At 47.1% G+C, this 230,686-nt stretch carries 198 protein-coding genes (2 of these 198 cut by a window edge); 85 read left to right on the plus strand and 113 right to left on the minus strand.

Going from position 1 to position 230,686, the window contains the following annotated elements; genetic code table 11:
- Positions 1-443, minus strand: the beginning of a protein-coding gene (locus PV783_RS31130; RefSeq protein ID WP_079471942.1) for a DHH family phosphoesterase. 562 nt of this gene lie to the left of the window's left edge; 443 of the gene's 1,005 nt are visible here — the first part of the coding sequence; the start codon lies at positions 441-443; the stop codon falls past the left edge of the window.
- Positions 444-608: 165 nt separating this feature from the next.
- Between PV783_RS31130 and PV783_RS31135 the strand changes: the two genes are divergently transcribed.
- A complete protein-coding gene (locus PV783_RS31135) occupies positions 609-1,025 on the plus strand; it encodes a nucleoside-diphosphate kinase (RefSeq protein ID WP_079471943.1) in 417 nt (138 codons plus the stop codon).
- Between the two features lie 413 nt (positions 1,026-1,438).
- On the plus strand, positions 1,439-2,338 hold the full coding sequence (gene xerD / locus PV783_RS31140; RefSeq protein WP_420990757.1) for a site-specific tyrosine recombinase XerD: 900 nt from the start codon (positions 1,439-1,441) through the stop codon (positions 2,336-2,338).
- A 117-nt stretch (positions 2,339-2,455) separates the two neighbouring features.
- On the opposite strand, the gene PV783_RS31145 is transcribed toward xerD, so the two are convergent.
- Positions 2,456-3,346, minus strand: coding sequence for a hypothetical protein (locus PV783_RS31145; protein ID WP_420990758.1), 891 nt, complete (start codon positions 3,344-3,346; stop codon positions 2,456-2,458).
- Between the two features lie 485 nt (positions 3,347-3,831).
- Between PV783_RS31145 and PV783_RS31150 the strand changes: the two genes are divergently transcribed.
- From PV783_RS31150 to PV783_RS31170, 5 genes are all read left to right on the plus strand, one after another.
- Positions 3,832-4,245: a hypothetical protein gene (locus PV783_RS31150; protein WP_079471947.1), complete on the plus strand. Its 414-nt coding sequence runs from the start codon at positions 3,832-3,834 to the stop codon at positions 4,243-4,245.
- A 218-nt stretch (positions 4,246-4,463) separates the two neighbouring features.
- Positions 4,464-4,970: a hypothetical protein gene (locus PV783_RS31155; RefSeq protein ID WP_133256187.1), complete on the plus strand. Its 507-nt coding sequence runs from the start codon at positions 4,464-4,466 to the stop codon at positions 4,968-4,970.
- Positions 4,957-5,766, plus strand: a complete 810-nt coding sequence (locus PV783_RS31160) for a sensor histidine kinase (protein WP_079471949.1) — start codon at positions 4,957-4,959, stop codon at positions 5,764-5,766. The genes PV783_RS31155 and PV783_RS31160 overlap by 14 nt, the downstream gene beginning before the upstream one ends.
- 118 nt (positions 5,767-5,884) lie before the next feature.
- The gene (locus PV783_RS31165; RefSeq protein ID WP_079471950.1) at positions 5,885-6,541 is read left to right on the plus strand and encodes a response regulator transcription factor; all 657 of its coding nucleotides are present in this window, start codon (positions 5,885-5,887) and stop codon (positions 6,539-6,541) included.
- A gap of 19 nt (positions 6,542-6,560) precedes the next feature.
- Positions 6,561-7,412 (plus strand): DUF2911 domain-containing protein, encoded by an 852-nt coding sequence (locus PV783_RS31170; RefSeq protein ID WP_079471951.1) that lies wholly within the window; start codon positions 6,561-6,563, stop codon positions 7,410-7,412.
- 176 nt (positions 7,413-7,588) lie between these two features.
- Here PV783_RS31170 and PV783_RS31175 read toward each other — a convergent pair whose 3' ends face one another.
- The 4 genes from PV783_RS31175 to PV783_RS31190 are packed head-to-tail and all read right to left on the minus strand — an operon-like array spanning position 7,589 to position 12,097.
- Positions 7,589-9,298, minus strand: a complete 1,710-nt coding sequence (locus PV783_RS31175; RefSeq protein ID WP_420990759.1) for a sodium:solute symporter family transporter — start codon at positions 9,296-9,298, stop codon at positions 7,589-7,591.
- Positions 9,295-9,426, minus strand: a complete 132-nt coding sequence (locus tag PV783_RS31180; RefSeq protein ID WP_420990760.1) for a hypothetical protein — start codon at positions 9,424-9,426, stop codon at positions 9,295-9,297. Before PV783_RS31180 ends, PV783_RS31175 begins: the two co-directional genes overlap by 4 nt.
- Positions 9,427-9,429: 3 nt before the next feature.
- Positions 9,430-9,606, minus strand: coding sequence for a hypothetical protein (locus PV783_RS31185; protein WP_159454401.1), 177 nt, complete (start codon positions 9,604-9,606; stop codon positions 9,430-9,432).
- Between the two features lie 13 nt (positions 9,607-9,619).
- Positions 9,620-12,097 carry a PIG-L family deacetylase gene (locus PV783_RS31190; RefSeq protein WP_420990761.1) on the minus strand — a complete coding sequence of 826 codons (2,478 nt, stop codon included), beginning with the start codon at positions 12,095-12,097 and terminating at the stop codon, positions 9,620-9,622.
- 236 nt (positions 12,098-12,333) lie between these two features.
- On the opposite strand from PV783_RS31190, the gene PV783_RS31195 reads away from it, so the two are divergent.
- Positions 12,334-14,703 carry an ABC transporter permease gene (locus PV783_RS31195; RefSeq protein ID WP_420990762.1) on the plus strand — a complete coding sequence of 790 codons (2,370 nt, stop codon included), beginning with the start codon at positions 12,334-12,336 and terminating at the stop codon, positions 14,701-14,703.
- A gap of 123 nt (positions 14,704-14,826) precedes the next feature.
- On the opposite strand, the gene PV783_RS31200 is transcribed toward PV783_RS31195, so the two are convergent.
- From PV783_RS31200 to PV783_RS31225, 6 genes are all read right to left on the minus strand, one after another.
- The gene (locus PV783_RS31200) at positions 14,827-16,272 is read right to left on the minus strand and encodes a RagB/SusD family nutrient uptake outer membrane protein (RefSeq protein WP_420990763.1); all 1,446 of its coding nucleotides are present in this window, start codon (positions 16,270-16,272) and stop codon (positions 14,827-14,829) included.
- Between the two features lie 7 nt (positions 16,273-16,279).
- Positions 16,280-19,522 (minus strand): SusC/RagA family TonB-linked outer membrane protein, encoded by a 3,243-nt coding sequence (locus PV783_RS31205; RefSeq protein WP_420990764.1) that lies wholly within the window; start codon positions 19,520-19,522, stop codon positions 16,280-16,282.
- 220 nt (positions 19,523-19,742) lie between these two features.
- Complete coding sequence (locus tag PV783_RS31210; RefSeq protein WP_363436191.1) at positions 19,743-20,774, minus strand: FecR family protein; 1,032 nt, start codon at positions 20,772-20,774, stop codon at positions 19,743-19,745.
- Between the two features lie 108 nt (positions 20,775-20,882).
- Entirely contained in the window at positions 20,883-21,449 is a 567-nt protein-coding gene (locus PV783_RS31215) for an RNA polymerase sigma factor (RefSeq protein ID WP_227024536.1), read from the minus strand.
- 135 nt (positions 21,450-21,584) lie between these two features.
- Positions 21,585-21,914: a DMT family protein gene (locus PV783_RS31220; RefSeq protein WP_079471959.1), complete on the minus strand. Its 330-nt coding sequence runs from the start codon at positions 21,912-21,914 to the stop codon at positions 21,585-21,587.
- A gap of 316 nt (positions 21,915-22,230) precedes the next feature.
- The gene (locus PV783_RS31225; protein ID WP_079471960.1) at positions 22,231-22,446 is read right to left on the minus strand and encodes a helix-turn-helix transcriptional regulator; all 216 of its coding nucleotides are present in this window, start codon (positions 22,444-22,446) and stop codon (positions 22,231-22,233) included.
- Positions 22,447-22,589: 143 nt separating this feature from the next.
- On the opposite strand from PV783_RS31225, the gene PV783_RS31230 reads away from it, so the two are divergent.
- Entirely contained in the window at positions 22,590-22,862 is a 273-nt protein-coding gene (locus PV783_RS31230) for a hypothetical protein (RefSeq protein ID WP_420990765.1), read from the plus strand.
- 214 nt (positions 22,863-23,076) lie between these two features.
- Here PV783_RS31230 and PV783_RS31235 read toward each other — a convergent pair whose 3' ends face one another.
- Entirely contained in the window at positions 23,077-23,748 is a 672-nt protein-coding gene (locus PV783_RS31235) for a hypothetical protein (protein WP_133256188.1), read from the minus strand.
- Between the two features lie 250 nt (positions 23,749-23,998).
- On the opposite strand from PV783_RS31235, the gene PV783_RS31240 reads away from it, so the two are divergent.
- The 3 genes from PV783_RS31240 to PV783_RS31250 all read left to right on the plus strand — a co-directional run bounded on the left by PV783_RS31240 (position 23,999) and on the right by PV783_RS31250 (position 29,005).
- Positions 23,999-24,541 (plus strand): RNA polymerase sigma-70 factor, encoded by a 543-nt coding sequence (locus PV783_RS31240; protein ID WP_079471963.1) that lies wholly within the window; start codon positions 23,999-24,001, stop codon positions 24,539-24,541.
- 72 nt (positions 24,542-24,613) lie between these two features.
- Positions 24,614-25,597, plus strand: a complete 984-nt coding sequence (locus PV783_RS31245) for a FecR family protein (protein WP_079471964.1) — start codon at positions 24,614-24,616, stop codon at positions 25,595-25,597.
- Positions 25,598-25,618: 21 nt separating this feature from the next.
- A complete protein-coding gene (locus PV783_RS31250; RefSeq protein ID WP_420990766.1) occupies positions 25,619-29,005 on the plus strand; it encodes a SusC/RagA family TonB-linked outer membrane protein in 3,387 nt (1,128 codons plus the stop codon).
- Between the two features lie 12 nt (positions 29,006-29,017).
- Here the strand turns inward: PV783_RS31250 and PV783_RS31255 are convergent, their stop codons facing one another.
- From PV783_RS31255 to pyrR, 3 genes are all read right to left on the minus strand, one after another.
- Positions 29,018-29,533, minus strand: a complete 516-nt coding sequence (locus tag PV783_RS31255; RefSeq protein ID WP_420990767.1) for a hypothetical protein — start codon at positions 29,531-29,533, stop codon at positions 29,018-29,020.
- Between the two features lie 95 nt (positions 29,534-29,628).
- Positions 29,629-30,558, minus strand: a complete 930-nt coding sequence (locus PV783_RS31260) for an aspartate carbamoyltransferase catalytic subunit (protein WP_079471967.1) — start codon at positions 30,556-30,558, stop codon at positions 29,629-29,631.
- 51 nt (positions 30,559-30,609) lie between these two features.
- On the minus strand, positions 30,610-31,140 hold the full coding sequence (pyrR, locus tag PV783_RS31265; protein ID WP_079471968.1) for a bifunctional pyr operon transcriptional regulator/uracil phosphoribosyltransferase PyrR: 531 nt from the start codon (positions 31,138-31,140) through the stop codon (positions 30,610-30,612).
- 191 nt (positions 31,141-31,331) lie between these two features.
- Between pyrR and PV783_RS31270 the strand changes: the two genes are divergently transcribed.
- Positions 31,332-31,850, plus strand: coding sequence for a peroxiredoxin (locus PV783_RS31270; RefSeq protein ID WP_227024538.1), 519 nt, complete (start codon positions 31,332-31,334; stop codon positions 31,848-31,850).
- A gap of 1 nt (position 31,851) precedes the next feature.
- Here PV783_RS31270 and PV783_RS31275 read toward each other — a convergent pair whose 3' ends face one another.
- The 3 genes from PV783_RS31275 to prfB form a co-directional block, all read right to left on the minus strand.
- Positions 31,852-32,310, minus strand: a complete 459-nt coding sequence (locus PV783_RS31275) for a hypothetical protein (RefSeq protein WP_079471970.1) — start codon at positions 32,308-32,310, stop codon at positions 31,852-31,854.
- Positions 32,311-32,313: 3 nt separating this feature from the next.
- Positions 32,314-33,945, minus strand: coding sequence for an L-glutamate gamma-semialdehyde dehydrogenase (gene pruA / locus PV783_RS31280; RefSeq protein WP_420990768.1), 1,632 nt, complete (start codon positions 33,943-33,945; stop codon positions 32,314-32,316).
- Between the two features lie 151 nt (positions 33,946-34,096).
- A protein-coding gene (gene prfB / locus PV783_RS31285) for a peptide chain release factor 2 (RefSeq protein ID WP_143313671.1) occupies positions 34,097-35,192 on the minus strand; the annotation gives its coding sequence in 2 pieces (ribosomal slippage) (positions 34,097-35,131 and positions 35,133-35,192; 1,095 coding nt in all).
- 137 nt (positions 35,193-35,329) lie between these two features.
- Between prfB and PV783_RS31290 the strand changes: the two genes are divergently transcribed.
- Together PV783_RS31290 and pgi are read left to right on the plus strand one after the other, a co-directional pair.
- Positions 35,330-36,133, plus strand: coding sequence for a hypothetical protein (locus tag PV783_RS31290; protein WP_079471972.1), 804 nt, complete (start codon positions 35,330-35,332; stop codon positions 36,131-36,133).
- Between the two features lie 44 nt (positions 36,134-36,177).
- Positions 36,178-37,833 carry a glucose-6-phosphate isomerase gene (gene pgi, locus PV783_RS31295; RefSeq protein WP_079471973.1) on the plus strand — a complete coding sequence of 552 codons (1,656 nt, stop codon included), beginning with the start codon at positions 36,178-36,180 and terminating at the stop codon, positions 37,831-37,833.
- Between the two features lie 290 nt (positions 37,834-38,123).
- On the opposite strand, the gene PV783_RS31300 is transcribed toward pgi, so the two are convergent.
- From PV783_RS31300 to PV783_RS31340, 9 genes are all read right to left on the minus strand, one after another.
- Positions 38,124-38,564, minus strand: a complete 441-nt coding sequence (locus PV783_RS31300; protein ID WP_079471974.1) for a DUF3276 family protein — start codon at positions 38,562-38,564, stop codon at positions 38,124-38,126.
- A gap of 157 nt (positions 38,565-38,721) precedes the next feature.
- Positions 38,722-40,518 (minus strand): ABC transporter ATP-binding protein, encoded by a 1,797-nt coding sequence (locus PV783_RS31305; RefSeq protein ID WP_111578231.1) that lies wholly within the window; start codon positions 40,516-40,518, stop codon positions 38,722-38,724.
- A gap of 111 nt (positions 40,519-40,629) precedes the next feature.
- The gene (locus PV783_RS31310; RefSeq protein WP_079471976.1) at positions 40,630-41,208 is read right to left on the minus strand and encodes an LpqN/LpqT family lipoprotein; all 579 of its coding nucleotides are present in this window, start codon (positions 41,206-41,208) and stop codon (positions 40,630-40,632) included.
- A gap of 54 nt (positions 41,209-41,262) precedes the next feature.
- The gene (locus PV783_RS31315) at positions 41,263-42,192 is read right to left on the minus strand and encodes a phosphoribosylaminoimidazolesuccinocarboxamide synthase (RefSeq protein WP_420990769.1); all 930 of its coding nucleotides are present in this window, start codon (positions 42,190-42,192) and stop codon (positions 41,263-41,265) included.
- Between the two features lie 226 nt (positions 42,193-42,418).
- Positions 42,419-43,774 carry an exonuclease domain-containing protein gene (locus PV783_RS31320; RefSeq protein WP_420990770.1) on the minus strand — a complete coding sequence of 452 codons (1,356 nt, stop codon included), beginning with the start codon at positions 43,772-43,774 and terminating at the stop codon, positions 42,419-42,421.
- Positions 43,775-43,777: 3 nt separating this feature from the next.
- Positions 43,778-44,953, minus strand: coding sequence for an ABC transporter permease (locus PV783_RS31325; RefSeq protein ID WP_420990771.1), 1,176 nt, complete (start codon positions 44,951-44,953; stop codon positions 43,778-43,780).
- Positions 44,946-46,112: an ABC transporter permease gene (locus PV783_RS31330; RefSeq protein ID WP_420990772.1), complete on the minus strand. Its 1,167-nt coding sequence runs from the start codon at positions 46,110-46,112 to the stop codon at positions 44,946-44,948. Before PV783_RS31330 ends, PV783_RS31325 begins: the two co-directional genes overlap by 8 nt.
- Positions 46,112-47,101, minus strand: coding sequence for an HlyD family secretion protein (locus tag PV783_RS31335; protein WP_420990773.1), 990 nt, complete (start codon positions 47,099-47,101; stop codon positions 46,112-46,114). Before PV783_RS31335 ends, PV783_RS31330 begins: the two co-directional genes overlap by 1 nt.
- Before the next feature lie 12 nt (positions 47,102-47,113).
- Positions 47,114-48,568, minus strand: a complete 1,455-nt coding sequence (locus PV783_RS31340) for a TolC family protein (RefSeq protein ID WP_079471982.1) — start codon at positions 48,566-48,568, stop codon at positions 47,114-47,116.
- A 320-nt stretch (positions 48,569-48,888) separates the two neighbouring features.
- On the opposite strand from PV783_RS31340, the gene PV783_RS31345 reads away from it, so the two are divergent.
- The 8 genes from PV783_RS31345 (at position 48,889) to PV783_RS31380 (ending at position 53,209) form a co-directional block, all read left to right on the plus strand.
- On the plus strand, positions 48,889-49,425 hold the full coding sequence (locus PV783_RS31345) for a YceI family protein (protein ID WP_420990774.1): 537 nt from the start codon (positions 48,889-48,891) through the stop codon (positions 49,423-49,425).
- A 64-nt stretch (positions 49,426-49,489) separates the two neighbouring features.
- A complete protein-coding gene (locus PV783_RS31350; protein ID WP_235016001.1) occupies positions 49,490-50,422 on the plus strand; it encodes a ring-cleaving dioxygenase in 933 nt (310 codons plus the stop codon).
- Between the two features lies 1 nt (position 50,423).
- A complete protein-coding gene (locus PV783_RS31355; protein ID WP_111578236.1) occupies positions 50,424-51,053 on the plus strand; it encodes an alpha/beta hydrolase in 630 nt (209 codons plus the stop codon).
- 9 nt (positions 51,054-51,062) lie between these two features.
- Entirely contained in the window at positions 51,063-51,464 is a 402-nt protein-coding gene (locus tag PV783_RS31360; protein ID WP_079471985.1) for an OsmC family protein, read from the plus strand.
- Between the two features lie 2 nt (positions 51,465-51,466).
- Positions 51,467-51,910, plus strand: coding sequence for a (4Fe-4S)-binding protein (locus PV783_RS31365; protein WP_420990775.1), 444 nt, complete (start codon positions 51,467-51,469; stop codon positions 51,908-51,910).
- 11 nt (positions 51,911-51,921) lie between these two features.
- Complete coding sequence (locus PV783_RS31370) at positions 51,922-52,194, plus strand: GNAT family N-acetyltransferase (protein ID WP_079471987.1); 273 nt, start codon at positions 51,922-51,924, stop codon at positions 52,192-52,194.
- A 27-nt stretch (positions 52,195-52,221) separates the two neighbouring features.
- Positions 52,222-52,797 (plus strand): YeeE/YedE family protein, encoded by a 576-nt coding sequence (locus tag PV783_RS31375; RefSeq protein ID WP_079471988.1) that lies wholly within the window; start codon positions 52,222-52,224, stop codon positions 52,795-52,797.
- A gap of 1 nt (position 52,798) precedes the next feature.
- A complete protein-coding gene (locus PV783_RS31380) occupies positions 52,799-53,209 on the plus strand; it encodes a DUF6691 family protein (RefSeq protein ID WP_420990776.1) in 411 nt (136 codons plus the stop codon).
- A 62-nt stretch (positions 53,210-53,271) separates the two neighbouring features.
- Here the strand turns inward: PV783_RS31380 and PV783_RS31385 are convergent, their stop codons facing one another.
- The 7 genes from PV783_RS31385 to PV783_RS31415 all read right to left on the minus strand — a co-directional run bounded on the left by PV783_RS31385 (position 53,272) and on the right by PV783_RS31415 (position 60,339).
- Positions 53,272-53,844, minus strand: a complete 573-nt coding sequence (locus PV783_RS31385) for a DUF4142 domain-containing protein (protein ID WP_111578239.1) — start codon at positions 53,842-53,844, stop codon at positions 53,272-53,274.
- A 230-nt stretch (positions 53,845-54,074) separates the two neighbouring features.
- Complete coding sequence (locus PV783_RS31390) at positions 54,075-55,199, minus strand: zinc finger domain-containing protein (protein WP_168771361.1); 1,125 nt, start codon at positions 55,197-55,199, stop codon at positions 54,075-54,077.
- A 57-nt stretch (positions 55,200-55,256) separates the two neighbouring features.
- Positions 55,257-56,366, minus strand: a complete 1,110-nt coding sequence (locus tag PV783_RS31395; RefSeq protein WP_420990777.1) for an SPFH domain-containing protein — start codon at positions 56,364-56,366, stop codon at positions 55,257-55,259.
- Positions 56,367-56,447: 81 nt separating this feature from the next.
- A complete protein-coding gene (locus PV783_RS31400) occupies positions 56,448-57,293 on the minus strand; it encodes an alpha/beta hydrolase (RefSeq protein WP_420990778.1) in 846 nt (281 codons plus the stop codon).
- Between the two features lie 182 nt (positions 57,294-57,475).
- Positions 57,476-57,976 carry a hypothetical protein gene (locus tag PV783_RS31405; protein ID WP_336388498.1) on the minus strand — a complete coding sequence of 167 codons (501 nt, stop codon included), beginning with the start codon at positions 57,974-57,976 and terminating at the stop codon, positions 57,476-57,478.
- A gap of 174 nt (positions 57,977-58,150) precedes the next feature.
- Positions 58,151-58,906, minus strand: a complete 756-nt coding sequence (locus tag PV783_RS31410; RefSeq protein ID WP_420990779.1) for an SGNH/GDSL hydrolase family protein — start codon at positions 58,904-58,906, stop codon at positions 58,151-58,153.
- Positions 58,907-58,980: 74 nt separating this feature from the next.
- Positions 58,981-60,339 carry an acyl-CoA dehydrogenase family protein gene (locus tag PV783_RS31415; RefSeq protein ID WP_420990780.1) on the minus strand — a complete coding sequence of 453 codons (1,359 nt, stop codon included), beginning with the start codon at positions 60,337-60,339 and terminating at the stop codon, positions 58,981-58,983.
- A 704-nt stretch (positions 60,340-61,043) separates the two neighbouring features.
- Between PV783_RS31415 and PV783_RS31420 the strand changes: the two genes are divergently transcribed.
- Genes PV783_RS31420 through PV783_RS31435 form a run of 4 tightly spaced genes read left to right on the plus strand, consistent with a single transcriptional unit; the run spans position 61,044 to position 66,298 of the window.
- On the plus strand, positions 61,044-61,607 hold the full coding sequence (locus PV783_RS31420) for an RNA polymerase sigma-70 factor (RefSeq protein WP_079471997.1): 564 nt from the start codon (positions 61,044-61,046) through the stop codon (positions 61,605-61,607).
- 47 nt (positions 61,608-61,654) lie between these two features.
- Positions 61,655-62,632 carry a FecR domain-containing protein gene (locus tag PV783_RS31425; protein ID WP_420990781.1) on the plus strand — a complete coding sequence of 326 codons (978 nt, stop codon included), beginning with the start codon at positions 61,655-61,657 and terminating at the stop codon, positions 62,630-62,632.
- 31 nt (positions 62,633-62,663) lie between these two features.
- Complete coding sequence (locus PV783_RS31430; protein ID WP_420990782.1) at positions 62,664-65,270, plus strand: carboxypeptidase-like regulatory domain-containing protein; 2,607 nt, start codon at positions 62,664-62,666, stop codon at positions 65,268-65,270.
- A 2-nt stretch (positions 65,271-65,272) separates the two neighbouring features.
- A complete protein-coding gene (locus PV783_RS31435; RefSeq protein ID WP_420990783.1) occupies positions 65,273-66,298 on the plus strand; it encodes a DUF4249 family protein in 1,026 nt (341 codons plus the stop codon).
- A 4-nt stretch (positions 66,299-66,302) separates the two neighbouring features.
- On the opposite strand, the gene PV783_RS31440 is transcribed toward PV783_RS31435, so the two are convergent.
- Together PV783_RS31440 and PV783_RS31445 are read right to left on the minus strand one after the other, a co-directional pair.
- Positions 66,303-68,162 (minus strand): M1 family metallopeptidase, encoded by a 1,860-nt coding sequence (locus tag PV783_RS31440; protein ID WP_420990784.1) that lies wholly within the window; start codon positions 68,160-68,162, stop codon positions 66,303-66,305.
- 67 nt (positions 68,163-68,229) lie between these two features.
- A complete protein-coding gene (locus PV783_RS31445) occupies positions 68,230-68,592 on the minus strand; it encodes a hypothetical protein (RefSeq protein ID WP_133256190.1) in 363 nt (120 codons plus the stop codon).
- A 274-nt stretch (positions 68,593-68,866) separates the two neighbouring features.
- On the opposite strand from PV783_RS31445, the gene PV783_RS31450 reads away from it, so the two are divergent.
- Both PV783_RS31450 and PV783_RS31455 read left to right on the plus strand, forming a co-directional pair.
- Positions 68,867-69,937, plus strand: coding sequence for a ParM/StbA family protein (locus PV783_RS31450; RefSeq protein WP_079472003.1), 1,071 nt, complete (start codon positions 68,867-68,869; stop codon positions 69,935-69,937).
- 9 nt (positions 69,938-69,946) lie between these two features.
- Positions 69,947-70,420, plus strand: a complete 474-nt coding sequence (locus PV783_RS31455) for a bactofilin family protein (protein WP_227024540.1) — start codon at positions 69,947-69,949, stop codon at positions 70,418-70,420.
- A gap of 72 nt (positions 70,421-70,492) precedes the next feature.
- On the opposite strand, the gene PV783_RS31460 is transcribed toward PV783_RS31455, so the two are convergent.
- The gene (locus PV783_RS31460; protein ID WP_079472005.1) at positions 70,493-70,720 is read right to left on the minus strand and encodes a DUF3820 family protein; all 228 of its coding nucleotides are present in this window, start codon (positions 70,718-70,720) and stop codon (positions 70,493-70,495) included.
- A gap of 96 nt (positions 70,721-70,816) precedes the next feature.
- Here PV783_RS31460 and PV783_RS31465 point away from each other — a divergent pair, with 96 nt between their 5' ends.
- A complete protein-coding gene (locus tag PV783_RS31465) occupies positions 70,817-71,254 on the plus strand; it encodes a nuclear transport factor 2 family protein (RefSeq protein WP_079472006.1) in 438 nt (145 codons plus the stop codon).
- Here the strand turns inward: PV783_RS31465 and PV783_RS31470 are convergent, their stop codons facing one another.
- The gene (locus PV783_RS31470; protein ID WP_079472007.1) at positions 71,255-71,899 is read right to left on the minus strand and encodes a DUF4136 domain-containing protein; all 645 of its coding nucleotides are present in this window, start codon (positions 71,897-71,899) and stop codon (positions 71,255-71,257) included.
- A 143-nt stretch (positions 71,900-72,042) separates the two neighbouring features.
- Between PV783_RS31470 and PV783_RS31475 the strand changes: the two genes are divergently transcribed.
- Positions 72,043-72,462 carry a response regulator gene (locus PV783_RS31475; protein ID WP_420990785.1) on the plus strand — a complete coding sequence of 140 codons (420 nt, stop codon included), beginning with the start codon at positions 72,043-72,045 and terminating at the stop codon, positions 72,460-72,462.
- A 4-nt stretch (positions 72,463-72,466) separates the two neighbouring features.
- Here PV783_RS31475 and PV783_RS31480 read toward each other — a convergent pair whose 3' ends face one another.
- Positions 72,467-73,339: a class I SAM-dependent methyltransferase gene (locus PV783_RS31480; protein WP_420990786.1), complete on the minus strand. Its 873-nt coding sequence runs from the start codon at positions 73,337-73,339 to the stop codon at positions 72,467-72,469.
- Positions 73,340-73,505: 166 nt separating this feature from the next.
- Here PV783_RS31480 and PV783_RS31485 point away from each other — a divergent pair, with 166 nt between their 5' ends.
- The gene (locus PV783_RS31485; protein ID WP_079472010.1) at positions 73,506-73,979 is read left to right on the plus strand and encodes an Lrp/AsnC ligand binding domain-containing protein; all 474 of its coding nucleotides are present in this window, start codon (positions 73,506-73,508) and stop codon (positions 73,977-73,979) included.
- A gap of 90 nt (positions 73,980-74,069) precedes the next feature.
- Here the strand turns inward: PV783_RS31485 and PV783_RS31490 are convergent, their stop codons facing one another.
- A complete protein-coding gene (locus PV783_RS31490; RefSeq protein WP_079472011.1) occupies positions 74,070-75,242 on the minus strand; it encodes a THUMP domain-containing class I SAM-dependent RNA methyltransferase in 1,173 nt (390 codons plus the stop codon).
- A 78-nt stretch (positions 75,243-75,320) separates the two neighbouring features.
- Between PV783_RS31490 and PV783_RS31495 the strand changes: the two genes are divergently transcribed.
- Entirely contained in the window at positions 75,321-76,352 is a 1,032-nt protein-coding gene (locus PV783_RS31495) for a sialidase family protein (protein WP_420990787.1), read from the plus strand.
- A gap of 2 nt (positions 76,353-76,354) precedes the next feature.
- On the opposite strand, the gene map is transcribed toward PV783_RS31495, so the two are convergent.
- From map to PV783_RS31515, 4 genes are all read right to left on the minus strand, one after another.
- On the minus strand, positions 76,355-77,119 hold the full coding sequence (map, locus tag PV783_RS31500; RefSeq protein ID WP_079472013.1) for a type I methionyl aminopeptidase: 765 nt from the start codon (positions 77,117-77,119) through the stop codon (positions 76,355-76,357).
- A gap of 77 nt (positions 77,120-77,196) precedes the next feature.
- Entirely contained in the window at positions 77,197-77,628 is a 432-nt protein-coding gene (locus PV783_RS31505; protein WP_079472014.1) for a preQ(1) synthase, read from the minus strand.
- Positions 77,629-77,706: 78 nt separating this feature from the next.
- Positions 77,707-78,237 carry an RNA 2'-phosphotransferase gene (locus PV783_RS31510; RefSeq protein WP_420990788.1) on the minus strand — a complete coding sequence of 177 codons (531 nt, stop codon included), beginning with the start codon at positions 78,235-78,237 and terminating at the stop codon, positions 77,707-77,709.
- Position 78,238: 1 nt separating this feature from the next.
- A complete protein-coding gene (locus PV783_RS31515; RefSeq protein ID WP_420990789.1) occupies positions 78,239-78,850 on the minus strand; it encodes an NADAR family protein in 612 nt (203 codons plus the stop codon).
- A gap of 284 nt (positions 78,851-79,134) precedes the next feature.
- Between PV783_RS31515 and PV783_RS31520 the strand changes: the two genes are divergently transcribed.
- The 4 genes from PV783_RS31520 (at position 79,135) to PV783_RS31535 (ending at position 82,146) form a co-directional block, all read left to right on the plus strand.
- Positions 79,135-79,560: an organic hydroperoxide resistance protein gene (locus PV783_RS31520; RefSeq protein WP_200817326.1), complete on the plus strand. Its 426-nt coding sequence runs from the start codon at positions 79,135-79,137 to the stop codon at positions 79,558-79,560.
- A gap of 10 nt (positions 79,561-79,570) precedes the next feature.
- Entirely contained in the window at positions 79,571-80,248 is a 678-nt protein-coding gene (locus tag PV783_RS31525; RefSeq protein WP_363436248.1) for a type 1 glutamine amidotransferase domain-containing protein, read from the plus strand.
- Between the two features lie 24 nt (positions 80,249-80,272).
- Positions 80,273-80,701: a MarR family winged helix-turn-helix transcriptional regulator gene (locus PV783_RS31530; RefSeq protein WP_079472017.1), complete on the plus strand. Its 429-nt coding sequence runs from the start codon at positions 80,273-80,275 to the stop codon at positions 80,699-80,701.
- A gap of 86 nt (positions 80,702-80,787) precedes the next feature.
- Positions 80,788-82,146 (plus strand): Gfo/Idh/MocA family oxidoreductase, encoded by a 1,359-nt coding sequence (locus PV783_RS31535; RefSeq protein ID WP_111578258.1) that lies wholly within the window; start codon positions 80,788-80,790, stop codon positions 82,144-82,146.
- Positions 82,147-82,222: 76 nt separating this feature from the next.
- Here the strand turns inward: PV783_RS31535 and PV783_RS31540 are convergent, their stop codons facing one another.
- From PV783_RS31540 to rhaT, 7 genes are all read right to left on the minus strand, one after another.
- Positions 82,223-83,995, minus strand: a complete 1,773-nt coding sequence (locus PV783_RS31540; RefSeq protein ID WP_420990790.1) for an alpha-L-rhamnosidase C-terminal domain-containing protein — start codon at positions 83,993-83,995, stop codon at positions 82,223-82,225.
- Positions 83,996-84,019: 24 nt separating this feature from the next.
- Positions 84,020-87,226, minus strand: a complete 3,207-nt coding sequence (locus PV783_RS31545; protein WP_420990791.1) for a glycosyl hydrolase — start codon at positions 87,224-87,226, stop codon at positions 84,020-84,022.
- A gap of 113 nt (positions 87,227-87,339) precedes the next feature.
- A complete protein-coding gene (locus PV783_RS31550; RefSeq protein WP_420990792.1) occupies positions 87,340-88,275 on the minus strand; it encodes an alpha/beta hydrolase in 936 nt (311 codons plus the stop codon).
- A gap of 35 nt (positions 88,276-88,310) precedes the next feature.
- Complete coding sequence (locus PV783_RS31555) at positions 88,311-89,708, minus strand: FGGY-family carbohydrate kinase (protein ID WP_420990793.1); 1,398 nt, start codon at positions 89,706-89,708, stop codon at positions 88,311-88,313.
- A 13-nt stretch (positions 89,709-89,721) separates the two neighbouring features.
- A complete protein-coding gene (locus PV783_RS31560) occupies positions 89,722-90,996 on the minus strand; it encodes a TIM barrel protein (RefSeq protein ID WP_420990794.1) in 1,275 nt (424 codons plus the stop codon).
- A 34-nt stretch (positions 90,997-91,030) separates the two neighbouring features.
- The gene (locus tag PV783_RS31565) at positions 91,031-93,157 is read right to left on the minus strand and encodes a bifunctional aldolase/short-chain dehydrogenase (protein WP_420990795.1); all 2,127 of its coding nucleotides are present in this window, start codon (positions 93,155-93,157) and stop codon (positions 91,031-91,033) included.
- 42 nt (positions 93,158-93,199) lie between these two features.
- The gene (gene rhaT, locus PV783_RS31570; protein WP_079472025.1) at positions 93,200-94,255 is read right to left on the minus strand and encodes an L-rhamnose/proton symporter RhaT; all 1,056 of its coding nucleotides are present in this window, start codon (positions 94,253-94,255) and stop codon (positions 93,200-93,202) included.
- A 190-nt stretch (positions 94,256-94,445) separates the two neighbouring features.
- Here rhaT and PV783_RS31575 point away from each other — a divergent pair, with 190 nt between their 5' ends.
- From PV783_RS31575 to PV783_RS31585, 3 genes are all read left to right on the plus strand, one after another.
- The gene (locus tag PV783_RS31575) at positions 94,446-95,477 is read left to right on the plus strand and encodes a GntR family transcriptional regulator (protein WP_079472026.1); all 1,032 of its coding nucleotides are present in this window, start codon (positions 94,446-94,448) and stop codon (positions 95,475-95,477) included.
- A 34-nt stretch (positions 95,478-95,511) separates the two neighbouring features.
- Complete coding sequence (locus tag PV783_RS31580; protein WP_079472027.1) at positions 95,512-95,748, plus strand: VF530 family DNA-binding protein; 237 nt, start codon at positions 95,512-95,514, stop codon at positions 95,746-95,748.
- A gap of 138 nt (positions 95,749-95,886) precedes the next feature.
- Positions 95,887-98,244, plus strand: coding sequence for an ABC transporter permease (locus tag PV783_RS31585; RefSeq protein WP_420990796.1), 2,358 nt, complete (start codon positions 95,887-95,889; stop codon positions 98,242-98,244).
- Here PV783_RS31585 and PV783_RS31590 read toward each other — a convergent pair whose 3' ends face one another.
- From PV783_RS31590 to PV783_RS31600, 3 genes are all read right to left on the minus strand, one after another.
- Positions 98,245-98,763 (minus strand): 3'-5' exoribonuclease domain-containing protein, encoded by a 519-nt coding sequence (locus tag PV783_RS31590; RefSeq protein ID WP_111578265.1) that lies wholly within the window; start codon positions 98,761-98,763, stop codon positions 98,245-98,247.
- 310 nt (positions 98,764-99,073) lie between these two features.
- Positions 99,074-100,096, minus strand: a complete 1,023-nt coding sequence (locus tag PV783_RS31595; protein WP_420990797.1) for a serine hydrolase domain-containing protein — start codon at positions 100,094-100,096, stop codon at positions 99,074-99,076.
- Between the two features lies 1 nt (position 100,097).
- On the minus strand, positions 100,098-100,853 hold the full coding sequence (locus tag PV783_RS31600; RefSeq protein WP_420990798.1) for an SGNH/GDSL hydrolase family protein: 756 nt from the start codon (positions 100,851-100,853) through the stop codon (positions 100,098-100,100).
- Positions 100,854-101,068: 215 nt separating this feature from the next.
- Here PV783_RS31600 and PV783_RS31605 point away from each other — a divergent pair, with 215 nt between their 5' ends.
- The 10 genes from PV783_RS31605 to PV783_RS31650 all read left to right on the plus strand — a co-directional run bounded on the left by PV783_RS31605 (position 101,069) and on the right by PV783_RS31650 (position 115,294).
- On the plus strand, positions 101,069-104,197 hold the full coding sequence (locus PV783_RS31605; protein ID WP_420990799.1) for a SusC/RagA family TonB-linked outer membrane protein: 3,129 nt from the start codon (positions 101,069-101,071) through the stop codon (positions 104,195-104,197).
- Between the two features lie 24 nt (positions 104,198-104,221).
- Complete coding sequence (locus PV783_RS31610) at positions 104,222-105,703, plus strand: RagB/SusD family nutrient uptake outer membrane protein (RefSeq protein WP_079472031.1); 1,482 nt, start codon at positions 104,222-104,224, stop codon at positions 105,701-105,703.
- A 105-nt stretch (positions 105,704-105,808) separates the two neighbouring features.
- Positions 105,809-108,505: a c-type cytochrome gene (locus tag PV783_RS31615; protein ID WP_420990800.1), complete on the plus strand. Its 2,697-nt coding sequence runs from the start codon at positions 105,809-105,811 to the stop codon at positions 108,503-108,505.
- Positions 108,506-108,535: 30 nt separating this feature from the next.
- Positions 108,536-109,600 carry an aldose 1-epimerase family protein gene (locus tag PV783_RS31620; RefSeq protein ID WP_420990801.1) on the plus strand — a complete coding sequence of 355 codons (1,065 nt, stop codon included), beginning with the start codon at positions 108,536-108,538 and terminating at the stop codon, positions 109,598-109,600.
- 17 nt (positions 109,601-109,617) lie between these two features.
- Positions 109,618-110,817, plus strand: coding sequence for a class I mannose-6-phosphate isomerase (locus PV783_RS31625; RefSeq protein WP_079472034.1), 1,200 nt, complete (start codon positions 109,618-109,620; stop codon positions 110,815-110,817).
- A gap of 18 nt (positions 110,818-110,835) precedes the next feature.
- The gene (locus PV783_RS31630) at positions 110,836-111,876 is read left to right on the plus strand and encodes a sugar phosphate isomerase/epimerase family protein (RefSeq protein ID WP_420990802.1); all 1,041 of its coding nucleotides are present in this window, start codon (positions 110,836-110,838) and stop codon (positions 111,874-111,876) included.
- Between the two features lie 27 nt (positions 111,877-111,903).
- Positions 111,904-113,055 (plus strand): Gfo/Idh/MocA family protein, encoded by a 1,152-nt coding sequence (locus tag PV783_RS31635; RefSeq protein ID WP_079472036.1) that lies wholly within the window; start codon positions 111,904-111,906, stop codon positions 113,053-113,055.
- An 83-nt stretch (positions 113,056-113,138) separates the two neighbouring features.
- Positions 113,139-113,930 (plus strand): 3-keto-disaccharide hydrolase, encoded by a 792-nt coding sequence (locus PV783_RS31640; RefSeq protein WP_420990803.1) that lies wholly within the window; start codon positions 113,139-113,141, stop codon positions 113,928-113,930.
- A 242-nt stretch (positions 113,931-114,172) separates the two neighbouring features.
- Positions 114,173-114,700: a 5' nucleotidase, NT5C type gene (locus tag PV783_RS31645; protein ID WP_420990804.1), complete on the plus strand. Its 528-nt coding sequence runs from the start codon at positions 114,173-114,175 to the stop codon at positions 114,698-114,700.
- 45 nt (positions 114,701-114,745) lie between these two features.
- Entirely contained in the window at positions 114,746-115,294 is a 549-nt protein-coding gene (locus PV783_RS31650) for a pyridoxamine 5'-phosphate oxidase family protein (RefSeq protein WP_111578498.1), read from the plus strand.
- A gap of 1 nt (position 115,295) precedes the next feature.
- Here PV783_RS31650 and PV783_RS31655 read toward each other — a convergent pair whose 3' ends face one another.
- The 19 genes from PV783_RS31655 to PV783_RS31745 all read right to left on the minus strand — a co-directional run bounded on the left by PV783_RS31655 (position 115,296) and on the right by PV783_RS31745 (position 146,077).
- Positions 115,296-116,324: an LLM class flavin-dependent oxidoreductase gene (locus PV783_RS31655; RefSeq protein ID WP_420990805.1), complete on the minus strand. Its 1,029-nt coding sequence runs from the start codon at positions 116,322-116,324 to the stop codon at positions 115,296-115,298.
- A gap of 87 nt (positions 116,325-116,411) precedes the next feature.
- Complete coding sequence (locus PV783_RS31660; RefSeq protein ID WP_079472041.1) at positions 116,412-116,792, minus strand: PH domain-containing protein; 381 nt, start codon at positions 116,790-116,792, stop codon at positions 116,412-116,414.
- Positions 116,793-116,920: 128 nt separating this feature from the next.
- On the minus strand, positions 116,921-117,106 hold the full coding sequence (locus tag PV783_RS31665) for a hypothetical protein (protein ID WP_111578275.1): 186 nt from the start codon (positions 117,104-117,106) through the stop codon (positions 116,921-116,923).
- A gap of 70 nt (positions 117,107-117,176) precedes the next feature.
- Positions 117,177-118,628, minus strand: a complete 1,452-nt coding sequence (locus tag PV783_RS31670) for a sialate O-acetylesterase (protein WP_420990806.1) — start codon at positions 118,626-118,628, stop codon at positions 117,177-117,179.
- A complete protein-coding gene (locus PV783_RS31675; protein WP_420990807.1) occupies positions 118,604-120,442 on the minus strand; it encodes an alpha-1,3-galactosidase B in 1,839 nt (612 codons plus the stop codon). The genes PV783_RS31670 and PV783_RS31675 overlap by 25 nt, the downstream gene beginning before the upstream one ends.
- A gap of 10 nt (positions 120,443-120,452) precedes the next feature.
- Complete coding sequence (locus PV783_RS31680) at positions 120,453-121,991, minus strand: RagB/SusD family nutrient uptake outer membrane protein (protein ID WP_079472044.1); 1,539 nt, start codon at positions 121,989-121,991, stop codon at positions 120,453-120,455.
- 11 nt (positions 121,992-122,002) lie between these two features.
- Complete coding sequence (locus PV783_RS31685) at positions 122,003-125,311, minus strand: TonB-dependent receptor (RefSeq protein ID WP_420990808.1); 3,309 nt, start codon at positions 125,309-125,311, stop codon at positions 122,003-122,005.
- Between the two features lie 199 nt (positions 125,312-125,510).
- Positions 125,511-126,710 carry a FecR family protein gene (locus tag PV783_RS31690; RefSeq protein ID WP_420990809.1) on the minus strand — a complete coding sequence of 400 codons (1,200 nt, stop codon included), beginning with the start codon at positions 126,708-126,710 and terminating at the stop codon, positions 125,511-125,513.
- A gap of 83 nt (positions 126,711-126,793) precedes the next feature.
- Positions 126,794-127,387 carry an RNA polymerase sigma factor gene (locus PV783_RS31695; RefSeq protein ID WP_159454408.1) on the minus strand — a complete coding sequence of 198 codons (594 nt, stop codon included), beginning with the start codon at positions 127,385-127,387 and terminating at the stop codon, positions 126,794-126,796.
- A 71-nt stretch (positions 127,388-127,458) separates the two neighbouring features.
- A complete protein-coding gene (locus PV783_RS31700) occupies positions 127,459-127,866 on the minus strand; it encodes an L-rhamnose mutarotase (protein WP_420990810.1) in 408 nt (135 codons plus the stop codon).
- Between the two features lie 279 nt (positions 127,867-128,145).
- Positions 128,146-131,595, minus strand: a complete 3,450-nt coding sequence (locus PV783_RS31705) for a carbohydrate-binding protein (RefSeq protein ID WP_420990811.1) — start codon at positions 131,593-131,595, stop codon at positions 128,146-128,148.
- A 32-nt stretch (positions 131,596-131,627) separates the two neighbouring features.
- Positions 131,628-133,076 carry a RagB/SusD family nutrient uptake outer membrane protein gene (locus PV783_RS31710; protein WP_420990812.1) on the minus strand — a complete coding sequence of 483 codons (1,449 nt, stop codon included), beginning with the start codon at positions 133,074-133,076 and terminating at the stop codon, positions 131,628-131,630.
- 29 nt (positions 133,077-133,105) lie between these two features.
- The gene (locus PV783_RS31715) at positions 133,106-136,378 is read right to left on the minus strand and encodes a TonB-dependent receptor (protein ID WP_420990813.1); all 3,273 of its coding nucleotides are present in this window, start codon (positions 136,376-136,378) and stop codon (positions 133,106-133,108) included.
- A 268-nt stretch (positions 136,379-136,646) separates the two neighbouring features.
- Positions 136,647-137,867: a FecR family protein gene (locus PV783_RS31720; protein ID WP_420990814.1), complete on the minus strand. Its 1,221-nt coding sequence runs from the start codon at positions 137,865-137,867 to the stop codon at positions 136,647-136,649.
- A 114-nt stretch (positions 137,868-137,981) separates the two neighbouring features.
- Positions 137,982-138,578, minus strand: a complete 597-nt coding sequence (locus PV783_RS31725; RefSeq protein WP_079472053.1) for an RNA polymerase sigma factor — start codon at positions 138,576-138,578, stop codon at positions 137,982-137,984.
- 128 nt (positions 138,579-138,706) lie between these two features.
- Entirely contained in the window at positions 138,707-140,308 is a 1,602-nt protein-coding gene (locus PV783_RS31730; protein WP_079472054.1) for a SusD/RagB family nutrient-binding outer membrane lipoprotein, read from the minus strand.
- A gap of 37 nt (positions 140,309-140,345) precedes the next feature.
- Positions 140,346-144,071: a SusC/RagA family TonB-linked outer membrane protein gene (locus PV783_RS31735; RefSeq protein ID WP_420990815.1), complete on the minus strand. Its 3,726-nt coding sequence runs from the start codon at positions 144,069-144,071 to the stop codon at positions 140,346-140,348.
- A 185-nt stretch (positions 144,072-144,256) separates the two neighbouring features.
- On the minus strand, positions 144,257-145,336 hold the full coding sequence (locus PV783_RS31740; RefSeq protein WP_159454410.1) for a FecR family protein: 1,080 nt from the start codon (positions 145,334-145,336) through the stop codon (positions 144,257-144,259).
- Between the two features lie 129 nt (positions 145,337-145,465).
- Positions 145,466-146,077, minus strand: a complete 612-nt coding sequence (locus tag PV783_RS31745; RefSeq protein WP_143313674.1) for an RNA polymerase sigma factor — start codon at positions 146,075-146,077, stop codon at positions 145,466-145,468.
- A 345-nt stretch (positions 146,078-146,422) separates the two neighbouring features.
- On the opposite strand from PV783_RS31745, the gene PV783_RS31750 reads away from it, so the two are divergent.
- Positions 146,423-148,219, plus strand: a complete 1,797-nt coding sequence (locus PV783_RS31750; RefSeq protein ID WP_079472058.1) for an AMP-dependent synthetase/ligase — start codon at positions 146,423-146,425, stop codon at positions 148,217-148,219.
- Here the strand turns inward: PV783_RS31750 and PV783_RS31755 are convergent.
- The gene (locus tag PV783_RS31755; protein WP_079472059.1) at positions 148,216-148,812 is read right to left on the minus strand and encodes a DedA family protein; all 597 of its coding nucleotides are present in this window, start codon (positions 148,810-148,812) and stop codon (positions 148,216-148,218) included. The two genes, PV783_RS31750 and PV783_RS31755, sit on opposite strands and share 4 nt — an antisense overlap.
- A gap of 267 nt (positions 148,813-149,079) precedes the next feature.
- On the opposite strand from PV783_RS31755, the gene PV783_RS31760 reads away from it, so the two are divergent.
- Complete coding sequence (locus PV783_RS31760) at positions 149,080-150,435, plus strand: vanadium-dependent haloperoxidase (RefSeq protein WP_420990816.1); 1,356 nt, start codon at positions 149,080-149,082, stop codon at positions 150,433-150,435.
- 95 nt (positions 150,436-150,530) lie between these two features.
- Here PV783_RS31760 and PV783_RS31765 read toward each other — a convergent pair whose 3' ends face one another.
- From PV783_RS31765 to PV783_RS31795, 7 genes are all read right to left on the minus strand, one after another.
- Positions 150,531-151,100 (minus strand): DUF6620 family protein, encoded by a 570-nt coding sequence (locus PV783_RS31765; RefSeq protein WP_079472061.1) that lies wholly within the window; start codon positions 151,098-151,100, stop codon positions 150,531-150,533.
- A gap of 11 nt (positions 151,101-151,111) precedes the next feature.
- Complete coding sequence (locus PV783_RS31770; protein WP_420990817.1) at positions 151,112-151,942, minus strand: hypothetical protein; 831 nt, start codon at positions 151,940-151,942, stop codon at positions 151,112-151,114.
- A gap of 3 nt (positions 151,943-151,945) precedes the next feature.
- On the minus strand, positions 151,946-152,191 hold the full coding sequence (locus PV783_RS31775) for a hypothetical protein (RefSeq protein WP_079472063.1): 246 nt from the start codon (positions 152,189-152,191) through the stop codon (positions 151,946-151,948).
- Positions 152,192-152,209: 18 nt separating this feature from the next.
- Positions 152,210-153,163, minus strand: a complete 954-nt coding sequence (locus PV783_RS31780) for an SPFH domain-containing protein (protein WP_420990818.1) — start codon at positions 153,161-153,163, stop codon at positions 152,210-152,212.
- Between the two features lie 10 nt (positions 153,164-153,173).
- The gene (locus tag PV783_RS31785; RefSeq protein WP_420990819.1) at positions 153,174-153,677 is read right to left on the minus strand and encodes a hypothetical protein; all 504 of its coding nucleotides are present in this window, start codon (positions 153,675-153,677) and stop codon (positions 153,174-153,176) included.
- Positions 153,678-153,687: 10 nt separating this feature from the next.
- Positions 153,688-154,020, minus strand: coding sequence for a hypothetical protein (locus tag PV783_RS31790; protein ID WP_420990820.1), 333 nt, complete (start codon positions 154,018-154,020; stop codon positions 153,688-153,690).
- A gap of 193 nt (positions 154,021-154,213) precedes the next feature.
- Positions 154,214-154,537, minus strand: a complete 324-nt coding sequence (locus PV783_RS31795) for an import component protein (protein ID WP_079472067.1) — start codon at positions 154,535-154,537, stop codon at positions 154,214-154,216.
- Between the two features lie 230 nt (positions 154,538-154,767).
- Between PV783_RS31795 and PV783_RS31800 the strand changes: the two genes are divergently transcribed.
- Positions 154,768-156,633, plus strand: a complete 1,866-nt coding sequence (locus PV783_RS31800) for a transcriptional regulator (protein ID WP_420990821.1) — start codon at positions 154,768-154,770, stop codon at positions 156,631-156,633.
- A 452-nt stretch (positions 156,634-157,085) separates the two neighbouring features.
- On the opposite strand, the gene PV783_RS31805 is transcribed toward PV783_RS31800, so the two are convergent.
- The 7 genes from PV783_RS31805 to PV783_RS31835 form a co-directional block, all read right to left on the minus strand.
- On the minus strand, positions 157,086-157,823 hold the full coding sequence (locus PV783_RS31805; RefSeq protein WP_420990822.1) for an SDR family oxidoreductase: 738 nt from the start codon (positions 157,821-157,823) through the stop codon (positions 157,086-157,088).
- A 128-nt stretch (positions 157,824-157,951) separates the two neighbouring features.
- Positions 157,952-158,833 carry a helix-turn-helix domain-containing protein gene (locus PV783_RS31810; protein ID WP_420990823.1) on the minus strand — a complete coding sequence of 294 codons (882 nt, stop codon included), beginning with the start codon at positions 158,831-158,833 and terminating at the stop codon, positions 157,952-157,954.
- A 218-nt stretch (positions 158,834-159,051) separates the two neighbouring features.
- Complete coding sequence (locus tag PV783_RS31815; protein WP_420990824.1) at positions 159,052-162,171, minus strand: efflux RND transporter permease subunit; 3,120 nt, start codon at positions 162,169-162,171, stop codon at positions 159,052-159,054.
- A 12-nt stretch (positions 162,172-162,183) separates the two neighbouring features.
- Complete coding sequence (locus PV783_RS31820) at positions 162,184-163,242, minus strand: efflux RND transporter periplasmic adaptor subunit (protein WP_420990825.1); 1,059 nt, start codon at positions 163,240-163,242, stop codon at positions 162,184-162,186.
- 5 nt (positions 163,243-163,247) lie between these two features.
- Positions 163,248-164,576, minus strand: coding sequence for a TolC family protein (locus PV783_RS31825; protein ID WP_420990826.1), 1,329 nt, complete (start codon positions 164,574-164,576; stop codon positions 163,248-163,250).
- Positions 164,577-164,729: 153 nt separating this feature from the next.
- Complete coding sequence (locus PV783_RS31830) at positions 164,730-165,452, minus strand: LytR/AlgR family response regulator transcription factor (RefSeq protein ID WP_336388434.1); 723 nt, start codon at positions 165,450-165,452, stop codon at positions 164,730-164,732.
- A 75-nt stretch (positions 165,453-165,527) separates the two neighbouring features.
- Positions 165,528-166,283: a sensor histidine kinase gene (locus tag PV783_RS31835; protein ID WP_420990827.1), complete on the minus strand. Its 756-nt coding sequence runs from the start codon at positions 166,281-166,283 to the stop codon at positions 165,528-165,530.
- 500 nt (positions 166,284-166,783) lie between these two features.
- Between PV783_RS31835 and PV783_RS31840 the strand changes: the two genes are divergently transcribed.
- The 8 genes from PV783_RS31840 to PV783_RS31875 all read left to right on the plus strand — a co-directional run bounded on the left by PV783_RS31840 (position 166,784) and on the right by PV783_RS31875 (position 175,921).
- On the plus strand, positions 166,784-169,156 hold the full coding sequence (locus PV783_RS31840; RefSeq protein ID WP_336388433.1) for a TonB-dependent receptor: 2,373 nt from the start codon (positions 166,784-166,786) through the stop codon (positions 169,154-169,156).
- A gap of 16 nt (positions 169,157-169,172) precedes the next feature.
- Positions 169,173-169,994, plus strand: a complete 822-nt coding sequence (locus PV783_RS31845) for a DUF4249 domain-containing protein (RefSeq protein ID WP_420990828.1) — start codon at positions 169,173-169,175, stop codon at positions 169,992-169,994.
- A gap of 103 nt (positions 169,995-170,097) precedes the next feature.
- Positions 170,098-171,291, plus strand: coding sequence for a macrolide family glycosyltransferase (locus PV783_RS31850; RefSeq protein ID WP_420990829.1), 1,194 nt, complete (start codon positions 170,098-170,100; stop codon positions 171,289-171,291).
- 76 nt (positions 171,292-171,367) lie between these two features.
- Complete coding sequence (locus tag PV783_RS31855; RefSeq protein ID WP_420990830.1) at positions 171,368-172,582, plus strand: alpha/beta hydrolase-fold protein; 1,215 nt, start codon at positions 171,368-171,370, stop codon at positions 172,580-172,582.
- A gap of 239 nt (positions 172,583-172,821) precedes the next feature.
- The gene (locus PV783_RS31860) at positions 172,822-173,586 is read left to right on the plus strand and encodes a glycoside hydrolase family 11 protein (protein ID WP_420990831.1); all 765 of its coding nucleotides are present in this window, start codon (positions 172,822-172,824) and stop codon (positions 173,584-173,586) included.
- Between the two features lie 85 nt (positions 173,587-173,671).
- Positions 173,672-174,157, plus strand: a complete 486-nt coding sequence (locus PV783_RS31865) for a hypothetical protein (protein WP_420990832.1) — start codon at positions 173,672-173,674, stop codon at positions 174,155-174,157.
- 88 nt (positions 174,158-174,245) lie between these two features.
- Positions 174,246-175,118, plus strand: a complete 873-nt coding sequence (locus PV783_RS31870) for a helix-turn-helix domain-containing protein (protein ID WP_079472081.1) — start codon at positions 174,246-174,248, stop codon at positions 175,116-175,118.
- A gap of 65 nt (positions 175,119-175,183) precedes the next feature.
- Positions 175,184-175,921 (plus strand): SDR family oxidoreductase, encoded by a 738-nt coding sequence (locus PV783_RS31875; protein WP_420990833.1) that lies wholly within the window; start codon positions 175,184-175,186, stop codon positions 175,919-175,921.
- Positions 175,922-176,095: 174 nt separating this feature from the next.
- On the opposite strand, the gene PV783_RS31880 is transcribed toward PV783_RS31875, so the two are convergent.
- From PV783_RS31880 to PV783_RS31890, 3 genes are read right to left on the minus strand one after another with little or no spacing between them, the layout of a single operon-like run.
- Positions 176,096-177,685, minus strand: coding sequence for an MFS transporter (locus tag PV783_RS31880; protein ID WP_420990834.1), 1,590 nt, complete (start codon positions 177,683-177,685; stop codon positions 176,096-176,098).
- 2 nt (positions 177,686-177,687) lie between these two features.
- Complete coding sequence (locus tag PV783_RS31885; protein ID WP_420990835.1) at positions 177,688-178,734, minus strand: HlyD family secretion protein; 1,047 nt, start codon at positions 178,732-178,734, stop codon at positions 177,688-177,690.
- 10 nt (positions 178,735-178,744) lie between these two features.
- Positions 178,745-180,250, minus strand: coding sequence for a TolC family protein (locus PV783_RS31890; protein ID WP_420990836.1), 1,506 nt, complete (start codon positions 180,248-180,250; stop codon positions 178,745-178,747).
- Positions 180,251-180,342: 92 nt separating this feature from the next.
- Here PV783_RS31890 and PV783_RS31895 point away from each other — a divergent pair, with 92 nt between their 5' ends.
- Positions 180,343-181,131 carry an AraC family transcriptional regulator gene (locus PV783_RS31895; protein ID WP_420990837.1) on the plus strand — a complete coding sequence of 263 codons (789 nt, stop codon included), beginning with the start codon at positions 180,343-180,345 and terminating at the stop codon, positions 181,129-181,131.
- A gap of 28 nt (positions 181,132-181,159) precedes the next feature.
- On the opposite strand, the gene PV783_RS31900 is transcribed toward PV783_RS31895, so the two are convergent.
- Complete coding sequence (locus tag PV783_RS31900) at positions 181,160-181,669, minus strand: AAA family ATPase (RefSeq protein ID WP_420990838.1); 510 nt, start codon at positions 181,667-181,669, stop codon at positions 181,160-181,162.
- Between the two features lie 292 nt (positions 181,670-181,961).
- On the opposite strand from PV783_RS31900, the gene PV783_RS31905 reads away from it, so the two are divergent.
- From PV783_RS31905 to PV783_RS31915, 3 genes are all read left to right on the plus strand, one after another.
- A complete protein-coding gene (locus tag PV783_RS31905; RefSeq protein ID WP_420990839.1) occupies positions 181,962-183,365 on the plus strand; it encodes a serine hydrolase in 1,404 nt (467 codons plus the stop codon).
- A 125-nt stretch (positions 183,366-183,490) separates the two neighbouring features.
- Positions 183,491-183,988, plus strand: a complete 498-nt coding sequence (locus PV783_RS31910; protein WP_079472088.1) for a GNAT family N-acetyltransferase — start codon at positions 183,491-183,493, stop codon at positions 183,986-183,988.
- Positions 183,989-183,993: 5 nt separating this feature from the next.
- Positions 183,994-184,464: a MarR family winged helix-turn-helix transcriptional regulator gene (locus PV783_RS31915; RefSeq protein ID WP_079472089.1), complete on the plus strand. Its 471-nt coding sequence runs from the start codon at positions 183,994-183,996 to the stop codon at positions 184,462-184,464.
- 3 nt (positions 184,465-184,467) lie between these two features.
- Here the strand turns inward: PV783_RS31915 and PV783_RS31920 are convergent, their stop codons facing one another.
- Positions 184,468-185,079 carry a hypothetical protein gene (locus PV783_RS31920; RefSeq protein ID WP_079472090.1) on the minus strand — a complete coding sequence of 204 codons (612 nt, stop codon included), beginning with the start codon at positions 185,077-185,079 and terminating at the stop codon, positions 184,468-184,470.
- Between the two features lie 294 nt (positions 185,080-185,373).
- Between PV783_RS31920 and PV783_RS31925 the strand changes: the two genes are divergently transcribed.
- Positions 185,374-185,790 carry a hypothetical protein gene (locus PV783_RS31925; RefSeq protein ID WP_420990840.1) on the plus strand — a complete coding sequence of 139 codons (417 nt, stop codon included), beginning with the start codon at positions 185,374-185,376 and terminating at the stop codon, positions 185,788-185,790.
- Here PV783_RS31925 and PV783_RS31930 read toward each other — a convergent pair whose 3' ends face one another.
- Genes PV783_RS31930 through PV783_RS31940 form a run of 3 tightly spaced genes read right to left on the minus strand, consistent with a single transcriptional unit; the run spans position 185,791 to position 192,458 of the window.
- Entirely contained in the window at positions 185,791-187,680 is a 1,890-nt protein-coding gene (locus tag PV783_RS31930) for a CocE/NonD family hydrolase (protein WP_420990841.1), read from the minus strand.
- 32 nt (positions 187,681-187,712) lie between these two features.
- Complete coding sequence (locus tag PV783_RS31935; RefSeq protein WP_079472093.1) at positions 187,713-189,185, minus strand: RagB/SusD family nutrient uptake outer membrane protein; 1,473 nt, start codon at positions 189,183-189,185, stop codon at positions 187,713-187,715.
- 12 nt (positions 189,186-189,197) lie between these two features.
- Entirely contained in the window at positions 189,198-192,458 is a 3,261-nt protein-coding gene (locus PV783_RS31940; protein WP_420990842.1) for a SusC/RagA family TonB-linked outer membrane protein, read from the minus strand.
- Between the two features lie 424 nt (positions 192,459-192,882).
- Here PV783_RS31940 and PV783_RS31945 point away from each other — a divergent pair, with 424 nt between their 5' ends.
- Positions 192,883-193,647, plus strand: coding sequence for an ABC transporter permease (locus PV783_RS31945; protein WP_420990843.1), 765 nt, complete (start codon positions 192,883-192,885; stop codon positions 193,645-193,647).
- Entirely contained in the window at positions 193,596-193,976 is a 381-nt protein-coding gene (locus tag PV783_RS31950; RefSeq protein WP_420990844.1) for an ABC transporter permease, read from the plus strand. Before PV783_RS31945 ends, PV783_RS31950 begins: the two co-directional genes overlap by 52 nt.
- Before the next feature lie 45 nt (positions 193,977-194,021).
- On the opposite strand, the gene PV783_RS31955 is transcribed toward PV783_RS31950, so the two are convergent.
- From PV783_RS31955 to PV783_RS31970, 4 genes are all read right to left on the minus strand, one after another.
- The gene (locus PV783_RS31955; protein ID WP_079472096.1) at positions 194,022-194,324 is read right to left on the minus strand and encodes a hypothetical protein; all 303 of its coding nucleotides are present in this window, start codon (positions 194,322-194,324) and stop codon (positions 194,022-194,024) included.
- Positions 194,325-194,338: 14 nt separating this feature from the next.
- Positions 194,339-195,238: a DUF6929 family protein gene (locus tag PV783_RS31960; RefSeq protein WP_420990845.1), complete on the minus strand. Its 900-nt coding sequence runs from the start codon at positions 195,236-195,238 to the stop codon at positions 194,339-194,341.
- Positions 195,239-195,242: 4 nt separating this feature from the next.
- Positions 195,243-196,016: a GDSL-type esterase/lipase family protein gene (locus PV783_RS31965; RefSeq protein ID WP_420990846.1), complete on the minus strand. Its 774-nt coding sequence runs from the start codon at positions 196,014-196,016 to the stop codon at positions 195,243-195,245.
- A gap of 76 nt (positions 196,017-196,092) precedes the next feature.
- On the minus strand, positions 196,093-196,758 hold the full coding sequence (locus PV783_RS31970) for a YiiX family permuted papain-like enzyme (RefSeq protein ID WP_420990847.1): 666 nt from the start codon (positions 196,756-196,758) through the stop codon (positions 196,093-196,095).
- A 51-nt stretch (positions 196,759-196,809) separates the two neighbouring features.
- Between PV783_RS31970 and PV783_RS31975 the strand changes: the two genes are divergently transcribed.
- On the plus strand, positions 196,810-197,346 hold the full coding sequence (locus PV783_RS31975; RefSeq protein ID WP_079472099.1) for a GNAT family N-acetyltransferase: 537 nt from the start codon (positions 196,810-196,812) through the stop codon (positions 197,344-197,346).
- Between the two features lie 48 nt (positions 197,347-197,394).
- A complete protein-coding gene (locus PV783_RS31980; RefSeq protein ID WP_420990848.1) occupies positions 197,395-198,399 on the plus strand; it encodes a phosphotransferase enzyme family protein in 1,005 nt (334 codons plus the stop codon).
- Here PV783_RS31980 and PV783_RS31985 read toward each other — a convergent pair.
- The 4 genes from PV783_RS31985 to PV783_RS32000 form a co-directional block, all read right to left on the minus strand.
- The gene (locus PV783_RS31985; RefSeq protein ID WP_420990849.1) at positions 198,382-198,894 is read right to left on the minus strand and encodes a murein L,D-transpeptidase catalytic domain-containing protein; all 513 of its coding nucleotides are present in this window, start codon (positions 198,892-198,894) and stop codon (positions 198,382-198,384) included. The genes PV783_RS31980 and PV783_RS31985 overlap by 18 nt on opposite strands.
- A 139-nt stretch (positions 198,895-199,033) precedes the next feature.
- The gene (locus PV783_RS31990; protein WP_420990850.1) at positions 199,034-199,396 is read right to left on the minus strand and encodes a hypothetical protein; all 363 of its coding nucleotides are present in this window, start codon (positions 199,394-199,396) and stop codon (positions 199,034-199,036) included.
- A 42-nt stretch (positions 199,397-199,438) separates the two neighbouring features.
- Complete coding sequence (locus PV783_RS31995) at positions 199,439-200,344, minus strand: SMP-30/gluconolactonase/LRE family protein (RefSeq protein WP_420990851.1); 906 nt, start codon at positions 200,342-200,344, stop codon at positions 199,439-199,441.
- Between the two features lie 306 nt (positions 200,345-200,650).
- On the minus strand, positions 200,651-201,484 hold the full coding sequence (locus tag PV783_RS32000; protein WP_420990852.1) for a helix-turn-helix domain-containing protein: 834 nt from the start codon (positions 201,482-201,484) through the stop codon (positions 200,651-200,653).
- A gap of 128 nt (positions 201,485-201,612) precedes the next feature.
- Between PV783_RS32000 and PV783_RS32005 the strand changes: the two genes are divergently transcribed.
- The 4 genes from PV783_RS32005 to PV783_RS32020 all read left to right on the plus strand — a co-directional run bounded on the left by PV783_RS32005 (position 201,613) and on the right by PV783_RS32020 (position 205,013).
- Positions 201,613-202,593, plus strand: a complete 981-nt coding sequence (locus PV783_RS32005) for an NAD-dependent epimerase/dehydratase family protein (protein ID WP_420990853.1) — start codon at positions 201,613-201,615, stop codon at positions 202,591-202,593.
- Entirely contained in the window at positions 202,590-203,369 is a 780-nt protein-coding gene (locus PV783_RS32010) for a DUF1295 domain-containing protein (RefSeq protein ID WP_420990854.1), read from the plus strand. Before PV783_RS32005 ends, PV783_RS32010 begins: the two co-directional genes overlap by 4 nt.
- A gap of 10 nt (positions 203,370-203,379) precedes the next feature.
- Positions 203,380-204,486 carry an ABC transporter permease gene (locus PV783_RS32015; protein WP_420990855.1) on the plus strand — a complete coding sequence of 369 codons (1,107 nt, stop codon included), beginning with the start codon at positions 203,380-203,382 and terminating at the stop codon, positions 204,484-204,486.
- A 107-nt stretch (positions 204,487-204,593) separates the two neighbouring features.
- Positions 204,594-205,013: a VOC family protein gene (locus PV783_RS32020; protein WP_420990856.1), complete on the plus strand. Its 420-nt coding sequence runs from the start codon at positions 204,594-204,596 to the stop codon at positions 205,011-205,013.
- Positions 205,014-205,102: 89 nt separating this feature from the next.
- On the opposite strand, the gene PV783_RS32025 is transcribed toward PV783_RS32020, so the two are convergent.
- Complete coding sequence (locus tag PV783_RS32025; RefSeq protein ID WP_111578330.1) at positions 205,103-206,245, minus strand: TlpA disulfide reductase family protein; 1,143 nt, start codon at positions 206,243-206,245, stop codon at positions 205,103-205,105.
- 275 nt (positions 206,246-206,520) lie between these two features.
- Between PV783_RS32025 and PV783_RS32030 the strand changes: the two genes are divergently transcribed.
- The 3 genes from PV783_RS32030 to PV783_RS32040 are packed head-to-tail and all read left to right on the plus strand — an operon-like array spanning position 206,521 to position 212,256.
- Complete coding sequence (locus tag PV783_RS32030) at positions 206,521-207,657, plus strand: efflux RND transporter periplasmic adaptor subunit (RefSeq protein ID WP_420990857.1); 1,137 nt, start codon at positions 206,521-206,523, stop codon at positions 207,655-207,657.
- A gap of 18 nt (positions 207,658-207,675) precedes the next feature.
- A complete protein-coding gene (locus PV783_RS32035; RefSeq protein ID WP_420990858.1) occupies positions 207,676-210,834 on the plus strand; it encodes an efflux RND transporter permease subunit in 3,159 nt (1,052 codons plus the stop codon).
- 36 nt (positions 210,835-210,870) lie between these two features.
- The gene (locus tag PV783_RS32040; protein ID WP_420990859.1) at positions 210,871-212,256 is read left to right on the plus strand and encodes a TolC family protein; all 1,386 of its coding nucleotides are present in this window, start codon (positions 210,871-210,873) and stop codon (positions 212,254-212,256) included.
- On the opposite strand, the gene PV783_RS32045 is transcribed toward PV783_RS32040, so the two are convergent.
- Genes PV783_RS32045 through PV783_RS32055 form a run of 3 tightly spaced genes read right to left on the minus strand, consistent with a single transcriptional unit; the run spans position 212,224 to position 213,623 of the window.
- Entirely contained in the window at positions 212,224-212,862 is a 639-nt protein-coding gene (locus PV783_RS32045; RefSeq protein WP_420990860.1) for a ClpP family protease, read from the minus strand. The genes PV783_RS32040 and PV783_RS32045 overlap by 33 nt on opposite strands.
- Position 212,863: 1 nt before the next feature.
- Positions 212,864-213,121 (minus strand): hypothetical protein, encoded by a 258-nt coding sequence (locus tag PV783_RS32050; protein WP_079472114.1) that lies wholly within the window; start codon positions 213,119-213,121, stop codon positions 212,864-212,866.
- Positions 213,102-213,623 carry an RNA polymerase sigma factor gene (locus PV783_RS32055; RefSeq protein ID WP_420990861.1) on the minus strand — a complete coding sequence of 174 codons (522 nt, stop codon included), beginning with the start codon at positions 213,621-213,623 and terminating at the stop codon, positions 213,102-213,104. The genes PV783_RS32050 and PV783_RS32055 overlap by 20 nt, the downstream gene beginning before the upstream one ends.
- A gap of 311 nt (positions 213,624-213,934) precedes the next feature.
- Here PV783_RS32055 and PV783_RS32060 point away from each other — a divergent pair, with 311 nt between their 5' ends.
- Positions 213,935-215,599 (plus strand): ABC-F family ATP-binding cassette domain-containing protein, encoded by a 1,665-nt coding sequence (locus tag PV783_RS32060; protein ID WP_420990862.1) that lies wholly within the window; start codon positions 213,935-213,937, stop codon positions 215,597-215,599.
- Between the two features lie 83 nt (positions 215,600-215,682).
- On the opposite strand, the gene PV783_RS32065 is transcribed toward PV783_RS32060, so the two are convergent.
- Positions 215,683-217,650 (minus strand): WG repeat-containing protein, encoded by a 1,968-nt coding sequence (locus PV783_RS32065; protein ID WP_420990863.1) that lies wholly within the window; start codon positions 217,648-217,650, stop codon positions 215,683-215,685.
- Positions 217,640-219,955: a WG repeat-containing protein gene (locus tag PV783_RS32070; RefSeq protein WP_420990864.1), complete on the minus strand. Its 2,316-nt coding sequence runs from the start codon at positions 219,953-219,955 to the stop codon at positions 217,640-217,642. Before PV783_RS32070 ends, PV783_RS32065 begins: the two co-directional genes overlap by 11 nt.
- A 280-nt stretch (positions 219,956-220,235) precedes the next feature.
- Between PV783_RS32070 and pafA the strand changes: the two genes are divergently transcribed.
- Positions 220,236-221,876, plus strand: a complete 1,641-nt coding sequence (gene pafA / locus PV783_RS32075) for an alkaline phosphatase PafA (RefSeq protein WP_235016007.1) — start codon at positions 220,236-220,238, stop codon at positions 221,874-221,876.
- 51 nt (positions 221,877-221,927) lie between these two features.
- Here pafA and PV783_RS32080 read toward each other — a convergent pair whose 3' ends face one another.
- Both PV783_RS32080 and PV783_RS32085 read right to left on the minus strand, forming a co-directional pair.
- Positions 221,928-224,462 carry a phosphocholine-specific phospholipase C gene (locus PV783_RS32080; protein WP_420990865.1) on the minus strand — a complete coding sequence of 845 codons (2,535 nt, stop codon included), beginning with the start codon at positions 224,460-224,462 and terminating at the stop codon, positions 221,928-221,930.
- A 109-nt stretch (positions 224,463-224,571) separates the two neighbouring features.
- Positions 224,572-225,291: a DUF2071 domain-containing protein gene (locus PV783_RS32085; RefSeq protein ID WP_420990866.1), complete on the minus strand. Its 720-nt coding sequence runs from the start codon at positions 225,289-225,291 to the stop codon at positions 224,572-224,574.
- Between the two features lie 127 nt (positions 225,292-225,418).
- Between PV783_RS32085 and PV783_RS32090 the strand changes: the two genes are divergently transcribed.
- The 6 genes from PV783_RS32090 to PV783_RS32115 form a co-directional block, all read left to right on the plus strand.
- Positions 225,419-226,039 (plus strand): TetR/AcrR family transcriptional regulator, encoded by a 621-nt coding sequence (locus PV783_RS32090; RefSeq protein WP_420990867.1) that lies wholly within the window; start codon positions 225,419-225,421, stop codon positions 226,037-226,039.
- A 65-nt stretch (positions 226,040-226,104) separates the two neighbouring features.
- Positions 226,105-227,382 carry a TolC family protein gene (locus PV783_RS32095; RefSeq protein ID WP_420990868.1) on the plus strand — a complete coding sequence of 426 codons (1,278 nt, stop codon included), beginning with the start codon at positions 226,105-226,107 and terminating at the stop codon, positions 227,380-227,382.
- A gap of 13 nt (positions 227,383-227,395) precedes the next feature.
- The gene (locus PV783_RS32100) at positions 227,396-228,346 is read left to right on the plus strand and encodes an HlyD family secretion protein (protein WP_420990869.1); all 951 of its coding nucleotides are present in this window, start codon (positions 227,396-227,398) and stop codon (positions 228,344-228,346) included.
- Positions 228,343-229,260, plus strand: coding sequence for an ABC transporter ATP-binding protein (locus PV783_RS32105; RefSeq protein WP_420990870.1), 918 nt, complete (start codon positions 228,343-228,345; stop codon positions 229,258-229,260). Before PV783_RS32100 ends, PV783_RS32105 begins: the two co-directional genes overlap by 4 nt.
- A gap of 11 nt (positions 229,261-229,271) precedes the next feature.
- A complete protein-coding gene (locus PV783_RS32110; RefSeq protein WP_079472126.1) occupies positions 229,272-230,015 on the plus strand; it encodes an ABC transporter ATP-binding protein in 744 nt (247 codons plus the stop codon).
- Positions 230,016-230,024: 9 nt separating this feature from the next.
- A protein-coding gene (locus PV783_RS32115; RefSeq protein ID WP_420990871.1) for an ABC transporter permease crosses the window boundary here: on the plus strand, positions 230,025-230,686 show its 5' portion. It continues 445 nt past the right edge of the window; only the first 662 of its 1,107 coding nucleotides appear in the window; the start codon lies at positions 230,025-230,027; its stop codon lies off the right edge, out of view.

The raw sequence follows: 230,686 nt of genomic DNA on the forward strand, positions 1-230,686 counted from the left end.
TTATATATAGTTTCATAAACTAATTGGGCGGTGGAGCTGGCTTTTGTATCGCTCACCCCGTAGTCAAAGCTGGGCTGTGGCTCCAGATGGTGATCTATCAGAATTTTGATACAGTCCAGTTTTTCCAGGTGGGGCGCCAGATTTTTGGTGCGGTAGAGGGCGTTGAAGTCCAGGCAAAACAGGAGATCAATGCCTTCCAGTGCCTGAATGGCCCGATCCATAGAGGATTCGTAGTCAATCACGTCGTCCGCGCCTGGCATCCACTTCAGGAAATCCGGAAAATTTGTAGGTGAGATTACAGTTACCTGATGCCCTTTCTGTACTAAGTAGTGATACATTGCTAAGGAAGATCCCATCGCATCCGCGTCCGGCTTCTGGTGCATCGTAATCACCACTTTCTTAGGGCTCTCCAGCAAAGGCTTAATTTCCTCGATCGGCTTCATTAAAAAACTGTAATGTTAAGAGTTGATTTCCAATCACAACAAGTGGTTGAAACAGAAAACGAAGTGCGAAGATCTTTATTTGAGCCAGAATTTCAAAATTTTTTACCACTAAAGAAAATGTAATTACTTTTGCGGCCTAATCTGTAATTCGGAATTAAACATTATATGAGCAACAGAACATTTACTATGATCAAGCCTGATGCAGTAGCAAACGGGCACATTGGCGGCATTTTAAACATGATCAACGCTGCAGGTTTCCGCATCGTAGCCATGAAAATGACGCAGTTATCTACTGCTAAAGCAGGTGAGTTTTATGCAGTACATGCGGAAAGACCTTTTTACGGTGAACTGGTAGAATTCATGAGCAGCGGCCATATCGTAGCGGCTATCCTGGAGAAAGACAACGCCGTAGAAGATTTTCGCAAACTGATCGGTGCTACCAATCCTGCCAATGCAGAGGAAGGTACCATCCGTAAAAAATACGCAGAGTCTATCGGCCGCAACGCGGTTCATGGTTCCGACTCTGATGAGAACGCTGCTATAGAAGGTAACTTCTTCTTCAGCGGTCTGGAGAAATTCTAGTACTGATTGGCAAAATCATTACCACAAAGGTCAGCTTCGTTGAGGCTGACCTTTTTTATTTGTTATGTAGTTCATTTTAAATAACTTATGTAATTCTAACGAAGTATTACTTTAAACAGGAAGATAAAACTGCCAAAAAGGCGCAATCACATGATTTTTAATAAAAATATGATGCCTGAAAACAGGCAAAAAAGAGCGTTCCAAACGTAAAAACCAGCACTTTTTATCTCTCAATAAAAATATCATTATCAATCAATTATAACAAAGAACCATCATCTTACTTTAAGTAAAACCATTCCCCTCTTTTTATCCCTAAAAACACCCGTTTTTCATGGTATTATTTTACCACTTTAAAGACATTTTCCCGGATAGCCGTTACCGTAGTTTTGTAAAAAAGCATTTAACTTGCCGGCATGTGGGAATCATTTCGGAAACTATTTAAAGGCTATTTAAGATTGGAGCGGTCCATGTCCGACCACTCCGTGGAAGCATATGTAAGAGACGTGGAGAAACTGGAGCAATACCTCCTCGCTCACGGAAAAGAAAAACTCCGGCCTCAGGACGTGACTTTTGAAGACCTGCAGGATTGTGTACAATGGATCGCCAAACTGGGGATGACTGCCAGCTCCCAGGCCAGGACTATTTCCGGCCTCAAAGCCTTTTACAAGTTCCTCCTGCTGGAAGACATGGCCCATGACGATCCCACCCAACTACTCGAAGCCCCGAAGATTTTACGCAAGCTGCCCGACGTACTCACCTTTGATGAGATTGAAAAGATCATTGCCCAGATACCGCTGGACACCGCCGAGGGGCACCGGAATAAAGCCATCCTTGAAACCATGTACAGCTGCGGGCTGCGGGTAAGCGAGGTGATTAACCTCCAGATCACCCAGCTCCATATGGACGTGGGATTTATCCGGGTAATCGGGAAAGGCAACAAGGAAAGGATGGTACCTATCGGGAAAGACGCCATGCGGCAGATAGATATTTACCGGAGAAATGTTCGTATAACGCTGCCCGTTAAGCACGGCGAGGAAGATACCCTTTTTCTCAACCGCCGCGGCGGCGCACTGAGCCGGGTGATGATCTTCCTTATTATAAAGGAGCTGACCCAAAAAGCGGGTATTCATAAAAATGTATCGCCCCATACTTTCCGGCACTCCTTTGCCACCCACCTGGTGGAAGGCGGCGCCGACCTCCGCGCCGTTCAGGAAATGCTGGGACATGAGAGCATTACTACTACAGAGATCTATACCCACCTGGACAGGGAATATTTAAGAGATACCCTGATGCGTTTTCATCCCCGGTTTTGAGCGTATAAACGAAAACAGCTACCGGGGAAAGGTAGCTGTTTCATTTCTGCTGTTAGAAGGTCACAAACAATCGGGTAGTTTTTGCCATGATAAGGAAGGTATACACAAACAATCTTGTTACAATAAGCTATGGGTTAGCAAGCGGTATTTATCACTCTTCTTTCTCTTCTGACTGGTGAGGGTGATCACATCACTGAACCAGTTGCCAAGCTGGTCGGAGGCGCGTTTCACCCGGGACGACCGGTAAATTATATTGACATTGCTGCAGGGGCCCAGGTCTTGCCGGTTAGGCATACGGGCCATCTTTTCGTCTTCTGCCCAGAGCAACTCGTTGTTCCTGTAAACTTTGAAATATACATCCGGTCCCAGGTTCCTGCGGCCGGGAATGAGGGAGTGCATGACACCGTTTGCAAGGTGCTGTCTTGAAAAGTGAAGGGTATAGCGGCCTACCTCGTTGGTATGCGCCTGCCCGATCAGCTTACCGGTGAGGGCATTATAGGCTTCTACTTTCAGGTGTGGTTGTCCTGACGCCGCCATGTGTGGTTTTACCAGTCCGGTGATCACCCAGGCGCCGGCGTTGGCGTATATATTATGCCAGGTAGCGGCCGGAATAACATAAGCATAGGCGCCTACATAACCGCCGCTGTTACGTTTCCAGTGCAGCACCAGTTTGCTCAGGTGGAAATTGCGGGACTGTTTCGTGCCGTTCTTTCCGGGCAACTGATCCAGGCACAAATCCAGTTCCAATGCTTCGGTGAACAGGTGTACTTCCTTCCACTGGAGACTGAAGTTGCCTTTTTCATCCAGGGTGGCCTCCGCCAGTAACCTGTCGGCCTTCATCAGTACTTCCCGGGCCGACAGTGGTTTCATGTCGTTAAAAATTCCGAGGGGCTGATCTGCCGCCTGTAATACAGCGGGCAGGTAAACCCGGATACGCGCATTGGCCAGGGGCTCTACGCAATCGTTACAAATAAGTGCAGAGATGTTTCCGATTAATAGGTAACTCATAATTTTATTTTTTTTAAAGAAAAAAAAAGGGGTTAACGAGCATCACCTGATGAATTGATTCTGCATAATACTAACCGAAAAAAACAAACATGGTAGAAAGGCCAATTACTTTGAACTTTTCTGAGGACAATAGATTTAAAGCCGGTTGACAATACAAAGATTGAGAACTTTAAAGGAGCAGTCAAGCGTTTAACAACTGAAAAAAAGCTTTACGTAGAACTACGCAAAAGGAGGAAGGGAAATACGGTACCCACCTTTTAGCCGTTTCCTGGTATGCAAAAAGTGATGCGTATAAATACGCATTTTGAAGTGGCGGATACGTAATCCGGTATGCGTATGGAGATCCATAAAATCGCGGAAAGCCAATAGCACACCGCATTCCCCCTGCGTAAAAACGCAGTTGCGGCTTATATTACCCGTCAATGGCCGGATTGTATATGCAATTATTTATAATAATTTTACAGCAAAACTAAAACTTACCTACTATGAATGATTTTCCAAAAAGGCCGATCCCTTCGGATACCGGCGCTTTCATTTCACTTGAAGAAATGGTCACCCTTACAAAAAATCACGATGAGGATCATGTAAATCAGAAATCCTTTGGTACCCATGTTAAGGCGATGTGTTTTGGTAAGGATAAAATTATTGAGTTGCTTGACCAGCCCGGCGCAACTGCTTTAAGAATCTATTATGGTATTAAAGTAGATACCGACGGAGATGGAATAAAGGAGAAGAAGATGATCCTGGTAGCGGTAGATGAAGAGGGCAATGATATACTCCCTACTGAAACCACCAATGCCGGCCCTGGTGGCGTAGTGTCCAAAGGCGCTATGGCGAAAATTCTTGATTCAGGACTACCATGCCCCGAATATTGCTCAAAACCAGGAGGAAAAGGATAAGTGATAAATAATATCATCAACACAGCCATCTCGTGAATGTAACTTTATTTTATACTATTTTTTACAGCATGGTGGGGGTCGAAGCACTGGTCTTGATCCCCTTCCTTTTAAATTATAAGTCCCTGAATTTTTCATCCAGGTGCCTGCTTTTTTATATAGTAAGCTGTATTGTCTTTGCCGGAGGGTCTGTTCTTGTACAACGGTATATCGGGAATAACATGTGGTTTTTCAGCCTTATGCACTTCATCCAGTTTGCGATCCTCTCTGTATTTTACTACCGGAATATTTCTAACCCCACTATGAAAAGCATTGTAAAGTATATGCCTTTCCTGTTACTGGCGATATTTATATTTGACCTGTTTTTCATAGAGGGGGTCCGCGCATTTAACTCCATTTCATCGGGAGTGAAGCAGCTTGTAGTACTTACCTATGGTCTTTATCTCTTTTTACAACTGCTCAGAGACAGGAATCTTATTGAAAAATCGATATACATTGATTCTTTACCAATATTCTGGTATAATTCAGGGATCTTCATCTTTGCCTGTACCGAATTTCTATTTTGCATCAGCTATAACCACCTGCAGGCGCTTTTCACCACGGGAATAGCCAGAATGGGGATGACCATCGCAATATTGAGTATCAATTATATTGTTGGAATGATATCAATGATTCTTCTTTATATTGGGTTCTCTAAGATCAAAAAACTAAAACATGCGAATTATTGATGTTATTGTAATTGGTACTACAGTAATGTTAATGCTGGGAGTGATCGTGATATTGCTGGTAATGCTCCAACAAAAAATGGTTATCCAACATAAACTTGATATACGTGACAAGGACCTCCAGCTCCAACGGGAACGCCTCATCGCAGTACTCCAGGGACAGGAACAGGAACGCAAACGTATTGCGGAAGACCTGCACGACGAAGTGGGCGCCCAGCTATCCGTGCTGAAACTCAACCTGGGCGGCCTGCAGCCACTGCTGAAAACCGGCAACGGCGAAACAGAGCGGCTTAAGGAAACCAAAGACTTCACAGACACCATTATACAACAACTGCGGTTCATCTCCCAAAGCCTGCACCCCCAGGCGTTGGAAAACCTGGGCCTGGCACATGCGCTGGACTCCTTCTGCAACCTGATGAACAAAAACAAGCAGGTAAAAATAGCTTTTAAAACTGCCGGCAACGGGCAAACCGTTGACCGTGAGAAGGCACTGAATGTATACCGCGTAGTACAGGAACTCATCAATAATATCCTGAAACATGCACAGGCAACAGAAGTACTGATCACTTATCAAACCACTCCTTCCCTGCTTACCCTCACCGTGGAAGACAATGGAAACGGCGCTTTACTAACGTCGCTGGCCGCTTCCCGTACCAAAACCGGCAGCCTGGGACTTAAAAATATTGAAAGCCGCCTCAATATTATCGGTGGAAACATTAACTTCACTCCCGGAACACCACAAGGTACCATTGCTACGATAAGTGTAGAGAATTATCAGTCACCTGCACAGAATAGTTGATACTTATGTTGTTTTATTACTAAATTGCCATCCGGTTGTGTTGAACCCGCTTGTAACGACATGACTCATAGTAATTTATTCTAAATAAAATAATAGCAAATCTTCTAACTGTCCACCTATGGCACACATAAAAGTGGCCATTGCTGATGATCACAAGATCTTCCGCAGTGGAGTCATAAACACACTGATTCCTTATGAAAATATCAGCTTCGTTTTTGAAGCCGACGACGGCCTGCATCTGCTGCAGATCATGGAAACACAACAACCGGATGTTATTCTGATGGATCTTAAAATGCCTAATATGGATGGCATCGAAGCCACCATTAAGGTAAAGGAAAAGTATCCTGACGTAAAGATCATTATACTCACCATGTACGAAGACGACAACTTCATTGTACACCTGGTGGAAAACGGCGCCAACGCCTACCTGTTGAAAAACGCGGAACCGGAAGAGATCTATGAAGCCATCTGTACCACCTTTGAAAAAGGATTTTACTTTAATGATAACGTAAACCTGGCACTGCTTAAAAAAGTATTACACAAAAACAAACAACAATTTAAGCCAACACTCAAAAACGAAATCCAGCTCAATGACCGGGAGCAGGAAGTACTGAAGCTGATCTGCAATGAACTGACTACCCAGGAAATTTCTGAACAGATTTTCCTGAGCCCCCGTACTGTAGAGGGTATCCGTCAAAAACTACTGGAAAAAATCAACGTTAAAAACAGCGTTGGCCTGGTACTGTATGCATTCCGTAACGGATTAATAGAATAGTTTTAAATACCCACCAAATATGAGTACTATCAGAACCTTTGCCGCTACAGCTGGCGCTATGCTGCTGTTGTATGCCGGCACTACCCTGGCCCAGGGCATTAAAATGCCTGCGCCAAGTCCTACGCAAACCATTAAACAGGACTTCGCTTTATCCAATATAGAGCTGAGCTACTCCCGTCCGCTGAAAAACGGCCGTGTAATCATGGGCGACCTGGTGCCTTATGGTAAAGTTTGGAGAACCGGCGCCAACAGCGCTACCACCGTTACCTTCGGAGAAGATGTAACTTTCGGCGGCGTACCCGTGAAAGCTGGTAAATATGGTTTACTTTCTATCCCCGGCGCACAGTCATGGACCGTTATCCTGACCAGCAGCCTCGATGTAACCAGCCCCGCCGCTTACAAACCTGAAAACGATGTGGCCCGTGTAAACGTAAAACCCGTTGCCACTCCTTTCAGCCAGGAAAGCTTTACCATCGGATTTGAAAATGTACGTTCCAATTCCGTAGTACTGGCCCTTAGCTGGGATAAAACCAAAGTACCCGTAGTGATCAAAGCGGACATCGACGATAAAATTACCGCACAGATCAACGATGCCATGCAGAACGCCGAAAAGAAACCTTACTTCCAGGCAGCCGTATATTACTATGAAAATGGTAAAGACATCAACAAAGCGGTAGAATGGATCAATGAGGCTGCTACACAAAGCCCCGACGCTTTTTGGGTATGGTATCAGAAAGCCCGCATCAATGCGAAAGCTAAAAATGTGAAAGTAGCAAAAGAAGCAGCACAGAAGTCAATAGAACTGGCTACTACTGCTAAAAACGACGACTATGTAACGTTGAACAAAAAGTTACTGGCTACCTTAAAATAAGCAGCACGCGCGGAGGTAGTCTGAATCGGGATTAGGCTGATTAAGCTGATTTAGGGATTTGACCACTTTTGATTTTAAAAGATTAAGGGAGATAAAGCGGATCATTCGCTTTATCTCCCTTAATCTTTTAAAATCCTTATAAAATCCAAAAAGTAAAATCAATGAAATCAGTATAATCAGCCTAATCCCGATTCAGACAACCTCCGCGTATTCACAAAATACTGGAAGATCCAACCCAGCAATACCACCAGCATACAACCAATCGCATTAAGCCAGAGGAAAGACACCGTACCGGTCCAGTAAATCACCAACACCACTATTTCCCCGATAATAGCCGCCCAGAAAGTAGCCGTGCCGCCTACCCGCTTCAGGTAAAAAGCCACCATGAAAATACCCAGGATCACCCCGTAAAACCAGGAACCCAGCACATTCACTACTTCTATCAAACTACCGAGGCTCCCCGCAAACTGCGCCACCAGGATACAGAATACACCCCAGATCAATGTCCACAGTTTGGATATTTTGAGATAATGCTCTTCTGATGCATGCTCGTTGTACAATCTTTTGTACACATCTATCACCGTGGTAGACGCCAGCGAATTGAGTGCCGCAGCAATACTGCCCCAGGCCGCCAGGAAAATGATGGCAATCAGTAATCCCACCAGCCCTTTTGGCAAACTGTTCACCACAAAGTGAAGGAATATATAGTTGGTATCGTTGGTATCCGCAGTAGGGTCTGATTCTTTGATGAGCGACAGCGCTTCCGTTCTTACCTCCTGCGACTGATCATCCGTTTGCTGTAATGCTTTTTTTGCGGAGGCAATTTGTGCGTGGTTGTCTGTTTCCAGCGCAGCGGCCAGTTGCTTTACCTGCTGCTGTTTCAACGAACCCAGTTCATTGTACTGATCTTCCAGCTTCTGCAGCGCCGGCCCCTGTTCAGTTTTATGCACCCTTGCCAGTTGTGCTTCATTAAAGAAAATGGGCGCACGGAAATACAGGTAAAAAACAAATACCAGGGCGCCTATCAGCAGGATCAGGAATTGCATGGGTACCTTCACCAGGCCATTCATCAGCAGGCCCATACGGCTTTCTTTTATCGATTTTGCAGTAAGGTAACGGCCCACCTGCGACTGATCCGTACCGAAGTACGACAGCGCCAGGAAGAACCCTCCTATCACCCCGCTCCAGATATTGTATTTATCCTGCCAGTCGAATTTCGTCACAATCACATTCAGCTTATCCATTTTACCGGATACCTGCAACGCCTGTTTAAAACCAATATCCGCCGGTAACAGGTGCACTACCATCCAGCCTGCGAGGAACATACCACCAAAGATGATGGCCAGCTGGAACGTTTGTGTGTAGGCCACTGCGCGGGTACCGCCCGCCACGGTATAAATGATCAGCAATCCGCCCATGATCATATTTGTCCAGTACAGGTTCCAGCCCAGTAAGGATGACAAGATAATAGAAGGTGCGCAGATGCTGATACCGGTTGATAAACCGCGTTGGATCAGGAATAATGAAGACGCGAGGGTACGTGTTTTCAGATCAAACCGTTGTTCCAGGAATTCATAAGCCGTATATACTTTCAGTTTATGGAAGATGGGAACAAACGTAATACAAAGCACTACCATTGCCAGGGGCAAGCCGAAGTAATATTGTACAAAGCGCATTCCGTCCGTATATGCCTGGCCGGGCGCTGATATAAAGGTAATGGCACTGGCCTGGGTACCAATGATCGACAGCAGAATGATATACCAGGGCATAGACTGGTTATCCAGGAAATAACTTTCCATGTTTCGCTGGCCACGGCTTTTCCAGACACCATAAAATATAATTACAGTGAGGGTACCAATCAGTACTATCCAATCTAAAGGACTCATGAAAATGTTTTGGTGAATAAGTAGAAGAATACTACCAGTAACAGCAACCAGGCTATTACCAATACGTACCACCACCCCCATGATGGAAACAACGGCGGTTTTTCTTCCTGCAGGTTATCTGCTGCCATAGTTTAATCGTTTGAATTGCTTTTAGTCCACATACTGCTGGTCAACAGTCCCAGTGCAATACCAATGATCAATCCCACCTGTACGCGCTTGATGGTAAATCCTATCAGCAAGCCGAGGATAATACAAAAGCCGGCAGCGATCTTCAGCCTGGGACGATTTTGTTGATGCTTCTTACTCATTTTCTTTCATCCCCTATTTTACAGAAATCAGGTTTACAAATAAACGATAGGCGCCGGGTACGCCGGCTGGCAGCTGCCTGAAAAATGATAAGCCGGTATATACATAGCATCCTTTGCCATAGCGGGCAACGAGGGTAGATCCATCGAGCGGGCCTTCTCCTTTGTCGTTCATGCTGAAAGGCTTATCATATGCTTTGTCGGCATTAGCCGTGTAATATAATCCTCTTTCCTGTACCCATCCGTTAAAATCGGCGGCGGTAATTTCGTTTGGATAATGCAGCACCGGGTCTTTCGGGTTATTAAAGGTTACCGTAGCATTTTCATCTGTTACCCTGTCGCGCGACAGTCCGAACGGATACGGTCCCAGGTTGCCGGTTACCAGCGGGCCATTCACGTTGTACTGGATCACCAGTTTGCCGCCGTTGTTTACATATTCCATCAGCTTTGGCTGCCAGTATTTCATACGTGCGTTTACGTTATAAGCGCGCACGCCGGTGATAATGGCATCATATTGTTGCAGGCTGCCATTCATGATATCTTTTTCGCCCAGCTCGGTTACATCGTATCCTACCTGGCGGAGCGATGCCGCCACCATATCGCCTGCGCCGGGGATATATCCGAGGCGGTTGCCGTTATGTTTCAGATTAACGGATACCAGCCTGGCCTGCGCCGGAGGGAATAGGGTGATTACGGGAATATGATCGTAGCGGATCTGTTGCAGGCTTTGCGTATATTCTTTACCGTTACAGGTCATTACAACGGTAAAAGTATCTGCATGATTTTCTGCTACTCCTTTAACCGGCTTGATATCAAACCGGAGTTCCACCTCATCCCCTTTCTGTTTTAAGCTGAAGGGCTGGCTGTTGCCGTCGGTAAAGCCGGCGGGTAATTGCAGGCGTACCGTTCCCTGTGTGTTATCGGCCATGGCGCGGAGCTTCACCGGCACCGACTGTGCTTTGGTATCTGTAAAAATATATACCTGGTTGCTGAGATCGGCCACTACCGGTGGCGCTATTACCAGCGGCTGGTACAGCTCTCCTTTTACCGGGTCGGTGTATTTATATTGTAAGGCGCGTGCAATGGTAAATGGTTGTCCGCCGATAGTAAGATGGATTTGCGCCTGCAATGCAGGAATATTCTCCGGGTTGCCTACCAGCAACGGATCATTGATGATGTAAGTGCCTACCGGGTGTGCGTCTGCCAGCCAATAAGGTTGCGACTCCGGTGTGTTGGCGGGTACCTGCAATGTTTTGGAGATGCTGGTAAATTTATTGAAGGCCAGTGGTTGCGGATCGCCGGCGTTGATGTTGCCGGGCAGATCTATCTTATCCAATGTTATTTTTACCGGGCCCCTGTTGATCAGCTGCACGGTGGCTTCCATATTGGTTCCGGGCACTACGGTGGGCGATGTGCTGTAAGCCTCTGCCCATAAGCCTGCGCAGGCATAGATCAGTTGCTCGGTTTCTTTCAGTTTGAGATTGCGCCAGTATCCTTCGGGTAAAGCCTGAATGGCACTGCGTATTTCCAGCAGGGCTGGTACGGAGGCGGCAGGATCTTCCATGTTGTAAGCAGCCAGTGCGGCGTCTACAAGGGCGCCTACTTTAGCGCCGCCGGAAATCCTTGTCCAGCTGGTATTGATATCGTCGAGTAAGCTGTTTTTTGGTGTGTTGCCTTTAATGGTCAGGAAATATTCCTGCGAGGTGCCGCGGGATGCCGGTACGCCAAATCCCTGGCTCTTGTGCTGGGAGCGGCTTTCAGCGGCTATTTCCCCGAAGCCTTTTCCAAGCAATGGGTTGTAAGCGCCTACGTCTATTTTAAACTGATCGTCGGAAGTGGTGTTCACGTTGCCAAAGCTGAAGGTATTCCAGAGGATCCGTTTGGCCTGCCAGGGTTTCACCACTTTTAACTGTTCCGGAAAGCGTTTTGGATCGGCGGCGGCGCTATACGCTTCTTCCGCCAGCATGGCCGAAGCGGTATGATGCCCGTGCCCGGCGCGACTATCGGCCGGGAAGCGGCAGATGATCACATCCGGTTGAAATTTACGGATCATATATACTACATCTCCCAGGATCTGTTCCCGGTTCCAGATGGTAAATGTTTCCTGCGGATTTTTGGAGAAGCCGAAGTCCTGCGCGCGGGTAAAGAACTGTTCCGCTCCATCGATGCGGCGTGCTGCCAGTAGTTCCTGCGTGCGGATCAGTCCCAGTAATTCTGACTGTTCGTTACCTACGAGGTTTTGCCCGCCATCACCGCGGGTGAGCGACAGGTAGCCGGTGCGATACAGTTTTTCTTTTGCCAGGTAACCGAGCAAACGGGTATTTTCATCGTCCGGGTGGGCGGCAATGTATAATACGCTTCCCAGCGTATCTAACTTTTTTAATTGCAGTTTTATGTCGGCTGCGTTCCATACAGGTGAAGGCTGTGCCAATGCGGGTAAACCCAATGCTGCCAATAAAATTATAACCAGTGCGGTAGATCGTCTTATAAACATTTGGTGGTACGTGAATTTACAGATGGCCAAAAGTAATAATTAATTAGTGGGACGGGAAGATAAATATGATGAGCGTAGCAGAACATAGGATAGTTGTACTCCAGGTACATATATGAACAGTGACTGTATCAAAAACGAACAATTTAAATATATTCTAAATATACATTATTTTGGTTTATATGTGTCCCGGGCAATGGCATCCTCTTTGGAGCCATACGAACCACATATTCTCTGCTATGCTAAAAAACTACCTGACGGTTGCCTGGCGCAATCTGATCAAAGACCGCCGGTTTGCTTTTCTTAACTTAATTGGTTTATCTACAGGACTCGCCTGTGCGCTCCTGATTTATGTGTGGGTACAGGATGAATTAAGCATTGACAAATTCCATAAGAAAGACGCCACGCTTTTCCAGGTATTGGAAAACAGGGTGCAGGCAAGCGGCATCTGGACGGCGAAATCATCTCCGGTACCTATGCCCGAAGCCTTGAAAAAAGACATGCCTGAGGTAGAATATGCCGCCTATATATCTCCCCTGAGGGCATCTACACTCTCTGTAAAAGATGATGATGGCATAAGGACTAAAGGAAAATACGCCGACAAAGATTTTTTCAATATGTTCTCTTATGATCTGATTGAGGGAAATCCGGATCAGGTGCTGGCAGATCCAACATCTATTGTGTTATCTGATGTAATGGCTACCAAATTGTTTGGCAGCTCCAAAAATGTGGTAGGTAAAACAGTAGACCACCAGCATCAGCAAAAATTTGTTGTTTCCGGTGTATTTAAGGCGCCTGATCAACATTCGTCTGAACAATTCGACTTTGTTTTACCCGTCCGTGCACTGGATATGATAAAGCAAAACGCCAATAATTGGGACAATACAGGGTATTATACGTTTATAACATTAAAGCCGGGCACCAACGTTGACAAGTTCAATGCTAAAATCGCCAACTACATTAAGGTTAAAACAAACAGTGAAATTACTTACCGTACGCCATTCATTCAGCGCTATTCAGAGAACTACCTGTATGGCCGCTATGAGAACGGTATCCAGGTGGGAGGCCGGATAGATTATGTACGCCTGTTTTCCATCATTGCCATTTTTATACTAGTGATCGCCTGTATCAATTTCATGAACCTGTCTACCGCCAAAGCATCCGGCAGAGCAAAAGAGGTAGGCATTAAAAAAGCAATGGGCGCCGGCCGTGGCACACTTATTCTTCAATATCTCGGCGAATCTATGTTAATGGCTTTTGCGTCTCTGTTGCTCGCTATTCTAATGGTGATATTGTTCCTTCCGGTTTTCAATAATATTACAGGGAAGCAGCTTTCGCTGTACCATTTTGATAAAACACTGATACTGGCAGGACTTGGCATTACACTCTTTACTGGTTTAGTAGCGGGCAGTTATCCTGCATTTCATCTTTCAGGTTTTAAGCCTGCTGCGGTATTGAAAGGAAAGATCAACGGCTCTGTAGGAGAACTGCTGATCCGGAAAGGATTGGTTGTCTTCCAATTTTCCCTCTCTATTATACTGATCGTTGCGGTATTAGTTGTTTACAGGCAGATCAGCTTTATCCAGACAAAAAATCTTGGCTACGACAGGGACCATATAGTTACGTTTCCGAGAGAAGGAAAGCTGTCGCAGTATGAGGTAAGTGAACGTTTTCTTGCTGAGGTGAAAGAGATACCGGGCGTAACAACCGCCTCAGGTATGGGGCATGGGTTGACTGGTCATAGCAGCGGTACTTCCGACGTGATATGGCCAGGAAAAGATCTGAAGGATGCCACCGAATTTGAAGTGGTACCTGTAAATTATGACCTGTTGAAAACGCTGGATATAAAAATAAAAGAAGGCCGGGATTTTTCCCGCGACTTTGGCGCAGATAGTTCCATGCTTATCTTCAACGAAGCAGCAGTGAAGTTCATGGGGATGAAAGACCCTATTGGAAAGCAGGTTAAATTATGGGGAGATAACATGCGGATTGGAGGAGTTGTGAAGGACTTTCATTTTGAATCGCTTCATGAAGAGGTAAAGCCGCTGTTTTTTCAGCTGGCTCCCCAGGATGCCAACCGGTTTATGATTAAAATACAAACAGGCCGGGAGAAAGCCGTAATAGCCAGGCTGCAGGAATTGTACCTGCAAATGAATCCAGGGTTCTCATTTGAATATAAATTCCTGGATGAAAGATACCAGACTTTATATGCTGCTGAAAACCAGATCTCCCAGTTGTCAAAATATTTTGCAGGTCTGGCGATTCTCATCTCCTGTCTTGGTTTATTCGGACTGGCCGCCTTTACCGCGCAGCGGAGAAATAAAGAAATTGGCATCCGGAAAGTACTGGGCGCTACGGTGAGCACTATTGTGATGATGCTGTCAAAAGATTTCCTGCGACTGGTGTTAATCGCCATGCTGATTGGCTTCCCCGTGGCATGGTGGGCTACTTCGCAATGGTTGAAAGGGTTTGTCTACAGCATTCATATAGATGCGGGTGTGTTTTTAATTGCGGGTATTTCAATCATCCTGCTCACCTTCCTCACCATCAGTTTCCAATCAGTGAAAGCAGCATTGGCTAACCCGGTGAAGAGTTTGAAATCCGAATAGGCGTTAACGTTAGTGCATAAATAGAAAAGGCCCGGTGAGAACCACCGGGCCTTTATTTCTTCATAAGCAAAAATCCAACCAGCTCGTAAGCAAAAACCAATTATTAACAAAGGCGGTTTAGATTTAATTGTAACCTTCGTTCTGCTGGTTGCGTATGTTGGGGTTAGCATCCAGTTCTCTTTGTGGTATGGGCAATATTACTTTCGTATTAGGCCACACTACCAGTATCGTTTTGTCACTCGCCAGGTATTTGGTGAATGAACGTTTTGTTCTGATTAAGTCAAACAGCCGGTGCCCTTCAAAGGCCAGTTCCTTTCTTCTTTCCAACAGGATTGCGTCCAGGAGTGCCGGTCCGGTAACGGTTACCGGCGGGGCGTTATGGTCGGCGCGCTGTGCCACCAGTTGCAGGTCAGCCTGTGCTTCCGCGGTGCTTCCAAGGTGTGCTGCTGCTTCTGCACGGATCAGGTACAATTCTGCCAGCCGCATCACTTTAATACTTTCTGTAAACGTGCTCACATCTTTGTATTTGGTGATGATGTTTGCCGGATCTTCGCCACCGTTGCCGGAGCGCTTACCCTTCTGCAGAAAATCCCTTCTTACATCTGTTGCCTGGTAGATATTGTAGATGTTATTCGTTGCGAGTACATCACCGTATCCATCCTGGCTGAACATATAACTTAAGCCATCTGTATTCCGGTTATCTACCGGGGTATTGATGATTTCAAAAACTGTTTCATTGTTGTTGGTGATCTTAAAATCGCTCACCAGTTTTTCGTTGGGCAATAATGCGTATTTATTGGACTGGATCACTGCGTTCGCGTAAGTGGCGGCGCCCTGCCAGTCTTCTTTATACAACAATATCCTCGACAACAACGCTTTGGCAGAATACACATTAATACGTCCGGAAGAGAAAGCGGTGCTTTTGCTTTCTTCGAACCGGCTGATCGCCGTGGTGAGGTCGCGGATGATTTGCGCATACGTATCTTTTATACTGCTGCGTGAGGGCGACTGCACCGAATCCACGTTGGTGATGGTCACAATAGGAATTCCCATGTGAGTGGCACCGGGCGTATAATTATACGGTTGCGCAAACATGCGCGCTATATCAAAGAACACCTGCGCACGCAATGCGTATGCTTCTGCCACAATCTGTTTTGCCTCTGTGCTGTCGGCCGCCGATGGTAACAGGGAAATGTAAGGCCCTTTCATAATTACCATATTGGCATTAGCTACTACAGCATATAATTGATTCCAGGAATCGGTAGTATACTGATCGTTGGCCGTAACAATATACTGGTCCTGGTTACGATACCGGTTGCTGTTGATGACACTGATAAAACCATTGTCGGACCGGAGATCCGGCAGCAGCGGCATAGTACGTCCATAATAATTTTCATTCTGCATCAGCGAATACACGCCGTTGATGGCTGCCCGCAGCCCGGGCAGGTCGGTAATAGCGCGGCCTGTTTCTGTTGACTGATCCGGCTTCTGATCAAGGAAATCCTTGCTGCAGGCGCCGAGTAAGCCAGCCAGTAATATCAGTACCCCGTATGTATATTTCTTTTGCATGAATACCTTAAAAATTTACATCCAATCCTACCAGGAAGGTTTTAAATACCGGCGGACGCTGGTCGTAATCCCCTGTTACCGGTACTTCCGGGTCCATGGTGAGATACTTGTCTTTTACATACGTCCATAAATTATTGCCGCGTACATATATTTTCACTTCGTTGATGTTGGCTTTCCTTAACCAGTTTTGTTGCAGGTTGTAGGCCAGCATCACATCCCTCAGCCGGATGAAACTGCCGTCGTACAGGAACCTGGACGAGCTTTGGTTGCTTAACCCCGATTGTGTGCCACCGAATACTACTTTGGGTACGTTGGTGATATCACCGGGTTTCTGCCAGCGGTTTTCGTAGATGAGGCGCGACATTTTTGCGCCGCCGCCAAATCCGCCGCTGCCGTCTGATTCTGTGAATGTGCCCCAGTTGTCGTATACTTTATTTCCCCAGTTATAAAAGAACTGGAAGCTCAGATCAAATCCTTTGTAGCTGAAATAGTTGGTAACGCCGCCATAAAATTTTGGCAGGGCGCTTCCCTGGTTAAACCGTTGCGCTTCGCCGTAAGAGTTGGTGGTAGTGGTTTTAGACGCATCTTTATACCACAGTGCTTCACCGGTTTTCGGATCGGCTCCTGCAAATCCTACCAGGAAAAACTGGTAGAAATCAGTACCTACTTCCCTTTTGTACGGCACGCTGGTAATCGGATTATCCAGCCGGGTAATTTTATTATTCAGCGTAGAGATGTTGGCATCTGTATGCCATGAGAATTCATTTTCGTTTTTTGCGATGATGTTGCGGGAGGAAAGAGATATTTCCCAGCCGCTGTTTTTCATCTCACCGTTATTTCTAAAAACAGTGGTAATACCATTTGCAGAAGATACCGGTACATTAAGCAGTAACCGCGAAGTGGTTCTGTTATAATATTCCACCGTACCGGACAACCTGTTTTTAAGCAGGGCAAAATCGAGTCCTATATTAAATGGCCGGTTCTGCTCCCATGTAAGGAAGGGATTGGGGTATTGCGTAAGCACATACCCCGGTTTCCCGTCATAATCATTTGCCGGACTATACAGCGACAATGAAGCATAGTTATCAATAGCCTGGTTTCCGTTGCTGCCGTAGCTCGCTCTTATCTTTAGTTCGTTAATAACGCTTACATTCTGGAGGAATGGCTCACGGTAGATATTCCACGCGGTTCCGATAGACCAGAATGCGGCACTTCTTTTCTGACGGCCAAACCTCGAAGAGGCGTCTCTCCGGATGGAGGCTGTCAGGTAATATTTCTGTTTGTAATCGTAGCTGTTATTCAGAAACAGTCCTGTTAATGAATTGGCGCTGGATACAGAGGATACACTTTCCGGTTTGGAAGCGTCTGCCAGCAGTTGCAGATCCGGCAGCAGGTTAGATGCTGCTGACGCGTTGCCGCTGTTGGTAGTTTTCTGCGCTTCGTATCCTATAAAAGTGTTGATCCCGTGGTAACCCCATCGTCTGTTGAACCGCAGGATATTTGTAGATACCCAGTTGTTCCACAGGCTGTTGTTCACCGATACCCAGCCATTGGTATTTCTTCCATCCCCGAATCCCGGTGCAAAAAATGAATTGCTGCGGGCGTAGTTCAGGTCGAGACTGATCTTCGTTTCAAAGGAAAGAAAATCAGTGAAGGCGTATTTGGCGCCGGCGCCTCCGAGCAGGCCATAGATGGTACCTGTGCGGGTATCGCCATTCAGTACGGCCACCGGGTTAAAGGTGTTGTTGTAGCTGAAGTCGTAGCTGCCATCTGCGTTATAAATTTTCAGCCACGGTTGCAAACGAACGAGTGAGCGTACCGGGTTGGCCATCAGTCCTACATCTCCTACTGCGTTTGCGCGCTGGTAGGATAACGACAGGTTAACGTCGAACGATAAGCGGTTGGTGGCCTGGTTGCTCAGGTTGAGCTTACCCGTCATACGTTTATAGTCCACTCCTTTCAGGGCTGATTTGGAATCATATAAGCCGCCGGAAACATAAAATTTTGTTTTATTACTTCCGCCTGCGGCAGATAGATTAGCCTGTGTATAGCTTCCGTGGCGCGTTAGCACATCGATCCAGTTGGTATTAACGGTAGTATCCACACCACGTGCGCGGAGTTCCCGTTGAAAACCTGCTTCGCCGGTGCCATCTGCTTTGTGCGCCCATCCTTCACGGAGGAGTTCCATCATCTCTTTGGTATTGAGCGGATAGTTGGCCTGCGGAATGGTGAGCTGGTTGCTGCCTCTTTGTACGGTTGCACTGATCTTTGTTCTGCCCAGGCTGCCGGTTTTCGTTGTAATTAATATTACGCCGTTGGCAGCGCGGGAGCCATAGATCGACGCAGAAGCTGCATCTTTTAAAACAGAGATAGAGGCGATATCAGCGCTGTTAATTCCTGCGAGGGAATTAACATTATAATCGGTGAGGTTGTCTGTTACCACAGGTGTGCCGTCTACCACGTAAAGTGGCGAGCTGCCTGCGGTAATAGAACCTATACCACGTATGTGAATACTGGGTATGGAACCGGGCTGGCCGGAACCATTGGTAGATTGTAAGCCGGGTACATTGCCTTGTAAGCTTTCCTGGAAGCTGCTACGGGGCGCTTTATCATACAATGAAGCACTGACCATAGTAGCTGAACCTGTCAAAGAACTTTTTGTTTGCACGCCATAAGCCACTACCACCACTTCGTTCAATCCTTTGGAATCGTCTTTCAGCATAATGTTGAGGGGAGCAGTGTTGTTTACCGTTACCCGCTGTTCTTCATAACCGATGAAAGAACAGATCAACGTTGCTGAGGAAGGCGCTTCCATATGGAATGTTCCATTCTCATCTGTAGTAGTTCCCTTATTGAGCCCTGCAATACGCAAACTCACACCTGGCAGCGGATGTCCGAAAACATCTGTTACCGTTCCGTTGATACTGATATTCCTGATCTCTTTGTTTTCAGGCGCTATTGCCACAAGGGTGGCAGAAAGCTGCTTAAATGTGAGGCCGGTGTTTTTCAGTATCTTCTTTAAAATATCTTCAGTCGAAGCATTGGTTTCATTCACCGACACTTTTTTTCCTGCCGGAATAAGATCGTTGCGATACACAAAACGGTAACCGCTTTTCTTTTCGATCATCTTCAGCAGCCGTGTCAATGGCAATGAATCTGCTTTGATGGAAATGCGACGATCCTGTTGACCGAAGACATTCCCCGTTATTTGCAAACAGGTAATAAGAATAATAAAGGACACCAGTTTCATTATCAGTACAACTTTTCCCTATGTTTTTAGACGCAAAAGGATTGCATAATGTATGATTTTTTTCCATACATTTAGGTTGTAAAAGGTCATAAAACTACGACAGGACTACATTGCCAAGTGAAGCTAACTGCCGTTTGATCTCAACAAAAGGGGTAAATGTTTGCAGCATTTGCCCTTTTTTTTATCTGAGAGGTATCGATTTTCTATTGACTTTCCCCCTTTACTGGGTAATAAATACTTCATTGCTTACTATCCTGCAATGAAATGATGTTGTAACCTTCAGCGCTTCCAGTACTTCTGAAAACGATTCATTTTTAAAAGTGGCGGTGAAATGGTAGTCTTTTAACTTGTTCCCGTTGAGATGGATTTTAATACCATACCAGCGTTCCATTTTCAGCGCAATATCTTCGAAGTTGTCGTTGTCGAACACGAGGTAGTTGTCGCACCAGGCGGTTTCCGCCACCATGCTGTCCTGCGCGTTACTGCGAATATTTTCTACCTTATAGCCTGCTATGAGGTTGGGTTGGGTCAATTTATCTGCTGGTGTATGTTGTAAGATGATCTTTTGATTAGGCGCCAGTTTCACGTTCCTTTCCACGCCATCATTCAGTATTACTTCCACTGCGCCGGTGATCAGCGTAGCTTCTGTGGTATGATCCCCTGTGTATGCTTTTACATTAAAGGAGGTGCCCAATACTTTGATATCCATTTTGGAAGTATGGATAGAAAAAGGTTTGGCTGCATTCTTCGCTACATCAAAAAAAGCTTCTCCTTCCAAAGTAACTTCCCGGTTGCCCAGGTTGTTCATATCAGGATCATAGGTTAAACGGCTGCCGCCATTGAGCCATACTTCCGTTCCATCGGGCAGTTGTGCCCGGGAGCGGGAGCCATCGCGGGTATAAATGGCCGCCATCGCTGCTTTTCCGGCTTTTTGCGGATACTTTACTGATAAGAGATAAATACAATAGCCTCCCAGTACCACTACCAGTATAGAAAGAACAGCCACCCATTTGCGGAAATTCCTTCTTACTCTTTTAACGGGCAATTCTTCCTGCGGAAACTCCTGTTGCATTCTTTCCAGGTGTTTATCCAACGCACGTTCCGTTCTGGTTTCCCATTCCGTATTGCTTGCTGGCTGCGGCCAGTTGCTCAATACGGATAATTTATATCTCAGATCCGGGTCTTTCTGCAATGATGCTTCCAGTTCACGCAACTCCTCCATCGTGGCCTCGCCCGATACTTTCCTTCCCATCAAAAGCCATATTCTTTCCTGTTCCATGTGTATGATACAAAAGCATGATTATATAGAAGGACAAGTAAATTGAAAGAATCTACTACTCCGTCTAAAAAAAAATTTAAATTATTTTGTTTTGATGAAGGAGAGGTTAATTACCTCGCTGATTTTTTTGAGTGCCTGGGCCATGTGCACATCGATGGTGTTCACAGAAATATCAAGGATCTGGGCTACCTCTTTATATTTAAGACCGTCTTCGCGGATCAGTTTAAAGATCATCTTCCTTTTGGGCGGGAGTGCGTTTACGGCGGCTTCTATCCTTTTCACCATTTCCCCGGAAATGAAGATCTGTTCCGGTGTGGCGTAGCTCACGCTGATGTCTACCGTTACTTCATCGAGACTGAAGTGCTGGGTGCGGGCTGCTTTATTTAAGTAGTTGAGGGCAATATTTTTAGTGGATACATAGAGGTATACCCGGAGGTTATCTACCTGGAGCAGGCGTTCCCGCTGCTTCCAGACGTTCATAAACACATCTGACGCAATTTCTTCCGCAGACTCCCAGGACTTCACAATGGAAAAGGCAAACTGACTCAGCGGCTTGTAAAACAACCTGAACAATGCTTTATAAGCCTGTTCATCCCCTAAAGATGCCACCCGTTCCACCAGTAGCTGTATATTAGCTTCTTCCCTCAATGATTTGGTTTTTGGTTGAAAGTTGATCCCTAAAGATAATACAGATTTTTTTTTAATTTGATCTTGTCTTACATCTTTTTTTGTATAATATGAATTGATCCTAAAGTATATAGACTTTACTGCTTTATTACCGCACTACTTTTTAAACATAAAATACACGGCACCGATGAGGAAGAAAAACGATACGAGGTAATTCCATCTCAGGGGTTCTTTAAGGAAAGTGACCGCGAAGATGCTGAAAACGGTGAGGGTGATTACTTCCTGGATGGTTTTGAGCTGGAAGCCGCTAAAACCCTCCTGGGCGCCATAACGGTTGGCAGGCACCATAAAGCAGTATTCAAAGAAGGCAATGCCCCAGCTGATAAGGATTACCTTCCAGAGGGCCACATCCTGGTGTTTGAGGTGGCCATACCAGGCGAAAGTCATGAAAGTATTGGAGACTGTGAGCAGGATAATGGTGCGCATGTGTGATTTAAAATTTGCGCAAAACTATTATTTTTTCATGGATAGTGCATGGATAGTGCATGGATAGTGCATTAATAGTGCATGAGGAGTGCATGAGGAGTGCATGAGGAGTGCATGGGAACAGTATGGACAGTCCATGAGATACGCATGTGCGACGCATGCCCCAGGCACTGGAGAAGTATGGGGTAAAGCGGATGTTGTCTTACTCAGGATTAACCTGATTATATTGATTTAGGGATTTGATCACTTTGGATTTAAAAGATTTGAGGAGATGTAAGCGGATTATAGACGATTTATTGGATTTATTATAATATAATTAAGAGTGCTTCTTTGTGCTAACCAATAGCTCCCGTACATCTACGTCTAATGCAGCAGCGATTTCAAATAAGGATTCAATGGTAGGCTGCATTGTATTAGTACACCATTTTGAAACGGTGGTTATGCTTACTCCCAGCTCTTTTGCCAACCAGTTGTTACTCCTCCCCGTCTCGACAATCATTATTTTGATCCGGTTAAATGTCTTTTCAGGCATCAATCTACATTTTGTACACTAAAGATAACAAAATGTAGTTCTTTTAAAGGCATATATTAATTACAAAGAAATAAATATAATCTTATAGACCACTTTTATTAATTATTAATTAATAATTATTATCTTTAAGTAAACATTCAACCATGCAATCCCCGTTAACCATCTTTGTTTTTAACCAAAACCCGTTGCGCCTTTCCGAAGAAGAATACCATTCTCCGGAAACAGTCCTGAAAAACTACTTTGAGCTATTTGGGCCGGGCGAAACCAACGATATCCTCTCCTCTGTACAAACCGAAGCCCTTACAAACCCTGGCAGTCCCTATAGCGCCGTGAGTGAGCGCATGAAAGTGATGTCCTGCTTTACGGAGCTATACCGGCTTATAGAGGCCGCCTTTGTCATCTCCCAGAAAAAATAAGAACACATTGGCTGCTAACCCAACATTATTTCTCCCCCAAATCAGAAAAAAAATAAAATCAGCGTAATCAATGTAATCCGTCTAATCCTGGGAAAGACAACCTCCGCGCACAAAAAAAAAGAGGGACCGTAAGAGGCCCCCCTGCATCAAACCAAAATGGGTTTTCCATCATGGGCTGATTTTGTGTTGTTGGTTGCTATTTCATTATTAAAAACTATTGTTCTAATTTGATTTCGCCCAGATCGGTAGCTTTACCGTCTTCAACTTTTACATCTTTGATCACGGCATTTTTGTAAGGGCTTTTACCGAGAATAGTAATGGTGTAAGCACCTGCTTTTGCAGCCGGGATAGTGAATGCACCCTGGGAGATAGCGCCTTTCAGCTTATCTGTACCATTGTCTGCTTCTACTTCGGTAGCACTGTCGGCAGGCGTGATTTTACCAGTGATAGAACCACCTTCTACAGCCAGTACTTTCAGGGAATCTTTACCTTGTAAAGAATCTACCTTCTGTAATGAGTCGATTCCGGTTAAAGAATCTACCTGCAAGGAATCCATTCCACTCAGGGAATCTACCTGTAAGGAGTCCATTCTCTGCAATGAGTCAATTCCGCTCAGGGAATCTACTTTCTGGAGAGAATCGATTCCCATTAAGGAATCTACTGTCATTAAGGAATCAAATCCTTTTAAAGAATCCAGGCGCTGTAATGAATCAACACTGAAAACCTTTACTGAATCAAGGCTAACAAGGGAATCTGTTGCAATTGAATCTACCATTGCGGCAGTGCTGTCTACAGATTTTACTGCGGTTACATCAGCACTTTTAAAAGCAGACATTCCGATTACCATTGTTGCTAAAGCGAGCGTTCCTACAATTGATTTTTTCATGGCATCAATTTTTGTATGGTTAATATTTATGATGAATATCCCCGGCCCGGATGAATGTGCATGGTTTTTGTTATATGCCCTCATCGTTGGCTGCCGTATAATAACAATACATCCGACAATTCACTTACCATTAGTCAAAGAAATGTTAAAGTGAAAAAAAGAATTATGAGACAGTATACTGGCTGCTTTCGTAATTAGTAATTTTAAAAATTATCTTCGCACTACGGAAACAAGACAAAAGATCAAAAGCATGTTGCAATTGAGTAACGACGAAATAGTAAAAGGCATCCGGAGCAGAAACAAAGATGTATTCGAAGCTGTTTTTAAACAGTTCGCCCCTTCTATGTATAATATAGCTGTCCGGTATGTAAAAGATGAAGACGACGCGAATGATATGGTACAGGATGTTTTCCTCAACTTGTGGAAAGGTGCGGAAAACCTGGATGAAAGAGCCCCTATTAATCATTATCTCGCAAGGGCTACTGTTAACACCTGTTTAAACCGCATAAAAAAAGAACAACGGAAAGAAGTATACGCCAAGGAGCAAATGCAAACCGCCAGCCCCTCAGAAAATAATCATTCCCTGCTGGAACATAAGGAACTGGAAGCCAAATACCGCTCTGCCCTGGAGAAATTACCGGAACAATGCCGCCGTGTTTTTGAAATGAGCCGCCTGAAAGGCTTGTCGCCAGCCGAAATCGCCGAACAACTGAATATCTCTATCAATACAGTATACGCCCATTTGACCACAGCTTTAAAACGATTGCGGGTAGACCTTATTAATAAGTCGTAGGATGCGCCCGAAATTTTTTTTATTATCGCTTAATGGTATAACGTTCCCTGGTTGTATTACTAATAAGAAGCCATGAATAATCAAACAGATATAGATATAGTGATCCGTTACCTGGAAGATCCGGACAATGAGCAGCACAAAATGCAGCTCAACGAATGGATTCAACAGGATGCTGGTAACCTGGACATCTTCCTGGATATGAAAGGCATGTGGCACGGCGATCCGCTCCCTGCTGCCTCTGCTTTCGACACCCAGGGACAATGGCAGGCACTGGATACCATGCTGGATAAGGTTCCTGTAGCTGCTGCGCTTCCTGCACAAAAGAAAAATACCCGCGTGATCAGGATGAACCGCAGGTACTGGTGGGCCGCCGCCGCTGTGCTGCTCATTGCCGGCACCTGGACCTGGCTCGGACCCGGCGGGTATAAAACCTACGCCACCGCCCAGCAACAGGATAGTTTGCGCCTGCCCGACGGTTCTATGCTCTACCTCAACGCTCATACACAGGTACGCTACGCCCGCGGATTTGGAAAAGATAACAGACAGATTAAAATAGATAAAGGAGAAGCCTTTTTTGATGTTACCAAAAACGACGCCCTCCCCTTCATTGTAAATGCCCCCGAAGTAGAAGTACAGGTACTCGGTACGGCCTTCAACGTAAAAGCCGCCAACAGTGGCGTTAAAGTATTTGTGCAGTCAGGAAAAGTAAGCGCCGCCTACAAAGGCACAGAGAAAAAGGTAATCCTTACCCCCGGTGTGGAAGCCTCTCTGAAACATAATGGCAGCGAAATAGATACCCGTACCCATAAAAAGAACAACAATATTCTGGCCTGGAAAACCCGGACCTTAACATTCGATGATACCCCGCTCACAGAAGTGGCGGACGCCCTCGAAGATTTTTATAATGTACAGATCAAGATCAGCAATCAGCAACTGGCTGATAAGAAACTGCTGGCCACCTTCCCCAACATGTCGCTGGACGAAGTACTGGACATTATGAGAAAAACCCTTCAAATTAACATTTCGCATAAAAACGACCTGGTAGACATCTACTAATACGCGCCTGACTTTTTATTTATGCAGCAATTATTGCTACAGGCGCGTATCTCCAATTCCAGGTTTGGACGCGTGCCTGATTTTATTTTCGTTGTTATCCTGGTACTGGCCAATGCTGTAGCTATGGCCCAGAATACTAATGCCCCTCCCAAAAAGGTTTCCCTTCAGTTTACAAATGCCAGCCTGAAAACCGTGATCCGGGAAATAGAAAAACAAACAAAGTATACCTTTGCTATTTCTTCCGGAGAACTGGAAACCCGCCAGGGCGTTAGCTTACACGTTCACAACAGTCCCCTCCTGGAAGTACTGCCCAAGATATTCCCTCCTGCAAAATATAAAGTAGAGATAAAAGACGGACAAATTATCGTTATCCCGCTCAACGCCACCGCAGCAGATCTTACGCCTCCTCCCAATACTAATCCCAACCCTGATAAATGGACCGTTACGGGCTCCGTATCAGACGGTATGCAGCCTTTAAGCGGCGTATCTATCCGGGAAAAAGGCACTACTAACGGTACCGCCACTACGGAGAACGGCAACTTCAAAGTAGACCTGGCCAACGGACAGGCCATCCTCCAGGTATCGCTGATTGGCTTTGAAACCAAAGAGATTGCCGTAAGGGACAGAAGGAATATATCCGTATTGCTGCAACCCGACCTGCGCAAACTCAACGAGCTGGTGGTACTGGGTTATGGCCTGCAGAAACGCGCCAACATCACCGGCGCCATTGCGCAGGTAGACGGCGTACGGCTCAGAAGCCGGCCCGTAGCCAACGTCATGGCGGCTTTGCAGGGCACTGCCACCGGGCTGGTGGTAACGCGCAGTAACGGTCAGCCTGGCCGCGAAGGCTTTAACATACAGGTACGCGGCGTGGGTTCTTCCTCCGGTAGCAATACCCCCGTGATCATCGATGGCGTACCCGGTTCCCTCGCCGTAATTAATCCCGACGACATAGAATCAGTATCCATCCTGAAAGACGCGGCGGCCGCCTCTATTTATGGCGCCCGTGGCGCCGGCGGCGTAGTACTGGTTACCACCCGCACCGGGAAACCCGGCAAGCTGAAAGTGGATTTTAATACCCTCGGCGGGTTTGAAACTCCCATCCGGTTGCCCAACCGGCTACCCTCCTGGCAATCAGCCGCCATGCAGAACACGGCCGCTGAAAATGCCGGTCAAACCGCTCCCTGGGACCCTATGGAAATAGATTTGATGAAGAAAGGGAACCATTATGCGATCGACTATCAAAACCCTGATTACTACAAATACTATTATAACTACAATCCTTTACCGGTGCTTACCAAAAGCAGAACCGGCATCGAAAACTATAACCTGTCGGTAAAAGGCGGCGATAGTTCCAACCAGTTCTCTGCATCCCTGGGCTACTTCGGGCGGCAGGGACTATTTGCCGTTGGCCCGGACCGTACCCATCGTGTGAACGCCCGGGTGAATATGAACAACCGCTTTAGTAAACACTTCAGCCTGGAAACACGGCTGTCGTATGCACAAACCAATACCTTCTCCCCTTCACAGCCGGTGGAAGGCCCTAACGGCTTGCTGGCAGGCATTTTCCGCGGACCAGGCAACGTGCCGGTGTATGTACCCAATACCAGCAACTACGCCTATGGCGGCGCACCGGGATACGCTGTTTTAGAAGATGGCGGTGAGCGCGATGAAAAGAATAATTATATAGATGCAGTATTTACGCTGCGGGCCGACAGCCTCGCAAAAGGACTCACCCTCCGGCTTATTTACAGTCCGCAGAAACACACCCTGCAGGACAACCTGGGCCGCAATACCATTGCCCTGTGGAACCGTGTGGATACTGCCATGCTCATACAGCCGCATAACATGCTGCAGAAAAGCAAGCTGGAAGCAAAAGGCGGTAACCTCCAGCTGCTGGCCGACTACGATATAAAAGAAGATAAACATAATATACACCTGCTCGGCGGCGCCACGCAGGAAACCTATAACACCACACAAAATACAGCTGCATCTTATAATATCAGTCAGGCTGAAATCAATTCCAATCACTTTAATAACGCTCCCGAATACACGCAGTTACTGGCTGCCAGCGGTTCTTTACTGTCGATATTCGGTAAGATGAGCTATAACTACGACAACCGCTACTTACTGGAAGCAAACCTCATCGCATCGCGGTTATCACAGTACAGTACTTCCTTTGTTGGCGGCGAACAGTGGCAGGCGTTCCCGTCGTTCTCCGCCGGCTGGCGCCTGAATAACGAAACCTGGTTTAACCGCGCGTTGCCTTTTTTCAATGAGTTCAAACTGAGGTGGTCATGGGGCAGATTGGGGAATATCAACAGCTGGAACAGTATCCCCAACGATGAACGGTTACAAACTTTCAGCTTTAATACCCTGCCGCGTTTTCTGCCATTTGCATATAAGAACCCCATCATCCAGGCACAGGGATGGGAGAACATTTCCACCAATAACTATGGCTGGGATGCTACCTTATTCAGAGGCAGGCTGACGATTGCCGCCGATTACTTTATCAAACATAACCGGGATATGCAGATCCCGGTACTGACCGCCTCCACAGACGGCGCCTGGCCGCTGGACTTTCACCGTGGCGAAATGAAAACCTGGGGCTGGGAAATCAATGTGGGCTGGCGGGACGACCGGGGGCCTTTTACCTGGTATATTAACGGGAACCTCTTTAACAGCCGGAATAAAGTACTGAGGAATAATGATGTGGCGCCGCAGGCAGGCTGGAACCAGGGCATTGCCGGGTATCCTTACTCCTCCCTGTTTGGCTATGAGTCTGATGGCTATTTCCAGTCGGCCGCTGAAGTGAGCGCACACGCCTTCCAGCATGAAAACACCGGTCCGGGTGATCTTCGCTACAAAGACATCAACGGCGACAACAAAATAGACAATGCCGACCTGGTATACCTGGGCAGCACCGATCCGCAGCTCTCCTACGGCATCGACGCGGGCTTTGCCTGGAAAGGGTTTGACTTCTCTGTTTTCTTCCAGGGGGTGGCTCACCGCAAGGTGATGCCCGATCCGCGCTATAATCTTCCTTTTACCGGCAACTGGCAGCAGCCCTGGGATATCAACCAGGACTACTGGACGCCGGAAAACCCCGATGCATTATTTCCGCGGCTGTATCTCAACGATCAGCAGAATACCGCCCCTTCCTCCCACTGGGCAATGAATGGCGCCTATATCCGGCTGAAAAACCTGCAGGTAGGCTATACCTTACCGGCCAGTTGGCTGAAGAAAATATGGATTACTAACCTGCGTATTTATTTCTCCGGACAGGACTTATGGGAAACCACTAAAATGAAGATTAAATATTATGATCCGGAACAGGCAGGAGGTTATAACGGGAACGTATATCCGTTTTTCAGATCATATACGCTGGGGTTGACTGTTGGCTTCTGATTTGGCAGGACGTTATGTTATCCGGTAGCGGCTCATCACCTTGGGATCTATTTTCAAATCGGGTCGAAAGCGCATAATACCTCTTACAAAATGCGCCAGCAGGGCATTCCCATTGGGCACCAGGAAAATTCTAAACTGCACGGCCTGCAGTTGTACAGCCCCTGATTCGTTTTTGACAAAAATATACAGATCCGGATTCGTTTCGCTGTAACCCCAATCGGTCCAAAGCACGTCGTACACACCGCCGCTGCTGTTTGTACTCAACGTCTCATAACACAACGACAGCACAGGCACGCCTTCGCCGTACTGGTGCAGCCCTTCAGCGTTTACCTCTGCCCGTGTATATTTGGGCTTACCAGACCGGTAAGAGGCAACTGCCATCCATATCAAACCACATAAAACCGGAGCCGCAATACCTATGGTAAGCATCCGGATGCTTACCTCTTTTATCCAAAAGGAAAACACGACGCCTGCCAGCAGCATGGCCAGCACCACTGCAAAACAGCCCAGCAGAAATACTTTTAGCACAACAGTTTGCCGCGTTGCGGATGTTGAATACAACGGAGGAAATTCTTCTTCATTGGGCAACATAGTAAGTTGTAATTACTGTTTGAGTATGCCTGCTACTCCGTTTTCTTTCCTGCGAGCAGGTACAATGCCGCCATACGTATAGCCACACCGTTTTCTACCTGGTCGAGGATGATGGACTGACCAGAGTCTGCCACATCAGAGTTTATTTCCACCCCGCGGTTAATGGGTCCGGGGTGCATGATTACAATTTCTTTATTCAGACTATCGAGCAGTTCGCGGTTTACGCCGTATGCGAGGGAGTATTCACGGAGAGAAGAAAACAGCGGGGTGTTTTGTCTTTCCAGCTGAATACGCAGCACATTCGCCACATCGCACCATTGCAGGGCTTCGCGGATATTGTAGCTCACATTTACGCCGAGTGCGGCGGCCATGTATTTCGGGATGAGTGTGGGTGGGCCTACCACCGTTACTTCTGCGCCCAGTTTTTTGAGGCAGTAGATATTGGAGAGGGCAACCCTGGAGTGCATGATATCGCCACAAATGGCTACCTTCTTGCCTTCCACACTACCAAGTCTTTCCCGGATGGAGAAGGCATCGAGCAATGCCTGGGTGGGATGTTCATTGATACCGTCGCCAGCATTGAGGATGGGCACATTGATGTGCTTGGCCAGGAAATGCGGCGCGCCGCTGGCAGAGTGGCGCATCACCACCATATCCACTTTCATGGACAGGATGTTGTTCACCGTATCTATCAGCGTTTCTCCTTTGGATACGGAAGATCCGGAGGCAGAAAAGTTAACCGTATCTGCACCCAGGCGCTTTTCCGCTAACTCAAAAGAGATGCGTGTGCGGGTAGAGTTCTCAAAAAATAAATTTACAATTGTTGTATCGCGTAGCGTAGGAACCTTTTTAATAGGTCTTTGTAAAACCTCCTTAAACTGGTCGGCTGTTTGAAAAATAAGCTCTATATCCTGGCGCTGCAGATCGCGAATTCCGAGTAAGTGTTTTACAGAAAGTGACATTAATGTGCAAATATAAAGGGTGAAATCTGAATTCTGAAATCCGGATTCATTTTAGTCAATCAGAACTACTTCGTCTTTACCATCTCTTTCGTTCCACAACACCCTAACTTTCTGGGAAATGAGGGCATCAATGGTACGACCGGTATAGTCCGGCTGAATAGGCAGCTGCCTGCTGAAGCGGCGATCGATCAGCGTGAGCAGCTCTACCGCCGCAGGGCGGCCAAAGTCCAGCATCGCATCCAGCGCAGAACGGATCGTGCGGCCGGTATACAACACATCATCTATCAACACTACCTTTTTATTTTCTATGGAAAAATCAATATTCGTTTCGTTGGGTACATGCAGGGTTTTACTCTGGTTAAAATCGTCCCGGTAAAAAGTAATATCCAGCTTACCGTAGTCGATACGCGCTCCAGGTACTAACTTCAGCAAGGTCTGATGAATTCTGCCGGACAAATAAATTCCCCGGGGCTGCAATCCAATCAGCACGGTTTGCTCAAACTGTAAGTTATTTTCTATCAACTGATGACAAAGCCTGTCTATCGTAATAGCCATTTGCTTGCCGTTTAGTATGGTTTTCAAAACACAACGTTTTAGGGGCCAAAAATAATGATTAAATGCTACAGATAAAAAGCTGAATATTAGAAAAGATTGATAAACAAGGGAATATTTCTAAAACGACGCTGTTTCCCGCACTCTTTAGTTATGCAAAAACAGAAATATGACAGGTTGCTCCCCTTCTCTTCGTACTTTAGCGTTATCAATAACGGGGTATGAAACTTTTAAAGACCATTTTAGCTATGACCGCCTTTCTGCAATTATGGGGAAATAATTCCCAGGGACAACTGAAAACAGGAGATAAAATTCCGGCCTTCACCTTACAGGATCAAAACGGGAAAACTTTTGATATCAACACAGTACTTGGTAAACAACCATTGGTTATTTACTTCTATCCGAAAGATGAAACCAGTGTATGCACCAAAGAAGCCTGTTCGTTCCGTGATTCGTACCAGGACTTCCAGAAATACGGCGCGCTGGTAATTGGCATCAGTGCGGATAATGTAGCTTCGCACCGCAGTTTTGCTACACACCACAATCTTCCTTTCACCTTGCTCAGTGATCCGAAAAATGAAGTGCGCAAATTATTTGGCGTGCCTAAAACCTTTGTGATACCGGGTCGGGTAACTTATATTGTAGATAAGAATGGGGTGATTGTGCATGAATTCAATTCGCTGCGCGATGGAGAGAAACATGTAACAGAGTCGCTGGCGGCGTTGCAGAAGTTGCAGTAAACTACAACTTCCTCATATCCTTAAACGTAGAAATCTCTTCTTTAAGCGCAAACAGCTGCATGCCCCATATGATCCCAAGTACCAGTGCAAAAGCTACCAGCGCCAGGGATAAAGATACCTGCATAAAGCTGCCTTCTTCGCGGTTGGTAAGGGTAATAACGCGGATAAGCGCAATGAGGCCCACACCAAAAAAGATGGCGGCTTTTGTTCCTTTCTTACGGAGTTGTTTTTTAAAATACTCATCAAAAGCGCCGGCGGCGGCAATACTGGCATCCGGTTGCGGCGTTCCGTCGGCAAGCAGTAATTGTTCGAGATCTGCTACACGGTAGTGCTCATGGTGTTCTGAGAAGTATTTTTGTAAGATATCTGCCTGCATAATTTCCTGGATACTGAATGAGGGTGCAAGGTACAAAAAAGGCGATGGATATAAATCCACCGCCCACATATAAATCATGAACATTTACTAAGCTTCTTTCAGGAACGGGTACCGGTAATCGGTAGCAGGTACAAAAGTTTCTTTGATGCTTCGGGCACTTAACCAGCGATAGAGGTTCAGCATGGAGCCGGCTTTATCGTTGGTACCGGAAGCGCGGGCGCCGCCAAATGGCTGCTGTCCTACTACTGCGCCGGTTGGTTTGTCGTTGATGTAGAAGTTACCGGCGCTGTTTACCAGTGTGCGGGTAGCCAGTTCTACAGCGTAACGGTCCTGCGCAATAACTGCACCGGTCAAAGCATACTCGGAGGTAGTGTCTACCACCTGCATGATTTCTTCAAACTTCTCTGCATCATACACGTGGATCGTTAATACCGGGCCGAAGATTTCTTCACACATGGTGATGTATTTCGGATCGGTAGTTTCGATTACGGTTGGCTCAATAAAATAACCTTCCGCTTTGTTGTAATTACCACCAGCGATGATCTTTACAGATGGATCTTTCTTCGCATTGTCGATGTATTGGGCGATCTTATCAAAAGAGCGTTCATCGATCACAGCGTTGATGAAGTTGCTGAAATCTTCTGTGGAACCCATTTTCATGGTTTTCAGCTCAGCAACTAATTTGGATTTTATATCGTCAGCAAGATTGTTTGGTATATATGCACGGGAGGCGGCAGAGCATTTCTGTCCCTGGTATTCAAAAGCGCCGCGGGCAAGGGCGGTAACGGCGATGTCAACATCGGCTGATTTGTGGATCAGTACGAAGTCTTTACCACCTGTTTCACCAACGATGCGCGGATATGTTTTGTATTTGTGGATGTTTTCGCCGATGGTTTTCCACATGGTCTGGAATACGCCGGTAGAGCCGGTGAAGTGGATGCCTGCGAAGTGAGGATCTGCGAAGCAAACGTCTCCTACAACCGGGCCGTTTGCATATACGAGGTTGATAACGCCTGCAGGCAGACCTGCTTCTATCAGTACCTTCATGATCACCTGTGCGGCGAATACCTGTGTATTGGCGGGTTTCCACAATACCACGTTACCGCACATAGCGGCAGAAGCGGGCAGGTTACCGGCAATAGCGGTGAAGTTGAAAGGAGTAACGGCCAGTACAAACCCTTCCAGCGGGCGGTATTCTACCCTGTTATGGATACCGGGTGCGCAAACCGGCTGCTGGCGGTATATTTCGCTGAGGAAGTGTACGTTGTAGCGGAGGAAGTCGATCAGTTCACATGCGCTGTCAATTTCAGCCTGGTAAGGGTTCTTACTCTGGCCCAGCATGGTAGCGGCATTGATATGATAGCGGTATTTGGTGGCCAGGAGTTCGGCAGCACGCAGGAAGATGCCGGCGCGTTGCTCCCAGTCCATATTAGCCCATTTTTCACGTGCCTCCAGCGCTGCTGCGATGGCGGATTTCACATGAGAGGCGTCACCCATATGGAAGTGACCTAATTTGTGTTTGATTTCGTGGGGAGGGCGCAGATCAACGGTGTGTCCGGTGCGGATTTCCTTACCACCGATATACATAGGTATATCTGCTACTTCGCTTTTGAAGGCGGCTAACTGTTTCTTTAATGCAATTCTCTCAGCAGAACCGGGTGCATAAGATAACACAGGCTCATTAGCAGGCGCTGCGTACTCAAAGTATCCTGTATTCATTGTATCCTAATTTTTATATTTGTTTATTTGATTATTTGTAAACCCGGAGGCAAACAAACAATCAAATAAACAAATGACTACGAGTATTGTTTCCGCAGCAAAATTAAGTTATACAACGCCTACGCGCTTATTAATAATTAGTCGATACTTATTAATTATTGTCCTCTTCCTTCTGCATCATCAGGTATGCTTTCACAAATCCGTTCAGGTCGCCGTCCATTACAGGTCCTACGTTACCTACTTCAAAGTCGGTGCGGTGGTCTTTGATCATCTTATACGGATGGAATACGTATGATCTGATCTGTGATCCCCATTCGATTTTGCGTTTGTTGGCGTTGGCTGCATTTTTCAGTTCTTCCCTTTTGCGGATCTCTTCTTCATACAGGCGTGATTTCAGCATGGTGAGCGCTTTTTCGCGGTTCTCTCCCTGCGTACGGGCCTGCTGACATTCGATGATGATGCCGGATGGGATATGCTTCAAACGTACGGCTGTTTCCACCTTATTTACGTTCTGTCCGCCCTTACCACCTGAACGGTAAAATTCCCATTCCAGGTCTGCCGGGTTTACAGCAATCTCGATAGTATTGTCTACTAACGGATATACATATACGGAGGCGAAAGAAGTATGTCTGCGTGCATTGGAATCGAAAGGTGAAATACGAACCAGGCGGTGTACGCCGCTTTCTGCTTTCAGGTGGCCATATGCAAAGTCGCCATCAAATTCCAGTGTAGCGGATTTGATACCGGCGCCATCTCCATACTGCGTATCAATTTCTGATACTTTCCACCCCTGTTTTTCGCCATACATGCGGTACATACGCAGCAGCATTTCAGCCCAATCCTGGCTTTCCGTGCCGCCTGCACCGGAGTTAATGGTTAGTACTGCGGGCATTTCATCTTCCGGCTGGTTGAGCGTAGATTTAAATTCCAGGTCGTCCAGCGCTGCTACTGCAGCATTGTAGGCCTGTTCCACCTCTTCTTCCGTTGCTTCTCCTTCTTTGAAAAAATCGTTCAGTACAGCGCTGTCGTCAATAGCAGCGTTTACCTGATCGTAAAGGTCTACCCAATATTTGTTCACCTTTATTTCCTTCAGAATCGAAGTCGCTCTGACATTGTCATCCCAGAAACCGGGCGCCAGGCTTAATTGTTTGTCGTTTTCTATTTTTGCTAATCGGTCAGGTACGTTAAAGAAAACCTCCCAGGACATATAAACGGTCCCTCATAGCTTTAAGTTGCTCAGCTGTCATAGCTGGCAAATGTATGGAAAAAACGGAGATATATACTAACGGCTTTCAAACTTTGTTTTGATTGTTTACTTTAGCATAATTTTTGTGTTGTAACACCGTAACCATGTCACTAATATTATAAAAAGCACCCATCTGTTATGGTGAGTCACGAAACCCTCCACTTTAAGAACCGGTCCATCTTCAACACACTTGGTTTTATTATTATGATAGCTGCAAATGCACTGGCAGTGCTGCTTCCCATCAATGGTAAAACCACCGCGCAGATTTCCGAGGAATATCCTAACCTGTTTATACCGGCGGGAATCACGTTCTCTATCTGGAGTGTTATCTATCTTTCTTTAACAGCTTTTATCATATATCAATTATGGTTATCTTTTTCCAATAAACAACCGGCAACGCTGGCGTATGTGATGCAGCGTATGAAAGACTGGTTCCTCATTTCCAGTGTGGCCAACGCCTGCTGGCTGTTTGCCTGGCATTATCATCTTATACCGGTGAGCGTGGCTATCATGGTAATCCTCCTGATTTCGCTGATCATCATCCATCTCAACTTTGGCATCGGCATCGCTCCTGCTACGCTGAGGGAGAAAATATTCATTCATATTCCTTTCAGCATCTACCTCGGATGGATCTCTGTTGCCACCATCGCCAATATTACCGCGCTGCTGGTATACGCCGGCTGGGATGGCAACCGCCATGCACAGGTGCTGTGGGCCATTGCCATGATCAGCCTGGGTACCCTGCTGAGTATAGGCATGGTACTGCTTCGCAACAATATCACTTATGCCCTTGTTATTGTGTGGGCTTTCTATGGCATCCTGCTGAAAAGAAGGGCCGCTGATGTAATGGACGAGAACTCCATCATCCATACCTGCATTATTGCCATTGGCGTGATTGCTATAACAATTTCCTGGCAATTGTACAGGAAACAGAAATCATAAATCTAAAAGATTATTTTTGATGCGCATTTAATATATACACGACTATGTTTCCATCTACCAATCCAACAACCACCAAATCGTGGGACGCCTTAAAGAAACACGCTGAAGAAATGAAGAAGGTACATATGCGTGCCTTATTTATGGAAAACAAAGAACGCTTCAGTGAGTTTTCCCTGAAATTTGAAGACATCCTTTTCGACTATTCCAAGAATATTATTACGGAAGATACCCGCAGCCTGTTATTAGGACTGGCAGCAGAATGCGGCGTTGCGGATGCGATCAAAGCGATGTTTGGTGCAGAAAAAATAAACGTTACAGAAAACCGTGCTGTACTGCATACCGCTTTACGCAACACGTCCGATAAACCTGTTTTACTCGATGGCCGCGACGTAATGCCCGATGTAAAAGCAGTACTGAACAAAATGGATCACATCTGCCGCCAGATCCACTCCGGCGAATGGAAAGGATACACGGGCAAGCCTATACGTTACATCGTAAATATTGGTATCGGTGGTTCCGACCTCGGCCCGGTAATGGTTACAGAAGCCCTGAAACCTTACTGGAAGCCTAACATCCAAACTTACTTTGTGTCTAACGTAGATGGTACACACATCGCGGAAACACTGAAAAAAGTAACACCGGACGAAACCCTGTTCCTCATAGCCTCCAAAACATTTACCACACAGGAAACCATGACCAACGCACACACTGCGCGCAACTGGTTCCTGGAACACGCGGGAGATGAAAAATTTGTGGCTAAACACTTCGCCGCTTTATCTACCAACGAAAAAGCGGTGACCGCCTTTGGTATCGATCCTAAAAACATGTTTGAATTCTGGGATTGGGTTGGCGGCCGCTATTCCCTGTGGTCTGCTATCGGCTTATCTATTGCACTCACCATCGGGTTCGACAACTTCACCCAGTTGCTGGATGGCGCTCATGCGGTAGACAGGCACTTCGCCGACACTCCTGCGGAACAGAATATACCTATCATCATGGCGCTGATCGGCCTGTGGTATGGCAACTTCTTCGGCAGCGCCACAGAAGCCATCCTGCCGTACGACCAATACATGCACCGCTTTGCTGCTTACTTCCAGCAAGGTAATATGGAAAGCAACGGTAAATCCACAGATCGTACAGGCCATACCGTTAGTTACGAAACCGGCCCTATTGTTTGGGGCGAACCAGGCACCAACGGTCAGCACGCGTTCTATCAACTCATTCACCAGGGCACCCGCCTGATTCCGTGCGACTTCATCGCACCGGCCATCAGCCACAACCCTATCGGTGATCATCATGTGAAACTGTTGTCGAACTTCTTTGCACAAACAGAAGCGCTGATGAATGGTAAAACAGAAGCAGAGGTACGTGCTGAACTGGAAAAGTCCGGCGCTCCTGCTGAAGAAATTGCGAAGATCCTGCCATCGAAAATTTTCCCTGGCAACCGTCCTACCAACTCCTTCCTGGTAAAGGAAATAACACCACGCTCCCTCGGCTCACTGATTGCGCTGTACGAACACAAGATCTTTGTGCAGGGTGTAATCTGGAACATCTACAGCTTCGACCAATGGGGTGTGGAACTGGGTAAGCAGTTAGCGAGTAAGATATTGCCTGAACTGGAAAACAACGACATCATACTGAACCATGATGCGAGTACGAATGGATTGATCAATGCGTGGAAAGGCATGCGTACGGCGTAGTTGTTCGCCTTCGGCGAACGCGGATTTTGTCTTTCTCAGGATTACGCTGATTATACTGATTTTCTTTTTTTTGATTTTATAAAGATTAAGAAAAGATAAAATTGAGAAATAAAATAAGGGAGATATAGACGAATACCGCCTATATCTCCCTTTATCATTTATAAAATCAAAAAAGTAAATCAGTATAATCAGCGTAATCCTGAGAAAGACAAAATCCGCAACAATAAAAAACCCCCGGAGAAATCCGGAGGTTGCCTATTATTTTTTGTAAAAATCTCTAAGTAAAAATCTTACCATTTGTCTACCTCATCAGAGCTATGTGAAGCCGGGGCGGCTACTGACGCCTCAACAGGTACTTCCACCTCTACAGGGACTACTGAAGCGCGAACTTCAGATCCATCTGCTTCTGTTTCGTCCTGTTCTTCCTGCACATAATCATGGTTGTAGGCATCAAAGTCGAAATCGGGCATCAACTCAGTTTTAACATAGTTGATGGTTTCGGTTAGTGCGTTCAGGAACTTGTTGAAGTCCTCCTTGTACAGGAATACCTTGTGCCTGTCATAACCGTTGTCATTAAAACGCTTCTTACTTTCTGTTATAGTAAGAAAATAGTCGTTTCCCCGAGTGGTCTTTACATCAAAGAAGTACGTTCTTCTTTTGCCCGCTTTCAATCGTTTAGAAAAGATGCTATCATTGTTTCTTTCCTGTTGATTGTTGTTTTCGTACGCCACAGTTGATAGATTTAAGTGTTAACGAATCAAATCCTGTTACAATAAGAGACAAATATACTATTGTTTTACAAATATCAAAATATTTTTAAATGATTTTGAAAAATCATAAAAGCCACGTGTAACGGGCTGCGACAGGGTATATACAAGCACATGATTGCTACTCACTTACACTTTCATCGTCGCCGGATTGCTGACGCGCGTATAGTTCTGCGTAGTATCCATTCAATGATAATAAATCATTATGTGTCCCCTGCTCTACAATCTTTCCTTCATCGAGTACAATTATGCTATCGAACTCAAACAAGGCAAAGATCCGGTGAGTGATAATAATGGCAGTTTTGTTTTTCAGATAGGCATACAGGTTACCTATAATCTCTTTTTCGGTGCGGGCATCTACGGCAGAGAGGCAGTCGTCGAAGATAAGGATATTGGGATCCTTGATCAGCGCCCTCGCAATGGAGATCCGCTGCTTCTGCCCCCCGCTGAGTGTTACACCCCGCTCCCCGATGGCGGTATCAAAGCCATCGTTGAAGCCCAGGATGTCTTTCTCCACAGAAGCCTGCCTGGCAGCGGTTTGCACAGTTTCAATGCTGGCGCTCGGATCGCCGAAGCGGATGTTATTGGCAATGCTGTCGGAAAACAGGAACACATCCTGCGGTACATAACTGATCTGGCCACGCAAATCGGCCAGCCGGAGGTGACGGATATCCTGGTCGTCTACCATCACCTTCCCCTCCTGCGGATCGTACATCCGGATGAGCAGCTGCGCCAGCGTACTTTTACCGGAACCCGTTCTGCCAATCACCGCTACCTTCTGCCCCGGTTTGATATGCAGGTTAAAATTGCTGATGGCGGTAATCCCTGTATGAGGATAAGTAAAGGTTACATTCTCCAGGCGCACCCCTCCTTTCAGCTTCACTGATTTCGCATCCGGCTCATCCTTAATAGCAGGCGCTATCTGTAAAAATTCGTTTATACGTTGCTGTGAGGCCGCCGCACGCTGGATCATAGACGCCACCATCCCGATAGAAAAGAACGGGAACATCAGCATGTTCACATAAATCACAAACTCCGCCAGGTTGCCCACCGTAATGTTCCCCTGGATCACCTGGATACCGCCAATGAAAATAGTAAGGATCACACTCAGGCCAATCATCAGCGCCATAGTGGGCTGGAACAGCGCGTCCGTTTTAGCAAGACTGATAGAACTATCTTTATAGGCTTCACTGGCTTCTTCAAAATGACGCGCACTTGCATCTTCCTGGATATATGATTTTATTACGCGGATACCGGAATAAGATTCCTGCGCAATGGAAGTAATGTTGGATAACTGCGCCTGGATCCGCTCACTTTTACGGTGAATGATCCTGTTCACATAATAAATGGTTAAGGCCAGGAAAGGCAATGGCGACAAGGTATACAGCGTCAGCAACGGGTTTACCTGCAACATCAGGTATACAATGATCACAATGAGAAATAAAGTCCGGGATGCATACATAATAGCAGGACCTACGTACATGCGTACCCGTGATACATCTTCAGTAATACGGCTCATCAGGTCGCCGGTACGATGCATCTTAAAAAAGTTAAGATCCAGTTTCTGATAATGCTGGTAAATTTCATTCTTCAGATCATATTCAATATGACGGCTCATCACAATCAGCGTTTGCCGTTGCAGGAACAAAAAGAATCCGCTCAGTAGTGCGAAGATGAGGATGCTTACGCCGTAAAACGCCAGTACATGCGTGAAATCGGCACGGAATGCCACTTTCAGCGCAGTATTATCCAGCAACCGGTATTCGTCGATATTATGCGCCAGCAGGTCGAAGATCTGGCGGACCATGATAGGCTGGAAAACACTGAATACAATGGATATAGCGGTAAACAACAATCCCAGGATCAGCAGCCATTTATTGGTAAGAAAGTATTTATTAAGCGCGGCAAGGTGTTTCAATGGTCGTCAATTTGCAAACAAAAATAAGGCATTCGAAGCATATAGCTATAAAGGAGAAGACCCGGGCAGATAATCTCTCCGCCCGGGTCTTCTCTCAAAAAAATATATACTTTACTTCGCGGTAAAAGACCCCAGGATCTCTTCCAGCGCCGGTTCATATTTCACCAGGTCGTTGGCGAGTGTAGTGAGGGTAATAGCGTAAGCGATATTATTTTTCACCAGGATGGTTACCTCTCCGTTAAGCAGGGTGCCACTTTCGCGGTGGGCATACTGGCATTTCATCCATTTGGCTTTTACGCCGGTAACGGTACGTTCGCCGGTATCTATCTTTTTATAATCCACGAAGAAACTTTCCATTTCTTTCTGGGTGCTTTCCATCACCTTATCCAGCGTAAATCCTTTCTTCAGTTCCTGTGTAACGATATTTACATTGGCCTGGAAGGTGCTGTCGTCGGTGATTGGCGCCATCATAAAGGTGTATTCAATCCGGCTCATCACCGTATCTATCTTTGTCCAGCCGGTGGGGGTATTTACCGTAAAGGTTCCCCGGCCGGCGTTCATGCCCGGCGATTTTCCTGCCAGCTCCAGTACTTCTTCGCTGCTTAATTCTTTAGGGGATTTGGACGCATTGTTGCAGGCTGCAATGCTTAACAAACAAACTGCTGCTGCGGAGATCAATTGTAGTTTCATCGTGCACAAGGGATAAAAAAACCGCTCCGGCGTTGCACCGGAGCGATTGGGTGATTATAAACTTTTCAGTGCAGCTACTATCCTGGATTCTGCATCCGCAGCCGCTACTTCTTCTTTCACAAATTTCTGACCGGTAATATTTTCAAACAGTTCAATGTAACGTTCGCTTACGCTTGTTACAAATTCGTCTGTCATTTCCGGTACCTGCTGACCATCTTTACCCTGGAAACCGTTTGCCATCAGCCATTCACGTACAAATTCCTTGCTAAGCTGTTTCTGCTGGGCGCCGTTTTTCTGGTTCTCTTCATAACCTTCCGCGTAAAAATAACGGGAAGAATCAGGAGTATGAATTTCGTCGATAACATAAATGGTATCGCCGATTTTACCGAATTCGTATTTGGTATCCACCAGGATCAGTCCGCGTTTGGCGGCCATTTCCTTACCTCTTTCAAATAAGGCGAGGGTATACTTTTCAAGTTGTTCGTAGTCTTCCTTACTTACCAATCCCTGTGCAATGATCTCATCACGGGAAATATCCTCATCATGTCCTTCATGCGCTTTGGTAGTTGGAGTGATGATGGGCGACGGGAAGAAATCGTTTTCCTTCAGTCCTTCCGGCATCGTTACACCACACAATACACGTTCGCCGGATTTGTAAGTTCTCCAGGCGTGACCAGTGAGGTTACCGCGTACCACCATTTCCACCGGGAAAGTTTCGCATTTCAGCCCGATAGTTACATTTGGCAGCGGAGAAGATTTTACCCAGTTAGGAACGATATCTTTAGTCGCTTCCAGCATAATGGCCGCAACCTGGTTCAGTACCTGTCCTTTGTAGGGGATCGGGCGTGGCAGCACCACATCAAATGCAGAGATACGATCGCTTACTACCATTACCATCAGCCTGTCATCAATGGTGTAAACATCACGTACTTTCCCTTTGTAAAAGGCAGTTTGACCTGGTAATTTGAAATTTGACTCTAACATGAATAAAAAAATATTAATAATTAAAGATGAAAACCACTTTTACGAGATGCAAAAGTAATCAGGAATCACTTATCGTGTAATTTTTTTTCTTAGGGGATTTTGTCTTTCTCAGGATTCCCCTGATTATGCTGATTTATATTTTTAATTCTGTATAAAATCTCAAAAAAATAAAATCTAACTAATCAGCATAATCAGGGGAATCCTGAGAAAGACAAAATCCGCGCGATTACAACTGTATGCTGTTGCTGGCGTAAGGCCGGAGCAGGCTGATGATCACTTCATTCTCGGCGTAAGGGGTAAGATAATCCCGCACGTGCGCTGCTTCGGCGGTATTCACTTCTGCGGGCACATAACCCATTCCGTAAAAACGGCCCTTCTCCATCAGGATGCAGCTTTTCTCGCTGCTGTTGCGGCCTTTGTCTACGATGATCACGGAAGGCTGCTGTTCCTGTAAAAATGCAATCGCCGCTTTCATGCGCTCATTATAGCTTTCGGGCCGTTCTACCTTTTGACAGGCACCCTTGCACGTACCGGCGGTAATGCCGGCGCAGGTACCATCGCCTTTTTGCAGGAAACAGAGTTTGGGGCATAGCTGGAATTCCTTTATCAGGGAGCGTAACAGCCGGTGGCCATCTATCAGCAGGTTAAAGCTGTGAACGGGGTGCGAATACTTCCGCTTCTTTTCTATGGCAAGCCGCAGGTATCCCTGCTGGTCTTCAAAAAGGTAAAATCCATACCTGAACTCCACCCGTTTCTGGGCGTAGTTGAAAACAGGCCACAGGCGCTTTATTTCAACAGATTCCAGGATGCAGGCCATCAGCTCCGTAGCCGTTTCCTGGTAGGAAATGCGGTGAATGGTACGCAGGAAATTCTGCCGCTGGCGGCTGGTGCTATGGCCGGTAAAATGGCTGTTCACCCGTTTAGCCAGGTCTTTTGCTTTGCCTACGTATACTACTTTGTCTTTGTGGTCGTGGAAATAATAAACACCGGGGTGAGCCGGCAGTCCCTTTACCTGTTCCGGTGGCAGGTTAGGCGGCAGGAATTGTTCCTTTGATCCTACCTTCAGCATGGAAGCGATCACCTTCTCTTTATCGTTGGCCAGCAGCATCCCGAAAAGCACGGTGGTGGCTTCCGCATCGCCACCGGCCCGGTGCCGGCCGTTTACCGGTATGCTGAAATGGCGGCAGATATTACCCAGGCTATATGATTTCAGCCCCGGGAATATTTTGCGTCCCAGCCGTACCGTGCACAGCTTCTTTGATTGCAGGTCGAACCCTGCATTAGCCAGCTGGTGCTTTATAAAGGAGTAATCGAAGTTTACATTATGGGCTACAAAGATCCGGTCTTTCAGCAGGCCGTATAATAAAGGAGCGATGGCCTCAAAGGGAGGTGCATCTGCCACCATACTGTTGCTGATACCTGTCAGTGATTCTATGTAATAAGGAATGGGGATGCCAGGGTTTACCAGGGTTTGGTAATGCTGCGTGACTTCGTTCCCGTTATACAGGAAAACGGCGATCTCCGTTATACCATTGGCGCTGGCATGCCCGCCCGTCGTTTCAATATCTACAATTGCATACATCAGCTACAAATATATGGATTGTTGCCGCTTATTCAAGCGCCTTAATCCAAGTAAGGCCAGCAGGGTATAAAACCCGGAGAGCGCCACCAAATGCAATACAGAAGCCGCATTATCGCCCAGGGTACCGCCCATTTGTACGATGGACTGGTATACCCTGAGGAAAGGCGTGGTGGGCACCATCGACGATAACCACTGCAGCGGTACCGGCAGCGATTCATACGGCCATGCATAGCCTGCGATGAGGAATACCGGGTACGTGGAAAACACCATCATCTGCGCCGCCATCAGCTGGCTGCGGAACATGCTTCCCAGCCATATCCCCAGCGGGATCAGCGTAAAAAAGAAAAGGAAGAACACCACCGCCACATCCAGCACCCGTCCGCGGAAGGGGATGTTGAGGGTGGTATAGTTAACAGTCATAAAGAAGAAAGCATAACAGCAAAAAAGCAGCATATAAAAAAGGCCCTTTCCCCAAAGGGCGGCCGACAGGCCGCCACCGCCGGTTTTCACCAGTTCGGGTACGCGTCCTTTTTCTTTGTCGAGCGCCATACTTTCCGAAAGCCCGATCAGCAGCGTTTGCTGCAATATCAGCGCCAGCAGCCCCGGTAGCAGGAACGCACCATAACTGGACCGGGCATTATACATTGGCCGGTAATCGAGATTCACCGGCTGGGTTTCCCGCAAAGCCATCTGTGAATTCAACCCCTGCATTTCATTATACTTCAGCCGTACCCCCGCCCCTACGGTAAGCGCCAGCGTGGTAATAGCGCCGGCCAGCTCGCTGGAAGGCAGGAACCGCGCGGCATTCACAGCCAGCACAATATCGGCCTGTTGCAGGGCCAGCACTTTTTTCTCTACGCCGCGGGGAATATACAGGTAGCCCTGGCATTCGCCATAGTACATTTTGTCCTGCGCATCCTGTAAGTCCCTCGCGCCTGTTACGGCCGCAATCTGCATTTTATTCAGTTGCTGCAGGAAGGCGCGGGATAGTTCACTTTTGTCGTCGTCGGCAACGGCCAGTAATACTTTCTCTTCTACCTTATAACTATAAATACTGCCATAGAAAAAAGCATAGAGGAGCGGCGCTATCAGCAGGGTAAGCAACAAGCTGTGGTCGGTGGCCACCAGCCTTACTTCCCGCAGGAACAACCGGGTGATATGTTGAAAAAAATCACGCATGCTGTAAAGAGAGTTTATTTAGTTTCCGTTGCAGGAACAACAATGCTACCGGGAACGTTACTGCTATATAGATCAGCAGTTGCCCGGCTTCCTTATATACATAGTGCATCGGCAACTCCATAAAATACACTTTAAAGAATCCATCCAGGAAAGGTGTAAAGGGCATCAGCCAGGCGTAGTACTGGTCGTACCACGGCATGGCCCAGCGGGGAAAAGTAAAGCCGCTGAATACAAAAGCAGGGGAAGTATAGAACAGGCCCAGGTCGCAGGCCACCATTACATCGCTCACAATGGCAGACACCATCAGGCCAATACTGATACATCCCATAATCAGCAACGTAAATAGTATGAACAACGGCCAGGAGCCGCCTATCCTTCCGTGTGCAAAAAGCGGGAACACAATACACGTTACCAGGATGTAATGCAGCCATCCTACGCTGAGGTGCGCCAAACCCTTTCCCAGCAACACATTGGAGGCAGAGCCATTGGCCATTGCATTCAGTTCTGCAAACGTGCCTCTTTTTTCTTCGAGGTTCAAAGCAAGTACTGTTACCATAATGATCATCATCTGGAGCGCCACCGCAATTAACCCCGGCACCAGGTATTGCTGGTAATTGTACTGCGGATTATAAAGCATGTAAGACGTGAGCCGGATGGGCTGTACCAGCGCCATCGCCTTACCTGCGGGCATGCCCGTTTTTACAAACTTCTGTAGCGTAACGCCCGAACCCGCCGTAATCAATACTTTGGCGGCATCTTTATAGATCAGCTTCGCCGTTACAACAGCGGCGGTATTGGTGTACACGGTGATATACACCGGTTGACGGCTTTTGATATGGTCGTCCATTTTCTCCGGGAAATGGACAGCGCCCTGGATGATGCCCTGTTCCATCATCTTCTGCAGCGTTACTTCGTTATCTACCTGCTGCGTGATGTGGATGCTCTCCGTTTGCTCCAGCATAAACGCAAACTTCCTCGACAAAGGCGAATGCGACTCATCCCAGATGGCCACCGGCAAATCACGGGCAAACTGGTTATTATAGATATAGCCATACAGCAGGCATACCAATGGCGGCAACACCAGCAATACAATGTAGTGCTCCGGGAGGGTAAGTATACGCTTCCATTCCCTGATCATGATATGGATAATGGAACGCATCATGGCAGGTTCATGGAGGCAGTCATACCAGGGCGCAAGCCTTTGATAGCCGCCTGGTTAACGGGTTTCAGATCTACCGTAAAAGTGCGCAGTTCAAATTTACCCTGTTCTTTTACCGGTACCCAGTTGGCGAAAGTGAGCGAGGGAGCTACTTTATGTACCTCCGCTTCAAAATTTTCAGGATCACATCCCGGTACGCGCACCGTAACACGGGCGCCTAAAGGGAAACGCTGCATATCATCCTGGCGCACATTATACGTAATATGATAGGTAGCCGGTTTCTGGATAGTCATCAGCGGATAACCGATCGCCACTATTTCTCCTTCTTCTATTACCATTGAAGTAATGATACCATCTGACGGCGCATGGATATAAGTATTATCAGATAATGCTTTGGTGAGTTCGTAGCCCTGTTCTGCCTGGCGTACAATAGCGGAAGCGGTGGTGATCAGTTCCGGGCGACTCCCCTGTTGCAGCATATCCATATTCAGCTTGGCCGTTTCCATTTCTTTTTTGGCGGCCTGCAGTTTGAAATACACCAGGTCTTTTTCCTGCCCGGAAATTACCTCATCATTAAAGAGGTTTTGCATACGCTGATAGGTTTTCTGCATCAGCTCATACTGTTGCTGGGTAATATTGTACAGGTTATCGGCTGCTTTGATGGCTTCGGGGCGGGCGCCTTTCTGCAGCAGTGTGAGCTGTCCTTTTGCTGCATCAATGGCAGCCTGCGCCTGGTTACGGATGGCATTGATTTCGGTAGACCGGAGCACGCCCAGCAGCTGGCCTTTGCGGATGGTATCACCCTGTTTTACCAGGAGACTATCCAGGCGGCCGGGGAATTCTGCTGCCACATCCACATAATCGGCGTCCACCATGCCTATCATTGATTTATCTGCTGCTGCCGGCTTCTTTACAAAGAAGATCAGCGCGACAACCAGGATAGCAATGGGGATCAGCAGGGCCCAATAATTTTTTAATACAGCTCTCATGAAAAAATCTGTTTATCTGTCAACGTATTCTGCAAATTGTTCCGGTGTACCTATAACATTCCAGTATTGCGCCAGTGCAAGGTAGTAGCCCATCACGGCGGTATAGTAGATCTTCTGCATTTCCTCTTCCTGCAGCAGTGCATCATTTACATCTTTTACAGACGACAACTGGTTTTGCATACGGTCGGTTACCAGCGTAGTGGTGAGGTGCGCCTGTTGCCGCGCGCTATCCAGCGACGCCACATCATTCTGCAGGGCTTTCATTTTATTGATCGCTACTTTCAGTTGCAGCTCCAGCGAGGTTTTGGTGTTCAGGGCCGCCATCTGTGCTTCTTCCACCAGCATTTTACTGGCTTTGGTACGCTTATATTTCTGGAAGCCGTCGAAGAGGTTCCATTGCATTTCCACGCCTATGAGCCAGGGCGGTATGGTTACCGGCAGGTCTTTCTGATACAGATTCAGGCTGCCGATGGCAAAAACATTGGGCAGGGCGAGCGACCGGGAAGCCTTCACGGCTACATTTGCCAGGTCCGTTTTATTTTCCACCAGGCGGTAAGTAGGGTTATTGCGGAGTAATTCCAGTTGGCCCGTTTCCGTTACCGGCTTCAGTTCATATTCCAGTGTGTCGTTAATTGTTATAGGGGTTTCTATCGGCTGCCCGAGCAGGTCGTTCAGTTCCAGCAGCGCGTTTTCCTTTTCCAGCTCCAGGTTGTTGTACCGGTTGGTGGCCTGCACAAAAGACACCCGCGCCCAGTTGAGCAGGTATGGCGGCAGGATCTGGTTATCTTTTAAAGAGGTGGCATAGTCGCGGTTCTTCCTAAAAGATTCCACGATCACGGCTTCATGCGCAAGAATAGTGTTCAGGTAAAGAATGCGGAGGTACTGGGCGCTGATGGCAAAGAATAATCCTTTTTCCACTACCTGTTGGTTAAACTGCCCGGCGGTTACCTGTGTTCTGGCCAGCTGTTGCGCAGTAGCAATTTTGCCGCCCAGGTAAATAGGCTGCCGCAGTGCGAGCGCCGCGGTGAAATAAGATTGTTTGGTCAGCTCCGGGTTATAATCGGGGTACACCGTATTGATGATCCCTTTGGTGGTATTATAAATAACGTCCTGCACATTTTGCGGAAGCGGCTGCCCGGTAATTTGCTGGTAAACAGTATTGGCCGTATTCACGCTTTGGGCAGATGATCCGTTCACCACGCCATCTTTTACCTGTTGCAGATTTATTTCCAGTGGTTTGCCGAGATAGTTGTAGCCGGCCAGCAGATCCACTTTGGGGTAATACGACCTGTTTTCTGCCTGCAGGTTATACTCACGGGCTTTCAGGGATCGCTGCGCCTGCTGCACCAATGTGTTTCCCTGTTTGGCAAGCCGGTAACATTCCTTTAAAGTGAGCTGTTGTCCGTTTTGCTGACCGTGTGCATACAATACTGGCAGTAACGGAATTAAAAACAAGTAATATCTCATACGGTTTTCTTTACATCAGGAAGGTTTCCGGTTTGACCTTAACACCTCAAAACAATCTTTCATGCATAATGTTTGAAGTATTTGAAAAAAATTATACATCATTTGATAATAAAGGGCTTATCGTAATATTTATTACCTTTAGCGCATACACAAAAAGTACATCATTATGTGTATTTGATCCATTTGAACCCATCAGTTTTCACCCGATATTTGTGATACAAAAGATTGAACAATAAGTTCCTGATCTTGTTAAAATAAAGTCCTGCAGCGGTTTACGCGGCATTACAATTCTTTGATTCATTATAAAACTACATTTACTTATGGCAAAACAACAATGGGTAGCCGACGCCAGTCACAGTGAGCTTGGATTCAAAATCCGTCACCTGATGATTACCAATATCAATGGTAAATTCAACAACTTCACCGTGGACGCAGAAACAGAAGGAGAAGATTTTATGACTGCTAAAGTGAAAGTAGCGGTAGATATAGATTCTATTTCAACAGGCAGCGCCGACAGGGATCAACACCTTCGTTCCCCGGATTTCTTTGATGTAAACACCTACAAGGATATCATTTTCGAAACTACCAAATATGAGAACGTTGACAACGACGGTTCTTATGAACTATACGGAGATCTGACCATCCGCGGGGTAACCAAAAACATCAAACTCGCCGTAGAATTCGGTGGTGTGGTCAAAGATCCCTGGGGCAATACCAGAGCCGGTTTTACCATTAACGGGAAAATTAACCGTAAAGATTTCGGCCTTAACTGGAACGCGGCTACCGAAGCCGGTGGCGTACTGGTGGGCGATGATGTAAAAATCTACGGAGAAGTGCAACTGATCAAAAAGCAGTAAGATTATCAGCTGTTAGTTTTTGCACCCGCAAAAACTAACAGCCAACTTTTAAAAAGGGGGAATTATGAATGAAATAACCGGCCTGCATCATATCACGGCCATTTCAGGCAATGCGAAGAAGAACTTTGATTTTTATACCCGTGTGATGGGATTACGTTTTGTAAAGAAAACGGTGAACTTTGATGATCCCCACACCTATCATTTTTATTATGGAGATGAAACCGGCACGCCCGGTACTATCCTCACTTTCTTCCCCTGGGAAGATATTATGGCCGGCCGCAGAGGTACCCACATGGCTACCGAGGTAGGCTATAGCATTCCGGAAGGCAGCATTGACTTCTGGTTAAAAAGATTTGAAAAAGAGAACATCATCTATAATAAACCATCTTCCAAATTCGGGGAAATATACCTCACCTTTATTGACCCCGATGGATTGAAAGTGGAACTGACTGTTCCGGAAAAGCCGGACAACCGCACACCGTGGGTAACCAATGAAGTGGGCGAAGAAAATGCTACCCGTGGATTCCATCATGTTACCCTTACGCTGGAAGATGTGCAGCCTACTGCCGACCTGCTGGTATCAGTGTTTGGTTACAAACTGGATAAGCATCATACCAACCGTTACCGCTTTGTGAGTCCGGCTGGTGATACCGCCAATTATATTGACCTGGTAGAAGCCAAAGGAGAATCCCGCGGGCATGTTGCCGGCGGAAGTGTGCACCACATTGCTTTCCGGATGAAAGACGACGATATGCAAATGCACTACCGTCAGCTGCTGGAAGACCGTGGCCTAAACGTTACGCCGCAGCTGGACCGTAAATATTTCCGGTCTGTTTACTTCCGGGAGCCGGGCGGCGTGTTGTTTGAACTGGCTACCGACGTGCCTGGCTTCACCGTAGATGAGCCGGCAGCCGAACTGGGCACGCACCTGATGTTGCCGCCGCAGTACGAGTCGCAGCGGGATGAGATTGTCAAAAAACTGATTAAACTGGACTGATATGGATTTTAAACCTATGCAGTATGTATACGAAGCGGTGGGTAACCCCACCGCCTATACGCTACTGCTGTTGCATGGCACCGGCGGAGACGAACGGGATTTATTACCACTGGCAGGATCACTGGGAAAAGGTTTCAATATCCTCAGCCTGAGAGGCAATGTACAGGAACACGGCATGCCACGGTTCTTCCGTCGTTTAGGCATGGGCGTATTTGACGAAGAAGATGTACATTTCAGGACGCACGAAATGGTGCATTTCCTGAAAGAACTAGCCACTAAAGAAGGCTTTGACATCAATAAACTGATTGCTGTTGGCTATTCCAACGGAGCCAATATTGCAGGCGCCGTGCTTATCTTATACCCGGAGCTGCTGGCCGGCGCGGTTTTGTTCCGTCCTATGCAGCCATTGGGCGGTATAGAAGACAGCTTCGAAACACTGCGGCAACAGCCCGTATTTATGAGCGCCGGCACACAGGACGGCACCGTAGATCCCGCAGCCACGGCCGCTTATGCCACCCTGCTTAACAGCAATGGCTTTAAAGTAAGTACATTCGATATTCCTGCCGGTCATAACCTGGTACAACGCGATATTACTTTGGCAGCAGAATGGATGAAAGATAATTTTCAGTAAAAAAAATATATGGACCAGGAAGTTAGAGTCAGTTTATCCGGCCGCCCTTACCAGGTGTCAATAGATACAAGAGACCACCGCTGGCTGGCAGACGAGCCAATAGAAGCCGGTGGCGACGATACCGGTCCCCAGCCCGGGGAATTACTGCTGAGCAGCCTGGGCTCCTGCACCGCTATCACGCTTAAAATGTACGCCGACAGGAAGAAGTGGCCCGTAGAGAACATTGAAATTGAGCTGCGCTTTAACAGCGCCGCGAAGCCGGACCCGCTTACCACCGTGATTGATATCGACATGCACTTTACCGGTGATCTCAGTGAAGAACAGATAGCCAGGCTGGAGCAGATAGCCCGCTCCTGCCCTATTCATAAAGTATTGAGCCATCCCATTATTATGAACACAAAAGCCGTATAAAGATGAAAGACATCACCAAACACTACTCCAACGGAGAGGTAACCATTGTATGGAAGCCAAATGTGTGCATCCACTCGGAGATGTGTTTTCATGGACTGCCGTCCGTATTCAATCCAAACCGAAAGCCCTGGATTAATGCGCAGGGAGCCACCACTGAACAGATTGTATCGCAGATCAAACATTGCCCTTCCGGCGCGCTGAGCTTTTTTATGAATGCAGACGTGGAAAAACAGGGCGGCGTGGAACCACAGATCACCGCGGAGAGCATTGTGGAACCTACTCCGAACGGACCACTGCTGGTATACGGCAATATCATTGTAAGAGATGCTACAGGAAAGGAAACACACAAAAACAAGGTAACTGCTTTTTGCCGCTGCGGCGGGTCATCCAACAAGCCTTACTGCGATGGCACACATACTAAAATCAATTTCTCAGACAAATCCTAATTAACCTTTATATGGAACTCACCATCAGGAACAACATTGCAAAGAAACAGTTTGAAACGGAAGTGGAAGGCCATACCGCACTGGTAGCCTATACCCTGTTCCCCGGCGGCATTGCTTTTATGCATACAGAAGTACCACCGGAACTGGAAGGCCGCGGCATCGCCGGACAACTGGCCAAATACGTACTGGAATATGCCCGGGAAAACCACCTGAAAGTAAAACCTTACTGTCCCTACGTGAATGCCTATATGAAAAGACATCCTGAATACAATGACCTTTTATAACTTTATCATCTCCTAAATTCCTTTTCTATGCAATTTTTGAAATTCATTCAGCAACCCTGGCATTGGTCGGTATCGGGGTTGCTGATTGGCCTTACAGTGCCCGTGCTGCTGCTGTTGGGCAATAAGGCGTTTGGCATTTCTTCCTCGCTGCGGCATATCTGTGCGGCATGTTTCCCGGCGGATATTTCCTTCTTTAAATACGACTGGAAAAAAGAGGCATGGAACCTCTTCTTTGTAGCCGGCATTTTACTGGGCGGATTTATTGCAGGGCATTACCTGCAGGATGGCAATGATATCCAGGTGGCAGCGGCTACACAGGCCCGGCTGGCCACTTACGGCGTGCATGATTATTCGGCTTTGCTACCGCCGGAAATATTCAGCTGGTCCAACGTGTTTACCTGGAAAGGACTGGTATTTTTTGTTATTGGCGGTTTGCTGGTGGGCTTTGGTACCCGCTATGCCGGCGGCTGTACATCCGGTCACTCTATTATGGGATTGTCTAATTTGCAATGGCCATCACTGGTGGCTACGTGTTGTTTTATGGCCGGTGGCTTCTTCAGCGCCAACCTGCTTATTCCTTACCTTTTTAAATGGCTGAACTAACATGAAAAATATCAGGTACCTGGTAGCAGGAACTTTCTTTGGTATTGTACTGGTAAAGGCGCAGGTGATCAGCTGGTTCCGTATCCAGGAAATGTTTCAGCTTACTTCCTTTCACATGTACGGCGTGATTGGCACCGCAGTAGTTACAGGAATCATTTCCCTGCAACTGATCAAACGGTTTAAGATCAAAACCATCCAGGGCGACCCCATTTCGGTAGCGCCTAAAACTTTTAATAAGGGACAGATCTTCGGAGGGTTGCTCTTTGGCGTGGGATGGGCCATCACCGGGGCTTGTCCGGGTCCGTTATTTGCGCAGATCGGCACCGGCTTCACGGTAGTGGGTGTTACATTACTGAGTGCTATTGCTGGCACCTGGATATATGGTGCGTTAAAGCCGAAACTGCCGCACTAAAAAAAAGCTTCAAGGAGCTGGCCCTTGAAGCTACGGTTACTATTCTCTACATTCACGGATAATTATTTTTTCAAAGCATCTTTAATTGCTTTCGCGGAATCCTGGTGCGCCTTCAGTGTAGGCAATGTATTTCTGGCCCAGGTTTTCAGGTCTTCGTCTGTTACATTATCTCCTGCTTTCTCAAATTTATTCACGTCTTTATCGTGGTCGTCTACCATCATACTCATATAGTCTTTGTCGAACTCCTTACCGGTTTTCTTACCCAGATCCTCAATATGTTTCTTTGTTTCTGTAGATAATTCTGCCGGTAAAGTGATACCCTTTGTTCCTGCCAGCGCCTTTAATTCATCCACTGCTTTGGAGTGATCGTTTACCATCATGGTAGCAAAAGCCTTTACCCTTGTACTCTGAGCTTTTTCCTGTGCCAGCTTACCCATTTCTACTTCCATCATACTACCATTCGCAGCCTCTACCGCAAATTCAGATGATTTTTCATCTACCGGCTTAACAGTTTCATTAATATCCTTTGCACTGTCTACCGGTGTTTCCGATTGTGGATTTTTCGCTGTATTGTTACACGACTGTGTCATCCACACGGCTAAAAATGTTGCCGATAAAATAAGTAGCTTCTTCATTGCATATTGTTTTGGGTTTGTAATAGGTGTGCCTGTTTTACATTATTCAACTTTGCAAAAACGGTACCCTGAAAACAAATATCCTTCAAACACAATACAGCAAAGGATTTCAGAGGAAACTCAAAAGCGAGCTGATACCCCGGAAATGTAGATTGTTTTCCCCGTAACGCGCAAGAAAAAAGGTTATTGTAATAATTACAATAACCTTTTCCCTTTATAAACGCCCGCTCTTATTGAGATTGAGCGAACTGATAAATAATAATGATAGCGGCAATGATAGCGAGAATAAGGCCCACTATTTTCATCCAGCTGTACGGACGATCGCCGGTTACTTCGCCGGTGCAGGCATTTACCACAAAATGATAGAGTTTGCCTTTGTACCGGTAAGCGCTGATCCAAACCGGCAGCAGCAGGTACTTCAGGCCAAGCTGGTTGTATTCCACATCGTAGTCATCGATACGTTGTTCGTCGCCGCCAATATCATTACAGATCTCATCACGGATCACCGGGTCCATTCTTTTTTTGGCGATCACCAATGCCTGTTCAGCATTGGTTTGGTACAGCTCCGCCCGGAATCCGCTGAGGTAGCGGCCATCGTACTTCTTTAGCTGATCGAGGTGCCAGGGCTCCAGGATCTGCGCCATTTTCAGCGGCAACGACGGGCTGGCGGATACCAGTACATCGCGGAAGTTATTGTTTACATTACCGGAAGCAGGATACCATGCGGTATGCCGTACCTGCCGGGTACGGGTTTCCGTGCGGCCATTTACTTCTACTGTATAACTTTCCGTAGTATAATAGTATTCGCCGCGGGAACCGGAGTATTCGGTATACGTATCTGTATCATAGCTCCAGTGCGGGATATATACGCCTTTCAGTTGCTGTGAGGAGCTGTCTTTTACTTTCTTCACCAGGTCGGATGGGGCAAACCAGAGTTTTTTCATCCAGGTTTGAAAGTGGTCCACAGCGGTTTTGTCGCTCACTACAAAAGGCAATACATAATGCGGTTGCAGGATGGACGTGGTTTGCGCAGTGTCCACCACCAGCGGCGACGCGCAAAACGGGCATGAATCGGCGGTTACATTGGGCAGCATGGTAGTGGAAGCGCCGCAACCAACGCATTTCACTACTACCGCCTGTTGGGTAGCTTCTGTATGATTTTGTTGGGAAGCAATAAAAGCGTCATAATCTATGGGCTGAATAGCAGCGGGCTGCGTATCATCCTCAATCTGATTCACAGTACCGCAGTATTCACATTTCAGGCTGTTGGTGCCTGGTGCATAATGCAGTATAGCGCCACAGTTCTGGCATTTCAACGAGTTAACTGTTTCGCTTGTTTTTTCCTCAAAAGACATAGGAACGTATGGATATAATGCTGCCGGCATCCCATGATGCCGGCAAGCCTGCTTTTGTTAAGGTAATGGTGGTGGTACGGTGGCTAATACCGGCGCCAGTTCCGGCACTGTATTGGCGGCGGCCCATGCGGCCATACCGGTTTTCCACACAAGGGTTTGGGCATTCAGGCTGCCCGCAGCGGCCAGCTGACGAAGTTGATCCGCATCAAAGGGGCCGGTTTGTTTGCCATCTACTGCCACAAAAAAAGGTGCAGCGCCGGGTAACGGAGGTGGTGCGCCACCGCCTGCGTTGGCCTGCTGGTTATTGTTCTGGAAGATGTTACCTACCTGTCCCATCATAGCTGCGCCCATACCGGCGCCTAAGCCTGCAGCTGCGAGTCCGCCGCCGGAAGGGTTTTCCGCTGCCTTTTCCATTGCGTTGGCAGCCTGGAATTGTGCATATGCGCCGAGGTTCCCCACAATGCCCATGCTGCTGCGTTTGTCCAGTGCCGCTTCCACTTCCGGTGGCAGGGAGATATTTTCTATCAGGAACTTGGTCAGTTCCAGTCCGAGTTCATTAAATTCAGTGCCTATCTTCCCGGTGATCTGGGTGGATACTTCTTCATAATTGGCTGCCAGGTCCAGTACCGGCACCTTTGCTTCTGCCACGGCCTCCATACCACGCGAAACTGCGAGATTACGCAGTTGCTCATTGATCCCTTCCACGGTGAATTCGGGGTTGGTAGCCGCTACTTCCTTCAGGAACTGTGCAGCATCCTTTACGCGGAAAGCGTAGCTGCCGAATGCACGCAGTCGCACCGGTCCAAACTCCGCATCACGCAGCATTACCGGGTTCTTGGTGCCCCATTTCTGGTTGGTAAACTGCCGCATGCTCACAAAGAACACATCGGCTTTAAAAGGGCTGTTGAAGCCATATTTCCATCCCTGCAAGGTGCTCAGGATAGGCATATTCTGTGTAGTAAGCGTATACATGCCGGGTTGGAATACGTCGGCAATTTTACCTTCATTCATAAAAACGGCCACCTGTGATTCACGCACGGTAAGCTTGGCGTTCATTTTTATTTCATTCTGGTAGCGGGGAAACTTCCACACAATGGTATCTGCGGACGGGTCGGTCCATTCAATAATGTCAATAAATTCATTCCTGAGTTTATCAAAAATTCCCATGGTAACAGGTTTTAAGTGGATCAAATTTAGCCAATTATTCCCTCGAAAAGCTACTTACGAAAAGTTATAATTTATGTAAACTTACTTCACCACGGTTTTCAGCCACTTTTCCATGAGCGAAGGCCAGGCTTCCCCTGCCGGGTTGCCGTTACGCAAGCCGTATCCGTGACCGCCTTTGGCATAAAAATGCAGTTCCACCGGCACTTTGGCATCGCGGAGGGCGCCGGCCATTACCAGGGCGCTGTTGCCATAGAAATCATCTGCAGTGGCAAAAAGAAACATGGAAGGCGTTTCACTGCTTAATGTCAGTTCAGGGGTGAGCGCCCTGTTTTCTCCTTTATCAAGATAAGCGGGGTAAATGAGTGCGCTGAAAGCCGGGCGTGCAGATAAGGAATCTGCTTTATCAATTGGCGTATAGGTATGTACGTTATATTGCGTAGAGGCCCTGGCAGTAAGACTTCCACCTGCCGAAAAGCCCATCATTCCTATCTTGCCGGGTTCCAGCTTCCATTCTGATGCCATGCTGCGCACCAGGCGGATAGCGCGTTGTGCGTCCTGCAGGGCGCCGGCTTCTTTTTTAGGCACCCGGTATTGCAATACAAAAGCAGTATACCCCAATTTATTGAGCCAGGCGGCTATTTCGTATCCCTCCAGGTTAATGGCCAGGATACTATAACCACCACCAGGACAGATGATGATGCCGGCGCCATTGCTGTTAGAAGCTTCCGCCGGAAATACTTCCAGGATAGGATCTGTAACATCGGTAAGCCGGGTTACATTATTGCTGCCATCTGCCGTTACCTTTGCGGTTTGTTTGGCGGCTGTTTCACCGGGCACCGCAGCGGGCCAGAGATGGATCTTCCGCTGTTGCGCGGTAATGGCTGTATTTACTCCTAACATCATTAATAAGACAACTATTTGTTTCATAACCGGATTTTCAAATTCATATAATGAAACAAATGTAATAAAAGAAAGGAGCAGATAAAAGAACAGCTTCCCAAAAGGGAAGCCGTGTTCAGATCTAACCGGCAGGATATGCAGATCCTGTCAGTGTTTATGCTAATGAAAACAGCACTGTAGCAAAGGTTATTGGTTCCTGACCTGGTTGACTAAATAGCGTTGCAGGTAATTACGATGGTCCGGGTTACGGTATCATCCCCGAATTTGCCGGTACCGGTAATTGTAAATGACGTGGCGCTTGTTTTCACTGCCTTGAAAGTTCCGGTAAAATCATCTTCTACCGGTTGTTCCAATGTGCCGTCTGCCTTCAGGTTCCAGTTAAAGGTGCGCGTTTGCGGCATATTCCCGTCGCATTTGGTGGGGCCTTCATCTTCCACACCGGTGCCATTTGCATTATAGATCACGTAATCATCTTTTGTGCATGCGGGAAGATCTTTATAAAGATCCTGCACTTCTTCTTCCTCTAAACCGGGACTGATAGTCATGGCTTTGATCTGCCATTTTTTGCCCACCAGGAAAGCGGCGTTCATTCCTTCTTCGTTACCTGGTTTATTCTTTTCTTTTTTGCATTGTGTAAAAAACAATACGCTCATAAAAGCAACCAGTAAGAGGGCAACACGCTGCCGGGGGAACATTAAAATTTTTCTCATGATTAAATATAAAAATTGTGAAACAAAGGGTTAATGGGTGCAAAGCTAGTGTGCACCGGCGTTTCACATCTCAGTATAAATACTTAATCAAAAAAATGAGGAGAAGGACGGAGAAAAAAAATCACCGGGTAAAGCGATTGCCCCGGTGATCTATATTTTATTTTACACGCTTTTTTATTTTACACATTGCAACCAGGCTTCCGTCATCAGCTGGGCGCCGGCTACGCTGGGATGTACACCATCGCCGGTCCAGTAGGCGGCCGGCGCTGATTTCTGTGCTTTATCAAAAATAGATTGATAAGGAATAAAAGTAGCCTGGTATTTGTCGGCCAACTCCCGTGCAGCAGCGCGGTATTCATCAAAAGCGGGATACCACTTATCATCTACGGCCTTCACGCCTTTTACCGCAAAGGGTTCACCGATGATCAGCTGTACACCCGGCAGCTGCTCTTTGGTGCGTGTCAGCAGTTTATCGTAGTCGTCGCGGTAAGTTTGCACCGTGCCTTTATAGTTGTTGCTCAGCGTGTGCCAGTAATCATTTACACCTACCAGGATGCTCAGCACATCTGGTTTAATCACCAGGCAGTCGATATCCCAGCGGTCGGCCAGTTGAAATACTTTATTTCCGCTGATGCCTTTATTATATATCTTCAGATTCTTATCTGCATTTTTTAACAGCATAGCTGATGCGGCCATCAGCGCGTAACCGCCGCCCAGTGCGCCGCCTGCATTAGGTTGATCGTTATCGCGTTTACGGCCTGCGTCGGTGATGGAATCGCCCTGGAACAATACCACGCTTTCCTTTTTCAGTATTATCTTCTTAGGTTTTTCTGTTACCGTTGCGGCGGCAACAATATCTGGAATGCTGATGGCAGCAAGGGTTCCCAGGGAAACATTCCTGAGAAAATTACGTCTGTTTGATGAATTCATAACGATCCGGATTAAATGTTAGTTGCGGCATAGTCCACAATCAGGCACTTAAACTATAAAAAAGAATTGATATTTTATACAAACGCGCTGAAACCGGTGATAGCCCTGCCCACAATCAGGGAATTGATTTCCTTTGTACCCTCGTACGAGTAAATAGCTTCTGCATCGGCCACAAAACGCGCTACATTATATTCCAGCAAAATACCGTTGCCACCCATTACTTCCCGCGCACGGCTTACCACATCGCGGGTACGCAGCGTACAAAACACTTTGGCCAGTGAGGCATGTTCGTCCTTTAGTCCGCCGGCATCCTGTATTTCCGATAAGCGGAATACCATTGTTTGCATGGCAGTAAGATTAGACAACATTTCCACCAGGTGCCCCTGGATCAGCTGAAAAGCGGCAATAGGTTTTCCGAACTGCTTACGTGTTTGCGTATACGCCAAGGCATTTTCATAGGCGCCACGTGCGCAACCTACCGCTTCCCAGGCCACACCTGCGCGTGTCATGCGAAGTACGCGGGCTGTATCTTTAAAGGAAGATGCATTTTGTAAACGGTCGGATTCTGCAATGCGGCAATCTTTCAACGTGATCAATCCATTCTGCACAATACGTAGTGCCATTTTATCATGGATCTTTTCCACGCTGAAGCCGGGCGTATCTTTTCTCAGCAGGAATCCTTTCACCTGGTTATCGTCCACATCCCTTGCCCATATAACAATTACATCCGCGAAGGTGGCATTACCGATCCATTTCTTCTGGCCGTTTAATATCCATGTATCACCTTCCCGTTTAGCCGTAGTGGTTAGTCCGCCTGCGGTACCGGAGCCTACTTCCGGTTCAGTGAGACCAAAGGCGCCGATAATATTCAGCTGTTGCATGCCCGGCAGCCATTCCTGTTTCTGCGCTTCGGAACCCAGCATATAAATAGATCCCATTGCCAGTCCGCTTTGAACGCCGAAGAATGTTGCCACCGAAGCGTCTATACGCGCCATTTCCATTGCAATGATACCTTCCATCAGGAACGACCGGTTAGGGCAGCCATATCCGTCGTAGGTAACGCCGCAGATATTCAGCTCCCTGAATTTGGGAATGATTTCAAAAGGGAATTCCGCTTTCAGCCAGTATTCATTAACGATGGGCTTGATTTCCTTTTCCATGAATGCCCGTACTTTCAGTTGCAGGGCCCTGTCTTCCGCATTGAGTTTTGCCCCGAGGTCGTAGAAGTCGCCCTCGATAGGCGGCAGTTCTTTCTTCTTACTACCGCTGGTGAGCATTTTCATTAACCCGTTCAGTTGTGTGTCATCCATTTTTCCTACCGATTCCATCACCTTTGGCAGGTCTACTTTTTCGGAGAGTTTAGCCAGCATGGCGAAATCGATGCTCTTCAGCAGGTGGTATGCATTCTTCAGTTTCGTGAGAGGTCCGGACATCTTACATGGTTTTGCTTAAAAATACGGAATATGGGCGACGCGGATATTGTCTTTCCCGGGATTACGCTGATTATATTGATTAGGAGGGTATTTAAAGGTGGCATGAACAATAGCCAGTTCATACTTAGCACATGCTTTACACATGCCTTTGACGTGGAGAGGACCTGGACCTGACGTGGAGGGGACGTGGACTTGATCGGTAATGCATTGTGTATCAATGCGCTATAGGGGGTTCCGGGAAATTCCTGCGAAGGGTTCCGTCAGAGAAAGGAACTGTATATCAATACTTTATGCAGATTATAAAGATAAACGGGATCTGTTGAAAATCCAAAAAAATCAGTGTAATCAGCGTAATCCAGGGAAAGACAATATCCGCGCCGATGGCAGATCAGGATAATTTGGGGTTACCAATAATGAGTACAGAATACAGGAAAATGGCGGGAGTTTAAAATAGGGTTGCATAGAACCATATGCAACCCCGGTTTAAAACACAACTAAAAAAAACTAACTTCTAACAAACATATAGGCATAGCTGTTATATTGCTGACGCAGAAAATTGCGAATCCCTCTACTTCTTTCAAAAAAATATTAATCTTTTCTACTAAATAAAAATATTATCTGTAATGTGTAAACTGTAATTGTTTTCAAAAAGATAGTTACTTTCGCAGCGATCATTTCATATACTAAAACTTCCTGAAGGTTAAATGATTACATCACCTTCTTACCAGGCATATAAAGAATTATTTCATTCACAATACAATGACTTATGTAACTATGCCTATAGTTTTCTGAAAGACGATGCAGCAGCAGAAGATGTTGTACAGGAAACTTTTATTAAGCTTTGGGAGAAACACCGGCAGCTGATAGACATACCTAATATAAAGGCATACCTGTTCCGTGCAGTCCGGAATAATTCTATTTCCGTGCTACGCAAACAAAGTACAGAGGAAGCCGGCAACAAGGGCTTTGAATGGCTGGCAGAAACGGCGGAAGATCCCGACGCAAAAGAAGTTGAAAATGCAAAGCCTTACTACGAGCAACTGGTGTATGAAGCTATTGCCAACCTTCCCCCGCAATGCCGGGAAGTATTCACCTGCTGCAGGTTGCAGGGAATGACACATCAACAGGCGGCCACCAAACTCGGTCTTTCCGCCAAAACAGTTGAAAACTACATGGGGCGGGCATTGAAGTTGCTGCGGAAATATTTGCAGCAGTACGGACTGCCTGTAAGTATCCTGTTTTTACTAAAAATATTCATGCCCCTATAGAGGGTTGTTATATTAATGAGCGTTATTTAAGTAGAGCACACTGTATTATGGAGCATTTTGATACCTACCTGCATGAGATAATTGCCAAAAATCTGTCTGGTCAATGTACGGAAGCTGAATCTGCTGCCCTGCAACGATGGCTGGAAGCTTCTCCCGAAAACCGGGCAGAATATGAGGTACTTGCAAAACTATGGCAGGACAGTCCCGCTGCAGTTGTGCCCAGGCGGGAGTACAATACTGCCGCTGCCTGGGATAAAACAGACCAGGCGATACAACCGGCGCCATCCCGTGTAAAGGTACTTTACACCAAATATGCTGCCGCTGCAGCTATCCTGATATTGCTGACTGCCGGCGCATGGTGGCTGGAAACTCGCTCGTCGCTGAAGAAACATGAACTGGCAGCCAACGATGGTAAAATAAAAAGCCTGGAATTACCTGATAAATCAATGGTAACACTCCGGCAGGGCGCTATGATCCGGTATATCAACGGCTATCACCACAACCAGCGTATCGTGGAACTGGAAGGAGAAGCCTTCTTTGAAATAGCCAGTGATCCGGAACACCCGTTTTTAGTAAAAACGCCCAATCAATCGGTGATTGAAGTACTGGGTACTTCCTTTACCGTACAAACAGGGAAAGACAGTACCGCCGTTACTGTTGCTTCCGGCAGTGTAAAACTCGGTGTGGAAGGCGATACCGCCGCTGTAATCCTGAATAGTGGACAGCGCGGTGTGTGGGGCAACGGGCAGTTGTATGCCAACAATAACCACAACCTGAATTTCATTGCCTGGAAAACAGGTATTTTGCAATTTAATGACCAGACACTGCTTGAAATATTGCCACAATTAGCCGACTTTTACGCAAAAGATATCAGGGTTGATGAAAAATACAGGGAAACTGCATCGCAGCAAAAAGCTACGATTACATTCCGCAATCAGTCCTGCGATGATGTTTTGCATGAATTACAACTATTGCTTGGGTTCCACTATCAACAGGACGGCGATTCCATCGTCATCGGCCAGTAGAACAACAAACCCTCTTTTCCTTATTTATGGCATGCTGTTGTTGCTGTTCCCGTTTCAATTCCTGCAGGCACAGCACAACGGAAAGGATATTCTCCATCAAAGCTATACCCCTGCTTCCCGGCAGGGGACTATTTTATTTTATATACAGGATCTCCAGAAAGTAACCGGTATCAACGTTTCCTATAGCTCCAGCTTTTTGCACCTCAATAAAAAAGTGCAGCTCAGCGGAACAGAACATACCACCGGCGACGTACTGAATGCCATCCTCCAGGGTACCGGCATCCAGGCGGCTGCTCTGAACGGGAAAATATTCCTGCTCCGCGAAACTTCCCAGGTACAATACTATACCATCAGCGGATTTGTAAAAGAAGTAAACAGCAATGAACTGATCATTGGCGCGTCCGTATACGACCCCGTTACCCGGAAAGGAACCGAAACCAATGCCTATGGCTTTTACAGCCTGCAGGTACCGGACACCTGCCTGGGCGTGGTGTTTTCACATATCGGCTACAAACCCGTGTTCCAGCACCTTCCGCCACCGGACGACGGGCAGCTGGACATACACATGGAGGCCCGCAGCATGCTGCAAACGGTGGTGGTAAACGGCGAAAAGGAAACCGTTAATTCACAGCCGGGGTACATTAATATGCCCGTTGGATATGTATCCAATTTCCCGGCGCTGATGGGGGAAAAAGATGTACTGAAATCACTGCAGCTGTATCCCGGTACCGGCAGCTCCCTGGAAAGCAGCAGCAACCTGCTGGTAAGAGGCGGCGGTGCAGACCAGAACCTGTATCTCCTGGATGGCGTTCCCCTTTATCATACCGGCCACCTGTTCGGGCTTTTCTCCATCTTTAACGGAGACGCAGTGAAAGATGTGTCGCTTTATAAAGATGCCTTCCCGGCCCGCTATGGCGGCCGCCTTTCTTCAGTAGTGGATATCCGTACAAAAGACGGGAATATGAAAGAATGGCATGGCAGCGCGAGCCTGAGCCCCGTTTCCGGCAGCGTCCTGCTGGAAGGCCCCATCGTAAAGGACCGCAGCTCCGTTTCTTTGTCTGTAAGACGATCATTGGTAGATGCCCTCTACGGGAGAGCTTATCTGAAAGACTATGGCAAGTATTATCTCTACGATGTAAACTTCAAACTCAACCAGGTTATCGACAACAAAAACAGGATCTATGCGAGCTTCTATAAAGGACAGGATAAGATGTTTATCAGGAGCGAGAACCCTGTTATACAGTTGTTTGATGATTACAATTTTGACTGGAGCAACATTACCGCTGCTGTTAAATGGACCCGTGTGGTGAATCCAAAAATATTTTCCAGCACCACTGCTACCTACAGCCGTTTTTATAACCTCTTTACGCAAAATTCCATCATCCCCCTCTCCTTTTACGACTCGCTGTTTGTAAGAGGAAAAGGCGTTTCCCGGGTCAGGGACGTAGCCATCAGGAATGAAACGGAATATGCGGTGAGTAACAGTCACCATATTTCCTTCGGCGGCGGGTACACCTATCACAACTTTGCGCCCACAGCCTATCATAACAACATCTCGGCGGGAGAAGCCACACAGCGGAAAGCGCCCATTTATTATATGTCGGAGTTTTCCACATATGCGGAAGATGAACTCAGCTTGCTGAACGACCGGCTGATTGTGCGGCCCGGACTGCATTTCGGCGCACTGGCGCAGCGTTCCTCCTTTTATGCCAGCTTGCAGCCCCGCCTCATGCTGCGGTGGAAGCTGCCCCATTCACAATATGTACAGGCCTCGTTTGCTGAAATGACGCAGTTTGTGCACCAGCTTACTACTCCGGTGCTCAACCTCCCTACTGACCTGTGGGTGCCCAGCACTGAAAATATTAAACCGGAGCATGCCTATTCCTACAGCGTTGCTTATCAGCGGCAATGGAGCAACCAGTGGCGCTTTAACGTGAACCTCTATTATAAACAACTGAAAAATATTGTTACCACCAACACGGTGCTGAATATCTTTGATAACTCTGATCTCTGGGAGAAAAAAGTGATCGCCGGCAACGGCTATAACTACGGCAGCGAATTGCTGCTGGAGAAAACACAGGGCAAGCTGACCGGGATCTTCTCCTATACCCTGTCGTGGGCCTGGCGGCAGTTCGACCGGCTGAATGCAGGGAAGATGTTCCCTTATAAAGAAGACCGCCGCCATAATATTTCCCTGGCGCTCAAGTACCGGTTTAATCCGAAATGGAGCCTGTCTGCTTCCTGGAAGTTCGCCTCCGGCGCGCCTTTCACCCTGCCGGTGCAAATATTCCCGGACTTCGACTGGGGCCGTAATATCAAAGGATACCTGGATGAACGCTATTCGCCGTTCTCCACTTACCAGCTAAATTATTTGCCCTACATTTCCCGGTTAAATAATTACCGCCTGCACCCGGTGCATCACCTGGATCTCGGCGCTACCTTAAACCTGGGCAATGAAAAACGCTTTCATCATGTGATCACTGCGGGTGTATATAATATCTATAACCGCACGAATCCTTTTATCGTGAGCTTTGACCAGTTCTCTTATTTTGACTACAGTGACGTATACCCGTTACAGTTATATCAATATAGTTTATTCAGAACATTGCCGTACCTGACTTATACGTTCAAATTCTAATTATGAAGTACCTGTTTATATTATTCCCGGTTTTGATGGTGCTGCTGCTAACGGCCTGTGAGCAGGAATTACCGCTTCCCCCCAACAATGCCGTTCCCAGGGAAGTGGTGTACAGTGAGCTGGTGGCTAACAGCACACCGGAAGTGCGGGTAGGCAAAAGCAAGCCGGTAGGCCCTGGTATCAACACCGGTTTCGACCTGGTGGAAAATGCAGATGTACAGCTGCTGGATAAAAACGGGCAACAGCTGGAAACACTTACGTACATGAAGGATTCCAGCAATGCCATGAGTGTATACCGCGGTAAAACCATGCTGGATGCAGGCAAAAATTATAAAATACAGGTAATGGTGCCCGGCCTGAAAACCGTTACCGCCATGGCTTCTATCCCTCCTCCTTTTAAAGTGGAACTACAGGATACCCTGCGTACATTGCTTAACGGACGGCCCGTGTTACGCTTTCATTTTACCGTGAATCCTATTCCCGGTGTGAAACAATACCTGGTGATGGAAGCAGTAAAGCAAAGCGTTACCACGGATACTACTTTTTCGTATAGGGGTCGCCGGTATAGGAAGAGCGAAAACGATTCCCTCTACCAGAAAGTAAAAAACCTGCCTAGCTGCAATCCTAAAAAAGACAGCAGCTTCCTCAATGATTATCTCCGTATACCCTGCTATACACAGGATGAGAATGCCGACAACAACCAGATTGGTGGTTTGAATGAAAACTATAACAGCATCCTGTTTACACAATCGGGTAAGCCGCTTACCACTTATTTTTATATCAATGCCACCGCCCTCAGCTCTAATCCTGCTGAAGCCATTGCGCCGGTAGGAAGGGTGCTGGTATATGTAAAATCTGTCTCAAAAGAATATTATGATTTCCTGCTCACCTATGAAAAGGTAAAGCGGAATCCGGGGCTGAACAGCCTTATACAGGCCATTCAGCTCAGGAGCAATACGCAGGGCGGACTTGGTATTGTGGGAGGTAGTTACCAGAAATTGTATTATCTCTATTACGATAAACTATAAGCGGTTATTTTACTTCGTAGGTGTTATCCCGTTGGTTGATGTCTGCTGCCCAGGTGCTTCCCAACGTTACTTTTTTTATTTTTTTGGGAGATGAAAACAGGAGTGAAATTGTTTTGTTGCCCTTCTCCCATACCGCGATACTCCGGTGTAATTTCGTGGTGCTGTTGTCATCAAAGTAGATGGTTACATCTACCGGAACCGGTTTATTTCCGATTGAAGTGATCTCGATGGTCCCTTGCTTTCCTTTTTGTGTTACCCGTGTGATGCCGAGGTCGGGAAAGCCGTTGTCGAAGAACCAGCTTTTCCAGAACCAGTCCATATTCCTGCCGGCGCCGGTGTTCATGCAGTAGAAAAAGTCGTACGGCTGCGGGTGTTTACCGTTCCATTGCGACATATAGTAATGCAGCGCTTTCAGGAAAAGGGTATCGCCCAGCATATCTTTTACGTAGAGGTATCCGAGGGCTGGTTTGGGATAGGAATTGGTTACATAGGCATCCGTGGTTTGGTTGGAGGGCGTCATAATGGGCAGGTCCGCCTGTTTGCCGGCGATGTAGTTGTAAGGCAACATGCCATAATCATCCACGATGGAGCTATCGATCAGTGGTGAAATGATCCATTCGCCGATAGTAGCCCATCCTTCATCCATCCAGGCGTATTCCGTTTCATTGGTGCCCATGTAAAAGGGAAAGAGCGTATGAAAAATTTCGTGGTCGGTTAGCTCGATGGTTTGGGCTTTATCGGCCAATGGGTTGTCGTTTACCATCATCGGGTATTCCATTTGGTCCAGTCCGTCGAATACCGTTTCGTGCGAATACGGGAACGGCCATTTAGGAAAGTGGTGGCTCATCTTATCTACAGTAGCGCGGGCGTAATGCACTACATCAAAGAAATCGGCATGTGCGGGGTTAAAGGCTACATCCACGCGGGTGCGCCTTTTGGTGGCGGCATCTACTTCCACGCTGGTGGCGTTCCAGCAGTAGTGGTTGCTGATGGCAAATGCAAAGTCGGTGACGTTGGCCGCCTCATACTGCCAGGTATTGGCGCCACGCCCGCGGGTAATGTTGCCTTCCCGCACATCGGTGCTATCTATCACCGCGATGATATCGTTGCTCTTTTCTGCGGCAGCAATGCGTTGCACATACTTATCGTTGTATACGGCCGCGGTATTTTTCAGATCGCCGGTAGCCCATACCTGGTAGTTGCCGGGCACTGTGATGGCTACACGAAAATCGCTGAAGTCGTTGTAAAACTCCTGCGTACCCATGTAAGGGATCTGGTCCCATCCGTTGATATCGTCGTATACCGCAATACGTGGAAAGAAGTAGGCGATGAAATAAGCACCGGAGTCCACTACACCGGTTCTGATGTGCGTGTTTTCGTTCAGGGTATAGGAAAAGTCGAGGTTAAACTGTACCGACTGCCCCGGGTAAAGATCGGGGATGGATACCGGCATATTGGTGCCGCGGATGGTAACCGGCAATGGTTTGGCTTCGCCGTTTACCTTCATGTTCTTTATAACTACGCCGTTGGTAAGGTCTTCCGGGGAAACCGCCATATTTCTCACAGCTCCTTTCTGGAAGAGGTTGGGAAACAGTTTAAAGTTAATGGCTCTTAATGTATCGGGGCTGTTGTTGGTATAGCGGATCTGTTCCGAGCCCGATACTTCGTTTGTTGCCGGGTTGAAGGCCACTTTAATATCGTATCCTGCTTTGTTCTGCCAGTACCTGGCGCCCGGCGCGCCGCTGTAGCTGCGGGTTTGATTGTCGTATGCCTTTTTGATGGTCAGCGGCATATACAAAGGGGCTTGGGCGGTAGCCTGCTGAAACGCTGCCAGTAGCAACCATAAAATACAATATTTCCTCATAAGCTATATAAAAGCGGTGGCTTCAAAAGTAGGGAATTACCCGGAAATGGTGTGGCAGAAGGAAATGCTATGGGATATGGGTGGTATCCACCGGCGCTTTAACAGAATCTGCCGGGATACGCAAACTATCTGATGGGTTGGTATGCAAACTGTCGGTGGCTGAATTCGTACTGTCTTTCCCGTTGGCCCCTTTCCCGGGCAACGGAATAGTGGGCGCCGTATTGCGGCGTTTGGGGGAGTAAGCGCTTACTGAACCCTGCTTCTGCATATCATTCATTGTTTTTTTATCAAAGAGATATTTAGGGTGTTTCTCCGGCCGGAGTCCCCGTTCAAACTGGGCCTCCGCTCCCACTGCGGGCGCCTGGTACACCTTCCGGGAGGAATGACAGGCCCATAAACAAATACCGGCAGCCAATACGAGGTACTTCATACAAATGAAAATAAGAATGAATACAGGCAGAGGGGGGACATCTTTTAAAACGGTAAAGCCGGGGCGTTTATTATCAGCAGGGAACGCTATGTGCTGCATTTACCCGTGATGATACATTTTGAAATGTAACATCGCTGTATTAAATTTAGCATAAATTCACTGGTTGTCATCCCCTTATTCTAATATTTTATATCTTTAACCGCTATTTCAATCCCGATGAAAACCCTCCCTCAACGGAGAGTCACGGCTACATTCGTTATTATAACAAAGCACTATGAAAGTATCAACAACCAGCTTCCCAAGCGTTTTTGAAACCGCATTCGGAAACACAGAAAATTCAAGTAAGGATCTTCTCAACGGACTAAAAATTAAAAAGGATGAAGCCTGGTACCTGGTAGGCAACCTGGCCAAAAGAGGTGGGATCAATCCCGGCAGAGTTACCAATGCGTCGCCCACGGAAGAGGATTATGAAATACTGTTTAAAGCTGCTTTGCTGAACACCATTGATAAAGTACAACAACCCATTGCCCTTACCGTTGGGTTCCCCTTCTCCACTTACAATATTTACAAAAACGCTGCGGAGCAGTTTTTGAGTAAACGTCATTTCCTGATCGATTACGATACGCAGACTTACAATACCAAAGGTTCTTTCAAGAAAGCGATGTTTGATATTGAGAAGTATGAAGTGATCCCTGAAATCGTAGGTGGTATCATCGGGTTAAAGAAAAGTATCAATGAACCGCAGCTGGACAACTTCATTGCCATCAGTTTTGGGTTTGGTACCATTGAAGGCGGCATGGCCACCGGCGATGGGCTGGTTCACCGTACCTGCTTCAGTTCCCACGGTATCCGTTATGCCATTAACAACCTTACCCGTGAGCTGAACCAGAAACACTACCTGGAAATGAAGAACGAACACCAGGTGGATGATGCTTTCATGAAAGGTTCTATTTTCACCAACCGCAAACGGATCGATCTGCGCGACATGCGTAAAGGTGTGCTTACGCAATATTACCGAGAAGTTGTTTCTCCCCTGATGCGCAGTTATTTTACGGACCTGGATTTTGAAACCTGTGAAAAGATTTACCTGATGGGCGGTGGCGCTCACTATCGTGAACTGACAGATGCTTTTGTAGAAGAGTTCCGTGATTTTATCCCGGTAGAAGTTGCTCCTGAACCAGAAAAGCTCATGAGTATCGGTTATCTTTATAATTCATTGAGAATATCAGATAATAAACCTCAAAGAAGCGTGGGGCTTGACCTGGGTAATTCCAGTTCTATTGTGTCTACTTTTGAAGATGTAGCACAGCATTCTCCCGCTACACCTAATCCCATCACCCTCTAATTTATCCTTGTGATCAATGTCAGACATATTTTCCGAAATATAATTGTTCCCGGAGCCTTTCGTATCCCAAAAACAGTTTCCGTGAACGGTAGTATAGATGCTTCTGTTTCCGGTCGTATTGACGGGAACGTAAGAGGCGATGTAAAAACCAGCGGCAAGCTGGTGGTTAGTGAAACAGCGAGCATCCGTGGCCATATATATGCTGCCGACCTGGTGGTACACGGGAAAGTGTATGGCGATGTGTACATTACCAACAAAGCCCATATCAGCAATAAAGCGCTGGTAAAAGGCGATGTAAACGCGATGGTGCTGGAAATAGAGGAAGGCGCTGTGGTGGAAGGCGCTATCCGTAAAAACGTGCAGCCTGTTCTGAAAGCCGATCTTAGTCATACCCCGGTTGCGGAGGAAATCAAGGTGTCTGCCGCGGTAGATGCTGAAACCGGCGGTCATGAAGAAGAAGAAAAGAACACCAGCTGGTTCTGACAAATACTACTGCCAGTTTTATACCTCGTTCGGGCGGTTGTTTCCTTTGATGGCAACAACCGCTTTTTGTTGCTACTTCTTTTTCAGAGGAGTAAGTAATTGGGTAAGACCGTTCATTTTTATCACCAGCATGGTTTCGAGGAGCATCCCCAGTTTGCCTTTCGGGAAGCCTTTCCGCTGGAACCACTCCAGGTAACTTACCGGCAGGTCGCAAAGCACCACATCTTTATACTTTCCAAACGGCATTTTCATCACTACCAGTTGCTGCAACATTTCCGGATCGGGCTGTGACATCTCCATAAAAAACTGATTTATAATTAAGCCGGCAAATTAAAATTATAAATCCATTTTCCCACGCTTCTTCGTAATTTGTAATAGTCTCAAACATAATCATGCATGAAAATTTCCCTGATACTGTTACTGGCGCTTTCTTTTGCAGGATGTGTACAGCCCGGGGCTAAAATCAGCCTGGCTAATTCCAACACCCTGGTAGTAAAGGATCTCTTTGAGGCTTTCAATGCACACGACTGGCAAAAGCTGGCGGCCTGTTACAAGGATACCGCTACTTTCCTGGACCCTTCCTTTGGCCCGGAACCTGTACTACGTACCCGGGAACAAACCGCTCAAAAATACAGGGAGCTGCAACAGCTATTCCCCGACATTCATGATGAAGTGGTGAATGTATATGCCGATAAAAACCATATTACTGTAGAATTCATTTCCTCCGCCACCGGCCCTGATGGCAAAAAGTGGCGTCTGCCCATCTGTACGGTGTTCACCATAGACGATGGAAAAATTGAGAAAGACAACACTTATTACGATAACCGTCACTGATCATCTTTTCAATAATCCTCCATTCTCCAGCGCATCAGATACCTGGGTGGCAAAGGCTTTGGCAAATGATTCCAGGCTGTTGGGATTGTAGGTTTCAGATTGACCGGACCATACCAGTTTGCCGTCCTGTTTCAGGTCGTACAGGTTACTTTCCAGGAAGTATCTTTTATCGGTAGTATAATAGCCCGGAGAATACACCGATCCGTACATATAACCATAATACCCCCAGAACCGGCCATACCAGCCGTATGCAGGGTAAGGAGCATAGGAAACGGAACCTGGTACATACCTGGTTTGGGATTCCTTATTCACCAACGAGGTGGTTAACACGGCAGTATACCCCGCATCCAGCATTTTCTGCGTGGCAGCGCTTTTATCCTGGTCTGTTAAGGGGTTGAATTTAGGCGGAAACAGGTCCAGTCCCTTTCCGGCTACAATGCCGCGTTTCTGAAGGGCGGCCGCCATCTGGGTTTCCACCACCTGCTGCGCCCCCACGTTTGAGGTCAGGGAGGCCACCAACATATTATGATACCCTTCCACAGGAGCTTCCGGCGCTTTCCAGGCTCCTGTCATGTGTACGGTGGTACCACATGCGCCCAATAATAGCACCATGCCAACCAGCATGGATGTGATGATCGCTTTCATAAAATTTGTTTTTATGCGCCCATAGGCTGCAATAGAACAACAAGACACCCTGTAAAAAGTTTACGCCAAAAAAATGACAATCCGGTTTTAACAATCCCGGCAGTATGAGTGTAATAAGGTGTACATTTATATGCCAGCATAACATGAATATGAACTCAGATAATAACCGGGAATTAACGACCCTGTTAATGGTGGATGATGATGAGGATGACCAGGAATTTTTCAAACTGGCGCTTGGCACCATCAGGGAAGAAATTACCTTTACCGCAGCCAGTAACGGCCAGGAAGCGTTTGATCTGCTCCATACCCGGACTATTATGCCGGACATTATATTCGTAGATATGAATATGCCGTTAATGAACGGTTTTGCTTTCCTCGAAAAAATAAAAGCTACGCCTCACCTGGAGCATATTCCGGTGATCATGTTTTCTACCAGTGATGAGAAGCATGAAATAGCCAGGGCGAAATCACTGGGTGCAGTGGATTTTATCACCAAGCCTGCCCGTTTCAATGAGTTATGCCGGTTGCTGCAGGAAAAGCTGGATTTATATGCAAAGGTGTAAGCGTCTACTCTCCTACGCGTTCTGCACAGGCTACCCTGTAAAACTCATATCCTTTTTCCGACCGGCCGGGTAAATAGTGTTTCCGGTATTCGCTGGCACCCAGATCCTCCAGCAGATGAAAGTTATACTGGTGCAGGTAAGCGGGTAATGCAGCCGGTTCAAAGCCAAACGTCCACCGTTCCTCCAGCTCCGCTACGTCTTTAAGCAGTTTTTCGCCACCATAAAATGCGGCAGGGTTGTCCAGCACGGCCTGGTGTACATAGGTAAAAATGACCCTGGAACCGGGTTCAAAGCGTTGCAAAAATGCGAAGGTGCTGTCGATGGCTTCTTTGTTGAGGTAATTGGTTACGCCCTCCCAGATAATGGCGGTGGGCACGGTAAAATCAAAGTTATTCAGTGCGCTCAGCTGATCAAGGCTTTGCCGGTTAAAGTCTATCTGGTAATAATATACTTTGGCCGGCAGCTTATGTGCGCGTAATTTCGACAGCTTATAGGCAGCGGTATTGGGATGATCGATTTCCACCACTTTAAGTTGACGAAGAAAAGGTAAACGCAATCCGCGTGTATCAAAACCGGCGCCGAGGATATACACCTGCTGCGCGCCTTTATCAACCGCCTGCAACAACAGGTCATCTATATACTTTGTACGGGCAATACCGGAAGATAAGGCGCCCGGGATCTTCTTCCGGATAATCCACTCCGCGAAAGACCTCCAGCCTGGTATCCGGCAAAGCCATACGCCTAATTTCAGCCTGCTGTCAAGAAACCAGGAGGCAAATTTGTCGGTGAACAGGCGCCGGTCCCGGGAACGGGTGGTTTCCAGCGCCCGGAATAAGGCCATATATTGCGCGGTTCTACTCGTGACGTCTTCCTTCATGGATGGTGTTTTATGAACTCCCCCTTTAATTTAATCAAAAAATACGAATATCGTTTTGGCCCCACCCCGTACCTGGCAGTCAGGCGGCATGACCAGATCGATAATTTTTGCGATTATTTCAAAATAATACCTATTTTTAGAAAAAAATCTAAATCGTATCACCAAAATGAGTCAGCCATTAAATATTGACAAATTAGACTTACAGATCATTTCGGAAATGTCAACCGACGCCGGTATCTCTTATGCAGAGTTAGGTAAGAAGCTCTTTGTATCCGGTGGTACTATTCATGTACGCATCAAAAAACTGCATGAAATGGGTGTGATTAAAGGCACCCGTTTACAGGTAAACCTGCGGGCTATCGGGTATGATGTATTGGCCTTTATTGGTATTTACCTGGAGAAAAGCTCCCTGTATGAAAACGTAGCCAAGCAGTTATTAAAGATTCCGCAGATCGTAAGACTGAACTATACCACCGGTTCTTACAGCATGTTTGCGGAAATCATTTGCAAGGACAGCGGGGAGCTGCGCAAAATATTGCAGGACGATCTGCAGCATATTAAGGGAATAGAAAGAACAGAAACAATTATTTCGCTGGAAGAAAGTTTTTCAAGACCTATTAATGTCAGTGAAGTAGTGTGATTATAAAAGACATAAAAAAAACGCTGTTCTGTGAGCAGCGTTTTTTTTATGTCTTTCGTTAACGGCTAAACGAAATGCCGGAACGATGATTTATAATTTACGTGCATCGCGGGTACCGGCATACAGCTCGTATTCCAGCAGGCGGCAATCGATGGTGCTGTTATAAAACTCTATCCTGCGTTTGGCTTTGAGGCCAATCTTCTTTGCCAGTTCAAGGTTACCGGTGAACACGTATCCAAAATAGCCACCGCATTGTTGTTTCATGAAATCACCGATACGGCCATACGTTTCTTCCAGCGCTTCAATTTCTCCAAGACGCAATCCATATTCCGGGTTCATGTATACCACGCCGGCAGCGCCTTCCGGCACTTCTGTGCTGGCGAAATCGCATACGCGGAACTCAATCATATCTTCCACGCCGGCGGCCTTTGCATTTTTACGGGCGTTTACAATTGCCATCTCACTCAGATCGGTAGCGATAATGCGCAGCTCCGGCACTTCCACGATCTGCTTTTCCAGCAATCCTCTTTCATCGAGATATACGTTTTCATCAAAGCCCCGCAGGTGCATAAAGGCGTAGTTATCGCGGAAAAGACCGGGGCGGCTGTTGGTGGCTATTAATGCCGCTTCAATGGCAACGGTGCCGGACCCGCACATGGGGTTGATGAAAGGCGCTTTACGATCCCAGCGGGAAGCCAGGATGGTAGATGCCGCCAATGCTTCCAGCATGGGAGCGCGGCCGGGTATTTTACGGTATCCGTGCCGTGCGAGGGAATCGCCGGTGGTATCTACAAATATTTCTGCATTTTCATTTTTCCAGAACAGGTGGATTACTGCCCCGGTCAGCTCCGCACCGGTAGAAGGGCGCTTGCCTGTTTTTTCGCGCATACGGTCCACCACTGCATCCTTCACTCTCAGGTTGGCAAACATGCTGTTGTTGATCGTTTCATTCTGCACATTGCTGGTAATGGAGAAGTAACCATCTTCCGGGAGAATGGTTTCCCAGGGGTAGGATTTCAGCTGATTGTATATTTCATCGCCGTCGGTTGCTTCAAATTGTTTCAGGCTGTACAGCACCTGGCTGCCGCAACGCAGGTTCAGGTTAAGGCGGATACACTCATTGAGAGAGGCATTCAACCGCACACCGGTAACGAATGTTTCGTCTACAGTAAAACCCAGATCTTTTACTTCCTGCTCCAGGTAAGGCGTCAGGCGTTTGTTACAGGTGATGGTAACGGTTCCCTTTGTTGTATATAATGACATAAGGCCGCAAATTTACCAATCTTTATGATAATCCCCGTGCATTCCTTATTTTAACAGTTCAAACATACTTCAGCACCTATGCGTTTTTATCTCTCTTTGTTATTGCCGGCGGTTCTGTATTTCCCGGCGAAGGCGCAAACAAAAGCACTGCCTGTGCGTAATGAACTCATTATGCCGGTGCCGGTTACGCCTTCCAGTCATGCGTCTACCGTTACGGCGTTGTCTTCCGGGGATTTGCTCAGCGCCTGGTTTGGCGGTGATGAGGAAGGAAGTAAAAATGTAGAGATCTGGTCGTCGCGCTTTACTGCCGGCAAATGGCAGGCGCCTGTGAAGCTGGCGGATGGTATCATTAACGACACGCTTCGCTATCCCTGCTGGAACCCGGTACTGTTCCGTACCAGGGCCGGGTTGCTTTGCCTGTTTTATAAAGTGGGTCCCAATCCACGGGAGTGGTGGGGCATGGCCCGCTACAGCAGTGATGACGGCAGCAGTTGGTCATCTCCCGAAAAACTACCGGATGGCATGTTGGGCCCTATCAAAAATAAATGTATACAGCTTCCCGACGGGCGCCTGCTGCACCCTTCCAGCACAGAAAGCGTGAAAGGCAATCAGTGGGTATCTCATATGGAGATCAGCGACAGCACCGGGCATCAATGGCAGAAGGTAGCTATCGACTGCGACACATTTGGCGTTATACAACCTACGATACTCACGCACCGCGACGGCCGGCTCCAGCTGCTGTTCCGCAGCCGCCAGCATGTGATAGCCACGAGTTGGTCGAAAGACCACGGCGCCAGCTGGACACCTGTTACCGCGCTGAAGCTGCCCAATCCCAATTCAGGCATTGATGCAGTAACCCTTCCCAATGGCGCAATGGCATTGGTATATAATCCAACAAAAGGCGGAAGCGACTGGTCAGATGGCCGCAATGAGTTGCGGGTGGCCGTTTCAAAAGACGGCATCAGCTGGAAAGATGTGTATCAGCTGGAGAAGCGTGCAGGCGGCGAATACAGCTATCCCGCCATAATCGCCACCGCAGATGGTTTGGTGCATATCACATATACCGACGACCGGAAAAATATCCGTGCAGTAACCTTACAATTGAAATAAACTTAGTTCCAGATTTCATTGGCAGCCGTGAGGATCACCGGTTCGTGGTCGGTTACCACGATGGTGTGTTCGTGTTGCGCAACAAAGCCGCCCTTGTTGCCCACCAGTGTCCAGCCATCATTGCTTTGATTGGCAAAAGAGGAGATGGTGGAAATAAAGGTTTCTATTGCCACTACAGAATTCTTTTTAAAACGGGTGCGGTTAAAACGGACATAACAGTTGAGGATGTCATCCGGCGATTCGTGGAGGCTACGGCCAACGCCATGTCCGGCGAGGTTGCGGATTACGGTGTATCCTGATTTGCGCGCCTCGGTTTCAATCAGCTTGCCAACGTCTGCCACGCGTGTGCCTCCTTTGATATACTGGATAGCCTTATAAAGAATTGCTTTCGAAGCGCTCACCAGCGCCTGGTGCTGATGGATGTCTTCACCCAACACAAAGGAGCCGCCATTATCTGACCAGTAGCCATTCAGCTCTGCAGATACATCGATGTTCACGAGATCGCCTTCCTGCAGTATTTTTTTGCCGGATGGAATGCCATGCGCAATTTCATTGTTCACGCTGATACAGGTCCAGCCCGGGAAGCCATAGGTGAGCTTTGGGGCCGACTTAGCGCCTAATGCGTTTAATATCTCTCCACCATATTCATCTATTTCTTTTGCGGTCATACCCGGTCTGGCATAATTCCTCATTTCCTTCAGTGTAACGGCTACTGCTTCACTCACTCTTTTCATGCCATCGAGTTCCGCTTCTGTAGTTATAGACATAGTTATTTTTCTTTAAAAATACTGATAAAAAAACAAAGCCCGCAAGTTATGCGGGCGTCGTCAGATTGTTTTAACAATTACATGAGGATGCCCCACTCATCATCCCGCTCCGGATAATCCCTGAAACGTTCCGTACCGCCTCTGTCTTTCCAGTCGGAATCAATTACCAGCTTGGAACTGATACCACCCCTGGGATTACAGATGAGTGTGATACGCAAACGATCGGCCTCATACACTTCCATCATATGATCATAAATGATATTGATGAGCCGCTCATACGATACAATGATATCACGCAAATGATATACATAATGCTTCAGCGACTTCAATTCAATGATCTTATTTTTTGGATAGAAAGTGATGTAGAGTTTGGCAAAATCGGGCTGCTCCTGCACGCCCAGGAAAGTAAACTCCGGCACCTTTATCTTCATCTCATATTTTTCCTTTGAGGGATTTGGTAATCCTTTCAGGATTGTTTTATCAATGTGTTGATAGAGCTTTTTAGACATATAGGCTTATGTTATTAACGTGGCGCAAAGTAATATTTCTCCGGATCAATTCACTTGTACATCTTCACAAGATAAGATTTATTGAATATACTTTACAGGCACTTCATCGGTAAGCCATACGCCGTTATCGGACAGGTAAAACAGGATGCCACTCCGGTGCATGTCGCCGCTGCGGATGGTAAGGATGTGTGGTACTCCCCTCCTGCTGCCTACTTTTTCTGCTGTGGCCCTGTCGTCTGTAAGATGTACATGTTGCCGGTTCATTTTCTGTAAACCGGTTTTGCGGATCTGTTCCATAAACCTCACCACGGTGCCGTGGTAGAGGAATTCCGGCGGTGTGGCCGGCGGCAGGTTCAGCGATACTTCCAGGGAATGTCCCTGGTTGGCGCGGATCATTGTTTTGTTTTCATTGAAAGAAAAACGTTGCTTATCATTTTCTGCTACAACGGTTTCCAGTTCTTCCATCGTGAAATGATGTCCGTTTGCCCTGCATTGCTGCAACAGCGTGTTCACATTTGCCCAGCCGTGGGCATCGAGCGTGAGTTGTATGGTATCCGGGCTATGCCGGAGAATAAAGCTCAGTAGTTTACTGATTGATTTGTTGTTCATATTATTTAAGTTGATCCCGCACTACCATGAGCGCATAACCGAGCAGGTTATGACCGCGCCACTGCAGGGGATTTTCCACATGTTCATTGGAAGCCGCCATACCAATGCCCCATATACGGTCCATCGGACTGGCTTCTACTAAAATACGGTCATGTGTATTGAGTAAAAAAGTTTTTAAATCCGGGTGCTGTGAAAACTTATGAAGATTTCCATTCACTACCAGGTCAAATTTATGCGTGTCCCAGGCGGCGGCGTCGAAGTTCTTTACTTGTCTGCCGAGCTTTTTTGCTTCATCCGGCGTGTTCACCAGCAGGATCTTCTGCAGGGTAACATCATCGTTGAACAGCCTGGCTTTGCCCGCCATCATCCAGTGTTCCGCCGTTTTATAGGTGATGCCATCCACGGTGAAAGGAGCATGCCACCACTGGCTGAAACAGCTTTGGGTAACGCTGCCATCCGCAGATGGCTTGTGTCCCCAGAAGAAGATGAATTTTATTTTTTCTTTGGACTGATACTTTGCGATCAGCCAGTTGTTATCGTACTTCATTGTAAGCGAGTTTATGTTGATATCCAGTGTTTCGTGGGCGATGGCCATTCTTTTGTTCTTGTTCATGTTGTTTTAGTTTTTCACCGGGGCACTGGAATGTTGGCGGGGTTAACAGTTCCGTTGCACAGGTGCAGGGTTTAAAATTCGTTTACGTCATTATGACGCAAAGTAAAGAAATATTTTGCTAATGAGTATATTTTTTTTCGGGAGATAGGAAATGGAGTAAGGGAATCTGATAAATAAACCTGCGCGGAGGGTGTTAAGAAAGCTTGTTCTTCCCCTCTTCCTAAAAATAAATTTGGAATTTAATTGTACACAATCTAATTTTACAAAATAAATATAAAATACTCATGGAAAAAATCGAAAAGTTATACACGGCACACGCCACCGCCACCGGCGGAAGAAACGGACATGTTAGCTCATCAGACGGCGTACTGGACCTGGAAGTAAGAATGCCAAAGGAACTCGGCGGCAGCGGCGGTGCCTACACCAATCCTGAACAGTTGTTTGCTGCCGGCTATGCTGCCTGCTTCGACGGCGCCCTCAACCTGGTAATCAGAACGCAGAAAGTAACCGCAGGCACTACACAGGTAAATGCAGAAGTTAGCCTGGGCAAGAACAATAACGGCGGTTATGGGTTATCAGTAAAGCTACTGGTAGCAATTCCGGATGTGGAACCAAAACTGGCACAGGAACTGCTGGAAAAAGCACACCAGGTATGTCCTTATTCAAATGCTACCCGGGGTAATATTGAAGTAGAATTAGCATTGATCTAAACTCCATGTCATGAAAGTATTAATCGTACTAACCTCGCACGATGAATTAGGCAACACCGGTCATAAAACCGGTTTCTGGGTAGAAGAATTTGCTGCCCCGTATTATGTGCTGGCGGATGCAGGGGCCGAAGTGACGCTGGCTTCTCCCAAAGGCGGCCAGCCTCCCATTGATCCGAAAAGCGAGCTGCCTGAATTCCAGACAGAAGCTACCACCCGCTTTAAGCGCGATGAAGCGTTGCAGCAAAAACTGGCTACTACCCTGAAGCTCAACGAAGCAGATGCCTCCGACTATGATGCGGTGTTCTATCCCGGCGGTCATGGCCCACTGTGGGACCTCCACAATGATCCAAGTTCCATCTCACTGATTGAAACGTTCTACCGCCAGCATAAGCCTGTTGCATTTGTGTGCCACGCCCCTGCTGCATTGCTCAAAGTAAAAGGCCCGGATGGCGCGCCACTGGTGAAAGGAAAAGAAGTAACCGGGTTCAGTAACACGGAAGAAGAAGCAGTACAGCTCACCAACGTAGTGCCGTTCCTGTTAGAAGACGAGTTAAAGAAACTGGGAGGGATTTACAGCAAGGACCGCGACTGGCATTCATACGCACTGAAGGACGGATTGCTGATCACCGGTCAGAACCCTGCGTCCTCTGAAGCTGTAGCCCGGATATTAATGGAAACATTAGCTTAATTTTGTGTTGTTAAATAAGCGACCTTGAAACAACTGAAATTATCAAACCAACTTTGCTTCTCATTTTATGCCCTGTCGAGGCTGGTAACTTCACATTACCAGCCTTTACTTGGCCCATTGGATCTTACCTACCCGCAGTACCTCGTGATGCTGGTGCTATGGGAACATGATATCGTATCCGTAAAAACACTGGGGCAGCAACTGATGCTGGATTCCGGTACTTTAACGCCACTATTAAAAAGACTGGAAACAAAAAAGCTTATCAAACGTGTACGCAGCAAAGAAGATGAACGCAGCGTAAATATTCATTTAACCGCCGCCGGACGGCAATTGCAGCAAGAAGCGGCAGACATCCCCGAAAAGATCAGTTGCAGCATGGGTTTTACGGAGAAGGAATACGATACCCTTAAACCGATGATCAACAATATTCTGAAAAGACATGCTGACGAATAGCTGGTTTATTTCACTATGATTTCTTCCACTGAATTATTATCTTTCTCTCCTATAGTTTTGTAAACCTTATTTAATTATTCCACGCTATGGAGAATTTCAACATCAATCGTCGCCGCTTCCTCAAGGGAGCCACGGCTACGCTCGCGCTCTCTGCTATCGGCGCCAGTGCGCTTGATTTCATTAACCCCGCGAAACCTTTACGGGTAGCGCTTATCGGCACAGGATGGTATGGCAAAAGCGATTTATTCCGGCTGATCCAGGTAGCGCCGGTAAAAGTAGTAGCCCTTTGTGATGTGGATAAGAATATGCTGCAGGCCGCTGCAGAAATGGTGCGCAAACGGCAGTCCTCCGGTGAAACACCCCGCCTGTACGCCGACTACCGTAAACTGTTATCCGAGAATGAACTGGACATTGTATTGATAGGCACTCCCGACCACTGGCATGCCCTGCAAACCATTGAAGCCCTCAAAGCCGGCGCCAATGTATATGTGCAGAAACCTATCAGCGTAGATGTAATAGAAGGCGAAGCGATGGTGGCCGCCGCCCGCAAATACAACCGGGTGGTGCAGGTAGGCACCCAACGGAAAAGCACCCCACACCTCATTGATGCCAAAAAGAATATTGTAGATGCCGGCCTGCTCGGCAAAATATCACATGTGGAAATGTGCTGCTACTATCACATGCGCAACAACGGCAATCCACCCGTACAGGCAGTACCCGATTATTTCGACTACGACATGTGGACCGGCCCCGCTCCCCTGCGGCCTTACGATGGCTTGCCACATGTACGCTGGTGGCGCACTTTCATGGAATACGGCAACGGCATTATGGGCGATATGTGCGTGCATATGTTCGACACCGTACGCTGGATGCTGCAACTGGGCTGGCCCAAACGCATCAGCTCTACCGGCGGGATTTATGTACAGAAAGAAGGCAAATCGAATATTGCAGATACGCAATCGGCCATCTTTGAATACGACGGACTAAATTGTGTATGGCAACACCGCACCTGGGGAACAGCCGCCGATCCCAAATACCCATGGTCATTTAAATTGTATGGAGAGAAAGGCACCCTTGCCGCCAGCACCATGTCGTACGACTTTATCCCTGAAGGCAACGGTACTCCTATCCATAAAGATGTAGTATTCGAAAAGGAAAAGTACCCGGAAGACCTGACAGAACCAGCTATTGAGCTGAACGCTGCACCGGCCACACGCCTGCATATGCTGGACTTCCTGGGCGCTATTAAAAATGGCAGCAAACCGGTAGCGGATATAGAAGAAGGGCATATTTCCACTGCGAGCTGTATCCTCGCCAATATCTCCATGCAAACAGGACGGCCCGTAATATATGATCCGCAGAAACGGATCATTACCGGCGATCCTGCTGCCACAGCGTTATTGCAACGGCCGTATAGAAGTCCATGGATACATCCGGTGGTATAACTATTTTCAGCAACATAAATAAAAAGAACGGCCTCCTATGAGCACCGTTCTTTTTTTATCTTCCTAAAAAATAAAACTACTCCCTGATCACCTTCACCTGCGCAGGCGCTTTGATCTCCGACTTAATCTTTCCATCAGCCAGGCGTGTATGCTTCACCGTTACAATACCATAAGGCGTAGGAAAAGTACCCTCTGCAAATTGCAGATCTCCCAGGTGAGGCGTTACCTTAATCACTTTACATCCGGGCGCTACCACCGAAATGCCGAGTATGTGCTCCGTGAGCCACGGCGTAGGCCCGGAGGCCCAGCCATGACATAAACTATGACGGAACCCTTTATAACAATAAGCGCCATAGTCGCCATGAATATCTTTTTGCCCGGCCGGTACTATTTCATCAATGCGGGAAGCGTTGGGAAGCCAGTCCATATTAAAGTCTTCCCAGAACGTAGTGGCGCCCAGCTTCAGCATAGCGCCCCAGTAAGTGCGGATATCGTTTAGCCCTCCCTGGTAGTCGCCCGCTTTGGCTTTTGCCTGCAGCATATAGTAACCATAGAAGGTGGAATAATCCTTTACGCCACCCACGCCAATAATTTCATCGTTGATCTTTTTTGCGGGCACCAAACCTGATAACGCCATCAATGCAGCGGCCTGTTTGGAGCCGTTTGCATCGGGTACATTTAGCTTCAGCCGGGCAATAGCGGCTTCGCATTTCTTCACGGTGGCTTCATCGTTGAGTACTTTGCTCAATGCAGCGCCTGCATCCAGCGTCATGATCATCATGGCCTGTAGCCCTGCATGAATGCCGGGTTTATTTTCACTGGAGGGCCAGTCGAGGAAGCGGGTACCGTCATGCAGGTCCTCACTGTTATTGGCGTCTATTTTCTTTGAGAGGTGATCCAGTAATCCTTTCAGGTAAGCGGCCTGTTGTTTCAGATATGCAAGGTTGCCGGTATGCTGGTACCAATCGCGCTGAATAAGCACCCACCACATGGAATACGACACCATGCCATTCATATACTGCGGCAACGGGGTAATATCGCGGGAAAGATCCAGGCTCTTTGGCACCACTTCATTATAGCCGAATACCGCGCTGATAGTAGATGTTTCCGGATGCATATCACCAATCCATACGAGACGGTCGCGTTTGATGCCATCCCATAAATAGTCCTGCATGTTCAGATGCACCGTGTATGCACCCGTCAGCCAGATCTGGTTCAGCAACGTATCGCTGCATTTAAAAGAGCCCAGGTAAGGCAGATCGCGGTATACGAAGATGGCCCTCACTTCTTTGAGTTGCAGTTCCGTGTTGTCATCCAGCAGATCGATCCTTACAAAACGGAAACCGGTGTTGCCTACTTCGAGTTTACCCAGCCACGGTACTTCTACAATCATATCGCGTACGGCGTGGTCGTTGGTGGCATTCTTCCCGGGTTCAATATCACTCATCGCTTCACTTACAGATTCACCAAAGCGTACCCGCAGTTTTACCGGCTTACCGCTTTTATACATCCCCGTAACCAGTTGCAAACCGCCATGCAGTTCTTTGCCAAAGTCAAACAACAAGGCAGGATGTACGGCAGCCGTGCTTTTCAGCACGCACATGTTCTGATTGGCCAGGTCGGCTTGCCCGTTGCCGGCTAACAGGAAACGTTGTGCGTTGAAAATATGCTCACCGGCATTAGGTGTTTGCCATATAATTTTTTCGGGAGATAAATACCTGCGTACCGTTGCTGTTGCCTGGACCGTAGCCATACGACTGCTGTCGAACACCGGTGGCAGCTGGGCCCGGGACGAAACAGCACCTAACATTACTACTGCTAACTGTAAGATCCGGTTATATATTTTCATGTGATCAGGTTCTTTTGACTGTACTTAATATTTTACCGCAATGAGTTTTACGGGTCCTATCAGGCCGGCAGACTGATAAGTAGCTGTCGGCGTGTATGGGTTCACGTTACTCCATGTTTTTCTTTCGGTAACAGGTAGTTTGCTGTCGCCAATGAGGCGGTTTACCCACGTGTTTACCACCGTTACTATTAGCTTGTTCTCTCCTTTTTTCAATGCTTGTTTTACATTTACCCGGTAAGGCGCCGTCCATACGTTGCCCAGCGCTACACCGTTCAGGGTTACATCTGCCATTACACTCACGGCGCCAAGATCCAGGTATGGTGTGGATTCCGCTGGTAGTTCATCTACCTTAAAAGTAATTTCATAAACAGCAGTACCGGAGTAATTACGGATCTGTTCATTGGGGTGCGTGCTCCAATCGGTCAACTGATCAAACACCACCGGTTGCGCAGGTCCGCGCTTTGCCGCATCAAAGCTCACTTTCCATGGCCCCTGTAACTGCGTTAGCGTAGTTGCTTCCGGGAAATTAATCCCATTGCCTGCTGTTGCTGCATGCTTACGGAATACTACGAATCCACTCTGGTAAGGGGCTAACGTTAACGGCACTACGGTATGTGATGATTGTTGCGTAAACTCTTTCAGGTCAAGGGTTTCACCGGTTACGGCATCCCACCACTCCGGTTGTTTACCCAACACGCGGAAGGCGGGTGATAAGGTGATTTGCTGATCCGACTGATTGGTGATAAAATATATTTCTCCATCTGTGGTGGTGCGATGCGTATACAATGCCTGTTCGGGCAGCTGCGCCACATCTGCGGGCAATTGCAGGATGCTCAGTGCCTGCGGCATATCTATTCCACTAAGCACCTGCCCTTTGCCATATTTCCTTTGATGCTCCTGGTTGTTGCCCCACAGTTCCGTGGCCAGTTTTTGCACTTTCGCATCCGCGGATGGATACTGCTGTAAGCTGGGAGATCGTTTGGGTGCAGGTCCCAGGATGGTGGCGCCTTCTTTTACCAGCTGCGCAATTTTCTCCAGCAGCTCCGGCCGCATGGTTTCCAGCTGCGGCAGTACCAGCAAACGATAGCTCATACCATCCGGCAGTACCAACCTGCCATCCTTTACACGCAGGCGTTCCTGGATCACTTCTGCATTGATGTAATCATAGGAGTATCCTTTCGGTAGTTCGGGGTTTCTTACACCTGTCATTTTAGGTGCATCTTCCCCGATGAAGTAGGCGATATCATTTACTGCCTTACCTTGTTGCAGGAGGTAGTTACATCTCCTGATATAATCTATAAATGCTTTACCCTGGTAAAACCAGGTGTTCTTCCTGTTAAACTCGGTGCCAAAACCTGCGTTCACACCGGGTTCGCGGTCATCATATGGTTGCTCAATGAACACATGCAGGAGACTGTGATTGATCCCTTCGGTAAAAGACCAATCGCCACGACGCTTCAGCAGCGCGGGATAGCGGCCGTATGCATTACCGCCGGCAGTAAAAGATTCTGCGGCTACTCTTGTTTTGCCATAAATATGCGCGGCAGAAGAGGCTGCGCGGCACTCGATATTGCCGAGCGTTCCTTCATTCCAGAATTCACCCGCAATTTCATCCGACTGGCCGCCGTATTTCAGGAACTCCGAAGGGAACCCCCAGTGGCCGTAGTTTTCCAGCCATAGCTTCATCCCGTCTTTATGACTGGCTTTACGCAACCCGGCTACGTATTTATAAGCTACCCGGTCGGCTATCAGGCGGCGCAGATCCCAGAGGAAACGATCCGACTGATCAGGGGTGCCCACTACCCTTCCGGATAACACAGGCAACCACGGCAACGGATCGTAGCCATATTGTTTTTTAAAATCATCCGCCATGTCATCGGTCCAGTTTTGCGAACCGGTTTCATAGCTGTCTGCCACCACCCATTTGAGTGAGGTGCGTTCCGCTGCGGGAATGCTGTTGCGGATCTTGCCTACAAAGGCGTCATAATGGTACTGCGACCATTCATCGCTGATCTTGTCTATTTCCAGCCCTGTGCCTTCCGGTGAAGCGGGGCCATTGGTAACGCCCGTGGGCAACATACCATAGCGCACTACTATCCAATTGCCGGCAGGTACCTTCCAGTTGAGGGTGCCATTGGCTGATAAATTTTTAGTGAGATTAATAACTTTGGTGGGATCAATGATCAAACCGGCGCCGGATACTTCCGCCTCCTGCGGCCACTGGTATTCGTTCCATAACGGCAGTGGCGTCTGGAACATTTTGGCCAGCTGCTTTTCTTCAAAGCGTTCAATGCGTGGGGCCGTGAGGAGCTTTATTTCTGCCAGCGCAGGATTGCCTTCGCTGATCACCAGCCTGAACTGCTTTCCGGTAGTAGCTTTAAAGGAAACGGCTACCGGTGCATAGGGTTTAAAGCCCACATTATTTTGCGGGTTGCTGCGGTCAAATTCAAAACTCTTTACGCTGCGCCAGCTATCCCCTTCTTTTACCTGTAGTTCAAACTGTGCTTTGAAAGGCTTTGCGGCCGGGTAAATGATGAGGCTCCGCGCGGTGAAATTGCCGGTTACTTCCAGGTCGATGTGAGCGGGTGTTGGGCGACCAACCGGTGTGGTAACGGTTACTTCTTCCGTAGTATTTCCATCTGTCAGTTTTTCAATATGCTGAAACACGATGTTGGAGGTGATACGTGGCGTATGTTTACCAATATCATCGCCATCGCCATCAGGCACGGGAAAAGCCATTACAGCTACCGTCTGAAAATCCGCGGGACCTGCCGGCAGCTGTTGGGTATATTGCTGAGGGCCATGAATCGTCACTTCTTCACCGGCGAGATAGCGCATCGATTGTGAGGGCTTAATCCAGGGACCGCCACTCTGGCTCCAACCCGGGCTGTTGAACAGGCCAATATCCAGCCCTTTTTCTGAAGCCGTGCGTATAGCCGTACGGGTTACCTGCCACCATTCATCGGAAAACAGCTTAACGTTTCCGTAAGGAACCTCTTCTTTCGGATAACCTATATTACCGATAAAAGCCCGGCCAATGCCCACTTTTACCATTGCTTCCACATCCTGCTTTACACCTTCCTGCGAAATATTATCACTCATCCAATACCAGTATACACTTGGCTTAACGCTATCCGGTGGCGTTACAAATCCGTGTTGCAAAGGCGTGTGTTGTCCGCTGGCAGTTAATGCAGCCGACAACAACAGTGCAGCGGCGCCGTACTTTTTCATAACGGGAGTATACATACTTTAAATCTTCGTTTAACCGTAAAAGTTATGGTAACAGATGCCCGGTTGCCGGACTTTCGTCAGCAACAGGATATCTCCCAAAGTAAAAAACGTTATCAGTATAACTGTCCTGTACCTCCCTGCAGCAACGGGTTGCCCGGGTTGAGCATACCCATGCGGCCCAGCCATTTCATGGTGATCTGCATCCATACGTCTGTTGGCAGCTTCAATACAAAGCCGTGGTTGCCTTCGGGATAAATATGCATTTCCGCCGGTACGTGCTGGTGGCGCAGGGCCTGGTAAAAAAGGAGACTGTTATCTACGTCTACCACCGTATCGTCGCCGGTATGAAACAGGATGGTGGGTGGTGTTTGTGGTGTTACCTGCCGGTCGTTGGAATAATTTTTTATGGCTTCTTCTCCCGGCTCACTGCCAATTAACCGCAAACGGGAACCGGGATGCGTAAGGTTCTTTTCCATGCTGATCACCGGGTACACCAGGATCATAAAATCGGGGCGCAGGTTGATGCCCGCATTGGCTGCCAGCACCGGTTTGTTGAAATGGGTTCCTGTGGTGGAAGCCAGGTGCCCGCCGGCAGAGAAACCCATAATGCCTACGCGGCTATTATCGATGTTCCATTCAGCGGCATGCGAGCGGATTATTTTCATGGCTTCCTGTGCATCCTGCAAAGGACCGCTGCTTTTATCCTGCATGATCTTATCATCCGGTAAGCGGTATTTGAGTACAAAGGCAGCGATGCCTTGCTTTACAAAATACTCCGCGATACTGAGTCCTTCCCGCTGAAATACGACTGCGCGATAACCACCACCCGGACAAATTAATACCGCTGTACCGGTGGCCTTGTCTTTTGGCGGCAGGTAAGCCGTTAAAGTGGGCACACTGGTATTTGTACGGTTATTGTCTTTGTCGGTTACTTCTTCGTCCGGACCGGCAATTCCGCCGGGAGGAAGCCCGTTGTATAAAGGCATTACGGTTTGTGCATTGGCAACAATGGCAGCGAAGCTGAAGAGCAGGATAAGGAGGGCGCGCATAATATTATTTATTGGCAGTAATGATAATCAAAACTTCATAAAGTAGCATCATGTGTCACCGAATAATATTTCAGTTCTATCAGATCGTTGGGCATGGGCTTGCTGTTCCAGGACGAATGGATGGCCAGTGCTGCTCCCATCGCAGTAGCCTGCGCCATAGAGGCAGCAAAGATTTCAATATCGGGGAACAGCGCCGCCAGCAGGTTCATATAGATGGCGTTTTTACTGAATCCACCGTCAACGAATATACGTTTTACGCGGGCGCCTTTCAATACCCTGCTGGTAGCGATGTATTGCTGATTGGCAATATCCAGCATCAGCTGATGATAGGCTTCAATATCTGAAGAAAAAGTACCGAGATCGCGCTGCCCGAATACAGATGCCTGCATCCGCTGCTTGTCGGCCTCCAGTTGCGGCGCGTCCTGTTTATTCCTTTCTTTCAACTGGCGGATGATGCTGCCGTCATACTCAATCCCGCGATACCTGCCGGTATGCTGATCAAAATGGGCGGCAATACGTTTTACCTGCTGTTCATGCTCATAACCGGCAAACAGCCGGGAAGCCTTTACCGGCTTACCCTGGAAGGACATATAACATAAACAGTCTGCTTCCAGTTCTTCCGGTGTAAGTGGTGTATCGTTAAATGGATTTAAGCTGATGCACCAGGTGCCGGTGGAGATCAGTACAAAGGGTTCATGAAAATTTACCAGGTAAGGAATCAGTGCAGCGGAGCTGTCGTGCAGCCCGGTGCCCACTGCGTAGCTGTTGCCCGGGAAGGCGGCGGGCATTACTTCTCCGGAAGAAAAAAGAGGCGCCAGCTTTTCCAGCACCCCTTCCTTTATTAACCACGAATGATAATTGTTTTGTTTAAAATCCCACAGGTTGGTATGACAACCAATGCTGGTGATATCTGAGCAGGCTACACCCGACAGCAGGAAACTCATGTATTGCGGCAGGTGCAGCGCATACTTCATGCGACTGAATACTTCCGGTTGTTCGTACTTCAGCCGGTACAACTGCATGCCTGAATTGAGGCTTCCCAATACCGGTGACGCCGTTTGCACAGAGAAGGCGGTTTTGCCGCCATAGTTACTGTAAAACTGCTGACTCAATTCTTCCGGATATTCTTTCAGATAATTGTACAACGGAGTTAATGGACGCCCTTCTTCATCAATGTACACCAGGCTTGCGCCATAGGTTGAAAAGTTGATCGCTTTAATCGTTACATCTTTTCTGCTGAATACTTCTCTCAGGGAATCAAATACGGAGAGCCGGAGGCTTTCCAGGTTTTCACAGGGCGCGCCATCTTCATCCACGGTTTCCGTAAAACGGGCTGTCCGCTCAAAGATGATCCGGTACTGTTCATCAAAGAGAAACAGTTTCTTGTTGGTTTTTCCAACATCAAAAATAGCAATAACGGGAATTTCGGTCATAAACACATTTAAATTACAAACCAGTCGCCATTGTTTTAGCGCCTCTTTCACGGATCAGGTGTTCTCTCACTTTTTCAGCACGATACAAAGCTAACGGATTTAATGCACCGCCGGCCTGTATCCTGGCGGCAGCCACCAGGGAGCGCACATCTGTACGGAACGCCTGCTGCAATATTTCCTGGGCAGTAACTACATCGTTGTTCTGTTGTGCGGCCAACAGTTTCTTCCGGTCTACCAGCAACGCCTGCGCGTAGGTGATCATGATCGCTTCTACTGATTGCAGCAGATCTTCCAGCGGATCTTTTACGTTGTGCGAGGCATCTATCATCCAGCCCAGGTCTGTAGTATGATTCATGCCGCGGGCATCCATTCCTTCCACCAGTTCGTTGAAAATAAGGAATAGCTGGTAGGGTTTGATACTACCTACGGTGAGGTCATCGTCGCCATACTTGGAATCATTGAAATGGAAGCCACCGAGTTTACCTTCCATCAGCAGCAGGGCTACAATCTGCTCAATGTTGGCATTGGGCAGGTGATGTCCGAGATCTACCAGTGTATAGGCTTTGGGCCCCAGTTTATTGGCGTATAACAACGACTGTCCCCAGTCGCCCACCGTAGTGGAATAGAAATTAGGTTCTGCGGCTTTGTATTCCACGAATATTTTCCAGTGATCCGGCAGTGCCGCATAAATTTCCTGCAGCCCTTCCAGCGTGTTCTGGAAAGCATGGCGGAAATTCAGCTGACCGGGGAAGCACGAACCGTCGGACAGCCACACGGTGAGTGCATCAGAGCCCAGTTCTATACCATGACGGATCACTTCTATGTTATGTTCAATGGCTTGTTTGCGGATGTCTTTATTGACATGCTGCAGCGAGCCGAATTTATAGCTCCACTTCTGGCCCGGCTGATCCTGGAAGGTGTTGGAGTTCATCGCATCAAAGCGGAGGCCGTGTTGTGCAGCCATTGCTTTGATATGTGCAGGATTGGAGGGAATATCCCAGGGGATATGCAGCGAAATGGCGCCGCTGGATTGGTTCAGCTGATGAATCAACCCTATGTCTTCGATCTTTTCTTCCAGGTTCCGGGGTTCACCACCGCCGGGGAAACGGCCAAAGCGGGTACCACCGGTTCCGAGCGCCCAGCTGGGAATGCCCACCTGGAAAGCCATCAGCTGCTGCAATATTTCAGGCACATTTTTAATTTCCCCGGAGAGATATTCAAATGCACGCTGCTGCGCGGCCATTCCGGTCTGATTATGTTCTTCTATCCTGTATTTTTCGATTCTCATGATGATCTTTTTTAACGCAGATAAAACGATATTTTTATCTCACAAAAGCCATTGCTACACCACCATCCACATTCAGCACGTTGCCGGTAGCCTTGTTGAGTAATCCGCCTACAAAAGCATAGCAGGCGTTGGCGATATCTTCCGGTACAATGATTTCATTCAGCAGGGTACGTTTTGCATAGAATGCAGGCAGTTCTTCCACCTTTACGCCATATGCTTTGGCGCGGCCTTCTGCCCAGGCGCCGGCCCATATTTTACTATCGGAAATCACTGCATCGGGATTTACTACGTTCACGCGTATACGATCTTTTCCCAGCTCAGCGGCATTAAGACGGCTCAGGTGCAGTTGCGCTGCCTTGGCTGATCCATATCCTGCATTGTTAGGACCGGAAACCAATGCGTTTTTACTAACGATGTTCAGCACATCCCCGCCGGTGTCCTGCTTGCGCATGATTTCTACGCCGGTTTGTGTAACGAGGAACTGTCCTTTTACCAGTACATCGTACAGCAGGTCCCAGTCTTTTTCCGTATGATCTTCCAGTGGTTTGGAGATCGACAGTCCGGCGCAGTTTACAATGATATCCACCCCGCCAAAGGCCAGTACCGCGGTATTAAAGGTTTTATGAATAGATGCGGAATCGGTCACATCGAGCAGGTCGGCAGCAAATACATCTTTTCCGTACAGTTTATTAAACTCTTCCGTGGCAGATGCCAGTCGCTGTGCATCATTATCATTGATCACCACTACGGCGCCTTCTTCTGCAAACTTTTTAGCGATGGCTTTACCGATACCGCCGGCGCTGCCGGTTACCAGGGCAATTCTGCCGGTAAGCGCTTTCGGCTTTGGCATGCGTTGCAGCTTGGCTTCTTCCAGCAACCAGTATTCAATATTAAATGCTTCCTGCCGTGGCAGGGAGGTGTATTCAGAGATGGCTTCCGCGCCTTTCATTACATTGATGGCGTTGATATAAAACTCAGCGGCCACCCTGGCGGTTTGTTTATCTTTTGCGAAGGTGAACATGCCTACGCCGGGATACAGGATCACCACGGGGTTAGGATCGCGCATGGCCGGGCTGTTGGGATGTTTACAGGTATCGTAGTATTCTTTATACATTTCCCGGTAGGCGGTAAATAACGGCGCCAGGGATGTTTTTACGGTGGCTACGTCTTTCAGATCAGCATCCGGCAGAAGGTTCAGCACCAGCGGGCTGATCTTCGTGCGCAGGAAGTGATCGGGGCAGCTGGTACCCAGCGGTGCGAGCCTGTCGAGATCATTGGAGTTAATAAATTCAAGCACTCTTGCATCGTCGGTAAAATGGCCAACCATTTTCTGCTGAGAAGAGCAGTAGCCGCGTAAAACCGGCGCCAGTTCAGCGGCCTGGGCTTTACGAAGGTCGGGCGACAATGATTGTATTTTAGCGCCGCCAAACACAGGTTTATTACGACCGGTATTTTCCTGCAGGTATTCCGCGCAGCGTTCAATTACTTCCAGGGTATTGATATAACTTTCGTAAGCAGTGTCGCCCCAGGTGAACAGGCCGTGAGAGCCCAGCATAATACCGCGGATACCGGGATTTTCGTCGAGGCATTGCTTTAACTGCAATCCGAGGTCAAATCCGGGCTTTTGCCAGGGTACCCAGCCAATGGTGCCATTAAACAGCTCCTGCGTGATTTTCCGGCCGTCTTTTGCCGCCGCAATAGCAATGGCAGCATCCGGATGGAGGTGATCGATATGTTTAAAGGGAAGAAAACCATGCAGGGGGGTATCAATGGAGGGCGCTTTTGAGCTAAGATCGTAAATGCAGTGATTGAACAATTCCACCATTTCATCTTCATGCGCTATTCCCCTGTAAATATTCTGCAGGCTGCGGAGACGATCTACATACAGGGCAGCGAGGCCACTTTTCCTGAGCGTGCCCAGGTCCCCGCCGGAGCCTTTTACCCACATCACCTCTACCGGTTCTCCCGTTAAAGGATCTTTTGCGGTGGCTTTGCAGGAGGTGTTACCACCGCCGTAGTTAGTTAACCGGAGGTCTGCGCCGAGTAAATTGGAACGATAGATCAGCAAGGCTACTTCATCACCAGCCATAGCAGCGGCTGTTACTTCATCCCATAAATAGCTGACATGCCTGAATTGCGTAGTAGTTCCATCTAAAGACATACTCTATAATTTTTACGTTTTTAATTGCGATAATGCTGAGGGTTAATTTTCTAAAGAATTACCATATCCGACCAGGATTACAGAAAGAATAATGGTGAATATACCCAGGGAGATAGTAACGAATGTTTTTTTACTGGCATTTTTCCATTCCTTCAGCACAAAGCCCCACATACCGGAAATCAGGATAATAAAAGCCATGTGCAGGATCCAGGAGCTGGCATCATTGCCCAGTTTACTTTCTCCCATTCCATAAAAAAAGAATTGCAGGAACCAGGTAGTACCCGCGATTGCTGCAAATAAATAGTTCCTTACCAGCGGGGTGCTTTTGTTCGTATAGTCATTAAATGAGCGGTTACGCCTGTTGAGCAGCATGCACCAGATAAAATTGGTGGTGAGCCCTCCCAGCATAATCACTACAAAAATAACATTGTTCCGGAACAAAGGATTGGCATTGTTGGCTACCGCTGCCTTACCCATGCTGCTTCCGGCAGTAATGGCAAAACTCATGCAGGCGCTCAGGATACCTGAAACAATGGCTACCGCCAGCCCCTTACGAAGGTCAAATTCGAGGATGCTTTCAGTTTTCTGTTCACCGGTAAGCTCCTTTTCCTTGAGCATTCCCGCTCTTCCGCAAATAGCAATACCCACCAGGCATACCGCCACGCCGGATAGTACATACAAACCCCTGCTGCTGTGCAGCATAGCGCCCAGCGTATTGGGATCGTCTGTAAACAAACCACGGTAAATGGGCGGTATCAGTGCGCCAAAGGCAGAACAAAAGCCTAATGCTACCGCCATTCCCAGCGACATGCCGAGGTAACGCATGGACAAACCGAAGGTTAAACCGCCGATTCCCCACAGTACGCCCAGGAAGTAGGTCCAGAAAAGAATGGTGCCTTCCGTATTACGGATAATATCCATAAAACCGGGAACGGTTAACCAGGCGGCTACCAGCGGTACCACCAGCCAGGAGAAGATCCCGCCTACAATCCAGTAACTTTCCCAGCTCCATCCCTTTACCTTTTTGTAAGGGATATAGAAACTTCCCGATGCGAACCCACCTATAAAGTGAAATAAAACTCCCAGTAAAGCCTGCATAATGATATAGTAATTTGTAACGTGGAGATTAAAGTTTCATAAAAATAAAGCATGTACTTTTTTAAACTGTCATGGACTGTCATGGTTCCGGCCGGAGATAGCATTTATAGAATTAAATCACTATCATTGCCGGGAAAACAACCATGTTATAACCTGATAGCTAATTCCACGGATTAATACCTGATGAGCCATGAAACAACATCCGATTTTTAAATACCTTTTTATTGATGATTTTTCTGCTACGCCTAAATATTACCAGCTGGCCAACTCTATCATCAAAGCTATTGTAGACAAAAAAGTACAGCAGGATGATATACTGCCGTCCATCAATGAAGTCAGTTATGCCTTTGAAATTTCGAGGGATACCGCAGAAAAAGCATACAAATACCTGAAGGGGCTGGGTATCCTGGGGTCCGTTCCCGGAAAAGGCTACTATGTGTCGCAAACCAATCTTGACCAGCAATATAAGATACTGCTCCTGTTCAACAAACTGAGCGAGCACAAAAAAATCATCTATGATTCGTTTGCAGACAAGCTGGGGGAACAGGCCAATATCGACTTCTATATTTATAACAGCGATTTCAGTCTCTTTAAAAAATTGTTGTCACAAAACATCAATGAATATACACATATTGTGATACTTCCGCACTTCCGGGAAAGATGGGAGCATGTTGATGAAGTGATCAATACTATCCCGAAAGAGAAACTGATCCTGCTGGATAAAAAGCTGAAAGGTGTAACCGGCGAATACGGCGCAGTATATGAAAATTTCCAGGAAGATATTTACGGCGCCCTGGAACAGGCCAGGGACAAGCTGCAGCAATACCACACCATTAAAATCATTTACCCCGACAATACCTATTACCCGGAAGAAATTTACGAAGGGTTTATGCAATTCTGCCAGAACTATGCTTTTAACAGTAAAAAGGTAGAAGAAATAGGAGAAGAAGATATCCAGCCGGGAGATGTATATATTAACCTGCGGGAAAACGACCTGGTATTGCTGATAGAAAGGATCATTTCCTTAAACCTGAAGATAGGCAAAGATGTAGGGATCATTTCCTATAACGAAACGCCTTTGAAGAAATTCATCCTCAATGGCATCACCACCATTTCCACCGACTTTAAATGTATGGGAGAAATGGCGGCACAGCTGATCCTGGATAATTCCCGCGCACAAATAGAAGTACCGTTTTATGTAACCATGCGGGCATCTTTGTAATTAACTTACCTTTGGGCCATAAAAACGGAACAACATGGACACACCAGGCGCATCCAAAGACCCGCTGCACGGACTTACACTGGAAAAAATAGTGACACATCTTTATGAGAGCTATGGCTGGGAAGAACTGGGATACCAGGTAAGGATCAATTGCTTTATCAGCAATCCATCTGTGCAAAGCAGTTTAAAATTTCTCCGCAAAACGCCGTGGGCACGTAAAAAAGTAGAGGATTTTTATGTGTATTCTTTACGGAAGAAGTTATTGAAATGATGTCCGGAACCGGACACTCCCCCTTTAAAACCGGACATTTTTAATCCTTCAACACCTCCTTATCTACTGAAAACCAGCATTTTAATATGATGGCATTTACTTAGCTGCAAGTACGGTCCATCCTATAAATTGAATTCCATGTTCAGCAGTTATATTAAAACAGCTTTCAGGACAATTACGCGGAATTTCAGCTATACATTTCTCAATGTATTTGGCTTAACACTTAGTATTGCCGCCTGCCTGATCATCTTTCTCATTGTAAAAAATGAGTTGAGTTATGACAGCTTCCACAAAAAAGCGGATCGTACTTATCGTGTTAATTTGCATGCACTCGATTATAATCCCAGTACCTCGCTGGCAGTAGTACCCGCCCTGCGCAACGACTTCCCCGAACTGGAGCAAGTGTCGCAATACTGGTACCAGATCACCGGGCTGGTAAAAGCGGGTGATACGCGGTACAATGAAAAAGGATTTGCCTTCGCAGATGCTTCTTTCCTTCAGATATTTGATTATCACTGGCTGGCCGGAGATCCGCGCACTGCCTTATCGGAACCCAACCAGGTGGTGCTCACACGAAGCATTGCCGGAAAGTACTTTGGTACAAAAGACCCGATGGGCCAGGTGATTAACCTGAACAACCAGTTTAACCTTAAAGTAACCGGTGTTATTGAAGATTTGCCGGGCAATACCAGTCAGCCGTTTGTATTCCTGGCTTCCTACGAAACCATCAGGAAGGAAGTGCTGGCGCCGGCTGAGTTTTACAATATCAATGGTGGCAATGCTTTTGTGGTGCTGCCTGAGCACTACAACGTAGCAAAGTTACAGGCCAGGATGCCTGCCTTTATTACCAAAAACTGGGGCGCTGATGTCGCGTCAGGAGCAACCCTTTTACTGCAGCCGCTGAAAGAAATCCATTTTGACCAGCGTTACCTGGGTAACCCTGCCAGTCCTACCACCAGCCGGGAAACCTATTGGGGCCTTGCGATGGTGGCGCTGTTTATTATCATCACCGCCTGTATCAATTTCATCAATATGGCTACGGCCCAGGCTATACGCCGCGCAAAGGAAGTAGGTGTACGTAAAGTGCTGGGGGCTTACCGTGGTCAGCTGATCCGTCAATTCCTGGGTGAAACCACTCTGCTGGTATTGATGGCTGTTGTGCTGGGAACCATAGCAGCAGGAGTTTTGTTACCATTTGTAGCCACCTGGATGAACCTGAAGATCGGGGTATCGCAGTTAATGCAACCGCTAATTGTTGCGGTACTGGCAGCAATAACGGTAACGGTTATACTTTTAGCAGGCCTGTATCCTGCTTTTGTGCAGTCGGCCTTTGAACCGGCAACATCCCTTAAAAGCAATACGGGTATTACATTCCGGGGATTAGGATTAAGAAAGATATTGGTATCCACCCAGTTTGGCATTTCCCAGATACTGATTGCGGGTACGCTGATAGTTGGCTACCAGATGGACTTTCTCCAGAACCAGGACCTGGGCTTTAACAAAGAAGCAGTTGTTTCTTTCCCGGTACCCGACAGGAACAAGCGGGATATTTTAAAGGAGCAATTGCTTGCCAATCCCGGTGTAGCACAGCTGAGCTTTGCCTCGGGCTCACCGGTGAACGGAAGCAACTTCAGCGGGTTCCGCTGCCCCGCGGTGGGACTTACTGAAAACGATGTAACCGAAGTAAAAGCGATCGACGAACACTATATGGACATGTTTTCGATACAGTTACTGGCAGGCGAAAAAATCCGCCCAGGCACAGATGCCGACACGCTTCGCAGGGTGCTTGTAAACGAAACAATGATCCATAAAATGGGGATTCAGAACCCGGAGAAAGCACTGGGAATACACTTTTACATCAACGATGGCCCTGCGCTGATCACGGGTGTGGTGAAAGATTTCCAGAGTGAATCCCGGTATAAAAAGAGAAGACCTTGTATACTGGAATACAATGCCCGCGGTTTCGGAACGGCCAATATCCGGATCAAGCCTACTGATATGCGGAATACTATTGCAGGCATAGATAAATTATGGTCTGCATTATTTACAGAAAACCAGTTTGAGTATCAGTTCCTGGACGACCGCATTGCCAGCATGTATATACAGGAGCAAAAAATATACACCGCATTTAAGCTGTTTTCCTCCCTGGCCATCATCATTGGCTGCCTCGGATTGTATGGCCTGGTGGCCTTTGCAGCGGTGCAACGCACCAAAGAGGTAGGTATCCGTAAAGTATTAGGGGCTTCCCTTCTGAATATTGTCGGGCTATTTGCAAAAGAATTTATCCTGCTGATCTTTGTTTCCTTTTGCGTGGCGGCGCCTGTCGCCTGGTTTGTGATGACGCGCTGGCTGGACAATTTTGCTTATCAGACCCATATCGGTGGCGGTACTTTTCTTATTGCGATCTCGGTGTCTGTACTGATAGCGGGAGTTACAATCGCTTACCAGTCGGTGAAAGCCGGGCTGGTGAACCCGGTTAAAAGTTTGAGGGCGTAGCTACAACTTAATTTTCAGTCCCATTTCGCGTTTCATGGTAAGCAGCGCTTCTGCATTGCCTTTTGCATCATCTACGGGGTGATGCGTATGGGTTGTTTTGCGCAGGTGCTTGAACGTCTGGAAAGTATCCTTTGTGATGCCTTTGTACAGACTGCCAAGGTTTTGAGAACTGAATCCAAACGGGTTTTCACCAATAAAATGATGAAAATACCAGCAGATAAACATCCAGTCGAAACCGTTGTTATCGCTGATGAAAATGGGCCGGTCCTTACTAACGGAAGTGATCCATTGCTTAAAATCCTGCATCACCTGCGCAGGATCATTAAAGCCGAGGGTTTCTTCACGCGTGTGATTGGATACTGCCAGTGCTTCGGGAATAAATTTAGTGGAAATGGGTTTTAGCTGACCGTAAAAAGATTGATTCAGTTGTTCATTTACAAGGACGGCGCCAAAAGAAATCATAGAGTAATCGCCGGGAATGGGACCGTCTGTTTCAACGTCCACCATAATAAAAGCCATGTGTTATAGTTTGTTGCTTTGGGGTAACCAATGCGTTATACCTCTCACAAAAATATAAAAATATTATATAACAAAGAAAAAGGCATCCCGGCTATGCCAGGATGCCTTTAACGCCAAAGCGTTAACAGATTCTCTAATGGAGCCGCCCTGGTTAAACTAAATTAACCTTAGGTGTCCATGAATATTCTGTAGATAGCATGAATACCTCCTTTTCTTTGGTGAGTAATGAAACTACAACAAAATATCTGAATAAGAAAACGTTACTAGAAAAAAATAACATATCACCGCAGTGGAATTATGTAAATAGCTGTTATTGCTTCTTTATAACAGTTGGTAATAATATTTCGCGGATGTTTCTTTCAAAGAAATAAGCCCTGGGTATATCTTTTTCGCTGTAGCCGGCGTTCTCCATTACAATAAGACTGGCACGGGTTGCCGGATAGTAGAAATTGATGAGCGTAAATCCCATCTCCGGCATATACCCGGTGTGTCCCATCTCCTGCTTATCGTCGCTTACCACAATACCATAGCCGGTTCCTATTGACCCGTATACGGTGTGCTGCCGGTGTTCCCAAACATGCGTCATCAACTGGTAGCAGCTGTCTTTCAGTAACTTTCTGCCATACAATAGTTCATTCCAGCGTACCAGGTCGCGGGCCGTGGACACCACGCCTGCACCTGCATAGTGCCAGTCGGGAATAGTATCCGTACTTGCTTCCAGGCCACCAGAGGGCATTTCCCGGTAGCCTTTTACTGCTGGTGTATGGCCGGTAATGCCGGAGTGCGTCATACGGGATTTTTTAAACAAGGCAGACGCCAACTCCGTATAGGGCTTACCGGTAGTACGTTCCAGTACGGATTTCAGCAGGGAATAACCGAAGTTGGAGTAAGCGTATTTTGTTCCGGGCAGAAAGGCCAGCGGCGCATCAAACCACACCACGCCGGAAGTGTGATTGAGCAACTGGTGGATGGTAATGCTGTCTGCCCAGCTATCTTTTATTTCCGGGAGATAGGAATGCAATGTTTGCTGTAGCCGGATACGTCCTTTTTCCACTTGCTGCAACACCATTACGGCCGTCATTTGCTTGGTAACGGACATAATGATAAACGGGTCGTTGATGTTCAGCGCCTGCTTTGTTTCGCGGTTGGCATAGCCATAGGCTTTGGCGTACAGCGTTTTCCCGTTTTGTGTAATCAGCACTACCCCGTTGAACGGGCGGGGACTTTTGATCGTTAAGAGAGAATTCAGCCTGGCGGAAAGTGATTGTTGTGCAGTAACCAATCCCGTTGCCAGTGCCAGGATGCCGGTAAGAATGAATGAGCGGGTTTTCAACTTATTTCTTTTTTAATGCGGTAGCTATTGCTTTTTCCGCCAGTGGTCCCATTACAAGGTAGCCGGCTTTATTGGGGTGTACGCCATCAGATGTCAGTTCGGCTTTCAACCCTTTTCTTTCATCGGCCATTGCGGTGTAATAGTCCAGGTATACGCAGTTATTTTTGGCAGCGTAGTTTTTAAGGCGCTGATTCAGGTCGGCAATCTTCCCAACCGGCTCCAGTCCTTTACGCCACGGATAATCAAATGCCGGTATTACAGATGACAACACCACGCTGATACCGTTTGCCTTAGCCAGTTCCGCCATTGATACGATGTTACCAAAAATGGTTTCCACCGGGGTATAGCCGGTATTTCCTGCGATATCGTTGGTGCCCGCGAGGATCACTACTACTTTCGGTTTCAGGTTAATGACATCCGGGCGGAAACGGATCAGCATCTGTGGCGTGGTTTGCCCGCTGATGCCGCGGTTGATATAGGGTTTGCCTTCAAAAAACTCCGGGTTCAGGTTTCCCCACCCGATGGTAATGGAATTTCCCATAAATACCACCCGCTGTTCGCCCGGTTTAGGCGCGCCCACCTGGGCGTTGGCTTCCTGGAAACATTTTAAACAGGCCCAATCCTGTTTCATCAGTTCTTCGCGTTGCTTCTTTTCTTTTGCGGCGGCATCAGCGTCCGCGGTATTCTGTGCAAAAGCCGTAGCGCCCAATATGGCAAACAGGGCTACCAGTTTCAGGCTTTTTCTGTTCATGATCATACATCAGATTTTTAACTGTCTGCATTTTAGCAAATGCAGTGGAAAGTAGCAATATTTTCCGGCTTTTACAAACGCCTCTTTCATAACAGTTAACAGGCTCCGATACAGGACAGTACAGGACAGTACAGGACGCAACAGGACAGGAATGTATTATTCTTCCGCTAAATTTATTTCCGTAAAGTAATGCCGTTTCATCAAACCAAATTCCACTCGTTATGATCAGAGCTTCTATCCTTTATCAAAAAGGATCTTCCTGCCTCGCACGTTTTGGCTTCACCTGTTCTGCCTTGTTATTCATCAGCACTTTCACCTATGCACAAAAGAATAACGTTGGCGGCCAGGTTACAGATGCCGGAACGGGCTCGCCGCTTCCCAGTGTAACCGTTGGCGTTAAAGGTACCGGCCAGGGTGCATTCACTGATGCGAATGGCAGATATACCATTTCCGCCGCTCCGTCAGATTCTCTTGTTTTTAGCATAATCGGTTATGCAAGCAAAACTTATCACGTAGGTACCCGTACCCGCATCAGCGCACAGCTGGAACCAAGCAATAAAGTCCTTAACCAGGTAGTGGTTGTAGGTTATGGTACACAACAGAAAAAAGATGTAACAGGATCTGTTGGAATTGTTACCATGAGGAACATTAAAGACATGCCCGTTGCCGGTCCTGACCAGGCATTGGCCGGCCAGATTGCCGGTATCCAGGTGAGTACCTCCAATGGTATTCCCGGTGGCGGACCGCAGGTACAGGTGCGCGGCATCGGCGCTGTGGGCGCTGGCAGCCAGCCACTGTATGTAGTGGATGGTTATCCGCTGGCGTCTTCTTCCGACCAGGTATCTGATCCAATGAACGCTATTAACCCGCAGGATATTGAATCCATGGCGGTGTTGAAAGATGCTTCTGCTACCGCTATTTATGGTTCGAGAGGCGCTAACGGCGTAGTATTGATCACTACCAAACGAGGCAGCTCCGGTATTCCACGCGTGCAGCTTTCTGCCAATTATGGCGTGCAGACTATCCCCGACAAAGGACGTCCAAACCTGATGAACGGCCAGGAATTTGCCCAGTTCAGAAAAGAAGCGATTGAAGATAATATCCGTTTCACCGAACACCGCGAACCTACGGATGCAGACATACCGGAAGTTTACCGTCATCCTGAACTGATCGGTAAAGGCACCGACTGGTTTGATGCCATTACACGCACTGCGCCCATGCAGGATATTAACCTGAGCGTAAGTGGCGGTACCGATAAAATCAGGACTTATGTCTCCGCAGGTTATTACAACCAGGACGGGGTGATCATCAACTCCGGCTACAGGCGTTTTACCGTAAGAGCCAATGTAGACGCTAATCTCTCCGACAGATTTAAAGTAGGCTTCAACGTAGCGCCCTCTTACACCACCCGCAAAGGCAACACCAACGGAGAAGGCCGCGAAGGCGTTTTCGGTATTGCCAGCCCGATTGAGCCTATCTATAAAGCAGATGGCAGCTATAATGAATATATCCAGAGTCCCGGTACTTTTGGTTTGCCTAACCCGGTAATGATGCTCAATGAGGTAACCAACAAATCCAAGAGCACCCGTATTCTTTTTAATACTTACGGAGAATATGAAATTATAAAGAACCTGAAATTTAAATCCACCTTCAACGTAGATTACCAGGAAGGTAGCGCCGAATACTTCCGGCCCTCCACCATTGGTAATACCAATGCGGCGCCGCCAAGTATTCCTTCCGGAGGTTACATCACCGGGAATTACCTGAACTGGCTGAATGAAAACACACTCACTTACCAGTACAACAGCAACAGCGGGCATGCTATTACCGGTTTGCTGGGATACAGTGTACAATCACAGAAGGAACAAAATGTGGGTATCAATGCGGCCAACTTCCCGGATGATGATATCAAAACCATCAACGGCGCAGCTACTCTCACCAATAATCCTAATGTAACTGATAAAACAGAGTGGGCATTATTATCTTACCTGGCCAGGGTAAACTATGCCTATAAAGATAAATACCTGGTAACAGCTACTGTGAGAAGTGATGGCTCCTCCCGCTTTGGTCCCAACAACCGCTGGGGTACCTTCCCGTCTGTAGCACTGGGATGGCGTGTTTCACAGGAAGATTTTATGAAGTCGTCCCGTATATTCAGCGACCTGAAAGTAAGGGCTTCCTATGGTTTCTCCGGAAACTTCAATATCGGTAACTACACCTACATGAGCAGCATCGGTACCAGTGATTATGTACTGGGTGGTGCGCTGAATGGCGGCCGTGTAATGAACACGCTTGGCAATCCAAATCTTGGATGGGAAAGAATGCGTGAATTAAATATAGGCGTTGACGTTGGTTTGCTGAAAGACCGCATCTACCTGACTATCGATGCTTATAAAAGAAATACACAGGACCTGCTGTTAAACGTAGAAGTACCACAGTCCAGCGGCTTTACTACCGTAACTGAAAACAGTGGCGATATGGAAAACAAGGGACTGGAAATTGGTATCTCCTCCCGCAACATGGAAACCAAATCTTTCACCTGGACCACCAACTTTAACATTGCCTTTAACCGCAACAAAGTGCTGGCATTGGGAAAAGACAATGCCCCTATCTATTCCGGCAACAGCAGTGAAGGTAATCCTACCAATGTGAGCATTGTAGGCCAGCCGCTGGCAATGTTGTATGGATATGTATTTGACGGCATTTACCAGAACCAGGCAGAAGTAGATAAAGGCCCAGCTTTCCCCGGTGCAATTCCAGGTAATATCCGCTTCAAGGATATCAATGGCAATGGCGTAATCAATCCGCGGGAAGATTTTTCGATCATCGGTAATCCTTACCCCGACTTCAACTGGGGCTTAACCAATATCCTGAATTACAAAAAATTTGACCTGCGTGTACTGGTAGTGGGCTCTATGGGCGCCGACCGCTTACATGCCACCAATGACTACAACGGCAATATTGATGGCGTATTTAACGTACGAAAAGATGTAGCTAACAGGTGGAGATCAGAATCTAACCCTGGCAATGGCAAAGTGCCAACCACCAATGGTTCCGGCCGTGGCAGGGTAATGTATCGTGACGTAAGTTCACTGACGGTAGAAAAAAACAACTACGCATGGGTGAAAAATATTACGCTGGGCTACAGTCTTCCTAAGATGGGATTTGTGGAAAGCGCCAGGGTATATGTAAGTGTGCAGAATGCCATCCTGTTTACCAACTACAGCGGCAACCCTGAAGTAACCAACTACATGGGCAAAGGCGGAAGCGGCGCGCTGGTACCTGGTATCGACTATTCCAGTTACCCGGTTCCAAGAATTTATTCACTGGGCGCCAACCTCTCCTTTTAATTCAGTCAAAAAAAGAATAGCAACATGAAAACTAAGATACCTTTTATCGCGCTGCTTGCGATCGCACTGAATGGATGTAACAACATGCTGGATGTAAAGCCAAATTCCTTTTCCAGCGGATCTAACTATTATACTACTGAAGCACAGGTACTCCGCGCCGTGAACGGCTGCTACGGCGTGTTACAGCAATTTTATACCGGCGACTACTGGGCGATGGCTGAAATGCGGGCAGATAATACCAACTACCAGTACGATGAAAGCGACCGTGGCGCACAGCAACGGGAAGAGATCGATGAATTCCTGATCACTCCCACCAATAACTACGTGAACAATGTATGGACACAGATATACAAGAACATACAGCAATCCAACGTGATCATTACCCGCATTGACGGCGTTAAATTTTCCAACGAAGCAACTAAAAAACAGTATCTCGGTGAAGCTAAATTCCTCCGGGCCCTGTACTACTTTCACCTGGTGCGTCTTTTCGGCGGTGTGCCACTGCTGGTGAAAGAAGTGGCAAGCCCGGATGAAGCTTCCACCCCGAAGAAAGCCACGGTAGAAGAAGTATATGCGCAGATCATTGCGGATGCCACAGAAGCCGCGGCCAATCTGCCTGCCAGCTACTCCGGCGGAGACATCGGCCGTGCTACCAAAGGTGCTGCGCTGACGCTGCTTGGAGAAGTATACCTGACAATGAAAGATTATCCAAAGGCAGTAACCACCCTGCAACAGGTAACTACACTGAACTATTCGCTGGTAGATAACTATGCAGATAATTTTGATCCGGCGAAGAAGAACAATTCAGAATCTATTTTTTCGGTACAATACAATTCCGGCATCGAAACAGAAAGTAGCAACTATATTTTCAACTTTGGTCCACGCAACGGTAAAAAAGATCTGACCGGCTTCAATGGTAACCTGGGCGGCGTGAACATGCCTACTCCCAGTATTGTAAACGCGTATGAAGCAAAGGATAAAAGAAAGGATGCATCTATTTTTATGTACTCCAGTCCTACTAACGCCGCTTTTGCAGAATCAATTGCCTTTGGTGGCAAGTTACCGCTCATCCGGAAATTCTATCATCCGCCATATGCGCTTGATGGCCGCGCCAATGAAAACTGGCCCGTATACCGCTACTCGCAGGTATTGCTGATGCTGGCAGAAGCAATCAACGAAACCGGCACCGGTAATCCGCTGCAGTATATCAATCCTGTGCGTCAACGCGCAGGGTTGGATCCTTTGCCTGCTTTGAGCCAGAGCGCTTTCCGTGATGCTGTTTTTCAGGAGGTGCGTGTAGAACTTGCCTTTGAAGACAATCGCTGGTACCAGTTATTACGCACCGGCAAAGCCGTTTCCGTAATGACTGCCCACGGTATAGAAGAAAAGAAAAGGCTCACCAGGCTCAGCCCGGCATCATATAACATACAGCCGTTCCAGTTATTATTTCCAATTCCTGAAAGAGAAATCAGGTTGAATGGATTTGAACAAAACACCGGCTGGTAAAAAAAGTTAGAAAAACGGGAAAACGTTTACTATATTACTAACAGCTATAGTAAACGTTTTCCCATATCAATAGTATCAACTCAGGAACCTATTCAAGATTATATTATGACCACGTCACGTAAAAGAGCTTTCCCGCTGCTGTTGCTGGTTTCCACCGTTCTAATGACCGGTGTGGCCTGCAATAACGGAAACGACTCAACGTCAGAGCCAAAGCTAACCGGCAATCCAAAAATCGATGCCCTGAAATTACCTGATAATTTTAAGGCAGAGCGGTTGTACAGTCCGGGCGACAACAATCAGGGCTCCTGGGTATCTATGACCTTTGACACCAAAGGCCGCATGATCGTGTCCGATCAATATGGTTTTCTTTACCGGTTGCAGCTCCCTGCCGTAGGGGAAGATTCAGCCAAACTGAAAATTGAACAACTCAAAATCGGCAATGATACTTCTACACAAAAAGTATCTATGGGCTATGCACAGGGATTGCTGTATGCCTTCAACAGCCTGTATGTAATGGTGAATCACAACAGTGATGACCGTTTCGACAAAGGCAGCGGCTTGTATCGTTTACAGGATACCAACGGCGATGATCAGTTTGATAAGATCACGCTGCTGAAAGCGCTGGATGGCGAAGGTGAACACGGACCACACAGCATTGTATTATCTCCGGATAAAAAATCCATCTATGTGATCGCCGGTAATTTTACCAAAATTCCGGAGATGAATAACTACAAGGTGCCTCCATCGTGGAACATCGATAACGTGTTACCATTTATCAAGGATCCTAACGGTCACGACAACACGGTGAATACACATGGCGGATGGATTGCGCATATCGATTCTACCGGTACCAACTGGGAACTCATCAGCTCCGGCTACCGCAACCCTTTCGATCTTACCTTTAATGATGCCGGTGATATGTTCACTTATGATTCAGATATGGAATGGGATTTTGGTACTCCCTGGTACCGTCCTACCCGCATCTGCCAGGTAACCAGCGGCAGTGAATACGGATGGCGCCCGGGTACAGAGAAATGGTCGCCTGCCTATCCTGATAACTTACCACCCTTACTGAACATTGGCCAGGGCTCCCCTACCAACCTGATCTATGGCGGCAATGCAAAGTTCCCGGAGAAATACCGCAAATCATTATTTGCATTCGACTGGAGCTTTGGTATCATCTACGCCATCAGTTTGCAGCCGGATGGCGCTTCTTACAGAGCAGGTGCAGAAGAATTCCTGTCGGGTTCACCACTGCCGTTAACAGACGGTGTGATTGGTCCTGACGGCGCTTTGTATTTCCTGACCGGTGGCCGCAGACTGGAGTCTGATCTGTATCGCGTATATTATAAAGACAATAAAGAAGATAACGAACCTTTGGCGGTAACTCCACCAACAGAAGGCGCTAACATCCGCAAACAACTGGAAGCTTATCACGGTGGCGTAAAAGAAGGAGCCGTTGATTTTGCATGGCCTTACCTGAAAAACAGTGATCGCTTTATCCGCTTTGCAGCAAGGATAGCCATAGAAAATCAACCGGTGAGCCAGTGGCAGAACAAAGTGTTACAGGAGAAAGATCCTGAAACACTGATCCAGGGAACGATTGCGCTGGCACGCCAGGGCAAGGAAGATGTGAAGAAATTGCTGCTGCCGCAACTGATGACGATCAACTATGCACAGTTATCACCTTCCCAGCAGATTGACCTGCTGCGCGCTTTTGAACTGGTGTTTGTACGCATGGGTAAACCCGATGCAGAACAATCGGCACAAATAGCCGCCTACCTTGATCCGCAGTATCCCGCCAGCACCAACGATCTGAACAGGTCACTGAGTAAAGTGCTGGTATACATCAATGCACCCAATGCCGTAGAAAAAACAATGGCATTGCTGGCCAGCGCCAAAGATGATACTGCTGCCGCTAAAACGGCTATGAAATCAGCCGATCTGATCATGCGCAATCCGCGGTACGGACTGGACATTGCCGGTATGTTATCCAAGATGCCGCCATTGCAGCAAACCTGGTATGCAACCGTGTTAAGCCAGGCTAAAAGCGGCTGGACACCTGAATTACAGGAACAATATTTCCACTGGTTCTACGATGCTTTCTCCTATAAAGGCGGACATAGTTTTATCGGCTTTATCAATGACGCCAGGAAAAATGCACTGGCCAATGTGCCGAAAAAAGAGTTTGCTCATTTCAACAAAATCTCCGGCGACTCCCTGTTAAACAGTGGCGGCAACCTTGCAGCAGGTTTCGCGCAACCGAAAGGTCCGGGCAGAAACTGGAAGTTGGAAGAAGCGCTTAAAGTAGTGGACAGCGCTACTACTACCAAACGTGATTTTGAACAGGGCCGGGCGATGTTTGCCACAGCGTTGTGCAGCTCCTGTCATGGTATGCGCGGTGAAGGCGGCGTAGCCGGACCGGATCTAACGCAGCTGGGCACACGTTTTTCCAATAAGGATATCCTCGAAGCCATCATTGAACCCAGCAAAACCATCTCTGACCAGTACGAAGCCACCGTGTTTTCTTTGAAGAACGGCAGCACCGTAGTAGGAAGGCTGGTAAGCCAGGACAAAGATAAGTATGTGATTTCCCAGAATCCGTTTGCAACACAGGATCAGCGGGAATTACTGAAGAAAGATGTAACCGGAACAAAAGCATCCAAAGTTTCTGTGATGCTGCCGGGATTAATTAACCGTCTTAATGAAGACGAGCTGCGTGACTTGATGGCTTATCTGAAATCCGGCGGCAACAAACAGGATTCCATTTTCCTTGCTTCCAAGCAGCTGGGTCGTAAATAATATTTTTTCCGGAAGATAAATAACGCGCGGATGGCATTTAATAATCAGTCGTGGCAACATAAACTCTCGAATCATTTTCAGCTGGGAGGTATAGAAACGGCGGTGCTGGACAATGGCCCCGGAAGGGGCACCCGCATCGCCTGGATCAATACCGGAACCGGGTTACGTTATAAGGTGGTCATCGACCGGGCCATGGATATTGCGGATGCCTTTTATCATCAGCATAGCCTGGCCTGGTTAAGTCATGGCGGTATTACCGCACCCACGCGCGGGGCGAACAAAGGTTTGGACTGGCTCCAAACCTTTGGCGGTGGACTGATAACCACCTGCGGACTGATGCATGTGGGCGGCCCTGAAACCGATGAATATGGAGAGCGCGGGCTGCATGGCCCTATCAGTAATACGCCTGCTGAAATTGTTTCCATCATACAACCCGACCCCGTGGCCGGGCAGATGGAGATGAGCATTACCGGCATCATGCTGCAAACCAGCGCCCTCGGTCCCAAGCTGATGCTGAAACGTACTATTTCCGGTACACTGGGCAAAGCAGAGATCCGGGTGCATGATGAAGTGATGAACCGGGGCAATATCACGGCGCCGCATATGTTGTTATATCATTTCAATTTCGGGTGGCCGCTGGTAGATGAGGGTGCGGATATCTGCTGGAAAGGAAACTGGATTCCCCGGGAAGGCAATCCGGATCACATTTTTAATGCGGATCACAATTATAAAAAATGCCTCGCTCCGCTGGACAGTCATGCCGGTGGCGGCGAAGAAGCCGCGATCATTGATCCGGTTGCAGATACCGGCGGATGGTGTACCTGTGGTGTACACAACGCTGCATTGCAACTGGCGTTTTCGCTGCGGTTTAAAAAAGCGCAGTTGCCGGTGCTCACCAACTGGCAGCACTGGGGCAAAGGCGAATATGTGATGGGGCTGGAACCCGGCACCCATCCGCCTACGGGCCAGGCAAAAGCCCGCAGGGAAGGTACGCTGCTATTTATGGAGCCGGGCGAACGCCGCGAATATGAATTGCAGATAAACCTGTTACATACCAACGAAGACATCAAATCATTTCTCACTGATCTTTTATAATCATCATTTTAAAGCTCATGGAAAAAACAAGCTTAGCAGAAAAAGCACTCGAACAGGGACAAGGGATTCTCCGGCTGGCACCAAACTGGGTACCCAGATCATTTTGCGTGCCAGGACGGCGGATCAAATTACACCCGGACGATTATTACGTACTGGGAGGCGAACGTGGCGGCATCGACGAACGTTGGCTGTCGTCCACCACTCCGGCGAAGAACGGCCCTTTAACAGGCGAAAATGAAGGTTTAAGCATGGTGGTGGTAAGTGATGGCAGCGGCACACAGCAATTTTTACTGAAAGATGCCATCAGCGAATTAAAAGATAAACTGATCGGGAAACGTTTATGGGATACCTATGGCGCCTGGCCGATGTATTCCAAGTTCTTTGATAACATGGGACCACTCCCCCATCATATTCATCATAACGATGAAAAGGCAGCGCTGATCGGACAGGCCGGAAAGCCCGAAGCCTATTACTTTCCGCCGCAGCTGAATAATCATGGCGGTGATTTCCCTTATACGTTCATGGGTATTGCGCCCGGCACCACCCGCGAACAGATTAAGGAATGCCTGCTGAACTTTACCAAAGGCGATAATAAAATCACGAACTACTCACAGGCTTACAAGCTGGAACCCGGCACCGGCTGGGATGTTCCGCCGGGACTGCTGCATGCACCGGGTAGTTTGTGTACCTACGAGCCACAGAAAGCCTCCGACGTATTTGCCATGTACCAGTCGCTCGTAAACGAAGCCATCGTTCCGGAAGTACTGCTCTGGAATGGTACGCCAAAAGAAAGCATCGGTGATTATGATGCGCTGATGGACGTGATCGACTGGGAACTGAACGTAGATCCCAACCAGTTCCAGAACCGTTTTATGCCGCCCAAAACGGCAGCTAACGGGGAAGGATATACGGAAAATTGGGTATGTTATAAATCAGATGCATTCAGCGCCAAAGAACTCACTGTAGCGCCCGGCGCAACAGTAGTTATTAAAGACGCCGCCGCCTACGGCATTATCCTGATGCAGGGGCATGGCAAAATGGGTGTGTGGGATATTGATACGCCGGCACTGATCCGCTACGGACAATTAACCAACGATGAGTTTTTTATCAGCGAAGCAGCGGCTACTGCAGGAGTGAAAATTGTAAACCACTCTTCTACCGATCCGATTGTAATGCTGAAACATTTTGGTCCGGGTAATCCCGACCTCGTGTTATAATCTGTTAAAAACTACGTTATGAAAGATAATAATTATCCAAAACTGCACAATGCCACCTGGCCGGGCATTGTAGGAAAAGGAGATGGTGCAGAACCCATCATTTCATTTGATACGCTGCTGGAAATGACCGCTAACGCTGATGTGAACGGCGTTAAGTTTGACGGTATCGACATCGGGTTGTTTGACCCGCATGTATCCGCAGACAGCTCAGACGATGACCTGAAAAGACTGGTAGAAAAAGTATCTTCCTATAACCTTGAGATAGGCAGCCTCGTGGCGCCGATCTGGCCTCCCAGCGGCGGTTCCGCAATGGGCAGCAAAGAAGACAGGGCAAAATTTGTAGAGCAGGTGCGGAAGTCGTGCCACGTAGGCAAACGGCTCCGTGACCTCGGTATCCGGCCTAGCGGCATAGTACGCATCGACTCCGCCTGCAGTCCGGAAGACTGGTCCAAAGATCCCGCCGGTAACACCAGGCTGATTGCACAAACGTTCCGTGAAGCCTGTGACGTAGCCGCTGACTATGGCGAAAAACTTGCCGCAGAAGGTGAAATCTGCTGGGGTGGCATGCATAGCTGGAAAGCCATGCTGGATACCCTGGAGGCGGTAGACCGTCCCAATATTGGGTTCCAGGCCGATATGTCGCATACGTTCCTGTACCTGCTGGGGTATAACAGCCCGGAAGACAGGATACTGCCGGCAAACTTTGAGTGGAGCGACCGCGAAGCAATCAAAGCAGGGCTCCGGAAACTTACACATGCCCTTCGTCCGTGGATGATCGATTTCCATGTGGCGCAGAATGATGGTACCGTACACGGCACCGGCTCGCACGATAAAACCGGCCGTCACTGCCTGGCTACTGATCCCAACGGGAAACTGAATATTGCGGAAGATGCCGGTTTCTGGCTGCGCGACGACAAAGGCGAACTCACAAAAGCGGTGAAACATATCTGCTGGGATGGTTGTATGTTCCCCAACGCCGTGATGACCCAGGCGAAAACCTGGAACGATATCCTCGCCGCCATGATCGCTGTAAGGCAACAACACGGCTGGCAGGAATAGTTTTTTAATTAATAATCCGTGACAACTATGACAACAAAGAAAGAACTGAGGATAGGATTAATAGGCTGTGGCTTTATGGGCAGAACCCACTCCAACGGCTACCTGCGTGTGAAAAACTTCTTCCCGGAACTGGCTTATCAACCGGTGCTGAAAGCAGTATGTTCCCGCACAGAAAGTAAAGCCAAAGCATTTGCCGCGCAGTGGGGATATGAATCCGTGGAAACGGACTGGAAAGCCCTCATTGCACGTGATGATATAGATGCAGTAGACATTTGCACGCCAAACGACAAACACGCTGAAATAGCTATTGCAGCAGCTGCTGCAGGCAAAATGATCCTCTGCGAAAAACCGCTGGCACGTACGCTGGAAGAGTCGGCCGGAATGGTAGACGCTATTGAAAAAGCAGGCGTGCCTAATACCGTGTGGTACAACTACCGCCGGTTGCCGGCCGTTACCCTCGCCAAACAGATCATCGACTCCGGCAAGCTGGGTCGCATTTTCCACTACCGCGCCAACTTCCTGCAGGACTGGACCATTAACGCCAACCTGCCACAGGGCGGCGAAGGATTGTGGCGCATGGATGCAGATGTAGCCGGTTCCGGCGTAGTAGGCGACCTGCTCTCCCATTGCATTGACACCGCGTTGTGGCTGAACGGTAGCATCACCACCGTAACCGCCATGACCGAAACGTTTGTAAAGGAACGCATGCATCAGCTCACCGGCAAAGTGGAAAAAGTAAACATCGATGATGCCTGCTCCTTCCTGTGCCGCTTCAGCAACGGTTCTCTCGGCCTCTTTGAATCAACCCGTTATGCACGCGGACATAAAGCGTTATATACGTTTGAAATCAACGGTGAAAATGCTTCCATCCGCTGGGACCTGCACGACCTGAACCGGCTGGAATACTTTGATAACGCCGACGCCTCTACGGTGCGCGGATGGCGCTCCATCCATGTAACGGACGGCGATCAGCCATATATGGATAAATGGTGGGTACCCGGACTGGGCATTGGCTACGAACATTCTTTTGTACACCAGGTAGCTGATTTTCTGAAAAGCCTGGAAACCGGTGCGCCCTGTTCTCCTACTTTTAAAGAAGCACTGGAAACACAAAAAGTGTGTGAAGCCGTACTGGATTCAGCTGCTTCCGGTTCCTGGAAAGATACCAATGCTGCCTGACTACCGGTAACGGTTATACGCATCATGTTTACTATCTCCCCCGGATATACGAAAAAATACCAAACACTATTAAAATATTAATTATGCTGAAAAGAACCAGTGCAATGCTTATCCCGTTAGCCGCAGCCAGCCTGCTGTTTACCACGGCCAGTTGCCAGAACGGCAACAGTAAGACAGGCAACAGCCATACCGGCGATAGCACAGGTACCGATAAAGGCTTCGTACAGATCTTTGATGGTAAAACACTGAACGGATGGATAGGCGACTCTATTCACTGGCGGGCGGAAAACGGTCATATTGTTGGCGAAGTAACGCCAGAAACGTTACTGAAAACCAACACCTTCCTCATCTGGCAAGGCGATCAGCCGGCGGATTTTGAACTCACCTGCGAATTCAAAATTACCAGCGGCGGCAACAGCGGCATCAACTACCGCAGCGTAATGGTAGAAAATGTACCACACGCGCTGAAAGGCTACCAGGCAGATATTGACGGCGCCAACCGCTATACCGGTCAGAATTACGAAGAAAGAGGCCGTACCACCCTGGCCTACCGCGGACAGAAAACCACCATTCCCGAAGCAACCGATTCGCTGAAAAACGGCGTGAAGAACAACGCCTGGAGTGCCGCCGTTGTTACCGGCTCACTCGGCAGCTCTGATTCACTGCAAGCACTTATTAAAAGCGAAGACTGGAATAAATGCCGGCTTGTTGTAAAAGGCAATCACCTGCAGCACTACATCAACGATGTGCTGATGAGCGATGTAACCGACAACGATACGGTGAATGGAAAAACCAAAGGATTGCTGGGCGTACAGGTGCATGTAGGTCCGCCGATGAAAGTGGAATACCGTGATATTAAGCTGAAACAGCTTTAGACGCGGATTTTGTCTTTCCCGCTGATTACACTGATTATACTGATTTGCTTGATTTGACTTTTTGGATTTTATAAGGATATTAAATGATTCGGGGAGATATAAGCGAAAATATCCGCTTATATCTCCCCGAATCACTTAATATCCAAAAAGTCAAATCAAGCAAATCAGTATAATCAGTGTAATCAGCGGGAAAGACAACCTCCGCACTTTTTATTATATTAGCTGCACAAAAACAGGAAACAATGCAGTTATCTATTGCCATCGACATGGACGAAACCATTGCAGACCCAATCAAAAAAGCCAGGGCATGGTATTACAGGGACTTTGGTAAAACATTTACCACGGAGGAACTTCACGGCAAAACACTATCGGATATCCTGCCGGAAGAGCACAAGGCGAAGATTAAGGAATACCTGAATACACCCGGCTTTTTCCGCGACCTGGAAATATTCCCGAATGCAGTGGAAGTAATAAAAGAACTGAATAAGAAATATAAATTGTATATCGTATCCGCAGCGATGGAATTCCCCACTTCGCTGAAAGACAAATACGACTGGCTGCAGGAGCATTTCCCTTTTCTTGACTGGCGGCAGTATTGTTTTTGCGGCGATAAATCTATTGTACAAACAGACATTATGATAGATGACCTGATCCGCAATTTCAGCAATTTCAAAGGCAGGCCCTTGTTGTATCACGGGCATCATAATGTACACGTAGAGGGCTATGAGCGGATCATGGACTGGGAAGACGCAGCGAAGAAATTGCTGTAGTTAAAAGTTCGTACCTTTAATGACCACGCTTAAATGCCGCTTTATATGGGAAAGTTTTTTGACGATATTAAGCCCGTACACCAGGACTTTATTGCTGCGCAGAAATTGTTTTTTGTAGCCTCTGCGCCGCTGAGTGATCAGGGCCATGTAAACCTTTCGCCCAAAGGGCTCGACAGTTTCAGGGTACTTTCCTCCAACAAAGTAGCCTACCTCGATATTGTGGGCAGCGGGAATGAAACCTCCGCGCATCTCCGGGAGAATGGCCGTATTACCTTTATGTTTTGTGCCTTCGACGGGCCGCCCAATATTTTGCGTTTATACGGTAAAGGCTATACGGTGTTACCGGGTGATCCGGAATGGCCGGAGCTGTCGGCGCTGTTTACGTTGTTGCCCGCCACCCGCCAGATCATTGTGGCGGATATCCATAAAGTACAAACCTCCTGCGGCTTTGGCGTTCCGTTGTATGAATACACCGGCGAGCGGGATCATGCCGCCAAATGGGCGGAAAAGAAAGGGCCCGAAGGACTGGAAGCTTACAAAGCCGAGAAGAACCTGGTGAGTATGGACGGATTGCCTACCGAACTGGGTGCGTAATTTAATCGGTATTCACCAGCGGAATGATGTACTTACCAATCAATTCAATGGACTTCAGCAATTTTTCATGGGATAAACCTGCATTATCCATCTGAAAAGTAATCCTGGAGATGCCACCCAGTGCCTCGCTGTGGCGGAGAATCTTTTCTGCTATTTCTTCAGGACCGCCTACCAGCAGGGCACCGGTGGGACCTGTCTGTGCATCAAACTGCGCGCGTGTAACAGGAGGCCATCCCCGCTCCTTTCCAATCCTGGTGAATGTTTCGGCGTAGCCGGGGAAATAGTCGCTCACAGCCTGTTGCCTGTTTTCCGCAACATACCCCAATGAATGTACGCCTACGGTTAATTTATCGGGCGAATGCCCGGCTTTTCTGCCGGCTTCCCTATACAAGTCTACCAACGGGCGGAAACGATGGGTTTCCCCTCCTATAATGGCCACCATGAGGGGCAGTCCCAACGTACCTGCACGGGCAAATGATTGTGGGGTGCCACCAACACCCAGCCAAATGGGTATGGGATCCTGCACCGGGCGCGGATAAATGGCAATATTATTAAGCGCCGGCCGGAAGCGGCCTTTCCAGGTAACCGCTTCATGATCGCGGATATTCAGGAGCAGGTCCAGTTTTTCGATGAAGAGCGCATCATAATCCTGGAGACTATAGCCAAAAAGCGGGTATGCTTCTATAAAGGAACCACGGCCCACCACCATTTCGGCGCGGCCACGGGAAATAATATCCAGTGTGGCGAAATTCTGAAATACCCTTACCGGGTCGGCGGCACTGAGCACCGTTACCGCACTGGAAAGACGGATACGTTTTGTACGGGCTGCTGCAGCCGCCAGGATGATGGTGGGTGCAGAGTCCAGGAATTCCTTCCGGTGATGTTCACCGATACCAAATACATCCAATCCTGCATGATCGGCCATCACAATTCTTTCCAGCAGATCCGCCATTTCATCCATATTACTTTCTGCGACCGGCTTGTTGTTTAAACCATTGGTGGCTGCAAAGCTATCTATTCCTACTTCCATGATCAATCCTTTTAGGGATGTTAAATATAAGCAATTAAAAAAGCCACCAATGGTGGCTTCGGTATGATAAACACTTTAATAAGAAACTTAGTTCAGCACATAATGCGCCAGTACCTTCTGCACTTCGTATACATCCACCGATTTGCTGAATTGCTTTTTGATGCTCGGCAATTCTTCACCGGAGATCCAGATTTTCAGTTCTGCATCCAGTTCAAAAGTACCGGCTGTTTCCACGCTGAACCTTGAAATGCTTTTGTAGGAGATACTGCGGTATTCTGTTTTACTACCGGTAAGCCCCTGCTTATCGATCAGGATAAGACGTTTATTGGTAAATATAAAAGTATCCCTGATCAGCTTAAAACCCAGTTCTACCCGTTCTGAGTCAAGCAGGAGTTTGCCATAATCTTTGGTTAACTGCTCCTGGCTAACAGTGGCTGCGTTGCCAATAAGACCTGAAAAAAATCCCATATAAAAATTACGTTTGTTGTGGTGATGGGTTACAAGATATTACAAATATTGTAAATAGCAGAGAATTATGGCGGATAAATTCAGCCACGCTTTAACTACGCTTCATCCATGCTTTAAGTACGCTTCAACTACGCTTCATCTTTGGTATTCCTCACAAGGCCAATACCCGATATGAAGAAGATAACCCCGATTACAGCAGCCACCAGTAGCTGCCGCCATTGCATACTTTGCTGGATAAAACCATAACCGGCATAAATGATACCCACTATCCCCAGGATAGTCAGGATGGTTCCGAAGAGTCTTTTTACATTCATGGCTTGTGTTATTTGACTATTAATCAAACAATATCTATGCCGCGGGGGAAAGCTGTGTCTGCCGTTGGGGTTATTGCTGATCATCCGTCCGGAAAGAAGAAGCCGGTAACCCTTCCCGGTTATAAAGCTCCCCCTTTACCCAATTCTTAAATGCGTACCTCACTGCAACCGGCGCCGCCACTGAATCGCATTGAACTTTCACCTGGTTACGGTGAACAATAACCGCTGCTGCCGGATAAAAAACATGGTCGCTGCCTGCCATTTCAAAATGCTCCAAAAACTTGTTATTAGCTGTGAGTCCGTGTTTGGCAAAATCGAAATAAAGATAAGCCTGGCTTCCCCTGATCTTCATCTTTCTAAAAACAGGCGAAACGCAGGCAATATCTTTCTGATGATATGTTTTTGACAGCGCCCAGTAAGAAAGGCGTTGGCTCACCACCGTTTTATCCGGCGGATGAATATATTTTTCTTCACCCGCATCCAGTATCACGGCCATGCCTGCGTTGGGGATATCGCGCAGTGCCAGCAATTGTGATTCCCGCAGGATAGCCGGTAACTGCTCATGACGGGGATCAGCGTATCCATAAGGCGCTATCTGCACATAATAAAAGGGCAAACGGCCCTCTCCCCATAGCACTCTCCATTCCTTCACCATAGCCGGTAACAGCCTGCGGTAAAGCAACGGATGCTCCCTGTTTGATTCTCCCTGGTACCAGATAAATCCCTTCACGCTATAATATGATACCGGCAGGATCATGGCATTGAACAGCACAGCCGGCGAATGTTCCGGATTCTTTTCGGGATCTCTGATCGTATCCGGCCTGTTGGTGGACCACACTTCCGGGAAAGCCGACAATGTTTTTTCACTCATCCAGGATTGTATGGCTGTTCCTCCCCAATAAGTGGCAATGATGCCGATGGGTACGTGCAGCTTTTCATGCAGGATTTTTGCATACTGATAGGCAACAGCGCTGAAATCCTTCACGGTGGCGGTGTCTGTGACCTTCCAGCTACCATTGCAATCAGCTAAAGGTACCGGTGACACCACTTTAGGCACCCGGAAAACGTGTATATCCGGATGATTAACCGCATCCGCAATAATAGCAGCTGCGTTTAAAACCGGTTGTTTGTTGTATCCTTTCAAAGGCATTTCCATGTTGGATTGCCCGGAGCATACCCATACTTCCCCGATTAATACATCTTTCACACGGATATGCGTTGCCTCACTGGTAAAATCAACGGTATAGGGGCCACCCGCAGGGGGCGTAGGAATACGCGCCTGCCATTTCCCGGCGCTGTCTGTAACAACCGTATATCTTTTTGAGGTCCAGCCGGGCGTAATGTTCACCTGGCTGCCTTTGCCCGCCCAGCCCCACATCACGGCGTTTGCGCGTTGCTGTAATACCATATGGTCACTTATCACCGCTGGCAGTGATAAGTGACCGGTATGCGACTGCGGCAAACTTCTTAACGGAAAAATGAGCAGCACTAAAATGCTTAAAAAACCAGTTCTTGCTGACATTGTATTTCTTTCTTCTTCATAAATTTAAATTCCACATTCTTCCCCAATAGATCGGGAGCTACCTTATTATCCTGTATGCGCACATTCCTGCACCCTGAAAGAAAAAAGGCAGCTTTGCGGGCATGATAAGGTTTATAATCGTAGCTCCTGATGAGATCATTGCTGATGAACTGCAGCCCGTTTACCGATTGTGCGAATAGTATAGGATAGTCGAACGCATAAAAACTATTTCCTTCTATCCGTATATTTTTATGATAAAGCGGTGTGCTATCATTCATCACCGGGATCTCCGGGTAAATGCTGATCACCGCTTCTGTAAACTGGTAGTCAGATGTATTACACGGAGCGAGGAATTTATTTCCTTTTATCAGCAGATCAGTGATAGCGCCGGATTCATACCAGGAGTTCACATCGCCGGCTATCAGAATGGCCGAGCCACTGGATGCAAAGCTGTTGTTTTCAATGATCACTTTTTTAGGTGTGGTTACCAGCAGCCCTCTTGCACGACAGCTTTCGAAAGATGTATTCTTCACTGTAACTGCGGGAGTCCAGCTCATATTTTCGAGGCCATCTCCTTCCTGTATACGTGCCGGTATTTCGCCGGCAAGGGTGAGTTCAAAATCTGTGGTGCTTATTTTACGGAACGCCGTTACCTTGCCTTTGCCAATAGTTGCCAGTGAATGGTGATCTATAAACGCAATGTTATCGCCTGTTTCCGACCATTCCATGCCTACGCTCATCGGCTCCATGAAGCGGCACAGCAAACTGTTTTTATCCAGCTTGCTGATAATGCGCACATAAGTGCCATGCACATTAATGGGATCATCCATCAGGCCACCAAAGCGGCAGCTGTCTACATAAATATTACCGCGGCAATTGGAGAAGTGCAGCCCGTCATCATGACCACTGAAATATCTTCCCTTTGCTATATTTGGAACAATGGAGATGTTTTTAAAAGTAAGATCAGAAGTGTACTGCGATAATATCCCTAACCCTGCGCAATGGTAGCCGTTCACTTTTTCCATTAGAATGTTATCGCTGTGCGTTACAAAGATCATGGCATGATCGCGGCTGTTGTGACGCAATACCAGTATGTTTCCGGGTGAAGGCTTCCGCCGGAAAGGATGATGCAACCGCACCACGCCATTGTCCATAGCGGTGGCTTTATATCCCCGCCAGTCCGGCCCCAGGGCGCTGGGCTCATCGCCTGTTTTGTAAGCAATAAGATGCGTATCCGTTTCGTATTCCATGATGCCGGTGATCTTACCACTCCAGCCTTCGGCGGCAAACAGCATCTGCCCGTTTACGATAGTGTATGGATACTGCGCGGTGTCTATACGTACATCTATATACGCAGCGGTAGTATCCAATACAACTGCCTGCGCCGTCAGCGGAAAATCCCAGTCGATAGAAACATTGCGGAGTGTAACATGACTGCTCCGCTCAATAGTGAACGGCTGTATCCTGCCATGATACACAAATTCCGATCCTGCGCCTTCTATCACCAGCTTCTTAAATCCTGCTATCATGATGGCGTTGTACTTCGGGTTGATATCCGAGGTATTGGATTCGTAGTACACTTTCTTTACTGCGTGCTGCGGCCAGAAATCATAACGTCCCGCCGGGAAAAACAGCAGCGGGTTTTCTTTTTGCCGGCAGGCTTCCAGTGCGGCCTGTACTGCGGCTACGGCGTCTGCACGACTATCAGGCCGTGCACCAAAACCGGTTACGTATACCGTATCGTAAGCCGCGGCTCCATGTGTGTATTGCAGGCACAATACACACATGGCTAATAAAATTAAATATCTATACATAGCGCGGAAGTTAGTAGCCGGGATTTTGTTTGAGTTTTGGATTCAGGTCAATTTCTCCCTGTGGAACCGGCCAGAGATAAAGGGCGTCCACAAAATGGCGGACATCCAGTTGCTGGCCCGTCATTGTTTTAATCACAGCGCCATCCATCAGCTCTTTCGCAATACCCCAGCGGCGGATATCTGAATAGTAAATACCTTCAAAGGCCAGTTCTATCCTTCTTTCGTGGCGGATAATATCACGCATCTGTTCTTTTGTTTTGCCGGCAGGGATAGCAGGCATCTCTACGCCTTTTCTTGCCCGCACCTGGTTGATGGCATTATATACCGCGGCATCCGGACCGTTTGTTTCATTCTCTGCTTCTGCATACAGTAACAGTAAATCGGCATACCGGAACACGATGTAGTTTAGCGGGGAGTCGCCCCAGTTGAAACCATCTACCGTTAATACATGCTTCCTGGGCAGGTAGCCGATGAAGGTTGATTTTGCACCACCTACTTTGATGTTGTCATAAGCAATCCCTTTCCATACGGAGCCGGGACGGATGATGGTATAATCCAGCCGCGGGTCCCTGTCTTTAAACGGGTTGGCCGCATCATACCCGGAAGCAGGATCGGTGATCATCTTCCCGTTCTTCATCTCATAACTGTTTACGAGATCCTGCGTAGGATATGCCTGGTCCCAGCCTTTTCCGAAAGAGCTTTGAGGGCCCATAAATCCATCCAGCGGGCTGCCTTCTCCCAGTCCTGGTCCGGCATATTGCACATCAAATATTACTTCCGCGTTGTTTTCTGCTGCCACATCTGTAAACATGGCTTCGTAGTTATCATACAGGCGGTACTGGCCTTTGTCGATGAGCTGTTTGGCTACTGCCGCTACCTGTTGATATTGTTTTCCCAGCAGCAGCGCTTTTGCTTTGAGCATCAGGGCAGCGCCCTGTGTAGCCCTGCCGGTATTGGCTTTATCATACACTGCAGGCAGGGATTTCACTGCTTCGTCGCATTGTGCTTCCACAAAAGTCAGCACTTCTTCGCGGGTATTTCTGCCGGGAAGCTCTGCGCCCAGTTGCAGGGTATGTTCAATAAGCGGCACGCCACCGTAATAGTCGGCCAGGTTGTAGTAAAACAGTGCGCGTAAAAACTGTGCTTCTCCCAGCAGGCGTCCCTTCAATGTTTCATCCATTTTTATACCCGGTATTTTTTCCAGCGCCAGGTTCGATTTGTAGATACCATTGTACAGCTGCACCCATTTATCATTTACGGGTGTGATAAGCGTAGGCAACAGGTTGCCTTTGGAGATACCGCCATATCCTTCGAGATAATCGCTCCAGATCCAGGCATTGGGCGTCATTCCATCCGTCATTGGGTTGTAGCCGTAAATCTGGTAGTTGTGCTGCATCTGCTCATAGATGGCAGTGATACCGGAAAGTGCATCTGCATCCGACTTCCAGAAGTTGGTATCTGAAAGCTGGTCCGAGGGTTTGGAATTCAGAAAATCTTTTGTGCATCCTGCCAGCAGGATTATATAAAGCGCAAGCGTTATTTTTTTCATGGTACACTAGTTTAGAATGAGGCATTTATTCCCAAAGAGAAAGTGCGCACATTTGGATTCTCAATCTGGTAATCGGTGTAGTTACCTGTTTCCGGGTCCAGTCCATTATATTTTGTCCAGGTGAAAGGGTTCTGCGCATCAGCATATAGCTGTATTCCTGCAATGAATGTTTTCTTCAGCCAGCCTGCCGGGAAATTATAAGAGAGCTGCATATTTTTTACTCTCAGGAAAGAGCCGTTCTGTACCCAGAAAGAAGATGCCTGCGTATTATCGCTGTTGCTGTCTGTTGTTAACCGCGGGATATCGCTGTTGGGATTATCCGTTGACCAGGCGTTGAGGAAATGGGAATTGATTTCCCGGCCGTAACGTACGGCGCTGGTGTACCACAGGTTCTGGTAATACCTTTTCACACCGGCGATGCCCTGGAACAGCACCGACAAAGAGATGCCCTTGTATCCTGCCTGGAGGGTAAGACCATAAGTATATTCAGGAATAACGCTGCCGAGGTAAGTCCGGTCGCTGCCATTGATCACACCATCCTGTTTTACGTCTTCGTATCTAAGATCGCCTGGTTTGTTGGAACCCGACAATTTTTGTTTGGCCCAGTTGTCGATATCATGCTGATTTTTAAAAGTGCCCTGCGCCTGGTAGCCGTATAATGCGCCGATAGGTAGTCCCTGTTTGATGATAGAGTTATTGCCGATACTTTGTATTACATCGGGGTTGCCCTGGAAGCGCAACACCTTATTGGTATTGTGGCTCAGGTTACTGCTAATGGCGTATTGAAAAGATCCCACGGTATTTTTATATCCGAGTGCGGCTTCCCATCCCCTGTTCTGCACTACTGCCACGTTCTGGTATGGCGGGGTAAGCGCGCCATATAAAGATGACAGTGGCAGCTGTACCAGGATGTTGCTGGTGCGGCGGTTGTACCAGTCGAATGTAATATCAAAATGTTCCCTGAACAGGCTGATGTCTGCCCCGATATCTGTGGTAGCGGTACTTTCCCAGGTGATATCCGGGTTGGGTAATGCCTTTGGCGCTAAACCGGCCGACAGGCTGTTGCCGAAAATATAGTTCTGTCCCGCTGCATACAGGCCCATGTATTGATACAGCCCGATGTTCTGGTTACCCAGTTTACCCCAGGAACCCCTGATCTTGATATCATCTACAAAAGACAGCCCTGCATTGCGGAAAAAGTTTTCCCGGCTCAATCGCCATGCGCCTGAAAACGATGGGAATATTCCCCAGCGGTTACCGGCGGCAAAGCGGGAAGATCCGTCGTAGCGCAGGTTTGCTTCCAGCAGGTATTTTTCTTTGTAGTTGTAGTTCACCCGTCCGAAGTAGGAAGACAGTGCATAGGATGACGAGGTACCTCCCACAATGGGTTGCGACAGGCCCGCACTCAGATCCCAGGTATCGTTGGAGGGGAAGCCCTGTACGCTGCCGGAAAACCAGGCATTCCTGCTGGTTTCCCTGCTGGCGCCTAATAAAACGGACACGTGATGATCCTGTGCAAATGTTTTATCGTAGTTGAGGGTAGTATAAAAAGTAAGTGCGAGACTGTTATCGTTTCTCTGATACAGTGTAGAAGGAACGGAGGCATTGCTCACGGTTACTTCATCCTTCTGGAAGTTCCAGAGGTTCTGCACAGCGCCGGAATATTTATACTGCTTGCTTTCCTTGTTATATATTTCCGCACTGCCGTTTACCTGCCATTTCAGGTCTTTCATAATTTCCCATTCGCCATATAACTTCGCAAAAGAGTATTGGCCTACCTGCGGATAAAACCAGGTATCCATATACTGCTGCGGGTTGATGGCATTGGGACTTTCATCATCCGTGTTCCTGCCGCCGTATCTTGTTACGCCGTCTTTCGCCATAGTGGGTGTTACACCTGGTACGGAGTTGGCGCTGTAATATAACAGGGTGGTTACATCAAAGGGTTCGTTCACCTTATTCCAGTAGGAGTTCAGGTTAGCGCCTATTTTTATTTTATCGCTTATTTTATGATCCATATTCAGACGCAGGGTATATTTGGTAGCGTCTGTAGATTCCATGATCCCTTTGTTATAGAGATATCCCATAGATAGATAATAATCTGTTTTCTCATTTCCACCGCTCACCGACAGGTTGTGCCGGGTGATGATGCCCTGGCCGAAGATGACATCCATCCAGTTGGTATTGGGATACAATACCCGGTCGGTGGCATTTTTCCAGGCATCGATAGTAGCGGGTTTGAAGAGGTCCGTATTACCCGGGTTATCTGCTTTCTGGATGCGGTTCATGAGCTGCATGTAGGTTACATAGTCGGTAACCGGTTCAAAGAGATGCGTAGCTTTTTGTACGCCGGCAGATCCGTTGTAGTTGATCACCGTTTTTCCTTTTTTGCCTCTTTTGGTGGTAACGAGGATTACACCGTTGGCCGCACGCGAGCCATAGATGGCAGCGGAGGCCGCATCCTTCAGAATGGAGATGCTGGCCACATCGTTAGGGTTGAGGTTATTCAGCGAGCCCACGATGCCATCGATGAGTACCAGCGGATCGGAGTTATTGAGCGTACCTACCCCGCGGATGCGCAGTACTGCGCCGTCGCGGCCTGGCTGCCCCGAAGTTTGCGATACAGAGATGCCGGCAGCGAGCCCGGACAATGCCTGTGATACATCCGTGATGGCGCGGTTTTGCAGCTGCTGGTCGTAGTTAATGGAAGATACTGAGCCGGACAGGTCTTCTTTTCGTTGTGTGCCGTAGCCTACCACCACTACTTCACTGAGGCCGGTATTGGCAGGTGAAAGCATAATATTCACCATTGTTTGCCCGGCCAGCGGTACTTCTTTCTTTATATAACCCAGGTACGAAAATACCAGCACTGCATTATCCGGTGCGCTCAGGCTGTAGTGGCCTTTTTCATCCGTAGCAATACCGGTGGAAGTGCCTTTTACCTGGATGGTAACCCCGGGCAGTGGTTTGCCGGTAACTGCGTCGGTAACGGTTCCTGTTACATTGGCCGCTGCGGGCAATACCGGTGCTTTGGGCTTTACGATGATTATTTTCTCCTGTATGGCATAATCGAGCGGTTGCCGGGCAAAGCAGATATCCAGTACATCGCGGAGTGCGGCGTTCTTTACATCGAGTGTTACAGGCACTACGTGTTGCAGGTCTTCGTTGGTATAAATAAAGTTGTAGCCGGTCTGACTCCGGATCTCAGTAAAGATCTCTTTTAAAGATATGTTCCTGCCGGATATGGTTACCTTCTGAGCGCGGGCGGTAGCACATACCTGCAGACATGCGGCGAGCAATACAATAGCTGTGAGTTGCATAACCTTTGCAGTTGAGGAATTGAGAAGGCACAGGATTCCCCTGCCTTTGAAATAAGCATTCAAATACATACATTTGATTTGGGATAAAAGATTACGGTTACCAGAAAGAATTGTTTTCTTTTGCCTTACTGACCGGGAGCATTAGGCCGCTTCCGGTTTTTTTGGCGGTTGTTACAGTCAGGTGTTCATAACTAATGTTTTAAGGTGTGACAATTATTTTTCCATTGTTCATTGTAAAGTGTACTCCGCCTGTTTTTTCGAGTACTTCCAAAACGGTTGATACATTCACATCGCGTGGGATGGAGCCGGTAAAATGACGTTGGATATTACCCCGGATCTCCACCGCTATATTGTATTCTCTTGACAATTGCCGCATTACGGTATGGATATCATCCTGCTCAAACCAGAAAAGACGGTTTTTCCAGGCCATCACGGCGTTCAGGTCGGCGTGTTTCACTACGCGGATATTCCCCTGGCTAACCACCTGTGCCTGTTCTCCTGGCTGCAGCAGTGTGGCGTTATTGCCTTCGGTTACCTTTACGGCGCCGTCGAGCAGCGTGGTATTAACGGCCGCTTCATCTTCATACGCCATGATATTAAAACTGGTACCAAGTACTGTTACCCGTAAGTTATTCACGGTAACTAAAAAAGGTTTGTCTGCATTTTTTGCCACCTCAAAGTAGGCTTCTCCGGTTAGTGTTACCTGTCTTTGCGTACCTGTGAACGCCGCCGGAAAACGCAATGTAGACGCGGCATTGAGCCATACTTTAGTACCATCTGACAGGGTTACCTGGTATTGCCCGCCACGCGGGGTGATGATGGAGTTATACAGCGGTTCTGCAGATGCGCCTGCCGCTGAACTGTACAACAGGCTTCCGCCGGCCGATTGAATGATTTGTGTTTGCCCCTGTCGGGTAAGCAGCCCGCTGGCAACGCTGTCTAAAGTCACAGACGCGCCATTAGCTAAAATCAGGATGGCCTTTTTTCCTGCCGGTGCGGCATCATTTGCAAGCGCAGGAGCAACGGTATGCTGTGCTACCTGGCTTGTGGAAGAAGAACGGGAATACCAGCGCCACCCCCCTCCTGCCAGTAACAGGAAGGCCACTGCGGCAGCCACCTGGTAAGGCAGCCACCTGTGTGTTTTTTCTTTGCGGACCGGTACCGGTGGCGTGATACGGGCAGCCACCCCGTCGATCACTTCCTTGTGCATGGCATACAGATCTTCCTCTGCCGGGTGGTCTTCTGTTCCTACCCGGTTGATCATCTCCGAAAATATTTCCCTGTATTCTTCCTTCTCCGCATACTCCATCAACAGGATGATCTCCTCTTCACTGCAACGGTTTTCCAGAAATCTGGCAAATAATTCTTTTAAAAAAGATTCATCAGGATCTTGGTTCATATCAGCTAATACGAACGAACGAAGGTTTACATTTACCCGGAAGGAAAAAAAATTCAAACCTGTTTCTGCGTGGGGAGGAATTGTTACCGCAGGATCAGGTATGCCAGCAGTATACCGGCCACATCGCGGTTGGCCATCAGCTTCTTTTGGATGGTGCTGGTAGCCTTTACGATCTGGCTGTTGACCGTGGCAGGAGAAATACCCAGCAACTCGCTTACTTCTTTATAGGTTCTGTTTTCCAGTTTGCAAAGCGTAAATATGATTTTACGCTGGGGAGGAAGATCATTTATAGCAGCCTGTATAAGGTGCATGGTTTCTTTTTCGTGCAGCCATTCTTCTGTATGCAGGTAATACTCCTGCGCCGCAGCGAGCAACTTATCCATCAAAACCTTATCCCGTTTTACTTTCCGGTAAAAATCGATCACCAGGTTATTGGCAGTGGTAAACAAATAAGAACGGAAAGATTTCTCCGGGTCAATCGCCTCATGCCGGAGCCAGGTGTTTACAAACACCTGCTGTAGCAACTCCTGGGCAAGGTCAGCTGATTTGACCAGTTTTAATAAATTGCTGTAAATACGCGGACTGTAATGGTAATAGAGGACATGAAATGCCTTTTCATCTCCCAGGGAAACGCTGGCAAGGAGCTCTTTTTCATTGTATAACTGAACGAATGACAAACGTACCGGTTTGATTACAGAGCATAAATTTAATGAAAAACCGATACGGGATGTATTAATTTTAGGCTACGTTATTCCACATGGAATACTTCTTCCATCCCCGACCATGTTTCTCCTTTAGCGGCTGCATCCGGTAAAGGAAGCTGACAGGGCGCTGTTACTTTCCACCATTGTTGGGTGGTGCTGTCCTGCTTCATCTTCTCCATATCCGCTTTGAAATCTGTACCGGTGTATTCAAAATAGCTGAACAAAAACCAGTGATCATTTATATTTTTCAGGTAGATGGAATAATTGTGGATATGACATGCTTCAATCGTTTTCAGCACGTCCGGCCATACTTTTGCATGCAGCGATTTATAGGCTTCTATCTTCTCCGGCCGGAGGCCTGTAACCATTCCGTAACGGCTGTTTTGACGGGCGGTATCTTTACAGGAGAATAAAGACAGCGATGCCGCTAATAGCAGGTGGTGAATTTTCATAATCGTGGTTTGGTTGCGAAGGTAGTGGGTGCAGGGGAATGATGTAGTGATTTCTTTGACTTATTTCAGCACGATATTGACTATATCTCCATTACTTCCCGAATGAGTCTCCAATGCCCCGGACTTGCGTATCTCATGGACTATCCATGCACTATCAATGCACTATCTCTTCTCCGGGACCGAATAATTCCGGCGTTCCTGATAGCAGGTACTGCTACCCGGTTTAAAAAAGAAGAGACGCTGACCAGCAGCGTCTCTTCTTCATAGCAAATACATCTGTCAGAGTTTAATCACCTTAAATGTAATGGCCTTAAATTCATTTTCCAGTTTAAGCAGATAAGTACCTGCCGGCAATGAACTGATGTTCTGATTGATGCGTGTTTGTCCTTTGCTGATGCGCCAGTATTTAACTACCGCACCATGCATGTCCAGCACAGAAAGCAACGTATACACCGGTTCTTTTAATTCCAGGGTAAGTTGTCCTGTTGTTGGATTTGGATAGAAGATCACCTTTTTGGTGTCTGTTGATCCGGGTGCGTACTTTAATTTTACATCGCTGTAAGCGGAAGCGATACGGGCGGAAGAAGAGTCAATGGGCGATACCGGACAGTTGTCGATGCTGAACCAGTTGAACTTAAAGGTACCCGATGTTATATGAATACCTGTATAGCTAAGTGCTGGCAACGTAATCGTGTCGCTGATGGTTTGCCATACCCCTCCGGTAGATGGCAGGGTAATGCTGCCAAAATTAAAGCCGCTGTGCCCTATCCATATCACCGACGGCGCTGTGGACGAAATCCGGAAGCTGATGGTATACTTTCCGGCTGCAGGTACATTCAACGTGTTGTAAGCAAACCAGTCGCCCCCATACATATTGGTGAAGTTCTGTCCGCCGCCAACATCCGTGCAGGCTTGCAGGATTGGCCTGGTAGAGCGGTTGGAGGTGCTTTCTGCTTCATACTTATTATTAACCGAACAGAAATTGCCAACAGTAGCGACTGCTGTAGCGCTGATAGAGTCGCGGGATGCGGTAACGGTAAAGCTACCCGGCGTATTGCCGGCTGTGAATACACCTGTTGCGCTGATCGAATTACCGGCGCCGGTGGTTGTCCATACAGGCGTAAAGGCAAAGAGGCTGTCGCGCTGATCATACCCTTTCGCCGTAAACTGCTGCGATGCACCAAACGGTACAGCAGCCGTATCCGGTGTAAGTGTAATACGCGTTAACCGGGGTGCGGCAATTACATGCACGCTGGCGGTGTCGCTCACTGTTCCCGCAGTTGCCGTGATGGTGTAATCGCCCACCACGTTAGCCTGGAACAAACCAGCTGTACTGATGCTGTTACCTGTGCCGGAAACAGACCAAACCGGGTTTACGGTGAACACGCTGCTATCCTGTCCATAGCCGGAAACCGTGTATTGTTTTGTGGCGCCGGTGATCAACGTTGCTGTATCCGGTTTAACGGTAAGCCTTGCCAGTGAAATAGAATCGGCACGGATAAAGCGCAGCCAGTTGAAGTTCCAGCCATCTTTGCCGGCCTGGATCCTGATCGTTTTCTGTCCGGGTAGTAAGCGTATAGGCGCCGACGTTACTGTGATCCAGTTTTGCCAGCCACCGCTTGCGGGGAGGGTTACAGTTTGCAGTGTAGTGGTATCCAGCATTACCTTCAGGCTGGAAACTGAATTAACAGCCACGCGGAACTGAATCCTGTATTCGCTGCTATCCGGTACACTGATATCATATTCAAGCCAGCTGCTTGATCCAATGTAGCTTACATTCAGCCCACCACCAGTATCTGATGTGGACTCGGTGCAACATACATTGCTGTTGTCGAAACTCTCGGCCTCTATTTTTGCAGGTATCGGCTTATAGTTGGCAGATCGCCGGTTGGCAATAGCCGCGGCCGTTTTGGTGACGCTGTCTACTGTTATGGTGGCGGTAATTTTAGCGGTGTCGTTCAATGTGGCGAGCCCGCCTGCCGTGATGCTGTTACCACTGCCGGTAACACTCCATACCGGTGTAACCGCCATTACATGCCCGTTCTGGTCCAGTGCTTTGACGGTGTATTGCTGCGTTTTACCGGGAAGGAACGTCAGCGTGGCGGGTGTTACCGCCACGGAGTCCAGCACGGGTGTGCCTAATCCTTTCTGGGAAATGCGTACATAATCCACCATCATGCTATCCGGCCAATCTGCTTCTACAATGCTACCTCCCATACCACCACCGATGGCAACGTTCAGTATGAGGAAAAACTTCTGGTCAAAGGGCCAGTCTTTCCAATCGGTATGCGGATTAGGATAGGTCAGCACTTTGATGCTGTCGTACAAAAACCGGATGGAGTCCGCACTCCATTCCATGCTGTACACATGATACGTGGTATCTGCATCTGGCAAAATTTTAGTGCCTGATACCTGGCCGCCATTGGTCCAGTTATGGTTTTGCGTGTGCACGGTAGACAGTACCGTACCAAAATTATTACCTACATGTTCCATTACATCCAGCTCACCGCTTTTGGGCCAGCCGCCATAAACGCTGCTGGTGGGCATCAGCCAGATAGCAGGCCAGGAGCCGCGGGCACGGGGCAACCGGGCGCGTACATCTACCCTTCCATACAGAAAGTCCATTTTGCCTTGTGTAATCAGACGGGCAGATGACCAGGGCTCGGTGGTATTTCCATTGGGGAAATCTTTCTTGCCTTTGATGATCAGCTTACCATCTTTCACACGTGCATTATCGTGCGTGGTATCTGTATACACCTGCTGTTCTCCATTGATCCAGCCTTTGGGCTGCGGATCTACTTTCCATTTGGTAACATCCGGTACGCCATCGGTATTAAATTCATCGTTGAAGATGACCGTCCAGTTGGGATTACCTTCAAACACCACATTGCCTTTTACATTGTATGCAGCAGTGTTGGCGTTTACCAGTTCCGTTCCGGCAACAGTTAGCTTTAAAATAGCCCGGGAATAATTAGCGGGTGAGTTGCCACTGAGCGTAACACGCGCAATGGTATCATTTACCCGTTGCACATTGCCGACAGTAACGCCGGGAGGCAGGTTGGTGGCGGTCCAGTTAGCCGCGGTGAGTACGGAATCAAATACGCCTCCGCGCACCGTAGCGGTGAGTACTGCGCCATTCTCGTGCCCCATTAAAATGCTGGTATCTTTTACCGTGATACCAGTTGGGTTGGGACCCTGTACCAGGTCGAAGTACAGGATACCATTGGCTTTCTTGCCATCGATATAATGTACTTCGATGCGGTTAAAATCTGTCCGTTGTTTTACGCTCTGAAAATTAAATGTTGCTTCTTCCCATTGATTGATCTGGGTTACTTTGTAGGTAAAGTACACCGCTTTGGAGTAGTTATCGCCGGGTTGCAGCTTAAACATGATCTCATCTTTCGTGCTGGCATACACCAGCATTTTAAAGGTGCTGTTGGTAGACAGGTCGAATGAATCGGTAAGGCTGCTGCCTGCACTCATGTACTCAAAGCAGGTAGTATCCTTTATGAACTTGGCTACCAGCGGACTGGTATTCAGCCCGGATACACTGGGGTTAGGCACACCGAACTGCACCTTCCCCGTAGTGGTATTACCGGCGTAGTAGGTCCACCTGCCGGAGCAGGGGCCGCTACCTTCCATGTTATCTAAAAGCAGGTATTGTGCCTGGAGCGGACCGCATAGGAACACGCCGAACAGCAACACCAAAAGTGTTGAGATGTTTTTCATAACGCTTCATTTAGGATGAGTAACCGTGGTTATTATAAATTCGGGTTTACCAATGCATCTACACCGGGTATAGGCAACCAGTAATTTGCCTGGGTGATGGCTCCGGCAGGCTGCAGATCACCGGGATCTTTACCGGCGTTGGCTGCAGCTACCTGGTCCAGTCGCACAAGATCAAACCAGCGGCTCCATTCACCTGCAAATTCCCAGGCTCTTTCATTCACCACCGCAGCAGCAAAATCAGCGCCCGACAGGTTTGCAGCCAATGGCGCCAATCCGGCCCTGTCACGCACAGCATTGATGGCTGCATATGCCTCGCTGTTGGGAGTACCGGCAGAGCGGGCCTGCGCTTCGGCGTAGATCAGCAATACATGTGCATAACGGATCATGATCACCGGGTTGTTTGACATGTATACGGCCTTATCTCCTGCCTGCTGGATCGTGAACTTTTTATAGTAAGGATGTTTGGTGGTAGTTTGCTGCCAGGGAATGGTAGTGCCGTTCACTACAAACTCCGTGGAAAAGGTGTCGTCTTTTCTTTTGCCTGCCGGGAAGTTGTTGAAGAACTTCAGCTCCGGAAAGAAATCGCTCCAGCCGCCTTCATTTTCCGGCATGGTAGAAAGACCGTAAAATGAATTGTAGGTAGACCATTGCCCGCGGGTGAAAAGCGTGAACACATCTTCCTTTGTACCACCTGCGAAGATCTTTAAAAATCCTCCCTGGTGCAGGTCGAAACCATACGCTGCTTTATTGTCTATCACTTCTTTTGCTTTAGCGGCTGCCAGTGCGTATTTCGACTGATCCTTCAGCGGCCATCCGGCTTCTGTAAGATATACATCTGCCAGCAATGCTTTCACGGAACCTTTGTTAGGTCTTCCCGGATCACGTTTGTCGTTGGGTACCCATTGTTCTGCCCTGGCCAGGTCTTCTTCTATCAATTTATAAACATCCGCAGGTTTACTTTTTTTGAGGGTAAGAAGTTCGGGAGAATAAATTTCAGTAGGAATGATGGGTACTTCTCCCCAGAAGCGGGTGAGCCAGTAATAACACAAAGCCCGCAGGAAGCTGGCTTCTCCCACAATGGTTTGTGTCTTCGCTACAGTACCATCCGTTACCCGTGTGTAGTTGTTGATGATATTGGTGGTAGACTGGATCGTTTTATAACAGCCCAGCCAGATGGGTGTCATCCTGCCATTCAGCGAGGTAACATTGAAGCGGTCAAATTCGCGGAACTCTTCTTTATTGGAACCGGGATGTGTGGTGAGATCGTCGGCGCCCATCGTCATAGCAATCTGTGATACGCTGGTGAAACCGCTGGTCCATGGCACCATTAAGCTACCATATGCGCCGGTAAGCGCTGATTCAAGTCCTGCCTGGCTGCTTAATGCCTCCGCGCCTCCTACCAAACCTCTCGGGCTTTCTGTAAGCTCCTTGCTGCAACCCGCGGCAAATAACAACGTGGCTGCGAGAAATATCTTTTTCATGTGGAATCGTTTAGTCATGTACGTTATTTTTAAAAACTGAGCGTAACGCCTCCGGTAATTGTTTTTGCATTTGGATAAGAACCGAAATCTATTCCCTGGCGGATATCACCGTCAGCGGAATTGGCTTCAGGATCTATACCGCTGTAATTGGTGATGGTGAACAGGTTAGTAGCGTTCACAAACACTTTGATACCAAGGGCATTTTTCAGTTTTGATTTTGGTATATCGTAAGACAGGCTTACATTTTTAAGACGCAGGAAATCTGCTTTTTCCAGGAAGCGGGTACTTTGTGTGAAGTTCCTGTTCGTGGAACTGAAGGCAGGGATATCTGATGTTTCGTTCACGCCGGGAATATACCTGTCTTTAATTTCAGCCAGTGTGGCTTCCCGCGCATCTCCGCCATAGTACATGGCAGCCGCGTTATTGTAATTCAGTTTTTCAAATCCGAAGAGACCCTGGAAAAACAGGTTCAATGTAAACGCTTTGTAAGTAACGGTGTTATTCCAGCCGATGGAAGTTTTCGGAATACCTGTACCTATCACGCCATAGTCATTGGCATCTATCTTTCCGTCGCTGTTGATATCGAGGTATTTTGAATCGCCTGATTTAGCGCCAAAATCCGCGGCCTTTGCATCGCCTGGTTTCCAGGTGCCCAGGTAAGTGAGGCCCCAGATAGCGCCCAGCGGCTGTCCCGGCATTACAACAAATTCGGGTTGCTGCGACATACCACCGCCAATTTTGCGGGTATTGGGATCAAAGATCATGGTCTTACCAGCGCCGATATATATTACCTTATTTTTGATAAAAGAAACATTCACGGAGCTATTCCAGTTTACGGCGCTTTTATCAATTACAGCAGCTTCCACGGATAATTCCCAACCTTTATTCTGCACGGTACCAACGTTGCGGGTAATGGTGTTATTACCCAGGTAAAGCGGCAACGTTTCGTTCAGCAGCAGGTCGCGTGTATCTTTTATAAAGTAGTCTGCCGTCAGGTTAATCCTGTTGTTTAAAAATCCAACGTCCAGACCCACATTTTTTTGCTCGGTAGTTTCCCACTTCAGATCAGGGTTACCAATATTACCCATGACGATACCGGTCAGGAAAGTGGAATTGGTAAAAGATGCCACCCTGTTGGAATAGGCCGAATAAGTAACGTAAGGATTTACGCCCTGGTTACCTGTAAGTCCCCAGCTGCCACGCAGTTTCACGGTGCTGAGCGCCGGTATTTCCTGCATAAATGGTTCATTTGAAATCACCCAACCCGCAGACACGGAAGGGAAATAGGCGAACCTGTTATCGCCACGGAACTTGGAAGAACCATCACGACGCAGCGCGGCCGAAACAAGGTATTTATCTTTATAACCATAGTTAACACGACCTACCAGGGAAAACAAGGCCCATTTGGAATAGCCGGAAGACGGGCCTCCCGCAGTACCCTGTGAGAGGTTATACCACTGGAAATTTTCGTAAGTAAGATTGGAGGCGCCGGCAGATACATAGTTATAAGTGGACTGCTGGTATTCCATTACTGCGGTTACATCAAGATTATGTACCTCATTAAATAACCTGCGGTAGTTTAAGGTGTTTGTATTCTGGAGCGTGATCTCTTTGTTGGACCGGATACTGCTGGTTGCATTGCCTGAGTTGGTGATCTTTCCGCCGAAACTTTTGTTCTCGTATCCCAGGTAGTTCACACCATACTGCAGGTGGTAGCTCAACCCTGGCAGGATTTCAAAGCGGAAACCTCCTATCATGTTAGCCAGCATTCTATCAGTTACCGCGAGACGGTCAACAGTTAATGCCACCGGGTTGGAAAAGAGGGAGCCCACCGGGTCGTTGGGTGTGAAGGTACCGTCGGCTTTTCTTACCGGTACTGTCGGCGACCAGGTGATGGCCTGCGCCAGCGGGCTGCTTGGGCCATCGGCAGGGATGTCTACATTCTGCGCGGTGCTGTAGGAACCGGTGATGTTAAGCGTGGCAGATACCCTGTCTGAAAGACGCGAGTTGATGTTAGATCTTACCGTATAACGTTTGTAAGAAGAGTTATTGATCACGCCATCCTGGTTCAGGTAGTTGCCGGAAATAAAATAACCGGATTTGTCGTTGCCACCGGCGAGGCTCAATAAATATTCCTGGCTGGGTGCAGCCCTGAAAATTTCATCCTGCCAGTTGGTACCGCCATTAGTGCGGTAGCCTGCTACCTGCTCGTCTGTAAATGGTTTCGTGGTGCCTACCGCCGTAGCGTGTGCGTTGGCAGTTTCCGCAAAATCACCGGCATTCAGCAGGTCCAGTTTTTTAATAACGGTGGAAGAAGAAAAACGGCTGGTAAGATTCACTTTTAAAGCGCCTTTGCTGCCTTTCTTCGTGGTAACAATAATAACACCGTTGGAACCACGGCTACCATAAATAGCGGTGGCAGATGCATCTTTCAACACCTGGATAGATTCAATATCATCCGGGTTGATGGCAAAAAATTCAGCTCCTACAAAACCATCCACTACGTATATGGGGCCATTGTTGCTGGTAATGGAGTTGGCGCCGCGGATACGGATTCTCACAGCACCGCCGGGAGAACCGGCCGCATTGGTTACCTGTACACCCGCTGCCCTGCCCTGTAACACCTGGTCCAGGCGATTTACGGGCTGGTCTTTAAACGATGCCGCGGTTACCGTGGTGATAGCGTTGGTGAGTGTTCCTCTTTTTTGTTCTCCATAACCTACTACTACCAGTTCATTCATACTGGAAGCGCTGGACTGGAGTATAACCGGCAGCTCGCTTTTGGCGCCTACCGGTACTTCCTCTTTATTATAACCAATGGATGAAACAATCAGTATTGCATTTTCGGTTGGTACGGTGATGGTGTACTCGCCGTTTTCATTTGTTACCACGCCTCTGCTGGTACCTTTTACCTGCACCGTTACGCCGGGCAGGGGTTCTCCTTTTGCGTTGGTGATACGCCCTTTCACTTCCTTGTCTGGCGGTGCGTTTGCGGGTGTTACCGGCGCGCCTTTCCGTTTAATAACAATCACCTTATCTGTGATTGTATAAGTGAGTGGCTGATCCAGGAAACAGGCGTCCAGCGCTTCCTGCAGGGAAGCGTCTTTCAGTTGCAGGCTAATTTTGCTGATGTGAAGCAGTTGTTCATCGGTATACAAAAAAGTATAGCCGGTTTGCTTTCTGATCTCTTTAAAGGCCTTGTCCAGGGATATGTTACGTTGCGATAAGGTAACTGTTTGTGAATACCCGGCTGCATGTACCTCCAGTAGGGTAATGGTCATCAAAAGCACCGTTAATTTCATAATCAGGAACGTTTTTACTGATAATCGTGGAAATTTTTTGACCCACGCAGGGCTTGGTTGCCCGCTTTGGGAAAAAAGCGTCAATTGCATACATTTGTGTAGTTTGGGTTGATAATGATAATTGTCGAAAGCGATTTTAATTACAGGCCCGGATCTTACCGGGGGCGCAGCGAACGCTCCCGGTTTTTTTGGGCACTTCAAAAACTGGTAATGGAATAAACATTAAGGACTCATAACGTCAATGTTTTTTGTAACGTGGAAAAAGGATTCAGGGCGATACAATCAGTTGTTTTCCCTTTATTTCAAAATGTACTTCACCGGTTAGTTCCATCATTTTCAACACCTGCGATACCGGCACATTCCGGGGGATGATACCCCTGAAGTGGGCAGATACGGGCGCTTTGTATATTACCTCCACATCATACCAGCGTGCTATCAAACGCATGGCCGAAGCGATGTCGTTGCCTTCCAGCTGGATAAATCCATTTTTCCAGGCCACTGCTTCTTCTGTATTTACATTTGCGGGGGCAGATAAGGTGCTGTTGCTTTTATTCAGCGCAATACCTTCGCCCGGCTGCAGGCGTTTACTGTTGCCATTGCTGCTTACGCGTACGGCGCCTTCCAGCAGCGTGGTTTTAATCTGCTGTTCATTGTCGTATGCCATCACGTTGAAATGAGTGCCCAGCACGGCGATTTCGAGGCTGTCCTTTCCATTATCTGTACGGGTGGGCACCATTACCCGGAAGGGTTGGTGGGCATTGGCAGCCACTTCAAAATAGGCTTCCCCGTTCAGCTCCACCTGCCTGTTGCGGCCGTTAAAGGAAACGGGATATTTTAAAGTGCTCTCGGCATTCAGCCATACGTGGGTGCCGTCCGGCAGCGTTACCTGGAACTGGCCGCCACGCGGGGTGCGCAGCGTATTATATTGCATGGTCAAAGCATCATGTGATGCCTCGTTATAGGTATAGGTGAGCTGGCCTGCGCCCTGCCGGGAAATTTTTGTATTGCCCTGTTGCGCCAGTGTGCCGTTGATAGCGCTATCCAGCGGTACCTGGGTGCCATCTGCCAGTATAAGCACCGCTTTGTTGCTACCGGGCGCCACATCGTTGGCCGGTTTGGGTGTAACCGTTGCCAATGGTGCGGGAGCCGGCTTTTGCATCAACCGGTACGCGCCGCCTGCCAACAGCAACACACCGGATACAACGGCCGCTGCCAGCCATGCGCGCCGGTATTGCGGACGCATAGGTACCACCCTTTCTACGGGGCGGTCGGCGGCCAGTATATTAGCGGCCACCTGGTTCCAGTAAGTTTCGTCGTAATCCGCTGCTTCGCCGGGAAGTTCCTTTCGCAGCAGCATCTCCGCCAGTTGGGCGGTATGTCCGGTATCATCAGCCTGGATCAGGTCTGATAATTCCTGGAGCTCGTTGGCAGTAGCAGTATGGCTTACAGCCTGCTGCAGGAGGTATGCTAAACGGTCTTGTATCGACAATTTATGATCGTTTTTGATTGTTAATCAGTGAACGTGGTCGCTTCCTTAAAACGTGGTACTATACATACAGACGCGCAGGTAAATATTTAGGACCTATGGAAAAGAAAAAAATTTTTAACGGGTCAGCAACCACACCACCACGGCGGGAAAAAGGTGTCCCGACAGCTCCAGTTGCTTCCGGATAAACTGCAGCGACCTTACCAGGGAGTTCTTAACGGTGTTGGGGGAAATGGACAACTCTCCGGCGATCTCCGGTATTTTAAGCCCCTTTTCACGGCTTAAGAGATAGATCCGCTTTGCCTGCGGAGGCAGTTGCGCTACTGCTTCGCTTACCTGTTTCATCATGGCGTTGTATACCATTGTTTCTTCCGTGGAACTGGCCGGCGCATCCGCAGTATAGTCTGATGTAATGGCATCTATGGCCTTGTGATGAACCACCTGTTTACGGAGATAGGAAAACGACAGGTGAAAAACGATCCGCAGCAGCCAGGAACGGGGATTTTCTATTTCCGGGAGCTTGTCGCGGCTGATCCATAACCGCAAAAATGTTTCCTGGACAATATCATCTGTCACAGAACCGGTTTTGGTCAGATGTAATATCAGTGGCCGCAGCTCCGGAACATACCGGCGAAAGAGCATGCGGAAAGCGGTTTCATCGCCTTCCGAAATCAGCTGGAATAGTTCTTTATCGTTATATAGCTGCGCATGCATATGTACTGCCCCCCGCTAATGTAGGAAAATTTAATTGCGAATTAATATTTTCCTGGAAGGGATAATATGAAGAAGCCCCGGGGAAAAGAATTCCCCGGGGCTGTTATCATTCATCTAAATTCACAGTCTTATTTCATCCACCAAACTTTTACAGTATTGGAGTTACCCCCCATCTGGCCGGTTTGTGTCTGATAATTTACAGTATTGTTGATCGATTCCTGTTCCGGGTATTGCAGCCTGTTAAAGTTCACATAAGTAGCCGGGTTGCCATCACGCGGCGTGCGGCCGGTTCTTCTCCACAAGTTATAAGCGAGCCAGGGCTGACGGAAAAATGATAACCATTCCTGTGCATAGATCTTATCCAGCTTCTGGGCGTCGGTGCCGGTAAAGGCAACTTTCGGATTAGCCAGGAATGCCGCCATCTGTACCGGCGTAGGACTTGCAGGTGCTACACTCGACCAGGCATCATTGGTAACATTGGTATTGTGCGCAATAAAGTACCAGAAGTTCACGGCAGAAGTGATACCTGCGGTGTACTCCGTACCTGCGGTAACCATGTTCTTCGCTACACCGAGGCCGCGTGCATATGCTTCTGCTTTCAGGAAATGTACTTCGGCAGCTGTCAGAAACAATTCAGGCTGATAATAAATATCTCTTACTATATAATAATTAAAGGGAGAAAATTTGCAGTTGTCTTTGTTGGTGAAATCACCATCCCTTTTATCCTGGTAAGGATTGGTATTATCGCTGGCGGTGCTGCCCGGCTGAAGCGGCGCCCAGGCACCTGCCTGGTTGGTTTCAAAGAACAACACTGCCCGCGGATCAAAGATCTGTGCCGTGCTTGTACCATCCGCCATCAGGTTCCAGCAGGTAGTGCTTAAGCGTACAAATTTATGCGAGGTAAAAGACCAGAAGCGGCTGTCGTTGAGTACATAGCCACCCAGTTTGCCAGGCCACATGCCGGCGTCTTCTCCTTCGCCGATCAGCGGAATCCCACTCAGGGCGTATTGCAGGTAAGGCGTGGCGGTAGCCGCATCCTTTTCTACTATCTGCATGGCATAACGCAGCAGCAGGGAATTGCCAAACTTCTGCCACATGCTGATGTTATTGGCAAATAATGTTTCAGAAGCACCCAGCGACTGGTAAGCCTTTCCGCCCGGTGTAGTGGCAGCAGTGGTAAGATGCTGTGACGCCCATTTCAGTTGTTCCAGCAGGCTTTTATAGATACTTTCCTGTGAATCGTACTTTGGACGGTAATTAGCGGTGTTATAAGTATACGCAAGCCCTGCCTCTGAATAAGGAATATCCCCGAACTGATCGGTGATGCGCAAGGTTTTATACGCACGTAAAATGTAGGTGATGGACTGGATATTATCCATTTCCGCTTTATCTCCTGCATAAGCATTAATCTTATCCTGGATCTGGTTCAGATTCTGCAGCGTACCATAGTAATCATTCCAGATGTCCAGCGCACCATTCTGCACCAGGTAACCGGAGCTACCACTGATAGTAGCCAGCTGCGTAACCGGGTAGTAGTATTCGTTATGAATGGCCGCCTGCTCCTGCCCTTTCAGGAACAGGGTACTGATTACCCCGTTTATCATGGGCGGTATGGTAGAAACGGTAGGTAATCCCGGCGTAGTGTTGATATCCTGGAAATCTTTGGTACAGGCTCCAAGCATGATGGATGCACCGGCTATATAAAGGAATATTTTCTTTGTGTTCTTCATGTTTTACACATTTTAATCGGTGAGTAGATCTGTTCCTTTAAAAAGAAACCCTTACCTGGAAACCTAAAGAGCGGAAGCTCGGCATAGACATAAACTCCAGCCCCTGGGCATTGCCTGCACCGTTTACACCTTCCGGGTTGATATGATCGGGCAATGAAGTGTAGAGGTAAAAGAGATCCCTTCCTACGAGCGACAGTGATGCGGCCTGGAATACTTTTGTTTTTCTTACAAAGCTCTGTGGCACCTGGTAGTTAACAGCAATCTCTCTCATCTTCACCCAGGTATTTTCCAGCACAGCGCCCCTGTTGATCCAGTCGCTTCCTTTCACGCCAGAGCCCAGATCGGTACTGCTCCATACGCCGTAAGGCATGTATTTATAATAGTAATGCACTACGTTATCATTCACTTTTCCATCGGGGAATACACCGGGCAATACCACGCCCCAGTTGGTTTGTGTGCCATTAGGCGTAGTGTATGGCAGCCCGCCGCCATTCCTTTCTTTCAGTGTTTCCGGCGCCTGGCCCTGTTGCATAATGGTAGCATAGGTACCGGACCAGATGTCGCCGCCGATTTTTGCATCAATGAGCGTGCTTACAGAAATGCCGCCTTTGAACGTAAATGTATTGGTGATACCACCGGTTAATTTAGGCGTAGCGTTGCCCAAGGGCACCAATCCATCGGTAGCCTGGTACAGGGTACCGTTCATGGCTGTATTGCCGAAAGGATCCTTCACCATCAATGGCAGGCCGGTTTTTGGATCGTAGATATAATCATGCCCGTAAATGGTACCAAACTGGTCGCCCACTCTTGCTGAAATAACCGGGCCGTGTCCGCCGCCATCGTTCCAGGCGCTCGCCATATCTACGCGGTCAGTACCGTCAGACAACGACAACAATTTATTGTTGCTGTGCGCCAGGTTAAGGGATACATCCCATCCAAATTCTTTCCGGTCAATTACTTTAGCACGCAGGATCAGTTCCATACCTGAATTTTCAAGCACACCGGTATTCACCACAATGGTGCTCACCCCGGAGCTTATAGGCAGTGGAGAGCTGAGGATCTGGTTCCTGGACTTTCCTTTATAATACCTGAAATCAGCATTCAAACGGTTATGGAGAAAGCCTAACACAACGCCGAAATCAGCGGTGGTGTTAATGGCTGGTTTGAAGTCTTTCGCCGGCAGTGAGCTTGGCAGCAGGTTAGCCGCCTGGCCTGCGAATGTTAAGCTGGAATAATTATAGTTAACCTGGTAAGGAGCAGGATCTACTGCTGCCTGCGCCCACGCTACCCTTATTTTACCAAAGCTGAGGATAGCCGGATCTGTCTTCAGCAGATCAGAAAATACAAAGCTACCTGCAAAAGACGGGAAGAAGTAAGACCACTGATCTTTAGGCAAGGCGGATGACCAGTCGTTACGACCGGTTACATCCAGGTAAAGATAATTCTTGTACGACAGGTTAATGAAACTGTATACAGAATTCATGCGTTTACGCAGCTGGCTTTCTGTTACCGGGTGCGGGTTGCCGAGATAAGTACCTGTGTTCAGTGAATATACATTGGGGATTGCCCAGTTATCGTTGTAATTAAACATGCCGTACATGTCGCGCTGGTAAATGGTTCCACCCAGTGAGAACTTTGCGTTGAGCACACCGTTCAGCAGGTTTTCTTTATGCAGCGTTCCGATGAAATCCATGTTGGAAGCGTTGTCCTGCTCTGTACCATGACCATAATATCCTTTGGTGATGCCTATAACATCCGTAGGTTTGTTTTTGATGGTCAGCTCATTGGTGTTATTATCCAGTCCTCCGCGGAAAACAAAATCCAGGAAATCGGTGGCTTCATAATTCAGCTGTACGCCGGCCAGTAATTTACGCCTGTTCTGAACCGTATTATTTTCAAAGATATTCCACACGGTATAGCCGCCATTTCCCACCCACGGAAAACCGGAAAGGGTGTTCTGTGAGCCGTCTTCATTTTTATAGATGCCGATATCTTCGCCGCGGTAGTTCCTGCCGGCATTGTATACCAGGCGTTTCATCCAGGAATTGGCATCGTCGTTACCCAGTTGCGGAGGGTTATGATATTGATTAACGATGTAGGAGGAAGTAACCTGCACATTTACTCTTTTTGTGAGCTTCATGTTGGCGCCGAGGTTGAAGGTATTGCGGTAATAATCACTGTTTGGCAATACTGCTTCATTATCCAGGCGGGAATAGGATGCCCGGATAGATCCCCATTCGTTACCGCCGGAAAGGGATACGTTATGTGTTGACTGTGTACCATTACGGAACAGCAGTTTAATATTATCGGGTTGCGGTACATCTGCCTGTTGGGAACCATCCCACCAGGTGACCGTTTTGCCATCCATTTTCGGGCCCCAGGAAAGACCTGAACCGGCCCATCCCACCTGGTTCCAGGTATTTACGCCAAAAGGACCGGAGCCTGTTTTTGGATCCACAAACATGCCGCTCCAGTTTTCTGTTAACTTCGGATTGCCGTTGGCATCTGTTAAATATTGCGGCGGATCTAACGATACCATACCTCCTGCGCCATATTCATTCTGCAACTGGAGGAAACGGTATGGGTCAATATTTTTATAGCCATAGGTATAGTCCACACCCAAACCGTTGCGTTTTGCGCCTTTCTTAGTGGTGATCAGGATAACGCCGTTAGCGCCTTTACCACCATACAAAGCGGCGGCGGTGGGACCTTTCAGCACGCTGATGGTTTCAATATCTTCGGGATTGATCATGTTGATAGGGCTACCGAAATCTTTCGGAGAACTGGTGCTGGCAGCGTTTGCGTTGTTGCCGGCGTACATGGCGCTACCGGTAGGTGCATTACGCACATCGTAAGGCTGCGCAAGGTCATTGGCCATAGGCATACCATCCACAATGATCAGGGGCTGGTTATCGCCCTGGATAGTGTTGTTACCGCCAATAACGATGCGGGTGGTACCACCGTCCACACCATTCGGACTGGTTACATTCACACCTGCCATTTTTCCGGCCAGTGCATTCACAATATTGGGCGCATTGGATTTAGCTACTTCTCCCCCTTTTACTTCTTCCTGTGAATAGCCCAATGTTCTTACACTTCTTTTGATACCCAATGCGGTTACGGCTACCGCATCCAGCGAGGTGGCGGAGGTAGTCATCACGATATTCAGTACCGGGTTGGCGCCTACAGTTACACGTTGCTGGGCAAAACCAATTGAAGAAAATACAAGGACATCCCCTTCCTTTGCGTCCAGCTCAAAATGCCCTTCCACGTTGGTGACGGTACCCCTGTTGGTACCGGCCACCATTACATTCACACCTGGCAACGGGCTGCCGTCGTTGGATTTTACGATACCACTGATCTTTTGAAACAGCACGTTAAACCCCTCAATATTCATAGGGGCTTCTTTCTTCAGCACAATCTGTTCATTGATCACTTCAAAAGTGATGTGCAATGGACTGAGCAGACGGTGTAACACTTCGCCCAGCTGCTCATCGCTGGCCTTTACCGCAACCCGTTGTTTAACGGGTAATGTGCTGTTATTATAGGTGAAGTTTACGGCAGTTTTCTCCGTAATTGCCCTGAGGATATTACGCAGGTCGGTGGGCGGCATATTTAATGACACCTTTTTGCTCAATACTTCCTGTGCGTGCACATCCCGGGCGAATGTACAGGTGATCAGGCTGAGCAGAAAACCTATTTGCAGAAGAGTAACCCTCATAAAAAATATGACAGTCCGGTTGGAGTTTGCAATTTTGTGCATAACTTCAAGTGTTTTGTTGTGATTAATGAAAACGTTAGTACGACAAATCCTTTCCTGTGGCAGTTGTCCAGACGTTACAGGAAAAAATTACAGGGTGGCGGTGTTAGTGCATCGCCACTTTTTTTTGGTTGATAGTCAAGTGAACTCAGGGATCATTTTAGCGGAATTACAAGTGAACAATACTTTTAACTACAGGGCTTCCCGGTAATATATACCTGGCCCCCGCTGATTTTATAGCTGGCATTGATAGCTGCACAAATGATTTTCAGTTTATTCTCAAATGATTCATTGGTGATGGTAGTGGTGATCATGCACTTCCCAAACACTTCCTCGCTTGCATTAATTTTTATACTGTAAGCCGCTTCCATTGCCTGGAAGATGTCTGTTACGGCGGTATTGTCAAATACAAAAGGTGGTGGCTCCACGGCAGGCAGTAATGCTGCCACATCGCTGGTATTCAGCGAATCGGCCACAAATGCCGAGGTACGGGTATTAAAACGGATCTTATGATTTGGTGTAACCACATAACTGCGCTGTTCTTTATCGGCGAGGTTGTACACGGCTATTTTACCGGTTTTTACGGTCACCGTTAAACTCCCGTTTTCTGTTGTTACCCGGAAACTCGTTCCCAGCACCTTGATCCCCACTTCAGGCGTATATACAAAGAATGGCCTGGCAGCGTCTTTGGCGATATCAAAAAACGCATCACCTTTCAGAAATACTTCTCTTTTTGGTTGTAATAAAAAGGCATCGTGGCGGATAGAAGCGCCTGCATTCAGCACTACGGTGGAACCATCTGTGAGCCAGGCGATTTGATTGGCATTAGTAGTGTTGATACGGGTAAGCTGCTCATTTTCCATGTGGCTGTCCAGCTTCGCGGCTACCGGTGTTTTGTTGTCTTTTTTCAGGTAGATGGATAACAGGGTAATACCTGCCAGCACTGCGGCCGCTGCCCCCCACCACCTGTAACGCGAAATCCTTCTTATGCGTGCCGGCGCCCATTCCGTAGCGGGGCGTTCTTCCGCGATATGTTCGTCGAGGGCGGCGTATACTTCCTGCAGCAGCGATTCGTCTACTGCGGGTTGCGGTACGTTGCCCAATGCCAGCACCATACTGCGGGCCTTTTCGAGATCAGCGACCCGTTCGGGATGCGCTGCCATCCACTGCTCCCACCGGGCGGTATTAACCGCATCGGGGCGTAACACCCATTGAACAAAGCTATCGTCCCGGATAAATTCCCAGGTATCCTCTCCAAAATGCTTCATGCAGCTGTTTTTTTTGAGACAATTAACTGCCCCTTTATCATAAATGACAAAGACGCTCATTTTATACTCAAAAAATTTAAAGTTTTTTTAACTTAGGCGGAAATGCCCTGCTATAGCGGAAACAGGATGTCAGAGAAAGAGGTAAAAGGTTTCCAGCAGGCGCCGGGCGAACGGAGTGGTTTCCAGCGTTTCTTTGATGCGCCCCAGGGCGTTATAAAGGAGATTGCTCACAGACTGGTACTTCATGTGCATCAGTTCTGCAATCTGGGCATTGGTAAAGCCCATATAAAAGCGGAGGGTGATAATTTCCTGCTGCCGCCGCGATAATTTCCGGATCGCATTATCGAGCAGGATACTGCGTGAATCACTGATTTCTGCATCAATGATCCTTTCTTCTACGGTAGATTCTACCTGGTTATACTGGTGAAGGAATTTATCCTGCCTGCCGGAAGCAGTTCTGTATTGATAATTGGCCCTGATCAGTTTATACTTCAGGCTGCGGCATAAATAAAACCGTATGGCCACTTCGTCGCTGACGGTATCCCTGCTGTTCCACATCTCTATAAAAAGATCATGGATCATGTCTTTCAACTTCTCCCGGTCCGTACAAAACCTGAAACCGTATTCAAACAGGTACCTGGTATATTCGCGGTAAATCAGCGTAAAAGCAGCTTTATCGCCACCTTTAAATCGCTTCCATAAAGCAGCTTCCTCAAAACAAACGTCTTTTCTTGCAGGCATGCGTGGATCTTTTACGGCAAAACTGATCTTGGTATCAATTGGGTTGGCTAAAATTTTGGATGTACCCGAAATGTAAATATTTTTTATCAATCAATCAAATATCATTCAAATACCATAAAGGAATAACATAAAAATATCAGTAAGAAAGCTGTTTTTTTAATTGTCCGTTTTACACCTGATAATAAAGGAGGCGACATAAAATGCCATCTCCTTCATCTATTATTGATTGCTTTTATAAAGGATAAGGGCGTAATGGTGCCCTAACTTCTTCAGTCAGCCCTGAAATCATACTGATTTTTTAGTATATTTATCTTAACGGTAAAGTATACTCCTTAATTTTCACGTATGAACAATATTTCCAAGAGAAGACTTTTTGATGCTGTTGCCTGGCAGTTAGCCCAATTCCCTAAACCTGATATGCTGGCGGCTAAGATCAACGGACAATGGAAAACCTATGACACCGCCAGTGTTGTTGAAATTGTAAATCGTTTCAGTGCAGGACTGCTGCAACTGGGTGTTGGCGGGAACGACTTTACGCCCGAAGGCGCCGATAAAATTGCTATTATCAGCAACAACCGCCCGGAATGGGTATTCACAGATCTGGCTGTGCAGCAAACAGGCGCTGTGCTGGTGCCCATCTACCCTACTACCAACCCCGCCGAGCTGCAGTTTATCCTGAAAGATGCCGCGGTAAAATATATGTTTGTGAGCAGTAAGGAATTGCTTGATAAAGTAAACAGTATCCGGGAAGGGGTTCCTTCTTTACAACATATCTATACCTTTGATGAAATACCCGGCACAACACACTGGTCCACCATTCCGGCGCAGGCCACTCCCGCCTTGCTGGAGCAGGTGGAAAGCATCAAAGCGGGCATCGATCCTCATCACCTGGCCACCATTATTTATACTTCCGGTACTACCGGCACACCCAAAGGCGTAATGCTGTCGCACCATAATATTGTGTCGAATGTTTTATTGTCCAAAGAAAGTTTTCCGTTTGAAGATTCTCCGCAGCCCAGTAAGGTATTGAGTTTTTTACCACTGAATCACATTTTTGAGAAGTGCGTAACTTATATCTACCTGTATAGCGGCATCAGTATTTACTATGCCGAAAGCATGGATACACTCAGCGCCAACCTGAAAGAGATTAGTCCGGATGGCTTTACCACCGTTCCCCGTCTGCTGGAAAAAGTATTTGAAAAAATAATGGCTACCGGCAGCGAATTAACAGGTGTCAAACGTAAACTGTTTTTCTGGGCGGTATCCCTTGCCGGAAAGTATGATAACAATATCAGCGGAGGCGCGTGGTACAACCTGCAGCTGGCCATTGCCAATAAATTAATATTCAGTAAATGGCGGCAGGCGCTCGGTAATAAGATCCGGTTTATAGTAACCGGTGGCGCTGCCTGCCAGGAAAAATTACTGCGTATTTTTAACGCCGCGCAGATCCCTGTGTACGAAGGATACGGGCCTACCGAAAACAGTCCGGTTATTTGTGTGAACCGGAAAACACCCGGCGATATGAAGTTTGGTACCGTAGGTCCGCCCATTAACGGTATTGAAGTAAAGCTGGCAGAAGATGGCGAGATCTGTGTAAAGGGTCCATCGGTAATGATGGGGTATTATAAAAGACCGGACCTCACCGCCGAAACCGTTATTGATGGCTGGTTGCACACCGGGGATGTGGGATCATGGGTAGATGATAAATTTTTGAAAATAACAGACCGTAAGAAAGAGCTGTTTAAAACCAGCGGAGGAAAATATGTGGCCCCTCAGCCCATTGAAAATAAATTCAAGGAAAGTCCTTTTATTGAACAGATCATGGTAGTAGGTGAAGGGGAGAAATTTACGGGCGCATTAATTGTTCCGGCTTTTACCTACCTGAAGTACTGGATGAACCAGCAGAATATTCCTTACACCACCAATGAAGATGCCGTTAAAATACCGAAGGTGCTGGACATGTATCAGGAGGTAGTGAACAATTACAACCAGCACTTTAATCATGTGGAACAAATTAAGAAGTTTGAACTGCTTACCACAGAATGGAGTATTGCCGGCGGGGAAATGACGCCAAAGCTCAGCCTGAAAAGGAAGGTAGTCACGGAGAAATATAAAAATACAATAGCAAAAATATACAGTTAGGAAGATGATTTCCGGAATTCCTTCACGATACGTATCACTACAGGGATGGTGACTGTAACGATGATAACAATGATAAAATATTTAAGATAAGGTTTCAGGAAAGGCATGCTGCCAATGAGATAGCCGGCCAGTACAAAGCTGAATCCGTATGCGATGGAACCAATGGTAACAAACAACAGGAAGCGGCGGAAATCAAGTCCGATCATTCCTGCCACAATGGGTGCAAACGTGCGGATGAGAGGAAGAAATATGCCTGCCGTTAGCGCGGTGGCGCCATATTTTTTATAGAATGCTTCTGCTGATACGAGGTACTGCCGGCGGAAGATCCCGGAGTCTTTCTTATTCTTCAGCAGATGACCGGTTTTCCGGCCAATCCAATACCCGGTTACATTACCGGCAATGGCAGCAACGGCGCACAGCGCGCAAACCACCAGTATATTATAATTGAAATTCCCGTTGGCCGTTAGTACACCAGCGGTAAACATCAGGCCGCCGCTGGGCAGGAAGAAGCAGAAAAACAATCCTGTTTGTCCGAATACCGAAAGGAATACGATGAGTAACCCTCCATAGCTGATTAATGATTCAGCATTCATGTTATAATTTGTTTTAGGGATGTTATGCGCTGATAAAAATTTCTTTTATTAAGATAGATTTCCAGGCGCGGATCCGGGGTGTTCACGGATCATTTACAATTTAAACTTTTATTCAATTAAAAAAAGCACGCACTACGCTAATTGGCTGCGTTGTGATCTGCTACTTTAGCCGGGTAAATCCGAATACGCTGATTTCCCTGCCCGATGGGAAACGCCGGAATTGTTTGTATCTAACCACTTTATGTTAACCTTAAAAAGAAAGAAAAAATGAAATCGTATTGTTTGTTATCCCGTTGTGCGGGACTTTTTCTCCTTGTCAGTATAGTGGCATGTAAAAAGAATGACACGCTTCTTCAGTCTGTTCCTGATGCATCAAAAAACATGGTAGCCGGTACGCTGGTATCCGGTGGAGAGGTGGCCGTCCCTGTTTCCTGGTATGCGCTGGAGCTGAAGCTGATAAAAGAAACGCCGGGGTTTAGTCCACCCGTGGCAGCCAGGGCTATAGCCTATACCGGCGTTGCACTCCGCGAGGCAGTATTGGGCGGCATGAACGGAGCGCCTTCACTGGGCGGACAGCTCAACGGGCTTGGCCGTCTTCCTGCACCGGAAAGATGGAAGCGCTACAACTGGGCCATAGCTGCCAACAGTGCGATGGCGCAGATTATTAAAAGCCTTTTTGCCAATGCCAGTGTTGAGAACCTCAGCCTGATCAACCAGCTGGAAAGCGACAATCTCCAGGCGTATACGGACAGCTGCTCCCCCGAAGTGGCGACCCGTTCTATCAGTTTTGGCAAATCAATCGCCACTGCTATTTACCAATGGTCTGCTTCAGACGGAGGAAAAGACGGCTATCTGAACAACTTCCCTACCGACTATACGCCGCCGGTAGGACCAGCTTACTGGGTGCCCACACCGCCACTTTTCCAGCGCGCCATGTTACCTTACTGGGGAAAGAACCGCCCGATGGTTAAGCCTACGGCAGCTGATTCAGCAGTGATCCCGCATCCTGCTTTTTCAACAGATACTTTCAGCACCTTCTACAAGGCGGCCTACTTTGTTTACCAGAAAGGGAAAACACTTACACCGGAAGAAACCCTCATTGCCCGTTACTGGGCAGATGGCGGCGGTACCTTCACACCTCCCGGTCACCTGATTGCACTCACCACGCAACTGGTTACGGAACAACACCTGAGCCTCGGCCAGGCGGCTACACTGTTTGCACAGGTAGGAATAGGGTTGAACGATGCAGGCATCCTTTGCTGGAAATATAAATACCAGTATAACCTGCTTCGCCCTGTTACGTATATCCGCTCGCATATCGACAGTACCTGGTCGCCGCTGATAGGCACGCCTCCTTTCCCGTCGTACACGTCCGGTCATGCTACTTTTACCAGTGCAGCAGGCAACATCCTGGCTGCACGCTTTGGCAACGGATTCGTGTTTACGGATAAACAAAAAGTGCCGGAAGGATTCTCCCCACGTTCCTTCAACAGCGTCACTGATATGATCAATGAAGCCTCCATTTCAAGAGTGTATGGCGGTATTCATTACGACTTCGACAGCGAAACCGGCAGCCTCACCGGAAAGGGCTTAGCCCAGCGGGTGCTGTCGTTGAACTACTAAAGAAATGTATGTTCCGGTCAGGTGCCCAAATGAGAAAAGGCTGTATCATGTGATACAGCCTTTCTTTTTATTTGGAGTGTTACAAAAAAATATCTTTAAAACTCGATATCATCTGCTACGTTTCCACCCTGCTTTTCAGCAAACAACTGCTGATACTTTGCCTGGTAGGCTGCCTGCCGTTGATTATACCCGGCATAGTCAGCCTGGATATCCCGGTGGATCTGGTCATTCCATAAAGACGCAGCAATCTGGAAATCCCCGATGGGAATACCGTAATTATCGACGATCCACTGCGCGCCGTCCAGGCCATAGTCGTAGGCTACCTGCCGGGCCACTTCCAGCTCCTGGTAGAAGTCTTTATCCTGTTTAATTTTTTCGATATTGCCCGCACCCTCCGGTGACGCACTGGCCTTTAAGCCGCTGAACTTCGGGTGTTGATCAGCCTGACCAAAGTACTGGCCAAAGAGGGTAACAATGTGAAAGGTGGCGTCCTGCTTCATCCGCTCAGGCCACAGCAGGTTGGCTTCCTGCCAAACGGGTAATTCAACCCCCAAAGCCTTTGCTACGTCATCTTCACTTAAACCGCTGCCGAGTCTCGCGCAGGCGGCGCCGTAATCTTCTAATGTAATGCCGTGAATAGGTTCTAATAATGGATTACCAGACATATAATTTCTATTTAAGGATGATGATTAATATTATATTCATTTAGTAAACGCTCGTAAAATTTCTCATTCTCCACTACCATATCAGGTACTATCTTATTCCATTCATCAAACATGCAACGCAGGTAGTGACGGTACAAGTCCGGATTCTTCGGGTTACTGGCTTCATAGCTCCGGAGCAAATGAGCCGTTCGCTGCTCTGCCAGGCTGCGGGCCTGGTGCAATACCATACGCGCTCCTGTAGAGGGACTAAAAGTATTCTGCGACTGGCAGAACGGGCAGGTGATATAAGTATCAATAAAAAACATCCTGGGAATAGTGATATTGCCGCCACACTGTTTGCAACTGAACTTATCACGTATCCGTTCAAATGCTGCCAGTTCCTCCTGGTATGCCGATTCAAGGTCCTGTTCACCAGCGGCGCCCTGCAGCAGGGAAATGGCATGGTTTATTTTGTCTTCAAAAACATTGTGCCGGTCCAGGCAGGCCATTCTGAATGTATACAGCTTCCTGCGGTACTCACTCCCGGCACTGGAAATAATGGAGGGGAGCGATGCTTCGGCTTCCTGCATAAAACAAACAATATTATCTTCCTTTACCTCGTTCGCCTTATTCCGCATCTGGTTAATTTGTCCCAGCAGCCCCGAAAGCATATGGATGTGCGCGCGTTTATAAGGATCTGTGTCCTGGCGGAAAACTTTCTGCAGTTCAGGTACGGCAGCCGTGTTCATTTCTTCCATCCGGGCTTCCAGCTTCTCCAGGAAAACAAACCATCTCTCCTGCCTGGTTCTCATCTCTTCGATCAGGGCAAGGTTCTCATTTTTCTTATTGAATAAGTTGAACATGATCTATGAATTATTTTCCTTCCTGATATTCACACCATCCGTCAGCTTTGTATCCATGAATACAAAACCGCAGTAGGCGCAGGCAGTGAGTCCTTTGTGATAGGCCCGTCCTGCACCGCATTCGGGACAATCACGAATATCCATTCTGGCTTCTTCGTTTGTTATTTCGCCGCCATAATTTTCCTGGGTCTCCACCTTATTTTTGAGCTGTTCCAGGTAGGCTTGTATCCGTTTCTTTTCCTCTGCCATAATCCTGCGGGTTGAGGGTTAAAGTAATTTCAGCAGTTCTTCTTTCTTGGCAGCGTACTCTTGTTCTGTAATCAGCTGCGCATCGAAGAGTGCTTTCAGTTGTTTGAGTCTTTCCGTGATATCTGCTGCGGGAGCGGGTTTGGGCTGCATAGCTCCCTGGGTAACCATATTGGTGATGAGGCCCATTGTTACTGCCTGCCGGGCGCCATCTCCTAAATCGGAATGTTCTTTGTCCATCGCATTGGCGATGCTGTACTGCGAAAACTTATTCATGTCTGTTACCATGTTCATACCGGTAACTTTGTCGTATTGTTTAAGCACTTCTTCCGGCAGGGTGATGCTGGTAATGGTGAAGCGGGTAATTTCCAGGCCAAAGTCAGTGAAGTATGGCTGAAGGAGAGGTTGTATTTTTTCGTTTAGCCCGGAAATATTACCTGCTGCATCTACCACGGAAATTTGCGCCAGCGCAAGTACTTCGGCAAACTTCGGTGCTATAAAATCGCGTAACTGTAACTCCAGCTCTGTGATGCTGAGTCGTGGCCAGGTGCCTGCATACTCTTTGAAGAACTTTGACACGTCTGTAATACGGATATTATAGGTACCAAAAGCCCTTACCCGTACCTGCCCAAAGGTGGCATCCTTCATTAACACCGGCGCCGGGGTACCCCATTTGAGGTTTACAAACTGATGGGTGTTGAAAAAATAAATGTCTGCTTTAATGGGACTTTCAAAACCATATTTCCAACCCCGGAGCCTTGTGAGTATGGGAATATTTTCGGTTTTCAGGGTGTGCTTCCCGGCAGGAAATACATCCGCCAGCTGCCCTTCGTTGAGGAAAAGGGCGTGTTGACTTTCCCTTACGGTGAGTACGGCACCATCCTTAATTTCCTTATCTGCATCTGCAAACTTCCACATTAACGCATTAGGATCCGGTGTTACAGATTCAATGATTTCAATAAAAGGTAATCCCATCCTGCAAGATTTAAATATTCGGTGCTTTGACCGTAAATAGCATGTCGTTTATAGCATCCAGTATTTCTGTTTCAAATACTTCCTGTCGCTTTCTTCCTTTCTTTGTATCCGGAAAATAGTCGCTGACAGCATAATTCCTGCCAAACCTGTCTTTTTTATTAGAAATAACATACTGCAGGTCGTTATTAGTTGTTTCCTGCAAAATATATACTTCTTCAAATGACATGAGTTTCCTCGAATACAAACCAGGTGCTTTCAGATAAACCTCCCGGGTACGCTCATCAAAAACATACGTGAGGTTTACTTTAAACAGGAAGTCGTACACAGCGTAAAAGCCACAGATAACGCCTATACACATTATAAACCTGGATACCTCGTAATTGAGCGGCCATACCAGCGGAATAATGAAGGCTGCTGCCGCCAGTATTACACAGGAAATAATTTTGCCTTTGTATACGCCGTTAGGTTGGAAACTCAGTTTCCCGTCAACAGCTTTCAGGTTATACGATGCCATCATTACAGGTTTAAGCGATGTCTTCCTCCTCCAGGCCCATGATGCCGGCTATTTCTGTTGTAACCTGCTGCAACGGCTTTGTAAGAAACATAGTCTGGTGCAGCATCACCGATTTCCGTTTGCCATTTTTATCCATGATCATAGCAGCCGTTGCGTTTACAGTAACGATAAACGACTGTTTTGAAATGAGGAAATTCTGAAAGTCCTCAAACCGGTACTCCGTTGGAGACATAAAGAAAACAGGTTGTACTGAAATGGTGCGGGCATTTACATCGATCTTTAATTTGCCGGTAACTCTCAGCGCGATGATAACTGCAAATACACCTATTAACAGGCTACTCACTATTCCCCCACGGGTTAGATTATTGTATAGGATAAATACGATCAGACCAGATAATAAAAGGGCCAACAAACAAAAGAATGCTGTCTGGGATTTCTTTGTATATACATTCCCTTCGCGGGTAAAATATTGAAGCGGCTGCATGCGGTAATTCCTGATATGGCTATATAATAAATAACAGATCTCCGGATCCTGGCTAATTGATAAATGAAAATTTGTTCTCGAATACTTTACCAAACACCGGAACAGGTTTTTCTGCCTGGTTCGCCGCATTGATAATTCCCAGTATCCAGAATATAAGGATCACATACCCGATCAGGCCGAGGAAAGATAAAGAGGGCACCACGTGCGCTATTATAGTCAGGGTAATATTGAGCAGGATACTCACAATGGCAAGCCCTAACGACTGCCTCAGGTGGTACCTGAGCAGGCTGTCTGATTTCTCTTTCCCGGAGAAGTAAGCAATCAGCCAACCGATCAGGGTTACATATGACAAAATAGATAATGTTTTGCTGTTCATGGGTTCAAGGTTTTTTCGTTGGCGATATTGCCTGTGCAAATGTGCAGTGAATGTTTCTTAACCAGGCATTCAGGTAGCCTACAAAACGACTACCCAGGGGAAAAAGAGCGTCTACAATATGACTACAACATTTTCAAACATCTTACTACTATTATCTTACAAATATAAATATTTATAACTTTAAAGATCTTTTCATACTGACTATTAGTGATTTATAGTAATTTAACCGCATGAAATCATTACCATATCTACCCTTTGTTTGTCTGTTGATCTGTATATGCGGGTGGTCATGTTTTGCATTTGCACAAATGCCGCTGTCGGATAGTTTACAATCAGTAACCGCTAACCCCGCCTTCAATGAAAAGGAGAAACCGCCTTTACTTAATCAGCTGGCTGAAATATACCGGGCCAGTAAAAACTATTCCCTTGCCATGACCATAGCCAGGCAAAGTGTGGCCCTCTCCCTCCGGCATCAAAATTACCGGGAGGCCACTAAAGCTTATGCAATGCTGGCAAACATCAAATTCAATACGCAGCAATATGCCGATCTGAAACAAACTGTTGATTCCGTATTCACCAGCGCGCAACAGGCCAACGACCCCGTGGCAATGGCATATGCTTATTATACCCGTGCGCTGTTATATAAAACGCTGGATAAGTCGGACGATGTGGTAAAGTATTGCCAGCTGGGCCTCCGGCAACTGGAGAAAACCCCTGACCCCTATATTGCCGCCAAAATATATTACCAGCTTTACGTTGTTAATTCGGGCTGGAACAATGAAGAAAAGGTAGGGATCTACGCCCGGGAAGCCACAAACAATGCGCTCAAAACAAATGATTACAACCTGCTGAGCAATTGTTATACGGCCCTGTCGGTAGCCCATGAATATAAATTCAATGCTACCAAAAACCGGCAGGAGCTGGATAGTGTGCTGTACTACCTGGGTAAACCGGAGGCGATTTACCGGCAGTACCCCGGCAGGGTTGCCGCTAACACCTATGCCATTGCCTGTATAAATATTGCCAACTGCTATCTGAAATACTTCCCTGCTGAGGATGCAGCGGCCAAAGCGCAAGCTGTTCACTATGCCAGTATTGCCCGGTCGGTGTTAAAAGATGCCCCCAACAGCGAAGAGGTGGTTGCCAGCAGCTTAGGCATCCTCAGCGAATATGCCCGGCGGGAAGGCAACGAGGCACAGGCAGAAAATTATCTGCTGGAAGCCTACCAGGTGATGAAAACGGCTAACGGTCATTCTTACTATACTATAATCAATGTGGTGCAGGCACTGTCTAATCTTTATGAACAAAAAGGGGACTACCGGAAAGCGCTGGAGTTTCAAAAAGAGGCCACTCTATATAACAACAAAAATTTTAATCAGCAACAGGCGCTCAATACCCAAAAGCTGGAAATACAATACGAAACGGAAAAGAAAAACAACGAAATGCAGATCCTGAAAGAGCGGGAGAAAAGCCGCACCATGCAGAATTATTTATATGCCTGCATAGCGCTTGCCTCCCTGCTTGGACTGATATTCATGTTCCGCTCCTATCACTTCAGGTTACGTTACTCCCTGCAGCGGGAAAAGCAGCTGCAACTGGAAAAACACGAGTCTGAAATGCAGGTAAAGCTGGAAAAAGAAGAACACGCAAGGCTCAGAGCCGAGCAGCAGCTCCTGGAAACCCAGCAACAGCAACTCAAAAAAGAGGTAATGGCCAATGTGCTGCACCTCGAACATAAGCACCAGACGCTGCTGCATATCAAAGACAAACTAACGGAAGGCGACTCCGTAAACATGCAGAAAATCCTGAAGGAAGAAATGGTGATCGATAACGACTTTGAGCATGCAAAAGTCCAGATCCAACAGATACACCCCGATTTCTTTCACCTGATCAACGACAAAGCACAGAAAAAGCTCACCCTGCTTGACCTGAAGCTTTGCGCCTACCTGTATCTTAAAATGGACACCCGCCAAATTGCCCAGCTGATGAATATTGAAGCCAAAAGCGTAAGAATGAGCCGTTACAGGATCAAACAGAAGCTGGGACTGGACAAAGAAGATGACCTGAATGCTTTTTTACAGGGTTTGGGTAGTTAACTTACCCGGCCTGCCACTTCCCCACTCCGCACCATCCCTCCTTTGCTATGCCAGTTAAGCTTTCCTCCTGGCCAGATCCATTGTATTTCGAAATACAATACGAAATTAATCACTGCTGAAGATGCGAAAAAATAAACCCGCCGCTTTTGCCGCATTTTGCCGGTGTAAAGTTTTCATAGTGTATGGGGAGTGTATGGGAAGTGTATGGGAAGTGTATGGGAAGTGTATGGTGAGTGTATGGGGAGTGTATGGGGAGTGTATGGGAACAGTATGGGGAGAGTATAGGAACTGTATGGGGAATACGACACATAGACGAGTCCTAAGTATCCGAGAAGTATCCAAGAGGTATGGGAGAAGTATACAGGAAGTAGTAACTACCAATAACAAAACCCGCGATGATCGCAGGTTTTGTCATTCATAGGGGTCCCTTCTGCGCCACCAGGCGCCTGCCACTACCAGGGTATCTCTCCGGTAGCAGGGTTATTCTCCTCACTAAAAAACCTCCCTGTGGGGCCATCATCGCCGATAGTAGCGTATTTAACCAAACGTGCCCCGGCTTCTTCCACGCTGCCGGTTCCGCGGTGGTTATTGAAATCGGTAGCAATAAAGCCAGGATCAATGGCATTTACTTTAACCGGCGTGTCACGGAGTTCATAAGCCAGGGTCACCGTATACATGTTAAGTGCCGTTTTCGACGGAAGGTAAGCAGCGCCTTTATGATGATAAAACGGCCAGGAAGGGTCGCTATTCAACGTGAGCGATGCCATACTTGAACTTACGTTCACGATACGTGGCTGCGGAGCGCTTTGCAGCAAATCAATAAATGCCCGGGTAACTCTTACCACGCCATACAAATTGGTTTCAAACACCTTTTGGAAAACGGCAATATCTGTTCCGGTCGCCGTTTGCGGAAGGCCGCCGCTAATGCCCGCGTTATTAATAAGCACATCCAGTACACCGGTTTTTTTCCCTATTTCAGCACGGGCAGCATCTACTGATGCCTGGTTGCTTACATCTATTTGTATGGCCTCCACTTCATTCAACCCTTCTGCTTTGAGTTTTTCTACAGCTTCAAGGCCATTGGCCAGGTTACGGCTACCTAAGTAAACGTAATATCCCTTTTGCAGCAGCTGCCGCGTGGTTTCAAACCCAATGCTTTTATTGGCTCCGGTAATCAATACTTTTTTCATAATCCTTTGTAATTAATAGTTAAAAGTGAGTGTAGTTTTTATGACTTCCTCATCCTGTTTTATTAATACAAAGTTCCGGCTTACATGGGCCTTCCTGTTAAAGAGAATCAAACCAAAAAGTATGACTTTCAAACCTTACTCTTCCTGAATGACCGGGGAGTAGTTCCGGTAACGCGTTTAAAGTAGTTATTAAAATAGGTGGGATATTCAAAACCCAGGCTGTAGGCGATGTCTGCAACACTCCAATCGGTATGTCGCAACAGCGCTTTTGCTTCTGAGGCAATACGTTCCGCTATGTGTACAGAGGTGGGTTTACCGGTAACAGCGCTTACCGAACGGTTGAGATAATTTACGTGGACGGACAGGGTTGCGGCGAAGTCCTGGGCCGTTCTTAACTTCAACGGATCTCCGGTGCTATCAACCGGGAATTGCCTTTCCAGTAATTCCATAAATAAATAGGTGATCCGCGTAGCAGCATTTTTTTGCCTCAGCTCATTTTGTAATGGCTGAATGCTTAACGCTTCGTGAAGGATCAGCTCTATACAGCCCCGGAGCAATTCGTCTTTGTAATGATAATCACTCCTGTGTACCGACAGCATCTTTTGATACAAGCCGGTTAAAAACGCCGCCTGTTCCCTGTTAAGACGAACTACCGGTGACACGCCAAAGCGAAATAACGGGGAGTTCTGTAAGATCTCCGTTCGCTCCCTGCCGGAGAAAAATGCTTCCGTAAACAAACAGGCATACCCTTTCTTTTCCGTGGAACGGTCCACTACCGCATGAGGTATATTGGGGTTGGCGAAAAATAAAAACGTGTCATTCATTTCGATCGTTTCGTCACCGTGGTAAATGATCATATCACCGGTGACCAGCACTATCTTATAAAAGTCACGCCTGCCGTGGGGTTGTGAGGGATTTGAGATACCTGAAATTTCGTGGACCTTAAATCCTTTCAGCTTCAAATCCGACGTATAAGACCGGGCAACCGTGGTTTCAGTTTTGTTGATCATCTTACAAAATTAAGAAAATCAAACCAAAAACGGTAACACACCAGATAGAATTAGGCCCCGATAAATATCGGGGCCCTTTTAGCAAACCTACATCTGTTTACACCTTATGTGTTGTTGCACCCCATAAGTGTTCAGAAAGATATCAACCGGTTCTATCCGCTCCTCTTCCACCCGCCGCAAAAATTAAGGCTGCCCGGAATGAGCAGCCTTGTTGCTGCTTATGAAAAGTACCCGATAGCGGGTTTCTTACGGTGACGGGAAAAACGGACTAGTATACTATCCACAATCAGGTACATAGCCGGCACCACAAAGAGCGTGAGTATCATAGAACTTGTCAGCCCTCCAATGATTACCCAGGCCATTCCGTTTTTAATCTCAGCTGCGGCGCCTTTTGCCATTGCGATGGGTAACATGCCAAAAATCATCGCAAGCGTTGTCATTAGAATCGGGCGAAGCCTTTCCCTGCCTGCTTCTATCAATGCTTCCACCGTTTCAAATCCTTCCTCTCTGAGTTTATTTGTAAAGTCGACAAGGAGAATAGCATTTTTAGCGACCAACCCTAACAGCATAATCATTCCGATAATCGTGAAGATGTTTAATGTTTCCATCGTAAGCGCCAGCGCCAGTAATGCGCCAACCAGTGCCACCGGTATCGAAAACAACACCACAAACGGATACACCGCGTTTTCATAAAGCGCCACCATGATAAGATACACCAGTACGATTGCGGTGATAAGTGCCAGGGCAAGGCTTCCAAAGGCATCTGCCTGATTCCTGGAATCTCCCAGATACTGAACACTAACCCCTTCCGGCACCTTTATAGATTTTGCCTTAGCTTTGATTTCAGCGCTTACAGTACCCGTTGGCCGCCCGGAAACGTTTGCCTGCACTGTAATTGATCCGAGTCGATCCATACGCTGAAGAGTGGTTTCCCCCAGTGTTTCTTCAACATCCGCGAATTGCCGCAGCAGTATTGTTTGACCATCAGCGTTTACTACCGGCAGGTTCCTTATATTGCTGACATCCGATTTGCTAAACTGATCCAGCCCTATCCTGATATCATACTCGTTCCCATTTTGTTTGAACTGATTCTTATCATCTCCGCTGAATGCATTCTGTAGCGCCGCACCAACAGCGCCCGCATTGAGTCCGAGGAGACTCATTTTCTCCCTATTGAGCCGGATGTCCACCTCAGGTTTCCTGTTCTTTACGGACAGCTTTACAAACTGCGTCCCGGGAACATCTGCCACAACCTTCATATACTCATCGGCAACCTGCCGGATGTCTCTCAGATCAACACCTTTAATGGCTATCTGTATCGGCGCGTTACTTACATTTCCGGTTATTGAAGTGGAGGCTACTGTAAACTTCACGCCCTCTATGATGCTACTTAATTTTTGCTGCAGATACATTCCGAGTTCCTCAGCACTTTTATTTCTCTGGCTCTTATCTACCAGGCTAATCGTCAGTTCAGCCAGGTTGGCATTGGATGATGCCCCGGCCACGCTTCCGCTCACAAACCCTATACTGGAGAAGATTTTTTTTACCTCTGGTTGTTCCCGGATAATCTTCTCCGCCTGCTGCACCTTCATATTAGTTTTATAAATACTTGCTGTTGGCTCCAATTCCATATTCAGGATCAAATCGCTTTGGTCCGCCTTCGGTATAAACGCAGCTCCAATAAACCCCATCGGGATCAATGCAATGGATCCAAATATCAGGCACATTACAAGCATCAGTAACCATCTCTTTCTTCTTAACACTACCCTTAATAATCTACCATATTCTTCTTTTATCATTTCGATAAAGTACTCGAACTTCAAATTAATCCTTCCCCAAATACTTTTTGCAGACAGCTCCTCCAGTTTACCAAACCTGCTTGCCAGCAAAGGTGTGATGGTAAATGATACGAAGAGACTCATCAGTGTTGAGAAAACAACGGCGAGAGAAAACTCCCGTAAAATTGCTCCAATCATCCCGCCTGCTAATGCCAGCGGCAGAAACACCACCACATCCACCAATGTGATAGATAAGGCTGTAAAACCAATCTCATTTCGCCCTTCCAATGCTGCCTTCCGGCGATCAGCCCCCATCTCCATATGGCGATAAATATTCTCCAGCACCACAATTGAATCGTCTACAAGGATTCCCACTACCAACGACATTGCCATTAACGTCATTAGATTCAGGGAGAATCCCAGCAGGTACATGGCGATAAATGTAGGAATGATAGAAGATGGAAGAGCGATCAGTACAAATGATGCACTTCTCACACTATGGAGAAAAGCCAGCATTACAATACCTACAATTATTACAGCCAGAAACAGATCGAACATAACTGCATCAGCTGCATGCAATGTATATATACTCTGATCCGAGGAAACATTAAACCGCAGTTTCTGCCCCAGGTATTGTTTCTCTAACTCATTAAAACACTTCTTTACCCCGTCGCTTACTGCTACCGCATTGGCGTCACTCTGCTTAATGATTTGAATACCAATTGATGGAATCCCATCTATGTGGTTGATGGCTGCAGGCTTTGCCGCCCCATCTGACACATCAGCAATATCGCCTAATTTTATGGCGCCCTGAGTGGGGTGTTGCAAAATGATCAGCTTACGAAGCTCCCCGACCGAATCCACATTTGCATCGTAGCGGATGGAAAGCTCCCTGTTTGTTGTTTCAATGCTCCCGGCAGGAAATGAAAGGTTCGCATTACTGATAGCGCTTGTCACCTGCCCAATGGAAAGCCCATAAGCCAAAAGCCTGTCCTGCCTTATATTTACCTGAATCTCCCGTTTTTCTCCTCCAATAATGTTAACCTGTCCTACTCCGGGAACGTTCTGTAATACCGGGCGCAACTGGTTATCGACCAGGTCAAAAATTTTCCGGGGAGGCAAATTTCCCGTAACGCCGGCTTTAATAACCGGCGTTTCATCCAGGTTGACTTTACTTATCCTTGGCTTTTTAGCATCAAGTGGTAACTCACCGATAATTTGATCAGCTTTTCGCTGAACATCACGTTCTGCCTTATCTACATCGGTTCCCGACTTGAAAGAAATGGTAATTACTGAAAGATTTTCCTGAGAAGTTGAACTAATCTGATCCAACCCCTCCACCGAGGAAACCGCATCCTCCAGTTTTTTTGTAACATTGATTTGAACTTCAGCCGCTGCAGCCCCTGGATAGATTGTGCTGATAGAAACCGTAGGCACCTCAATTTTGGGCAGGAGATTGTAATTTAAACTCAGGTACGACTGAATACCAAACAGGATCAGTACTGTAAAGATTACAATAAGCAACAGTGGCCGTTTTATGGCGATTTCAGTAATTGACATACCTATTATTCTTTACTTAATAACATTAATTAAAGCACTGTCCTTCAGGTTAACCTGACCAGAAATAACCACCTTATCCCCTTCTTCCAAACCACCCAATACCTCCAGTTCATCTCCATAATTTATACCTACACTGATTTTCCGCAGGATAGCCTTGCCATTTATCACCACATAAACGGCTGCATCGGTAGTGCTTTCAATCAGGGCTTCCCGCGAAACAAGTAATACTTTCCGTTCAGTTTTCTTTGAGAAATCGGCATTAACAAATGTACCTGCACGCAGCGGCATGGAGTTATCATTAGGCGCCGTAATTTCAACCTGGTAGTTGAATGCCTGATTAGCCCGTGGACTAATGAAAGTTACTACCCCGGGAATAATCCTTCCCGGATAAACATCTGTGGTGATAGCAATTTTCTGGCCTTTAGCTACTTTGTAAACTTCGTCCTCCGTCAGGTTTACCTGTACTTTCAGTGAAGACATATTCACTATTGAAGCCACTTCTGTTCCGGGCCCAATGAATGTACCCTGTTCAACCGGCCTGGAAGCAATAACACCATCATCCGGCGCTTTAATGCTTGCATCGGCGATCTGTTTCCGTATCTGCTGAACAAGGTTCATTGCGTCATTATAGTTTTGTTGTATGCCCGCCACCTTCTCAGGGGTAGCAGCGTTTCCTTCCAGCAGTTCCTTGTAATTATTATTATCCCGTTCCAACTTCGCCGCATTCGTCTCGGCCTTTTGCAAGTCAAGCGCAAGCAATCTACTATCAACAACAGCGAGCAGCTGTCCCTTCTTTACATGATCACCCAAACTGAACATCACTCTCTGTAATTGGCCACCGGAAGCAGAGAACACCCTGGACTCTCTTAAAGGCGCCAGTGTACCGGTTTTCACCAGGCGCGCCAGCATGATCTCTGACTTCACAGTGTAAATAGTAACAGGTATACGGATATCTCCGGTTTTAGCTGGTAAATTTTTCGCTGCAATTTTGTTTTTATTATATGCCAACATGAACACAATAACAATTAACATTACAATGATCACCAGTATCAATACGATTCTTTTTTTCATCGCAGTTAAAGAGAATTTAAAAATGTTTTCAATGTACCCGCGGCTTTTTCAAGATCAACCCGGGCCTGGTAGTAACTATACATAGCGTTCAGATAATTATTTTGCGCCGACTGGAGGGAATTCCGGGTGATTAACCAGTCATTCAAATCAGTGGTACCCTTCTGAAATTGAAGATTCGTTACCTTAAATACTGATTCGGCCAGGTCCACATTTCGTTTATCATTTTCCATATTGGTCCGGGCCTGGGTAACTTTCGTCCGGGCATTTTCAAATTCAACGGTGAACTTACTTTCCGAAAGCTTCAAACTCTCCTCTGCATTGATCCGGCTTATCACGGCCTGCTTATGCCTGGCATTACGTTTATAGAAGTCCAATATCGGAATCGTGAGTTTTAAGCCGACCGCCGAGTATGGCAGTAATTCATCATAGGCGCCTCCCAGTTTGTTGCCGAATCCAACGGCGCCGTAACGCGCATATCCCGTCAATTTGGGCAGGCCCTCAGCTTTAATGCGGGCCTGTTCTATCTCTAATAATCTGATATTAGCGGATGATACCTTATAGTCAATCCGGGCGGCAGGAGAAAAACTGGCCAGCGAATCCTCCGGGCCAGCCAGCGGCGCTATCGCAGCAATCAGGTTAACGGGAAGTTTATCGTCAATGGGATACCCCATCTCGAATTTCAATTGATTTTCCGCTAATTGAAAATTACTCTCAGCTACCCTGATCTGCGACATTGTGTTATTGAAATCCACGGACACCTTATCCAGGTCCTTCTGTAATACAACACCTTTGGCCACCTGCAAACGGTATATATCCATCTGTTGTTCATAGGTTTTACTGTTAAACTGTAACAGCAGAATTTGTTGCCGGTACACCAGCAATTGAAAATAGGCGGCGCTAATATTGTAGATAATTGATTCCTGACTCTGTTGAATGTTGAGATCCGCCAGTTCCCTATTGAGTTTATTTGCTTTAAGGCCCGTCAGCAATGACTGATCGTATAATACCTGGTCGAGTTGTGCAAGGGCATTGGAATTAAATTTTTGTGTAAAAGACACCTTTATTTCATTTGGGCCCAGCACTCCGGCTGGAATAACATTTTGCTGCAATTTGAGATTGTTGTCCAACATTGAAGTAAGACTCACCTTTGGAAGATAATCTGCAAGAACCTCCCTGGCTTTAGCATCGGCAGCTATTTTCTGATTAGCGTAAATTCTGGCATTCCGGTTATTTTGCAGACCATACTCTATACAATGCTTCAATGTCCATTCCTCCTGGGCCTCCGCTTTGATGTATATGCAACAGATGATCAGCATTAGAAAACTTTTAGTCATACATTCTAACTTATTCCTTCGTCTGTAAAAGGACTTCTGATAAAATGCTGCTAAAATAGCCTATAGGGGAACAGCTAAAATTCATTTTATACCAAACCGGCTGGTTTTTATACAAAAGAAGATAATGGGCACTAACAATGGGACGTTGTGAACCTACCTGTTCGCAATCTTTTTGGTTACAAACTCATTGAAAAAGAAATCCCTGTAAATACTTCCGATAGGTATTTCGTTTGTACCTATGTACACGGTGTTATTATCTACAGAATCGATATGCTTAACATTGATGACATAGGATTTGCTTACTCTCACAAACATATCTTTGGGTAATTGATCGTAGATGGTTTTGATATTCATCGCCGTCATTACTTTCTGATTTTCGCTGTGCATTACCACATAATCTTTTAAGCCCTGAATAAAAAGTATGTTATTGAAATAGACTTTAAAAATTCTCCGGTCTGCTTTCACAAAGAAAAAATCATCTGCTACCTGTTCAATATTGTTATTGGTATAGTCCGCCTTTAATAATTTGGAGTATGTACGGGCTTTTTCAACAGCCTTTTGAAAACGTTCTAATTTTACGGGTTTTATCAGGTAGTCAATCGCATCTACCTCGTAGCTGTCGGTAGCAAATTCGGAATAGGCGGTTGTAAAAATCACAAATGTTTCTTTCGGAATGGTCCGGGCAAATTCAATTCCGTTAATTCCCGGCATTTGTATGTCAAGAAAGATCAACTCAACTGTATTGTTTTCTATAAAATTGGTGGCGGTTTCAGGGCTGTTGAATGAACCGATTAAATCTAAATCGTCAGTTTTGTTAATCAACATCTCTATGGCTTCTCTCGCCAATGGTTCATCGTCAATAATAATACAGTTCATAACTTTATACGCTTTACTATATAACAAAATAATCGCCTGCTATATTTTAATTCCCTTCTTTTATTACTATGCAGGTCATAGCTTTATGGTTAAAGTTACGTAATACCTTTCTGAGTCTTCTTCGATATTTAAACTATGTGTTGCCGGGAACAAAAGCTCCAGTCTTCGTTTAACATTTGCCAGCCCCAATCCGCCTGTATTACTAACAGATTTAACCATAGGTTTGGAGTTGATACATTTAAAGAAAAGTTCATCGTTTCTAACATCAAAATACAGGTTCACATAAGACGATTTTGTTGCATCATTATTGTGCTTCACTGCATTTTCCACAAACGAAATGAACAGCAAGGGAGGAATTTGCACACCGCTCAAATCTCCTTCTTTTGAAATCAGGAAATCAAAACTATCCCGCCTTACTTTCTCCAAATTTAAAAAATCTTCCAGGAAATGAATATCCGAGGTCAACAACACCTTGTCTCTTGCACTGTCATAAAGCTGATAGCGCAGTAAATCGCTCAACTTTACTAAAACTTCCGAGGCTTTTTCGGGATCTTTCTTCGTTAGAACATTGGCATTGTTTAACATATTAAACAAAAAATGCGGGTTGATTTGATTTTTCAACTGTTCCAGTTCTGCATAAGTTTTCGACTGTTTCAGCTCGTAGATCAATTGCTTGTCCATCATTCCCTTCTGAAACAGTTTTATGGAAGATGAAGCCGCTAACAGCAGCACGGTAAGGAAGGAAAAAAGCGGGATATTCAGCCCATTTTCTTTATTAAAAGGATTAAAAAAATAACCACAAACAGCCACTACAACAAGGATACCGATCACAGACAGGCAGTATTTAATATTCTTATTCCTGAACAAAAGCTTTGGCACCAGCACGTACATATTTACATAGAATAATGCAATAAAATATACAAATATCACTATCGGGTTGTCAATTACGGGAGTGCTGTTGTACAACACAGCACCTATAAAAACAATGAGCAGCAAATGCCGGAATATTCTGCGGTCGGGTGAAATCAGGAAACGAAAAAGCACGTTTTCGCTAATAAGCTGCTGATGGCTAAAATCATTCATTTATAAAATTGTATAGAACAAATTTAACAATTAAAGCGCTGGTCTGATCTGCTTTTTATACGAAAGTGTTTGCTTTTTATACGAAAACAAGACACATTATAAAAACGCATAAGACAAGAAATACATTTTGTAGTACCCCGGCATACTTTGCTATAAAAGATACCGCATTTGGTATAATTAAAAAAAGGCAGTTATCCAAAGGAATAGTTTTGTGTCGAATTTACAACTGTTAAATCGATTTTTAAAAGATGAGATACCAGATTATTTATATACTGCTGCTTATAACCGTTTCATTCGGGGCCTATTCACAACAGAAAGTGACATTGAGTGGAACAGTCACCATGAAAACAAACACCGAAACAGTAATCGGCGCAAGCATTTTCATTCCTGAAGCAAAAGTTTCGGCAATTACCAATTCGTATGGCTTTTATTCTGTCACCCTGCCCAAAGGGGAATATACAATCGTTATCAGCTGTATAGGATTTGAGAATATCGAGGAACACATCACGCTGACAGGAAACACCAAGAAGAATTTTTCGATGCTGGAAAAAAGCAGAACCTTAGATGAGGTAGTGATAAAATACAATAGTCCGGCAACCAACATCCGGAACCCGGAAATGAGTGTGAATAAGCTTTCTATCGCCACCATCAAAAAGATGCCGGCAGTTATGGGCGAGGTTGATGTTTTAAAAGCGATTCTGCAACTTCCGGGAGTTTCCACTTCACAGGAAGGAGCAACAGGCTTTAACGTCAGGGGTGGTTCGGTTGACGGTAACCTGATATTGTTGGATGAAGCCGTTGTTTACAATACTTCCCACCTGTTCGGCTTCTTCTCCGTTTTTAACGCTGATGTGATTAAAGATTTGAAATTGTATAAAGGTGGAATACCTGCTAATTTCGGTGGGCGCACCTCCTCTGTTCTGGATATTTATCAAAAAGAAGGGAACAACCAGGAATATCACGTAACGGGGGGAATTGGGGCTATTTCGAGCAGATTACTGGCAGAAGGCCCTATTGCAAAAGGTAAAAGCTCGTTCGTAGTTGCTGGTCGTACTTCTTATGCCCAGTTGTTTATGAAGCTGGCTGACAACCCCAATTCTGTTTCTTTTTACGATTTGAATGCCAAACTGAATTATAACATCAATGACAATAACAGGATTTTCCTTTCAGGATATTTCGGCAAGGATAAAATGGATTTCAGCAATTTTTTCAGTAACACTTATGGAAACTCATTCTTTAATCTTCGTTGGAATCATATCTTTTCCGAGAAACTTTTTTCCAATGCGTCAATCATTTACAGTAAGTACGATTATGGCCTGAAGATAAAATATGTTGGCATTGATTGGGTATCGGACATCCGCAACTATAATCTGAAGTACAATTTTAACCATCGTGTGTCTGATAAGCTGGTTTTGAATTATGGTCTCAATTCTATCTACTACCAGTTCAATCCCGGCACCATAAAACCTATGGATGAAAAATCGCCTATTAATGCTGACCAGCTTGAAAAAAAATACGCCTGGGAAAATGCATTGTATATCAGTGCCGAGCAAAAACTCACGGATAAAATATCCGTGAATTATGGCCTGCGATATAGCAATTTCCTGCGATTGGGGGAACAGAATGTAAATAATTATGCCAATAATCAGGCAGTGGTTTTCAATCCCACGTTACAAATTTATGAGGAAGGAACGCCCACGGGTGTAACATACTACGGTAAAAACAAAAAGATTACTGGTTTTGGAAATTTAGAACCCCGTCTGGCAGTTTCTTATAGCATAAATGACGACCAATCCATTAAGGCGAGTTATAACAGGATGAGCCAGTACATCCATTTAATTTCCAACACAGCTTCCGTCTCCCCACTCGATATATGGGCGCCGAGCGACCAGTATCTGAAACCCGAAATTCTTGACCAGGTGGCATTGGGCTATTTCAGAAATTTCAGCAATGGAAAATATTCCCTGGAAACAGAAGCTTTTTACAAGAAAATTAAAAACAAAGCAGATTACATTGACGGTGCGGAATTGATTGCCCAGAAAGCCATAGAACAGGTATTGCTAAACGGCGAGGGAAGGGCTTATGGTCTTGAAGTGATGCTGAAGAAAAATACCGGGAAACTGACAGGCTGGCTTTCTTACACACTTTCCAGGGCAGAGCAGCGCACACCGGGAAGAAATGCAGAAGAACCTGGCATTAACAACGGCGAATGGTATCGTGCCAATTACGATAAAACGCATAATTTTTCACTTACAGCCGCTTATCAACGGACAAAAAAATGGAGTTTTGGCGGCATTTTTACCTACCAAACAGGAAAAGCGGCCACCTTTCCCATCGGCAAATACCAGTACCAGGGTATTACGATTGGGAATTACGGAGTGCGAAACGCTAATTCCCTCCCGGCTTATCATCATCTGGATTTATCGGCAACCTACACACCAAAACCTGACAGCAAAAAAAGATGGAAAGGTGAATGGGTATTCAGTATTTACAATGTTTATAACAGAGGCAACGCCGCATCTATTATGTTCGAGCAAAACAGGGAAACTGGGTTGAGCGAAGCAAAGAGGATATCTATTTTCGGTATCATTCCGGGCGTGACTTACAATTTCAAATTTTAATTCTAATAATATAAAAATGAAGAATATACTTAAATACCTGGTTGTTTCATGCTGTTTTTTTCTTCTGTCCTGCACAAAAGTAGTGGAAGTAGATTTAGAAACAGCAGAACCAAAATTGGTAATTGACGCATCGATTGACTGGATAAAGGGTACGACGGGCAATGAGCAGAAAATCATACTCTCCACCACAACGGGATATTACAGTCCGACATTCCCAACTGTTTCAGGAGCGGATATAGTTGTAACAAATTCAGCAAATACTGTTTTTAGTTTTACAGAAAATCCCGGTACAGGAGAATATATCTGTTCCAATTTCCATCCTGTTATCGGGGAAACTTATACATTAAAAGTAGTTTTAAATGAGGAAACTTATACCGCAACCGAAACTTGTATAGGCGTACCGGATATTGAAAATAATATTGAACAGAATGATGAGGGCGGATTTGGAGGTGATGAAGTGGAAATCACCTACTACTACCAGGATAATGGCAGTGAGGAAAACTACTATCTGCACCGTATTCTATCACCTGTATCAAAGTTTCCGGATTATAAAGCACAAGATGATGAGAACAGCCAAGGCAAACTAATGCAGGAATATTTTTCTGACGAAGATCTGAAAGCAGGAGATCCGGTAAACATCCGGCTGTATGGGATATCCAGGAGATATTATGATTATTTCAGAAAGTTGTTAGCGGCATCCGGATCTGGTAGCGGCCCGTTTCAAACAACACCGGGTTCGGTGAGAGGAAATATCGTTAACCAGACCCATTTCGAAAACTTTGCCTATGGATATTTCAGGTTATCGGAAGTAGACGTAAAGGATTATACGATCAAGTAATTAGTAAGGCGTGATCCCTATGGTACTAAACCTTTTGGAGTTTGATCTTAAAAGATTTTTATCTTTGTGAAAGATATCATGCCCACATAGGAATATAAGAAATATGCCCACTTACGTTTTTTTCAATGTTTCAGCATATGGTCATGTGAACCCAACGCTCCCCATCGTTGCCGAGCTAAGCAAACGTGGCCATAAGGTTTATTATTTTATCGGCGAATCCTTCGCCGGCGCCATACAAAAAGCTGGTGGCATCCCGGTCATATTACCGGGAACTTCACGAAGTCGGAATACAACGCCACCGGGGGACAAAGAGATTGCGCTTTTACCGTTTTTAATGGCGCGTGAATCGCCCCGTATAGTGCCGGAAATTGTAGCCAGGTTGAAAAGTATAAACCCTGACTGTATTATATTTAATACTATGCTGCTTTCGGCCAGGCTCGCAGCACGGATATTGCGACTACCCGCGATCGGCTTCCGCCCCTTTCATAGTCCCAGGCTACAACAAAAGATTATTGAAAATTTTACTGACCCGGATTTCAAATTACTTGCACATGCTGCCAGTGAAGCGCTTGCAATGGTTACAACATCCTACCAGCTCCCTGCTCTCACCCTTCAGGAGATATTTTCAGAAGTCCCCGGGCTAACGTTGGTATTTCTACCAAAAACATTCCAGGTTGATGCAGCCCAATTCGATGAGCGTTTTCTGTTTGTAGGGCCCTCCTTTACAGCGCCACCATCAATCCCGTGGCCGGTATCCCAAAGCAGCAAGTCACCAGCAATCAGGATCTATATTTCACTGGGCACATTACGAAATAATGAACCGGATTTTTACCGCAAATGTTTCTCTGCTTTTTCAGCACCTGATTGGAGCGTAGTAATGTCGGTTGGAGATCAGATCGACTTACATACACTGGAACCCATTCCTGATAATTTTTTTGTAAAGCGCTCTGTACCCCAAACCGCCCTACTCCCTCATGTGGATGTTTTTGTTACTCATGGCGGCTTGAACAGCACAATGGAAAGCCTGTATTATGGTGTACCTATGGTTGTTCTGCCATCTATAAAAGAACAGGTAACAACGGCAGAACGTGTACGGGATCTGCATCTGGGCCTTATTCTTGACCGTACAGATTTTACTGCCGAAGCACTTCGTGAGACTGTGGCAACAGTATTCCAAAGCGAATCGATCAGGCATGCTGCGCGCGATATAAAGGACACCATACATAGCGCAGGAGGCCATTTGCGTGCTACTGATGCAATTGTTGCATTTCAGCAGGGAGTGCTTCCTTCAGCCTGATTATTATCTGCCATAGGATAAAATCTGTGGTTAGTCCTACCCGCTGTAAATTATTTGACTTACTCAACCCATAGCAATGATGCATCATTTTAGAAATAACGCTCTATATATTTTCTTTATACTACTAACCCCCAAATGTTTAATTGCCCAAACCGACCCGGCATTTAAACCCGTATCGGCAGATATCATCAGACTCTCATCTAAAGTATTGGATGAAGACCGGAAAATTTATATTTATACGCCGCCTATAGATACCCTACTACCCGGTAAGCGCTACCCCGTACTATACGTTCTTGACGGCGACAACCATTTTAGCCTGATGGCAGAATATTGCCGGTACCTTAGCCGCCGGGATGTAAATGTTATGCCCGAAATGATTATAGTGGGCATTCCTAATACAAACCGGACAAGGGACCTCACCCCAACCCACAGTATTATTGACTATGACGGAAAGCCAGACACCAGTTCAAACTCCAGGCTTAAATCTAGCGGTGGTGGTAATAATTTCTTACAGTTCATTGGTACTGAGCTGATACCTTATGTTGACGCGCACTACAAAACACAACCTTTTAAAATTTTTGCAGGACATTCATTCGGCGGTATCACCACGATCAATTGCCTGTTAACGCAGCCGGATATGTTTGGTGCTTACATAGCCATAAGCCCATCCTTTTGGTGGGATAAGGGATATTTACTTAGTCTCGCTGATGAAAAGCTAAAAAATGACCGGGTTGTAAATAAAATGATCTTTTACAGTGATGCGGACGAAGGAATGTCAGAACCGTCCTTCCATACCAACCTGTTAAAATTCGACTCTATAATAACCCAAAGAAAGATAGCGGGCTTAGATCATAAGTATGCTTACTATCCCGAAGACTCACATATGACGGAGCCCATAAAAGCCTATTATGACGCTTTGCGGTTTATTTTCAGGCAATGGGATCTGCCACAGACAGATCCGGAATTATTGAATGCCACTGTTGTAAAGCAACATTATCAGCAACTGTCTCAACGGTATGGATATTCCGTTACACCGCCGGAAGCAAATATGAACAACCTGGCAATGTATTTAATAACCCAGTATGGAGCGCTGGATAATGCAATAAGTTTACTGGAAATGAATACCCAAAACTACCCCGCATCAGCAACTGCCTTTAGCCAGTTGGGCGATGCATACCTGAAAAAAGGTGATCGTTCAAGGGCAGTTATTTGCTATAAAAAGGCGCTTGCATTAAATCCCGGCCTGCAAGATGTAAAAGCTAAACTGGCAAGGGCTTCAGAAAGCCGGTAAATAATGCAGAGCGGTACCACTGTGGTATTATCGCAGAAACTGATCCAACCGAAGAAACCGATCTCTGGCAACCGTAAAGAGCGGTTTATACCGACTGCTGCTACAGAGCAGTTGTGACATTTTTGAGAAGTTAACAATAAACAGGGTATGAACATTTGTGTAACAAATTTGGTGATTATTAGCATTGTTCCATTTTTAAACATGCTTTTTTTGCTTCTTTAACCAAATTAAACCACGATATGAAAAAGCAAAACCCACTAACAAGAGTAACCAGGAAGGTTGCTTTTGGAGCTGCTGCATTCGTTGTACTTGCAGGCGCTACAATTTTAACAAGCTGTAAAAAAGAGGCAAAAACCCAGCCCGGGGTAGTTGGTATTGAGCGTCTTTCCAATGCTGAAGTCGCGGCCCAATTCTACCAATCGGGTACACATAACGGCTTCTTTTGGTCACTTTGGAAAAGTGATGGGGCGACCGGTACAGTTAATTACGCAAATGGCCCTGGCGGAAATTACAGCGTTAACTGGAACGGATTTAATGGCAATTTTACGTGTGGCAAAGGTTATTCTGTAGGTTCCACATCCTACAAAATAGGGTATAATCTAGGTACTTATTCAAATTCCGGTGGTGGTACTTTCGGCTGGTACGGATGGACCAGAAACCCTTATTATGAGTATTATGTGAACGAAACATGGGGTGCAGTATCACCTCATACCGGCACTTATTTAGGGACATTTGAAAGCGATGGTGCAGGTTATAACGTATGGACCCGTTGGGTGACAGGTAAAAATATCGATGGTGGTGATGGCTTCAGACAGATTTACAGCTCCAGAGTTACAAAAGTTACTACCGGACAAAATCGCGTCATTACTTTTGCCAACCACTATAACAAGTGGAGTAGTTTAGGCTATACTCTTGGCCAGTTAAATATTCCGGCTATTATGGTGTCAGAGACCTGGGGCACTAATACTAATGGCAATATTAACTGTACTATTTGGGCGCAATAAACACTGATTTAAATTACCCCCCGCACTAAATACTGCCTTGCAGAAAGCAAGGCAGTATTTAGTGCGGATTATTAAACAATTAGTTATGATGAGATCAATATCTTATTTTCTTGCATTTTTCATTTTTGCTCTTTCTGCCTGCGATTCACCGGATCTTAAAAGCATTGAAGGAAATAAAAAATTTCTAATCGGAAAATGGCATAGATTTTCAATAGCAAATGGATATAGCGAATTTGATATTGATTCACTATACATAGTTTTTTATAATCAGAAAGTTGGCCGGTTGGGGCTTCCTTACAAAATAGAAAATGATTCCTTAAAATACCTTACAAATAATTACGCGGCCAAGATTACAGACTACGGTGACTCAGTACTTCTTGAAGGCAACGATAGTACTAAAGCCACCTTATATAGGTTTAAAGAACCGGATGTTCCTTTTAAAACAATCCCTGAAGCAAAAGATTCTTTGTTATTTGCATCATACATCGCAGGTTTCGATAAAAGATTAATCCGGGAATTTGAGAAAGCCGGGATAAAAATTTCTGATGGTACGGAGAAGCCTGATTTATAATACTTTGACGTAAGAAATTTACTCAGATTATACAAATGAACTCTGGTATCATACAACTTTTTTATACCTTCACATTTAACCAGGAAACATGAAAAAACAAAAAGGGAAAGATGAGGGCTTACAGAATGATGAACTGGGAGTAAAGATTCGCTCAAACGACAATCCGTATCTTTCAGTTGATAGTCAAAAAAAATTGCTGCAACCTCGCAGGTTATCTTCTTATTTTATTGTATTAATTGAAAGTGGTTCAATTACATACAATTTAGATTTACAAGACTTTACGCTTACTGACGGACACTTGCTTTTTGCAATGCCCAATCAAATTTTTACGCCACCCGCTAAAACAGACGATCTTAAATATTTCAAGCTGCTGTTTGATGAAAGTACATTAGCATTGCTGCCACAACAATTCCCCTTTTTGGTCAATCCTTTAAACGCACCAACCATAGTTCTAGACGGTGCTGCAAAAGAAAGAGTAATAAAGGTTTTTGGAATTCTAAATCAGATACTTCACATAGATAAATATGAGACCGACACTGAAATAATATTGGCTTATCTGAACTCATTGCTATCAGAATTAAACAGCGCTTATTTCAAAAACAAAGCACCCCTCAATATCTTAAACACTAACCTTTCAAAGTTTATCGAGTTCAAATTAGTCGTCGAAACGTACCTTACAGAGCAACCTTCTATCAACACAATTGCAGAAAAATTAGCTTTATCTACAAACAGTTTATACCGGATTGTAAAAGAACATTCCGGAACATCGCCAAAAGACTACTTTATTAACCGTTTGATGGCGGAAGCGCAGAGAAAATTGCGTTATTCAAATATTTCCATCAAAGAATTGGCCTATGAACTGGGCTTTAATGACCCTGACTATTTTTCAAGGCTCTTCAAAAAAAGTACAGGAAAAAGCGCCAGTGATTTTTTGCCCAGACAAGATTTGTCGGGGAAATAAATGGAATTGTCCATTTCCCCTATTTTTCAGCTCTCTACTTTTGCTTCATAAAATTCACACAAAAAATGAAATTTGCATTAGTAACAGGAGCTAACAAAAGCATTGGCCTCGAAGTTGCGCAGCAGCTTGCTCAAAAAGGAATTTATGTTTACCTCGGCAGCCGTAATTTAGAAAATGGCGTTGAAGCCGTTGCTACATTAAAAGCGAAGGGATTAAACAATGTAGAAGTTATTCAGCTTGACATTACAGATGACGAATCAGTAATTAAAGCCCGTAAAGAAATAGGTAAAAAAACAAAAGTGTTGGACATACTTATAAATAATGCGGGTATTTATGGTGGTTACCCACAAACAGCACTTGACTCAACTATTGACCAGTTTAAAGCAACTTATGATGCGAATGTTTACGGCGTGGTACGAGTTACACAGGCATTTATTGATTTATTAAAAGAGTCGTCAGAACCCCGTATTGTAAATGTAAGCTCAAGTCAGGGTTCAATCACCCTGCACAGCGACCCAACATATAAATATTACGACTACAAAGGCGCTGTATACCTTTCTTCCAAATCAGCCTTGAATATGTACACTGTTGTTTTGGCATACGAATTAAAAAATACCAACTTCAAAGTAAATGCCGTTTGCCCGGGATTTACAAAAACAGATTTCAATGGTCATCGTGGCCCCGGAACTGTTAAAGATGCCGGAAAACGGATAGTAAAATATGCCCTGATTGACAATGATGGACCAACAGGAAAATTTTTCAGTGAGGAAAATAATCCTGAAACAGGAGAAATACCCTGGTAACGAGGATTAAGCATTTTTATGGGCTTCAATGCGAATCCACATTTTGACAGAAAAAAAAATAAACCCAAACAACAAAGCCCGCGACTATCGCGGGCCTTGCAATCTTCCGGTGCTCCCTTTCTTCACCTTGGCTTTAAAATATCAGCTAATACCCGTTAATAAATTATGCTTTATCTAATAAGGAATAATTCCTTTTCTTAACCTTAAAACAACCTTCTGAACCTGTGGTGAAAAAAGAAGAATAGCGATGATGACGACCAAACCCACAAGCATAAAATCGTAATAATCCCGTGTAGCACGGGCTAATATTTGTTGTCCTGCCAGTTTATTAAAATACGCTCCTGAAACTCCTTTTGCGGTATAAATATCGCTGCCTGCATTTGTATATGTGTTTTGAATATCCAGTAAGGTAACAGACAATTGTGGGCTAGTTTCGGTTAATGTTTCCCGCACCTTCTCCCTAACTGCGGATTTGGAGAACAATTGAATTTCGTTATTAAGAGCCAGACTGGCTGTAAAACCAGTGAACCTGGCAAATATTCCCACAAGTGACGCATTTAAGGCAATCTTTGGCGGTGCTGCGGAGCTGGTAAATGAAACAATGGGAACAAATAAAACTCCCGTTGCAACGCCATAGATAAACATAGGCAGTATGAAGCTAATTGTTTCTCCCTGTACAGAAACAAAAAGTATCATATAGGCATAATACAAAGCCATAAAACCAAAACCTGCTATGATAATCCTTATCAGGTTAAAACCCATCAAAACAAACCGGGAGGTAACAAACATACTCAGTATTGTCCCAACAATTACTGCGATCCATATCGGAATAGTACTGAGGGGATCAATGCCTAAAATAACTTCAAGATAACCATAAGCAAGTCCGGTGCTTCCTTTAAAGATGTAAAACGAAAAAAGCAGTAGCAGCCCGATGACAAAATTCTTAACCTTGAAAATCTGTAAGTTGATCAATGGCCGTTTAAGCTTCGATTCCCTAATAACAAACAGCATAAGGATGATTACATTGCCAAGGCTCAGAAGAACGATTAACGGACTATCCAACCAGCCCAATTGCCGTCCGTATATCAGGAGGTATCCTAATATCAAAATAAAAGATACATAAAACAGGTACCCCACCCAATCCACCTGATAAAGCGGTATTTTCTTTGTAAATCTTGCTTTGCTGTTCATCGTCAGTAACACAACAAATGTCAGGACAATGAGCATTATATTGAAACCATAAAACAGGCAATTGAAGTCATAAAAATGAAGTACTACACTGGAATAGATGGAGTAAAACGGAACGGAGATTTGTATACTTCCATAAAGGAGACTATAGGCAATCACGCGGGCACGTGTAGACTGTAACCGTGGAAAAGTGAGTTGCAGGACGATGCCCGACATCAATGCACAGGTAATACCCTGTACAAACTGGCAAATGACAAATAGTGTCCAATTTCTGGAATGAAAACAGATGACAGAACATATTGCATTCATGGCGAGTGCCATTATCAGATATTTCCTTGGCGCAAAATACTTTACAATGCGAAAGTCCAATGCCAAAAAAGCTACGGTTGAGCCATAGATAACTATCATGCCATATTGAACATCGGTAGGCTGTACGCCATAATAGCCCATTATCGCAACGGGACTGCTGTAAAAGCCGAAACTAAAGAGGCAAGTCATCAGGATGGCAAATATCACAGATCTTGCCATCCATTCGGACACCCATCCTTTGAAAACCGGAATTTTATGTGCTTGCATGATTAATCTTTTAAAACATAAACATTGGCATTCATTCCTGCCGAGATCCTGGCTAATTTTTCAGGCGTATCGGTCAGCTTGATCCGGACGGGAATACGTTGGATAATTTTAACAAAGTTACCTGTGGCGTTATCTGGCGGAAGCAACGAATAGCGGGAACCTGTGGTTGGAGAAAGGGATTCAATGACTCCGCTGAATTTTTCATTTGAAAAGGCATCTATTTCTATGGATACTGGTTGCCCTATCTTGAAATTACCAATCTGCGTTTCCTTGAAGTTCGCCATCACCCATTTGTTTTCGGTTTGGTTCACCAAAAACGCCAGGGTTTGCCCTGGCTGTATCAACTGCCCTTCCTGGATGGTCTTTTTACCAATCTGTCCGTTAAAAGGCGCAGTGATTACGGTATATTTAATGTCTAGTTCCTGTCGTTCGAGAAGCGCTTCCTTGATTTTTATTTCTGCCGATATCGCATTACGCTGTGCTCTAAGATCATTTAGCCTGGATTCGGCGACCTGCAGGGAAGCTTTTACCTGATCATAATCAGATTGCGTGATAGCCAAAGACATACTGACATTCTCGTATTTTTGTTGCGTGGTAGATTCATCAGCCAATAGATTTTTATAACGGTCAAATTCTCTTTGCTGCTGATTCAGTTTCGCTTTTGCCCCTGAGAGCTGTGCTTTTATTACTTCGATGCTTTTGATTTGCGTTTCTTCGTTAGCAGCCAAAACAGGTAATTTGGCATGCGAACTCATTAACTCTGCTGATGCCGCATTTCTTTTCAGTCCGTATTCGTCAAGTTCAATAACCACAAGTGTATCTCCCTTCTGAACCTGCTGATTGTCTTTATAATAAATTTTGCTGATATAGCCCCCTACTTTTGCATTTACAGGTGATAAATACGCATCTACCTGGGCATCATTGGTTTGTTCATAGCGGTACCCTTTAAAAAAGTACAATGCCCCCCAAATGATAATTGCTGTAAATAAGGCGATGCCAAACCATTTGGTGAGGGTTACGATTATTTTATCTGTTCTGTTTTTGTTCATAATTTTTGTATTAAAGAATTCCTACGATTGCGAGTAACCGGATATGACTTACTTTTAAATTTGCTTGTGCAGTTGTCAGATTAAATTTTGCTTCCAGCAAAGCATTTTCCGCTTCCAAAAGATCGGTCAAAAGTGATTCCTGGTTGAGATAACTGTTTCTGATGACCCGAACGGTTTCGGCAGTTTTAGTGATATTTTTTTCTGCTGTTGCTACACTTTCCAAAGCCTGTTGCTGTTGTAAATAGGCTTCTTTTACCTGAATTGAAATTTCCTCCTTCTTAATGTTGGCTTTTTCTTTTGCCTGATTATTTACGACCTGGGCACGCGCAATAGAATGTTTGCTTTTGTATAAGTTATCAATAGAAAACTGCACCTTGATTCCTGTTTGTCCAAATGACCATAAATCATTCGAGTAAGGATAAAATGAGATCTGCGGATACGTATAATTGTAATTGGAGTACAGGGAAGCTTTAGGTAACAACCCAGCTTTAATTTGCCTGATATTTATCTCACTCAATTTAATATCGCTATTGACCATCTTATACTCCGGCGATTGGTGGAATGCAATAGCCAGGTAATCGGCGTAATCAGCATCCTTAACGGTCTCCATTTCAACACCGCCCCGATAGGTGATAGCTATCCGCGCTTCGTTATCACGCCCCATCAGGATATTGAGACGTTGGGTGGTAACACTGATTCTCTTTTCAATATCTGAAAGACTTAATTCCAACTGTGACAGTTTCACCGAGGTTCTCAGCACATCACTATTCAGCACAATACCGTTTTTGTGTAAGCTCTCGATGAGTGATAGCTGTTTTTTCTCAGCCGCAATTTCTGCAGCAATAAAATCACGGAAGTTCAGATATTTATACAGATCGAAATAAGCAACGGCAACATTGTATTTTACGCTGTATTTTTGCAGATCGGCTTCGTAGTGCTTCCGTGTCTCTTCTTCCTGCTTCATCTTGATATTTCTTCTGTCTTTACCACCATTGAAGAGGTTAAAATCGAAGTTGTATCCGACTCCGTAACCATAGCCTTTTACAGGTACATCTTGCGGAGATGAGAATAATCCATTATCGTAAATGAGAAATTTTGAATTGAGTTTTACATCTCCACCTACTGAAAGGTCCGGTAGCAGACGGTCTTTGGCTTCAAGTACTTCTAAATTGCTTTGCTGAAGATTTAAATCCGATAGTTTTAGTTGGCGGTTATTTGTTTCGGCGGCTTTCCATACTTCTTCCAAACTCAATGCCGGGGTAGCTTCTGCATCCTGGGCATGGAGAGAGTGTGCGGATAGTAGCAGTATGGCTCCCAAAACTGGATTTACCATCTTTTTTAATGCATCAAAGACAAATGTTAAATCCATTATGGGCGTGAAAGGATTAGCATTAGCAAGCCAGTAGATATTAAGTGCGTCAATTTCTTCTGCTGAATGGCATGCTGCATTATTACAAGGTTTGTTTTGTGCCACAAGCTCAACGCCTTTATCAGGGTTTATAATTTTCTGTTTCATTATGATTCTACTATTATTTCCGTAGCAAAATTACTCCAGCCAACAAACCATCATTTTATATAATTAGCCTAATATTTGTTATATTTGGCCACGTGAGTATTCTTAAGCAACTTATAAATAGCGTTGACCAGCATCCTGACTCTATCCTGGTGGTGCGGCAGCAAACCGAACAACGTTTGCCTTCACATCAACACGATAAAGCTCAGTTACTATTGGTTTTTGGAGGAATTGCCTATCTGCAAACAGGCGAAAAGGATTTCTATATTCCATCCAATCATTATATCTGGATACCTAAAAATTATCCGCACAACCTGATGTTCAACACGCAGGATCTGTATATCATAAACATTTATTTTCCCGGAAAAAGTTCCGGCGAATTCTATAATGAATTGGGCATTTATCCCGTGAGTAAGCTCTTATCTGAAATGCTGTCTTTTAGCGGAAAATGGCACGGTGATTATTTCAAAGGATCGTGGGAGTTTGAGTTTTTAACAACACTGGGGAACGTGCTGTCCAAAGAAAACCTTAAAAAGTTTTCGATTCAACTTCCCACTACCGATGATCAGCGGCTCCAGGCTATTGTTGGTCAGCTGCGAAGTCGGCTGAATGAAAACCTTGCTTTAGAAGATACGGCCAAACAATGGGGAATGAGCGTAAGAAGTTTGACAAGATTATTTCAGACAAAACTTCACATCACCTATATTCAGTATGTAAAAATGTTGCGGATTATCCGGGCTATGGAATTGATTAAAGACAGTGATCTGACTATGACCGAAATTGCCTATGAGATTGGATATTCCAATATATCTGCATTCAGCAATAATTTTCACCAATTGACGAATATGAGACCCACTGAATTTAAGACAATGTCGGGAGTGTAGAATAAATTGTAAGATAGCCTCGGGCCCATCAGGAAATTTTAGCGAGTACCTGGTCTCTGCGGTTCAATAAATTCCCACTCACTTCAATTGTCCCGATACCAAAATCCTCCATCCAATCATGCAATAAATCATTAACCAGCCCCCTTAGTTTTGGCAGGTCTGCCTGATGGCCTGGTATCAGATCCGGTTTTTCTATTGGAACAAATACGAGAAGGTCGATCCCGGCAATGACAGTTTGAGCTGTTTCAAATAGCTTCTGAATATTCAAACCCGGGTCGATAACATGCAGATAGGCTAAAATATCAATCACGCATCTGTCAAATATTACATTGTGTTCGCCTTTGGAAATCAGCCTGGCCGAATAATTAAACTGCTCAATAAAATCCTCAACTGTAGGAATTTCTGAGAATTCATATCCTGATGCTTCCAGTTGATAATATGGTTCTATTTCGAGTGTATACCCGGGGAGTTTCACCAGAAGTTCTTCCGCCAGGGTTGATTTGCCTACCCGGTGAGCACCAACTATTGCAATTCTCATAGATAATTCGATTTATTTAAAGCACTTTTACTCATTGGTCAAATTTATGCCCTAATTCACTGATTTTAATAATTATCAATGCATACTTACAACATAAAGCTGATTAAACACCAAACTGATAACTTCCGGATTTCAACGGTAAACTGTATGGCCCTGCGTTTCCTTCTCTTGTGACCACCGGGAACAAAAGGCAAGCGGCAAAGGGGTTTAACAATATCTCAAATCTGGATTTGAGATACTATATTTTGCCTCACTCAATTTTTTAAACCGAAGTTTGCAACAAAAGTTTAATATGAAAAGAGTGAACTTACTACAATTGCTATTCTTATTGTTTGCAATGCCTGTTTCAGCACAAATATTTGGAGGGAAAAACCATTCAGAAAAGCTCGATCAGCTAATTGCCGGCAATTACAATTCAATTGCCCCGGGGGTTGTCTTTTTAGTGGCTGAAAAAGGAAAAGTAATCTATGAAAAAGGTGTTGGTACCGCCAGTAAAGAGCTGAATGTTCCCATGCGCCCGGAAATGATCTTCCAAATAGGTTCCATAACCAAACAATATACGGCCGTAGCTGTCCTACAATTAGTTGAACAGGGGAAAATCTCCTTGCAGGATAGTATATCGAAGTTTGTTGAAGACTTTCCCTATAAAGGACATACTATTACAGTCGAAAACCTGCTGACACACACTTCAGGCCTGGTTGACTATGAGGTTTTGGATTTTCACATCCCAAATGCAATACGCATCGACCTTTCACCGAAGCAACTTATTGACAGTATCGCCAAGTTGCCTTTGGGGTTTATACCAGGAACAAAATATAATTACAGCAACTCCAATTATTTATTATTAGGATATATTATTGAAAGAATAACAGGAAAGAAATATAGCCAATATTTACAGGAGAATATCTTCATGCCAGCGGGCCTGACCAACACTTATTATAACCAGCCGGGACAGATTATTATGAATAGGGCATGCGGCTATACCAAAGATAGTACCGGCAACCGAAATGTTGGGTACATAAGCATGAATCAGGTCTTTAGCGCCGGTGCATTACTTTCAAATGCTTCTGACCTGTTTAAGTGGCATCAGGCTTTGTATTCATATAAACTGCTAAAAAAAGAAACACTTGAAAAAGCATTTACACCATTTAGACTTTCAACCGGTGATTCTTCCGAATATGGATATGGCTGGTTTATAAGGAATTTTCAGGGAAACAGGTCCATTGGTCATGGCGGAGCAATAGATGGCTTCAGAGCCAGTGAAATTTACTTTCCGGAAAAGGACATTTTTATAGCCGGATTATCTAATTCTGATGATGATGCTTTTTTCAGACTGTTTGAAAATGTTATCGTTCAGGTCATGGGTAAGTACTTAAAAACCTCCTATAAAGATTTAAAAATACCCGATGCCATTCTGGATAGCTACATTGGTAGCTATACGTTCATGGAAGATACAACCAATTATATCAATATTCACAGGGAAGGGAGCAGGTTATATGCGGATCTTTCGAATAAAACCGGCACAAACATGCCCTTGCTTGCCCAGTCACAAACCATATTCTATTTACCTGTAGTCAAAAGAATTCCAACAACTATAGAATTTATAGTAGAAGGTGAAAAGGTCAGAGGCCTTTATTGGATACAGGACAAAAAGCACGTAACGAAAAAACAGAACAGTAAAACAAGTACTTTTTGATTCGCGTCAAAGTCCTTATCCTGACATCACTTAACCCTCATCTGGGCAGCCCACCTGCGTACTCCACAAAAAATATTTTTATTTATGTAGTCAACTACGTAGTTTTGTACCATAAATGAATACCAATGAGTACAACACCTGTTATACAACCAATTTATAATCAATATTGCCAGGAGATAATTGACATCATCCTGCCCATCCAGCAAAAGGAATTCAATGTGCCGGTTACACTCGAAGACCAGCCCGACCTGCACGATATTGAAACAAACTACCACCAGACCGGCGGCGGTTTCTGGGGAGGATTTGTAAACGGGGAACTGGCCGGTACTATCGCACTGATAAGCATCGGGCACCAGGCGGGCGCCATCCGGAAAATGTTTGTGAAAAAGGAATTCCGCGGGAAGGAATATGGCATTGCACAACAACTGCTCGAAGAACTGATCGCCTATTGCAAATCAGTACAGATAACAGATCTGTACCTGGGCACGGTCGACAAACTCGCTGCCGCCCGCCGCTTCTATGAGCGCAACCACTTTAAAGAAATAAAAAAAACGGATTTACCGTCGTATTTTCCCCTGATGAATGCAGATAATGTATTTTATCACTTACACATTAATGATTGAGAAGCATGACAAATGTAATTGATGAATCAGGGATACTGGCTATTTCTACCAGGTTGCAGCGACTCAGTGATCAGCTGCGGAAAGACGGGCTGCAGATTTACAAGGCCAATGGGATCGACTTTGAACCAAAATGGTTCCCGGTTATCTATACCCTGCACCTGAAACCGGTACTCAGCGTAGTGGAAATAGCCATGGAAATCGGGTACTCCCACCCCTCTACTATCAGCCTGCTGAAAGAACTGGAAAAACAAAAGCTGATCCGCTCAAAGAAAGATAAAACAGACGAAAGGAAACGGCTTATCGTGCTCACGGAAAAAGGGAAAGCACTCATCACCGACATGCAACCCGTGTGGAATAAAATGGTGGTGGCTCTTACCGCGCTGACAGATACGAAAAATAACCTAATGAAAGCCATTGAGGAGGTAGAGCAACAAATGAAATCGTTTAGTTTTTTTGACAGGGCGCAACAGCTGTAAATATTATGCCAGCAGGCCGTTCACCAGTGCCTTCCATTGCAGTTTTGATATACCAACGGCGCCGGTAGCGCCTACCACCGCATTCCGGATCCTGTCGCCCAGATCATTGGTTTGTGTATTTGGCACCTCATTACGTCCGTAAACAGTGGCAGTTATTTCCGCGTTGTTACGCACCAATACAAAGGAACTACTGGCTTCTTTGCGCAGAAAATGTGCAATACCCGCACTCTTCTGGATAGGATGCTCCGACGGCCGGGCCCTGATAAAAAATACTTCCTGGTGCTCATTCAGTACCACATGCTCCTTCTGCTCAATCTTTACCCAGTCGAACCCCTTCCCTGCATTGGTACCCGGCCCGGGAATATCAATCCGTATGTACATGCCCGTTTCCGCATCGCCGGCAGCCGGTTTCCCGGCCAGATCGGTTAACTGAAACCCCGACGACATACTTCCGCTGAGCGTAGCCCAGTTATTTACATCCAGCAGGCGCGCAACCGCCGTTTTAAAAAAATCCCGCGCCGCCGCTTCATGAACCAGTGTTTTTACCTCAGAAGTTGTAGTAGCCTCACCCGTATACTGCGCCGGAATAAATGGCGCCGCAATGTTATCTGCCATAACTTTAATATTTGCCGTAAAATAATAATGTAAGTATTTCGGTAAAAAACTTGTGCCAATTTTATATTACACTACCTTTGGGGTGTAAAAGTACGGACAATGCATTGCAAGCCTGATAATTCTATCGTTCAAAACGATGCGGCGGAGCGGCACCACTTCTGACCATATTTTACGCTTCATTAAAAGCACGAATCCCACAACTGTCAACACGCTGGTAATTGTAAACACCGCCATCGCCGTAGAGTAATCTATACGCATGGGGAAACAATTTGTTGATATTTAAAGATACGGAATATGAATAGTATATACTCCCTTTTAGTGAGCTCTTTTCTCTACCTGGCCTGTACCAACGCAAAGCCTAACCAAACCAACGGCAAAATCACCGGCCGGTGGCTGCCGGTAAAATCCGTGATGAGTTGCGTTGAAGACGGCAAAAAAACCTTTGATAAAACAGATTCCAGTTTTAGTCCCGATGATGTAATGGTGTTTAAAGACAATGGCGTACTGGAAGACGGCGGCCAACGATATGAGGCATATACCATCGATCTCCAAACCAAACAACTCACCCTCCAGGAAGGCGGCGGCTACGGCATCACCTTTAAAATCCGGACTATGAACCCGGAAGAACTGGTCATCTTCCGGGAAGATGAGGAAATCTTTAAAAATAAAAAACGGCAGATGAAACTCGAAATCTACTTTCGCCGCATCTGATCATTTCAGCACCGGCAAAATAATGCCGGAGGGATGCGCTTCATCATGATAAATACGGATGGTTTCCTTTACAAAGTCTTTTTCTGTTGCTTCGTAAATATTGATAAACTGCTGTGGATTGCGGTCTGCTAAAGGAAACCAGCTGCTTTGCACCTGGATCATCAGCCGGTGGCCTTTCTGAAAGGTATGCGCTACATCAGGCAATTGGAACTTTACCTGCGTTACCTTGCCCGGCGTAAAAGGCGCCGGCTTCTCAAAACTCTCCCGGAACCGCCCGCGGAATATATCTCCCCGGACCAGCATCTGGTAGCCGCCCAGAGGATAAGGCCCACCAGCATCACGGGTTTTATTCGGCGGTGGCGTATCCTCATAGCGGAAATCGTCAGGGAACACGTCTATCACTTTTACCACAAAATCCGCATCACTACCGGTAATGCTTACACGAAGATCCACGGTTACAGGACCACCAACAGTCAAACTTTCTTTGAGCGTATCCGTTTCAAAAGTCAGCACATCGGCACGGCGCGAAGCAAAACGCTGATCATCGGTCATATAATCCCTGGTGCGGATGTAATGTACATCCTCCGTATACGGCACGGGATGCGCCGGATCACTCACATACTCACTGAAGCCGGTACTGCTCTTTTTCCACGATAGCCCCCCATTACCCTGTAAAAAAATCTCCTGCTCCGTTGCCACCGGTGGCCACTTGTCAAATTGATGCCACTTGTTTTCCCCGCTGAAAAAGATATTTGCTTCTGCGAGGTCCTGCAAATTTCCTTTTCCCTTGAGATAATAATTAAAGAAGGGCACTTCTATGTGCTCCTGGTACCATGCCGCAGTGTTACTCCCAAACTGCACATGGCCCAGGTGCGTGCCATCGTTGCCGGCCCACTGCCCATGATACCACGGCCCCATCACCAGTTTATTAAAATGGGCTGCCGGGTTCTGTTGCTCAATGGCCTTGTATAAATTCCACGCGCCATAACAATCTTCTGCATCAAACAAGCCACCTACTACCAGCACCGCGGGTTTTATCTGCGCCACATAATTCCGCGGGTCACGCTCCTTCCACCAACTGTCGTATTGCGGGTGCGCAATCAGTTCTTTCCAGAAAGTAAGACTATCGCCGGTTAGCCGGGTAAAATTTTTGATAGTACCTATCTTCAGAAAAGTGCTGTAGTTATCGGCACAAGGCAACTTCAACGCCTGCACCGGTGCTACACACACGGGCGCGGGATGCGGATAACCAAATCCTTTTGTATAAAAGCCAAAGCAATCCATCAGGAAAAAAGCGCCGTTGTGATGGAAGTCGTCGCCATGGAACCAGTCGGTCACGGGCGCCTGCGGACTCACCGCCTTCAATGCAGGGTGCCCGCTCAAAGCGGCCATTGTGGTATAAAAGCCCGGGTACGAAATACCAAAGGCGCCCACCTTGCCATTGTTTCCCGGTACATTTTCCAGCAGCCAATCGATGGTATCATACGTGTCGCTGGCTTCATCAATCTCCGTTCCCTTCTTCCCCGGAATAAAAGGACGAATGTCTTTAAACTGTCCTTCACTCATCCAGCGGCCACGTACATCCTGTATCACGATGATATAATGCTCCTGTACATAGCTGTTCCAGTAAGTATTCCAGAGATTAGGGCTAAACTGCTGCGCCCCATAAGGCGCAGCAGAATAAGGCGTGCGCGTTATCAAAACAGGATGTTGCTCACTGCTGTCTTTTGGTATATAGATGGCTGTAAAAAGATGTACGCCATCACGCATACGGATCTGCCGCTCTTCTTTATAATAATGCTCTTTTACCCATACGGAGTCTCCGGCATACTGAGCCCCTGCCGGGAGCATAGCTAATGCTCCCAGCAACATAAAAACAAATCGCTTCATCCTGCTCTCTTTTTAGTTCAAACCATCTACCATCAAGGATTCTGAGGGAAATTGGCTGGATCGTTATGAATATCTATCTCGCTTTGTGGTATAGGAAATAATAGTCTTGCCGGTGTAAGCGCCGGCGTAGTAAGATTATACTCGTTCTTCAGGTGTGCCTGCATAATGGCCAGTCCTTTTGAATAACGCACCAGGTCAAACCAGCGGTTATTTTCAAAAGCCAGCTCCACTCTTCTCTCTGCAAAAACGGCATCGCGGAAACTGGCCTGGTTGGGCAGCTCAGCGGGTGTTTTATCGGCCAGTCCGGCGCGGCGCCGTACCTGGTTGAGGAAGCCAAAAGCCGTGTTAGCGCCGGTGGCAGCGCTGTATGCCTGTTCATTTAATGCCTCCGCCTGGAGCAGCAATATATCCGCATATCTTAATACCGGGAAACTGCTGCCACCATCGCCGGTTGCGCCGGGAGGATCTAAATATTTCTTTACGTAATTGCCGGGCTGTGTGGTGGTGGCATTCTTGTACGAAACAGTATCCAGTGAGGCGATCAGCCGCTTGTCGCCGGCTTCATAAGCCGACACGATATCATGCGTAGGCCGGTTATTGTTAGAACCTCCATAGGCGACACCGTTATAATAAAAAGAAAACGGCACCATGTCGGTGAAGTAGTAATTTCCTTCGGAAGGATTTAATCCTTTTTTAAAACGGATGGTAAACAATACTTCTGCATTAAGACCGGCAGCGGGGTTATACAGTGCAGCATAATCTGCCAGCAGCGTATATCCGTTCACGTTTTTCAGTACAGTGGCAGCATCGTTCCACTTCTTCTCTGTTACATATACTTTTCCCAGCAGGCCGTTGGCACTACCGGCGGTTACTCTCCCATAGTCGTTCACGTTAGTATATACCGCAGGAAGCAGGGTGGCGGCGGATTGCAGGTCTTTCTCTATCTGCGCATATACTTCTGTTACTTCATTCCGTTTATCGTTCAGCGACTCCGTGGTTGTTTCCACTCTCGTTACCAGCGGCACTTTGCCATACAACCGCACCAGGTCGAAATAAACAAAGGCCCGCAGGAACAGGGCTTCGCCCCTGAATTGTTTTTTGGAAGAATCCGGGATAGCGGCGGCATCAATCTGGTCCAGTACTGCGTTGGCGCGGGATATAGTAAGATAGGCGCCTGCATATACATCGGTGAGAAAGGGATTGGTAGTGGTTTCGGTGAACAGGTCGATCTGTGAAGCCACGCCACCCAATGCACCACGGTCGAGGATATCCGTATTATCGCTTCTTACTTCCATCAGGTAGTAAGCCGATTTTCCATAGCTGCGGGTATTCTGCAATCCATCATAGATAGCGTTTACACCCTGTTGGAAATCGCTGGTGGTTTTAAAGAAGGTAGCCGTTGTTTGATTGGATACCGGCGGAAGATTGATAAAGTTTTTGCTGCAGGAAGTTATAACCGTTACCAGCGACAAGCCTGCTATTGCTTTTGTGATATTTAATTGCATAAGTTCCTGTTTTTAAAATGAAAGATTAATACCTGCGGTGAATGTTCTGGGCAACGGATAGGTACCGTAGTCCTCCCCTTGCGACAACGGCGCATCGGGCCGGGCATTCACTTCCGGGTTATAACCGGTGTAGTCGGTCCAGGTATAAATATTTTGCCCCGACAGGTACACGCGCAGGCCCTGGATCTTATTATTAAACAGTCGCTGATTGAAAGTATAGCCAATCGTTAAATTACGTAAACGCACATACGAACCATCTTCCACAAAGAAGGAACTGGGCTGCGTACTGTTGCCGGTAGTAACCCTGTTAGGACGCATGGAGTTGCCATCACCGGGATCTGCAGGCGATTTCCAGTAACCCGTTTCTTCGATCATCTGGTTGGCATTTCCTTCACTGTTGTACAGGAAGCGGCGCTGCAGGTTCATCACCTTATTACCGTTTGATGCCTGCAGTGATACCGTGAGATCAAAGCCTTTGTAGCGGAATTCGTTGGTGAGGCCCCATATAAATTTGGGGAAGTAGCTGCCGATATCTGTTCTGTCCGATGCATCAATTTTCTTGTCGTTTGTTACATCAATGAACCTGCGATCGCCGGGTTTGGTGCTTGCATAATGCGGATAGGCGTCTATTTCCGCCTGGTTTTTGAAAACGCCGCCATTTACATAACCATAATAGCTGCCTATGGGCGCGCCCACTTTGGTGATGTATAACTGTGAGATGGTACCATTACCACCGTCGGAAATGATAGGGGCATTATTTGCGCCGAGTTGCAGCACTTCATTTTTATTGGCGGCAATATTAAAGCTGGTATTCCAGGTAAACGGACCGGTGAAGTTGCGGGTAGTTAGTCCGAACTCCACGCCGGAGTTGCGTACTTTACCAATGTTCTTCAACGCCTTGCCAAAGCCGGAACTCAGCGGTACCGGCACTTCCAGCAACAGGTTGGAAGTAGTGGCGCGGTAGTAATCGGCGCTCAGGTAAATCCTGTTGGCAAACAACCCAATATCCAGACCGGCATTAAGCTGTACTGTTTTTTCCCAGGTAAGATCGGGGTTGGCCGGTTGTGCCAGTCCTACGCCATTTACTGCGGTACCGCTTCCGTTGCCCAACACATAACCGTTGGAGGCCAGCAGGTCGTACGCTGCATAGTTGGCAATCTGGAAGTTACCGGAAGTACCATAGCTCACCCTGGCTTTCAGTTCAGAGATGGCTTTTATATTAAAGAAAGATTCGTTGCTGATCAGCCAGCCGCCTGATACCGCGGGGAAGTAGCCCCACTTGTTGTTGGCGCCGAAACGGGAAGATCCGTCGCTGCGGATGCTGGCCGACACAAAATATTTATCATCGTAGTTATAGTTGATCCTTCCAAGATAGGAAAGCAACGACCACTGCGATTCCGTGGAAGTACCGCTGGTAATGGTGGCAGCATTTAACGTTTGTACGGCATCGTTAGGAAAGCCAGTGCCATAGGTTTCGTTGGCTTTGGTAGTATTCTTTTGTGACGTATATCCCGCCAGCACATCAAACCGGTGCTTGTTATTGATATTGAACTGGTAGTTCAAAGTGTTTTCCCAGAGCCAGTTTACAGACAATGCGGTTTGTGCCGATCCTTTCGGAATAGTAGGCGCCGCCTGTTGAATGGGCCGGTAACTCCCCAGTGTGGAAGGCCGGAAATAGTTCCGGCTGAAGTGATTGATATCTGTACCAAAGAAGGTTTTAAACTTCAGTCCCTTAATGATTTCATATTCCGCCCAGGCGCTGCCCAGGTTGCGCACGTGATCCAGTTTATCTTTGATCTTCGTGGCCAGCGCTACGGGATTTTCACCACCGGAATAGCCATAGGCCCACACATTCTGCCGGTTGGTAGCCAGCGATCCGTCGGGGTTATACACGGGGAATACCGGCGATGCTTTCAATGCGTTGCTGAGGATCCCGTCAAAGGTCCAGGGACCTTCGCTGTTGATGAGATCATAATGATCAAAGGTTGGATTAACGGTAACGCCTATCTTTAAACGGGAAGTAAGTTCTGCATTGAGATTGGCCCGCAGTCCGTATCTTTTATAGCCGGAGCCGAGTATGATCCCCTGCTGATCGAGGTAGTTGCCGGAAATGTAGTACTGGAATTTATCATTGCCACCGGAGGCCGACAGCGTATGGTTCTGGATAGGCGCTGTTCTGAACAGGGCATCTTGCCAGTCGGTGTTGGTGAGGCCCGCATCTCCCGCCAGGTAAGGCAATATTTCCGGTGCAATCTGGTAATTGGAACTGCCTCTTGTAGCGTTATCATCGGTGATGCTGCCGGAAGGTTTGAAATCCAGGTAGGCATTGTTCTTGGCATCGAAGCTGAACTTTGCCCACTGATAAGCATCCATCAGCTTTATTTTTTTACTCACCTGCTGAAAGCCGGCGTACATGTTATATCCAAAGGAAGGTGGACCAGTGGTTTTCCCTTTTTTGGTGGTGATGAGTACTACGCCGTTGGAAGCGCGGGAGCCGTAAATAGCAGCAGAGGAAGCATCTTTGAGAATGTCTATGGAAGCAATATCATCACTGTTTAAGGTGCTGAGCGGGTCAGGGGATTTCTGGAAAGATGCCTGCCCGGTGATGTTTACCATATCCGTAGCCCCCTGTAAGTTCTTCAGGTCGTTCGACAAGGGAATGCCATCGATCACATACAGCGGATCAATGCCTGCGGAGATAGAGTTCAGTCCGCGGATACGTACGCTGATACTGCCTCCCGGCGCGCCGGTATTCTGCAATACCTGTACCCCGGCTACTTTACCGGCAATGGCCTGTTCAAAGCTGGTTACCGGCTGATCCTTCAGATCGGCCGCCCGCACAGAGGCCACGGCGCCCGTTATTTCGCGGCGGCGCTGTACGCCATATCCTACTACCACCACCTGGTTAAGCGAGGAACTGGATTCTTTCAGGACAACGGCCACCGGCTGATTCTCCCGCAACGTAATACTACCCAACTGCGTAGGTTCGTAACCGATAGAGGTAAACCGGAAACTGTAAGGGGCTCCAACTACCAGGTCAGGGAAACGGAAAGTACCGCCAGCATTGGTTTGTGTAGATACCGTTGCTCCCGAAGATTCATTTTTAGCGGTTACGGATACCCCCGGCAGCCCTTCGTGCTTTTCATTTTGCACGGTACCGGTAACGCCTGTACGCTTTTCCTGCGCAAGCAGGTATAAAGGAGTTAATAGCGCGAGCAGTAATAGTGCGCTCCTCCATTTTTCTTTTAAAGAACGAATGTAAAAAGAGTCCATAGGTGAATTTTGAGGCCCCGTGCAGGTTGTTGCCATGCCTGCAGCAGTACGGGCGTCTTTTCAGATGCCTGTTGATATACCAGGGCCGGTTTTATAAAACAGCTTACTACTAGTGGGCTGATGATGCGATATTAGATTTTCAGTTTACAGCGTTAAAAGTAACAACAAGTTTTTAGTCTACCAAATCAATAGACTAATATCACCGCCAATATTTTGCGGTAGATAAATTTATCCTGTTGGGGATTGACTCTCTTAATCTAACTAATTTAATCCCGGGAAAAGATAAAACCTTGCCTGTCCGGAAATGAACACTTCTCCATAAAAACGGACAACGTGATGGCTGTTTTTATTACATTACGCGTTGATAACCAATAAGCAGAAGATTGGCATTTTCTTAGCGCCGCAATGGCCTTAACATCCTTCTATGTTCGGCAACCAGTTTAAAATCGCGTGGCGGAATTTCCGCAAGCACCTTACACATGGCCTGTTAAACCTTACCGGTCTTACACTCGGCCTTACCGGTTGTTTCTTTATTACGCTGTATGTAACCGATGAATACAGCTACGACCGCTGGATACCGGGGCACGAACAGGTGTACCGCGCCGGCATGGAAGTAAAAACCCAAACCAATGATGTGATTGCCTTTGCCAACACCTCTGGTTTCCTGCGACAGGCGTTGCTGGTATATCCGCAGGTAACAACGGCAACACGGATCTTTGAATACGGTAGTAATACGGCGGTAAGCAGCAACAGCGGTGATCAGAAAAAGTTTAATGAAAAGGGCATCTACTTTGCCGACAGCACCCTGCTGGAAGTACTTCCCTATCCTTTGCTGGCAGGTAATGCCCGCACCGCGATGAACGATGCAGATGGCATTATGCTCACCGAAGAAAAAGCGGAAAAGTATTTCGGAAAAGAAAACAATGTCAGCAGCTATCTTAATAAAATATTAACCATCAACGAAAAGAACTACCGCGTAACCGGGGTATTAAAAAACGTGCCTGCCAATACCTATTTCCGGCCCGACTTTATCATCTCCACGGTAAGTGTCTGCAACGAGCAATGGTTCCGTCGTAACATGGAAAACTGGCATGGCACCATGACGCAAACCTTCTTCAAACTAAAGCCAGGCGTGCAATGGGAAGCCTTTTCGTATTCGCCCTGTTTGCCATTGCTATCGCGTGTTTAGGGTTATTTGGCCTTGCCTCTTTCACGGCTGCACAGCGAACAAAAGAAATTGGTATCCGGAAAGTATTGGGCGCCAGCGTAGCGGGCATTGTAAAACTGTTGTCGAGAGATTTCCTGGCGCTGGTAGTAGTAGCCGCCGTAATTGCGTTCCCATTGGCGTGGTGGGCCATGAGCAGCTGGTTGCAGCACTTCGCTTATCGCGTGCCGCTGAATGCGTGGGTATTTATCGTAGCAGGTGGAGGCGCCTTGCTGATAGCCCTGATCACCGTGAGTTTCCAGGCAGTGAAAGCAGCGCTGGCAAATCCTGTGAACAGCCTGCAGGCAGAATAATTATGGCAAAGGCCCGGTACTGTTTATGCACTGCGCCTTTGCTGTCTATTTCGTATAAAAAACAATATCATCTCCATCCGGCTCGCTGTCTGCCAGCTGTTCTTCCCAGCCCACCGGCAGTTTAAAGATGGTATGTAATCCGCCCAGCAGTTCCAGCCAGCCGCTCATTTCGTCCGACACTTCCAGTGTTTCACCTTCCATTGTTTTAAACACCAGGAAAGCCGCTTCTCCCGGGTACGCATATACTTTGTATCCTGCGATATACGTTACATCCTCCCAGAAGATCGTGTTGTCAATATCTTCATCATACTTCACATACAGTGTTCGTTCATCAAATTGTATATCCATAATTTTAAGATTATTTAGTTGGTAGTAATAGTAAAATCTACTTTAAACAAACGACTGGCGCCGGCGTCATTATCAGATACCAGGTGAAGCGTAAGAACGTTATCCCGTATACTTTCCAGGCAAATGCCCTCTATCTTTTCGCCTTTAAAAGCAGGATCTGCTGTGGTTAAATTGAGCATGCCATCGGGCGTAAGGGTGGATTGTGATAATTTCCGGGAGATGTTACTGATCCAGCCAATATAACTGTCGCCAATATCGCCATCGTCGTAAGCATTGGCGGTGGCTTCGGAAGATAAAGTGCATAGTAACAGGTCTTTTTCCGGTACGTAACAAAGCTCTGATACGCCGGCAAATACAGGCGTTGGCGTTAGTAACGTAAACGGCACTACGCTAACCGGCGGAACTGCCTGTTCCCAGAAGCCCGGCTTAGTAAGTATCAGCTGGTTTTGCGGCCAGGTGTTGTTGCCGCGGTTACTCAGCAGCAAAGTATTATTCACTACTGCGGCGCCTTCTATATTCAGCTCATTGATCCCGCTGTTCAGCAGCTGCGTGGCAAAGGCCGGCGGATAAGGAATAAACTGGATACTGGCGGAGTCGCCATCCGGAAGCGGCAGCAGCATCAGCTGGCGGCGCTTTTCCGTTGCCAGCGAGCCGGATGCCAGCAGGTATGTTTTACCATGCAGGGCAATCAGTGCAGAAGCTTCATAGTCGGCTTTCTCCGCTTTTGCAATGCGCTTATCTGTCAGGCTGGAGATGGGAATACTTTTAATAACGCAGTAATCCTTATCCAGCACCTGGATACAGGTGGCGTCATCTCCTATGAGATACAACCTGCCCTCATGAAATTCCACTGCGGAGGCAGAAGGAAAATCCGGCAGCAGCAAGGTGCAGATAAGTGTGATAACCCCTTTCATGATGTTACTTTATACTGCTTACAACTTTTTTAATGGCCTGCGCCCAGAAAGTACCCAGTACTTCTGCGCCTTTTGCATTGGGGTGCAGCTGGAAAACGCCGGCTTTACCCTGCTCCTGGATAAACAGTTCCGGGTGCTTTTTAAAATAGTTAAACCCGTCGCGGTAACCGGTGAACACCTGTCCGGGATGGGTGGTGCGATAGCTGGTAACGATGGCATCCAGAACCGGGAAATAAGACTGCAACCGGGCCTGCCCTTCGGCGAGGTACCGGGAACTGTTTTGTGTATTGGCACTATACCAGATGGGATGATGCAAAATAATGATACAGCCCGGGTAGTTAGTAAACAGCTGGTCGATAATCGCTTTTACATTTAACCGGTATTGCTCGGGTGATACCGGCGATCCGTTGGGACCTTCGATGGCGCTGTCGTTGGTGCCCAGCACCATCGAAAATACCAGGATGGCGTTCTGATCATTTTTAAACGCATCCGCTGCCGCTGTAACGTTATTGAACAAACGACGGGTAGCAGGTAGAAAATCCACTGTAGTAGAACCGCTTACGCCCTGGTTGCTGTATTGCACCTCGCGGCCCGGCATAGCGCGCTTCAGCCATTCCCATGCCCTTACAGGAGGCGCTTCCTGCAACGGGTGCGGCAGGCCGCCGCCTTGCGTAATGCTGTTGCCGATAAAAACAATATCCAGCTTTTTCGTTTGTGCTACCGCGCAGGTGGCGGTGAGCATCAGGAAGCAAAGGGCGACAGGTAGTATTCTCATCATGATAGAAAAACTTTCAAACTTGTAAAATAACAAGTTCATCTGAGAATCAGACATTTTTCCTGAAAACACCGTTCATTTACTCTGCCACCGTTACCAGCAAGGGGGATTCAAACATGCTTACCGGTGAAATAATTTTCTCCGACAAAGGGATATTGTTGCCATAGATCTCTTTCATTTGCTGCTTTACGGCCGCACTGCCGAGGTCAAAATCTTTCAGCTGCTGGAGCTTACCCACTTCAAGACCGGTTCCTTCTTTATAAATTTTCCATACCAGTTCAGAACAATAAATCCGCTCATCAGACCAGCCAAAATAAAAGTCGTAGTCCTTTCCGTTGTATTGCTCCCCTGCGGTCTTCATTTTAGCTACCACCGCCGGCGTGAGCACGGCGCCGGCATCTTTCAGCCTTTTTATCACAAAATGCCGTCCCTTTCCCCTGTTAATCCATTGCATCAGCGGGGTATATCTTACCGGTTGTAAAGCTTCGTACACAAACCACTGATCATCTCTCTTAAAAATTATTCCGCAATGACTATATTTGGAATGTGTAGCCTGTTGAATGGCTGTGCTGAGGTCTGACTGGGATACCTGGAAAATGATATCCCCTTCCTGTACAGCCGGAACAGCTGCTATTGATTTTTTGGAGAGATGTTTGCCCGTAAAAATATAACGCCCCGCCATCAGGGTACCTGTTACAATGGTGAGCGCCAGTACTGTTAGTATAATTTTTTTGAGACCTGACATAAACCCGAATTTTAGTAAAAATAGATCCTATTATAATATAAGCCATAGAAAATGAATGAAATACTTATCGTGCCGGCAATTACAGCTGAAGTGGAACTGTTGCAGCAAATAGCCCGTGAAACCTTCCAGGAGAGCTTTGCAGCAGACAATACACCGGAAAATATGAAACAATACCTGCAGGATAATTTCAGTATTGCCAAATTAACTGCGGAGCTGACCGAGCCGGATTCTGAATTCTATTTTGCCATGCTGAAAAATCAGCCGATCGGCTATATGAAAGTAAATTTCAGATCGGCACAATCTGAGCTGTACAACAGCCGGGCGGTAGAACTGGAACGCATATACGTTTTAAAGTCGCACCAGGGGAAAAAAGTAGGTCAGCAGCTCTTCAACCAGGCAGTGAACCTTGCTATGGAAGCCCGCGCCCCTTTCCTGTGGCTGGGCGTATGGGAACACAATACCAAAGCCATTGACTTCTACCGCAAAAACGGCTTCTCGGAGTTTACCACGCATCCGTTTCAGCTGGGAACTGAAATACAAACGGACCTTATCATGCGGTTAAACCTGCCGCTGCATAAGCTGCAGTAAATTTATTTCCCTATATTTGATGCCCTTTTTCATTTCAAAGCGCAGTTCATGAGTCATTTCCCGGTTTCCAGTTCCAATCTCTCTGCGCCGCACCTGGCGCTGTTCGTGCAGTCACAATACAATGTAGCCAACAGCGTCACCTGCCACCTGATTAAATCAGGCGTGAACGATACCTACCAGGTGACCACTTCTGCCGGTAAATATATTTTCCGCGTATACAGCCTGAACTGGAGAACCGTCACAGACATTTCCGAAGAGCTGCGGCTGTTGCTGCTGCTGAAAGAAGGCGGCATCCCGGTATCGTGGCCGCTAGCCGACAAACAGGGCCATTTTATACAAACCCTGAACGCGCCGGAAGGCGAACGGTATGGCGTATTGTTTTCATTTGCCGAAGGAGAAAAGCTGCTGCACTACGATGATGAAGTACATGTAAAAGCCGGTATGGTCATGGCCCGCATGCACCAGCTTACACAGTCCGTACCCCTGAACAGGGTTACTTATACGGCGCAAAACCTGCTGGTGGAACCACTGGAGTCGCTAAAAAAATTCCTTCCGGCAGGTACGCCGGAAATGGCCTTCATGGCTACCGCGCAGGCGCATCTTTTACAGGTATTACAGGAAGCCGGTCCTGCTGCCATCCGGCAGGGCGTGGTACATATGGATATCTGGTTCGACAATATGAATATTCGCCCCGACCAGGAAATTACGCTCTTTGATTTCGACTTCTGCGGCAATGGCTGGCAATGCCTGGATGTGGCCTATTATATCCTGCAACTCCATAGCCTGATCCGCGATATGCCCGAATGCCAGGCTAAGGTAGACCGTTTCCTTGAAGGCTATACGGCTATCACCCCGCTCAGCGCGGAAGAGCAAAGACTGATCCCGGCACTGGGCGTATGCATGTATTTCTTTTACCTGGGCGTTCAGTGCGACCGGTACCACAACTGGTCCAATTCTTTCCTGAACGAAACCTATCTAAAAAGATTTATCAATATGCTGGTAAAACGGTACTACGAACTCTATCTGCAGAACGCATCACTCGTAAATCCATAACAACAAAGGGCGGGAAGAGGTATCTATGTAAGGTTGCAGCGTAGCAAAATAAGCGGGGTTCAGTGTAGGACATCCATCGCTGCGGCAAATGCCCTGCTCCTGTGCAGCTGCGGGTACACAGGCGTGGCTGTGCAATACTACAAACCGGTCGAACGCACGACTGTTGCTGCTATCCAGGCCATATAATTTATACGCCGTACCAAACCGCCCACTATACTTACCGCCTATACGATATTTACCACGGGAAGAACAGCGGCTGCCGGAAACATTGGAAAACACCACCTTTTCTGCGCGGAAATCCGGTCCCTGGCCATGCGCCACCAAACCGGCACTCTTTATTTTATGATGCAGCAGGTCGTAACAGATAAATCTTTTGCCACCGGAAAACACGCTGAAATCGATCAGGAAAGCGTAGCGGGTATTATAACCATGCTTCACTGCGTATTGCTGCAATGCTTTTGCCTTTTCGTGCAGCCGTGCTTCATCAGGCGCCATCACAGGCCCTGGTAGAACAGGCAGCAAAAAAAAGTGCCGGCAATAGCAAAATGCTCCATGCTTTGAACCGTATCATGTTTGTCAGATGCAGGGCAAAGCATTTTCCATATGCATCCGCAAAAAATTGCGGATGCATTTTTTATTCCCAGATATCTTTAACGTGAATGAGGATCGAGTAACGGCCCGTGGGTGGATAATGACCGATATGCAGTTGCGTTTCATCAAAGGGTTGCGGCAGTTTATCCGCATATTGCAGGTATAACTCCTGTACTACTGCAATAGCTTCTTCCTTATTTTCCACTACCCATGATTTGGCAGTTCTGTTATTATCAAACAGCTGGTTAAAGGCTTTCCGGGCAGATTCGGTTTGTTCAAAAGGCACTACTTTCAGCGTCCACACCTCTCCTATCTTTTCCGGTTCTGCGGGTGTATCCAGGTTAATCTTAAACCTTTCCAATCCCCCAGGATCCAGTGCACGCATGATATCCATCGCAACTGACATAATCGTAATTTTTTCTGACCGCAATATTACAACTTCCGGGTGTTATTCACCACCTTTTACGTTCATGCGCAGGGTATAGATGCCTTTGCCGGCGGTGATGAACAGGATATTATTATCTTTTCCGCCAAAACAGGCGTTGGCTGTCCACCCTTCCGGAACAGGGATGTGGCCGATCTTCTGCCCGTCTTTATTGACTACGGTAACGCCATTTCCGCACAGGTAAAGGTTGCCTTGTTCATCGAGCGCAATCCCGTCTGTAGATGTTTTTTCCGCCATGAGGTATTGGCCGGTTAAACTGCCGTCTGCGTTTACGTTATAGCGGTATACTTTGCCTGCGCCGATATCTGCTACATACACCAGTTTCCCGTCGCGGGTACCGATAATGCCATTGGGCTTCTTGATATCTGCCGCAGCCACTACGGCTTCTTTGGCGCCGGGAGCCAGGTAGTAAACCTTTTCTTCTTTCATATCTGGTTGCTTACGCTCCCAGTAGTCGCGCTGATAATAAGGATCCGTGAAATACATCCCGCCGCCGGGGGCTATCCAAATATCATTGGGGCCATTGAACTGATGGCCGCCGAAATTATTTAACAGCACCTTTATTTTTCCTTTGGGAGAGATGGACCATAACTCGTATTTCTCATCTGCACACGCTACCAGGTTGCCTTTGCCATCGAAATACAATCCGTTGGCACGACCCGCTTTCTCTAAAAAAACAGACAGCTTCCCTTTGGTATCATATTTCCAGATCTTATTATTGGGCTGATCTGTAAAATAGATGTTCCCTTTTTTATCGGCAGCGGGGCCTTCCGTAAATTCGAATTGTTTTGAAACCAGTTCCAGCCGGGCATTTTCAGCCACCGTTGGCGGAATGGTATCCTGTGTAACCGCCCCTGCACTGAGATAGCAGGCACCTAACAGTAACGTGGAATAAAATTTTAACCGCATATTGCTCCGTCAATTTTTACAATTGTAATCAATCCTGCAGAGAATTTTTTCTAAAAATGATGATAGTGAGGAGAAGATCGCCATCATATTTATTTATAGAGCCGGCTATGTAAATAGCCCGCCTACAGGTAAACATGATATTGATTTTGGGGTAACCAACGCTGGATGACTTGTTACCCGATTTTAGAATGGCGTTCTATACAGGTATTGGGATGCTACTCCTATGGAGAAAGGTCGTACGTTGATTACGGCGAAATTATCGTGATTAATGGCAGGGACATAGTACAAAAGCGACATCTTTTGCCTTTACACCATTATTTTATGCAGCCGGATGGTATTGGTGAGTTCTTCTTCATGGATAAAGGAAGGGGTAATGCCTGCAAATTTTTTGAAGTCGCGGATAAAATGCATCTGGTCATAGTAACCGCTTTTATAGGCGATTTCGGTCCAGGTCTTTTCCGGGAACAGTTCTTTCAGCTGGTAGGCTTTGCAGAACCGGATGAGCCGGGCATATTGTTTGGGCGGCATCCCCAGCCGTTCGGTACATTTCCGTTCAAACTGCCGCAGGCTCAGGCAGGCAAGCGATGCCAGGCTTTCTATGGTGCCGCTTCCACCGGTATTCACCAATACTGCCATGGCTTTATCTACCGGTAGTATCGGCTTTACCTGGGATATTTTTTTAAGGAGATAAAATTCAACGATACTTATCATGTGGTCCCAATCGTCTGCTTCCTTCAACCGTTCAGTGATTTCATCAATTTCATTACCATTCCCCATTAGTAAGCGGGTATCAAAATCCTGGTCGTATATTTCAGACATGGGGATCTTCAGCAGGCGGTGCAGGCCACTGGGTTGAAAACAGATACACAGCGCCAGGTGCCGGCTTCCCATGTCCAGGGTTACGGCCTGCTCCTGTGGCCCGATGGTTACACAAACCGATTTGGTAACAAAATCATTCTTACCCGCCTTCATTACTTTGATCGGGTCTTCAAGGTAAAATATAATATACCGCTGATAGGCGGGCACAAACCTGTAAATGTTTGACAGCGCCTTGTTTTGGGTAAAATCTACTTCGTAGATACCCAAATAACTCACGAGGTCCCTCAGGGCCGGATGTGGTTTATAATTCTTTGATTTCATGGACGTGTGGGCTATAGGTGCTCAGTACTGCATACTTCTGAAACAAATATATACAAATATTAAAAAAGTCAACCAAAGCGACCTATAAGCGTTATCTTCTACGGGTTAATTTTATTTTATATTTAAAGATGAAAATTGCGATAACCGGAGCTTCCGGCTATATAGGCAGCGTACTGGTTCCCCTGTTATTATCCGAAGGCCATACCCTGCGGCTGCTTACCCGTAAACCGTTGCCGGAAATGGCTCCGGAAGGTATCTGTTTCGTACAGGGGCACCTGTTAGCAGAACCGGCTATCCGCCGCCTCGTTGCAGACGCCGATGCCGTGATACACCTGGCAGCGGTGATTTCGGTAGATGACCGGCAGGATAAAACCCTTTTCGATATCAATACCGGCGGCACCCGGTTACTGGCAGCAGCCGCACAACAGGCCGGCGTTAAGAAGTTCATTCACCTCAGTTCTGTTACTGCATACAACCAGGCGCCTTACGACGAACCGATGGATGAAAGCCGCGATGTGGTAAAAACCACGCGTTACGGTTACGACTATTCCAAAGCCGTATCACAGGCCATTGCGCTGGAATATAACGGCAACGGCATGGAAGTAATAGTGCTGGCGCCAACGGCTGTAATGGGGCCGTTCGACCAGCAACCATCATTGATAGGCAAAGCAGTTGTCAATATGTACAAAGGAAAAATACCCGCCCTCATTCCCGGCGGCGTTGACTTCATTGATGTGAGGGATGTGGCGGGAGCCATTGTGAGCGCTTTAAACCGCGGAACCGCCGGCGCAGTATACCTCCTGAGCGGCGAATGGGTATCGCTCGTTAGCCTGAACAGGGAAACCGGCCGGATAAAAGAACGGCCGTTAACGCTGCCGGTAGTACCTTTATGGCTAGTATTCAGTATGCTGCCATTAGTGAGAATGCTGGCGGCCATCAGCGGCGGACCGCCTTTTTATACGCGTCAGTCGGTGTACAACCTGATTTACAGCAATAAAAAAATTGATCATGCAAAGGCCACTGCGGAACTCAATTTCCGGCCGCGGCCTTTTACCGAAACCCTGCGGGATACAATTGATTGGTTCAGACAAACAGGCGCTATCAAATGATTGACTATTTACCACTACACAGTTATGTTGTTTTTACTTATTGCTGGATGTTTACCGGCATTGGCGCAGGCATCTACCTGTTACGCAGGGAAGCGCCCTATGGCCGCTACAGCAGCGACAAATGGGGACCCATGATCTCCAATAAACTGGCCTGGCTGCTGATGGAAGCCACCGTACTGGTTTCCTTCCTCATATGGATCCCGCTGCATACTTTTAAATGGCGTTCCCCCGCCGGCGTTATGATCTTTCTTTTCCTGCTGCATTATGTGCATCGCAGTTTCGTATATCCGTTCATGATACGCACCAAAGGCAAAAAAATGCCGGTGGTGATTATGCTGTCGGGCATGCTTTTTAATACAGTGAATGGTTCCCTGCTGGGCATCTGGTTTGCCGCCATTGAAATTTACCCCAACAACCTGTTTTTTTCCTGGTATTACACGCCGCCGTTTATAATTGGTACGTTTTTATTCCTGGCTGGTATGGGTATCAACTGGTGGTCGGACTACCAGCTGATAGGCCTGAGAAAAAAACATGAAACCGGTTATAAGATACCGCAGGCCGGGCTTTTCAAATATATCTCCTCTCCCAACCTGGCAGGGGAAATCATGGAATGGGGAGGCTACGCATTGCTTACCTGGAGCCTGCCGGGGCTGGCCTTCTTTATCTGGACCTGCGCCAACCTCCTGCCCCGTGCAATGGCTAACCATCGCTGGTATCAGCAACAATTCCCGGAATACCCGGCCAACAGAAAAGCATTAGTTCCTTTTATCTGGTAACAACACGCATATGGCAAAGAAGTATAGTCAGTTTAAAGCAGCATTGGTGATGGCAAAAGCAAGCCTCATCGCCACCCTGCGAAGCCCTACTTCGGTTGTATTTGCACTCCTGTTCCCGGTTATTTTTGTTACGGTTTTTGGCGCCATGGTAGACAGCACCGCCGTGAAAGTAAAGATCCGGCTATCGCCGCACAGTGACAGCTCCGGCCCGATGTATGCAGCCATTAAAGCCATCAGTATCTTCGACCTTTCCTATGGCAGCGATTCGGCGGCGATGCTCTCCGATCTGAAAAAAGGAAGGATTGCCGGTGTCCTCTATCTTCATGCGCCCACCGTGATAAACGGCCAGCCGCAATTCCGGACGGACCTGCTGGGGAGCAGCGCGGTGGCAGATAAAATGCCGCTCATCCAGGCAGCACTGCAGGAAGCCGCCAGCCGGGTAAACCAACGCATCCTGCCGGATCAACCTGCCCCCGCTGCTATCCATGTAGTGAATATTCCCGGCCGTGTATACCGCCAGATAGATTTTATTTTACCGGGACAACTGGGTTTTTCCCTGCTCATGGCGGGCGTATTCAGCTCTGCGTTCCTGTTGTTTAACCTCCGGCACACGCTCGTACTGAAACGCATATACGTAACGCCGGTGAGCCGTGCGGCCATACTATTGGGAGAAATGCTCAGCCGGTTATTATTCCAGATCATCTGCTTTATTATTATCACCGCACTGGGATATTTTGCATTTCAGTTTACGCTGGTAAACGGGCTTCTCACGTTTATGGAAATGCTGCTGTTATCTGTTTTTGGATTGGTGATTTTTATGGGCATCGGTTTTATTATCAGCGGCATGATCCGCAATGAAAGCTCTATTGCGCCGGTAGCCAACACGCTCACCGTACCACAGATATTACTGTGCGGTTTATTTTTCCCGATAGATAATTACCCGGTGTGGTTACGCACTTTTTGTGAACTGCTACCACTTACTTTTTTTGTAGACGGGTTACGGAAAATTGCTTTTGAAGGTTTGCATATCTGGCAGATACCGCTGCAACTGGCGGGCCTGATCGTATGGGGTATACTGATTGCGGTATTATCGATCCGGTCGTTCAAATGGGAATAATAAGTTGGCGCAACTGACCCTTTTTTTGTCATATCCGGCCACCTTCTTCCCCGTAAGAGAAGCTTAACTTTATCCCATCTTATTAAACACAAATAAAAAATAAAAACATGGCAGTAGTTAATCCTTACCTGAATTTCAACGGCAATTGCGAAGAGGCCTTCAATTTTTACAAAGCTGTTTTTGGCAAAGAATTCCAGACGTTTACCCGTTTTGGTGATATGGAACATTGTGCCGACGGGGAGCAAAATAAAGTGATGCATGTGGCTATACCACTCGGTAAGGATTCTTTCCTGTTTGGCAGCGACCGGCCCGGCGCATATGGCGAAGGCACGTTAGGCAACCTTTTTCATGTGGCCATTGCAGCAGAAAGTGAAGCGGAAGCTGACAAGTTGTTTAATGGTCTTTCCAAAGGCGGACAGCCCATTATGCCAATGAACAAGGCGCCCTGGAATGCTTACTTTGGCATGTTAACCGATCAGTATGGCGTATCCTGGCTGATCAATTATGACTATGCCCAAAAAGGCTGATTCCCCGTTTAAAAGAAAATGAGGCAGCCGGTTCACTCCACTGAACCGGCTGTTGTATTTGCATGACTGATGTAGGATATGGTTCTTTGTTACTTGTTGACGATTAAGCCCGTCAATTGCTTATCCAATTGCTCGCCACGGAGGTTCTTTGCAATAATTTTTCCGTCCGGCGCAATCAGGTAGTTGGTGGGCACGCCCCGTACGCCATACTGGCGCGCCACGGCATTATCCCAGTATTTAAGATCGGATACATGCACAAAGTCCTGCAGCCCGTCTTTTTCAATGGCACCCAGCCAGGCAGCCTTCTTCCCCGGCTGATCCAGCGATACGCTCAGCACCACGAAGTTTTTATCATGGAATTTCTTGTAGGCGGCCACTACATTAGGATTTTCTGCACGGCAGGGGCCACACCAGGAAGCCCAGAAATCCAGTAACACGTATTTTCCTTTGAAGTCGGATAACTTCACAGGCTTGTCGTTGATATCATTTTGGGTGAAGTCCGGCGCGGGCGCACCAATGCCCAGTGCCTTTTCGGTTTCCATCGACTGGTAAAACTCCTGGCCGGCGGGGCTTTTCTTCAGCGCAGCCGTAAGCCCGTTGTACAAAGGCGTTAGCTCCTTCAGGTTCATGTTATTCATCACCGCCAGCTCTTTCAACGCTACAATGCTGAAAAAAGAGTTAGGGTTTTCACTGATAAACCGGCGCTGCAGTGCTTTCTTTTCATCGATAGCCGCATGGAAGCGGGTATTCAAACCATTGGTGAAGGCAGTATCATTCCTTTGCGCATCTGTGGCGCCGCCAAAATCCTTATTGATGCCTGCCATTGCAGAGTCGTAGGCCGAAATAAATAATTTATACCGGTCGTGTTCCTTGTTTACAGGCGAACCGGTAATCACTGCATCGCTGATGTTGCCCGTACCGGCAATGGTAAAGGTAGTGTTGTCCAGGTAAAGCAGCCGGCGATCCGCATCCATCCCGTGGCTACCTAGACCTGTACCTTTATGATCCACCGTCAGCATTACCAGGTAGGGCGACTTCAGCGTGCCTTTAAATTCGAAGCTGCCATTTTTGATAACGGCCGAGTCGAGGAAGGTTTCCCCGTTCACGCGGCGGTCGAGATAGGCTTTGGCGCCGGGTTCCACCTGCCCCACTTTACCTTTCAGTGTGTATGCCTGCTGTGCAAAGGTCATGGCCGGCAGCGCCAGTGCTCCTATTAACATCCCTATTTTCATAAATTAACTTTAGATAGTTGGTTTATGAAGATATAAAGCAGGATACCACGGAAATCTTAGCGTTATTCCGGTTTTTTTTATTCCACACCGTGGCGTCTGCGCGGCTTTAACAGTAGTTAACATTATCATAATAAACTAATTAGCCTTATGCCCGTCTAATACCCGTAGCCAGCTACCGGATAATTATCGACTGTTTTTGAACAATACAATCAAACCGATAGTTACTCATAGTACCTGATTGCTGTCTGTATTATTTAAATGAACCGTAAAACGCTATGAGTAGATCTACAATTGCTCTTCTGCTGTTGCTGTTATGTGCCTGCAAAAACAAAAAACAAGGGAGCACACAAACCGCTGTAAAGCCCTACCCCGTTATTGTACTGCAACCTAAAAATGCCACCATCAACGCCGACTATCCCGCTACCATTCAGGGTATCCAGAATATTGAGATCCGGTCTAAGATAGATGGGTATGTGGATGCCATCTACATCGACGAAGGCGCCACCGTAAAAAAGGGACAGCTGTTATTCCGGATCAGCGCGCCGCAATACGAGCAGAATGTAAATACCGCACAGGCCAATATTAAAATAGCAGTGGCAGATGTAAATGCCGCACAGATGCAGCTCAACAAAGTAAAGCCACTGGTAGAAAAGGACATCATCAGCGCCTATGAGCTGGAAGCCGCGGCCTATAACCTGCAATCCAAACAGGCCGCGCTGGCGCAGGCCCAGGCAGCGCTTAACAACGCCAAAACCAATTTAAGCTACACTACTATTTACAGTCCGGCCGACGGCGTGGTAGGTATCCTGCCCTACAAAATAGGCAGCCTGGTGAACAGCACCACCCCCAACCCGCTGACGACCGTTTCCAATATTACCCAGATCTACGCATATTTTTCTATCAATGAAAGACAGGGACTGGATTTCTTCCTGGCCTCCAAAGGCGCCACCATGCAGGAAAAGCTGGCCACCCTGCCACCGGTAACACTGGTGCTGGCCAATGGCATTGTGCTGCCCCGCAAAGGTCGCGTGGAAACTGCCAGCGGTTTAATTAATCCCTCCACCGGCGCGCTCAATATGAGAGCCACCTTTTCCAATCCTGATGGGTTGGTACGCAGCGGCAGCAGCGCCATTGTAAGGATCCCACAGCCGATAGATACCGCATTGCTGGTACCGCAAAAGGCCACCTTCCAGATCCAGGGCAAACTGTTCGTGTACGTATTGGATGCAGATAATAAAGTAAGATCAGTAGACATCGGCTCTAATGCCAGCGCCGCCGGGCAGTCGTTTGTAGTACAGCATGGCGTGAAAGCGGGCGATAAAATAGTGGTAGACGGGATCAGCAACCTCCGGGAAGACCTGGTGATCAATCCCCGCCTGGTAAACGCAGACAGTGTTTACAACAGTCTCTGATCCATTTAAAACAATATCATGTTAAAAAGATTTATAGAGCGGCCGGTATTATCAACAGTGGTGTCCATCATTATTGTGACGCTGGGCATATTGGGGCTGGTATCACTACCCATCTCCCAGTATCCCGATATTGCCCCGCCCACCATACAGGTGCAAACCTCCTACAGCGGCGCCAATGCCGATGTAGTGCTGAAAAGCGTGGTGGTACCATTGGAACAGCAGATCAACGGCGTGGAGAACATGGATTATATTACTTCTACCGCCGGTAACGATGGCTCCGCGAATATTACCGTTAGCTTCAAAATTGGCAGCGATCCCAACATGGCAGCAGTGAATGTGCAGAATGCCGTGGCCCGCGCCACGCCCCTGCTGCCGCAGGAAGTAACCCGTTCCGGCGTTACCGTGCAAAAGAAGCAGACCAGTAACCTGCTCATCTTCTCCGTGTACAGCACCAATCCATCTTTCGATCAAACCTTCCTGCAAAACTATACCGATATCAATATCACCCCGGTGATTAAACGTATCCCCGGTGTGGGCGATGCTTCCGCCTCCGGCAACATGGACTACTCCATGCGGATCTGGCTCAATACCCAGGCAATGGCCTCGTACGGACTGGTACCCGCCGATATCACCGCCGCACTGGCCGAACAGAATATCCAGGCCGCTCCCGGCCAGTTTGGAGAAAGCGGCGGACAATCGTTCCAATACGTGATCAGGTATCCCGGTACGCTCATCGACACCACCCAGTTTGGCAACATCGTGCTGCGTTCCAACCTGCGCAGCCGTTTGCTGCGGATGAAAGATGTGGCGCGCATTGAACTGGGCGCCCTCAGCTATTTCAACAGTACCCGCACCAATGGCTACCCCGCAGTGTCCGTAAGCGTAGCACAGGTGGCCGGCTCCAACGCCCGCGATGTGATCCGCGAAACGCTGAAGGTAATGGAAGAAGCGTCCAAAACATTTCCCAAAGGCGTGAAGTATGTTGTGCTGCAAAACGTGGACGACTTCCTCACCGCCTCTATCGATAAAGTATTGCATACACTGGTGGAAGCATTTATACTGGTGTTTGTAGTGGTGTTTATTTTCCTGCAGGACTTCCGCTCTACGCTGATACCGGCTATATCCGTTCCCGTAGCCATTATAGGCACCTTCTTCTTCCTCAAACTGTTTGGATTTACTATTAACCTGCTTACCCTGTTTGCGCTTATCCTCGCCATCGGTATTGTGGTGGATGATGCGATTGTAATTGTGGAGGCAGTGCACGCACGCCTGGACACCGGCTATAAATCCGCCCGCAAAGCGAGTATCGATGCACTGGATGAAATATCCGGCGCTATCGTTTCCATCACGCTGGTGATGTCTGCCGTATTTATCCCCGTTAGTTTTATCGGTGGATCTTCCGGCATTTTCTATAAACAATTCGGGCTTACACTGGCCATTGCTATTGTGCTTTCAGCCATCAATGCGCTTACGCTGAGTCCTGCGCTCTGCGCCATTTTCCTGAAGCCTCACGGGAAGGAACATACGAAAATGAACTTCCTGCAACGTTTCTATCATGCGTTCAATGTGGCTTTTGAAAGATTGACAAACCGTTATACCAGTACGTTGCGTTTCTTCAGCAAACGAAAGTGGATCCCGGTTATGATACTGGCTACTTTCTGCGTAGGACTGGTAGTCCTTGCCAGGATGACGCCTACCGCTTTTGTACCGGAAGAAGATCTTGGTACCATAAATTGTAACATCAGCCTACCGCCGGATGCTTCGCTGGAACGCACTGATGTGGTGGCGCGCAAAATTGAAAAGATAGCGGCCACCATCCCTGAAATCAACAACGTGCTGGCCGTTACAGGGCGCGGGCAATTATCCGGTACCGGCAGCAACTACGCGATGGTGGTGATGCGGCTCATCCCCTGGAACCAGCGCACCCGGAACATTCAGCAGATCATTAAGGAACTGAATAAGAAAACAGCGGACATGACCGAAGCAGAGATCAAATTCTTTGCGCCCGGCACCATCCAGGGTTTTGGCGCCTCCAACGGGTTTGCCTTTCAGCTCCAGGATAAAACCGGTGGCGATATTGCGCACTTTTACAAAGTAAGCAAAGACTTCCTCACAGTACTAACCCAACGGCCGGAAATCCAGTTTGCCACCACTTCTTTCAATCCTAATTTCCCGCAATACCTGATGAATGTAAACGTGCCGAAAATAAAGGATGCCGGGTTGAATGTAACAGATATCACCAACGCCATGCAGGGATATTTTGGCGGTATTTACGCCTCCAACTTCAACCAGTTTGGTCAGCAGTACCGGGTAATGGTACAGGCTTCGCCGGAGTTCAGGATGACGCAGGAAAGTTTGAACGCCGTATTTGTGCGCACCGGCGAGGGAGTGATGGTACCGATCACGGAGTTTGTGACTCTCTCGCAAACCTACGGTCCGCAAGCCATTACGCGGTTTAACCTGTTTAATTCCATCAGCGTAAATGGTACGCCTAACGCAGGGTTCAGCTCCGGCGAATCTATTGCGGCCATCAAAGAATCGGCAGCGGAAACATTGCCAACGGGCTTTGGGTTTGAGTTTTCAGGGCTTAGCAGGGAAGAATTAGCAGGGAGCAGTCAAACTATTTTTATCTTCCTGCTGTGTCTCATCTTTGTGTACCTGCTGCTCAGTGCGCAATATGAAAGTTACCTCTTACCCTTTGCCATCCTGCTGGCAATACCGGTGGGCATTTTCGGTGCCTTCCTGTTTGCGCAGCTGTTTGGTGTAAGCAACAATATTTATGTGCAGATCACGCTGATCATGCTGATAGGATTACTCGCAAAAAATGCGATCCTGATTGTAGAATATGCAGCCGAACGGCGACGCGGCGGAATGAGTATTGCAGAAGCCGCGGTGAGCGGGGCGCAGGCCAGGCTACGCCCCATCCTGATGACCTCCTTCGCCTTTATCCTCGGCCTCATCCCGTTGATGCTGGCTACCGGCGCCGGCGCCAATGGTAACCGTTCTATCGGAACCGGCGCTGTTGGCGGAATGCTGGTGGGCACTGTATTCGGGATATTTATTACACCTACTTTGTTTATCATCTTCCAAACCTTACAGGAAAAAATAAAGCGCGCACCGGAAGAAGAAGATGATGAAGAAGACGCGCAGCCGCCGGTAACAGCACCGGCATCTTAAAAAATTCTGCCGCAGGCAAATCTCAAAACAGGTAATATGAATGGTCGTAACAGCATATATGTTTTACTCACGGTAGTCCTGGCAGGATTCATTACTGCCTGTGGCATCACGAAGCCGTACCAATCGCCCGGCATTACAGACAATAACCTGTACCGGGATGTAAATACAACGGACACCAATAGCCTGGCTACCGTTCACTGGAAAGAAATTTTCACAGACTCTCTCCTGCAGCAACTTATTGACACCGGTATTCAGCACAACCTCGACCTCCAGGTAGCGTGGTCGCGCATGCGGCAGGCAGAAGCCAATTACTCGCAAAGCAGGCAGGCGTTGTACCCCGCTGTAAATGGCGACGTGAGCGCCGCCTATGCCGGCGCTTCCAATCAACAGCGTACAGGCAGAAGCGTTATACCGCAGCAATACAACGCCGGGCTCACTGCTACCTGGGAAGCGGACATCTGGGGTAAGCTGCGCAGCAACAGGCGCGCGGGTTTGGCAGCATTCCTGCAGGCATCCGCCAATGCAAGGGCCGTACAAACCGGGCTGATTGCCAGTATTGCCACCAGCTACTACAACCTCACCGCACTGGATCAGCAACTGAAAATAACGCAGCAAACCGTGGTAAACTGGCAAGCCACTGTAGAAGTGATGAAGGAGCTGAAAAAGGGTGATGTGGTAACCGGCGCGGCAGTAGTACAAAGTGAAGCCAGCAGGTATGCTGCAGAAGTAACGATCCCTGACCTGAAGCAATCGATCCGCGAAACAGAGAACCAGCTGAACCTCCTGCTGGGCCGGCCTCCCGGCCCTATCAGCCGCAGCAGCATGGACGACCAGCGACCCGTGATGCTGCTGAAAACCGGCGTACCGGCGCAACTGCTGGCCAACCGGCCGGATGTACAGGCAGCGGAATATAACCTGCGTTACTATTATGAACTGACTAATGTAGCGCGCACCTATTTTTATCCTGCGCTCACTATTTCTGCTTCGGGCGGTTATACCAGTTACTTGTCGCTCACTGGTCCCGGTTCCTGGATCAGTAACCTCACGGCGGGTTTAACACAACCCCTCTTTAACCAGGGCATTAATAAAACCAGGCTCAAAGTAGCGAAAGAGCAGCAGGAACAGGCGGCGCTGAACTTCCATACAGCAGTATTAACCGCCGGGCAGGAAGTATCAAACGCATTATATTCTTACCAGACAGCCCTGGAAAAAGGAAACTCACGGCGGCTGCAATTACAGAACCTGCAATTGTCGGTCGACTATACGCAGGAACTGGTACGATATGGATTTGCCAATTACACGGAAGTATTGAATGCACAACAGAGCCTTTTATCGGCGCAACTGGGCAGGATCAACGATCATTTGCAGCAGTTACAGGCGGTGGTATTTTTATACCGTGCGCTGGGCGGCGGCTGGCAATAGTTCCTGCCGGAATGCCAGCGCAGGTACTGCAGCAGCGCTGTTCAGCACTTCATCTACGATCCCGAAATCCCGGGCTTCCTCTGCGGCCATGAAATGATCATTCCGGAAAGCATGCTCCACTTCTTCCACCGAGCGGCCCGATTGCTGGGCAATGATCTGGAAAAGTTTTTGCTGCAACCGGCCCTGTTCATTAAAAGCAATCCGCACATCTTCCGTATATCCTTTGGCGCCGCCGCTTGCAGGATGCATATGAATGGTGGCATTGGGCAATGCATACCGCTGACCGGTAGCGCCGGCGGTAAGAATGATGGTGCCCATGCTGCCGGTAAAACCCATTGCCATAGTGGATACCGGCGATTTCAGCATTTTCATGGTATCATAAATAGCCATGCCGGCATACACAACGCCGCCCGGGCTGTTGATGTACATATTAATGGGCCGGTGGTTTTCACTGTCGAGGTACAGCAACTGCGCCACTATCAGGTTAGCCACCTGGTCGTCGATGGCAGTACCGAGAAAAATAATCCTTTCTTTCAGCAACAGGCTGTATATATCAAACGCACCGCGGCTGTCGCCGTCGATTACGGTAGGAACCAGGAATGCCATATTATTTAAAAATGGAGGTGATAGAATTGTTGAAAGAAGTATCCTGCATGAGGCGCTGGAAAAGCTGATCCAGTTGTTGGCGTTTTTCTTCGCGGGCGAGCCAGCGCACCAGCTGCAAGGTTTTCCGCTGGTACTTTACTTTTTCCCGCAATGCAGGCGCCACCAGCATCCTGGCCTGGAACACCAGCCGGGAGGAAACAGGCATTTCCCGCAGCAGGTATTGTTCTATTTCCTGTGCTTCAGCTAACTGTTTCCGCATAATCTGATTGTTTAATTTGTTCCCTTACTTTTTCCAGGCATTTGTATTTCTGTACGCTGGCAGAATGTTGTGTTTTGAAATTAAAATCTGCCGCTATTTCCTGTATGGAAAGATGATCATAATAAAATGCGTGCAGGAGCTGCAAACACCTTTTCCCGGCGGCTTTTACATACTCCAGTACAGGCTTTACCACGGGTGGGGGCGCATAATAATCTGCCGGCACGGCAATATCGCCGTCCATATTATCCAGTGGAATATGCGGACCGGATTGTTTTAGTTTCCGGATAGCAAGAATCCTGGCGATGCCTGTAATATATGCTTCCGCAGGCACCCCGGCAGGCAGTTTATTTTGCTGTTGTTTTTCGAGATAGATAATTACAGCATCCTGGAAGATATCTTTGGCCATCTCCAGGTGTCCGCCCATCCGGTGAATGACGCCTGCTACCCGTGGCAGGGTATTGCGGTATATATCTTCCAACCATTGATCTTCATGAGTACGCATATAAGCCTGGTTTTATATACTAGTGTCATTAACCGGTGATATATCACCCAAAATTTAAGAATTTTTTTTTACCTTTGCCCAACCATGTGATCAATACTCTACATACAATAGCAGGCTGATACCTGTATACATGCCGCTCCGGCGTGTTTTATCTCCCGTTTACATATTTTTTACCATCATACAGCGATGCTGCTGCATACGCTGATTTATTCAACTAAATTTTACTGCCATGAAAATGCGTACTGTCATTTCCCGACCCGCTAACCCGACGCATCCTGTCGTCGCCATTGTTCATTTCAAAACGATTTCGCATGCTTATCAGCGCACAACAACTCAGTTACCAACTTCCATCGGGGCAGTATTTATTCCAGGACGTCAGTTTCACGCTTCATAAAGGCTACAGGGCCGCTATTGCGGGCCCTAACGGCGCAGGTAAATCCACTTTGCTGAAGATCATTGCCGGCCAGGAAACTGCGTATTCCGGTACTATCCGGGCTACAGGGCCGTGTTACTATGTACCACAGCATTTTGGCCATTTTAATTCACTCACCGTGGCGGAGGCCACAGGTACCGCGCAAAAACTGAACGCCCTTGAACTAATCCTTCAGGGTGAAACCAGTCCGCACCTGTACGACGTGCTTGGCGACGACTGGGACATTGCCGCGCGCAGTGAAGCAGCCTTTGAAAAATGGGACCTTCGTGCCTTGCAACCGGATCAGCCCTTGTCCACCCTCAGCGGGGGCGAAAAAACACGGCTGTTCCTGGCCGGCATCGACATCTTTGAGCCATCGGTGGTGTTGCTGGACGAGCCCACCAACCACCTCGATTACCACGCACGGGAACAACTATACGAATGGATGGCGGTCACATCATGCACGTTGCTGATTGTGAGCCACGACCGGCAGCTGCTGCGCCTCTGCGAACCCATCTGGGAGCTGCAACCCAATGGCATAAAAACTTACGGCGGCAACTATGATTTCTACGCAGCGCAAAAAGCCGTTGAAGCAGATGCGTTGCAACAACGCGTTGCCTACCAGGAAAAAACGCTTAAAGAAGCCAAAAAGCAACGGCAGGAGGCTATAGAGCGCAAGCAACATGCCGATGCACAGGCGCGGAAGCAAGCTAAAACAGGAGGCATACCTAAAATACTGTTAAATGGCAGGAAAAATAATGCAGAAGTATCTACCGCAAAATTAAAACAGGTACACACGGAAAAAGTGGAGGAACTGCGTGCAGGCTGGCAGGAACTCTCCGCTATGACGCAGATCCAGCGCATGATGAAGGGCTACTTTGAACAATCCACCCTTCATACCGGGAAAGTGCTGGTGCAGGCAAACGGGGTGAACTTCGGATGGGCTGCTGCACAGCCGGAACTCCCGGCGCCGGATCACCAGACCTCAAACGAACCAACAAGGCTGGCATCTCCGGAAAACATGCTCTGGAAAACACCGCTCACCTTTACCATCCGCAGCGGCCAGCGGCTGGCCATTACAGGGCCCAACGGCAGCGGCAAGTCCACCTTGCTGCAACTGATACTGGGTAAGCTGGCGCCATCAACCGGTGAGCTGTATACCGCCGATACACGCAGTTTACTGCTGGACCAGGATTACACGCTGATCGACCGGAGCAAAACGGTATTACAACAGGCATTGTCTTACAACAATAACCTGCTGGAAGTATCGATGGTAAAAACGGTGCTGGTGAATTTCCTTTTTGGTCCGGATACCTGGGATAAATCGTGCGCAGTGCTGAGTGGCGGCGAAATGCTGCGACTGGCCCTCTGCAGCATGACCTTACAGGATAAAGCGCCCGACATGATCCTGCTCGATGAGCCTACCAACAACCTCGATCTGCAGAACATTAAAATACTGACGCAGATCTTCGGGGAGTATAAAGGCACGTTGCTGGTCATTTCGCATGATCCCGATTTTATCGCAGAAGTGGGCGTGGATGATGTGCTGGCGTTAAACACGTAGGTGCGCCATGATCACCTTGTAAATATCCTTTTCCCGGAAAGGCTTCAGGAGCCGGCCATTGAAGCTTTTCCGGGATCAAAAAATTACTGTAGTCCGGGAATGCCGTATATCCCATACGGACTGAAAGCTACGATGCCGGTGACTTTAACAGGTAGAAAACTTCCGGTGGCAGTGAGGTACTGATAGGTATCGCCGGTTCTGCAAAGCAACGGGAATCCGTATTGTACTTCCGTGGCGCCATAGCCGGGTATTTCTTCCAGCATTACATCGTCAAAAACCTGCTTATTTACCGGTTGACCAGCTTTATCCAGTACGGTAAATTTACCGGCTTTTTGCGCCAGGAAGCCCTGCCCGTTCTTTTCCACGAGTAAGCGGTCGTATACAGGAGGTACTATCACTTTACCGGTGCTGCTGGTATAACCGTAAAGCGGATACGCTCCATTGGCCGTTTCTTTTTTCAGCAGCTGGGATTTTTTTTCCGGGATGACTGGCGGCGCTTTGGGCGCAGGCACCTTCAAGCCATTGTGATTAAAGAAGAGATCTTTGTAGCCGCCTTCAGGCGTGTTTTGAGATGCAAATAACAAACTGGTGTCCTCCGCCGATACGCTGATGCTGTGATAGGTGGCGGGGATCAGCATTTTCTTCTTCCTGATATCATACACACCAGCGCCGGTTTCTTTCTTTACCGCTACCAGCCCGGGTACCAGGCCATCCACTTGTTTGTAAACCACGGGCAATACCTGCTCCCCTGCTGCATTATACAAGCCGTACATCTCCTGGTAACTTACTTCCAGTAAATCCATACCGGGAGCAGTAACCGTGGTGCGGTCGATATCAAAGAAGGCGGGTTCCACTACTTTCCTGTTAGCCGGGTTATAAAAACCATACAGCGCTTTTTGTTTCAGTTTGAAGAGAGGAACCGGGAAATATTTATCCAGCGTGGTTATTTCGTTGTAATCTTTTGCCAGTAACTTTTTACCGGTAGTATCCGTGAGATTGTAGTTGCCGTCAACAGGGATAATAAAATACTCCCCGGATGCTACAATATCGCCTTCGTATGCCGGGGCGATAATTACTCTTCCATCTTCCCGCAGGATACCTGTTTTACCATTTTGGGTAATCCGGAGATAGGGTCCGCTTGCTGTTTCGTCGTATACGTCGGTGATATCATCATAAATAAAATCGGCTACTGTAGCGCCGTCTTCGCTGATCAATCCGTACTTCCCGTTCTTTTGCACTTTCAGTAAACCGTTACCTATCACTGTCATGCCGGTATACTCCGGCGCCGCATATTCTTTTTTTGTTTTCAGATTGATGGTTACCTCGCGTCCCTGCTTTTTTAAACACTGTACCCAGTTGTCGCTGCGCATAAAGGCGTGTTCATGTTCATATTCAAAGGGCATGAGGATATTATTATCAAAGTCGATGATGCCCCATTTACCATTTTTTTGTGCAAACAGGTAATCTCCTTTCCGGCCGCATCCCCCGCAGTAGTCGAACGATTCATAGATGGCCGGTATCAGCAGCCGTTTTTCCGGTGTACTGTAGATGCCCCATTTGCCGCCTGTTTTCACATCAAAGTGCTCATCATCCAATATGCCTGCGTCTTCAAACTGCAGCGGCAGCAGCAGCTTGCCGTAAGTATCTGCATAAGTCATTTTACCCTGCTGATGTAATACCAGGTAAGTTTTCCATTTCAATTCGATGGTATCATATTCAGGTGGCAGCAACCATTTTCCGTTGGCGGTAACAATGCCTGTTTTGCCGTTGCTGCTTACCAGGAACATGGTTTCCTGTTCGTTGGTCACAATCAGGGAGTGTCCTCCTTCATCCGCCGGTGTGGTGGTAACCGGGTGATACAGGGCGATGATCTGATCAAATACTTTCTTACCGGTGGGATCAATGTACCAGCTCTTTTCAGCTTCCTCCATGCGGGCGAAACCGCCATGAAACACAGATCCCTGCTGCGCTGATAAGGTGTGGGCTGCCAGTAAAAAACTACCTGCCAGTAAAAAGCATATATGCCTGCCTGTTATACCTTTAATCCTCATATCCTTTTTTCTTCAGTGATTTGTATGGGAATGCTTTCCCCTGTGCATCAATGTAAAAATACCATTTACCTTCCTGTACCAGTAATGGAAAGATATTTTTTCCGTATCCCTGGTTAGTGTCCATGTTATCGTAGATGGCGGGAATGATCATTTTACCGGAGGCATCTGCGATGCCGTACTTACCAGTGCGGGTTACCTGGAATAGCTTTTCATCTTTCCGGTAGCTGATATCATCAAATTCTACCGGTAAAATTATCTTGCCCAGTGCGTCGGTTACACCATATTTATTATTGCGTGATACCTTTAAAAAGGGTGTATCGTAGATATCGTCGATATCCTCATATTCAGTAGGGAGCAATACCTTACCTTCTTTTGTGATCAGTCCCTTCAGCTCTCCTTTTTTTACCACGAGCAGGTTTCCCATTTCCAAGATATCATTGGCTGTAATGGGATAAACAATTTCTTTTTTGCGGTTAATAATACCGTACAGCGTATGTTGCGGGGTGCTGTCTATTCCTGCCAGCGCGAGGCCATTCCAGAAATCTCCTACAAAGCTGTATTCATCAAAAACCACTTCTTTCCCGTTGGGATCTAAAAATACGTTGTTGCGGGCACTGCCCCATACTTTTAACAGCCCGTCATTGAATTTTGCACTGCTTCTCTTTTCGCTTTCCGGCACCAACAGCCGCGACACCTGGTCTTCTTTAAACTCCCAGCGTTGGCTGCTGTACAGCGTATTACCGGCGAGGTCGGTGAGTTGGGTGGTGGTGGTGCCATCGTCGTTGTATTGTGTTTCCACAATCCGGTTAGTATCTACCGCGGTAAAAAATCCGTACCGTTTTCCGCCGCGGATGATCTTTCCTGAGATGTCTGCCAGTGAGGAGGTATCGCCATTGCGCAGGAGCAGTATCCGGCTGTTTTGCCACTGTATCCATTCGTACCGGGTGGGGATGATTTCTTTACCGGTGGTGATATCCACCAATCCTATCCGCTCTCCTTTTGAAACGGGCAGGTAATTTTTTTTGCTTTCCCCGGCATTATCATCCAGATAGGAGAATCCGCTGCCGTAGCCATTTACAAAACCATCATAGGCCACTGGCAGGATCGTTTTTCCGTCCATTCCCAACAGCCCTGTTTTACCATTTTGTTCTACTGCCAGCCAGGGAGTGTTTTGCCAGGAGAACGGCGTTATGCGGCTGTATGCCTGAGCGGTGAGAGGCTTTCCATTAGTATCCATCAAGCTGGTACCGGTGTCATCGCTTACCAGGAAAACCGCTGGTATGGGTGATCTCTCGTCCGTTATTGTTTGCCCCGGCGCCATTATTATGCCGCCGTCGTAGGTTTCCTGTCCTTTTGCATTGATGGCGATAATATCATTGTATCGTGGCGGGATGATCTCTTTGCCTTCGGCATTTACTACGCCGTGTCTATTGCCCATGCTCACTTTCATAACATTGCCTGTCCGGGTGGCTGCGCTGTATTGAAACGGGAGCAGTGTTTTACCGTGCTTATCCACGAAACCAATTTTATTATTTTTGGTAACGGCAAACAGCTCTTCGGTTGGTCCCACAGCACATTTATCATAGATAGCAGGAATAACGATCCTGCCGCTTTTATCCATCACGCCGGCTTTACCATTAGTTGTAAAGCCCATATAAATATTACTGCCACTGAGATAATCAAATGACTCATACTCCGCCGGAACAATGATGGTGCCGTCTTCCGCTGCCAGTCCAACTTTACCCGCCTTTTTTATTTGTATGGTGTTGTCCCTTACATAGCTTTTATCGGCTTCTTCGTATATGGGTTCCTGTAATACCTTACCGGTTTTTATATCTATCCATCCCCAGCGGCCATCTTTCTTCATTTTCAGTACATGGGGCGTGAGCGCGCTTACTTCGCTGTATAGCGGCGGACAGATAACATTACCGAGTGTATCTGCGGCGCCGTATTTCCCATTGAGCCGGGTAATAACAAAGCAATAATTTTTTGAGGAGTCGCGATCATCCTGTTCATCGGCCAGGATAACCTCATCATATTTGAAAGGGGCAATGATCTTACCGGCGTTGCTAACAGCGCCATAGGCATTATGTTTCACGGCTACAATAGTATTATAATAACCGATGTTTTCCGTTTTATCTACCAATACTGCACCGGAAATATGCAGCCATTGTTTTTGCTGGTTAATCAATACCGGGGCAAACTGTCCATCGAACCTTCCGAGGTAGCCCGCAACCACGGGCTCTTGTGCATGCAGGGATATGCTGTTTAAAAGGAGTCCTGCCAGTAAATATCTTTTTTTCATCTGTTTTGCTACATTCATGAAATGGTATTCCGCTTATGAAAAGATATGCAAATATGCGGATCTTTCAGAAAACGGGAATAATTAAAAAGCTGACAAATACTTTTCCTGTGAAGCAATCCCTTTAACCAGGTAAGTTATGCTCCTGTATTGCCGTTACTGGTTTCCAAGTAATTCCTCGTTTCCGTTCAACGAAAAGGTGCCGGGTTTTTATTATTTTTTTATTACGTTTGCCGATTCCCATTTTGGGGCGTGAACCTAAGAAATGAAAAAAATCTGCATTATGAACGGAATGACTAAATCTGTTGCCACTGCATTCCTGGGCGCGTTCACAGCGCTACAGGGGCTCACCGCAGTAGCCCAATCGAATGAAAAGCCTAAGTTGATAGTAGGCATTGTGGTAGACCAGATGCGCTGGGATTATTTATACCGTTACTACGACCGCTACGAAGCGGGTGGCTTCAAACGTATGCTGGGCGATGGTTTTTCCTGTGAAAACACTTTCATCAGCCACCTTCCGTCCTTTACCGCTGTAGGTCACAGCACCATTTATACAGGCAGTGTTCCCGCTATTCATGGCATTACCGGCAACGACTGGCCCGATCAGCTTACCGGCAGAAAATGGTATTGCACAGAAGATACCACCGTACAACCCGTTGGCAGCAGCAGCTCCGCAGGCAAAATGTCGCCGCGCAACCTGCTGGCATCTACTATTACAGATGAATTAAAACTGGCTACCAACTTCCGCTCTAAAGTAGTAGGCGTATCACTGAAAGACCGCGCCTCCATCCTTCCAGCCGGACATACACCCAATGGCGCCTTCTGGCTGGACGACAGCAACGGCAGCTTTATTACCAGCACCTGGTATATGAAAGAACTGCCTGAGTGGGTAAAGCGTTTCAACGACCGCAAAGAGCCGCAGCAGCTGATGTCTAAACCCTGGGAAACTTTATATCCCATCAATACTTATGTACAAAGCAGTGAAGATAACGTAGACTGGGAAGGTACTTTCCCCGGTGAAAAAGCGCCTGTTTTCCCCCATGCGTTGAAAGATGCTTATAAAAAAGATCCGGGTAACCTGAGGTCTACTCCCGGTGGAAACACCCTCACACTGGATTTTGCGAAAGCTGCTATTGAAGGATATGACCTCGGTAATAATACCGTGACCGACTTCCTCACCATCAACTGCGCTTCCACCGATTATGTAGGCCATAAGTATGGTCCTAATTCCATAGAAGTAGAAGATACTTACCTGCGCCTGGATAAAGACCTGTCGGCTTTCTTCACGTACCTGGACCAGCGCGTGGGAAAAGGTAACTACCTCGTGTTCCTCACTGCCGACCACGGCGCCGCTCATGCCATTAAATTCATGGAAGAACATAAGCTGCCAGCCGGCATAACAGAAAGCAGGAAACTGGTGGCGGGGCTGGACAGCACGCTGAATGTACGTTTTGGCGTAAGCAAACTCGTATCTTCATTTATGAATTACCATGTGAGTTTCGACAAAGCAAAAATAGCTGCGTCTAAACTGGATTATGATGCTGTGAAGAAAGAAACCGTGAAGTACTTCGAGGCGCAACCGGGTATCCAGTTTGCCGCCGACCTGGACAATATCGGCGTGAATCCTTTGCCGGAGCCACTGAATACAATGGCGATCAATGGCTACAACCGTAAACGCACCGGTTCCGTAATTGTGATTCCTGAGCCAGGATGGTTTGAAGGTTCACTGAAAGGCACTACCCACGGTAACTGGAATCCTTTTGATATCCATATTCCGCTGGTATTTATGGGATGGCATGTAAAACATGGCGCTTCCAATGAAACCGTGCATATGACAGATATTGCCGCTACCCTGGCTGCCATGCTGCATATACAAATGCCGAGCGGCTGTGTAGGCAAACCGGTGAAAGAAATACTGCAATAATATATTCCGGGAGGATTTTCACTGAATGAACATCCTCCCGGATTTTTAGTTTTATACCCTGCCCATAAAAGGATCTGTTATCCCTTCTGCTCCTGTTTCCACTCTTCCTGCATACCGCTGACTAAACGTATCAAAGCCCGCAGCCTGTACGCTGAAATCGTACCAGCCATGGCTTTTCTGCAGCGGCAATACCAACTCCAAACTGGCGCCGGCGGCAATGCTCCGCTGGATTGCTTTTCCTCCGTATGCATTATCTGTAATACTGAAATCACGCGCATTACTACCGGTGTTGGCTACACGTAAAACCAGGTTACCTGTTGCTTTCTTTTTCAGCTTACCATTTGTTTCATAGCCCAGCTCCAGGTCCAGCTGCGGATGTTTGGCGGAACCTTCAAACGCGCGGTAGAATCCATTGGGGCCATGCAGGTGCAGCTGGTAACGGTTATCTGCAAAGGCTTTCGCCGGCCACTCATACGTGATGGTGTCGCCTGCGGCCACCGCAAACGACCAGGTTCTTCCTGTTTCCGTTTCACCTGTTTGTTCGTCTTTATAAGGAAGATGGGTGTATACGGTAAACGGTGCGCCATGTGCGCGGTCGCCGAACAATTGTTTATCCGCTTTCATTTTCAGTGTCAGCAATTGCTCCCCGGCTTTCCACTGGCCATCCGCCAGCAGTTCATAAGGCAATGCGCAGGAAGGGCGGGTGCCTTTCTCCTGTTGTAAAATCGTAGTGCCGTTGCCGTTAGCAAAGGCTTTTACATCTTCACTGGTGATTTTTTTAAACCCTGCGGGTACTGACTTAAAGCGGGCGTTATTAATATTTTCCACTACGTGGCGCTGGTCCAGGAAAATCTGCCGGGCCGGTGTGGTGGTATTAAACGGGCTGAAGGCAGCAGTGAGATCGCCGCTGATGGTGCGTCTCCACTGACTGATATTATCCAGGTGCACCTGTTTGTTTAACTTCTTACTAAAAAATGTTTCCAGGAATTGTAAGGTAGAAGTATGTTCAAATACCTGTGAGCATACCTTTCCTCCCCTGCTCCAGGGCGATGCAATCATCATAGGCACCCTGAATCCCAGTCCTACCGGGGCTTCCCGGGCCTGCTTTTCACTTACGCCCTGCTTTAGTTCATGTGCCAGCCGCACCTGTTCTATTTCCGTGTCTATTCCTGCGGAGCATTTCCCTGTACCGGGTTTGTTATTATCGCAGATGGAGAAAGGTACCACATGATCGAAGTAACCATCATTTTCATCATAGGTAACAATGAAAATAGTTTTCTTCCAGACCTCCGGTTTTTGCGTGAGGATATCCAGTATTTCGGATACATACCAGGCGCCATACCAGGGAGCGCTGGGGTGATCGGAGAAATTCTGCGGGCCTGCCAACCAGGATACCTGCGGCAATGCGCCTTCGTTTACATCTTTACGGAACTGGTGAAGCACGTCGCCGGCGGGTACCGTGATGGTGCGTTCCTTTGATCCGTCTTTATAGTTTACTGTTGTTACGCTCCGGAATGCAGGATCGTTTTTATTGACTACAAAAGCCCGTTGGTACAGCGATTTCTGCTGGTCCGTTAATTTCTCATAGCTTTCTTTATTCCACTTCAGCAGTTCCTGGGTAGCATTGTCCAGCACTGTTTGCTTTTTGGAGATGTCGGTGCGGATCTTTGCAGCGGCGTCATCCGAAGAAGGGCTGGCTTCCTGGAGTTTATTGATTTCGTCCGGCAGGGTGTCTACCTGTTTCAGTAGTCCGTTTACATAGCGTTCGGAGAACTTCACGTTGTAGGCTGCGAAAAATTCCAGGAGGTTACAGCCAAAATTTGCGAGCCATGCTCTTTCCTCCCCTTTCCATCCACCACCACAGCTGATTTCATTCTGGTAAAACTTCCACGCAATATTATTTTCTTCCAGTAATTCCGGGAATGTTTTCCAGGGCAGTTTACCGTAACTGAAGTCGTCGTTGCGGATATGCGCTTTTGGCAATCCATCTTCCTCATGTACAATTTTACCTGTCCAGAAAAAGGAGCGGTTGGGCGTGGTGCTGGTCATGGCTGAGCAGAAGTTCTGATCACATACCGTGAAAGCGTCTGCCATTGCGTAGTTAAAGGGAAGATCCTCGCGGGTATAATACCCCATTGTTAAAGGCATGGCGGCGTATTCCTTGTTACCGGGTGTTTTTGCAATAAGCCATTTATCGTAGCGGCCTTTGTTGTAGGCATCTACCTGGCTGGGCCTGGAGTGCGGCAATGCGCCCATCCAGGTGGCTTTGGTATCTTTAATATTGAGACGGAAAGGTGCGTAGGTATCGCCTGCTGCGTTGGTTTGAAACCACACCGGCTTTGCGTCCGGCAGCCATACGGCGCGTGGATCGTTGAATCCGCGGACACCCTGTAAAGAGCCAAAGCAGTGATCAAAGGAACGATTCTCCTGCATGAGGATCACAATATGTTCTGCGTCGAGGAAGGTGCTGCCGGGAGCGGGATCTATTGCCAGTGCCCGCTGAATGGATGCGGGCATCATGGTAGATAAGCCAGCTGCACCAGATAACAATAAAGATTTTTTTAGAAATTCTCTGCGTGAGTCCATTTATATTCCGATTGAGTGGGTTTTACATTGTTCATCTAACAAAATAAAAAACATTCCCAAAGAATGCAACGGCGCCTCACATTATGTGTTTGTTATGCGGTATATACGGCTATGGCTGAGGACAACCGGTAAGTGTGTGCCATTCGTGTTCGGTGCGGGTCATGAGGAGGGCGTTGTCAAAAGCGACACTTCCTTTTTTAAACACAGCCGTATTCTCAAAAAAGCTGGAAGCTACCTGTATCAGTTGCAGCGGGCTCACTTTCCATTGATAGGTTTGTAGTTTTAATCCGTCGAGCGACTGCTGGTTATTGGGAGAATAGCCGACCGCACCACCTTCAAAAAATGCGGAAGCATTTTCCAGGGTTTCAAAAACGGAGGTAGCCGGGAATTCGCTGGTGCTGCGCGCATCTATGGAAATGGATGTTTTATCTGAGCTGGTAAAGTCGATATGAAAATGTCCAGCTGCTTCCTTTACATTAAAATCAGCCAGGTGATGTTTGCCTGGAAACAGCCGTCCACCGGCGAGGGCATTGAGCCTGGATGAAGTATCCCTGCGGGGGATATACACGCCTTCTTTGATAACACCATTTTCCTCCCACTCTACCGCAATACGGTGCGCGCCATTTTCTGAGGAGATGCCTGTAAAATCCGGCCAGCCTTTTGGCTTGATGTGTTTTAATCTTATCAGGCAGATGCCGGCAATGGCTTTGCCTTTATAAATCTTGGGACGGAAAGGCGACGGCAGCAGCGACTGAACAGCTTCGGGGTCTACAGTAAAATTTACCAGGATGCGGCGGTCTATATAACCATGTATAACGGGTAGCTTCATATAGGTAAGGATCTAATTAAAGATACATCAAAACAGCCATCAACAGCATTTTAAAAATATTGAACAAATGTTTTGAAAAGTTGTTCAATTATCTATCTTTGTATAAATATTAAACTCCACACCCGATATGGCGGTAAGCGAAAAGAAAGGAAATATAGATGCTTCCACGGAAGAGCGGATCAAAGCCGCAGCCAGAACTGTGTTTACAAAGAAAGGATACCAGGCTACCAAAGTAAGGGATATTGCGGCAGAGGCAGATATTAACCTGTCGCTGGTCAATTATTATTTCCGCAGCAAGGAAAAGCTGTTCCAGTTTGTGATGGCAGAGGTAGTGGAGAAATTAATTACCGCGGTAACACTGATCCTCAATAACGAGCAGCTAACCGTGCAGCAGAAGGTTGAGCAGGTAGCCAATCACTATATCAACTTATTGCTGAAGAACCCGGACTTCCCCTTGTTTATGGTAAATGAGATCTTTGCCGGCACCGATGAGTTGTTGAAGGATAACCGTAAAGATGCCATCTTCCAGTCGCATTTCTTTAAACAGCTGGCCGCCCTGCAGAAAGAAGGAAAGCTGAGTATTCACCCGATCCAGCTAATGATGAACCTGATAGGCTTTGTGGTAATGCCTTTCCTGGCCCGGCCCTTACTGGAAAGGAATAAGGTAGTGAAATCAGGGGAATTCACCGCCCTGATGGAAGAACGGCGAAAGCTGATACCCATCTGGATCAAAGGCATGCTGAAATAGCTGCTTTTTTTTGCCCGGAAATTGAACAACTTTTCAAAACAATAATTCAAACTGAGTGTTGCACTATGAACTTATTTAAAGCTTTGTGCTGTTTCATATTACTGGGGCCTTTGGCGGACAGGGCATGGAGCCAGGCCCCTGCCCTCACTATTGAAGAATGCTATACCCTGGCCAGGCAGAATTATCCGCTGATCAAACAATACGACCTGATCAGCCGCAGCAGCAGGTATTCGGTGGAGAACGCGGGTAAGCTGTATTTGCCGCAACTCACCGTAAGCGGGCAGGCAACATACCAGTCGGAAACCATCAACTTTGGCGAGGTGATCCCTCCAATGCCCGGCGTAACCTTTCCTTCGCTGAGCAAAGACCAATACAAAATACAGGCGGAGATCTCCCAGCAGATCTATGACGGCGGCGTAAGCAAGCTACAAAAGGAAAGCAGCCGCGCCAATGAAGCCATACAGCAACAACAGCTGGAAGTAAACCTCTACGCTATCCGCGACCGCATTACGCAGCTCTACTTCGGCATATTGCTGATGGACGCGCAGCTGGAACAAAACAGGTTAAGGAAAGCAGACCTGCAAAGCGCCACCGATAAAGCGCAGGCGGCCCTTAATAATGGGGTAGCCTATCGCAGCAACGTAGATGAACTCAAAGCAGAGATCATGAACACCGACATGGCCGCCACTGAATTCAGCGCTAACAGGAAAGCCTATATGAAAATGCTGGAAGCTTTCATACACCAACCGCTGAACGATAGCACCAGCCTGGCATGGCCCGCACCCGTGGCGCCACAACAAGGTATACATCGACCGGAAATTACTTATTATGATATCCAGAAAAAAGCCTTCGACGTACAGGAAAAACAATTGCAATCAGGTTACCTTCCTAAACTGAGCGCGTTTTTCCAGGGCGCCTATGGCCGGCCTACACTGAATATCGTTGATAACAAATTTGGTACCTGGTGGATGGGGGGCGTACGGCTTAACTGGTCGTTAGGCAGTCTCTATTCCCTGAAAAACAACCGGCAGCTGCTGGATATCAACCGGCAAAAACTTGATGTGAATAAGGAAACATTCCTGTTCAACACCGGCATGAGCCTGCAGCAACAAAACCAGGATATTGATAAGTTTGCCACCCTGATAGAACAGGACGACAGCGCCATCACGCTCCGCTCATCAGTGAAGAAGTCGGCGCAGGCGCAGCTGGATAACGGCGTTATCACCGTGCATGAATACATCTCCCAGCTGAATGCGGAGAACCTGGCGAAACAATCGCGGATCCTCCACAGCATACAATTATTACAGGCTCAATACAATTATAAAAACACCTCCGGGAACTGATTAATTATTGCATATGAAATACAACATAATACCTGGTATAGCCCTTGTGATGATGATTAATGCCTGCGGAAACGGCAAAAATGACTATGACGCATCCGGCAATTTTGAAGCAGATGAAGTAATCGTATCTGCCGAACAAACCGGTGAAATACAGTCCTTCCCTGTAAAGGAAGGCGACAAACTCACTGCCGGGCAGTCCGTTGGCCAGATTGATGTTACCATCCCTACCCTGCAAAGAGAACAGGTACAGGCATCGATCAATGCGCTAAAAGAAAAAACCCATGATCCCGTACCGCAAAGAGAACTGGTACGCAGGCAACTGCTGGTGCAGGAAGCACAACTGCAGCAACAATACCGGGAAAGAACACGGACCGAAAACCTGGTGAAAAGCGACGCCGCCACACAGAAACAACTCGATGATATCAATGCCCTCATTGTACAGCTGGAGCGGCAACTCAGCGTAACCCGGCAACAACTGCAGCTCAACAATTCCAATACTTCTACCCAAAACCGTACTATACTCAGTGAAAAAGCGCCGCTGGAAAAATCGCTGGCACAGTATGCAGAGCAGATCCGCAAAGGACAAATCATTAACCCGGTGAGTGGCGTAGTACTGCTGAAATATGCACTGCAGGGAGAAATGGCCACCATCGGGAAACCATTATACAAGATCGCCAATATCGATACACTTTACCTGAAAGCCTATGTAACCGGCGTTACCCTCCCGCAAATCAAGCTGGGGCAACAGGTGCAGGCGCGTATCGACCAGGGCGAAAAGAATTACAAATCATACCCCGGTGAAATTACCTGGATCTCCGATAAATCTGAGTTTACACCAAAAACCATTCAAACAAAAAATGAACGGGCCAACCTGGTGTATGCCATCAAGGTAAGGGTAAAGAATGATGGCTATCTGAAGATAGGCATGTATGGTGAAATGCTGATTAATAAAGCATCCAAATGAGCGCGGTAACACTGGATCATATCACCAAAACTTACGACAAAGGTAAGGTGCTGGCAGTAAATGATGTTTCGCTGCAGGTGGAGGAAGGCGAGCTGTTTGGCCTGATAGGCCCGGATGGCGCAGGTAAAACGTCGCTCTTCCGCATTCTCACCACCTTGTTGCTGCCGGATAAAGGTACGGCCAGCGTACGCGGTTATGATTGTGTAAAAGATTATAAAGAGATCCGCAATAGGATCGGTTATATGCCGGGGAAATTTTCCCTGTACCAGGATCTGACAGTAAAAGAAAATCTCGATTTCTTTGCCACCCTCTTTGGAAGCACCATTGAAGAAAACTACGAGCTCATTAAGGATATCTACGACCAGATAAAGCCTTTCAGCGACCGCCGTGCCGGGAAACTCAGCGGAGGCATGAAACAGAAGCTGGCACTGTGTTGCGCGCTGATCCACAAACCGGAAGTATTATTTCTCGACGAACCCACTACCGGTGTGGATGTGGTTTCCCGTAAAGAATTCTGGGACATGCTGAAGCACCTGAAACAACAGGGCATTACCATCGTGGTATCTACTCCCTATATGGATGAAGCCGTGCTTTGCGAAAGGATTGCGCTGATACAGAATGGTAAAATTATGTCAGTGGACACACCGGATAAAATCATGGCGCAATTCCCGGTGAAACTTTATGCCATCAAGGCGGACAATATCTATCACCTGCTGACGGACCTGCGGAGTATGCCGGAAATAGACAGCAGCTTTGCTTTCGGGGAGTACATCCATATTACACTTAAAGATGCCGGCGCGGATATAGATACGCTGCAGCGTAACATAACACAACGGGGACATACACACGTAGATATAAAATTAATTCATCCCGGCATTGAGGATAGCTTTATCCGGTTAATGAACCAGGCATAAAACAGGATATCATGGAAGAAAAAGTGATTGTATGTAAGGATCTCACGAAACGGTTTGGCGACTTTTATGCCGTCAATAAAATTTCCTTTGAGGTAAACAAGGGAGAGATCTTCGGGTTCCTGGGCGCCAACGGGGCAGGCAAAACCACTGCCATGAGGATTCTCTGCGGGCTCTCCCACCCTACTTCCGGAGAGGCTATGGTAGCGGGTTTTGATGTATATAAACAACCCGAATCCATCAAGAAGAATATTGGCTATATGAGTCAGAAGTTTTCCCTGTATGAAAACCTGACGGTAGTAGAAAACATTGAATTCTTTGGCGGCGTGTACGGCGTTTCTTCTTCCGAGATCCGTAAGAGAAGCGATAACCTGATTCAGAAATTAGGGCTTACAGCAGAAGCAAAAAAACTCGTAGGTGCGCTGCCGTTAGGCTGGAAACAGAAGCTGGCTTTTTCAGTAGCTATCTTTCACCAGCCGCGGATTGTGTTCCTGGATGAACCTACCGGCGGTGTGGACCCCGTTACCAGGCGGCAGTTCTGGGATATGATCTATGAAGCGGCGGCAAGCGGCATTACCATCTTCGTAACCACCCACTATATGGATGAAGCGGAGTATTGTAACCGCGTTACCATCATGGTAGATGGCAAAATAGAAGCACTGGATTCTCCTGCCAACCTGAAAACGCAGTTTGAGGCCGATAATATGGACGAAGTATTTTACCGGTTGGCCCGCAGGGCCAAAAGGTCGGGCGACTAAAACATTTCTATGAAACAGCTTCTTGTTTTTATCCGGAAAGAATTTTTCCATGTATTCCGCGACAAACGGACCTTACTGATCATGTTTGGCTTGCCGGTAGCGCAGATCGTGCTGTTTGGCTTTGCACTGACCAGCGAGGTAAAGGATATTACACTTACGGTGATTGATAATTCGCGGGACGCCAATTCGCAGCAGCTGATCCGTAAAATAAAATCATCTTCCTACTTTATCGTAAATGAATCCTCCATCGATTACAACGATATAGCAAACTCCTTTAAAAAGGGCACTACAAAATGCGCGCTGATTTTCCCTGCCGGTTTTGGCAACGACCTGCAGCATGGGGGAAAGGCGCAGCTACAGATCATTACCGATGGTTCCGATCCCAATACTGCCAAAACCGTGGTAAACTATATCACTGCTATCACAACGGCTTACCAGCAGGAAATCAGTCCTTCGCCGCAATTGCCTTATACCATTGTTCCCGAATCAAGGATGCTGTATAATGAAGAAGGCAATGGCTCGCTAAATTTCATTCCCGGTGTGATGGCCCTGGTGCTGATGATTGTATGCACCGCGCTCACCTCGGTATCTGTAGTGCGCGAAAAAGAACTGGGTACCATGGAAATATTACTGGTATCTCCTTTTAAACCGCTGATGGTGCTGATTGCCAA

The organism is Chitinophaga sp. CC14, assembly GCF_048957795.1.
In the GTDB taxonomy this organism is placed as follows: Bacteria; Bacteroidota; Bacteroidia; order Chitinophagales; family Chitinophagaceae; genus Chitinophaga; species Chitinophaga ginsengisegetis.

Excerpts from the sequence above, each read along its gene's own strand:
- PV783_RS31765 (WP_079472061.1), bottom strand. The coding sequence starts at position 151,100 with ATGTCTGGTAATCCATTATTAGAACCTATTCACGGCATTACATTAGAA.
- PV783_RS31750 (WP_079472058.1), top strand. The coding sequence starts at position 146,423 with ATGAACAATATTTCCAAGAGAAGACTTTTTGATGCTGTTGCCTGGCAG.
- PV783_RS31605 (WP_420990799.1), top strand. The coding sequence starts at position 101,069 with ATGATCAGAGCTTCTATCCTTTATCAAAAAGGATCTTCCTGCCTCGCA.
- PV783_RS31940 (WP_420990842.1), bottom strand. The coding sequence starts at position 192,458 with ATGGACTCTTTTTACATTCGTTCTTTAAAAGAAAAATGGAGGAGCGCA.
- PV783_RS31890 (WP_420990836.1), bottom strand. The coding sequence starts at position 180,250 with ATGAAACAGAAAATTATAAACCCTGATAAAGGCGTTGAGCTTGTGGCA.
- PV783_RS31585 (WP_420990796.1), top strand. The coding sequence starts at position 95,887 with ATGTTCAGCAGTTATATTAAAACAGCTTTCAGGACAATTACGCGGAAT.
- PV783_RS32110 (WP_079472126.1), top strand. The coding sequence starts at position 229,272 with ATGGAAGAAAAAGTGATTGTATGTAAGGATCTCACGAAACGGTTTGGC.
- PV783_RS31400 (WP_420990778.1), bottom strand. The coding sequence starts at position 57,293 with ATGAAACAAATAGTTGTCTTATTAATGATGTTAGGAGTAAATACAGCC.
- PV783_RS32005 (WP_420990853.1), top strand. The coding sequence starts at position 201,613 with ATGAAAATTGCGATAACCGGAGCTTCCGGCTATATAGGCAGCGTACTG.
- PV783_RS31650 (WP_111578498.1), top strand. The coding sequence starts at position 114,746 with ATGGGAAAGTTTTTTGACGATATTAAGCCCGTACACCAGGACTTTATT.
- PV783_RS31355 (WP_111578236.1), top strand. The coding sequence starts at position 50,424 with ATGGATTTTAAACCTATGCAGTATGTATACGAAGCGGTGGGTAACCCC.
- PV783_RS31575 (WP_079472026.1), top strand. The coding sequence starts at position 94,446 with ATGAAACAACATCCGATTTTTAAATACCTTTTTATTGATGATTTTTCT.
- PV783_RS32015 (WP_420990855.1), top strand. The coding sequence starts at position 203,380 with ATGGCAAAGAAGTATAGTCAGTTTAAAGCAGCATTGGTGATGGCAAAA.
- PV783_RS31845 (WP_420990828.1), top strand. The coding sequence starts at position 169,173 with ATGAAGAATATACTTAAATACCTGGTTGTTTCATGCTGTTTTTTTCTT.
- PV783_RS31545 (WP_420990791.1), bottom strand. The coding sequence starts at position 87,226 with ATGAAAAAGTACGGCGCCGCTGCACTGTTGTTGTCGGCTGCATTAACT.
- PV783_RS31230 (WP_420990765.1), top strand. The coding sequence starts at position 22,590 with ATGCAATCCCCGTTAACCATCTTTGTTTTTAACCAAAACCCGTTGCGC.
- PV783_RS32105 (WP_420990870.1), top strand. The coding sequence starts at position 228,343 with ATGAGCGCGGTAACACTGGATCATATCACCAAAACTTACGACAAAGGT.
- map (WP_079472013.1), bottom strand. The coding sequence starts at position 77,119 with ATGTCTATAACTACAGAAGCGGAACTCGATGGCATGAAAAGAGTGAGT.
- PV783_RS31435 (WP_420990783.1), top strand. The coding sequence starts at position 65,273 with ATGAAGTACCTGTTTATATTATTCCCGGTTTTGATGGTGCTGCTGCTA.
- PV783_RS32045 (WP_420990860.1), bottom strand. The coding sequence starts at position 212,862 with ATGGCATTCCTGGTTCCTACCGTAATCGACGGCGACAGCCGCGGTGCG.
- PV783_RS31675 (WP_420990807.1), bottom strand. The coding sequence starts at position 120,442 with ATGTATAGATATTTAATTTTATTAGCCATGTGTGTATTGTGCCTGCAA.
- PV783_RS31385 (WP_111578239.1), bottom strand. The coding sequence starts at position 53,844 with ATGAAGAAGCTACTTATTTTATCGGCAACATTTTTAGCCGTGTGGATG.
- PV783_RS31855 (WP_420990830.1), top strand. The coding sequence starts at position 171,368 with ATGATGCATCATTTTAGAAATAACGCTCTATATATTTTCTTTATACTA.
- PV783_RS32090 (WP_420990867.1), top strand. The coding sequence starts at position 225,419 with ATGGCGGTAAGCGAAAAGAAAGGAAATATAGATGCTTCCACGGAAGAG.
- PV783_RS31785 (WP_420990819.1), bottom strand. The coding sequence starts at position 153,677 with ATGGCATCGTATAACCTGAAAGCTGTTGACGGGAAACTGAGTTTCCAA.
- PV783_RS31290 (WP_079471972.1), top strand. The coding sequence starts at position 35,330 with ATGGTGAGTCACGAAACCCTCCACTTTAAGAACCGGTCCATCTTCAAC.
- PV783_RS31730 (WP_079472054.1), bottom strand. The coding sequence starts at position 140,308 with ATGAAGAACACAAAGAAAATATTCCTTTATATAGCCGGTGCATCCATC.
- PV783_RS32035 (WP_420990858.1), top strand. The coding sequence starts at position 207,676 with ATGTTAAAAAGATTTATAGAGCGGCCGGTATTATCAACAGTGGTGTCC.
- PV783_RS31555 (WP_420990793.1), bottom strand. The coding sequence starts at position 89,708 with ATGACCGAAATTCCCGTTATTGCTATTTTTGATGTTGGAAAAACCAAC.
- PV783_RS31480 (WP_420990786.1), bottom strand. The coding sequence starts at position 73,339 with ATGAAGGAAGACGTCACGAGTAGAACCGCGCAATATATGGCCTTATTC.
- PV783_RS32070 (WP_420990864.1), bottom strand. The coding sequence starts at position 219,955 with ATGAAAAAAAGATATTTACTGGCAGGACTCCTTTTAAACAGCATATCC.
- PV783_RS31450 (WP_079472003.1), top strand. The coding sequence starts at position 68,867 with ATGAAAGTATCAACAACCAGCTTCCCAAGCGTTTTTGAAACCGCATTC.
- PV783_RS31415 (WP_420990780.1), bottom strand. The coding sequence starts at position 60,339 with ATGTCCGGACCTCTCACGAAACTGAAGAATGCATACCACCTGCTGAAG.
- PV783_RS31200 (WP_420990763.1), bottom strand. The coding sequence starts at position 16,272 with ATGCAAAAGAAATATACATACGGGGTACTGATATTACTGGCTGGCTTA.
- PV783_RS31365 (WP_420990775.1), top strand. The coding sequence starts at position 51,467 with ATGAAAGACATCACCAAACACTACTCCAACGGAGAGGTAACCATTGTA.
- PV783_RS31725 (WP_079472053.1), bottom strand. The coding sequence starts at position 138,578 with ATGCATGCGCAGCTATATAACGATAAAGAACTATTCCAGCTGATTTCG.
- PV783_RS31620 (WP_420990801.1), top strand. The coding sequence starts at position 108,536 with ATGGCATTTAATAATCAGTCGTGGCAACATAAACTCTCGAATCATTTT.
- PV783_RS31990 (WP_420990850.1), bottom strand. The coding sequence starts at position 199,396 with ATGTCAGTTGCGATGGATATCATGCGTGCACTGGATCCTGGGGGATTG.
- PV783_RS31225 (WP_079471960.1), bottom strand. The coding sequence starts at position 22,446 with ATGCCTGAAAAGACATTTAACCGGATCAAAATAATGATTGTCGAGACG.
- PV783_RS31815 (WP_420990824.1), bottom strand. The coding sequence starts at position 162,171 with ATGTCAATTACTGAAATCGCCATAAAACGGCCACTGTTGCTTATTGTA.
- PV783_RS32065 (WP_420990863.1), bottom strand. The coding sequence starts at position 217,650 with ATGAGGATTAAAGGTATAACAGGCAGGCATATATGCTTTTTACTGGCA.
- PV783_RS31735 (WP_420990815.1), bottom strand. The coding sequence starts at position 144,071 with ATGCACAAAATTGCAAACTCCAACCGGACTGTCATATTTTTTATGAGG.
- PV783_RS31320 (WP_420990770.1), bottom strand. The coding sequence starts at position 43,774 with ATGTATGCAATTGTAGATATTGAAACGACGGGCGGGCATGCCAGCGCC.
- pruA (WP_420990768.1), bottom strand. The coding sequence starts at position 33,945 with ATGAATACAGGATACTTTGAGTACGCAGCGCCTGCTAATGAGCCTGTG.
- PV783_RS31945 (WP_420990843.1), top strand. The coding sequence starts at position 192,883 with ATGTTCGGCAACCAGTTTAAAATCGCGTGGCGGAATTTCCGCAAGCAC.
- PV783_RS31910 (WP_079472088.1), top strand. The coding sequence starts at position 183,491 with ATGAGTACAACACCTGTTATACAACCAATTTATAATCAATATTGCCAG.
- PV783_RS31275 (WP_079471970.1), bottom strand. The coding sequence starts at position 32,310 with ATGTTCATGATTTATATGTGGGCGGTGGATTTATATCCATCGCCTTTT.
- PV783_RS31235 (WP_133256188.1), bottom strand. The coding sequence starts at position 23,748 with ATGAAAAAATCAATTGTAGGAACGCTCGCTTTAGCAACAATGGTAATC.
- PV783_RS31165 (WP_079471950.1), top strand. The coding sequence starts at position 5,885 with ATGGCACACATAAAAGTGGCCATTGCTGATGATCACAAGATCTTCCGC.
- PV783_RS31505 (WP_079472014.1), bottom strand. The coding sequence starts at position 77,628 with ATGTCTAAAAAGCTCTATCAACACATTGATAAAACAATCCTGAAAGGA.
- PV783_RS31755 (WP_079472059.1), bottom strand. The coding sequence starts at position 148,812 with ATGAATGCTGAATCATTAATCAGCTATGGAGGGTTACTCATCGTATTC.
- PV783_RS31390 (WP_168771361.1), bottom strand. The coding sequence starts at position 55,199 with ATGTCTTTTGAGGAAAAAACAAGCGAAACAGTTAACTCGTTGAAATGC.
- PV783_RS31490 (WP_079472011.1), bottom strand. The coding sequence starts at position 75,242 with ATGTCATTATATACAACAAAGGGAACCGTTACCATCACCTGTAACAAA.
- PV783_RS31340 (WP_079471982.1), bottom strand. The coding sequence starts at position 48,568 with ATGAGATATTACTTGTTTTTAATTCCGTTACTGCCAGTATTGTATGCA.
- PV783_RS31965 (WP_420990846.1), bottom strand. The coding sequence starts at position 196,016 with ATGATGAGAATACTACCTGTCGCCCTTTGCTTCCTGATGCTCACCGCC.
- PV783_RS31805 (WP_420990822.1), bottom strand. The coding sequence starts at position 157,823 with ATGAAAAAAGTATTGATTACCGGAGCCAATAAAAGCATTGGGTTTGAA.
- PV783_RS31645 (WP_420990804.1), top strand. The coding sequence starts at position 114,173 with ATGCAGTTATCTATTGCCATCGACATGGACGAAACCATTGCAGACCCA.
- PV783_RS31240 (WP_079471963.1), top strand. The coding sequence starts at position 23,999 with ATGTTGCAATTGAGTAACGACGAAATAGTAAAAGGCATCCGGAGCAGA.
- PV783_RS31630 (WP_420990802.1), top strand. The coding sequence starts at position 110,836 with ATGAAAGATAATAATTATCCAAAACTGCACAATGCCACCTGGCCGGGC.
- PV783_RS31970 (WP_420990847.1), bottom strand. The coding sequence starts at position 196,758 with ATGTCAGGTCTCAAAAAAATTATACTAACAGTACTGGCGCTCACCATT.
- PV783_RS32000 (WP_420990852.1), bottom strand. The coding sequence starts at position 201,484 with ATGAAATCAAAGAATTATAAACCACATCCGGCCCTGAGGGACCTCGTG.
- PV783_RS31475 (WP_420990785.1), top strand. The coding sequence starts at position 72,043 with ATGAATATGAACTCAGATAATAACCGGGAATTAACGACCCTGTTAATG.
- PV783_RS31985 (WP_420990849.1), bottom strand. The coding sequence starts at position 198,894 with ATGGCGCCTGATGAAGCACGGCTGCACGAAAAGGCAAAAGCATTGCAG.
- PV783_RS31960 (WP_420990845.1), bottom strand. The coding sequence starts at position 195,238 with ATGAAAGGGGTTATCACACTTATCTGCACCTTGCTGCTGCCGGATTTT.
- PV783_RS31190 (WP_420990761.1), bottom strand. The coding sequence starts at position 12,097 with ATGTTTATAAGACGATCTACCGCACTGGTTATAATTTTATTGGCAGCA.
- PV783_RS32025 (WP_111578330.1), bottom strand. The coding sequence starts at position 206,245 with ATGAAAATAGGGATGTTAATAGGAGCACTGGCGCTGCCGGCCATGACC.
- PV783_RS32040 (WP_420990859.1), top strand. The coding sequence starts at position 210,871 with ATGAATGGTCGTAACAGCATATATGTTTTACTCACGGTAGTCCTGGCA.
- rhaT (WP_079472025.1), bottom strand. The coding sequence starts at position 94,255 with ATGCAGGCTTTACTGGGAGTTTTATTTCACTTTATAGGTGGGTTCGCA.
- PV783_RS31470 (WP_079472007.1), bottom strand. The coding sequence starts at position 71,899 with ATGAAAGCGATCATCACATCCATGCTGGTTGGCATGGTGCTATTATTG.
- PV783_RS31705 (WP_420990811.1), bottom strand. The coding sequence starts at position 131,595 with ATGAAAAACATCTCAACACTTTTGGTGTTGCTGTTCGGCGTGTTCCTA.
- PV783_RS31775 (WP_079472063.1), bottom strand. The coding sequence starts at position 152,191 with ATGGCAGAGGAAAAGAAACGGATACAAGCCTACCTGGAACAGCTCAAA.
- PV783_RS32060 (WP_420990862.1), top strand. The coding sequence starts at position 213,935 with ATGCTTATCAGCGCACAACAACTCAGTTACCAACTTCCATCGGGGCAG.
- PV783_RS32080 (WP_420990865.1), bottom strand. The coding sequence starts at position 224,462 with ATGGACTCACGCAGAGAATTTCTAAAAAAATCTTTATTGTTATCTGGT.
- PV783_RS31680 (WP_079472044.1), bottom strand. The coding sequence starts at position 121,991 with ATGAAAAAAATAACGCTTGCGCTTTATATAATCCTGCTGGCAGGATGC.
- PV783_RS31345 (WP_420990774.1), top strand. The coding sequence starts at position 48,889 with ATGGCAAAACAACAATGGGTAGCCGACGCCAGTCACAGTGAGCTTGGA.
- PV783_RS31980 (WP_420990848.1), top strand. The coding sequence starts at position 197,395 with ATGAGTCATTTCCCGGTTTCCAGTTCCAATCTCTCTGCGCCGCACCTG.
- PV783_RS31655 (WP_420990805.1), bottom strand. The coding sequence starts at position 116,324 with ATGGAAGTAGGAATAGATAGCTTTGCAGCCACCAATGGTTTAAACAAC.
- PV783_RS31745 (WP_143313674.1), bottom strand. The coding sequence starts at position 146,077 with ATGCCTGCAAGAAAAGACGTTTGTTTTGAGGAAGCTGCTTTATGGAAG.
- PV783_RS31310 (WP_079471976.1), bottom strand. The coding sequence starts at position 41,208 with ATGAAACTACAATTGATCTCCGCAGCAGCAGTTTGTTTGTTAAGCATT.
- PV783_RS31315 (WP_420990769.1), bottom strand. The coding sequence starts at position 42,192 with ATGTTAGAGTCAAATTTCAAATTACCAGGTCAAACTGCCTTTTACAAA.
- PV783_RS31250 (WP_420990766.1), top strand. The coding sequence starts at position 25,619 with ATGCAGCAATTATTGCTACAGGCGCGTATCTCCAATTCCAGGTTTGGA.
- PV783_RS31260 (WP_079471967.1), bottom strand. The coding sequence starts at position 30,558 with ATGTCACTTTCTGTAAAACACTTACTCGGAATTCGCGATCTGCAGCGC.
- PV783_RS31515 (WP_420990789.1), bottom strand. The coding sequence starts at position 78,850 with ATGAACAAGAACAAAAGAATGGCCATCGCCCACGAAACACTGGATATC.
- PV783_RS31925 (WP_420990840.1), top strand. The coding sequence starts at position 185,374 with ATGAATAGTATATACTCCCTTTTAGTGAGCTCTTTTCTCTACCTGGCC.
- PV783_RS31905 (WP_420990839.1), top strand. The coding sequence starts at position 181,962 with ATGAAAAGAGTGAACTTACTACAATTGCTATTCTTATTGTTTGCAATG.
- PV783_RS31950 (WP_420990844.1), top strand. The coding sequence starts at position 193,596 with ATGGGAAGCCTTTTCGTATTCGCCCTGTTTGCCATTGCTATCGCGTGT.
- PV783_RS31715 (WP_420990813.1), bottom strand. The coding sequence starts at position 136,378 with ATGAAATTAACGGTGCTTTTGATGACCATTACCCTACTGGAGGTACAT.
- PV783_RS31930 (WP_420990841.1), bottom strand. The coding sequence starts at position 187,680 with ATGAAGCGATTTGTTTTTATGTTGCTGGGAGCATTAGCTATGCTCCCG.
- PV783_RS31510 (WP_420990788.1), bottom strand. The coding sequence starts at position 78,237 with ATGAACAACAAATCAATCAGTAAACTACTGAGCTTTATTCTCCGGCAT.
- PV783_RS31410 (WP_420990779.1), bottom strand. The coding sequence starts at position 58,906 with ATGAATTCATCAAACAGACGTAATTTTCTCAGGAATGTTTCCCTGGGA.
- PV783_RS31615 (WP_420990800.1), top strand. The coding sequence starts at position 105,809 with ATGACCACGTCACGTAAAAGAGCTTTCCCGCTGCTGTTGCTGGTTTCC.
- PV783_RS31795 (WP_079472067.1), bottom strand. The coding sequence starts at position 154,537 with ATGAACAGCAAAACATTATCTATTTTGTCATATGTAACCCTGATCGGT.
- PV783_RS31920 (WP_079472090.1), bottom strand. The coding sequence starts at position 185,079 with ATGGCAGATAACATTGCGGCGCCATTTATTCCGGCGCAGTATACGGGT.
- PV783_RS31520 (WP_200817326.1), top strand. The coding sequence starts at position 79,135 with ATGGAAAAAATCGAAAAGTTATACACGGCACACGCCACCGCCACCGGC.
- PV783_RS32030 (WP_420990857.1), top strand. The coding sequence starts at position 206,521 with ATGAGTAGATCTACAATTGCTCTTCTGCTGTTGCTGTTATGTGCCTGC.
- PV783_RS31580 (WP_079472027.1), top strand. The coding sequence starts at position 95,512 with ATGGACACACCAGGCGCATCCAAAGACCCGCTGCACGGACTTACACTG.
- PV783_RS31185 (WP_159454401.1), bottom strand. The coding sequence starts at position 9,606 with ATGAGTAAGAAGCATCAACAAAATCGTCCCAGGCTGAAGATCGCTGCC.
- PV783_RS31685 (WP_420990808.1), bottom strand. The coding sequence starts at position 125,311 with ATGCAACTCACAGCTATTGTATTGCTCGCCGCATGTCTGCAGGTATGT.
- PV783_RS31525 (WP_363436248.1), top strand. The coding sequence starts at position 79,571 with ATGAAAGTATTAATCGTACTAACCTCGCACGATGAATTAGGCAACACC.
- PV783_RS31150 (WP_079471947.1), top strand. The coding sequence starts at position 3,832 with ATGAATGATTTTCCAAAAAGGCCGATCCCTTCGGATACCGGCGCTTTC.
- PV783_RS31350 (WP_235016001.1), top strand. The coding sequence starts at position 49,490 with ATGAATGAAATAACCGGCCTGCATCATATCACGGCCATTTCAGGCAAT.
- PV783_RS31205 (WP_420990764.1), bottom strand. The coding sequence starts at position 19,522 with ATGAAACTGGTGTCCTTTATTATTCTTATTACCTGTTTGCAAATAACG.
- PV783_RS31830 (WP_336388434.1), bottom strand. The coding sequence starts at position 165,452 with ATGAACTGTATTATTATTGACGATGAACCATTGGCGAGAGAAGCCATA.
- PV783_RS31370 (WP_079471987.1), top strand. The coding sequence starts at position 51,922 with ATGGAACTCACCATCAGGAACAACATTGCAAAGAAACAGTTTGAAACG.
- PV783_RS31995 (WP_420990851.1), bottom strand. The coding sequence starts at position 200,344 with ATGCGGTTAAAATTTTATTCCACGTTACTGTTAGGTGCCTGCTATCTC.
- PV783_RS31180 (WP_420990760.1), bottom strand. The coding sequence starts at position 9,426 with ATGGCAGCAGATAACCTGCAGGAAGAAAAACCGCCGTTGTTTCCATCA.
- PV783_RS31135 (WP_079471943.1), top strand. The coding sequence starts at position 609 with ATGAGCAACAGAACATTTACTATGATCAAGCCTGATGCAGTAGCAAAC.
- PV783_RS31395 (WP_420990777.1), bottom strand. The coding sequence starts at position 56,366 with ATGGGAATTTTTGATAAACTCAGGAATGAATTTATTGACATTATTGAA.
- PV783_RS31380 (WP_420990776.1), top strand. The coding sequence starts at position 52,799 with ATGAAAAATATCAGGTACCTGGTAGCAGGAACTTTCTTTGGTATTGTA.
- PV783_RS31445 (WP_133256190.1), bottom strand. The coding sequence starts at position 68,592 with ATGAAGTACCTCGTATTGGCTGCCGGTATTTGTTTATGGGCCTGTCAT.
- PV783_RS31220 (WP_079471959.1), bottom strand. The coding sequence starts at position 21,914 with ATGCGCACCATTATCCTGCTCACAGTCTCCAATACTTTCATGACTTTC.
- PV783_RS31430 (WP_420990782.1), top strand. The coding sequence starts at position 62,664 with ATGCTGTTGTTGCTGTTCCCGTTTCAATTCCTGCAGGCACAGCACAAC.
- PV783_RS31740 (WP_159454410.1), bottom strand. The coding sequence starts at position 145,336 with ATGAAGCATTTTGGAGAGGATACCTGGGAATTTATCCGGGACGATAGC.
- PV783_RS31860 (WP_420990831.1), top strand. The coding sequence starts at position 172,822 with ATGAAAAAGCAAAACCCACTAACAAGAGTAACCAGGAAGGTTGCTTTT.
- PV783_RS31825 (WP_420990826.1), bottom strand. The coding sequence starts at position 164,576 with ATGACTAAAAGTTTTCTAATGCTGATCATCTGTTGCATATACATCAAA.
- PV783_RS31195 (WP_420990762.1), top strand. The coding sequence starts at position 12,334 with ATGCTAAAAAACTACCTGACGGTTGCCTGGCGCAATCTGATCAAAGAC.
- PV783_RS31495 (WP_420990787.1), top strand. The coding sequence starts at position 75,321 with ATGCGTTTTTATCTCTCTTTGTTATTGCCGGCGGTTCTGTATTTCCCG.
- PV783_RS31565 (WP_420990795.1), bottom strand. The coding sequence starts at position 93,157 with ATGTCTTTAGATGGAACTACTACGCAATTCAGGCATGTCAGCTATTTA.
- PV783_RS31155 (WP_133256187.1), top strand. The coding sequence starts at position 4,464 with ATGTGGTTTTTCAGCCTTATGCACTTCATCCAGTTTGCGATCCTCTCT.
- PV783_RS31335 (WP_420990773.1), bottom strand. The coding sequence starts at position 47,101 with ATGAGAGCTGTATTAAAAAATTATTGGGCCCTGCTGATCCCCATTGCT.
- PV783_RS31885 (WP_420990835.1), bottom strand. The coding sequence starts at position 178,734 with ATGAACAAAAACAGAACAGATAAAATAATCGTAACCCTCACCAAATGG.
- PV783_RS32055 (WP_420990861.1), bottom strand. The coding sequence starts at position 213,623 with ATGCGTACTCATGAAGATCAATGGTTGGAAGATATATACCGCAATACC.
- PV783_RS31245 (WP_079471964.1), top strand. The coding sequence starts at position 24,614 with ATGAATAATCAAACAGATATAGATATAGTGATCCGTTACCTGGAAGAT.
- PV783_RS31870 (WP_079472081.1), top strand. The coding sequence starts at position 174,246 with ATGAAAAAACAAAAAGGGAAAGATGAGGGCTTACAGAATGATGAACTG.
- PV783_RS31425 (WP_420990781.1), top strand. The coding sequence starts at position 61,655 with ATGGAGCATTTTGATACCTACCTGCATGAGATAATTGCCAAAAATCTG.
- PV783_RS32100 (WP_420990869.1), top strand. The coding sequence starts at position 227,396 with ATGAAATACAACATAATACCTGGTATAGCCCTTGTGATGATGATTAAT.
- PV783_RS31375 (WP_079471988.1), top strand. The coding sequence starts at position 52,222 with ATGCAATTTTTGAAATTCATTCAGCAACCCTGGCATTGGTCGGTATCG.
- PV783_RS31145 (WP_420990758.1), bottom strand. The coding sequence starts at position 3,346 with ATGAGTTACCTATTAATCGGAAACATCTCTGCACTTATTTGTAACGAT.
- PV783_RS31465 (WP_079472006.1), top strand. The coding sequence starts at position 70,817 with ATGAAAATTTCCCTGATACTGTTACTGGCGCTTTCTTTTGCAGGATGT.
- PV783_RS31875 (WP_420990833.1), top strand. The coding sequence starts at position 175,184 with ATGAAATTTGCATTAGTAACAGGAGCTAACAAAAGCATTGGCCTCGAA.
- pafA (WP_235016007.1), top strand. The coding sequence starts at position 220,236 with ATGAACGGAATGACTAAATCTGTTGCCACTGCATTCCTGGGCGCGTTC.
- PV783_RS31590 (WP_111578265.1), bottom strand. The coding sequence starts at position 98,763 with ATGGCTTTTATTATGGTGGACGTTGAAACAGACGGTCCCATTCCCGGC.
- PV783_RS31710 (WP_420990812.1), bottom strand. The coding sequence starts at position 133,076 with ATGAAAAAGATATTTCTCGCAGCCACGTTGTTATTTGCCGCGGGTTGC.
- PV783_RS31175 (WP_420990759.1), bottom strand. The coding sequence starts at position 9,298 with ATGAGTCCTTTAGATTGGATAGTACTGATTGGTACCCTCACTGTAATT.
- PV783_RS32050 (WP_079472114.1), bottom strand. The coding sequence starts at position 213,121 with ATGCGGAAACAGTTAGCTGAAGCACAGGAAATAGAACAATACCTGCTG.
- PV783_RS31900 (WP_420990838.1), bottom strand. The coding sequence starts at position 181,669 with ATGAGAATTGCAATAGTTGGTGCTCACCGGGTAGGCAAATCAACCCTG.
- PV783_RS31810 (WP_420990823.1), bottom strand. The coding sequence starts at position 158,833 with ATGATCAACAAAACTGAAACCACGGTTGCCCGGTCTTATACGTCGGAT.
- PV783_RS31160 (WP_079471949.1), top strand. The coding sequence starts at position 4,957 with ATGCGAATTATTGATGTTATTGTAATTGGTACTACAGTAATGTTAATG.
- PV783_RS31760 (WP_420990816.1), top strand. The coding sequence starts at position 149,080 with ATGAAATCGTATTGTTTGTTATCCCGTTGTGCGGGACTTTTTCTCCTT.
- PV783_RS31270 (WP_227024538.1), top strand. The coding sequence starts at position 31,332 with ATGAAACTTTTAAAGACCATTTTAGCTATGACCGCCTTTCTGCAATTA.
- PV783_RS31935 (WP_079472093.1), bottom strand. The coding sequence starts at position 189,185 with ATGCAATTAAATATCACAAAAGCAATAGCAGGCTTGTCGCTGGTAACG.
- PV783_RS31955 (WP_079472096.1), bottom strand. The coding sequence starts at position 194,324 with ATGGATATACAATTTGATGAACGAACACTGTATGTGAAGTATGATGAA.
- PV783_RS31635 (WP_079472036.1), top strand. The coding sequence starts at position 111,904 with ATGACAACAAAGAAAGAACTGAGGATAGGATTAATAGGCTGTGGCTTT.
- PV783_RS31850 (WP_420990829.1), top strand. The coding sequence starts at position 170,098 with ATGCCCACTTACGTTTTTTTCAATGTTTCAGCATATGGTCATGTGAAC.
- PV783_RS31665 (WP_111578275.1), bottom strand. The coding sequence starts at position 117,106 with ATGAATGTAAAAAGACTCTTCGGAACCATCCTGACTATCCTGGGGATA.
- PV783_RS31800 (WP_420990821.1), top strand. The coding sequence starts at position 154,768 with ATGAAATCATTACCATATCTACCCTTTGTTTGTCTGTTGATCTGTATA.
- PV783_RS31210 (WP_363436191.1), bottom strand. The coding sequence starts at position 20,774 with ATGGGAAGGAAAGTATCGGGCGAGGCCACGATGGAGGAGTTGCGTGAA.
- PV783_RS31550 (WP_420990792.1), bottom strand. The coding sequence starts at position 88,275 with ATGCGCGCCCTCCTTATCCTGCTCTTCAGCTTCGCTGCCATTGTTGCC.
- PV783_RS31690 (WP_420990809.1), bottom strand. The coding sequence starts at position 126,710 with ATGAACCAAGATCCTGATGAATCTTTTTTAAAAGAATTATTTGCCAGA.
- PV783_RS31770 (WP_420990817.1), bottom strand. The coding sequence starts at position 151,942 with ATGTTCAACTTATTCAATAAGAAAAATGAGAACCTTGCCCTGATCGAA.
- PV783_RS31610 (WP_079472031.1), top strand. The coding sequence starts at position 104,222 with ATGAAAACTAAGATACCTTTTATCGCGCTGCTTGCGATCGCACTGAAT.
- PV783_RS31170 (WP_079471951.1), top strand. The coding sequence starts at position 6,561 with ATGAGTACTATCAGAACCTTTGCCGCTACAGCTGGCGCTATGCTGCTG.
- PV783_RS31865 (WP_420990832.1), top strand. The coding sequence starts at position 173,672 with ATGATGAGATCAATATCTTATTTTCTTGCATTTTTCATTTTTGCTCTT.
- PV783_RS31460 (WP_079472005.1), bottom strand. The coding sequence starts at position 70,720 with ATGGAGATGTCACAGCCCGATCCGGAAATGTTGCAGCAACTGGTAGTG.
- PV783_RS31325 (WP_420990771.1), bottom strand. The coding sequence starts at position 44,953 with ATGCGTGATTTTTTTCAACATATCACCCGGTTGTTCCTGCGGGAAGTA.
- PV783_RS31485 (WP_079472010.1), top strand. The coding sequence starts at position 73,506 with ATGAGTCAGCCATTAAATATTGACAAATTAGACTTACAGATCATTTCG.
- xerD (WP_420990757.1), top strand. The coding sequence starts at position 1,439 with ATGTGGGAATCATTTCGGAAACTATTTAAAGGCTATTTAAGATTGGAG.
- PV783_RS31670 (WP_420990806.1), bottom strand. The coding sequence starts at position 118,628 with ATGTCAGCAAGAACTGGTTTTTTAAGCATTTTAGTGCTGCTCATTTTT.
- PV783_RS31535 (WP_111578258.1), top strand. The coding sequence starts at position 80,788 with ATGGAGAATTTCAACATCAATCGTCGCCGCTTCCTCAAGGGAGCCACG.
- PV783_RS32085 (WP_420990866.1), bottom strand. The coding sequence starts at position 225,291 with ATGAAGCTACCCGTTATACATGGTTATATAGACCGCCGCATCCTGGTA.
- PV783_RS31625 (WP_079472034.1), top strand. The coding sequence starts at position 109,618 with ATGGAAAAAACAAGCTTAGCAGAAAAAGCACTCGAACAGGGACAAGGG.
- PV783_RS31440 (WP_420990784.1), bottom strand. The coding sequence starts at position 68,162 with ATGAGGAAATATTGTATTTTATGGTTGCTACTGGCAGCGTTTCAGCAG.
- PV783_RS32095 (WP_420990868.1), top strand. The coding sequence starts at position 226,105 with ATGAACTTATTTAAAGCTTTGTGCTGTTTCATATTACTGGGGCCTTTG.
- PV783_RS31640 (WP_420990803.1), top strand. The coding sequence starts at position 113,139 with ATGCTGAAAAGAACCAGTGCAATGCTTATCCCGTTAGCCGCAGCCAGC.
- PV783_RS31420 (WP_079471997.1), top strand. The coding sequence starts at position 61,044 with ATGATTACATCACCTTCTTACCAGGCATATAAAGAATTATTTCATTCA.
- PV783_RS31560 (WP_420990794.1), bottom strand. The coding sequence starts at position 90,996 with ATGAGAATCGAAAAATACAGGATAGAAGAACATAATCAGACCGGAATG.
- PV783_RS31780 (WP_420990818.1), bottom strand. The coding sequence starts at position 153,163 with ATGGGATTACCTTTTATTGAAATCATTGAATCTGTAACACCGGATCCT.
- PV783_RS31880 (WP_420990834.1), bottom strand. The coding sequence starts at position 177,685 with ATGCAAGCACATAAAATTCCGGTTTTCAAAGGATGGGTGTCCGAATGG.
- PV783_RS31600 (WP_420990798.1), bottom strand. The coding sequence starts at position 100,853 with ATGATCATGAACAGAAAAAGCCTGAAACTGGTAGCCCTGTTTGCCATA.
- PV783_RS32020 (WP_420990856.1), top strand. The coding sequence starts at position 204,594 with ATGGCAGTAGTTAATCCTTACCTGAATTTCAACGGCAATTGCGAAGAG.
- PV783_RS31975 (WP_079472099.1), top strand. The coding sequence starts at position 196,810 with ATGAATGAAATACTTATCGTGCCGGCAATTACAGCTGAAGTGGAACTG.
- PV783_RS31330 (WP_420990772.1), bottom strand. The coding sequence starts at position 46,112 with ATGCGTTCCATTATCCATATCATGATCAGGGAATGGAAGCGTATACTT.
- PV783_RS31700 (WP_420990810.1), bottom strand. The coding sequence starts at position 127,866 with ATGAAAATTCACCACCTGCTATTAGCGGCATCGCTGTCTTTATTCTCC.
- PV783_RS31405 (WP_336388498.1), bottom strand. The coding sequence starts at position 57,976 with ATGAGAAAAATTTTAATGTTCCCCCGGCAGCGTGTTGCCCTCTTACTG.
- PV783_RS31660 (WP_079472041.1), bottom strand. The coding sequence starts at position 116,792 with ATGGGATTTTTTTCAGGTCTTATTGGCAACGCAGCCACTGTTAGCCAG.
- PV783_RS31360 (WP_079471985.1), top strand. The coding sequence starts at position 51,063 with ATGGACCAGGAAGTTAGAGTCAGTTTATCCGGCCGCCCTTACCAGGTG.
- PV783_RS31820 (WP_420990825.1), bottom strand. The coding sequence starts at position 163,242 with ATGAAAAAAAGAATCGTATTGATACTGGTGATCATTGTAATGTTAATT.
- PV783_RS32010 (WP_420990854.1), top strand. The coding sequence starts at position 202,590 with ATGATTGACTATTTACCACTACACAGTTATGTTGTTTTTACTTATTGC.
- PV783_RS31540 (WP_420990790.1), bottom strand. The coding sequence starts at position 83,995 with ATGAAAATATATAACCGGATCTTACAGTTAGCAGTAGTAATGTTAGGT.
- PV783_RS31915 (WP_079472089.1), top strand. The coding sequence starts at position 183,994 with ATGACAAATGTAATTGATGAATCAGGGATACTGGCTATTTCTACCAGG.
- pgi (WP_079471973.1), top strand. The coding sequence starts at position 36,178 with ATGTTTCCATCTACCAATCCAACAACCACCAAATCGTGGGACGCCTTA.
- PV783_RS31840 (WP_336388433.1), top strand. The coding sequence starts at position 166,784 with ATGAGATACCAGATTATTTATATACTGCTGCTTATAACCGTTTCATTC.